Source organism: Halorientalis marina (assembly GCF_023028345.1).
GTDB classification, from domain to species: domain Archaea; phylum Halobacteriota; class Halobacteria; order Halobacteriales; family Haloarculaceae; genus Halorientalis; species Halorientalis marina.
The window spans coordinates 3306735-3525471 of the sequence record NZ_CP095487.1 but is presented as its reverse complement, the minus strand read 5'-3'; the positions used below and the strand labels follow the sequence as shown (position 1 = coordinate 3525471).

The 218737-nt window shown below is 68.4% G+C and carries 231 protein-coding genes, 1 tRNA gene and 5 pseudogenes (2 of these 237 only partly in view); 110 read left to right on the top strand and 127 right to left on the bottom strand.

Going from position 1 to position 218737, the window contains the following annotated elements; translation table 11 throughout:
• Nucleotides 1–598 carry the 5' portion of a class I SAM-dependent methyltransferase gene (locus MUG96_RS18235; protein WP_246985103.1) on the bottom strand. Its footprint begins 8 nt before the window's first position, so the window shows 598 of its 606 coding nt (coding positions 1–598); its start codon is at nucleotides 596–598; its stop codon lies beyond the left edge, outside the window.
• 196 nt (nucleotides 599–794) lie between these two features.
• Here MUG96_RS18235 and MUG96_RS18230 point away from each other — a divergent pair, with 196 nt between their 5' ends.
• The 3 genes from MUG96_RS18230 to MUG96_RS18220 all read left to right on the top strand — a co-directional run bounded on the left by MUG96_RS18230 (nucleotide 795) and on the right by MUG96_RS18220 (nucleotide 3377).
• On the top strand, nucleotides 795–2012 hold the full coding sequence (locus MUG96_RS18230) for an acyl-CoA dehydrogenase family protein (protein WP_246985101.1): 1218 nt from the start codon (nucleotides 795–797) through the stop codon (nucleotides 2010–2012).
• Nucleotides 2012–2617, top strand: a complete 606-nt coding sequence (locus MUG96_RS18225; protein WP_246985099.1) for a sugar phosphate nucleotidyltransferase — start codon at nucleotides 2012–2014, stop codon at nucleotides 2615–2617. Before MUG96_RS18230 ends, MUG96_RS18225 begins: the two co-directional genes overlap by 1 nt.
• Nucleotides 2618–2693: 76 nt before the next feature.
• Nucleotides 2694–3377: a histidine kinase N-terminal 7TM domain-containing protein gene (locus MUG96_RS18220; protein ID WP_246985097.1), complete on the top strand. Its 684-nt coding sequence runs from the start codon at nucleotides 2694–2696 to the stop codon at nucleotides 3375–3377.
• A 220-nt stretch (nucleotides 3378–3597) separates the two neighbouring features.
• On the opposite strand, the gene MUG96_RS18215 is transcribed toward MUG96_RS18220, so the two are convergent.
• Nucleotides 3598–4356 (bottom strand): hypothetical protein, encoded by a 759-nt coding sequence (locus tag MUG96_RS18215; protein ID WP_246985095.1) that lies wholly within the window; start codon nucleotides 4354–4356, stop codon nucleotides 3598–3600.
• Nucleotides 4357–4489: 133 nt separating this feature from the next.
• Here MUG96_RS18215 and MUG96_RS18210 point away from each other — a divergent pair, with 133 nt between their 5' ends.
• Complete coding sequence (locus MUG96_RS18210; protein WP_246985093.1) at nucleotides 4490–5608, top strand: site-2 protease family protein; 1119 nt, start codon at nucleotides 4490–4492, stop codon at nucleotides 5606–5608.
• Nucleotides 5609–5612: 4 nt separating this feature from the next.
• Here the strand turns inward: MUG96_RS18210 and MUG96_RS18205 are convergent, their stop codons facing one another.
• Entirely contained in the window at nucleotides 5613–7412 is a 1800-nt protein-coding gene (locus MUG96_RS18205) for a PAS domain S-box protein (RefSeq protein WP_246985091.1), read from the bottom strand.
• A 67-nt stretch (nucleotides 7413–7479) separates the two neighbouring features.
• Nucleotides 7480–7791 (bottom strand): ASCH domain-containing protein, encoded by a 312-nt coding sequence (locus MUG96_RS18200; RefSeq protein ID WP_246985090.1) that lies wholly within the window; start codon nucleotides 7789–7791, stop codon nucleotides 7480–7482.
• A gap of 52 nt (nucleotides 7792–7843) precedes the next feature.
• Between MUG96_RS18200 and MUG96_RS18195 the strand changes: the two genes are divergently transcribed.
• On the top strand, nucleotides 7844–8149 hold the full coding sequence (locus MUG96_RS18195) for a hypothetical protein (protein WP_246985088.1): 306 nt from the start codon (nucleotides 7844–7846) through the stop codon (nucleotides 8147–8149).
• 38 nt (nucleotides 8150–8187) lie between these two features.
• Here MUG96_RS18195 and MUG96_RS18190 read toward each other — a convergent pair whose 3' ends face one another.
• Complete coding sequence (locus tag MUG96_RS18190; RefSeq protein ID WP_246985086.1) at nucleotides 8188–8340, bottom strand: DUF7837 family putative zinc-binding protein; 153 nt, start codon at nucleotides 8338–8340, stop codon at nucleotides 8188–8190.
• A gap of 206 nt (nucleotides 8341–8546) precedes the next feature.
• On the opposite strand from MUG96_RS18190, the gene MUG96_RS18185 reads away from it, so the two are divergent.
• Complete coding sequence (locus tag MUG96_RS18185; protein ID WP_246985084.1) at nucleotides 8547–9296, top strand: SDR family NAD(P)-dependent oxidoreductase; 750 nt, start codon at nucleotides 8547–8549, stop codon at nucleotides 9294–9296.
• Nucleotides 9297–9353: 57 nt separating this feature from the next.
• Nucleotides 9354–12020 (top strand): leucine--tRNA ligase, encoded by a 2667-nt coding sequence (gene leuS, locus MUG96_RS18180; RefSeq protein ID WP_246985082.1) that lies wholly within the window; start codon nucleotides 9354–9356, stop codon nucleotides 12018–12020.
• 2 nt (nucleotides 12021–12022) lie between these two features.
• On the opposite strand, the gene MUG96_RS18175 is transcribed toward leuS, so the two are convergent.
• The 3 genes from MUG96_RS18175 to MUG96_RS18165 all read right to left on the bottom strand — a co-directional run bounded on the left by MUG96_RS18175 (nucleotide 12023) and on the right by MUG96_RS18165 (nucleotide 13896).
• Entirely contained in the window at nucleotides 12023–12307 is a 285-nt protein-coding gene (locus MUG96_RS18175) for a DUF7521 family protein (protein WP_246985081.1), read from the bottom strand.
• Entirely contained in the window at nucleotides 12307–12687 is a 381-nt protein-coding gene (locus MUG96_RS18170) for an ArsR/SmtB family transcription factor (RefSeq protein ID WP_246985079.1), read from the bottom strand. The genes MUG96_RS18175 and MUG96_RS18170 overlap by 1 nt, the downstream gene beginning before the upstream one ends.
• 189 nt (nucleotides 12688–12876) lie before the next feature.
• On the bottom strand, nucleotides 12877–13896 hold the full coding sequence (locus MUG96_RS18165) for a halocyanin domain-containing protein (RefSeq protein ID WP_246985077.1): 1020 nt from the start codon (nucleotides 13894–13896) through the stop codon (nucleotides 12877–12879).
• A gap of 203 nt (nucleotides 13897–14099) precedes the next feature.
• Here MUG96_RS18165 and MUG96_RS18160 point away from each other — a divergent pair, with 203 nt between their 5' ends.
• From MUG96_RS18160 to MUG96_RS18135, 6 genes are all read left to right on the top strand, one after another.
• Entirely contained in the window at nucleotides 14100–14816 is a 717-nt protein-coding gene (locus tag MUG96_RS18160; RefSeq protein WP_373222122.1) for a hypothetical protein, read from the top strand.
• A 35-nt stretch (nucleotides 14817–14851) separates the two neighbouring features.
• A complete protein-coding gene (locus MUG96_RS18155; RefSeq protein WP_246985073.1) occupies nucleotides 14852–17335 on the top strand; it encodes a penicillin acylase family protein in 2484 nt (827 codons plus the stop codon).
• Nucleotides 17332–17679, top strand: coding sequence for a hypothetical protein (locus MUG96_RS18150; protein WP_246985072.1), 348 nt, complete (start codon nucleotides 17332–17334; stop codon nucleotides 17677–17679). Before MUG96_RS18155 ends, MUG96_RS18150 begins: the two co-directional genes overlap by 4 nt.
• A gap of 111 nt (nucleotides 17680–17790) precedes the next feature.
• Nucleotides 17791–18117, top strand: coding sequence for a hypothetical protein (locus tag MUG96_RS18145; protein WP_246985070.1), 327 nt, complete (start codon nucleotides 17791–17793; stop codon nucleotides 18115–18117).
• Between the two features lie 145 nt (nucleotides 18118–18262).
• On the top strand, nucleotides 18263–18874 hold the full coding sequence (locus MUG96_RS18140; protein WP_246985068.1) for a GNAT family N-acetyltransferase: 612 nt from the start codon (nucleotides 18263–18265) through the stop codon (nucleotides 18872–18874).
• Between the two features lie 93 nt (nucleotides 18875–18967).
• Nucleotides 18968–20404 (top strand): carotenoid oxygenase family protein, encoded by a 1437-nt coding sequence (locus MUG96_RS18135; protein ID WP_246985066.1) that lies wholly within the window; start codon nucleotides 18968–18970, stop codon nucleotides 20402–20404.
• A gap of 51 nt (nucleotides 20405–20455) precedes the next feature.
• Here MUG96_RS18135 and MUG96_RS18130 read toward each other — a convergent pair whose 3' ends face one another.
• Nucleotides 20456–21211, bottom strand: coding sequence for a ribonuclease H-like domain-containing protein (locus tag MUG96_RS18130; protein ID WP_246985064.1), 756 nt, complete (start codon nucleotides 21209–21211; stop codon nucleotides 20456–20458).
• Between the two features lie 131 nt (nucleotides 21212–21342).
• Between MUG96_RS18130 and MUG96_RS18125 the strand changes: the two genes are divergently transcribed.
• From MUG96_RS18125 to MUG96_RS18115, 3 genes are all read left to right on the top strand, one after another.
• Nucleotides 21343–21714, top strand: coding sequence for a universal stress protein (locus MUG96_RS18125; protein ID WP_246985062.1), 372 nt, complete (start codon nucleotides 21343–21345; stop codon nucleotides 21712–21714).
• An 80-nt stretch (nucleotides 21715–21794) separates the two neighbouring features.
• Nucleotides 21795–23312 carry a glutamate-cysteine ligase family protein gene (locus tag MUG96_RS18120; protein WP_246985060.1) on the top strand — a complete coding sequence of 506 codons (1518 nt, stop codon included), beginning with the start codon at nucleotides 21795–21797 and terminating at the stop codon, nucleotides 23310–23312.
• A gap of 96 nt (nucleotides 23313–23408) precedes the next feature.
• The gene (locus tag MUG96_RS18115; RefSeq protein WP_246985058.1) at nucleotides 23409–23648 is read left to right on the top strand and encodes a hypothetical protein; all 240 of its coding nucleotides are present in this window, start codon (nucleotides 23409–23411) and stop codon (nucleotides 23646–23648) included.
• Between the two features lie 23 nt (nucleotides 23649–23671).
• On the opposite strand, the gene MUG96_RS18110 is transcribed toward MUG96_RS18115, so the two are convergent.
• Nucleotides 23672–24112, bottom strand: a complete 441-nt coding sequence (locus MUG96_RS18110; RefSeq protein ID WP_246985056.1) for a TIGR00725 family protein — start codon at nucleotides 24110–24112, stop codon at nucleotides 23672–23674.
• 70 nt (nucleotides 24113–24182) lie between these two features.
• Here MUG96_RS18110 and MUG96_RS18105 point away from each other — a divergent pair, with 70 nt between their 5' ends.
• A complete protein-coding gene (locus MUG96_RS18105) occupies nucleotides 24183–24464 on the top strand; it encodes a hypothetical protein (protein ID WP_246985054.1) in 282 nt (93 codons plus the stop codon).
• Nucleotides 24465–24494: 30 nt separating this feature from the next.
• Here MUG96_RS18105 and MUG96_RS18100 read toward each other — a convergent pair whose 3' ends face one another.
• The 5 genes from MUG96_RS18100 to MUG96_RS18080 form a co-directional block, all read right to left on the bottom strand.
• Nucleotides 24495–25235 (bottom strand): beta-ketoacyl-ACP reductase, encoded by a 741-nt coding sequence (locus tag MUG96_RS18100; protein WP_246985052.1) that lies wholly within the window; start codon nucleotides 25233–25235, stop codon nucleotides 24495–24497.
• A 208-nt stretch (nucleotides 25236–25443) separates the two neighbouring features.
• Nucleotides 25444–26853 (bottom strand): class III poly(R)-hydroxyalkanoic acid synthase subunit PhaC, encoded by a 1410-nt coding sequence (gene phaC / locus MUG96_RS18095; protein WP_246985050.1) that lies wholly within the window; start codon nucleotides 26851–26853, stop codon nucleotides 25444–25446.
• Nucleotides 26850–27389 carry a poly(R)-hydroxyalkanoic acid synthase subunit PhaE gene (locus tag MUG96_RS18090; protein WP_246985049.1) on the bottom strand — a complete coding sequence of 180 codons (540 nt, stop codon included), beginning with the start codon at nucleotides 27387–27389 and terminating at the stop codon, nucleotides 26850–26852. The genes phaC and MUG96_RS18090 overlap by 4 nt, the downstream gene beginning before the upstream one ends.
• Before the next feature lie 50 nt (nucleotides 27390–27439).
• A complete protein-coding gene (locus MUG96_RS18085) occupies nucleotides 27440–27991 on the bottom strand; it encodes a hypothetical protein (RefSeq protein ID WP_246985047.1) in 552 nt (183 codons plus the stop codon).
• A 2-nt stretch (nucleotides 27992–27993) separates the two neighbouring features.
• Complete coding sequence (locus tag MUG96_RS18080) at nucleotides 27994–28302, bottom strand: AbrB/MazE/SpoVT family DNA-binding domain-containing protein (RefSeq protein ID WP_246985045.1); 309 nt, start codon at nucleotides 28300–28302, stop codon at nucleotides 27994–27996.
• A gap of 238 nt (nucleotides 28303–28540) precedes the next feature.
• Here MUG96_RS18080 and MUG96_RS18075 point away from each other — a divergent pair, with 238 nt between their 5' ends.
• On the top strand, nucleotides 28541–29161 hold the full coding sequence (locus tag MUG96_RS18075; protein ID WP_246985044.1) for a MaoC family dehydratase: 621 nt from the start codon (nucleotides 28541–28543) through the stop codon (nucleotides 29159–29161).
• A gap of 53 nt (nucleotides 29162–29214) precedes the next feature.
• Here MUG96_RS18075 and MUG96_RS18070 read toward each other — a convergent pair whose 3' ends face one another.
• The 7 genes and pseudogenes from MUG96_RS18070 to MUG96_RS18040 form a co-directional block, all read right to left on the bottom strand.
• Nucleotides 29215–30066 carry an alpha/beta fold hydrolase gene (locus tag MUG96_RS18070; protein WP_246985042.1) on the bottom strand — a complete coding sequence of 284 codons (852 nt, stop codon included), beginning with the start codon at nucleotides 30064–30066 and terminating at the stop codon, nucleotides 29215–29217.
• An 85-nt stretch (nucleotides 30067–30151) separates the two neighbouring features.
• Nucleotides 30152–30441: pseudogene (locus tag MUG96_RS18065) on the bottom strand (oxidoreductase); the annotation flags it as partial.
• Between the two features lie 136 nt (nucleotides 30442–30577).
• Nucleotides 30578–30895 (bottom strand): 2Fe-2S iron-sulfur cluster-binding protein, encoded by a 318-nt coding sequence (locus tag MUG96_RS18060; protein ID WP_373221953.1) that lies wholly within the window; start codon nucleotides 30893–30895, stop codon nucleotides 30578–30580.
• On the bottom strand, nucleotides 30886–32328 hold the full coding sequence (locus MUG96_RS18055) for a selenium-binding protein SBP56-related protein (RefSeq protein ID WP_246985040.1): 1443 nt from the start codon (nucleotides 32326–32328) through the stop codon (nucleotides 30886–30888). Before MUG96_RS18055 ends, MUG96_RS18060 begins: the two co-directional genes overlap by 10 nt.
• 236 nt (nucleotides 32329–32564) lie before the next feature.
• Nucleotides 32565–33305, bottom strand: coding sequence for a hypothetical protein (locus tag MUG96_RS18050; protein WP_246985039.1), 741 nt, complete (start codon nucleotides 33303–33305; stop codon nucleotides 32565–32567).
• Between the two features lie 137 nt (nucleotides 33306–33442).
• A complete protein-coding gene (gene cgi121, locus MUG96_RS18045) occupies nucleotides 33443–33943 on the bottom strand; it encodes a KEOPS complex subunit Cgi121 (RefSeq protein WP_246985038.1) in 501 nt (166 codons plus the stop codon).
• The gene (locus tag MUG96_RS18040; protein ID WP_246985037.1) at nucleotides 33943–36387 is read right to left on the bottom strand and encodes an ATP-dependent DNA helicase; all 2445 of its coding nucleotides are present in this window, start codon (nucleotides 36385–36387) and stop codon (nucleotides 33943–33945) included. Before MUG96_RS18040 ends, cgi121 begins: the two co-directional genes overlap by 1 nt.
• 134 nt (nucleotides 36388–36521) lie before the next feature.
• Between MUG96_RS18040 and MUG96_RS18035 the strand changes: the two genes are divergently transcribed.
• The 3 genes and pseudogenes from MUG96_RS18035 to MUG96_RS18025 all read left to right on the top strand — a co-directional run.
• On the top strand, nucleotides 36522–37187 hold the full coding sequence (locus tag MUG96_RS18035; protein ID WP_246985036.1) for a chemotaxis protein CheC: 666 nt from the start codon (nucleotides 36522–36524) through the stop codon (nucleotides 37185–37187).
• Nucleotides 37188–37246: 59 nt separating this feature from the next.
• Nucleotides 37247–37492, top strand: a complete 246-nt coding sequence (locus MUG96_RS18030) for a ferredoxin (protein ID WP_246985035.1) — start codon at nucleotides 37247–37249, stop codon at nucleotides 37490–37492.
• 155 nt (nucleotides 37493–37647) lie between these two features.
• Nucleotides 37648–38157: pseudogene (locus MUG96_RS18025) on the top strand (MATE family efflux transporter); the annotation flags it as partial.
• On the opposite strand, the gene MUG96_RS18020 reads toward MUG96_RS18025, so the two are convergent.
• Genes MUG96_RS18020 through MUG96_RS18010 form a run of 3 tightly spaced genes read right to left on the bottom strand, consistent with a single transcriptional unit; the run spans nucleotide 38154 to nucleotide 41098 of the window.
• The gene (locus tag MUG96_RS18020; RefSeq protein WP_246985034.1) at nucleotides 38154–38930 is read right to left on the bottom strand and encodes a class I SAM-dependent methyltransferase; all 777 of its coding nucleotides are present in this window, start codon (nucleotides 38928–38930) and stop codon (nucleotides 38154–38156) included. The pseudogene MUG96_RS18025 and the gene MUG96_RS18020 overlap by 4 nt on opposite strands.
• Entirely contained in the window at nucleotides 38927–40225 is a 1299-nt protein-coding gene (locus MUG96_RS18015; protein ID WP_246985033.1) for an amidase, read from the bottom strand. Before MUG96_RS18015 ends, MUG96_RS18020 begins: the two co-directional genes overlap by 4 nt.
• Nucleotides 40226–41098: a polysaccharide deacetylase family protein gene (locus MUG96_RS18010; protein WP_246985031.1), complete on the bottom strand. Its 873-nt coding sequence runs from the start codon at nucleotides 41096–41098 to the stop codon at nucleotides 40226–40228.
• Between the two features lie 231 nt (nucleotides 41099–41329).
• Between MUG96_RS18010 and MUG96_RS18005 the strand changes: the two genes are divergently transcribed.
• Entirely contained in the window at nucleotides 41330–42112 is a 783-nt protein-coding gene (locus MUG96_RS18005) for a DUF7089 family protein (protein WP_246985029.1), read from the top strand.
• Here MUG96_RS18005 and MUG96_RS18000 read toward each other — a convergent pair.
• Together MUG96_RS18000 and MUG96_RS17995 are read right to left on the bottom strand one after the other, a co-directional pair.
• A complete protein-coding gene (locus tag MUG96_RS18000; RefSeq protein ID WP_246985027.1) occupies nucleotides 42109–42687 on the bottom strand; it encodes a DUF7090 family protein in 579 nt (192 codons plus the stop codon). The two genes, MUG96_RS18005 and MUG96_RS18000, sit on opposite strands and share 4 nt — an antisense overlap.
• 554 nt (nucleotides 42688–43241) lie before the next feature.
• Complete coding sequence (locus tag MUG96_RS17995; protein WP_246985026.1) at nucleotides 43242–43685, bottom strand: DUF2391 family protein; 444 nt, start codon at nucleotides 43683–43685, stop codon at nucleotides 43242–43244.
• Between the two features lie 117 nt (nucleotides 43686–43802).
• Here MUG96_RS17995 and MUG96_RS17990 point away from each other — a divergent pair.
• Nucleotides 43803–44138: pseudogene (locus tag MUG96_RS17990) on the top strand (class I SAM-dependent methyltransferase); the annotation flags it as partial.
• 160 nt (nucleotides 44139–44298) lie between these two features.
• Here the strand turns inward: MUG96_RS17990 and MUG96_RS17985 are convergent.
• The 3 genes from MUG96_RS17985 to MUG96_RS17975 form a co-directional block, all read right to left on the bottom strand.
• Nucleotides 44299–44535: a helix-turn-helix domain-containing protein gene (locus MUG96_RS17985; protein WP_246985024.1), complete on the bottom strand. Its 237-nt coding sequence runs from the start codon at nucleotides 44533–44535 to the stop codon at nucleotides 44299–44301.
• Nucleotides 44536–45178: 643 nt separating this feature from the next.
• Entirely contained in the window at nucleotides 45179–47551 is a 2373-nt protein-coding gene (locus tag MUG96_RS17980; RefSeq protein WP_246985023.1) for a phage/plasmid primase, P4 family, read from the bottom strand.
• A complete protein-coding gene (locus MUG96_RS17975; protein WP_246985021.1) occupies nucleotides 47548–48348 on the bottom strand; it encodes a hypothetical protein in 801 nt (266 codons plus the stop codon). Before MUG96_RS17975 ends, MUG96_RS17980 begins: the two co-directional genes overlap by 4 nt.
• Before the next feature lie 27 nt (nucleotides 48349–48375).
• On the opposite strand from MUG96_RS17975, the gene MUG96_RS24185 reads away from it, so the two are divergent.
• Entirely contained in the window at nucleotides 48376–48507 is a 132-nt protein-coding gene (locus tag MUG96_RS24185; protein ID WP_256465400.1) for a hypothetical protein, read from the top strand.
• A 75-nt stretch (nucleotides 48508–48582) separates the two neighbouring features.
• Here the strand turns inward: MUG96_RS24185 and MUG96_RS24180 are convergent, their stop codons facing one another.
• Nucleotides 48583–48705 (bottom strand): hypothetical protein, encoded by a 123-nt coding sequence (locus tag MUG96_RS24180; RefSeq protein WP_256465399.1) that lies wholly within the window; start codon nucleotides 48703–48705, stop codon nucleotides 48583–48585.
• A gap of 504 nt (nucleotides 48706–49209) precedes the next feature.
• Between MUG96_RS24180 and MUG96_RS17970 the strand changes: the two genes are divergently transcribed.
• From MUG96_RS17970 to MUG96_RS17955, 5 genes are all read left to right on the top strand, one after another.
• Nucleotides 49210–49941 (top strand): PRA1 family protein, encoded by a 732-nt coding sequence (locus MUG96_RS17970; protein WP_246985020.1) that lies wholly within the window; start codon nucleotides 49210–49212, stop codon nucleotides 49939–49941.
• Nucleotides 49938–50273, top strand: a complete 336-nt coding sequence (locus MUG96_RS17965) for a hypothetical protein (RefSeq protein WP_246985019.1) — start codon at nucleotides 49938–49940, stop codon at nucleotides 50271–50273. The genes MUG96_RS17970 and MUG96_RS17965 overlap by 4 nt, the downstream gene beginning before the upstream one ends.
• Nucleotides 50270–50533, top strand: a complete 264-nt coding sequence (locus tag MUG96_RS17960) for a hypothetical protein (protein ID WP_246985018.1) — start codon at nucleotides 50270–50272, stop codon at nucleotides 50531–50533. The genes MUG96_RS17965 and MUG96_RS17960 overlap by 4 nt, the downstream gene beginning before the upstream one ends.
• Nucleotides 50526–50675 (top strand): DUF7563 family protein, encoded by a 150-nt coding sequence (locus tag MUG96_RS24410; protein WP_443984560.1) that lies wholly within the window; start codon nucleotides 50526–50528, stop codon nucleotides 50673–50675. The genes MUG96_RS17960 and MUG96_RS24410 overlap by 8 nt, the downstream gene beginning before the upstream one ends.
• Before the next feature lie 286 nt (nucleotides 50676–50961).
• Nucleotides 50962–51375 carry a hypothetical protein gene (locus tag MUG96_RS17955; RefSeq protein WP_246985017.1) on the top strand — a complete coding sequence of 138 codons (414 nt, stop codon included), beginning with the start codon at nucleotides 50962–50964 and terminating at the stop codon, nucleotides 51373–51375.
• A gap of 1299 nt (nucleotides 51376–52674) precedes the next feature.
• Here the strand turns inward: MUG96_RS17955 and MUG96_RS17950 are convergent.
• From MUG96_RS17950 to MUG96_RS17940, 3 genes are all read right to left on the bottom strand, one after another.
• Nucleotides 52675–53040: a hypothetical protein gene (locus MUG96_RS17950; protein WP_246985016.1), complete on the bottom strand. Its 366-nt coding sequence runs from the start codon at nucleotides 53038–53040 to the stop codon at nucleotides 52675–52677.
• Between the two features lie 667 nt (nucleotides 53041–53707).
• Entirely contained in the window at nucleotides 53708–56860 is a 3153-nt protein-coding gene (locus MUG96_RS17945) for a hypothetical protein (RefSeq protein ID WP_246985015.1), read from the bottom strand.
• Between the two features lie 73 nt (nucleotides 56861–56933).
• The gene (locus tag MUG96_RS17940; RefSeq protein WP_246985014.1) at nucleotides 56934–58253 is read right to left on the bottom strand and encodes a tyrosine-type recombinase/integrase; all 1320 of its coding nucleotides are present in this window, start codon (nucleotides 58251–58253) and stop codon (nucleotides 56934–56936) included.
• 45 nt (nucleotides 58254–58298) lie between these two features.
• On the opposite strand from MUG96_RS17940, the pseudogene MUG96_RS17935 reads away from it, so the two are divergent.
• Both MUG96_RS17935 and MUG96_RS17930 read left to right on the top strand, forming a co-directional pair.
• Nucleotides 58299–58658 (top strand): annotated as a pseudogene (locus MUG96_RS17935) (methyltransferase domain-containing protein); the annotation flags it as partial.
• Between the two features lie 119 nt (nucleotides 58659–58777).
• Nucleotides 58778–59785: an AI-2E family transporter gene (locus tag MUG96_RS17930; RefSeq protein WP_246985013.1), complete on the top strand. Its 1008-nt coding sequence runs from the start codon at nucleotides 58778–58780 to the stop codon at nucleotides 59783–59785.
• Nucleotides 59786–59798: 13 nt separating this feature from the next.
• Here the strand turns inward: MUG96_RS17930 and MUG96_RS17925 are convergent, their stop codons facing one another.
• Nucleotides 59799–60650: a sulfurtransferase gene (locus tag MUG96_RS17925; protein ID WP_246985011.1), complete on the bottom strand. Its 852-nt coding sequence runs from the start codon at nucleotides 60648–60650 to the stop codon at nucleotides 59799–59801.
• A gap of 273 nt (nucleotides 60651–60923) precedes the next feature.
• Between MUG96_RS17925 and MUG96_RS17920 the strand changes: the two genes are divergently transcribed.
• Nucleotides 60924–61787: a sulfurtransferase gene (locus MUG96_RS17920; protein ID WP_246985009.1), complete on the top strand. Its 864-nt coding sequence runs from the start codon at nucleotides 60924–60926 to the stop codon at nucleotides 61785–61787.
• A 173-nt stretch (nucleotides 61788–61960) separates the two neighbouring features.
• Here MUG96_RS17920 and MUG96_RS17915 read toward each other — a convergent pair whose 3' ends face one another.
• Nucleotides 61961–63214, bottom strand: a complete 1254-nt coding sequence (locus tag MUG96_RS17915) for an MgtC/SapB family protein (RefSeq protein ID WP_246985007.1) — start codon at nucleotides 63212–63214, stop codon at nucleotides 61961–61963.
• Nucleotides 63215–63329: 115 nt separating this feature from the next.
• On the opposite strand from MUG96_RS17915, the gene MUG96_RS17910 reads away from it, so the two are divergent.
• Both MUG96_RS17910 and MUG96_RS17905 read left to right on the top strand, forming a co-directional pair.
• Nucleotides 63330–63950: a rubrerythrin family protein gene (locus MUG96_RS17910; RefSeq protein ID WP_246985005.1), complete on the top strand. Its 621-nt coding sequence runs from the start codon at nucleotides 63330–63332 to the stop codon at nucleotides 63948–63950.
• A gap of 91 nt (nucleotides 63951–64041) precedes the next feature.
• On the top strand, nucleotides 64042–65316 hold the full coding sequence (locus MUG96_RS17905; protein WP_246985003.1) for an MFS transporter: 1275 nt from the start codon (nucleotides 64042–64044) through the stop codon (nucleotides 65314–65316).
• A gap of 6 nt (nucleotides 65317–65322) precedes the next feature.
• On the opposite strand, the gene MUG96_RS17900 is transcribed toward MUG96_RS17905, so the two are convergent.
• The gene (locus MUG96_RS17900) at nucleotides 65323–66072 is read right to left on the bottom strand and encodes a HEAT repeat domain-containing protein (RefSeq protein WP_246985001.1); all 750 of its coding nucleotides are present in this window, start codon (nucleotides 66070–66072) and stop codon (nucleotides 65323–65325) included.
• A 127-nt stretch (nucleotides 66073–66199) separates the two neighbouring features.
• Between MUG96_RS17900 and MUG96_RS17895 the strand changes: the two genes are divergently transcribed.
• Together MUG96_RS17895 and uvrB are read left to right on the top strand one after the other, a co-directional pair.
• Nucleotides 66200–67474 carry an outer membrane protein assembly factor BamB family protein gene (locus tag MUG96_RS17895; protein WP_246984998.1) on the top strand — a complete coding sequence of 425 codons (1275 nt, stop codon included), beginning with the start codon at nucleotides 66200–66202 and terminating at the stop codon, nucleotides 67472–67474.
• Nucleotides 67475–67513: 39 nt separating this feature from the next.
• Nucleotides 67514–69574, top strand: coding sequence for an excinuclease ABC subunit UvrB (uvrB, locus tag MUG96_RS17890; RefSeq protein ID WP_246984997.1), 2061 nt, complete (start codon nucleotides 67514–67516; stop codon nucleotides 69572–69574).
• A gap of 312 nt (nucleotides 69575–69886) precedes the next feature.
• Here uvrB and MUG96_RS17885 read toward each other — a convergent pair whose 3' ends face one another.
• The 5 genes from MUG96_RS17885 to MUG96_RS17865 all read right to left on the bottom strand — a co-directional run bounded on the left by MUG96_RS17885 (nucleotide 69887) and on the right by MUG96_RS17865 (nucleotide 76469).
• Nucleotides 69887–70702, bottom strand: a complete 816-nt coding sequence (locus MUG96_RS17885; protein ID WP_246984995.1) for an MOSC domain-containing protein — start codon at nucleotides 70700–70702, stop codon at nucleotides 69887–69889.
• Nucleotides 70703–70741: 39 nt separating this feature from the next.
• Nucleotides 70742–71821, bottom strand: coding sequence for an SPFH domain-containing protein (locus MUG96_RS17880; protein WP_373222121.1), 1080 nt, complete (start codon nucleotides 71819–71821; stop codon nucleotides 70742–70744).
• Nucleotides 71822–72005: 184 nt separating this feature from the next.
• On the bottom strand, nucleotides 72006–73775 hold the full coding sequence (locus MUG96_RS17875) for a carbohydrate-binding domain-containing protein (RefSeq protein ID WP_246984991.1): 1770 nt from the start codon (nucleotides 73773–73775) through the stop codon (nucleotides 72006–72008).
• A 207-nt stretch (nucleotides 73776–73982) separates the two neighbouring features.
• The gene (locus tag MUG96_RS17870; protein ID WP_246984990.1) at nucleotides 73983–75800 is read right to left on the bottom strand and encodes an excinuclease ABC subunit C; all 1818 of its coding nucleotides are present in this window, start codon (nucleotides 75798–75800) and stop codon (nucleotides 73983–73985) included.
• A gap of 48 nt (nucleotides 75801–75848) precedes the next feature.
• Complete coding sequence (locus MUG96_RS17865; protein WP_246984989.1) at nucleotides 75849–76469, bottom strand: hypothetical protein; 621 nt, start codon at nucleotides 76467–76469, stop codon at nucleotides 75849–75851.
• A gap of 145 nt (nucleotides 76470–76614) precedes the next feature.
• Between MUG96_RS17865 and MUG96_RS17860 the strand changes: the two genes are divergently transcribed.
• The 5 genes from MUG96_RS17860 to MUG96_RS17840 all read left to right on the top strand — a co-directional run bounded on the left by MUG96_RS17860 (nucleotide 76615) and on the right by MUG96_RS17840 (nucleotide 80179).
• Complete coding sequence (locus MUG96_RS17860; RefSeq protein WP_246984988.1) at nucleotides 76615–76881, top strand: DUF7967 family protein; 267 nt, start codon at nucleotides 76615–76617, stop codon at nucleotides 76879–76881.
• Nucleotides 76882–76932: 51 nt separating this feature from the next.
• Nucleotides 76933–78000, top strand: coding sequence for an ABC transporter ATP-binding protein (locus MUG96_RS17855; protein ID WP_246984974.1), 1068 nt, complete (start codon nucleotides 76933–76935; stop codon nucleotides 77998–78000).
• On the top strand, nucleotides 77997–78809 hold the full coding sequence (locus tag MUG96_RS17850; RefSeq protein ID WP_246984971.1) for an ABC transporter permease subunit: 813 nt from the start codon (nucleotides 77997–77999) through the stop codon (nucleotides 78807–78809). The genes MUG96_RS17855 and MUG96_RS17850 overlap by 4 nt, the downstream gene beginning before the upstream one ends.
• Nucleotides 78810–78942: 133 nt before the next feature.
• Nucleotides 78943–79305 (top strand): hypothetical protein, encoded by a 363-nt coding sequence (locus MUG96_RS17845; protein WP_246984968.1) that lies wholly within the window; start codon nucleotides 78943–78945, stop codon nucleotides 79303–79305.
• 109 nt (nucleotides 79306–79414) lie between these two features.
• A complete protein-coding gene (locus MUG96_RS17840) occupies nucleotides 79415–80179 on the top strand; it encodes an alpha/beta fold hydrolase (RefSeq protein WP_246984966.1) in 765 nt (254 codons plus the stop codon).
• Nucleotides 80180–80241: 62 nt separating this feature from the next.
• On the opposite strand, the gene ligA is transcribed toward MUG96_RS17840, so the two are convergent.
• Entirely contained in the window at nucleotides 80242–82326 is a 2085-nt protein-coding gene (gene ligA, locus MUG96_RS17835; protein ID WP_246984963.1) for an NAD-dependent DNA ligase LigA, read from the bottom strand.
• 147 nt (nucleotides 82327–82473) lie between these two features.
• Here ligA and MUG96_RS17830 point away from each other — a divergent pair, with 147 nt between their 5' ends.
• Nucleotides 82474–82761 carry a DUF8028 family protein gene (locus MUG96_RS17830; RefSeq protein WP_246984959.1) on the top strand — a complete coding sequence of 96 codons (288 nt, stop codon included), beginning with the start codon at nucleotides 82474–82476 and terminating at the stop codon, nucleotides 82759–82761.
• Nucleotides 82762–82786: 25 nt separating this feature from the next.
• Here MUG96_RS17830 and MUG96_RS17825 read toward each other — a convergent pair whose 3' ends face one another.
• On the bottom strand, nucleotides 82787–83896 hold the full coding sequence (locus MUG96_RS17825; protein ID WP_246984956.1) for a pyridoxal-phosphate-dependent aminotransferase family protein: 1110 nt from the start codon (nucleotides 83894–83896) through the stop codon (nucleotides 82787–82789).
• 173 nt (nucleotides 83897–84069) lie between these two features.
• Here MUG96_RS17825 and MUG96_RS17820 point away from each other — a divergent pair, with 173 nt between their 5' ends.
• Entirely contained in the window at nucleotides 84070–85413 is a 1344-nt protein-coding gene (locus tag MUG96_RS17820; protein WP_246984953.1) for an O-acetylhomoserine aminocarboxypropyltransferase/cysteine synthase family protein, read from the top strand.
• A complete protein-coding gene (metX, locus tag MUG96_RS17815; RefSeq protein ID WP_246984950.1) occupies nucleotides 85413–86621 on the top strand; it encodes a homoserine O-acetyltransferase MetX in 1209 nt (402 codons plus the stop codon). The genes MUG96_RS17820 and metX overlap by 1 nt, the downstream gene beginning before the upstream one ends.
• Before the next feature lie 20 nt (nucleotides 86622–86641).
• On the opposite strand, the gene MUG96_RS17810 is transcribed toward metX, so the two are convergent.
• Nucleotides 86642–86902, bottom strand: coding sequence for a hypothetical protein (locus tag MUG96_RS17810; protein WP_246984947.1), 261 nt, complete (start codon nucleotides 86900–86902; stop codon nucleotides 86642–86644).
• Between the two features lie 166 nt (nucleotides 86903–87068).
• Between MUG96_RS17810 and MUG96_RS17805 the strand changes: the two genes are divergently transcribed.
• A complete protein-coding gene (locus tag MUG96_RS17805; RefSeq protein ID WP_246984946.1) occupies nucleotides 87069–88364 on the top strand; it encodes an O-acetylhomoserine aminocarboxypropyltransferase/cysteine synthase family protein in 1296 nt (431 codons plus the stop codon).
• 212 nt (nucleotides 88365–88576) lie between these two features.
• On the opposite strand, the gene MUG96_RS17800 is transcribed toward MUG96_RS17805, so the two are convergent.
• The 3 genes from MUG96_RS17800 to tes form a co-directional block, all read right to left on the bottom strand.
• Nucleotides 88577–88795 carry a hypothetical protein gene (locus tag MUG96_RS17800; RefSeq protein WP_246984944.1) on the bottom strand — a complete coding sequence of 73 codons (219 nt, stop codon included), beginning with the start codon at nucleotides 88793–88795 and terminating at the stop codon, nucleotides 88577–88579.
• Between the two features lie 103 nt (nucleotides 88796–88898).
• Nucleotides 88899–89384 carry a peroxiredoxin family protein gene (locus MUG96_RS17795; protein WP_246984942.1) on the bottom strand — a complete coding sequence of 162 codons (486 nt, stop codon included), beginning with the start codon at nucleotides 89382–89384 and terminating at the stop codon, nucleotides 88899–88901.
• Between the two features lie 70 nt (nucleotides 89385–89454).
• Entirely contained in the window at nucleotides 89455–91323 is a 1869-nt protein-coding gene (gene tes, locus MUG96_RS17790; protein WP_246984939.1) for a tetraether lipid synthase Tes, read from the bottom strand.
• Nucleotides 91324–91453: 130 nt separating this feature from the next.
• Here tes and MUG96_RS17785 point away from each other — a divergent pair, with 130 nt between their 5' ends.
• The gene (locus MUG96_RS17785) at nucleotides 91454–92125 is read left to right on the top strand and encodes a class I SAM-dependent methyltransferase (RefSeq protein WP_246984938.1); all 672 of its coding nucleotides are present in this window, start codon (nucleotides 91454–91456) and stop codon (nucleotides 92123–92125) included.
• Between the two features lie 184 nt (nucleotides 92126–92309).
• Here MUG96_RS17785 and MUG96_RS17780 read toward each other — a convergent pair whose 3' ends face one another.
• A complete protein-coding gene (locus MUG96_RS17780; protein ID WP_246984936.1) occupies nucleotides 92310–93923 on the bottom strand; it encodes a long-chain-fatty-acid--CoA ligase in 1614 nt (537 codons plus the stop codon).
• 87 nt (nucleotides 93924–94010) lie between these two features.
• Here MUG96_RS17780 and MUG96_RS17775 point away from each other — a divergent pair, with 87 nt between their 5' ends.
• Both MUG96_RS17775 and MUG96_RS17770 read left to right on the top strand, forming a co-directional pair.
• The gene (locus tag MUG96_RS17775) at nucleotides 94011–94505 is read left to right on the top strand and encodes a MaoC/PaaZ C-terminal domain-containing protein (RefSeq protein WP_246984935.1); all 495 of its coding nucleotides are present in this window, start codon (nucleotides 94011–94013) and stop codon (nucleotides 94503–94505) included.
• A 40-nt stretch (nucleotides 94506–94545) separates the two neighbouring features.
• Nucleotides 94546–95262, top strand: a complete 717-nt coding sequence (locus MUG96_RS17770; protein ID WP_246984934.1) for a helix-turn-helix domain-containing protein — start codon at nucleotides 94546–94548, stop codon at nucleotides 95260–95262.
• A gap of 15 nt (nucleotides 95263–95277) precedes the next feature.
• Here MUG96_RS17770 and serB read toward each other — a convergent pair whose 3' ends face one another.
• A complete protein-coding gene (gene serB, locus MUG96_RS17765; protein ID WP_246984933.1) occupies nucleotides 95278–95919 on the bottom strand; it encodes a phosphoserine phosphatase SerB in 642 nt (213 codons plus the stop codon).
• An 81-nt stretch (nucleotides 95920–96000) separates the two neighbouring features.
• Between serB and MUG96_RS17760 the strand changes: the two genes are divergently transcribed.
• A complete protein-coding gene (locus tag MUG96_RS17760; RefSeq protein ID WP_246984932.1) occupies nucleotides 96001–96438 on the top strand; it encodes a DUF7522 family protein in 438 nt (145 codons plus the stop codon).
• On the opposite strand, the gene MUG96_RS17755 is transcribed toward MUG96_RS17760, so the two are convergent.
• Nucleotides 96435–97091 carry a DUF7504 family protein gene (locus MUG96_RS17755; protein WP_246984931.1) on the bottom strand — a complete coding sequence of 219 codons (657 nt, stop codon included), beginning with the start codon at nucleotides 97089–97091 and terminating at the stop codon, nucleotides 96435–96437. The genes MUG96_RS17760 and MUG96_RS17755 overlap by 4 nt on opposite strands.
• A 177-nt stretch (nucleotides 97092–97268) precedes the next feature.
• Between MUG96_RS17755 and serA the strand changes: the two genes are divergently transcribed.
• On the top strand, nucleotides 97269–98900 hold the full coding sequence (gene serA, locus MUG96_RS17750) for a phosphoglycerate dehydrogenase (protein WP_246984930.1): 1632 nt from the start codon (nucleotides 97269–97271) through the stop codon (nucleotides 98898–98900).
• On the opposite strand, the gene MUG96_RS17745 is transcribed toward serA, so the two are convergent.
• The 5 genes from MUG96_RS17745 to MUG96_RS17725 form a co-directional block, all read right to left on the bottom strand.
• Nucleotides 98901–99272: a hypothetical protein gene (locus MUG96_RS17745; protein WP_246984928.1), complete on the bottom strand. Its 372-nt coding sequence runs from the start codon at nucleotides 99270–99272 to the stop codon at nucleotides 98901–98903.
• A gap of 95 nt (nucleotides 99273–99367) precedes the next feature.
• Complete coding sequence (gene thrC / locus MUG96_RS17740) at nucleotides 99368–100681, bottom strand: threonine synthase (protein ID WP_246984925.1); 1314 nt, start codon at nucleotides 100679–100681, stop codon at nucleotides 99368–99370.
• 55 nt (nucleotides 100682–100736) lie between these two features.
• A complete protein-coding gene (locus MUG96_RS17735) occupies nucleotides 100737–101189 on the bottom strand; it encodes a high-potential iron-sulfur protein (protein ID WP_246984923.1) in 453 nt (150 codons plus the stop codon).
• Between the two features lie 225 nt (nucleotides 101190–101414).
• Nucleotides 101415–101987, bottom strand: coding sequence for a halocyanin domain-containing protein (locus MUG96_RS17730; protein ID WP_246984921.1), 573 nt, complete (start codon nucleotides 101985–101987; stop codon nucleotides 101415–101417).
• Nucleotides 101988–102060: 73 nt separating this feature from the next.
• The gene (locus MUG96_RS17725) at nucleotides 102061–102456 is read right to left on the bottom strand and encodes a helix-turn-helix domain-containing protein (protein ID WP_246984919.1); all 396 of its coding nucleotides are present in this window, start codon (nucleotides 102454–102456) and stop codon (nucleotides 102061–102063) included.
• A 315-nt stretch (nucleotides 102457–102771) separates the two neighbouring features.
• Here MUG96_RS17725 and MUG96_RS17720 point away from each other — a divergent pair, with 315 nt between their 5' ends.
• On the top strand, nucleotides 102772–104955 hold the full coding sequence (locus MUG96_RS17720; protein ID WP_246984917.1) for a plastocyanin/azurin family copper-binding protein: 2184 nt from the start codon (nucleotides 102772–102774) through the stop codon (nucleotides 104953–104955).
• On the opposite strand, the gene rtcA is transcribed toward MUG96_RS17720, so the two are convergent.
• Nucleotides 104956–105963 carry an RNA 3'-terminal phosphate cyclase gene (gene rtcA / locus MUG96_RS17715; RefSeq protein ID WP_246984915.1) on the bottom strand — a complete coding sequence of 336 codons (1008 nt, stop codon included), beginning with the start codon at nucleotides 105961–105963 and terminating at the stop codon, nucleotides 104956–104958.
• Here rtcA and MUG96_RS17710 point away from each other — a divergent pair.
• Entirely contained in the window at nucleotides 105927–106466 is a 540-nt protein-coding gene (locus tag MUG96_RS17710; RefSeq protein WP_246988707.1) for an ATP-binding protein, read from the top strand. The two genes, rtcA and MUG96_RS17710, sit on opposite strands and share 37 nt — an antisense overlap.
• Nucleotides 106467–106506: 40 nt before the next feature.
• Here the strand turns inward: MUG96_RS17710 and MUG96_RS17705 are convergent, their stop codons facing one another.
• From MUG96_RS17705 to MUG96_RS17645, 13 genes are all read right to left on the bottom strand, one after another.
• The gene (locus tag MUG96_RS17705) at nucleotides 106507–106662 is read right to left on the bottom strand and encodes a rubrerythrin-like domain-containing protein (RefSeq protein WP_246984912.1); all 156 of its coding nucleotides are present in this window, start codon (nucleotides 106660–106662) and stop codon (nucleotides 106507–106509) included.
• 261 nt (nucleotides 106663–106923) lie between these two features.
• A complete protein-coding gene (gene argF / locus MUG96_RS17700) occupies nucleotides 106924–107826 on the bottom strand; it encodes an ornithine carbamoyltransferase (RefSeq protein ID WP_246984909.1) in 903 nt (300 codons plus the stop codon).
• Between the two features lies 1 nt (nucleotide 107827).
• Nucleotides 107828–108913, bottom strand: a complete 1086-nt coding sequence (locus MUG96_RS17695) for a [LysW]-lysine hydrolase (RefSeq protein ID WP_246984907.1) — start codon at nucleotides 108911–108913, stop codon at nucleotides 107828–107830.
• Nucleotides 108910–110037 (bottom strand): aspartate aminotransferase family protein, encoded by a 1128-nt coding sequence (locus MUG96_RS17690; protein ID WP_246984903.1) that lies wholly within the window; start codon nucleotides 110035–110037, stop codon nucleotides 108910–108912. The genes MUG96_RS17695 and MUG96_RS17690 overlap by 4 nt, the downstream gene beginning before the upstream one ends.
• The gene (locus MUG96_RS17685) at nucleotides 110034–110867 is read right to left on the bottom strand and encodes an acetylglutamate/acetylaminoadipate kinase (RefSeq protein ID WP_246984901.1); all 834 of its coding nucleotides are present in this window, start codon (nucleotides 110865–110867) and stop codon (nucleotides 110034–110036) included. Before MUG96_RS17685 ends, MUG96_RS17690 begins: the two co-directional genes overlap by 4 nt.
• 14 nt (nucleotides 110868–110881) lie before the next feature.
• Nucleotides 110882–111988, bottom strand: coding sequence for an N-acetyl-gamma-glutamyl-phosphate reductase (argC, locus tag MUG96_RS17680; RefSeq protein ID WP_246984898.1), 1107 nt, complete (start codon nucleotides 111986–111988; stop codon nucleotides 110882–110884).
• Nucleotides 111988–112848: a lysine biosynthesis protein LysX gene (gene lysX / locus MUG96_RS17675; protein ID WP_246984895.1), complete on the bottom strand. Its 861-nt coding sequence runs from the start codon at nucleotides 112846–112848 to the stop codon at nucleotides 111988–111990. The genes argC and lysX overlap by 1 nt, the downstream gene beginning before the upstream one ends.
• Before the next feature lie 142 nt (nucleotides 112849–112990).
• Nucleotides 112991–113155, bottom strand: a complete 165-nt coding sequence (gene lysW, locus MUG96_RS17670; protein ID WP_246984893.1) for a lysine biosynthesis protein LysW — start codon at nucleotides 113153–113155, stop codon at nucleotides 112991–112993.
• A 186-nt stretch (nucleotides 113156–113341) separates the two neighbouring features.
• Nucleotides 113342–114967 carry an argininosuccinate lyase gene (gene argH / locus MUG96_RS17665; protein ID WP_246984891.1) on the bottom strand — a complete coding sequence of 542 codons (1626 nt, stop codon included), beginning with the start codon at nucleotides 114965–114967 and terminating at the stop codon, nucleotides 113342–113344.
• Nucleotides 114968–114971: 4 nt separating this feature from the next.
• Nucleotides 114972–116216 carry an argininosuccinate synthase gene (locus tag MUG96_RS17660; protein ID WP_246984888.1) on the bottom strand — a complete coding sequence of 415 codons (1245 nt, stop codon included), beginning with the start codon at nucleotides 116214–116216 and terminating at the stop codon, nucleotides 114972–114974.
• A 264-nt stretch (nucleotides 116217–116480) separates the two neighbouring features.
• Nucleotides 116481–117224 (bottom strand): DUF7345 domain-containing protein, encoded by a 744-nt coding sequence (locus tag MUG96_RS17655; RefSeq protein ID WP_246984885.1) that lies wholly within the window; start codon nucleotides 117222–117224, stop codon nucleotides 116481–116483.
• 51 nt (nucleotides 117225–117275) lie between these two features.
• The gene (locus MUG96_RS17650) at nucleotides 117276–118136 is read right to left on the bottom strand and encodes a hypothetical protein (RefSeq protein WP_246984883.1); all 861 of its coding nucleotides are present in this window, start codon (nucleotides 118134–118136) and stop codon (nucleotides 117276–117278) included.
• A 155-nt stretch (nucleotides 118137–118291) separates the two neighbouring features.
• The gene (locus tag MUG96_RS17645) at nucleotides 118292–119458 is read right to left on the bottom strand and encodes a DUF7345 domain-containing protein (protein WP_246984880.1); all 1167 of its coding nucleotides are present in this window, start codon (nucleotides 119456–119458) and stop codon (nucleotides 118292–118294) included.
• Between the two features lie 88 nt (nucleotides 119459–119546).
• Between MUG96_RS17645 and MUG96_RS17640 the strand changes: the two genes are divergently transcribed.
• From MUG96_RS17640 to MUG96_RS17630, 3 genes are all read left to right on the top strand, one after another.
• Nucleotides 119547–119738 carry a DUF7554 family protein gene (locus MUG96_RS17640; RefSeq protein WP_246984878.1) on the top strand — a complete coding sequence of 64 codons (192 nt, stop codon included), beginning with the start codon at nucleotides 119547–119549 and terminating at the stop codon, nucleotides 119736–119738.
• 109 nt (nucleotides 119739–119847) lie between these two features.
• Entirely contained in the window at nucleotides 119848–120033 is a 186-nt protein-coding gene (locus MUG96_RS17635) for a hypothetical protein (RefSeq protein ID WP_246984876.1), read from the top strand.
• A gap of 41 nt (nucleotides 120034–120074) precedes the next feature.
• Complete coding sequence (locus tag MUG96_RS17630) at nucleotides 120075–120578, top strand: 2'-5' RNA ligase family protein (RefSeq protein WP_246984874.1); 504 nt, start codon at nucleotides 120075–120077, stop codon at nucleotides 120576–120578.
• Between the two features lie 4 nt (nucleotides 120579–120582).
• Here the strand turns inward: MUG96_RS17630 and MUG96_RS17625 are convergent, their stop codons facing one another.
• The gene (locus tag MUG96_RS17625; protein ID WP_246984871.1) at nucleotides 120583–122811 is read right to left on the bottom strand and encodes an ATP-dependent DNA helicase; all 2229 of its coding nucleotides are present in this window, start codon (nucleotides 122809–122811) and stop codon (nucleotides 120583–120585) included.
• A 95-nt stretch (nucleotides 122812–122906) separates the two neighbouring features.
• Here MUG96_RS17625 and MUG96_RS17620 point away from each other — a divergent pair, with 95 nt between their 5' ends.
• Nucleotides 122907–124154, top strand: coding sequence for a hypothetical protein (locus tag MUG96_RS17620; protein WP_246984868.1), 1248 nt, complete (start codon nucleotides 122907–122909; stop codon nucleotides 124152–124154).
• On the opposite strand, the gene MUG96_RS17615 is transcribed toward MUG96_RS17620, so the two are convergent.
• Nucleotides 124151–125128: a cation diffusion facilitator family transporter gene (locus MUG96_RS17615; RefSeq protein ID WP_246984866.1), complete on the bottom strand. Its 978-nt coding sequence runs from the start codon at nucleotides 125126–125128 to the stop codon at nucleotides 124151–124153. The genes MUG96_RS17620 and MUG96_RS17615 overlap by 4 nt on opposite strands.
• A 125-nt stretch (nucleotides 125129–125253) precedes the next feature.
• On the opposite strand from MUG96_RS17615, the gene MUG96_RS17610 reads away from it, so the two are divergent.
• Nucleotides 125254–125763, top strand: coding sequence for a metallophosphoesterase (locus MUG96_RS17610; protein ID WP_246984864.1), 510 nt, complete (start codon nucleotides 125254–125256; stop codon nucleotides 125761–125763).
• Between the two features lie 292 nt (nucleotides 125764–126055).
• On the opposite strand, the gene MUG96_RS17605 is transcribed toward MUG96_RS17610, so the two are convergent.
• Nucleotides 126056–127063: a winged helix-turn-helix domain-containing protein gene (locus MUG96_RS17605; protein WP_246984862.1), complete on the bottom strand. Its 1008-nt coding sequence runs from the start codon at nucleotides 127061–127063 to the stop codon at nucleotides 126056–126058.
• 144 nt (nucleotides 127064–127207) lie between these two features.
• Here MUG96_RS17605 and MUG96_RS17600 point away from each other — a divergent pair, with 144 nt between their 5' ends.
• Nucleotides 127208–127345 (top strand): DUF7859 family protein, encoded by a 138-nt coding sequence (locus tag MUG96_RS17600; RefSeq protein ID WP_246984860.1) that lies wholly within the window; start codon nucleotides 127208–127210, stop codon nucleotides 127343–127345.
• Between the two features lie 26 nt (nucleotides 127346–127371).
• On the opposite strand, the gene MUG96_RS17595 is transcribed toward MUG96_RS17600, so the two are convergent.
• Nucleotides 127372–128376 carry a threonine aldolase family protein gene (locus MUG96_RS17595; protein ID WP_246984858.1) on the bottom strand — a complete coding sequence of 335 codons (1005 nt, stop codon included), beginning with the start codon at nucleotides 128374–128376 and terminating at the stop codon, nucleotides 127372–127374.
• Nucleotides 128377–128469: 93 nt separating this feature from the next.
• Here MUG96_RS17595 and MUG96_RS17590 point away from each other — a divergent pair, with 93 nt between their 5' ends.
• Nucleotides 128470–129570: an aminopeptidase gene (locus tag MUG96_RS17590; protein ID WP_246984856.1), complete on the top strand. Its 1101-nt coding sequence runs from the start codon at nucleotides 128470–128472 to the stop codon at nucleotides 129568–129570.
• 243 nt (nucleotides 129571–129813) lie between these two features.
• On the opposite strand, the gene MUG96_RS17585 is transcribed toward MUG96_RS17590, so the two are convergent.
• Complete coding sequence (locus MUG96_RS17585; RefSeq protein WP_246984855.1) at nucleotides 129814–130155, bottom strand: hypothetical protein; 342 nt, start codon at nucleotides 130153–130155, stop codon at nucleotides 129814–129816.
• Between the two features lie 281 nt (nucleotides 130156–130436).
• Between MUG96_RS17585 and rpl18a the strand changes: the two genes are divergently transcribed.
• From rpl18a to MUG96_RS17565, 4 genes are all read left to right on the top strand, one after another.
• Entirely contained in the window at nucleotides 130437–130610 is a 174-nt protein-coding gene (gene rpl18a, locus MUG96_RS17580; protein ID WP_246984854.1) for a 50S ribosomal protein L18Ae, read from the top strand.
• Nucleotides 130607–131071: a prefoldin subunit alpha gene (gene pfdA / locus MUG96_RS17575; protein ID WP_246984853.1), complete on the top strand. Its 465-nt coding sequence runs from the start codon at nucleotides 130607–130609 to the stop codon at nucleotides 131069–131071. Before rpl18a ends, pfdA begins: the two co-directional genes overlap by 4 nt.
• A 6-nt stretch (nucleotides 131072–131077) precedes the next feature.
• Nucleotides 131078–132193, top strand: a complete 1116-nt coding sequence (gene ftsY / locus MUG96_RS17570; protein WP_246984852.1) for a signal recognition particle-docking protein FtsY — start codon at nucleotides 131078–131080, stop codon at nucleotides 132191–132193.
• Nucleotides 132194–132277: 84 nt separating this feature from the next.
• Nucleotides 132278–133693, top strand: a complete 1416-nt coding sequence (locus MUG96_RS17565; RefSeq protein WP_246984850.1) for a signal recognition particle protein Srp54 — start codon at nucleotides 132278–132280, stop codon at nucleotides 133691–133693.
• Nucleotides 133694–133874: 181 nt separating this feature from the next.
• On the opposite strand, the gene MUG96_RS17560 is transcribed toward MUG96_RS17565, so the two are convergent.
• Nucleotides 133875–134087, bottom strand: a complete 213-nt coding sequence (locus MUG96_RS17560) for a YgaP-like transmembrane domain (RefSeq protein ID WP_246984848.1) — start codon at nucleotides 134085–134087, stop codon at nucleotides 133875–133877.
• A gap of 48 nt (nucleotides 134088–134135) precedes the next feature.
• Nucleotides 134136–135146, bottom strand: coding sequence for an NAD(P)-dependent alcohol dehydrogenase (locus MUG96_RS17555; RefSeq protein ID WP_246984846.1), 1011 nt, complete (start codon nucleotides 135144–135146; stop codon nucleotides 134136–134138).
• A gap of 125 nt (nucleotides 135147–135271) precedes the next feature.
• Here MUG96_RS17555 and MUG96_RS17550 point away from each other — a divergent pair, with 125 nt between their 5' ends.
• From MUG96_RS17550 to MUG96_RS17540, 3 genes are read left to right on the top strand one after another with little or no spacing between them, the layout of a single operon-like run.
• A complete protein-coding gene (locus tag MUG96_RS17550) occupies nucleotides 135272–135850 on the top strand; it encodes a magnesium transporter (RefSeq protein WP_246984844.1) in 579 nt (192 codons plus the stop codon).
• Nucleotides 135851–136408 (top strand): magnesium transporter, encoded by a 558-nt coding sequence (locus MUG96_RS17545; protein WP_246984843.1) that lies wholly within the window; start codon nucleotides 135851–135853, stop codon nucleotides 136406–136408.
• Nucleotides 136409–136467: 59 nt separating this feature from the next.
• On the top strand, nucleotides 136468–137517 hold the full coding sequence (locus MUG96_RS17540; protein ID WP_246984840.1) for a nucleoside recognition protein: 1050 nt from the start codon (nucleotides 136468–136470) through the stop codon (nucleotides 137515–137517).
• A 271-nt stretch (nucleotides 137518–137788) separates the two neighbouring features.
• On the opposite strand, the gene MUG96_RS17535 is transcribed toward MUG96_RS17540, so the two are convergent.
• Nucleotides 137789–138685 (bottom strand): CBS domain-containing protein, encoded by an 897-nt coding sequence (locus tag MUG96_RS17535; protein ID WP_246984837.1) that lies wholly within the window; start codon nucleotides 138683–138685, stop codon nucleotides 137789–137791.
• A gap of 143 nt (nucleotides 138686–138828) precedes the next feature.
• Between MUG96_RS17535 and MUG96_RS17530 the strand changes: the two genes are divergently transcribed.
• The 3 genes from MUG96_RS17530 to MUG96_RS17520 all read left to right on the top strand — a co-directional run bounded on the left by MUG96_RS17530 (nucleotide 138829) and on the right by MUG96_RS17520 (nucleotide 141679).
• Complete coding sequence (locus tag MUG96_RS17530) at nucleotides 138829–139791, top strand: lamin tail domain-containing protein (RefSeq protein ID WP_246984835.1); 963 nt, start codon at nucleotides 138829–138831, stop codon at nucleotides 139789–139791.
• Nucleotides 139792–139855: 64 nt separating this feature from the next.
• Complete coding sequence (locus MUG96_RS17525; RefSeq protein WP_246984833.1) at nucleotides 139856–140953, top strand: molybdopterin-dependent oxidoreductase; 1098 nt, start codon at nucleotides 139856–139858, stop codon at nucleotides 140951–140953.
• A gap of 75 nt (nucleotides 140954–141028) precedes the next feature.
• Nucleotides 141029–141679, top strand: coding sequence for an HVO_2922 family protein (locus tag MUG96_RS17520; protein ID WP_246984831.1), 651 nt, complete (start codon nucleotides 141029–141031; stop codon nucleotides 141677–141679).
• Nucleotides 141680–141715: 36 nt separating this feature from the next.
• On the opposite strand, the gene MUG96_RS17515 is transcribed toward MUG96_RS17520, so the two are convergent.
• Genes MUG96_RS17515 through MUG96_RS17505 form a run of 3 tightly spaced genes read right to left on the bottom strand, consistent with a single transcriptional unit; the run spans nucleotide 141716 to nucleotide 143300 of the window.
• Entirely contained in the window at nucleotides 141716–142330 is a 615-nt protein-coding gene (locus MUG96_RS17515; protein WP_246984829.1) for an HAD family hydrolase, read from the bottom strand.
• A gap of 5 nt (nucleotides 142331–142335) precedes the next feature.
• The gene (locus MUG96_RS17510; protein ID WP_246984827.1) at nucleotides 142336–142749 is read right to left on the bottom strand and encodes an RNA-binding domain-containing protein; all 414 of its coding nucleotides are present in this window, start codon (nucleotides 142747–142749) and stop codon (nucleotides 142336–142338) included.
• The gene (locus MUG96_RS17505; RefSeq protein ID WP_246984825.1) at nucleotides 142746–143300 is read right to left on the bottom strand and encodes an AAA family ATPase; all 555 of its coding nucleotides are present in this window, start codon (nucleotides 143298–143300) and stop codon (nucleotides 142746–142748) included. The genes MUG96_RS17510 and MUG96_RS17505 overlap by 4 nt, the downstream gene beginning before the upstream one ends.
• Nucleotides 143301–143386: 86 nt before the next feature.
• On the opposite strand from MUG96_RS17505, the gene MUG96_RS17500 reads away from it, so the two are divergent.
• A tRNA-Arg gene (locus tag MUG96_RS17500) sits at nucleotides 143387–143490 on the top strand.
• 304 nt (nucleotides 143491–143794) lie between these two features.
• Complete coding sequence (locus MUG96_RS17495; protein WP_246984823.1) at nucleotides 143795–145531, top strand: methyl-accepting chemotaxis protein; 1737 nt, start codon at nucleotides 143795–143797, stop codon at nucleotides 145529–145531.
• A 40-nt stretch (nucleotides 145532–145571) separates the two neighbouring features.
• Here MUG96_RS17495 and MUG96_RS17490 read toward each other — a convergent pair whose 3' ends face one another.
• From MUG96_RS17490 to MUG96_RS17475, 4 genes are all read right to left on the bottom strand, one after another.
• Nucleotides 145572–146237 carry a translation initiation factor IF-6 gene (locus MUG96_RS17490; protein ID WP_246984821.1) on the bottom strand — a complete coding sequence of 222 codons (666 nt, stop codon included), beginning with the start codon at nucleotides 146235–146237 and terminating at the stop codon, nucleotides 145572–145574.
• Between the two features lie 2 nt (nucleotides 146238–146239).
• Complete coding sequence (locus MUG96_RS17485) at nucleotides 146240–146515, bottom strand: 50S ribosomal protein L31e (RefSeq protein WP_246984819.1); 276 nt, start codon at nucleotides 146513–146515, stop codon at nucleotides 146240–146242.
• The gene (locus tag MUG96_RS17480; RefSeq protein ID WP_246984817.1) at nucleotides 146515–146667 is read right to left on the bottom strand and encodes a 50S ribosomal protein L39e; all 153 of its coding nucleotides are present in this window, start codon (nucleotides 146665–146667) and stop codon (nucleotides 146515–146517) included. The genes MUG96_RS17485 and MUG96_RS17480 overlap by 1 nt, the downstream gene beginning before the upstream one ends.
• A 146-nt stretch (nucleotides 146668–146813) precedes the next feature.
• Nucleotides 146814–147629: a ZIP family metal transporter gene (locus tag MUG96_RS17475; RefSeq protein ID WP_246984816.1), complete on the bottom strand. Its 816-nt coding sequence runs from the start codon at nucleotides 147627–147629 to the stop codon at nucleotides 146814–146816.
• 255 nt (nucleotides 147630–147884) lie between these two features.
• On the opposite strand from MUG96_RS17475, the gene MUG96_RS17470 reads away from it, so the two are divergent.
• Nucleotides 147885–148151: a DUF7999 family protein gene (locus MUG96_RS17470; RefSeq protein ID WP_246984815.1), complete on the top strand. Its 267-nt coding sequence runs from the start codon at nucleotides 147885–147887 to the stop codon at nucleotides 148149–148151.
• A 1-nt stretch (nucleotide 148152) separates the two neighbouring features.
• On the opposite strand, the gene thpR is transcribed toward MUG96_RS17470, so the two are convergent.
• Nucleotides 148153–148710 (bottom strand): RNA 2',3'-cyclic phosphodiesterase, encoded by a 558-nt coding sequence (gene thpR, locus MUG96_RS17465; RefSeq protein ID WP_246984814.1) that lies wholly within the window; start codon nucleotides 148708–148710, stop codon nucleotides 148153–148155.
• A 111-nt stretch (nucleotides 148711–148821) separates the two neighbouring features.
• On the opposite strand from thpR, the gene MUG96_RS17460 reads away from it, so the two are divergent.
• The 3 genes from MUG96_RS17460 (at nucleotide 148822) to MUG96_RS17450 (ending at nucleotide 151036) form a co-directional block, all read left to right on the top strand.
• On the top strand, nucleotides 148822–149565 hold the full coding sequence (locus MUG96_RS17460) for a tetratricopeptide repeat protein (protein ID WP_246984813.1): 744 nt from the start codon (nucleotides 148822–148824) through the stop codon (nucleotides 149563–149565).
• On the top strand, nucleotides 149565–149855 hold the full coding sequence (locus MUG96_RS17455; RefSeq protein WP_246984812.1) for a DUF424 domain-containing protein: 291 nt from the start codon (nucleotides 149565–149567) through the stop codon (nucleotides 149853–149855). Before MUG96_RS17460 ends, MUG96_RS17455 begins: the two co-directional genes overlap by 1 nt.
• Before the next feature lie 83 nt (nucleotides 149856–149938).
• Nucleotides 149939–151036 carry a mandelate racemase/muconate lactonizing enzyme family protein gene (locus tag MUG96_RS17450; protein WP_246984811.1) on the top strand — a complete coding sequence of 366 codons (1098 nt, stop codon included), beginning with the start codon at nucleotides 149939–149941 and terminating at the stop codon, nucleotides 151034–151036.
• Between the two features lie 6 nt (nucleotides 151037–151042).
• Here the strand turns inward: MUG96_RS17450 and MUG96_RS17445 are convergent, their stop codons facing one another.
• Nucleotides 151043–151237, bottom strand: coding sequence for a hypothetical protein (locus MUG96_RS17445; RefSeq protein WP_246984809.1), 195 nt, complete (start codon nucleotides 151235–151237; stop codon nucleotides 151043–151045).
• A 138-nt stretch (nucleotides 151238–151375) separates the two neighbouring features.
• On the opposite strand from MUG96_RS17445, the gene MUG96_RS17440 reads away from it, so the two are divergent.
• Nucleotides 151376–151780, top strand: coding sequence for an acyl-CoA thioesterase (locus tag MUG96_RS17440; RefSeq protein WP_246984807.1), 405 nt, complete (start codon nucleotides 151376–151378; stop codon nucleotides 151778–151780).
• A 116-nt stretch (nucleotides 151781–151896) separates the two neighbouring features.
• Nucleotides 151897–153141 carry an aminotransferase class V-fold PLP-dependent enzyme gene (locus MUG96_RS17435; RefSeq protein ID WP_246984804.1) on the top strand — a complete coding sequence of 415 codons (1245 nt, stop codon included), beginning with the start codon at nucleotides 151897–151899 and terminating at the stop codon, nucleotides 153139–153141.
• A gap of 81 nt (nucleotides 153142–153222) precedes the next feature.
• Here MUG96_RS17435 and MUG96_RS17430 read toward each other — a convergent pair whose 3' ends face one another.
• Together MUG96_RS17430 and MUG96_RS17425 are read right to left on the bottom strand one after the other, a co-directional pair.
• Complete coding sequence (locus tag MUG96_RS17430; RefSeq protein ID WP_246984802.1) at nucleotides 153223–153576, bottom strand: AzlD domain-containing protein; 354 nt, start codon at nucleotides 153574–153576, stop codon at nucleotides 153223–153225.
• The gene (locus MUG96_RS17425) at nucleotides 153566–154264 is read right to left on the bottom strand and encodes an AzlC family ABC transporter permease (RefSeq protein ID WP_246984800.1); all 699 of its coding nucleotides are present in this window, start codon (nucleotides 154262–154264) and stop codon (nucleotides 153566–153568) included. The genes MUG96_RS17430 and MUG96_RS17425 overlap by 11 nt, the downstream gene beginning before the upstream one ends.
• 125 nt (nucleotides 154265–154389) lie before the next feature.
• Here MUG96_RS17425 and sufU point away from each other — a divergent pair, with 125 nt between their 5' ends.
• Nucleotides 154390–154815, top strand: coding sequence for a Fe-S cluster assembly sulfur transfer protein SufU (gene sufU, locus MUG96_RS17420; protein ID WP_246984797.1), 426 nt, complete (start codon nucleotides 154390–154392; stop codon nucleotides 154813–154815).
• Between the two features lie 2 nt (nucleotides 154816–154817).
• Here sufU and MUG96_RS17415 read toward each other — a convergent pair whose 3' ends face one another.
• From MUG96_RS17415 to htpX, 4 genes are all read right to left on the bottom strand, one after another.
• Nucleotides 154818–155459, bottom strand: coding sequence for a rhomboid family intramembrane serine protease (locus tag MUG96_RS17415; protein ID WP_246984795.1), 642 nt, complete (start codon nucleotides 155457–155459; stop codon nucleotides 154818–154820).
• Between the two features lie 212 nt (nucleotides 155460–155671).
• Nucleotides 155672–156721 (bottom strand): DNA repair and recombination protein RadA, encoded by a 1050-nt coding sequence (gene radA, locus MUG96_RS17410; RefSeq protein ID WP_246984793.1) that lies wholly within the window; start codon nucleotides 156719–156721, stop codon nucleotides 155672–155674.
• A 128-nt stretch (nucleotides 156722–156849) separates the two neighbouring features.
• Nucleotides 156850–157476, bottom strand: a complete 627-nt coding sequence (gene pspAB / locus MUG96_RS17405; RefSeq protein WP_246984792.1) for a PspA-associated protein PspAB — start codon at nucleotides 157474–157476, stop codon at nucleotides 156850–156852.
• Nucleotides 157476–158351: a zinc metalloprotease HtpX gene (gene htpX / locus MUG96_RS17400; protein ID WP_246984790.1), complete on the bottom strand. Its 876-nt coding sequence runs from the start codon at nucleotides 158349–158351 to the stop codon at nucleotides 157476–157478. Before htpX ends, pspAB begins: the two co-directional genes overlap by 1 nt.
• Before the next feature lie 158 nt (nucleotides 158352–158509).
• Here htpX and MUG96_RS17395 point away from each other — a divergent pair, with 158 nt between their 5' ends.
• Genes MUG96_RS17395 through MUG96_RS17385 form a run of 3 tightly spaced genes read left to right on the top strand, consistent with a single transcriptional unit; the run spans nucleotide 158510 to nucleotide 161536 of the window.
• Complete coding sequence (locus tag MUG96_RS17395) at nucleotides 158510–159649, top strand: 60S ribosomal export protein NMD3 (RefSeq protein WP_246984788.1); 1140 nt, start codon at nucleotides 158510–158512, stop codon at nucleotides 159647–159649.
• Nucleotides 159646–160776, top strand: a complete 1131-nt coding sequence (locus tag MUG96_RS17390; RefSeq protein WP_246984787.1) for a class I SAM-dependent methyltransferase — start codon at nucleotides 159646–159648, stop codon at nucleotides 160774–160776. Before MUG96_RS17395 ends, MUG96_RS17390 begins: the two co-directional genes overlap by 4 nt.
• A 40-nt stretch (nucleotides 160777–160816) precedes the next feature.
• Nucleotides 160817–161536 (top strand): hypothetical protein, encoded by a 720-nt coding sequence (locus tag MUG96_RS17385; protein ID WP_246984786.1) that lies wholly within the window; start codon nucleotides 160817–160819, stop codon nucleotides 161534–161536.
• Nucleotides 161537–161681: 145 nt separating this feature from the next.
• On the opposite strand, the gene MUG96_RS17380 is transcribed toward MUG96_RS17385, so the two are convergent.
• Both MUG96_RS17380 and MUG96_RS17375 read right to left on the bottom strand, forming a co-directional pair.
• Complete coding sequence (locus MUG96_RS17380; protein ID WP_246984785.1) at nucleotides 161682–163415, bottom strand: ATP-dependent DNA helicase; 1734 nt, start codon at nucleotides 163413–163415, stop codon at nucleotides 161682–161684.
• 85 nt (nucleotides 163416–163500) lie between these two features.
• Entirely contained in the window at nucleotides 163501–163719 is a 219-nt protein-coding gene (locus MUG96_RS17375; RefSeq protein ID WP_246984784.1) for a DUF7561 family protein, read from the bottom strand.
• Nucleotides 163720–163843: 124 nt separating this feature from the next.
• Here MUG96_RS17375 and MUG96_RS17370 point away from each other — a divergent pair, with 124 nt between their 5' ends.
• Both MUG96_RS17370 and MUG96_RS17365 read left to right on the top strand, forming a co-directional pair.
• Nucleotides 163844–164791: an NAD(P)H-binding protein gene (locus MUG96_RS17370; protein ID WP_246984783.1), complete on the top strand. Its 948-nt coding sequence runs from the start codon at nucleotides 163844–163846 to the stop codon at nucleotides 164789–164791.
• On the top strand, nucleotides 164791–165510 hold the full coding sequence (locus MUG96_RS17365; RefSeq protein ID WP_246984782.1) for a DUF7530 family protein: 720 nt from the start codon (nucleotides 164791–164793) through the stop codon (nucleotides 165508–165510). The genes MUG96_RS17370 and MUG96_RS17365 overlap by 1 nt, the downstream gene beginning before the upstream one ends.
• On the opposite strand, the gene MUG96_RS17360 is transcribed toward MUG96_RS17365, so the two are convergent.
• The 3 genes from MUG96_RS17360 to MUG96_RS17350 all read right to left on the bottom strand — a co-directional run bounded on the left by MUG96_RS17360 (nucleotide 165497) and on the right by MUG96_RS17350 (nucleotide 168283).
• Nucleotides 165497–165670 carry a DUF5786 family protein gene (locus MUG96_RS17360; RefSeq protein WP_246984781.1) on the bottom strand — a complete coding sequence of 58 codons (174 nt, stop codon included), beginning with the start codon at nucleotides 165668–165670 and terminating at the stop codon, nucleotides 165497–165499. The genes MUG96_RS17365 and MUG96_RS17360 overlap by 14 nt on opposite strands.
• Nucleotides 165671–165840: 170 nt before the next feature.
• Nucleotides 165841–167865 carry a beta-propeller domain-containing protein gene (locus tag MUG96_RS17355; RefSeq protein WP_246984780.1) on the bottom strand — a complete coding sequence of 675 codons (2025 nt, stop codon included), beginning with the start codon at nucleotides 167863–167865 and terminating at the stop codon, nucleotides 165841–165843.
• A 130-nt stretch (nucleotides 167866–167995) separates the two neighbouring features.
• Nucleotides 167996–168283 (bottom strand): DUF5789 family protein, encoded by a 288-nt coding sequence (locus MUG96_RS17350; protein ID WP_246984779.1) that lies wholly within the window; start codon nucleotides 168281–168283, stop codon nucleotides 167996–167998.
• 127 nt (nucleotides 168284–168410) lie between these two features.
• On the opposite strand from MUG96_RS17350, the gene MUG96_RS17345 reads away from it, so the two are divergent.
• From MUG96_RS17345 to MUG96_RS17330, 4 genes and pseudogenes are all read left to right on the top strand, one after another.
• Nucleotides 168411–169196: a PHP domain-containing protein gene (locus tag MUG96_RS17345; RefSeq protein WP_246984778.1), complete on the top strand. Its 786-nt coding sequence runs from the start codon at nucleotides 168411–168413 to the stop codon at nucleotides 169194–169196.
• Nucleotides 169197–169309: 113 nt separating this feature from the next.
• Nucleotides 169310–169474 (top strand): DUF6757 family protein, encoded by a 165-nt coding sequence (locus MUG96_RS17340; RefSeq protein WP_246984776.1) that lies wholly within the window; start codon nucleotides 169310–169312, stop codon nucleotides 169472–169474.
• A 132-nt stretch (nucleotides 169475–169606) separates the two neighbouring features.
• Nucleotides 169607–169858 (top strand): annotated as a pseudogene (locus tag MUG96_RS17335) (cupin domain-containing protein); the annotation flags it as partial.
• Between the two features lie 55 nt (nucleotides 169859–169913).
• Entirely contained in the window at nucleotides 169914–170381 is a 468-nt protein-coding gene (locus tag MUG96_RS17330; RefSeq protein ID WP_246984774.1) for a cupin domain-containing protein, read from the top strand.
• A 12-nt stretch (nucleotides 170382–170393) separates the two neighbouring features.
• Here MUG96_RS17330 and MUG96_RS17325 read toward each other — a convergent pair whose 3' ends face one another.
• Nucleotides 170394–171557, bottom strand: coding sequence for an acyl-CoA dehydrogenase family protein (locus MUG96_RS17325; protein ID WP_246984772.1), 1164 nt, complete (start codon nucleotides 171555–171557; stop codon nucleotides 170394–170396).
• Nucleotides 171558–171687: 130 nt separating this feature from the next.
• On the opposite strand from MUG96_RS17325, the gene MUG96_RS17320 reads away from it, so the two are divergent.
• Nucleotides 171688–172188, top strand: a complete 501-nt coding sequence (locus MUG96_RS17320) for an HPP family protein (protein WP_246984770.1) — start codon at nucleotides 171688–171690, stop codon at nucleotides 172186–172188.
• On the opposite strand, the gene MUG96_RS17315 is transcribed toward MUG96_RS17320, so the two are convergent.
• Nucleotides 172161–172886 carry a type 1 glutamine amidotransferase gene (locus MUG96_RS17315; protein WP_246984768.1) on the bottom strand — a complete coding sequence of 242 codons (726 nt, stop codon included), beginning with the start codon at nucleotides 172884–172886 and terminating at the stop codon, nucleotides 172161–172163. The two genes, MUG96_RS17320 and MUG96_RS17315, sit on opposite strands and share 28 nt — an antisense overlap.
• A 60-nt stretch (nucleotides 172887–172946) precedes the next feature.
• A complete protein-coding gene (locus MUG96_RS17310) occupies nucleotides 172947–173165 on the bottom strand; it encodes a hypothetical protein (RefSeq protein ID WP_246984766.1) in 219 nt (72 codons plus the stop codon).
• A 541-nt stretch (nucleotides 173166–173706) separates the two neighbouring features.
• On the opposite strand from MUG96_RS17310, the gene MUG96_RS17305 reads away from it, so the two are divergent.
• Nucleotides 173707–174936, top strand: coding sequence for a BGTF surface domain-containing protein (locus tag MUG96_RS17305; RefSeq protein ID WP_246984763.1), 1230 nt, complete (start codon nucleotides 173707–173709; stop codon nucleotides 174934–174936).
• Between the two features lie 45 nt (nucleotides 174937–174981).
• Here the strand turns inward: MUG96_RS17305 and MUG96_RS17300 are convergent, their stop codons facing one another.
• The gene (locus MUG96_RS17300; RefSeq protein WP_246984761.1) at nucleotides 174982–175767 is read right to left on the bottom strand and encodes an alpha/beta fold hydrolase; all 786 of its coding nucleotides are present in this window, start codon (nucleotides 175765–175767) and stop codon (nucleotides 174982–174984) included.
• Nucleotides 175768–175912: 145 nt separating this feature from the next.
• Here MUG96_RS17300 and MUG96_RS17295 point away from each other — a divergent pair, with 145 nt between their 5' ends.
• Entirely contained in the window at nucleotides 175913–176833 is a 921-nt protein-coding gene (locus tag MUG96_RS17295; protein WP_246984758.1) for a DMT family transporter, read from the top strand.
• A gap of 30 nt (nucleotides 176834–176863) precedes the next feature.
• Here MUG96_RS17295 and alaS read toward each other — a convergent pair whose 3' ends face one another.
• Nucleotides 176864–179701: an alanine--tRNA ligase gene (gene alaS, locus MUG96_RS17290; RefSeq protein ID WP_246984756.1), complete on the bottom strand. Its 2838-nt coding sequence runs from the start codon at nucleotides 179699–179701 to the stop codon at nucleotides 176864–176866.
• A gap of 169 nt (nucleotides 179702–179870) precedes the next feature.
• On the opposite strand from alaS, the gene MUG96_RS17285 reads away from it, so the two are divergent.
• Entirely contained in the window at nucleotides 179871–180383 is a 513-nt protein-coding gene (locus MUG96_RS17285; protein ID WP_246984755.1) for a TspO/MBR family protein, read from the top strand.
• Nucleotides 180380–181063, top strand: a complete 684-nt coding sequence (locus tag MUG96_RS17280) for a bacteriorhodopsin (RefSeq protein ID WP_246984752.1) — start codon at nucleotides 180380–180382, stop codon at nucleotides 181061–181063. Before MUG96_RS17285 ends, MUG96_RS17280 begins: the two co-directional genes overlap by 4 nt.
• Here MUG96_RS17280 and MUG96_RS17275 read toward each other — a convergent pair.
• A complete protein-coding gene (locus tag MUG96_RS17275; protein ID WP_246984750.1) occupies nucleotides 181021–181998 on the bottom strand; it encodes a replication factor C small subunit in 978 nt (325 codons plus the stop codon). The two genes, MUG96_RS17280 and MUG96_RS17275, sit on opposite strands and share 43 nt — an antisense overlap.
• A 168-nt stretch (nucleotides 181999–182166) precedes the next feature.
• Between MUG96_RS17275 and samp2 the strand changes: the two genes are divergently transcribed.
• Nucleotides 182167–182376 (top strand): ubiquitin-like small modifier protein SAMP2, encoded by a 210-nt coding sequence (gene samp2, locus MUG96_RS17270; RefSeq protein WP_246984747.1) that lies wholly within the window; start codon nucleotides 182167–182169, stop codon nucleotides 182374–182376.
• Nucleotides 182377–182443: 67 nt separating this feature from the next.
• Nucleotides 182444–182866 carry a GNAT family N-acetyltransferase gene (locus tag MUG96_RS17265; protein ID WP_308220110.1) on the top strand — a complete coding sequence of 141 codons (423 nt, stop codon included), beginning with the start codon at nucleotides 182444–182446 and terminating at the stop codon, nucleotides 182864–182866.
• A gap of 36 nt (nucleotides 182867–182902) precedes the next feature.
• On the opposite strand, the gene MUG96_RS17260 is transcribed toward MUG96_RS17265, so the two are convergent.
• Nucleotides 182903–184276: a phosphoglucomutase/phosphomannomutase family protein gene (locus tag MUG96_RS17260; RefSeq protein WP_246984745.1), complete on the bottom strand. Its 1374-nt coding sequence runs from the start codon at nucleotides 184274–184276 to the stop codon at nucleotides 182903–182905.
• 83 nt (nucleotides 184277–184359) lie between these two features.
• On the opposite strand from MUG96_RS17260, the gene MUG96_RS17255 reads away from it, so the two are divergent.
• Entirely contained in the window at nucleotides 184360–184536 is a 177-nt protein-coding gene (locus MUG96_RS17255; protein WP_246984744.1) for a hypothetical protein, read from the top strand.
• Here the strand turns inward: MUG96_RS17255 and MUG96_RS17250 are convergent.
• The 3 genes from MUG96_RS17250 to larB all read right to left on the bottom strand — a co-directional run bounded on the left by MUG96_RS17250 (nucleotide 184533) and on the right by larB (nucleotide 186022).
• Entirely contained in the window at nucleotides 184533–184775 is a 243-nt protein-coding gene (locus tag MUG96_RS17250; protein WP_246984743.1) for a GIY-YIG nuclease family protein, read from the bottom strand. The two genes, MUG96_RS17255 and MUG96_RS17250, sit on opposite strands and share 4 nt — an antisense overlap.
• A gap of 175 nt (nucleotides 184776–184950) precedes the next feature.
• Complete coding sequence (locus tag MUG96_RS24405; protein ID WP_443984559.1) at nucleotides 184951–185100, bottom strand: DUF7563 family protein; 150 nt, start codon at nucleotides 185098–185100, stop codon at nucleotides 184951–184953.
• A 154-nt stretch (nucleotides 185101–185254) separates the two neighbouring features.
• A complete protein-coding gene (gene larB, locus MUG96_RS17245; RefSeq protein ID WP_246984742.1) occupies nucleotides 185255–186022 on the bottom strand; it encodes a nickel pincer cofactor biosynthesis protein LarB in 768 nt (255 codons plus the stop codon).
• 254 nt (nucleotides 186023–186276) lie between these two features.
• Between larB and MUG96_RS17240 the strand changes: the two genes are divergently transcribed.
• The gene (locus MUG96_RS17240; protein WP_246984741.1) at nucleotides 186277–186444 is read left to right on the top strand and encodes a DUF1931 domain-containing protein; all 168 of its coding nucleotides are present in this window, start codon (nucleotides 186277–186279) and stop codon (nucleotides 186442–186444) included.
• A 121-nt stretch (nucleotides 186445–186565) separates the two neighbouring features.
• On the top strand, nucleotides 186566–188194 hold the full coding sequence (locus tag MUG96_RS17235; protein WP_246984740.1) for a GMC family oxidoreductase: 1629 nt from the start codon (nucleotides 186566–186568) through the stop codon (nucleotides 188192–188194).
• An 8-nt stretch (nucleotides 188195–188202) separates the two neighbouring features.
• Here MUG96_RS17235 and rpiA read toward each other — a convergent pair whose 3' ends face one another.
• The gene (rpiA, locus tag MUG96_RS17230) at nucleotides 188203–188889 is read right to left on the bottom strand and encodes a ribose-5-phosphate isomerase RpiA (protein WP_246984739.1); all 687 of its coding nucleotides are present in this window, start codon (nucleotides 188887–188889) and stop codon (nucleotides 188203–188205) included.
• Between the two features lie 83 nt (nucleotides 188890–188972).
• Here rpiA and glmM point away from each other — a divergent pair, with 83 nt between their 5' ends.
• Nucleotides 188973–190277 carry a phosphoglucosamine mutase gene (gene glmM / locus MUG96_RS17225; RefSeq protein WP_246984737.1) on the top strand — a complete coding sequence of 435 codons (1305 nt, stop codon included), beginning with the start codon at nucleotides 188973–188975 and terminating at the stop codon, nucleotides 190275–190277.
• A gap of 62 nt (nucleotides 190278–190339) precedes the next feature.
• Here the strand turns inward: glmM and MUG96_RS24400 are convergent, their stop codons facing one another.
• Complete coding sequence (locus tag MUG96_RS24400; protein ID WP_428222015.1) at nucleotides 190340–190498, bottom strand: DUF7563 family protein; 159 nt, start codon at nucleotides 190496–190498, stop codon at nucleotides 190340–190342.
• Nucleotides 190499–190824: 326 nt separating this feature from the next.
• Here MUG96_RS24400 and MUG96_RS17220 point away from each other — a divergent pair, with 326 nt between their 5' ends.
• Together MUG96_RS17220 and MUG96_RS17215 are read left to right on the top strand one after the other, a co-directional pair.
• Complete coding sequence (locus tag MUG96_RS17220; RefSeq protein ID WP_246984735.1) at nucleotides 190825–191529, top strand: SDR family NAD(P)-dependent oxidoreductase; 705 nt, start codon at nucleotides 190825–190827, stop codon at nucleotides 191527–191529.
• Between the two features lie 63 nt (nucleotides 191530–191592).
• Nucleotides 191593–192819 (top strand): DUF2238 domain-containing protein, encoded by a 1227-nt coding sequence (locus MUG96_RS17215; RefSeq protein ID WP_246984733.1) that lies wholly within the window; start codon nucleotides 191593–191595, stop codon nucleotides 192817–192819.
• 27 nt (nucleotides 192820–192846) lie between these two features.
• Here MUG96_RS17215 and MUG96_RS17210 read toward each other — a convergent pair whose 3' ends face one another.
• The 7 genes from MUG96_RS17210 to MUG96_RS17180 form a co-directional block, all read right to left on the bottom strand.
• On the bottom strand, nucleotides 192847–193581 hold the full coding sequence (locus MUG96_RS17210) for a GNAT family N-acetyltransferase (RefSeq protein ID WP_246984731.1): 735 nt from the start codon (nucleotides 193579–193581) through the stop codon (nucleotides 192847–192849).
• An 80-nt stretch (nucleotides 193582–193661) separates the two neighbouring features.
• Nucleotides 193662–194345 carry a hypothetical protein gene (locus tag MUG96_RS17205; RefSeq protein WP_246984729.1) on the bottom strand — a complete coding sequence of 228 codons (684 nt, stop codon included), beginning with the start codon at nucleotides 194343–194345 and terminating at the stop codon, nucleotides 193662–193664.
• A 48-nt stretch (nucleotides 194346–194393) separates the two neighbouring features.
• A complete protein-coding gene (locus MUG96_RS17200; RefSeq protein ID WP_246984727.1) occupies nucleotides 194394–195524 on the bottom strand; it encodes an ORC1-type DNA replication protein in 1131 nt (376 codons plus the stop codon).
• A gap of 50 nt (nucleotides 195525–195574) precedes the next feature.
• On the bottom strand, nucleotides 195575–196990 hold the full coding sequence (locus MUG96_RS17195) for a PAS domain S-box protein (protein WP_246984725.1): 1416 nt from the start codon (nucleotides 196988–196990) through the stop codon (nucleotides 195575–195577).
• 87 nt (nucleotides 196991–197077) lie between these two features.
• Complete coding sequence (locus tag MUG96_RS17190; protein WP_246984722.1) at nucleotides 197078–197971, bottom strand: cupredoxin domain-containing protein; 894 nt, start codon at nucleotides 197969–197971, stop codon at nucleotides 197078–197080.
• 70 nt (nucleotides 197972–198041) lie between these two features.
• Nucleotides 198042–200090, bottom strand: a complete 2049-nt coding sequence (locus tag MUG96_RS17185; protein WP_246984720.1) for a helix-hairpin-helix domain-containing protein — start codon at nucleotides 200088–200090, stop codon at nucleotides 198042–198044.
• A gap of 47 nt (nucleotides 200091–200137) precedes the next feature.
• Nucleotides 200138–200881, bottom strand: a complete 744-nt coding sequence (locus MUG96_RS17180; protein ID WP_246984718.1) for a MinD/ParA family ATP-binding protein — start codon at nucleotides 200879–200881, stop codon at nucleotides 200138–200140.
• Nucleotides 200882–201047: 166 nt separating this feature from the next.
• Between MUG96_RS17180 and larE the strand changes: the two genes are divergently transcribed.
• A complete protein-coding gene (larE, locus tag MUG96_RS17175) occupies nucleotides 201048–201983 on the top strand; it encodes an ATP-dependent sacrificial sulfur transferase LarE (protein WP_246984716.1) in 936 nt (311 codons plus the stop codon).
• 9 nt (nucleotides 201984–201992) lie between these two features.
• On the opposite strand, the gene MUG96_RS17170 is transcribed toward larE, so the two are convergent.
• From MUG96_RS17170 to tatC, 4 genes are all read right to left on the bottom strand, one after another.
• The gene (locus MUG96_RS17170; RefSeq protein WP_246984714.1) at nucleotides 201993–202697 is read right to left on the bottom strand and encodes a type 1 glutamine amidotransferase; all 705 of its coding nucleotides are present in this window, start codon (nucleotides 202695–202697) and stop codon (nucleotides 201993–201995) included.
• Between the two features lie 115 nt (nucleotides 202698–202812).
• Entirely contained in the window at nucleotides 202813–203925 is a 1113-nt protein-coding gene (locus tag MUG96_RS17165) for a glutamate-cysteine ligase family protein (RefSeq protein ID WP_373222120.1), read from the bottom strand.
• Between the two features lie 450 nt (nucleotides 203926–204375).
• Nucleotides 204376–205056, bottom strand: coding sequence for a histidine phosphatase family protein (locus MUG96_RS17160; protein ID WP_246984710.1), 681 nt, complete (start codon nucleotides 205054–205056; stop codon nucleotides 204376–204378).
• 68 nt (nucleotides 205057–205124) lie between these two features.
• A complete protein-coding gene (tatC, locus tag MUG96_RS17155; protein WP_246984708.1) occupies nucleotides 205125–206429 on the bottom strand; it encodes a twin-arginine translocase subunit TatC in 1305 nt (434 codons plus the stop codon).
• A gap of 135 nt (nucleotides 206430–206564) precedes the next feature.
• Between tatC and MUG96_RS17150 the strand changes: the two genes are divergently transcribed.
• Genes MUG96_RS17150 through MUG96_RS17140 form a run of 3 tightly spaced genes read left to right on the top strand, consistent with a single transcriptional unit; the run spans nucleotide 206565 to nucleotide 209943 of the window.
• Nucleotides 206565–208823 (top strand): twin-arginine translocase subunit TatC, encoded by a 2259-nt coding sequence (locus MUG96_RS17150; protein ID WP_246984706.1) that lies wholly within the window; start codon nucleotides 206565–206567, stop codon nucleotides 208821–208823.
• Nucleotides 208824–208881: 58 nt separating this feature from the next.
• On the top strand, nucleotides 208882–209055 hold the full coding sequence (locus MUG96_RS17145; protein ID WP_246984705.1) for a ribbon-helix-helix domain-containing protein: 174 nt from the start codon (nucleotides 208882–208884) through the stop codon (nucleotides 209053–209055).
• A gap of 45 nt (nucleotides 209056–209100) precedes the next feature.
• Nucleotides 209101–209943 (top strand): DUF7537 family lipoprotein, encoded by an 843-nt coding sequence (locus tag MUG96_RS17140; RefSeq protein ID WP_246984704.1) that lies wholly within the window; start codon nucleotides 209101–209103, stop codon nucleotides 209941–209943.
• 19 nt (nucleotides 209944–209962) lie between these two features.
• On the opposite strand, the gene MUG96_RS17135 is transcribed toward MUG96_RS17140, so the two are convergent.
• Complete coding sequence (locus MUG96_RS17135; protein WP_246984702.1) at nucleotides 209963–210736, bottom strand: 23S rRNA (uridine(2552)-2'-O)-methyltransferase; 774 nt, start codon at nucleotides 210734–210736, stop codon at nucleotides 209963–209965.
• 109 nt (nucleotides 210737–210845) lie between these two features.
• On the bottom strand, nucleotides 210846–211382 hold the full coding sequence (locus MUG96_RS17130) for a hypothetical protein (protein WP_373222119.1): 537 nt from the start codon (nucleotides 211380–211382) through the stop codon (nucleotides 210846–210848).
• A gap of 209 nt (nucleotides 211383–211591) precedes the next feature.
• Between MUG96_RS17130 and MUG96_RS17125 the strand changes: the two genes are divergently transcribed.
• The 3 genes from MUG96_RS17125 (at nucleotide 211592) to priL (ending at nucleotide 214317) form a co-directional block, all read left to right on the top strand.
• The gene (locus MUG96_RS17125) at nucleotides 211592–212335 is read left to right on the top strand and encodes a DNA polymerase sliding clamp (RefSeq protein WP_246984700.1); all 744 of its coding nucleotides are present in this window, start codon (nucleotides 211592–211594) and stop codon (nucleotides 212333–212335) included.
• Nucleotides 212336–212450: 115 nt separating this feature from the next.
• Nucleotides 212451–213065, top strand: coding sequence for a cell division protein CdpA domain-containing protein (locus MUG96_RS17120; protein ID WP_246984698.1), 615 nt, complete (start codon nucleotides 212451–212453; stop codon nucleotides 213063–213065).
• Nucleotides 213066–213198: 133 nt separating this feature from the next.
• Nucleotides 213199–214317 (top strand): DNA primase regulatory subunit PriL, encoded by a 1119-nt coding sequence (gene priL / locus MUG96_RS17115; protein WP_246984697.1) that lies wholly within the window; start codon nucleotides 213199–213201, stop codon nucleotides 214315–214317.
• 6 nt (nucleotides 214318–214323) lie between these two features.
• On the opposite strand, the gene MUG96_RS17110 is transcribed toward priL, so the two are convergent.
• Nucleotides 214324–214527: a DUF7472 family protein gene (locus MUG96_RS17110; protein WP_246984695.1), complete on the bottom strand. Its 204-nt coding sequence runs from the start codon at nucleotides 214525–214527 to the stop codon at nucleotides 214324–214326.
• Nucleotides 214528–214683: 156 nt separating this feature from the next.
• Between MUG96_RS17110 and MUG96_RS17105 the strand changes: the two genes are divergently transcribed.
• Nucleotides 214684–215292 (top strand): SWIM zinc finger family protein, encoded by a 609-nt coding sequence (locus MUG96_RS17105; protein ID WP_246984693.1) that lies wholly within the window; start codon nucleotides 214684–214686, stop codon nucleotides 215290–215292.
• A gap of 243 nt (nucleotides 215293–215535) precedes the next feature.
• On the opposite strand, the gene MUG96_RS17100 is transcribed toward MUG96_RS17105, so the two are convergent.
• The 3 genes from MUG96_RS17100 to MUG96_RS17090 form a co-directional block, all read right to left on the bottom strand.
• Nucleotides 215536–216093 (bottom strand): zinc ribbon domain-containing protein, encoded by a 558-nt coding sequence (locus MUG96_RS17100; protein ID WP_246984690.1) that lies wholly within the window; start codon nucleotides 216091–216093, stop codon nucleotides 215536–215538.
• A gap of 273 nt (nucleotides 216094–216366) precedes the next feature.
• Nucleotides 216367–216888 (bottom strand): Holliday junction resolvase Hjc, encoded by a 522-nt coding sequence (hjc, locus tag MUG96_RS17095; protein ID WP_373221912.1) that lies wholly within the window; start codon nucleotides 216886–216888, stop codon nucleotides 216367–216369.
• Entirely contained in the window at nucleotides 216888–217070 is a 183-nt protein-coding gene (locus MUG96_RS17090) for a hypothetical protein (RefSeq protein WP_246984688.1), read from the bottom strand. Before MUG96_RS17090 ends, hjc begins: the two co-directional genes overlap by 1 nt.
• 119 nt (nucleotides 217071–217189) lie before the next feature.
• Between MUG96_RS17090 and MUG96_RS17085 the strand changes: the two genes are divergently transcribed.
• The gene (locus MUG96_RS17085) at nucleotides 217190–218086 is read left to right on the top strand and encodes an EamA family transporter (RefSeq protein ID WP_246984687.1); all 897 of its coding nucleotides are present in this window, start codon (nucleotides 217190–217192) and stop codon (nucleotides 218084–218086) included.
• Nucleotides 218087–218166: 80 nt separating this feature from the next.
• On the top strand, nucleotides 218167–218737 hold the 5' portion of the coding sequence (locus tag MUG96_RS17080) for an NADPH-dependent FMN reductase (protein ID WP_246984685.1). 8 nt of this gene lie beyond the right edge of the window; the window shows 571 of its 579 coding nt (coding positions 1–571); its start codon is at nucleotides 218167–218169; its stop codon lies off the right edge, out of view.

Below are 218737 nucleotides of genomic sequence, written 5' to 3'. Positions count from 1 at the left end.
GCGGCACCGGGGGGTACGATTGCCGGAGGCCAGAGGACTTCCGGGCGACGACCTGCGTGATGGCCGAGGTGCGGCCGTCCGGTCGCTCCTCTCGGGCGGCGTCGTAGTAGAGGACGGTCATGTCGAGACAGGCGTTCACGAGTTCGTTCGCCGCGAACCGGTAGCGGTCGGTGCTCGGTCCGGACACGTCGTCGTCGTCGGTCCGGAGGTGGTGCTGGACGAAGAGCACGCCCCCGTCGACGAGGGCCGCCTTGATGTCGGGCAGGCGGTCGACACAGCGGTAGAAACTGATCGTGACCAGTTCGTACGCGTCCTCGGGGTAGGCGTACTCGCCGAGGTCGGCCTGCAGGAGCTGGAGGCGGTCGGCGACGCCGCGCTCGCGGGCGGTCTCGCGGGTGATCTCCAGGCCGGCCCGCGACTGGTCGACGGCGTCGACACGGTAGCCCTGCTCGGCGAGGAAGACGGCGTTGCGGCCGGTCCCGGTCGCGAGGTCCAGCGCGCGGCCGTCGGGTGCGGCCTCGACGTGACGCTCCAGCACGGGTGAGGGGTCGGGGTCGGTCGGGTACTCGCCGCTGCGGAACCGCTCGTCCCAGTCCATGCCCGTGGCACGGCGCCACCCACCGTGAAACCCCGTGTTGTCGCCCGCCAACCGCGCGCGGTTCAAATACCGCCCCGGTCGCTCGGGGCAAACTATAGGGCCGGCGAGGGTATCGGTACTCGGCACCATCTACCCGGCCGGGACGTGTACGCCGACCGCCGCCGGGTTCACCATCGTGGAACTCTCAGGAACGAGTATGAACTTCGAAACCACACAGGAACGGTCAATGATCCGCTCGACGGCCGCGGACGTGGCGGCCGAGTACGGACCGGCGTACTGGCGCGAGAAAGAGGAAGCCGGGGAGTTCGCCCAGGGCTTCTGGGACGAACTCGCCGACGCGGGCTTTCACGGCCTACTCGTTCCCGAGGAGTACGAGGGCGCCGGGATGGGCATGGCCGAGATGGGCCTGGCGATGGAGACGCTGTGTGCCGAGGGCTGTGGCATGGCCGGCACCTGGTATCTCGTCCTCACCGGCGGGATGGCCGCAATCGGCATCCGCGAGAACGGTACCGACGAGCAGAAAGAGCGGTACCTGCCCGACATCGCGACCGGCCAGCGGAACTTCTCCATCGGCATCACCGAACCCGAAGCGGGGACGAACACGCTGAACGTAACGACACGCGCGGAGAAAGACTCCGCCGAGGAAACCTCGGCTGACCCCACAGAAGCCACGGCTTCTGAGGAGGGCGACGAGTACGTCATCAACGGGCAGAAGGCGTGGATCACTTTCTCGGACCGCGCGGACAACATGGTCCTCGTCACCCGAACCACGCCCCGCGACGAGGTGGAGAAGGGGACCGACGGGATTAGCCTCTTCATCGTCGACATGGACAGTCCGGGCATCTCGGTGTCGCCCATCGAGAAACACGCCATCAACTACTCGAAGTCCTGTGAGGTCTTCTTCGAGGACGTGCGCGTCCACGAGGACGACCTGCTCGGGCAGGAGGACGACGGCTGGTGGGCGCTCGTGGACATGCTCAACCCCGAACGCATCGGCTTCGCGGCCGCGGGGACGGGCATCGGCAGACTCGCCGCCGAGAAGGCCATCGAGTACGCGAACGACCGCGAGGTGTTCGGGCGCCCCGTCGGCGAGCACCAGGCCGTTTCCTTCCCCATCACGAAGGCGTACACGCGGATGGAGACGGCGGCACTGATGCGACAGAAGGCCGAGTGGCTGTTCGACCAGGGCGAGCCCTGTGGCTACGAGTCCAACGTCGCGAAGGCGACGGCCGTCGAGGCGGGCATCGAGGCCGTCAAGCAGTCGATGCAGGCCTTCGGCGGCTGGGGCTACGCGAAGGAGTACGACGTCGAGCGGTGGTGGCGCGAGATCAACCTCACCCGCCTGGCACCGGTCACCCAGCAGATGGCCTACAACCACATCAGCCAGGAACTCGGCTTCCCCAAATCCTACTAATGCGGATACGCGTCGACCCCGACACGACGGAAGGTGAGGCCCAGGCCATCGCGGAGGCGCTCGCCGAACACTTCGCCGACGACGTCGAACTGTACGCGACGACCGGCGACGAACCGCTCGCGAGCGCGGCCGCCCCGGCGGGAGCGAACGGCGGACCCGCGGCCGCCGACGGCCCCGCCGGCGACGGCGACTTCCTCGCGATGAACGGCGACAACGTGTTCGACGCCGACCTCGCGGCGGTTCCGGAGCGTCACCACGCCACCGGCGCCGACGTGACACTGCTCGCGGAGGACGTCCCGCGCGAGGAAGCCGTCCGGGCGGGCGTCATCGAGCTCGACGACGCGGGCCGCGTGACCGGTCTCGTGGAGAAACCCGACGACCCGCCGTCGGCGACCGTCCCGCGTGGCTTCTACGCCTTCTCCCCGGCGGTCTTCGAGGCCTGCCGGCCGGTCGACTCGGCCTCGACCGGCGAGTACGAACTCACCCCTGCCATCGATGACCTCCTCGCGGCCGGCGGCACCGTCGAGACCGTCCCCCTCGACGGGTGGGCGACGAACGTCGACACGCCCGCTGACCGTGACGCCGTCGCGGCCCGTCTCGAATGAACTAATTGCCTGTTCTCTATCGTTCACTGATACGTCTCGAACCGTTACCAGCGCCTCTCGTCGAGGATGCAGTACTATGAGTTGGCAATCGACGCCGTACACCATTCCGCTGGGAATCACGGCGCTCATCGTCGCGGGACTGTTCGCAGTAACCCTGACACAGCGCTCCCAGAAGGGAGCGTACACGATGCTCGGGTTGTTCGGTGCGATCGTCGTCTGGGCCGGGAGTTACGCGCTCCAGCTCGCGAGTACCGTCCTCGGGCAGGCGCTGTTCTGGAACACGCTCCGCTTCGCCGGGCCGAGCCTCGTCACGCTCGCGTTCATCGTCTTCGCACTCCAGTACACCGGACGCGCGGACCTGGTGACTCGCCGGAACGTCGCCGTGCTAGCGGTGGTCCCCGTCCTCACGAACGTCCTGGTGTGGACGAATTACCTCGGGGTACACGGACTGGTCCGCGCGAGCGCCGAGATGACGACCACCGGCGACCTCGCGCGCCTGACGATGACCTACGGCCCGTGGTACTACATCCACGCGCTGTACTCGCTGGCGCTGTCGTTCGCCGCCATCGCGCTGTTCGTCGGCCACTGGCGCCGCACTTCCGGACAGGCACTCCGACGGACGCAACTGTTCACCGTCGGTGGCGTCCTCCCGACTGTCGGGACCCTGTTCTACGCCGCGGAACTCACCGCCATCGACTGGGGGCCAGTCACCTACGTCGTCACCGCCTGCTGTCTCGTCGTCGCGCTGTTCTACTACTGAGCGGCCTCACGCGACGACCGACGGGGCGTGCTCGCGGCGGACGCGCGTGCTCGCACCGCTCCCCGCGCCGGCGTCGAGGACCCGCCCGGGAGCGGCGTCGGCGACGCGGGTCATCTCTGTCCAGAGGAGACGCGCGAGGGTCCGAAAGCGGCCCGTTCGGGCCTCGTCGGCGTCGACGCGCAGGTCGAAGTTCCGCGATAGCGTCTTTCAGCGCCACGGGTCAGGCGGTGTGGTAGGTGGCCGCCTGGCCGTCCGTGGTCGCGACGAGCCAGCGGTGGGCGAGGTCCGGATTCTCTCGGACGTGGTGTTCGGGCACGAGCGGGAGCGGCACCGGTCGGTAGGCGTTGTCTTTCATCGCGGCGACGCCGTCGTAGCGCCCGACCTCGCCGTCGCGGTCGAAGACGTGAATCCGCTTGTCCGCACCCCACTCGTACCGGTGGGGGAACGCGTCGGGCACGGGGCCGGGACAGGTGAGGCCGTCGACGCCGTCGAAGGCGGCCACCGTCTCCCCCGCAGTTTCGAGCACGAGGTCGGGCGTCGAGTCGGCGGCCGCCAGTCCGCCGGCCGCGACCTCCCGCCAGGTGAAGTCGCCGTCGGTGCGAACGCAGGCCACGCTGCCGTCGGTCAATCGGATGCGGTCCGGGATCGTGTAGAACGTCCGCCGCCCGTCGGTGTCGTCGGCGACGAGGAGCGGCGGGCGGAGCACGTCGAGCGCGGCGTCGACATCGCCCTCGTCGACGACGAGCAGGGGGACGCGCCCGTTCCGGGCGGCGTCGGCGAGGCGGGCGACGAGATACAGCGGCGCCGGATCGCCGAGCGGTTCGACGGCCAGCGGCGCGTCGGTGCGTGCGCCGGGTGCCTCGCCGCCGGTCGCGACCGCGGCCGGCGTCGCCCGTCCCTCGGGTCGGTCGATTTCGTAGCCGCGCTCACGGAGGTCGGCGAGGACGCCGTCGACGGTCGGTGGGGTCGTCCGTGCCATCGACACTGCTAGGGCTGCGGCCGTCTTGAAACTGACCACGGGCGGTGCCGGCGCGGCAGTCGTGTCGCGCCGCCGGTCGTCCGCACTCGGGCCGGCGAACAGGTATTTACGGGGCAAACCCCTAGCGCGTGTGATGTCGACACCGCCCAGGTCGGTGCCTTCAGACCTGCCCGAACCGGATCGGCTGACGGAGACGTTCCACGTGTACGACGTGGAGGTCGAGGGCGAGAACGTCCGCTACTACGGGGAGCCACTGGCCGAGAAGGAGTCGGTGATCGAGAGCCTGGCGCCCCTGTTCCGCAAGCGGGGGTACCGCGTCCGGCTGAACTACGAGACGGGCGAGCACGTGCTGGTCGCGACCGAACGATCCACGTCCGTCGACGGGATCCCGTGGCTCAACGTCGTGCTCTTTCTCGCGACGGTCGGGACGACGCTGTTCGTCGGCGCACAGTGGTACGGCCTGCCGGTCGCGGCGGACCCCGCGACCGTCCTCCAGGCCTGGCCGTTTACCGCGGCCGTGCTGGCCGTCCTCGGCGTCCACGAACTCGGTCACTACGCGCTCAGCCGGTACCACGACGTGGAGGCGACGCTCCCCTACTTCATCCCGCTTCCCAACGTCATCGGGACGATGGGCGCGCTCATCCGGATGCGTGACAACATTCCGAGCCGGAAAGCACTGTTCGATATCGGCGTCGCCGGTCCGCTGGCCGGCCTCGTCGCGGCCGTCGCCGTGACCGCCGTCGGCGTCTCGCTCCCGCCCATCGAGACCGGTACGGCGGCCGGCACGTCGCTGTTCGCCCGGTACGAACTCGGGTACCCGCTCCTGATACAGGGGGTCGCGGTCGCGCTGGGCGAGCCGCTCCGGTACGCCGACCCGTCGCTCGCGGTCCACCCCGTCGTCGTCGGCGGCTGGGTCGGCGCCTTCGTCACCTTCCTGAACCTCCTGCCGGTCGGCCAGCTCGACGGTGCCCACGTCGTCCGGGCGCTCGTGGGTGACCACATCGACCGCATCCAGACGGCCGTTCCGCTCGCGCTGTTCGCGCTCGCCGGCTACCTCTTCGTCTTCGAGGACGGCCGCGCGGCGCCGCTCTGGATACTCTGGGGCGTGCTCGTGCTCGTGATCGGACGCATCCAGGGGGCCAAACCGATCGACGATTCGCCGCTCGGCCCCCGCCGGAAGGCGGTCGCTGCCGTGACGCTCGTGCTGGGCCTGCTCTGTTTCAGCCCCATCCCCATCGTGCTCGCGGCGTGACGGCTCACTCCGGGCCACCGGTGCGGTTCAGTTCCATCGTCACCACGTTCCCACGCGGCTCGTTCTCGCTGAACCGGAGCACTCCGTCGGACCGTTTGACGATCCAGTTGACCAGCCAGAGCCCGAGGCCGCTGCCGTGGTACAGCGGGCCGAGCGACTCGCCGTTGGTGAGTACCTCGGACTCCTCCTCGGCAATCCGCGGGCCGTCGTCGATGACCTGCACCGTGACCGTCTCGTCGCCCACCTCGACCCGCACCTCGACCGTCGGCGTCGAGCGGTCGCTGTGGATGATCGCGTTCTCGACGAGTTCCGAGAGGCCGACCTCGATCTCCGTGATAGCGGTGACGCGCACCGGCTCGGGAACCGTGGTGTCGATGGTCGCGTGCGGGTAGGTCTCGGCGAGGGAGTCGACCGTCCGCTGGACGCGCTCGCACAGGTCGATCGTCTCGATCGGGCGCGATTCCGAGAGCAACTCCACGATATCACGCTCCTTGTCGACCGTCTCGAGGAGGCGACCGCCGGTCTCTCGGATCTGTCGGGCCGCGGCCGCGATTTCGCCGTCGGCTTCGATCTCGATTCGCTCTGCCTGACCGAGGACGACCGACATGTCGTTGTGGACGTTGTGCCGGAGGATACGCTCGAGGACGTGTAACTGCTGTTCGCGTTCCTTCCGGTCGGTCACGTCCGTCTGGATGGCGACGAACTCGACCAGATCGCCGTCCTCGTCGCTGACCGGGGCGACGGTCTGATGGGCGTTGTATCGCTCGCCGGATTTCGCCTCGTTGACGACCTCCGCCTCCCAGATCTCGCCGTCCAGAATCGTCTCCCAGAGGTCCTGGTAGAACGCCGCGCCGTGGTATCCCGATTTCAGCAGACGTGGCGTCTCGTCGATCGCCTCCGCGGCGGTGTAGCCGGTGATCTGCTCGAACGCCGGGTTGACGTACGTGATCGTCCCGTCGACATCAGTGATGAAGACGGCGTGACCGGCGGCGTGGACTGCCCGATGGAAGCGCCGCAACAGGCGATCCGACCCCTCGGACTCGGCGATGCGCCGGACGACGAGGATCGTGGCGGGCGCGCCCTCCCACTCGATCCGGGTGGCGTAGAGTTCGACCGGAACGGTTCTGCCGTCCGTGCCGACGACGGTGCTGTTGAGGCGGTCGATGCTCGATTCGCCGGCCTGAATCCGCCGGAGTCGCTCCTCCGTGAGCGACTGTCCGCTCGCGTGGAGAAACTGGTGGAGCGGCTCGCCCGTCAGCGCCGCCGCGTCGTCGACGCCGAAGATGTCGACGGCGCTCGCGTTGGCGTAGACGAACCGCCTGTCGCGGATGATACCCACCGCGTCCGGCGACGCCTCGAGGATCGTCCGTGCCCGCGCTTCCGTCTCCACGAGGTCCGTCTGCGTTCGGTAATACTCGACCGCCGTCTCGACGAGTTCGACCAGCGCCGCCCACTGGTTCTCGTGTTCGTCCCTGATGAGGTAGTCGGTCACGCCGGCCGAGATCGCCCGACTGGCGACCGACTCGTCCCCCTCGCTCGTGAAGAGGACGAACGGGAGGTCCGGGTACTGTGACCGGACCATCTGCAGGAACGCGACCGCGTCGATGTCCGGCAGATCGTGATCGCTGACGAGACACTCCGGGCGGTCACTGGTTCCGAGAGTCGCCATCGCTGCCTCGACGGTCTCGCACGTCTCGACCGTCACCCGCTCCGTCGCCGCTAGCTCGCTCGCCGCCTCGCGCGCGCGCTCGGCGCTGGGTGTCACGTACAGGAGTCGGACACCCGCGGCACTCTCGCCGTCCATGTCCCGTGCCTCCGTTGGCGACGAATATAGCCCTCACGACTCGTCCTCGCCGCGGGCCACTCGTCGGTCACTCCTTCTCGAATCTGTGGAGCACGATCTCGGAGTCGTCGTCCCACTCGAAGTTATCGTGGGCTCGGTCGAGGATCTGCTTGTAGTGGTCGAGGTCACGCGCCCCCTCGGCGCGGGCGTCCTCGTCGGTCAGGTCTCCGAGGGTCGTGTCCGCGACGGTCACGACCTCGAAGGTCGTGCCGTCGACCTCGAAGGTGTCACCCTCGTCGGCGTACTGCTGGCCGCGGTGAATCTGTGTCACCTCGCCGTCGAGGGCCTGCTGGCGCATCCGATCGCTGGGCAGGAGCGTGTCGGGGTCGAGTTCTGCCATGTGCGAGGGGTAGGCCCGCGAACCCAAGTATCCGGCGTCCGTACGTCGGGTGATGCCGACGACGTGTGCGCTCTGTCGCCGCGTGGTTCCGGGCGAGCGCATCGACGACCCGCAGGCGATCCAGGACCACCACCTGCGGCCCGAGCGCCGCGCCGAGAGCCCCACGGTCACGCTGTGTCGCCCCTGCCACGACCAGATCCACGCCGTGTTCTCGAACGCGGAGCTACGCGAGGAGTACGACACCATCGACGCCCTGCAGGAGGCCGACCGACTGGCCGACTACCTCGACTGGATACGCGGAACGGACAAACTCGATATTCAGGTCGAGACGAGCGGTCGCCTGCGCGACGGCCGCTGACGAGGGGTGCTGTCGGCGCGTCCCGACGTGGCGCCCCCTCAGGCCGGGTGGACCGGCTCGCCACAGTCCGGGCACTCGGCGTAGACCGCGTGACCGTCGGTCCGCTCGTAGCGGATGAGCAGGTTCCCCGCGGGAATCGGCGCACGACACCGCGGACAGTCGCCGAGCAAGTCGCTGGTTGGTGATTGCATGGAAAGTGAAAGGGGAGCGTGTGACACTGGAGGGCGTCTCGCCCTCTACCTGCTGTTTGTGCGTCGAGGGGCATATACGCCAGCCATGCGGAGTGAAAGTGAAACTGCCGGACTGCGGCCGCACGCGCCGCGCTTGTTGGCGGATTGGAACGAGTGGTTTGCCGCAGGGTGGCCCCTTACGAGTGGGCCGTCCCTATCGGTGAGTCATGAGTCAGACACTCGACGGCGACGTGGCACTGGTGACGGGCGCGTCCTCCGGAATCGGTCGAGCGACGGCGAAAGCCCTCGCCGACGAGGGCGCGGCGGTCGCGATCAGCGCCCGGCGGACCGACCGACTCGACGAACTGGCCGACGACATCGAGAGCGAGGGCGGCACGGCCCTGCCGGTCACGGCCGACGTGACCGAGATCGAGGAGGTCCGGGCGATGATCGAGACCACGCGCGAGGAACTGGGGAGTCCGGACGTCCTCGTCAACAACGCGGGCGTGATGCTGCTCGCGCCGGTGATTCGGGCGGACGTCGAGGACCTCCAGCAGATGCTCGACGTGAACCTGATGGGGCTGATGGCCGCGACCAGAGAGGTCCTGCCGGGGATGCTCGAACGGGACGACGGCCACATCGTCAACATCTCCTCGGTCGCGGGCCGGCGGGCGAACGAGGCCTCGGGGGGCTACTCGGCGACGAAGTTCGGCGTCAACGCCTTCTCGGAGTCGCTCCGGAAGGAGACGAGCGAGAGCGGCGTCCGCGTGACGGTGATCGAACCCGGCGCGGTGGACACGGAACTCGGGATGCACATCCCCGACGAGCAGGTCCGCGAACGCATGGCCGAGATGGCCGAGGACCTGACTTTCCTCCAGCCCGGGGACATTGCCGACGCCATCCGCTACGCCGTCACCCGGCCCGACCGAGTGGCGATCAACGAGATGCTGGTGCGCCCCACCGATCAGGAGTCCTGAGGCGTCGGATCGGCAGAAACGTCATAGTGCTGGCCGTTCCAGAGCCACCAACGGCCGATGTCGCACTACAATCCCGCCGAGGTCCAGGAGTACTGGCAACAGGTGTGGGCGGCGGAGGGGGTCTACGAGTGCCCGGACGACGCCGACGACCCGACGTACGTCCTCGGGATGTTCCCCTATACCTCCGGCTCGCTCCACATGGGACACGTCCGCAACTACGCCATCACGGACGCCTACGCCCGCTACCGCCGGATGTCCGGCGACGACGTGCTCCACCCGATGGGGTGGGACGCCTTCGGACTCCCCGCGGAGAACGCCGCTTACGACCGCGACACCGACCCCGAGTCCTGGACCCGGACCTGCATCGACCGGATGAAAGACGAACTCCGGACGATGGGCTTTGGCTACGACTGGTCCCGGGAGATCACCACCTGCGACCCCGACTACTACCGCTGGAACCAGTGGCTGTTCGCCCGCCTCTACGAGGAAGGCCTCGTCGAGAAGGCCGGCGCGACCGTCAACTGGTGTCCCGACTGCGAGACGGTGCTCGCGGACGCGCAGGTCAGCGAGGTCGAGGCGGACCAGGCGGACGACCACGACCACGGCACCACGGAGGTCTGCTGGCGCTGTGAGACGCCGGTCGAGCGGCGCGAACTCGACCAGTGGTTCTTCACCATCACCGATTACGCCGAGGAACTGTACCAGGGCCTGGACGACCTGGGGGGGTGGCCCGACAGCGTCCGCGACATCCAGCGCAACTGGATCGGCCGGCGGGAGGGCGCCGAGATCACCTTCGCGGTCGACGGCGGCGGCGTCGCGGACCGCGCCGTCGAGACCTTTACGACGCGACTGGACACCGTCTACGGCGCGACCTTCCTCGCGGTCTCGCCGGGCCACGACCTCGCGGCGGAACTGGCCGACGGGGACGAGGCGGTCGCCGCGTACGTCGACGAGATGCGCGGGACCGACCCCGAAGACGCGGACGCCTCCGGCGTCGAGACGGCGGCGACGGCGACCCATCCCCTGACCGGCGAGGAACTGCCGGTGTACGTCGCGGCCTACGTCCTCGACGACGTGGGGACGGGCGCCGTGATGGGTGTCCCGGCCCACAACGAACGCGACCACGCCTTCGCGGTCGAGCACGACCTGCCGGTCGAGGCGGTCGTCGAACCGCTGGGCGACGACGAATCACCCCTGCCGGACGCACCGTTCACCGGCGACGGCATGCTGACGAACAGCGGGGAGTACGACGGCCTCGCCAGCGAGGCGGCCCGCGAACGCCTCCGCGACCACGACGCGGTCACCGAATCCGTGACCTACCGCCTCCGGGACTGGCTCATCTCCCGCCAGCGCTACTGGGGGACGCCCATCCCCGTCGTCGACTGCCCGGACTGCGGCCACGTGCTCGTCCCCGACGAGGACCTGCCCGTGGAACTCCCGGAGTACGTCCAGACGACGGGGAACCCCCTCGCCGCGAACGAGGACTTCGTCGAGACCACGTGCCCCGACTGTGGCGGTCCCGCCGAGCGCGAGACGGACACGATGGACACCTTCGTCGACTCCTCGTGGTACTTCCTGCGCTATCTCTCGCCGGACCTCGATTCGGCGCCGTTCGACTCCGAGACGGCCGACGAGTGGCTCCCCGTGGACGTGTACGTCGGCGGCGAGGAACACGCCGTCCTCCACCTGCTGTACATCCGCTTTTTCACCCGCGCGCTGGCCGACATCGGCCTGCTCGACCGCCGGGAGCCCGTCGAGCGACTCATCAATCAGGGGACGGTCCTGCACAGCGGCCAGAAGATGTCCAAATCGAAGGGCAACGCCATCGCGCCCCACGAGTACGGCGCGGAGACGACCCGGCTGTTCGTCCTCGCGGCCGCCCACCCCCGCCAGGACTTCGAGTGGACCGTCAAGGACGTGAGCAACGTCTACGACTTCCAGCAGACCTGTTACGGGATGGTCCAGGACTTCCGCTCCCGGGAGTCGGTCCGCACCGAGAGCACCGACCACGACGCCTACCTCGAACGCGAGATCGACCGGACCATCGCCGCCGTCACCGACGAGTACGAGCGGTTCCGGTTCCATCGTGTCATCACCGAACTCCAGACGTTCGCCCGCCTCCTCCGGCGGTACCGCGGCTACGAGGCGCCGTACAAGTACGCCTACGCCCGCGGGTTGCGGACGTTGGCGACACTGCTCGCACCCATCGCCCCCTACCTCGCCGAGGAGATGTGGCACGGCCTCGAAGAGGAGGCGCCCGTCGCGGGTGCCGACTGGCCGACGCCGCTCCAGGACGTGCCCGACTACCGGATCGAACGGGAACTCATCCGCACGACGCTGGCGGACGTGCGCGACATCACCGACGTGGTGGACATCGACGACCCCGACGCCATCGAGATCGTCGTCGCTCAGGACTGGAAACACCGCGCCTACGGGATCGCCCGCGACGCCAACCCGGACGATGCCGTCGTGGGACAGATACTGGACGACGACCGCGTGGGCGACCGCCGCGACGCCGCCGGCGAGTACGCCGCCGACCTCGCCGAGCGGGTGGCGGAACTGGAGCCCATCGTCGCCGCCGACCGGGAACTGGAGACGCTCGAACAGGCGGCGTGGCTCTTCGAGGACGAGTTCGGGGCCGACGTGACCGTCAGGCAGGCGGGCGACGGCGACGACCTCGCGGCCAAGGCCCGGCCGAACAAGCCGGCGATCCACATCGAGTAAGTTCAGGCACTCGCTCGCCGAGTCGCGTACAGCGAGTAGGTGATGACGAGGAAGCCGAGGGTCGTGAGGCCGCTCTCGACGACGATGGCGTCGTGGGCGGACACGTCGAGCAACTGGTCGGCGACGCCGGCCAGCAGGGAGCCGAGCGTGACGACCCCGAACCCGACCGCGAGCCACTGGAGGCCGTCGGTCCCGAGCCGGCGGTACGCCCGGAACGCCAGGAGGGCGACGACGACGCCGAGCACGAGCGTCACGGTCTTGAACGCGACGGCGACGGGCGGGACCATCACAGCTGCTCACCCACCTGTGACCAGAGCCGCGCGAGGGTCTCGTCGGGCGATTCCTCGTCCTCCACGAGCGTGATGTCGTCGGCTTCGTCCGGCGCGGTGCCGGCGAGGTCGACGAACACGCCTTCGACGGCGCGCTCGTAGCGGGTCGTGTGGTGGCCGTCCTCGCGGAGTTCGGTGTCGGCGGCGACGAGGGCGGTCTCGCTCAGGCGGTCGAGTTTCCGGTACGTCGTGGTCTGGGAGAGGTCGCAGGCGTCCATGAGTTCCTTGGCGGTCATCGGGTCGTCGAGTTCCCGGACGATCCGCCGGCAGTCCGGGTCCCCGAGCGCGTCGAGCAGTCGCTGGAGGTCGTCCTCGTCACGCTCGGCTGGCGGTCCCATGTGTCCTCCTGGGGGGCGAGTGGGGGGCCGTCATCGTCCTGGGCGGTCGGGGCGACACCGCTCGCGGACAGGGCCGTCCGCGTGTCGTTCCCACACGGCGTTGTCACCCCTGGCACAAATACCGGGCGGATCGTTTCCGGGGTCCGAAAACCGACGGCGGGACCCCGCTCGGAGCCACGGACCGGTCGTTCAGTCCTCGACGACGTCCACGACGCCTTTCATTCCCAGCGCCTTGTGTGGCGCACAGTAGTACCGGTGGACGCCGGTCTCCTCGACGGTGTACTCGAAGTGGTCGCCGGGTTCGGCCACGACGTCGCCGGAGTCGAAGGCGCCGTCCTCGGCGACGATGTTGTGGGCGCCGCCGTTCCCGGTCCAGCGCCAGCGGACGGTCGTCCCCGGCGTCACCTCGACCGCGGCCGGCGTGAAGCCGAACCCGCCGCCGTTTGCCTGCGACCCCACCGTCACGACGACCTCGTCGGCGTCGGTCCGGTCGGCGGTCGTCCCGTCGAAGTTCGAGGTGCCGGCGAGGTAGCCGCCGTACGGCCCGTCGGTCGGGGTCGGCGTCTCGTCGTCGTGGTCGTGCCCCACGTGGGCCGGCGTCCCCTCGTCCGGTTCGGTTCGGTCGACCTCGCTCGCGGGCCTGGTCGGGTAGTCGTCGCCGACGACGACGACGCCTTTCATGCCGAGGCCGCGGTGTGGCGCGCAGTGATACCGGTAGACGCCGGTCTCCTCGACGGTGTGTTCGAACTGTTGGCTGGATTCGACCACTGGGTCACCGGAGTCGAAGCTGTCGTCCTCGGCGACGACGTTGTGGGCGCCGCCCTCGCCGGTCCACTCCCAGCGGACGGTCGTGCCGGGGTCGACCTGGACGACCGGCGGGGCGAACGCGAAGTGCCCGTCGTCGTGGGGGGCGCCGACGGCGACCGTCACCTCGCTCTCGCCGCGGTAGTCGGCGACCGCGTAGTCGTAGCCGCGGGCGTCCGCCATCCAGCCGTCGAAGTACGGGACCGTCTCCGCCGCGGTGGTGGTGGTCGCGGGTTTCCCCGACTCCGGCGATTCCGTCGGCGATTCCGTCGGCGGTTCGGTCGTCGAATCCGCCGGCGCGCCCTCGTCCGCGCTCGACTGTGCCTCTGTACAGCCGGCGACCGTGCCGGCAATCGTCAGCGCCGCCGTCGCCAGCAGGCGCCGTCTGTTCGGTTGGGGGACCATTCCGTTCGAAGAAATCAGACGGACGGGCAAAAACGCCCGGCTCGATTTTCGGACTCCGGAAACCGCCGTCCGTGCCGCTCCGTGGCCCTGTGGTGCCACGCCATCACCGCAGTCCTCGGCACCGCGAAGTCGCCGCTGCCTATTTTACTCGCCCGGTCGCGCCGGGAGGTATGACGGCGACGATACGGGGCACGATCAGGGGCATGGCTCGACGGGCGAACCCGGCCTTCGCGACGGGTGCGGTCGCGATTCCGCTGGCGGCGCTTCTCTACGCCGTGACGGTCGCGTCGGTGGGCCGGCACATCTACGTCCACGTCATGGCGGGCGTCCTCTGGACCGGCATCGACCTGTTCATGGCGCTGGTCCTGGGGCCGGTCATCGGCGGGTTGGCGGTGGAGACGCGCGCGTCCGTCTTCCAGCGGTTCACGCCGAAGATGACCTTCCTGATGCCGTCGCTGGCGACGGTCACCATCGCCGGCGGCATCACGCTCGCGCTCCGCCTCGGGGTCTTTCCGAACGCCGACCCGTGGCTGGCGCTTTTGACGGCCGCGACGCTGGTGCCGGTCGTCCTGCTCATCGGCTGGCAGTTCGACGCCTTCCGCGACCCGCGCTGGCTCGCCGCTTTCGGGATCGTCGCGGTCGGCAGCGGGGCCGGCCTCGCGCTGACGCTCCCGTCGTTCGCCATGACCAGCACGCCCATCCTCGCGACGCTCGCGATCATCACCGTCCTGAGCGTCCTCGGGTTCGGCGTGTTGCTGCCCGGCGAGGTCAGGATGTACCGCGAGATGACTTCCGAGAATCCGGATTCGGACGTGATCAGCCGGATCGGGATGCGCAACGCGAAGCTCTCGGGCGTGCAGGGGGTCTTCCAGCTCGCCATCATCGCCGTGATGGTCTATCTGCGGTGGGGCTCGCTGTAGGGAAGCTTTTTGACCGCGGCGCCCGCCCCCCGGACATGGACCGCGAGCGGACGCGTCGGGGGGTGCTGGGGGCGCTGCTGGCCGGCGGCGTCGCGGGCGGGTTCGCCCCGCCCGTGCGGACGTACCTCGAACGGTTCGCGCCGTTCAGCGGCGCGGTCTGGGACACCGTCCGTGATAGCCTGCCGGAAACCGTCGAATCACCGTACGGCCCGGCACGGCTCCGGTACGACGACGCGGGCGTCCCCCACGTCTCGGCCGACGACGAGCGCGCCCTCTACTTCGCCGCCGGGTTCGCACAGGGCGCTGACCGCCTGTTCCAGATGGACCTCCAGCGCCGGCAGATGCGCGGCCAGCTCTCGGCGGTCGTCGGCGAAATCGCGCTCCCCTCCGACCGGTTCCGGGTCGCGATGGACTTCGCGGGGGCCGCCGAGGCGACCTGGAACCGCCTGGAGGGGTCGACGGTCGGCGACTACGTCGAAGCGTTCACCGAGGGCGTGAACCGCCACCTCCCGGAGACGCCGGGGCCCGCCCGACTCCCCATGGAGTTCGACCTGCTGGACTTCGAGCCGGCGCCGTGGACCCCCGCCGACGCCATGCTCGCGGAGAAACAGATCGGCTGGCAGCTGAACGGCAGTTTCCGGACCCTCCGCGAGGAGACGGTCGCGGCCGAACTCGGCCCCGCGGTCGCCGCGGAGCTGTACCCGAACACCCTCGACGGGGACTCGCGAATCCTCGGCCACGACTACCCGCCGGGCGTCCGCGGCCCCGAGAGCGGGACGACCGTCACGTACGGGAGCGAGGGCGGCGACGGGACCGGTGGTCCCCGCGCCGCGACCGACCGGCGACCGACTCACCCCGACCTCGACGCCTGGCTGTCGGCCAACGAGCCGCCGGGATGGGTCGGCTCGAACTCCTGGGTCGTCTCCGGCGACTACACGGCCTCGGGTGCGCCCATCGTCGCCAACGACCCGCATCTCTCCCTGATGGCGCCCCCGGTGTGGTACGAGATGCACCTCGACGGCCCCGCGACCCACGCCCGCGGCGTGACGTTCCCGGGCGTCCCCTTCGTCGTCATCGGCGAGAACGAGGCCGGCGCGTGGGGCTTCACCAACACCGGCGCGGACGTCATCGACTTCTACGAGTACGAGACGCGGGCCGAGGGAGCCGAGTACCGCTACGGCGACGAGTGGCGCTCCTTCGACCGCGAGGAGCGGACCATCGCGGTCTCGGACGGTCCGGACCGCACGGTCGAGGTCCGAAAGACCGTCCACGGCCCAGTACTGGGCGCCGAGGGCGACGGCGACGCGTTCCGCACCGCGGTCGGCGTCGCCTGGACCGGGCTGGCGGCCACGCGGACGACGGAGGCGGTGTACGGGCTCAACACGAGCGCGGGACTCGGGGACGTACAGGACGCCCTGGAGACCTTCGACCTCCCCGCACAGAACTGTGTCTACGCCTCCCGCGACGGGGATACCCTCTACCGGGTCACGGGAAAGATCCCGCTTCGCCGGACTGACGGCGAACCGGTCCGGGGCGACCGGGTGTTCGACGGCTCCGCCCGCGAGGGCGAGTGGGCCGGCTACACCCCCTACGGCGAGACCGACTGGGAGGGGCGCGGGTTCGTCGCCTTCGAGGATATGCCACACGCCGTGAACCCGCCGTACATCGGGACGGCGAACCAGCGCGTGGTCGACGCCGCGGCCATCCCCTACTACTTCGGGAAACCCTACTCCTCGCCGTTCCGGGGCCAGCGACTCTGGGAGCGACTCGATGACCGCGTCGCCGGTGACCGGTCGGTCGACCCCGCGTTCATGCAGTCCGTCCAGCTGGACGCCTACGACAAGCGGGCTGAACTGTTCGTCCCGGCGATGCTCGACGCCCGCGAGGCGACGAGCGAGGCGGCCGCCGCCCTCCTCGACGACCTGGAGGGCTGGGACTACCGGATGACCCGCGACTCGCGGGCGGCGCTGGTCTTCGCCCGCTTTCTCGACCACTACGCGGAATCGATCTTCCGCCCGCGGCTGGAATCGGCACTCGGCGGCCGCCGCGACCCCGAGGAGTACTACGGCATCGACTGGGTGTTGCTGACGCTCCCGCCGGAGTCCGACTGGTTCCCCGACGGGCGGGACGCGGCCATCGCCGAGGCCCTGGACCGGACGGCCGCCGAACTCGACGACGAGGACTGGGCGGTCTTCGGCGACTACAACCGAACGGCCATCGATCACCCCTTCGACCGCTCGTGGCTCAACTACCCACGGTACCCGACCGACGGCGCCGAGGGGACGCTGAACAACTTCCGGAAGGAAGACCAGGCGGGCAGTAGCTGGCGGATGGTCTGTCCGATGGCCGGGGACACCTCGACGGCCGCCTTCCCGGGCGGCAACGACGGCTCGCCGTTCTCCGACCACTACAGCGACCAGCTCCGGGCCTGGGCCGACGGGGAGTACAAGGAGATGCCCCTCGACGCGCCCGACGGCGGCCCCGCGGTTCGCTTCGAGGACGGGGAGGGGGACGGATGAGCGCCGCCGACCTCGGGGCGCGTCTCGACGCGCTCAGGGCGGCGCCGCGGCGCAGGCGCCTGGCGACGCTCGCGGCCGGCGTCCTCTCACTCGCCGTCGTCTGGCTCCACTGGCTCGGGTTCGTCCTCGGCGGGGCGCTGGTCGCGCTCGTCCAGCCCTCGCTCCGGCGCGGCCTGCTCGCCGGCCTCGGATTCGGCGTCCTCGCGTGGCTCGCGTTCGCCGGCTGGCTGGCTGTCACCGGCGACCTCTCGCGGTATCTCGGGATGGGGCAGGTGCTGGCCGTCAGCACTGCTCTCCCGCTGGTCGGTGCCCTGCTCGGCTCGCTCGCCCGCGGCGTGCGCTGATCGGGTCCGCCGGCCGCTCTCGCAGTTCCCCGCTGACCGCCGACCCGCGGGGCTGCCGTCTGCCACCTCGTATCACTACGTCTATAAGTACACGACCGGCGTACGATGTGTATGGCATTCGATACCGTCACACTGTTCGAAGTACACCTCGACGACGCCACGTTCGCCCCGTCGCCCCGGACGGGCGACGACGCGGACCACGAAGCGGTGACCGAGGGACCGGCCGACGCGTCGGGCGGGGCACCCGACGAGGGTTCGCGTGAGGCAGGCGGTCGCGTCGGTGCGGTCGTCGGACTGGTCGTTCTGGCGGGCGTCGCGGCAGCCGTGGTCCGGCGCCGTCGAGCCCCGTCGGACGACGTGGGCGCGGACGGGGATGCGGACATCGCGGTCGAGGACGTTTCGGCCGCGGAAGCCGCGGCGGACCCGGCCGCACAGTAGTCACCAGCAGGGGTGGCCGGGCCAGTACTCCCCCTTTCTTTTCGACGCGCTGACTGGTGGTTTCGAGGGCGGTTACCGGGGGACGATTTTTATCAGTGAGTGCCGTACGTGGGGTGGGCCCAGCGGGCTCGGGACACGCCAAGAGATGTCGGACGTGAGCTTTCGTCGGGCGTCGCCCGCCGACGCGGAGGAGATCCTCGACATCAAGCGGGAGGCCATCGAGGACCTCGAACACTGGCAGTACTCTCCCGAACAGGTCGAGGTGTGGAAGCCGAAAGACGACTACGTGGGCACCTTCGAGCAGGCCATCGACGACGACCAGTTCGTCGTCCACGTGGCCGAGGTCGCCGGCGAGATCGTCGGCTACGGCGCCCTGAACGTCCCCGACGAGCGTATCGACGCCGTCTACGTCCGCCCGAACTACCACGGCGAGGGGATCGCGACCGCGCTGGTCAAACACCTCGAACTCAGCGCGGAGTTCCAGGGCATCGTCGAACTGGACATCATCGCCGCGCAGAACGCCGTCACCTTCTACCAGTCGGTCGGCTACTGGCAACTCGAAGACGAGGTCGCGACCATCGAGGACGTCGACCTCGATTTCGTCCGGATGCGTCGCCGGCTGGAGCCGTCCGACCCCGACGAGTGGTTCGAGACCGAGGACGTCGACGACGAGTACGACGAGGGGGCGTGGGCCGACCACCCCACCAGCCCCGGCGAGTGGTTCGACACCGGGGAAGTCGACGTGGAACACGACTGACGGCTCCATCGCCCTCGTCGCGTCCGTCCCGAGTCCCGTCGCGAACCGCCTGCCGTCGGCACCTTCTTTTCCCGTCCACCCCTGTCGGCTCGCATGGGTGACCACCGGGTGGGACTGGCCCCCTTCGAGGGCCGCGTCGACGACCGCGAACTGCCGGTCGAGGGGACGGTGCCGCCGTGGCTCGACGGGCGACTCCTCCGGAACGGCCCCGGGCGCTTCCACGCCGGCGACCGCGAGGTGAACCACTGGTTCGACGGGTTCGCGCTCCTGCGGGCCTTCGACATCGACGACGGCGCGGTCCGCTACAGCGCCCGCTTTCTGGGGAGCGAAGCCTTCGAGCACGCCAGCCGCGAGGGCGACCTCGCGTTCATGGAGTTCGGGACCAACCCGGACCACGGCCTGCTCCGGCGGCTCTACCAGGTCGCTCGCGGCCGCTTCACCGACAACGCCTCGGTGACGATCACCCGGATCGGCGGCGAGTTCGCGGCCGTCACCGAGACGCCGCGCTCGGTCGTCTTCGACCCGGAGACGCTCGCGGCCCGGCGGACGCACACCTTCGCCGACGACCTCGCCGTGACGTGGTCGCTCGCCCACACCCACTACGATTTCGACCACGAGCAGGCGGTCGGCCTCGGCGTCGACCTCGGCCGCGAGAGCCGGTACCGCGTCTATTGCCGCCCGAAGGGGGCGACCCGGCGCGCGGAGATCGGCTCGGTCGCCGTCGACCGCCCGAGCTACATGCACAGTTTCGCGCTGACGACCGACCACGTCGTCCTGACCGAGCACCCGTTCGACACCACGCCGCTCCAAATGGCCCGCGGGAAGCCGTTCGTCGAGAACTTCAGCTGGCGTCCCGCGGCCGGCACCCGCTTTCTCGTCCTCGACCGCGAGACGGGGGCGCTCGTCGCCGAGCGCCGCGTCGACCCCTTCTTCACGTTCCACCACGCCAACGCCTTCACCGACGACGGCGCGGTCGTGATCGACCTCGTGGCCTTCGACGATGCCTCCGTGGTCACGGACCTGTATCTCGACGAACTGCGCCGGCCCGATGCGCGGCCGCACGGCGGGGAACTCCGGCGATACTGTGTGCCCCTCGACGGCGGCCCCATCGAGCGCGAGCGCCTGCACGCCGGCCCCTTCGAGTTCCCGATGGTCGACTACCGGCGGCGGGCGGGTCGAAAACACCGCTACGTCTGGGGAGCCGGCAGCGAGGCCGACCGGCCGCGGGGCTTTCTCGACTGTCTCCGGAAGGTCGACACCGAACGCGGCGAGACGGCCGCGACGTGGACGGACCCGGACACCTTCCCGGGCGAACCGGTGTTCGTCGGGCGCCCGGGTCGGAACGCCGAGGACGACGGCGTCCTGTTGTCGGTGGCGCTGGACGCCGCCGCCGAGCGGTCGGTCCTGCTGGTCCTCGACGCTTCGGACCTGACCGAACGGGCGCGCGCACCGCTGCCCGAGGTGCTCCCGATGGGGTTTCACGGGCAGTTTTTCACCGGCGACGGCGTGCCGACGCCGTCGATGGCCTGAGGAGGGCGCCGAGGACGTGGACGCGACGCCGGGCGGCCGGGACGCCGCCCCTCACTCCGCTCCGTCGACGGCCGGCTCGAACACGTCGGCGTGGAGGCGGTCGGCGACGGTATCGGAGAGCGCCCGGAGGTTCACGGCGTCCTCGCGGTTGTAGGAGACGAGCGTCTCGAGGGCGTCGTCGTCGCCGCGCTCGTACTCGCGCCAGAGGCGAACGGCGTCCTCCCCGGAGATGTCCGGGCGGTCGCGGTCGACGCCGATCTCCCCCTCGATGACCTTCAGTCCGCCCGTGAGCCCCAGCTGCCGGCAGGGGTACATCAGGTCGAGGTGAGGGTAGTCGAGCGAGAGGTCGAAGGAGGTCTCGAGGAAGGGCACGTCGAAGCGTTTCCCGTTGAACGTGACGAGCAGGGAGGCGTCGCGGAAGGCGTCGCGGAGGCGGTCGGCGGAGAGGTCGCGGCCGCGGACGAAGGTCTCGGTCTCGCCGCCGCGGTGGACGGAGACGGTCGTCACGCGGTCGCGCTGCTGGTCGAGGCCGGTGGTCTCGATGTCGAAGAAACAGGCATCGTCCCGGAAGTTCTCGTAGAGCCGCCAGCGCTCGCCGGAGGGGAACTGCCGGTCGAAGTAGGTCGCGTCCCCGGCGGCCAGGCGGTCGCGGGCGGTGTCGATGAACGACTCGATGCGGTCGGCGGTGGTCGACCCGACGACGTCCCCTTCGAACTCGTCCCAGTGGGTCACGCCGGCCCGCCAGAGCTTCCGCTCCGTCCGCTCGCCGACGCCCCGGACCGGGATGAAACTGTTCTCGATGCGCACAGCGACACCTGGAGTGGCCCGTACCTAAACGTTCCGTGCCTGGCGCCGCACACGCAGTCGGGCGGACGCACTGACCAGTTCCCGACGCGTCCGGGGAAAGGGGGATGTGGCTCGCGCTCGCACGCTCACGTATGACGACGTTCCTCGTCGCGACCGCCTCGGTTCACACGACCGCCGCCGCCTGTGACTACCTCGGTGACCGCGTCACCGACGACGACACGGTGATCGTGGTGAGCGTCGCCGACGACGACACCGACGAGCGTGACGCCGGCGACGCGACGAACGTCGCCCGGACGCGCCTGGTGGAGCCGGCAGTCGAGACGCTTGTCCGCGAGGGGCGCCCGAGCGAGACCGTCCAGGCCCTCGTCGCCGAGCGAGGGATCGACGAGGTCGTGATCGGTGCCCGTCGCGGCGACCCCGAGGCGGCGCCGGGACTGGGCGGGACCGCCGCCGACCTGCTCGTGAGCCTCGACGTACCGGTCGTGGTCGTGCCGCAGTCCTGACGGCGACCGCGGCGCCCCGCCGGCCCGCCGGACGGGTCGAGAGCCCTACGCTTATCCCGTTGGGAGATTCAGGGGTGGATATGTCCGGCTCCGAACTCGCGGCACGGGTCGACGAAACCCTGCGGGTCGACCCCGACGAGTTCCAGTCGCGTGCCGACGCGGAGGCCGAAGAACTCAAAGCCGAGGTCCACGATGGCACCTTCGACAACTCACAGGCCATCGTCGGGCTGGAACAGGAACTGTACGCCGTCGATACCCGCACGGACGCGCTGGTGCGGGTCCCTCGCCACCTCCTGCGCCGGGTGGGATTCGAGAAGGAACTGGGCCTGCACAACGCCGAGATCGGGACGACGCCGGCCCCGCTGTCACTGTACGGGCTCGAAGAACAGGCCGCGGAGCTTCGGGCACACGTCGCCGCGGCACAGACCGCGCTGGAAGCCGAGGACATCCGCCTCGTCAGCGACGGTATGTGGACGGTCCCACCCAACGGCGAGACGGCCTCGGAGTACCTCTGTGACAGCGTCGAGGAGAACGGCGTTCGCATCGCGACGAACATGAGCGACGCCGTCCGCTACCACGCGATGGCGAACACCGACTACCCCTCGGGACTCACCATCGACGCGCCACACGTCCACCTCGAAGCCGACACGGTGATGCCCGAGAGCCTCATCACCTCGATTCAGCCCCACTACCAGGTCGCCCACGCGCCGGACCTGCCCGAACACTTCACCTACGCACTCCGGGTCGCCGGCCCGCTGGCTGCCCTCGGCGCGAACTCCCCGTTTTTCCCGCCGGATCTCTACGACGACGCGCCGGACGGGCAGATCGTCGCCGACGCCTGGATGGAGAACCGCATCGCCGTCTTCGAGGACGTGCTCAACCCCGTGACCGGCGACGGCGAGCCCAAGGTGTGTTTCCCGCCCGACTTCGACACCGTCGGCGAGGCCATCGACGACATCGCTGCCGACGAGACGATCATCCCCCGCGAGATCGAATCGGGTCGGCGGTTCGACGACCGCTTTCGGCACTTCCGGCACAAACACGGCAGCTACTGGCGGTGGGTGCGTCCCGTCTTCGACGGCCCGAGCCGCCAGGACGCCAACGCCCGCATCGAGTTTCGCCCCCTCTCGGCACAGCCGACGCTGTCCGATGCCGTTGCCTTCCAGGCCGTCTTCGCCGGCCTCATGGAGAGCCTCCCGCGACGGGAACATCCCGTCAAGGAACTGGACTGGCAGACCGCCAAGGCCAACTTCTACGCCGCGGTCTGTGACGGCCTCGACGCGGAGTTCACCTGGCTCACCGCCGACCATCAGGAGACCGGCGACAACGACCGTATCTACAACGAACTGTTCGAGTACGCCCGTGACGGCCTGGAACTGCGGGGGCTGACCGCAGAGGAGGCCCACCGCTACATCCGGCCGCTCCGTGAACGCGCCGACCGCGAGACCACGCCGGCCTGCTGGAAGTGGCGTCGTGTGCGCGACGCCGTCGACGCCGGCGTCCCCCTCACCGAGGCCATCTGGGAGATGCAGGCCGCCTACATCGACAGACAGGCCGACACGCTGATCGAGGGGTCGTTCGTCGACTGGCTCCAGTGACCGGTCACGCGACGGCGACCCGTCCGGCCCCGGTTCCGGGTCCGTTCCCGGCCCGGAAACCAACCGTTAAGACGCTCCTGCCGAACCGTCGTACGGATGACCCGCCTCGCGACACTCCTCAGACTGTCAGCGGTCAGTAACGTCCTCTCCGGCGTGGCACACCTCCTCGCTCCGGGTCTGATAGTCCGTGCCGCCCAGACCGGCTACGACCGTGTGCTCGCCGTCGACTTCGAACCCCGCGAGAACACCACCCGGCGGGTCCGGTTGCTCGGCGTGCTCTCCCTGCTGGCCGGGTGGCTCCTGTGGCGGGCCGCAGACGCTATCGCCGAGGACTGAGCGACGCCGATCCCTGCCGCTCGTCACACCGCCTGCTCCACGTACTCGATGGCCGCCGTCGGCGTCTCGACCGCCTCGACGCCCGCGATATCGTAGGTGTCGAGCCCCGCGACCGGGCGGCCGAAATCGAGCGCGTGCCCGATCTCCGAGAGCGTCCCCGTCCCGCCGTTGACGGCGATGGTCGCGTCGCCGTTCATGACGACGAGGGCGTTCCGGGCGTTGCCCAGCCCCGTGGCGACGGCGGTGTCGACGAACTCGTTCGCCGCCGTCCGGTCCTCGCCGGGCAGGACCCCGATGGTGTGGCCGCCGGCTTCGGTCGCCCCCTCGCAGACGGCCGCCATTACGCCGCCGAGCCCGCCACAGACGACGGCGTGGCCCCGATGGGCGAGTTCTTGGCCGACGGCGACCGCGGTGTCGTGCGTTGCCTCGTCGACCTGGCTCCCGCCGATGACGCTGACGCGCATGGAGGGTCGTGTGCGGGCGACCGGCTAAACGGCCGCGGTTATCAACAGATATTTGATAGTTCCGCTGCCAGTGCTGCGCATAGTCCCTTCCATCGGTACCGCTCTGAACGCAGCGATCTACGGCGACGCGGCGCCGACGTTCGTCGAGCCGCGCGGCCGCCGAGCCGTGACCGTCCTGGCCGCCGCCCTCGTCGGCGCGATCGTGACCCTCGTTCTCGTGACGCGACTGGGCATCGGCGAGGGCGGGACGATATTCGTGTCCTACGTCGTCATCTTCGCGCTCATGCACGCCTTCGGCTTTCTCGCCCACCCGCTGGGACTGGCGGGCGAGACGACCGACGGCGGGGGCTGACCGGCCCCACCGACGGCCCGGACGCTTTCCCTACCACTCCATGCCGCCGTTGACCCCGAGTATCTGTCCGGTCATGTAACTGGACTCCTCGCTGGCGACGAAGCGGACGATGCCGGCGATGTCGTCGACGGTGGCGAACCGGTTGAGGGGGATGCGGTCGATGATCTTCTCCTGGACGCGCTCGGGGACATCTTCCAGCATATCGGTCTCGACGAAGCCGGGGGCGACGCAGTTGGCCGTCGACCCCGTGGAGGCCAGCTCCAGCGCGAGCGTCCGGGTGAAACCGAACAGCCCCGACTTGGTAGCGGCGTAGTTGGCCTGGCCGTAGTTGCCCTGCTGGCCCACGACCGAGGAGATGTTGACCAGGCGGCCGTGGTCGGCGGCCTTCACGTCCTCGAAGAAGATCTTCGTGCAGTTGAACACGCCCCCGAGGTTCACCCGCATCACCGTCTCCCAGTCCTCCTTGGTCATGTTCTCGAACTTCTTGTCGATGGTGATGCCGGCGTTGTTCACGAGCACGTCCACGGAGCCGAAGGCGTCGTGGACTTCCTCGCGCATGGCCTGGACGGCCTCGAAATCGGACACGTCGGCCTGGGCAGCGATGGCGTCCCCGCCCGCGTCCTCGATTGCCTCGACGGCCTCTCTTGCACCCGCCTCCGAGGAACGGTAGTTGACGACGACGTTGGCCCCGTGACGGCCGAGCTCCTCGGCGATCCCGCGGCCGATACCGCGGGAGCTTCCAGTCACCACACAGGTCTGATTTTCCAGCATATACACTGATTACACCCGCCGGGGCAAAAAGGGTAGGCGGCACGCAAAAACCGTCGCGAGGTGCTTCCGTCGTGGGAAAGATCACTCCATGTGTCGTTGCTTCCCGCTCGCCCGTCAGATGGCGCTCACTCCGTTCGCGCCATCCGGCTCACGGGCCGGGGGCCCGTTCGCCAGTTCGGCGGCACTCCCTGCGGTCGTGCCGCCCGGCTCACACCTGGTCGAGCCAGTCCCCGGCGCGGGACTCGGAGACTCCTGCGGCCTCGGCGACCGTCGAGACGTCGGCGGCAGCGAGGTCGCCGGTCGTCTCGATGCCGATGTCGCGCAGGCGCTCGGCGTAAGTCGGGCCGATGCCGCTGACCGACTCGATGCCGGCCTCGACCTCGACGTCCGGTTCGGGGTCGCTCGGCGGTTCCTCGGCCTCGGGTTCCTCCGCGGCCTCGACGGCGGCGTCGGCGCTCTCGTCTTCCACGTCGTCGATCTCGATCTGGGTGGCGTCGCCCTCGTCGATGTCGGCGTAGCCGTACTCGTGGAACCAGTCACAGACCTGCGGCCAGACGTTCTCGTGGGACGACCCCGAGACCGACAGGCCGATGTGGCCGGTCGGGTACTCGATGGTCGTGACGTCCTCGGAGCCGACCACGTCGTTGAACGGCTTCTGGGCGGCAGCGGGGATGAGGTGGTCGTACTCGCCCATGAGCTGGAGCAGCGGCACGTCGATCTCGGTGATGTCGACGTGTTTGCCGTCGAGTTCCAGTTCGTTCTCGTAGAGCTTGTTGCCCTGGTAGATGTCCTCGAGGAACTGGACGTAGGCCTCGCCGGCCACGTCGATGCCCTCGTCGAGCCACCGCTCCATCCGGGCGAAGTTCTCGACGAAGTCCTCGTCCTCGATGTTGTCGTAGAGGCGGACGTACTTCGAGACGAAGTTGTCGACGGGGTCCATCAGCGCGAACCCGACGTCGAGCATCTCCGCGGGCATATTGCCCATCGTCGCACGCACGTCCTCTGGGTCGTAGTACTGGTCGTCGCCCCAGTCTTCGAGGACGCCGCCCGTGTCGTCGAAGTACAGGCCGGACGCCATCAGCGCCAGCGCGTTGACCTTCTCCTGGTGGAGCGCGGTGTACATGACGCTCATGGTCCCGCCCATACAGTATCCGAGGATGTTGATCTTCTCCAGCTCGGACCGCTCGCGGACGGCGTCGACGCAGTTGTCCATGTAGCGGTTGACGTAGTCGTCGAGCGTGAGGTGCTGGTCCATCCGCGAGGGCTCGTTCCAGTCGATCATGTACACGTCGTGGCCCGCTTCGAGCAGGCGACGCACGACCGACCGCTCCTCCTGCAGGTCGAGGATGTACGGCCGATTGATCAGCGCGTACACGATGATGATCGGAATCTCGCTGCGCTCCTCCTCGGGCACGTCGATACCGGCCTCCTCGGGCTTGTAGTGGAGGAGCTCGAGCTTGTTCTCGGTGTGGACGACCTCGCTGGGCGTCTCCCCGACCCCGATCTGGGCGAGCGGACCGGCTCGCTCCGGTGCGACCTCGGCTTTCTCGACGAGGTCGGTCATCGCTTCGTAACCCTGGCGCTGGACGTCCAACGCGGCTTGCAGTGGGTTCATCATAGCTGTTCCAGGATCTCGTCGAGTTTCTCCTCGACGCGGTGCTGGCGGCGTTCGAGTTCGACGAGCCGCTCGCCGACCTCCATCACGTCGTCACGGGTCGGCAGGCCCATCTGACTGATGGTGTCCTGCGTGACCTCGTCGGCCTCCTCCTGCATATCCATCATCGCCTCGACGAGCTGGCCGTTCGCCGACGCGAACGCCGACGTGCTCATGACCTCCTTGAACGCCTCGTTGGCGCTCTGGAGCCAGATATCGCGCATCTCCGAGGGCTCGACGTCCTCCCCCTGAGCGGCGTCGGTCGAGCGCTCGAACATCTTGCCGGCCGCGTCCATCCACACCTCGTAGGCGCGGTTGTAGCCCTCGATGCCCTCCGTCAGCTCCTCTTCCTCGGGCATCGACCCTTCGACGGCCTCGGCCCAGGACTCCATGAAGGCCGCCTGGGCCTCCATGTTCTGCTCGACCGATTCGGCGACCGCGTTGTTCATCTGCTCTACCATCTCGTTCCAGTTCTCTTGTGTCTCGTTTGCGTCACTCATGGTTGGATTCTATCGTGTACCGAAATAAAAAACGGGCTGTTCGTTCGGGCTTACGCCTCGAGCTGTTCCTGGGCCTGCTCCTGGACTTCCTGGACCTGGTCCTGAACCTGCTCGACCTGGTCCTGGAGCTGCGCCATCTGCTCTTCGACCTGCTCGACGGCCTCGACGGACTGGCCTTCCAGGTCCTCGTGGGCGTCGAGCACCATCTCGATCTGCTCGTCCATGGCGGCGACGTAGTCGCCGGTCAGGTCGTCGTAGGCGTCGATGCCCTCGTCGAACTCGGAGCCGAGGTTCTCGAAGAGTTCGGCGTGGTTCTCGAGCAGGAACTCGAACTGCTCGTCGACGGCGGTGCGGACTTCCTCGACGGTGCCGCCCATACCGGGCACCGTGTTCTCGACGGCGTCGAGGTAGCTGTGGATAGCCTGCTGGCTCAGCTCCACACCGCGGCGCTGGGCCGACTCCTGGGTGTCGAGGCTGTCGAGGACCGCCTGGCCGACGTTCTGCTGGAACTCGACGGACTGCTCGAAGGCCTGCTGGCTCTGCTTGATTGCCGCGCGCTGCATCTCGAAGGTCGTGCTGACGGGAGTAGTGTAGTCTGTCATGGTTAGTCTTCTCTGTTACGTTTGACCGGAATCACGACGGTCTGGACGATGTCGCCTTCCTCGATGTCGAGCGCTTCGCGCTCGGCATCGGGAATGCTGACCCGACCACCGGACTGAACGCGCGTCTTGAACGTCGCCATCTGGCTCATCGCACCCAACTGGGGTACACCCACACCTGAGGTACCGCCGCCGAGCAATCCCTGCAGGAACTCCTGCTGTTGCTCGACCGCTTGCTCGCTGGCCTGCTGAAAGTTCTTCATCATCGTCGGGGGCCACATCGTGGCATCCCGACCGTCGTTCTCCTCGGTCATCGGTTCACTACTCTCTACACCACTAGACACCATAAAGGTTTTCTTTCTCACCACTCATTACCATTAGGTGGTAACAGATGTCGACAACCCAAACGCCCCCCGAACGGTCCGACGCGTCGTGGCAGCGCACGTCCGAACGGACGTCCGTGCGCCCGTACTGCCCGAAATCGTGCGATACGACTCCCGAAACCGCCGAACCACCACGTTTTAATACAGCCGTACCCAACAAGTGGTGTCAATGAGCTCCAATCCGAGCCGGAGCGCGCTGTTGGACACGTGGACGGAGACGTCCTCGCACGTCTTCAACAGCGTCCTCGCCGCGAACCGTGCGGCATTCGCGGCCTTCGGCGTCAATCCCTCCGAGAACGGCCCCGATCCCCAGACCCGTGACCGCATTGAGGCCGACGAGGACCTCCCGGAGTGGACCGTCGAACTGAGCGAGGCCGACCGGACGGAGCTGGGCGTCGGCGACCGCGTCATCTTCACCAAGACGATCACCGAGGAGGACGTCGAGTCCTTCGCGGCCGCGAGCGGCGACACGAACCCCCTGCACCTTGACGACGAGTACGCCAGTCAGACCCGATTTCGTGGCCGTATCGCCCACGGAACGCTCGTCGGCGGCCTCATCTCCGCCGCGCTCGCGCGTCTGCCCGGACTGGTCGTCTATCTCTCTCAGGACCTGGAGTTCCACAACCCCGTCCGGGTCGACGACCGCTGTACAGCCGAATGCGAGATCGTCGAGGACCTGGGCAACGACCAGTACCGCCTGACGACGACGGTGTCGGCCGACGGCGAGACCGTCATCGACGGCGAGGCCGTCGTCCTCATCGACGAGCTTCCCGACGACCTCCCGGACTGAGTCGCCGTTTCCGGCTCCGCTCGGACGCCCGCCCGTTCCCCCGCAGTTCTCCCTCAGCTCGCGAAAAAGGTAGTCAGTCTGTCGTTGAACGTCGCCGGCCGCTCCCGTGGCGGCCAGTGACCACAGTCCTCGAAGACGTGGAGTTCGCTCTCCGGGAGTCGGTCGTCGGCCCGCCGCGACCACGACGCCGGGAGGAGGGTGTCGTCGGCGCCGTGAATCAACAGCGTCGGCGTCGACAGCTCCGCGAGCTCCTCCAGATAGCAGGTCCTGAACCCGAAGGCCTGGAACTCGCTGCGTTGCCAGCTCCGGAGCGTCCGACCGCAGTCGTCGTTCTGGAGTATCTCGTGGATCTCGGCCACGAACTCCTCCGAGGCCTGTGTCATGTACCCCCGGAGCGTGTCCCGGACGGTGCCCTCGTTGACGCCCATGCTCTCCCAGACCATCCGGTCGACGACGGGAATCCGCAGGGCCATCGCCGCCGCCGGGCGCCACGGGGCGTCGCTCCCGAGCCCGTAGCTGTCGACCAGCGCCAGCCGCTCGACCTCGTTTTCCAGCGCGTACCCGAGCGCGATGCCGCCGCCCATCGAAATACCGGCGAGCTGTGGCGTGTCGAGGGCAAGCTCCGCGACCAGCTCGTCCAGCACGTCGATGTAGTAGTCGGTCGTGTAGCGGCGCTGGGGCTTGTCGCTCTCGCCGTGGCCGGGCAGGTCCGGCGCGATCACGCGGTGGTTCTCGGCCAGTTCGGGGATGGCGTGTTTCCAGGAGATCGCCGCAGCGTCGAGGCCGACGCCGTGCAACAGGACGACCGGCGGTCCCTCGCCGGCTTCGAGATACCGAACGTTCGTCTCGTCCTCCCCGGTCTCGGGGCTGACCGACACGGACTTCGATTCGGGCGCGGGTGTCATTCGCACATCCGTATGCGGTCGACCCGTATGTCTTTTCGGAAAGTATCGCGGCGCGTCCCGACCGGGGCGGTCGCCGAAAGCGCCCTCACTGCTGGCGCTCGTAGACGCCTTCGTCGGTGACCCGGGCACGCTCGCGGACGGTCTCTGGCGTTCGACACCGCCCCTCCGCGCCGGTCACCTGGGGGGCGGTACAGTTGTTGCAGCTCCGACAGAGGGCGTCCTCGCCCGCGAGCAAGCGCGCGCCCAGCCGCGGTTCGGCGTAGAACGGCCGGGCCATCCCCACGAGATCGGCTGCCGGTTCGCGGGCGCCGGCCCCAGCAGCCTGTCACACTGCTCCCGGGTCCGGACGCCACCCTCGCAGAACACGGCCACGTCGCCGTGGCCGGTCGCGTGGAGCCGGTTCCGGAACCGGACGCCGCCGACGGTCACGGGATCGTCGAGCGTCGTCATGTGACACGGTATCGTGACTCTTCCCAAACGGTTATCGACCCGACAGACGCCCGGCAACGACTCACTTCCAGGGGTTCTCGACCAGTTCGGCCTGGAGGTGGGCACCGACTTCGAGCCGGCAGTCGGTCCGGGGACGGGCGATACAGGCCAGCACGTAGCCGGCCTCGCGGTGGCGTTCCTTGAGGGCGCGAGGCGGGCGTTCGTAGTGGATGTCACCGTCACACAGACGGGCCGTACAGGTGCCACACGCGCCGGTGAGACAGCCATAGGGGAGTCCGATCCCCGCACCCTCGGCGGCGTCGACGATGGACTCCCCGGCCCCGCACTCGACGGTTTCGGTGCGGCCGTCGGGCCACGCCAGCGTGACCGTCACTGCCACACGTCGCTCGTGCAGTCGCCGTCGGGCCACCTGATCTCGTGGGCCCGGGCCGGCCCCTCGGGGAGGTCCCCGAAGTCCACGAGGAAGTCCTCGTCCAGCGAGAGGGTGCCCTTGCGGGGGTTCACGTCGGCTTTCAGCATCACGGACCCCTTCTCGGCCATCTCGGGGAAGAACTGGTTGTCCCAGGAGGAGAACAGCGAGGTGGTCCAGTAGAGCCGTTCGCCGTCGAGGCTCAACTGGAGCATCTGCGGGCCGGCGACGAGTTCGCGGTCGTTCAGTTCCTGGCGGTCCCCGAAGTAGCCGCCGATGGAGATGGAGTCGGCCTTCCGGGGGTTGGCGGGGTCGGAGATGTCGTACATCCAGACCTCGCCGTGGAGCCAGTTCGACCCGAAGAGGTAGCGGTCGTCCATCGAGACGAGGATGTCCGTCACCAGCGCCGGGACGGGCATGTCCCAGTCCTCGTGTTCGCGGTCGTCGAACTCGATTGCGGGCTCCGCCCGGTACTCCCCGACTCGCGGCTCGTCACCGCTCGCGTCCGGGTCGCTCCGTGACCCACTCTCCTCCCAGAAGTGGATGATGTTCGAGGAGAGGGCGGCCCCGACGTAGCCGTGGGTGCTCTCGGGCGTGTGGAGGAACCGCGCCTCCAGGGGAATCAGCCCGTCCTCGCCGAGGTCGATGGTCTGCTCGACGGTGCCCTCCGACCAGCTCCAGAAGTGGAGGCGCTGGCCGTACTTCCCGTCCTCGACGTCCTCGAGGTCGAAGCCGGGGTAGTAGGTCTTCGGGGCGGCCCACTCAGTCGACAGCATCACGTCGTGGCGCGGCTGGTACCAGAAGTCGTAGTTCATCTCGATCTCGCCCGGTGGGTCCCACCGGCCCTGCACCTCGAAGTCGTCGTTCAGTTCGAGGAAGCCGCCGGGGAGGTCGCCGTCCGCGTCCCCGAGCATCGAGACGAGGATTTCGCCGTCCGGGATGCAGTGGACGGTGTGTGGTGCCGAGAGGTCGTGGTCGTACACCTCCTCGGGTTCGATGACGTTCGTGATCTCGGGGTCGCGGCGCTCTTTCGTGTCCACGATGTGGATGCGCGAGGAGCGCTGGCCCGGGATGACGAGGTGCCGGCGCTCCAACCCGCCGACGTGACACGACGAGGAACAGGCGTTCCACCCGAAGTGGTGGAGTTCGTCGCCCTTGTTCGGCATCCGGACGCGCTCGACGATCTCCGCGTACGTCTCGGAGTCGGGGTCGACGTCGACGACGGCCAGGAAATCCGGCGCGTCCACGTCCTGCCCGACGTGCAGCCCCATCACGTACGCAGTCTCCTCCGGTTCGGCCTCCTCGATGGCGGCCTGTGGCGTCGCGTATCCCGGCCCCTCGACGCCGTGGTCGTGTTCGTGGTGCTCGTGACTGCCCGTCTCCGGCTGTTCGGCGTCGCTCATACCCCTTCAACGACGGTCCCGAGCGGCCTTACCGATTGGATTCCGGCCGACGCCGCCGGCACGTGTGACAGTCTCTGTCGCGACACTAGTTGCCACACGGCGGCGTCGGCCGGTCCGTCCCTGCGAACTGCCCGTGAGGCGGAACGGCCACGACGACCGGCCGGTCGTTCAGTCGGTCGCCGGCGGCCCCGACCCCGCTCTCCACCGGATGTGTCATAGCTACCGGCAATAAAATCCTACAATCGCGCCTCGGTCGCCTCGTAACGAGGCGTCGGGAGGTGCGTGGTCGTTTCGAGGCCGCCGATGGCGACGAGGACGCCACCCGCGAGTGCGAGGGCGACGACGCTGCCCACCGGCGGGATGTCGCCGACGAGGGCGAGCCCGCCGACGGCGCCCGCGAGGGCCCCACACTGGACGAGGACCGCTCTCCCGGTGCATCGGAGCCGGTTCGTCCCGTAGAAGCCGCCGACGGCCGCGGTGTCGGCAGTGACGTGACCCGCGAGGACGACGGCCCCGAGGAGCCCGACCCCGGAGCCGGCGACGTACGCGCCGGCCAGCGCCGTCCCCTCGACCGCGCGGTGGCGGGCGAGCGTGGCGAGCGAGGTCGGTTCCGACCGACGCCCGCCGTCACCCCGTGTCGAGACGGCCCACGCGCCGACGGTTCCGACGCCGCCCGCGACGCCGGCGACTGCGGGGCCGCCGCTCGCCGCCGTTCCCATCGCGGTCAGGCCGAGCGCGACCAGCAGCGGACCGACGGCGAGCCCGAGCCAGTCACGGACGCCCCGCGCCCGCTCGCGCCGCTCCGCCACCGTGACGTACCCGGCGAGCAGGCCGGCGCTCACCGCCATCCCCGTGATGATCGCCCAGCCGAGCGGTCGGCCGCCGCTACCCGACGCTGCCGCCGCCGGCCCCGCGATCCACTGCAGCGCCGCCAGCGTTACCAACACCCCCGTTCCCGCCCGTCGTCCACTGCTCATACGCGACCGTCCTCCGGTGTCGGCACGATTTCCCCCCGATACCACCGACTCGTCTCGTGCTAGCGAGTGTCACGAAACCACGTCGTCGTTCGTTTCCCGGACTATGCTGCCGGATACTGGCCGACGTCGTCGGGATTTCACTTCTCGACGGGGAGGAGGGCCACGCGCTCGCGGACGAGTGCGGGGAGGCCGGCGTCGGTCGCCGCCAGTTCCGCGTCCTCGACCCCGAAGAACGCGCGGACGCGCTCCTCGTCGTACTCGCCGAGGGTGTCGGCCGGGTCCAGTTGGTCCCGGACCGCTGCTGTGGCCGCCCGCTCGTCGCCCGTCCCCTCGCGGTCGTGGACGACGACGACGACGGGGCATCCGCCCGCGGCGACACCCATCTCCAGCGCACGCCGAATCTGCCGGCGGCCCGCGGCGTACAGCAGTATCTCGATGCCGTGGTCGTCGGCGATGGCCTCGCCGCGCTCGCGGGCCCGGTCCGCCAGGTCCACCGCCCGGTCGAGGTGCGCGCGGTCGACGACGTAGCGGGCGTCGAACGCCGTCACCGCACAGCCGTACTCCGCGCCGATCTCGCCGAGTCGAGCCACGAACGCGTCCACGTCCTCGACCTCGGCTCGTCCCTCGACGACCGCCATCAGAAATCACCCAGGCTGGACTGGTCCTCCTCGTCTTCGTCCGCGCCGTCGCCGCCGTTCGCGACCGGCTCCTCGACGCCGTCGACCTCGGCCGGTTCGATGTCCTCCATCGACGGGTCCTGCCGGCCGGCGTTCTCGAGGACGTTTTCGGCCGTCTTCTCCCGGCCGCGGAGCGCCCCCAGCACCACGGACTTGTCGGCCTCCCGGAGGTCCGCGCGGGTCCTGATACCGGCGTCGTAGAGCCGCCGGGCACGTTTGCGCCCGACCCCGCGGACGCCCGCGAGGTCGACGAGTTCCGCCCTCACGCCGTGTTCGACTCGCGTGCGCGCCTCCCGGATGGCTGGCGTGCAGTCGAGGCCGAGTTCGCCGGCCAGCGACTCGGCGGCACCGAGCAACCACTGGGCGGTCTCGACCTTCCCGCGGATGTCCCCCGGGCCGACGCCGTAGCGTTCGGTGATCTCGTCCTCTTCGACCTCGCTCGCCCAGTCCTCCAGCAGACGTGCGGTCTTCAGCGCCGAGAGCCAGTCGTCGAACCGTTCCTCGCGCTCGTGGGGTGTCCGCCCCAGCAGTTCGTCCTCGCGCTCGTAGGCCATCGCCGTGTACTCCTCTTCGTCGCCACTCCGGAGGTACAGCTCGTACATGTCGGGCGTCCGTGCGACGAGGTGGTACAGTCCGAGCGCCGTCGGCGGCCCCCCGTCGGCCCCGTCCTCGTCCTCGACGAGGTCACTGGCCCGGGTGAACCCCGGCTCGCTCGCTTCGTCTGCCGCCTCCGTCGTCTCCGCCGTTCCCCCGCCCCCGTGTTCGAGGCCGTCGACGATCTCGGCGGCGCTCATCGGATCGAGGTAGAGCCGGGAGACGGTGTGACCGAGGTTCGTCGCCTGCAACTGGTCGCCGCCTCGCGGGTCGGAGTCCTCCCCGCTCGACCCGTCCGGGGCGCTCTGTGCCCCCCGCTGGAGAAACCCGTTCCGTTCGAGGTAGTCGAGCATCCGGTCGGTGACACCTTCCAGCTGACTCCGGTCGGCGTTCTGCGTGGCGTGGAGCGTCCGTTCGAGGAACTCCAGCAGCCCCGTCCGCGAGGCGGCAAAGCCCGACGCGACGGTCGCGAGCAGGTGCGTCCGGAGCGCGGGCTCGGCGGCCAGTTTCGACTCCACCGGCTCGGGTTCGGCCCAGACGTACCGCTCGAACAGTTCGTCGAGTTCGTCGTGGCTGCTGGCGATCAGCACCGCCTCGCCGTAGGGGTCCAGCCCGGGGCGGCCGGCCCGCCCCATCATCTGGTGGACTTCGAGCACGGAGAGGGGTTTCATCCCGCCGGCCGCGCCGTCGTAGCGTCGCCAGTCGCGGACGACCACGCGCCGCGATGGGGTGTTGACCCCCGCCGCGAGCGTCGGCGTCGCCGAGACCACCTTCAGGAGGCGGTCCCGGAACGCTTCCTCGACGAGCGAGCGGTGCTCGCTTGCACAGCCCGCGTGGTGGAAGGCCGCTCCCTTCGCCACAGCGTCGGCGAGGTCGTCGCTCGTCTCCGTGTCGCTCACGTCGCGTATCTCCGCCGCGATTTCCGCCAGGCGCTCGCGCTCCGCGTCGGTCAGGAAGTCGTCGGTGGTCGACGCCAGCCGCCGGGCCGCGGCCTCCGCGTTCCGCCGGGAGTTGACGAACACGAGCGTCGAGCCGTCGTCTGCGAGCGTGTCCCGGACGATGGCGGCGGTCTCGTTCTCGCCGCTTTGCACTTCCAGGCGCTGCTGACTCCCGTCCTCCAGGTGGAGGGCCTGCCCGTAGTGGACCCCCTTCTGGAGTTCGATGGGCCGCCAGTCCGAATCGACGAGTTCGGCGCCCAGCCAGTCGGCGAGTTCGTCGGCGTTGCCGATTGTCGCCGACAGCGCCACCGTCTGTAAGTCCGGATTCAACTGCCGGAGTTTCGCCAGCGTCACCTCCAGTGTGGGGCCGCGCTCGCCGTCGTCGACGAGGTGGACCTCGTCGGCCACGACGCAGGCGAGGTCGTCGATCCAGGGCGCGTCGTTGCGCACCAGCGAGTCCACCTTCTCGCTCGTGGCGACGATGATATCCTGGTCGGCCAGCCACTCCCCGTCGGACTCGTAGTTGCCCGTCGCGACGCCCACCGACACGCCGTCCTGTTCGAACTGCTCGAACTCCTCGGCCTTCTCGCTCGCCAGCGCCCGGAGGGGCACGATGTAGAGGGCCTTGCCGTCGGTAGCGCCCTCGGTCGCCCCGCTCGCGTCCGTCCCGTCGCCGGCCACCGCCGAGAGCATCGCGAGTTCGGCGACGAGCGTCTTCCCGCTCGCGGTCGGCACGCTCGCGACGAGGTTCCGGCCCTCCGTGACGCCGGCCTCGACCGCCTCGGCCTGTGGCGGGTACAGCTCCTCGATGCCCTCGCCCTGCAGGTGCTCGGGCAACCAGTCCGGGACCCCCGGAATCGCCGCGACATCCATTGGCGACCCTTAGCGCGGCCCCGGATTTAAACTGTCGTGTCCGCCGGTGGCGGCGTCGTCCGGTCCGGGCGCCGCGTCTTTCGACGGACTGACGCCCCCCGTAGTTTGATACCGCTCGGGTCCGTGATTCGGCTATGGACGAGTTGAAGGTCGACGTGCGGAAACTCCATCTCTTCAACGGGCTGGCAAAGGAGGGGGCCGATACGGTCGCGAGCAACCTCCAGCAGATGAGCGGTATCGAGACCGACGCGGCCGTCTCGAAGTTGAACTTCCTCGATTTCGACGACGTACAGACCCACCTCCGGCAGGCCTCGACCACGGACGCCAACGTCGGTATCTACGTCGAACTGGAGGACGAGCCGTACGGCTATCTCCTCTTTCTGGTCTCGGTCGTCGAGGCCAAACGGGTGGCAAACGCCATGCTCGGGCAGGACATGGGCGTCGACGAGGACGGCGGCTTCACCGACATGCAGAAGTCCGCCGTCCAGGAGATCGGCAACATCCTCACCTCCGCGTTCATCGACGGCTGGGCGAACGTGCTCGGGACGACCATCCAGCACTCACCGCCACGGTTCGCCTACGGCGACAGTTCGGCCATCCTCGCGGAAATCACGGAGTGGCCCGACAGCGAAATCGTCTTCGTCATCGATTCCCAGATCACCGCCGAGAACGTCGGCCTCAACCTCACCTGCTACACGTTCCCGGAACTCGAACCGCTCGTCGATCTCATCAACGAGATCGACATCGACTCCATCGACGACGCCGTGCAGTCGCCCGCCGACTTCTCCGAACTGACCTGAGGTCGCCACCCCCACGGTTCGCCGCCATCCCTTTGTCGCCGCCGGCCAAACCCGGTCGTATGCGCATCGAGTACGACCGCGACACCTGTATCGGGATGTTCCAGTGCGTGGCCGAGTGGGAGGCTTTCGAGCGCGACGAGGACGCCGGCAAGGCCGTCCTCGTCGACGGCGAGGAGAGCGAGGAGGACCTGTTCGTCCGCGAGGTCCCCGACGACGCGGAGATGGACGCGAAATTCGCCGCACGGGCCTGCCCCGTCGACGCCATCGCCGTCTACGACGACGACGGCGAGCAGCTCATTCCCTGAGCGCTGTCACGGTACGTCCTGTCGGTTCCGGCTCCGAAAGTCACACGACACTCTCGGCCTAGGCGCCCGTAGATGGGGATTCGTGCCGCGGTCCGTGACGCCCTCATGTCTTTCCCGGTCGCACTGGCCCGGCTGGGGGTCGCCGACCGCGAGAAGGCCAGTCGCTGGGGGCCGGCGACGCCGAGACGGCCAGCGAGTACGGCTGGCAGACGCTCCGTATCGCACTCGCCACGCAGGCGCTGGTCGGTGCCGTGCTGGTCGTCGCCGCCCGCCCCATCGTCCTCGCGTTCGGCACCGCATTCCCGGCCCTGGCGGTGTCTTTCGTCCGGGTGTTCGGCGTCGTCGTCCTCGCGTTCTCGGCCTCGCGGACGATGCGTGGCTGCCTCCGGGGCGCCGGCGACACCCGGTACCCGCTGTACGCCACCGTCGCCGGGATGTACCTGTTCCGGATTCCTGTCGCCCTGCTCGCGCTCCCGGTCGGCTACACGCTCTCGCTCGGGAGCGTGTCCGTCGCGCCCGGCCTCGGCTGGGGTCTCCCCGCCGTGTTCGTCGCGCTCGTCGGCCACTTCTACCTCCAGGCCACGGTCAACGTCGGCCGGTACTGGTCCGGCCGGTGGCGCCGTGTCGCCAGCGCGGCGGACCTCGGCACGGGCGCGGACGACTAGCGCCGCCTGCCGGCAATCACGAACGCTCGCCCGTCCTCGCCGTCGCCGTCCACGTACGTTCGCGGCCGCGTCTCGATCACGTCGAGTCCCGCGTCCGCGAACCACCGCTCTAGTTCGGACGGCTCGAAGGCCCGGAGTGTCGTCGTCGTCGTCACCTGGCGCCGCTCGCCCGACGGGGCGGTCACGGTGAACGTGACTCGCCACTCGAACTCGCCGTCGGCCGTCGGACGCTGTTCGTCCGTCTGTGTGACCTCGTATCCCTCGACCGTCCGCGTCAGCGACCGCTCGCGCGGGCCGTCGAGTCCGCGCCGGTCGTGGACGGAACAGACGACGCGCCCGCCGGGTCGGAGCGTCTCCCGGACGTGTTCGAGGGCCGCGCGTGCTTCGTCGTCCGGACGCACGTGTCCGAGCACGGCCCCGACGAGGACGACGAGGTCGGCGCTCCGGGGTGTGAACCCGCGGGCGTCGGCCCGACAGACGGGGCCGTGGCGAGCGGCGAACCGACACATCGCCGGGCTGGGGTCGACACCGACCGCCCGGTCGTACCGCGCCCCGAGTGCGCCGAGCAGGTCCCCGGTCCCACAGCCGAGTTCGAGGACCGTCCGCGTCGCCGCCGGCGCGAACTCGCGAACCGTCGCGAGTTGCCCCTCGACCCGGCCACGTGCGGCGTACATCGCGCGGTACAGCGGTGCGAGCGTCGTGTAGATGCCAGCCGCGTCGCCGTCGCGGTCGGCGAGCCGTGCGAACACCTGGTCGAGCGATGGGTCGGTCACGCGTCAGCCACTACCCCTTCGATCCCCGCACACCAGGCAAGCAACCGCTCGTCGGCGCCGAACGGACCGACGACCTGTACCCCGAGCGGGAGGCCGTCCGTCGCCCCCGCGGGCAGCGAGGCGACCGGCAGGCCCGCGTGGGTCCAGGGCAGGTTCATCACGACGTCGCCGGTGCTGTCGATGCCCTCGGGCGCCGGACCGGGTGCCGCCGGCGCCAGCCAGCAGTCCGCGCCCGCCTCGGCCAGTAGTTCGGTCAAGCGCTCGCGCAACGCGGTCCGCGACGCCCGGGCGCTCGCGAGCGCTCCGACGGACACCTCACGGCCGCGCTCGATCAGATTCGCCGTGGTCTCGTGGTAGGCGTCGCCGTGGGACTCGTACCAGTCGTGATGGGCGACCGCGGCCTCCCCCTCCAGCAGTGCCGTGTGGCGGCCGTTGACCGTCTCGACGTCTCCGAGCGCGTCGATCCGTCGCACGGTGTAGCCGGCGCCGTCGAGCGCGTCGACGGCCCGCTCGAACCCTGCCAGTCCCGCCGAATCGGCCTGTTCGAGGTAGGGACCGTCCGGCACGGCCAGGACGGGCGCTCTCGGATCGGTGACGGCGTGCCACTCGTCACAGCAGACCGACGCTGCGAGCCGCATACTGTCGACGTCCGCCGTGAACAGCCCGACGTGGTCGAGCGAGGGGGCGAGCGGCAGAAGCCCGTCGGTCGGGATGCGGCCGTAGGTCGGTTTCAGCCCGACGATGCCACAGAACGCGGCGGGCCGGATCGTCGACCCGGCGGTCTGTGTGCCGAGCGCGAGCGGGACCTCGCCGGCGGCGACGGCCGCGGCGCTCCCGCTCGAGGAACCCCCCGGCGTGTGCGCCGTGTCGTGTGGGTTCCGCGTCGGTCCCGGGTGGAAGTACGCGAACTCGGTCGTGACGGTCTTCCCGAGGACGACCGCGCCGGCCGCCCGCAGGCGTTCGACGACGGCGGCCTCGGGACCGGTCAGTGCCGCCGGTGGCACGTCCGACCCGGCACGCGTTGGGAGCCCGTCGACGTGGAACACGTCCTTGATACCGACCGGGACGCCGTACAGCGGCGGCCGCTCGGGCGGCGGACCGTCCGGGAGCCGTTCCGCCGCCGCTGTCACGCGTTCGCGACGGGCGTCCTCGGTGACGAACGCCTCGATCTCGGGTTCGACGGCGGCCAGTCGGTCGAGGCGTGCGTCGAGTTCGGCCGCGACGGAGCGGTCGCCGTCTCGGAGCCGTCTCGCGGTTTCGACGAGCGACGACGCCTGGAGCAGTTCGGTTGGCATCTACCGGTAGTGTTCGATGTAATGATCGGCGATCTCCCCGCCGGTGGTCAGCCACACGTCGTCGTGTCCGGTGATGTATTCGAGGACGTCGTCGAGGTACTTCCGGCGGAAGGGTTGGCCGCTGATGAACGGGTGGAGGGCGAGACAGAGCACCTTCCCGTTGCCCGGTTCCTGCCCCTCCTCGTAGAGCACGTCGAACTCGTCTTTGATCATCTGCCCGAACTGTGCAGGGGTGTAGCCGAACTCGAGGAACGCCTCGAAGTCGTTGAGCTCCAGCGAGTACGGCACCGAGAGCAGGTCCCCATCCGCGACGTCGAACTCGTAGGGCTGGTCGTCGTTACACCAGTCACAGATGTACTCGAAGCCGAGTTCGGCGAGGATGTCCGGGGTGTTGTAGCTCTCGGCGAGGGCGGGCGCGAGCCAGCCGCGCGGCTCCGTCCCTGTCGCCTCGGCGATCCGGTCGCGGGCGGCCTCGATGAGCGCCCGTTCCTCCTCGTACTCCATCCCGACGTGCAACTGTGAGTTGGACTGGCCGTGACACATGAACTCGGCGCCGGCCTCGACGAGTCCCTCGACGACCGCGGGCTGGTGGTCACAGACCTCGGCGTTCAGCGAGACGGTCGGGGTGACGTCGTGGGCGTCGAGCACGTCGAGCAGCCGCCAGATCCCCACCCGCGCACCGTAGTCCCGCCAGCCGTGGTTGAGCACGTCCGGCTGGAACTCGGCGGCGTCGGGGTAGATCGCCGTCGACGGCACGTCGATCTTGAAGTACTCCACGTTCGGCGCTATCCACACGGCGACGTTGGCGTCGTTCGGCAGGTCGTACTCCCGTTCGGTCACCGGCGTGTAGTCGTACCGAGCCTGATCGCGCATCGCACCTCTATAGGGAGTACTGCACATTAACCGTTGACCCGCGGCGGTTCGCGACCGCCGGAACCCGGGTGCCACGCCGGCCAGCCGGTGTGCTCGCCGGGGACGAAATCGAAGGTTTAAATCGTTACTCCGGGAACGAGCACACATGAGCCAAGCCACCAAGATCGTACTCGCCACTATCGCCGTCTTCGGGCTGATCGCCGTCGGACTGATGGTCAGCGCGGCGGTCTGATGTTCGACGAGCGCCCCCTCTCGGGCGCGCTCGCGGCCGTCCGAGAGACACACGCGCCCGACGCCCTCGTTTTCGACTGCCAGCGGGACTTCGAGACGCTCGACCCGGCCGTCGCGGAGGACCTCGCGCTGGTCGTCGACGGGCTCGACCCCCATAGCTACCCCGACGAGTGGGTGCCGGCCGACGCACCCGACGAACTTCGCCGCTACGCCGGCGGCGAGTTCACGGTCGGGATGCCCGGTGACGGCGGCGTCGCCTGGACCCGTCAGACCGACCCGCCGGCCGTGTTCGTCAAGCCGCGGCTCCAGGGGTCACCCGAGGACTTCGTTTCCTTCCTGCTCGCCGAGGCGCTCGTCGAGGTGGGCCTCGACGCGCCCGAGCACTTCCTTGGCTTTTTCGAGGAGCGGTACCCCGACCTCGTGGCCGCGACGCCGCTCTCGCCGGCCGGCGACTACCAGCTCGCGGCCGCGCTGTACACCGCCCACCTGGGACTGCGGACCCGCGAGGTCTTCGCGGACTGGGACGAGGCGCATCCGGCCCTCTTCGAGGCGTGGCTCGACGCCGGCGAGCGGCTGACGCCCCGCCTCGACGGACTCGCCGGCGAGATGGCACGCGGCGAGACGGAGTTCCCGGCGGCGGCGGAGTTGGCCTGTAGCGCTATCAAACACGGGATCGAGGTGCCCGCGCCCTTCGCGGCGCTGGATACCGGCGCCTACAGCCGGAACGGACCGGCCTACGCCGTCGAGTGGGCGCGCAAGACGTTCGCGGCCCTCGAGGACTAGAACGTCGAGGTGACGGTGCCGTCGGTGTCGAGTTCGATGACGCCGTCGAACAGGTCGCGGTAGGCCTCGACGGTCGAGCCGTCGTGGACCTCGCGGTCGAGATGGAAGAGGCCGACGGCATCGTGGTCGTCGAGGAGGCCGAGGATGGCTTCGGCGGCGTCGCGGGTGCGGTCCGCGTCGGCGTAGTAGGCCATCTCGTTGAGCGAGTCGACGGTGACGCGGAGCTTCCCGTCGTGGCCGTCGAGGAACTCGCCGACGTGGTCGACGATGCTCGTCAGGTCGTCCGGCGAGGAGACGTAGCGGACGTTCTTGCTCTGTCGGCGGGTGTAGCCCCGCTCGATGGAGAGGGTGTCGAGGATGACGGCCTTGGTCTCGTCGACCTCGTAGTACTCCAGTTTCTGCTCGACCTCGCGGGCGGTGGTGCGGGTCGAGACGATGAGCATGTGGTCGGTGTCGGTCGAGAGGAAGTCGGTGTCGATGCGGTCGGTCTCGCCCGTGCTCGGATGGAGAAGCAGAATCCCGGTTCCCCCCGGGATGGTGTCCGGCGTGTTCTCGATAGCGAGCTGGTAATCCATATCGCCACAGAACACCGGCGACGGCGTTAAGGTTGCGGGTCTCGGTCGGGGGGTTCGAGCCCTGGTATCCGCGCGGACACGGCTACGACGCGGCCTCGCTGCCGTTCAACCGTCTCCAATCACTGCAGTCACCGGTGGTGCGGTCGGCCGGGAGTGCGTGCCCGCGGCCTCGCGGGCCGCACGACCCGGGGAAGGGCAGGGCGGCCGTCTTCGTTGGGCGGTCAGCGTGAGCGAATCAAGCATCCGCGCGAACGAAGTGAGCGCGGTCACCGTCAGAGCAAGCTCTGCCGAGCTGCTCAAAAATCGGAGATTTTTGGCATCACGGAAATCGAAGATTTCCGTACGATCCCGTTCGCTCCCTGTGGTCACTCACGGGAATCACGGAACTCGCGCCGTGGCGCGAGTTCCGTCGTTTTTCCCCAAGTTTTTGCAATAGTGCGGGACCGAAGGTCCCGCATACCATGCGAACGGGCGCAAAGCGCCCGTGAGCAGACGGGGGGCTCCCACAGGGCGCTCTGCGCCCGAGGAAGCCCCCCGCAGTAAAAAGTGGGGGCCTAGAAGACGGAGTCCGCCGTCGCGGCGCCGACGACGCTGAAGATGGCGCCGACGGCGACGGCCTTGACCGTAGTGAGCGCGACGAGGGTCGGTGTCGGAGCCGCGAGGATTTCGCCCTCGACGAGGAAGGTCCGGGGCGCGGTGAAGGCGAGCGCGAGGACGGTGACGGAGCCGAAGGCGACGCACATCAGCGAGAGAAAGCGGAGGGGGATACCGGCGACCTCCTGCTCGCTGTCGGGGTCGCGGTCGTCGTCGGCCTTGTAGAGGGCGCCGTAGCCGATGGCGAAGACGATGGTGACGACGGCGGCGAGGTGGCCGACGGTCATCCGTGCGGCCAGCACCCAGACCTCCTCGGTGACGACGAACGGCCCGGCCAGCAGGAACCCGCCGACGATCTGCTGGGCCGTGTCGGCGACCGCGAACCGACGGCTTTTCCCGACCATGCCGACGGTCTCGCCCCCGAGGGCTAAAACGGTCCCGGAGCGGCCTCGGTGCCGCTGGCGCGGTCACGGAGCGGCCGCGACCGAACCCGTTTTGTCGGGCCGGGGACTGGCACATCCATGAGCGTTCGCGAGGAGTTCGACCGGTGGGCCAGCGAGGGGCGCGACAGGGGGATGGAGGAGCGCCACTGGCACACCGCGAAACACGTCCTCGAACGGATGCCGGTCGAGGCCGGCGACACGGTGCTCGATCTGGGCTGTGGGAGCGGGTACGCCGCCCGCGCCCTCCGCGAGATCAAGGGAGCGGGACGCGCCTACGGCGTCGACGCCTCGCCGGAGATGGTCCGGAACGCCCGCTCGTACACCGACGACCGCGCCGTTGGCTTCCTCCAGGGCGACTTCGAGCGACTCCCGTTCGAGACCGACAGCGTGGATCACGCCTTCTCGATGAAAGCCGCATAATGCACCATTCATTCTTACAACCAACCCTATGCCGTGGGTATGCGAATCGCCACACGGCGTAAGGACGGTGCAACCACTACCAGATACCTGATAGATTTTCAGACACCCCTTTCTATACGCAAACTGGTAGGTATCGACGAAAATCAGTCGCGCGTCACTCGGCACCAAACCCGATTTCTTCTAACCTCTCGACTGTCGCACTGGCCTGTTCATACTTCTCCTTGGCGCGGTCGTGGTAGTTCCGTGCCGTGTCCCGGCCTATGTCCATTTCTTCGCTTATCTCGGTCCATGAGTAGCCCTGATACCGATACAGAGCTACACGGGCCTGTTGGTCGCTCAAGGCCGTCTCTTCAACCAGTGTCGTCACGCGGTCACTGAATGATTCGCTCATTCACTGTGTCGTACTCCTGCGTCACGCCAGTCGGCCACTCAATACACTCGGTGTCGCCATGCACAAATGCACGTCCAAGCATCGGCCAGTCGCTATCTGTGTCGGTACTCTTGACTGGCTCAATGTGATCGTAGTCGCCGCCACAGATAACGCACTTCCCGTTTTTTGCCCGTCGCTGGCGGGTTTCTCTGTCCAAACCGTCTGAGTGAGTCCATTCACTCATATGGGCCACATTGTGACCCATGTAGTTAATACCACGGTTGGCTATAACCGCTATAGCGAACGTGGGCGGCAGTTCACAACCTCAGTGAAAGTGTTATGTCCTTTTTTCACCGCCCTTAGCAACGGACGGTTGTATATCAGTTTGCTTACTACACAATGGGTGCCGAATCTTTGGGCGAGCGCACACGCGCACACGCACTCCCGCAAAGATTTCGGGGGGGTCGTGTAGTCAGTTTAGTGATATGGTCGTTTATTGTATTGTTAGCGGCTGAAGGCAGAGATTACACTTTCACCACGGTAAAGAGCAGTAATCGGGTTGTAGTATGATACCTACCGCTGTCGGTGGGTATGCTACGATGTGGAAAAATTTCGCGCTCAAAAATTTTCCAAAGCAGAGCGTAAAGAACAGGTACGGCGTTAGTTAGGAGTAGTCGCCAAGGCCCGACCCATTCACATCATCGTCGTCGGACTCCTGGTACTGTTCGGCACGGGACGTATATTCGACATTGAGGAAGCACCGCTGTTGTCGACCGTCAACCGTCGCGTGCCCGTCTTGTATCCCATGCTCCGTTTTCAGCCGGCGCGTCATCTTGCGTTGTGTGTCCGCCGGGAAGTTCTCGTCATCGCAGAACCGTTGGTACATAGCGTACACCTCTTTCTTCGGCTTCGGTGTTCCACTACCCGACGTTTCCAGGCATACTTTGGCGAATCTATCAACGGTGTTGCCCCACTTATCCCACGTCTCTGCCGTCTCATGCACGGAGAGATCGCCCGTGAAACCGTCCTGCTGTAGAAGCCGGGACAGTCCATCAAGCGCCCAATTCAGGATACCGGGCAACTCGTCGCGGAGCTTGTCGTCTAGCGACTTATTCCGTTGCTCGCGGGGAATGGTCGTTGGGAATGGCACGAGCAACACACGGCGGTAGAACGCCCCATCATCGTCCTCGGCGTCGGGCAGCTGGTTAGCACTGAATATGTGCTTTGCCGTGGGTCGGAAGTGGAACAGTGGCTTACCCTTTCGTTCGGCTTTGATGGGATCGCCCGCTGTAATCTCCTTGAACGTGCCAGTTTCTTCAATCGTTTTTGGCGGAATGTCGTTGCGAATGTTGGCCCATGCACTGAACAGTTCGGCAGTCCCGAAACGGCTGGTCATCTGTTGCGGGGCCATGCTCGCCACGTTGTCCGCTCCACCCAACAGGGCGCGGATTGTATCTGCGAACGTCGACTTACCGGACGCCTGCGGGCCAACCAGGAACAACGCCTTGTGTTCGGGCATCCCCCAGTGCATGAGGCAGTAGCCGGCGTATTCCTGTAGTTTCATCCGGTGCGTGTCGGATTTGACTGTCTCTTTCAGGTATCGCTTCCAGCGGGGACAGTCGGCGTCGGGGTCGTACCGTGTCCCGGCCTGATTGATGAACAGGTATTCGGGGTCATGGTTGAGTAGATCGGCGTTCCCGCCCCGGTCAATCCGTAGCACCCCATTGTCAAGAGCGATATGCCACTCAGGGCCACCAAACTCTTCGATAGCATACGTCCGTGCCGCGCGGATGTGTTCGGCCAGTTCCCCAACCTCTTGACGGGCAAAGGCACCCTGTAGCCCTTTCCGCGCCCGTTGGCGAATGACGCTTTCACCATTCTCCTCGTAGATACCACTACTTTCGTCGTACACGAACAGCACATCATCGTCCTCCCGGTTGGCGAAACGGAACTCGTCTAACAACTGTTCGGCGGCTTCAAACCGGGCGTCGTTCTTCTCGACGGGACTCTCTTTTGTTGACGCGGCCTGGTACTGACCCCGGACATAATCCCATCCGTCCCCATCATCGGATTCGTCCGAATCGGTGTTGCCTGCTGGCCTGTCCGAACTCTGCTGTTGTGTGGTAGTACCGCCGTCCGTTGTTGGGTACGACCAGCCATTTTGCTTAGCTTCGTAGATCAACGATCCAAGGGACGTATTGTTGTTTGAGTCCCCATCATCGGCGTTTGACCAGACCCATTCAATCGTGCTCTCGGCGGCAGAGTCGAACTTACTACCTTGTCGTGACCAACTCTCAAAGACACTCCTCCCGGTGTTTCCATCATCCCAGTCGTACACGGCAAATGCCATTCGGACCCATTCAGAGTGTCCCATATCGGGATTGAGACTGTCCAATGCGTTTTCAATATCTGCCTTGGACAGCTCATGTGAACCGTCGTAATCGTCACTATCAGCATCGGGCGTTCCAAGCGTCGGGAGACGGCCACGAACCCCTTTGTAGGCTTTCATGAGCCACGGTCGCGGATCAACCTCCTCGGGCGTATCTGCCGAGATAGGGAGCCTGTCGCCAGTAAAAATGAAGAACTTGTTATCATAGGCTTCAACGCCTTCGTGTTCATCGTTGCTAAAGTGGCTGTTAGTCCACCACTCCGGCACGTTGCCTTTCGCAAAGATATGTAGGCCAGTACCGGACTTAGAATACTCAATATAGGCGTCGTCAACAAACAGATCGAGCTTCGGCACCCAGTCTTTCGGTTTTGGTGCGTTCGGCTCTCGAAGGCACCCATCAAGGTCTATCCCGTATATTACGGCGTCGTCGGGGACTACCAACCCAATGCCATCAAAGTAGTCGTCAGACTGGGCGGCTTCATAGGCGTCCTCAAATGAGTACCCACAGTCCGGGTCAGACCAACTGGCACCGTATTGATTCTTCTTAAGTGGCTTCCCGGCGTTTTCGGATTCGCGGGACCACAACGCCCAATTATCGTATGCTTTCGCCCACTCTGGATAGGCGTCTTTTGGGGGCAACTGGTTCATCGCGGCGTAGCACCTCCGTTAAGATACTCTGATATTAACGCACCAGCGCGTAGCCCATCCATCCGTAGCCGGACCTTCTCGATAGTCGGGTTATCGTTCTGGTTGCCGTCAAATGGACTGTCGCCCTGGTCGCCCGACCAAGGTTGATCCTCGTGGGCGTTCATCGGTGGACTGTCGCCATGATAGGTGTGCCACGCCCGATAAGCGCCTGTCAGCAGCCCACGGTCAATCAGAGAGTGAACCGCGCGGGACACACTGGCATACAACGAATTGGTCGACGTTGCTGAATGGTAGTCCGCACTAGCGATTTGTCGGGTTACATCAACTCGTTTCACCCATCCTTCAAATTCGCTAGGGTGCGACCCGTCCCAATGATCCAGCATTGCCAGCAACACCGCCCGTTGCATCTTCCCTAGCTCAAGGACTGTTTCGGACGGATTCTTACCGTACTTGCTAACCACCGTTTCGTGGTCCGCTTCGTGAGTTTCCCATCCGCCCCAACTGCTGGTGGTCCGCTCGACACAATCACGGCAGATGGGAGTGTCGGCGTGTTCGTAGCGATAAACACCATCGTCTATCTCGCTCTCGACACCACTCACAATGCCACCATCCCAGTCAGAACGTGTGTCAATGACTGAATCAACCCGCGTGCCACAGTCCGAACAGGTAGCTATCCAGTCCTCGTTTGAGTGTGCGTATGGCTGTATCTCACCGTGACCGGCGTTATCGTTGTAGACCCAGGTAACGTAGTTCGATAGTGAACTAGCGTTAATATCCGCTAATGTTAACTGGTTCATCGGTGGCTCACCCCCTGGGTCGCGGCCATGATCCGCGCCACGTCGCGCCAGCCGGTCGACGGCGAACTCTCGGGCCAGCACCAATTCATCCTGACCACCACCTATCACGGGGACGGCCGGGCCGTTCCAACGTCGGTGTTCGGCAGTCCAAACAGATGAACAGCCGCCCCACTTCCCGGAAAATTGACAAACTGCCACAGGAAGGGCACTTGTAGTTCGCTCGTTTCCCGAGCATTACGAACCCTCCACATCGTCAACAATCGCCAGCAGGTGACTCTTGAGCGGATTCGGACAGCCGTGGGCGAACTCTCGGACGGCTTCGGGATCGTCCTGAGCCAGCTTTTCAACCTCAAGCATCGTACTCCCCCCAGTCCTCAATTTCACTGGCGCGTTTGTCGCTATGGTACGCGCCAATGATCGCCGTAGTAGACGTGCCTTCGGGCGCTTTCTCGGCGTAAAACGCCAAGCTATCGCGGTTTGGTTCGGTATCTTTACCTCGCTTCGTGCGCCCCTCTTTTGCAGGGGCGTTGCGGTCGTTCGTCGCCATTTGTGGAAAGGGTGGCTAGTTATCGAACGCGCCGTAACGCCCCGCACACGTCGAAACGTGCGCGGTTTTATACTACTGCCCCGCCAAAACCAGAGTGTACCAACACACTGGTTGGGGCTTTTCTCCCCCGACCGACTCAATCTCGCGTAGCCACGGCAGCGTTCTTACCCCTATATAAGACCAAGTGGGACATAAACATATACCGTCACTTGGGACATTATTCAAGGTTATAATAGATGATATGCACCACGTGGGTAAAGACTAAGTTTGCGGCTATCCAAGTGGGACATATGGCACGTGGGCGTAATGCGGATGTGGATGATGATGATTTCGTTGCCGCGGTGGAGGAGTGGCCGCAGGGGGACGTGTACCCGTCAACATCCACGATTAAAGACGAGATCGAGGAAGCGCACGAAGTCGAGTATGACCGAAAAACTGTCTACCGGCGGTTAGACAGCTTGGAGAGCGAAGGGAAGATCAATAAGTTCGAAGTCGGGCGTGGCCGTGGGAAAAGTGTCGGGTGGTACGTTGGTCCTGCGGAGCCTGCCGACACGGGAGCACCCGCTTCAGGCGGTATGCAAACACAACCACGTGACGCGCCAGCGGACTATGATGGACCCGAAGAGCCTGAACCCACGAACAACACTGCCGGGCTACTATCTCGACTGTCCGGGGATCGTGGCAATATGAGCATACCCGCTGCTATGCTGGTTATTCTACTGGCTTTCATCGGCTGGAAAACGTACAAAAGTGCCCGTAATCGGGTCACTGGCGGGCGGCCGGTTATTGACACCTCCGAAATGACCGTCAGTATTCCAGGTGCTATCTACATGGGCGTTCTTGGTAGTGGAATTGTCGTCATAGTCACGTTCGGAACGTGGCTAGCACTCAGCCTCTACACGTCCGCTACTGCTGGTAACGCTCTGCTAGCATTGTCCTACGCGACTGGGATTGCTGGACTCGTCGCAACACTGGCCCACGCGGGCGGTGCCATCGGTGCCCCGGCACGGCTTCTGTCGTGGTTCTTCGGAGGTGAAACCGCATGAGCGAAACAGAAGGTGTGTATCTTACCCTCAAACGCGAAGAGCACATTGAACAATTCGAGCAGGCGCGGGAGAAAGTCGCACAGGACCGTGACGTTGCACCGGATGAACTCTCTCGGCCGGATGTTGTCGGTGCAGCCCTCGAAGCCTTCAACAACGGGCTACTGTCGTTTGACGAAGATAAGAGAATCCGACAGACACGGGAAGCTATCGCACGAGATCATGACGTTTCGCCAAAGGACGTAACTCTTGAATGTGTCCTGAAAACGGCCTGCGGCGCGTACAACGGGTTTCAGATGACCGATGACTGGGATTTGAACGGTGAGAAACAATGAGCCACCAACAGCACAATACCGTTCCTGCCGAGAAGGTCGAAAACAGCGAGAAGACAGTGCTGTTTGCCACTGCCGGCAACAACATCTGGCATATCCCAAAAGAAACCGAAAACGGTGATTTCACCACTCTCTGCGCAATCAACGCCCGGATTCTGCGGGCCACGTCGCTAGAGAAATTCAACAGGCGGAGAAACACAAGTTTCTGTGGGAGTTGTGCAAAGATGAACGGCGGGAACCCATACGGTGATAGGGATGCCTGAGTGTGATAACTGTGGGTCGCACGTCACTGAGAACTACGTGCGGGTGTTCGTGCCGTCCGGTGTCGACCGTCCCAAAGCGTGTCCGTCATGCCCTGATATGAAGCGTGACGGAAGCGGCAGAGCGAGAGAGAAGAAAACATGAGCGGACGTGGGGACTCACTCGGGGCAAGAATCCTGTTCGGTGGTGGTGTGACTGTTGTAGCCGGCGCTATCGGATACGTGCTCGTTGACCCACCTATCGAATCGGCACCCTCGATAACCAACAGTACCGCCAGTAACGGGTTGTCGTCGTCTTTCAGTGGTGGATTCGTCGCCGCTGCTGTCGCCGGAGTGATCGTACTGCTGGCAATCGCCGCAATTCTTCTAAGCCAATGACCCGAAACCGTAACTTCAGGGCGCGAACCACCTACGAAAACAAGAATCGTTTGATGGACATAGCAACTGAATTGAATGGCAAAGAGCCACGGGGCTTTCATCGGGCAGTCGAGGTTGTCGCCGCCTACCTGGATGTGCTACAACAGAACGTCACCGACTGCCCGGACTGTGGGGGAGAACTACACGACGAAGCCGAAGATAGCAAAGGTCACTGGTTTGAACTACCCGAAGGCAAATGGTACTGCCCGGACTGTGATACTGTGCTTGACGTGTGGGACTATCTCGACGTGGATAACAGGGACAGTGCCTCAATCCCATCACTCCCGAGCGGTGTGCAACTTCGTTTTGAGTGTGACCATGAGCATGACGATTCGGGTATGATTTCAGGGGAGAGTAGCCAAGACACACACTCACGGCAGTCACACACCACAGATACCGACGACTATTGGCAGGATGGCACCTTTTGACCACCGAAAGCGGGTATGAATTGACAAGATAGACGCTTAGGCGACTGTTCTACACCCGATACAACGCACGAACGACGGGCCAGAGGCATAACAGCCACTGAATCACCACGACAGACACCCTACTAAAGGATAGCACAGGCAACTATGCTAAAGGACACAGAGAACGCCTAAGACACTACATCATAACATAATCAAGAAAAAAGACAGAGAGAACCATGTACGGTACTGTACCCAACGCGCATGGGGAAAATCGAAAATAACCACAAACAACTACCGGCAGGGGCGTACATACGCCCGTTATCGCGCGAAGAGCCAAATCCGATTCTAATTGTGGTAGAGGGGGTGCAACGGCGAATGGTTCCTGTTTCTCTTCGCTGTAGATCGTCAGCTGTCCCTCGTTGCTATGGCTTTGGACTAATCGCATGACTGCATAGGGACGAAAGCCAACAACAACCAGCGATATACGTTCGTACTAACGCGCGTACTGTCGTCGAGGATCGTTGTTGAGTGGCTTTCATCGTTGTGGCTACAATCGCATGACGGCACCAAGGATGGACGGTGAAAGAAGCAACCTACACATTCGTACTAACGCGCGGTAGGAACTGAGGGTTCATTCATTCAGGGCAACAGTGTACCTACGTACTAACGCGCAACGGCCTTAGTAAGTAGTAGCGTCCCTATCCATATCTCAATACGCCCATAGACTCACGGCGTCTGTGGTTACTGCTGTCGCTGTAAACGGCTACGGCATATAATATATACACGCGAGGTTTACAGCGGTCCTCTCTTTCCAGCAGGAGAGTCGTGGCTAACGTGCTGTCTGTGTGAACCGCACGACGTGACAGGTTCGCACCGACGTTAGTTAGCAAAGGCAGAGAGGTAAACAAGATAGTCACGCAGGAGAGTCTGACTGAATAGAGACTAACAGTATCGACTCACTGCCCTCGGACTCACCAAAGACTCTAGGATTGCCAGACAGTATAGATAGATGGGCACCGCCCCACAACCTTCGTCAGCCATACGGTGTCCTCTTCGCCGTCACACGCTTTCTGTCGACAGGCAACATAGCTGTAGAGTGTCGCTGTTCACACACACAACACACACGCCCCTACTGGTCTATCGTACAATGCGTGATAGGGGGGAGGGGACACACGGGTATGGTGTGCTATCGTACCATGCACGTACCTATATCCAGCAGACCGTTTCTGCCGAATATCGCACAGACACAATGCCGTTCGTGCCGAATTGTCTACGTCAGGGGTAGGGGTTTTGTCGATACAATCCGCCGTAGAATAGGATTCAGAAGCGTGGCCCGTCGCCAAGGCCCGGCAGTTGCATATTGCCAAAGCTCACGTCGTCAAACGCGAATGGGTCCGGGTCTGCTGTTGGGTCCTCGATGGGGACTTTCACGAGATCGTTGCCGCTGTTCTCTGCGAACGGTGTGCTGATTACGTCGTCTCGTTGCGGGCCACGCTTCTCTTGACGGTCGCGCTTGGCTTTCACCCGTTCAACCTCTTCGCGTTCATCAACCGAACGGTATGGGTTCACTCGGTCGTCACCGGGCGAAAACTCACCTTCGGTGCCGATTGGATCGCGCGTAAACCGTTTCGCCGTGATTCCAGGCGTACAAACCATCAACGTCGGGATTTTGTTTTCGTTGCTCATTATTACTCACTCGCTTTCGTTGCGGTCGTGTCGTCTGCGGTCTGTTCATCGCCACTGTTCGGTCGGACTTTCACCCACAGTCCGGTAACTGCAATCACAACGGCCAGAGAACCGACAAAGGCACGACCATTCCTGCTGCGGTCGTAATATCAGGGTTACTCCCGACCGTAGCAAACCATAGAACGACTACGGCACCCCACTGTTTACCAGAGAGTCCTAGAATCGCCGTCCGGCCGTCTGCCTCAGTCGTTGTTTCTGGCGGCTCGCAGGTGTGTTCATCGGGCAGGCGACAGTCAACACAATGATCGACACCACACTCACCACACTCGTAGAGGCTTGTGTCGTCGCCACATTCGGGGCACTGTGTCATGATTGTGGTTTGAGATTATTGTCGGATGTATGTTCTGACTGTTTGATGAATGTGAGCCATGGGTTTAGCCTACCAACCTCTGCCGGGTTCTACAATCCGCACAGGCGACGTAGCCACCGTTCCAGAAGGCCGCTTCACCACACGAAGGGCACGGGATTACAGCACACTCGATAAGCAGCGTCACCCCATCTACGTCGTCAATCGCCCAAGCGGTTTTGTCGTACTGTGACGGTGGCTCTCGCTGTAGTCGCCGTATCTCGTCAACCGTCCCGTCAATCTGTAGTGCCTGCTTGTCGGTCATAGCTCCTCGAACCTCGGGCTTTCGTCAAACACAGACTGCGGAACGCCAGGCGTCGTTTCCAGGCGTTCGCCAGTGAGCGGGTTGCCGAAGTCGAAGAGCGTCGGACTCTTCGCTCCCAACAGGCCGAACTCTTCGTTTTTCTCGTCCTGGTCAATCTCAAAGTCAAGGTCTTGCCGGTTGGGAGTCTGTGTCGGCGTGTCGGGCGGCGTGTCGGCAGGCGGACTCGACGTACCCGGCGGACTGTCACCAGGCGGACTGTCACCAGGCGGACTGCCGAAGCCCGGCGGACTGCCAAGACCGGGCGGACTGCCAAGACCGGGCGGACTGAGGCCGGGGATCGTTGGCGACGGCAGGCCGGGCGGGCTACTCGTTGGCGGGCTACCACCAGGCGGAGAGCCACCAGTCGGGCTATCGCCGGTTGGCGACTGTGCGGGGCTATCATCACCCGGCGAGCCACCGAACGGACTGCCACCAGCTCCGAATCCGGTCGTGGGTGAATCCGTGGTTGGCGACACAAGCGGTGAATCTGCGTCTGCCCGGCGTGCCGATGGGCTATCTACGTCACCCACTCTGGTATTGGTGTCACTGTCAGTCCGGCGTGTCGTGGGGCTGTCAACGTCGGTTCGGGTGTCTGTATCCCCGTCACGGACTCTGGTATCTGCGTCCGTCCGGCGAACAGTGCCAAACTCAAGCGCGTTCCGCTGCACGTTCGTATCAGTCGGGTCGAGAAGCCGGCGGTTCTGGATACTCACTGGCCCGAGGTCGAGACTCCGGGTGTCCGTCGTCTCTTCAAGATCAAACGCTCGTTCAAACCGGCGGCGGGCCTGTCCGGTTAGTTCAAGCTCCTGCGCCAACTGCTGCGTGTCGAGCACGTCCTTTTCACGGACGCCACTGTCGGGTTCAGCACTCCGTGGTTCCGGGCCAACATCAACACGATTCGGTGTATTCGTGGCTTCCGTAGAGCGGAGGAACGCAGACGCACCGGCCTTTCGCACTAACTCTTCATTGACAGGGTTGAACGGCACACCATCTAGTTCACGCGGCGCTTGACTTGTGCGGCCGAATTTGATGGGTTCACCACCTGCGGCACGGCCCGGAACCTCGCTTTCCTCCTTAATGTCGAACACGTCGCCCACATCGGCGTTCTCGCCTTCAAGCGCCTCTGCGAACCGTGATTGTGCCTGTTGCTCATCCGGCACCACAACGTCAACGTCACGCGGCTGGCGGAAGTTCTCGGTTTGAGCACGGGCGGCGGCACTTCCGAATACCGTTGCGTCCGTGTCACGGAGGGCTTGGGTCACGTCGTCAACCGCACCTTCTGGAACCGCTCGCGCCTGTCCGATAGCCTCCTCTGCGGACTCGACTGCAAAGCCTGGCCGTTCCGTCACCTGTGCTTGGCGCTGGATGGACTCAGACGCCCGCACACGCTCGCCGGCCGCAGGATCAAGGTCCGTGGCCGTTTCTCGGAACACATCCGCTTCAAACGCACTACGTGGCTCTGCGGTTGCCGTGGCGGTCGCACCCATCCGGGCGAGGTCGAGATTTCCAGCCTCGGACGCAACTGATGGGGCACCGATTGTTGGCCGTCCGTCGCGGGTGCCGAATAGCGTTCGCCCACGCGACCGGATACCGAAGGCTTCCGCAACAGGCGGTGTCTCCACCCGCGCCCCTCGGACTGTGGTTTCACCGGCACTCTCGGTGATTTCAACGTTCACGTTCGGCGTATCGTCGGCAACACCCTCGGCCGCTCGTTGCGTGCTCACATCAAGATCAACCTGCCGTGTCTGACTGAGTGGTATGTCCGTCCGGGTAAATCGAACTGGCGAGACACCACCGGCCACGGCACTTTCAGCAGTGAGCGAAGAGACACCGAACACGGCCGTTTCAACGGGAGCTTCCTGAAATCGTTGCACACCACGGCCGGCGGCTTTGCTGGCAAACAGTAACCCAAGGCCGCCTGCCGTGCCTGCTGTCTGAAGTGGTTGATCCGGTGCGTTGGCGACAACGCCTTGTCCAGCTTCAGCAGCCGTTTCCCCACTAAGCACAAGCGCCGGGGCATTTGCGACCCCTCCAACACCACGGAACCCGCCTTCAATCGCGGCACCGGCCGTCGTGTCCTCACTGGCGCGGCCAGTCGTCGCTACGTCGGTAATGCGACCGGCCTGTTCTGCGGCAGTGTCGACAAAGAAATCAACACCCTCTGCGGCGGCGCTAACTTCCTGCTGGTTGGGGACGAACTCACCCTTCAGGGGTGCGAACCCTCGGCCCTGGTCGGCCAGAACACCGCCGGTCGTAATATCTCGGGTAATGGACTCGTCAGTTTGGAGTCTATCTCTAGTGGTGGCCGGTGCTTGTGTTGTCTGAATCGCCTGCTGGCTAATACGGCGTTGTCGGTCTTGGTCGGCCTGTTCAAGCGTCGGGACGTTTTCACCTGGGAGAGTGGCCTGTGTCCGTCGCGTCGGGTCCTGTGGCGAGAGTCCGGCCGCTGCCCGCGCTTCGGCCCGGCTCACGGTATCGGTCCCACTCGTCTCACGCCTCGCCAGTGGCGCACCAGTCGTTGCACCAACCACGGCCGCCGTCGCCCGTGGGTTCCGCGCGGCTCGTTTCGCGGTTCGGGTGATTCGGTTGGCGGCCTGTTCGGGTGGACTCAGGTTCTCACCCTGGAATGGCCCCGCCAGTTGCGACGTATCCTGTGTGGGTTCGGACTGGTCCTGTTGGGCCTGGTTGCTACTGTCCCCACTCGGCACGTCGAGCGGGCCACTGGTTGCGAGATCGGCGGCGTCTCCCGCCACGTCGCCCGCCTGCCCGATGGTTCGTCCGACGTTCTCAGCAACTTCGCCAACAGACGGCCCATCGGGCGACTGCTGGTTTTCTATCTCTTGTGCTATCTGTCGTTGTCGGGCCTGTTCCTGGTCCTGTTCGTCAATTTCGGAGAGGTCCGTATCGGCCCCACCTTGGCCGGCGCGTTCTTTCGCCAACTCGTCTAGCTGTCCCGTCGCGGCCGCGTAGTTCTCTCTCCGGCGTTCAACACTCACATCATCATCGTCGTCGCTCCCGCCACCGCCACCACCGCCACCTGAATCGTCCGGTTCGGGGATGTATGGGTCCGAAAGCGTTGCGTCCGGGTCGCCGTAGGTGTCGTCAGCCATGCGAATCACCTGCGAATCTAGTCATATCTACAGATACGGCAAAAGCGCACTAAAAACGGGACACGTTTTGCGGTTACTTATCCAGAAACTCGCCCGGATTTTCGCGTATGTCCTTCAAGACAGCCTTCACAATTTCCGCTTCTTGTTCGTTGTCCACTTCAATCGCTTTGTCCTCGGCTTGATCCTGCATTTTGTCTTTCGCCTGTTGCGCGTCCGGTGTGAAGGCAACACCACAGGCGGGGCAGGCTTTCGCGTTGTCGTGCTCAACCACTTCCCCGCACACGTCGCACACGTCGGGCGTCAATGGTGACTCTGGTTCATCGTCACGTTTGCCTGTGGCGCGTTCTGCGGCCGCTATCACGTCGTCATCGGTTAGATGGGCATACGTAGACTCCATGATGTTAGAATCCGGTCTGTGGCCGATGAGCCGCTTTATCGTGTCGTTGTCCATTCCGTAGTTTCGCTTACAGACAGTCACGAACGTATGCCGGAAGTTGTGAGCGTTCATCGGCTTCTCGACTCCCGCACGTTCGCCAATGCGTCGTAGCTGGCGGTAGATAGTGCTGTTGTCAAGCCGCTGGCCCGGTTCGTATGACTTGTTCTCCCAGTCGTACTTGTGGGTGATAAAGAACGCTTCTGAGTCGTCACACGGATGTTCGTTGTACCACGTTCGGACGGCCTTCTCTGCATATAGGAGTGGCCGCTTTCCTGTGGCACCCTTCAAATCGCCGCGTTCTTCATTCAGATAGAACGTGCCGTTGTCAATGTCTATATCCTTCAACCGCAGGTTCAACACCGCACTAAGCCGCTGGCCGGTGTATAGGAGTAGATCAACTAGCGCCTTGTCCCGTGGGTGGTTGGCCGCGTTGCGAATGGCCTGTATCTCGTCTTTCTCGAAAATGTCGCGTTCATCGACGGTGTTGTTGTCGGGGTTGGCGAGCGCGATTTCACCTTTCTCAATCCCGAACTCGTCGTGATACTCGTAGAATTTCCGTAACGTCGACTGAAAATTCTTCACTGAGCCTGCCGACAAGCCTTCGTCCTTCACATCGGCCACGTTGCCATTCCGTAGCGTGTCCATGAAGCGGTTTATCTCGTCGGCAGAGGTGTCCGTGAGGTCAAAGTCGGTCATTTCACCAAGCCGCCCCAACAGATTCGCATAGCGGGCAAGCGTGCTGTCTGATTTGGTACTGCCGTTCGGGTCGGTCACGCGGGAAGTCTGTGGGTCTTTCGCGTTCACAAACTCAAGTATCGCGTCCCGTTCGGCGTCTGTAAGCTCCCGCAGGTTCACTTCGTAATCATCGTTCTCATGTTGTTGTTCAAACTGCGTTGCCAGTTGTGGATCAATCCGCGCCTTTTCGCTCCTGAATCGTTCGCGTTTACTATCGGCCATATACCCACATCTATGCTATAAGAATAAATGCTCTTTCCCACCGCTTTCTCGATGGAGGCGTTCTACTACGCCGAGGACCCACACCGCGTCCTGTCGGACCTCAACCGCGTGCTCCGGCCCGGCGGGACGTTCTCCTGTGCGGTGAACTTCTACGAGGAGAACGTGCACTCCCACCACTGGCCGGAGAAGGTGGGCGTCGAGATGACTCGCTGGGACCGCGAGCAGTACCGGACGGCGTTCCGGGAGGCGGGCTTTCACGTCGCAGTCCAGGACAACGTCCCGGACCGGGAAACGGCGATCCCGCCGGCGGAGGAATTTCCAACCGAAGACTGGGAGACACGCGATGCCATGGTGGAGCGATACCGTGTGTACGGGACGCTGGTGACCGTCGGGGTCGTCCCCTGAGGCCTCACCGACCCCACCGTTTCGTCTGCAAGTCCCGACCTGTCGACTCGCGTTCCTGACGGCGGGGCCGACGCCGGCGTCGCATCAACAGTTTTGCCGTTCGACGAACAAAGAGGAGCGTGCCATCCGCTCGTCGTCGCCGTCGCGTGTTGCTGGGCCTGTTCGCGGTGACGGCAGTCGCCACGACGGTGGTGCTGGCCGAGGTGATTGGGACGGTCTTTTTCGCGATTACGGTCGCGTATGTGATCTATCCGGTCAGGCAGTGGCTCGTCGACCACGGGCGGGGCCGACGGGTCGCGGCGGCGGTGGCGACGCTGGCCGCGTTTCTCGCGGGGTTGGCGGCGGTGGTCCCTATCGGCGCTGCGCTGTACGTCAGGCGGCGGGAGTTTCTCTCGTTCGTCCGGGACCTGCCCCCGGAACTCACGGTGTCGGTGTTCGGGTTCGAGTACGTCGTCTCCGTCACCGAGAACGTCGCACAGGTCCAGTCCGTGATGACGTCGCTGGCGGTCGACACTGCGGCGGCGGCCCCGGTCCTCGCGCTGAAGGCGACGCTGTTCGTCTTCCTGGTCTACGGACTGCTCCTGCGGCCACACGACATCCGGGTGGCGGTGCTGGAGTTGGTGCCCGTGACGTATCGCGACGTGACTCTCGACTTCCACGAGCGGGTGCGGTCGACGCTAAACGCGATCTACGTCCTGCAGGCGGCGACGGCGTTCGCGACCTTCCTCATCGCGTACGTCGTCTTCGCCGCCCTCGGATACGATTCGGCGCTGGTGCTCGCGGTGCTGGCCGGCGTCCTGCAGTTCGTTCCGGTCATCGGGCCGAGTGTCGTCGTCCTCGGACTCGCCGCCTACCACCTCGTGCTCGGGGACACGGGCGCCGCGATCATCGTGACTGCGCTCGGACTGGTGCTGATCGGGTTCCTGCCGGACGCTATCGTCCGGCCGCGACTGGCCTCGATGACCGCGGACATGCCCGTCAGCCTCTACTTTATCGGGTTCATCGGCGGCGTCCTCACCGTGGGCGTCGTCGGGTTCATCGCGGGCCCGCTGGTCGTCGCCCTCTTCGTCGAGGCTGCACAGCAACTGACCGAGGAAGTCGACACCAAGCCAGTGACCGACGACTGACCGCCGCTCCCGTTCAAGACCCGGTTTCCAGCGGCCGACCGTCCGCCTCCCACTCGGTGAGGCTCCCCTCGTAGAAGGCCACGTCCGCGAAACCGAGGTGGCGGAGGACGGTGTAGGTGTGGCTGATCCGGCGGGCGGTGTTGCAGTAGAGGACGATCCGGCGGTCGCGGGTGATCCCCCGGTCGTCGAGGATGGCCTCGACGTCCTCGCGGGGCTTCAGCCCGCGGGTCTCCTCGTCGACGAGTTCCTGCCAGTCGAGGCGGACGGCGCCGGGGATGTGGCCCTCCTCGAACTCCCAGTCCTCGCGGGTGTCGACGAGTACTGCGTCGCCGTCGACGGCGGCCGCGACGGCTTCCTGGTCGACGAGCGGCCCGCCGACGGTCGCCGGGTCGTCGACCTCGTAGGTGGTGGGTTCGACCTCGGTCGCGTCGCTCGTGGTCTCGCGTTCGAGCTGCCAGGCGGAGAAGTCGCCGTCGAGCAGGTGGAGTTTGGCGGGGTCGTGGCCGTAGAGTTCGGCGGTGACGAGCAGTCGCGCGGCGAAGACGCCGTGGGTGTCGTCGTAAGCGACGATGTGGTCGTCGCGCCCGATGCCGGCCTCGCTCATGATGCGGGCGAACCGCTCGCGGCCGGGGAGCATCCCCGTCTCGCCGCGGTCGCCGTCGGCCGATGCGTCCCCGGCCGTCTCGGTCCCGTCACCGGCGTCTTCGGCCGCGTGCTCGCCGGCCCGGAACGAGTCGAAGGGGATGTTCACGGCGCCGGGGACGTGCCCGATGCCGTCGAACTCCCAGGCGTCCCGCACGTCCACGAGCGCGATGTCGTCACGCCGTTCCGCCACCCACGCCGCCGACACGAGTACCTCGCTCATACCCATACTACCCGGAGCCGCCGTTTCAAGCTTTCAGAACGCGCCGGTCGGAGGTACCGGACAGGATTGCCGCTTTTCTCGCCGGCGCTCGCCACCCGCTCTCGACGGCCGACCCGACAGCGGTCGGCCGGCGGTGTGTCGCTGCTCGCGCCCCGCGCCAGCGGACGACCGCGGACACGAGTCGGCAATTGATGCCGGTAGAGGGGAGGAGGGGCCGAACGTGCCGGGAGGTATAGGGCTATATGGCTGGTGTGATTACGGTTCGGACGCATTATGACTGATTACGCCAAAGACGTGCTCGTCTCCGCCGACTGGGTGGAAGAGCACCTCGACGAGTTCCAGAGCGACGACTCCGGCCACCGACTGGTCGAGGTCGACGTCGACACCGAACTGTACGACGACGAGGGCCACGCGCCGGGTGCCATCGGCTTCAACTGGGAGACCCAGCTGCAGGACCAGACCCAGCGTGACATCCTCCAGAAGGAGGACTTCGAGGATCTCCTCGGTTCCCACGGCATCAGCGAGGACTCGACGGTCGTCCTGTACGGCGACAACTCCAACTGGTTCGCGGCCTACACCTACTGGCAGTTCAAGTATTACGGGCACGACGACGTGCGCCTGATGGACGGCGGCCGCGACTACTGGGTCGAGAACGACTATCCGCTCACCGACGAGGTGCCGGAGTTCTCCGCCGTCGACTACGAGGCGTCCGGCCCGCGCGAGAGCATCCGGGCCTACCGCGAGGACGTCGAGAACGCCATCGAGCGCGGCCTCCCGCTCGTGGACGTGCGCTCGCCCGAGGAGTTCTCGGGTGAGATCCTCGCGCCCCCGGGTCTGCAGGAGACCGCCCAGCGCGGCGGCCACATCCCCGGCGCGCAGAACATCTCGTGGGCGGCCGTCACCGACGACGACGGCACGTTCAAAGAGCCCGAGGAGATCGAGGAACTCTACGCCGAGGAGGGCATCGACGGCGAGGGGACCACGGTCGCCTACTGCCGCATCGGCGAGCGCTCCTCGGTCGCCTGGTTCGCGCTCCACGAACTGCTGGGCTACGAGGACACCATCAACTACGACGGGTCCTGGACCGAGTGGGGCAATCTGGTCGGCGCGCCGATCGAGAAAGGCGCGGGCGACTGAACGGAGTGAAGGAGACCGCGAATCGGAGCGGGGTAACTGACCGGCGAGACGCGCGGAGCGTCTTCGAGCCGTAGTTCCCTTCTCGCAGAGAAGGGCGACTGACCGCTAGCGAGAAAGGGCGTCTCGACGCGAAGTGCCGGACACGAGCGGGTGAGGCGGACAGCCGTCCCGCTCTAGAGAACGACGGCGATACCGAGGCCGACGGCGGCGACGACGCCGAGGACGGCGGTGACGAGTTTCCCGAGTTCACGCGTGCCGATCAGCCACGCCAGGCCGGCCTTGACGAGCGTGTTCGCCGACGCCGCGATGACGATCCCGGTCGTGGCGACGGTCGGGGAGACCTGTCCTTCCGCGGCGAGTTTGCTCAGCGAGAGCGTCATCGCGTCCACGTCGGCGAGCCCGGAGACGAACGCCGTCGCGTAGATGCCGGACGCCCCGAGCCAGGCGTTCGCGTAGTCCGAGACCAGCAACACGGCCGCGAACAGGACGCCGAAAAACAGCGCCGTCCGGAGCTGAAACGGGTTCTCGATGTCGGCCTCGACCGACGTCTGGACGGCGGACCGCCAGTAGACCACGACGGCGACGACGGTGCCGACGACGGTCATCGCACCCAGCGGGACGGCGACGTGTGGCAGGAGCGCCGGGTTGACGACCGCGACTTCGACGAGCGCGCGCGGGAACATCACGACGGCGGCGACGACGACGGAGAACGCACACAGCTGGTAGAGGGATGGCGACTCGGCCGTCTGCTCTGCCATCGAGACCGTCGTCGCGGTCGAGGAGACGAAGCCGCCGAGGATGCCCGTGAGTGCGATGCCCCGCTCGGTCCCGAGGACCCGGCTCAGGACGTACGCGACGAAACTGAGGCCGGTGACGAACACGACCATCAGCCAGACGAAGCGAGGGTTGATGCCGTACAGTGCGTCTAGCTCCCGGTCCGGGAGGACCGGCAGGACGACGAACACGACGAGGACGAACTTCACGGTGGCACGCCGTTCGGTGTCGTCGATCCGGTCAGCGAACCGGTGGAGGTCCCCCTTCACCGAGAGCAAGGCGGTGACCGCGCCCCCGACGACGATGGCGACGATGGCTCCCCGGCGGGAGTGGGTGACCAGCGCCCCGAGCAGGACCGTCAGCAACGCGGCCGTCAGCGTGGTGAGGCCGATGTCACGCTCGATCCACACCTTGGCCCCGTAGGCGACGGTCAGCGGGACCGCGATGGCGGCGATGGCGACGGGCAGCGCCGCGGGGTAGAACGCGCCGACGAGCGCGCCGTAGAGCGCGAACAGGGGGAAGGTCCGACTACCGGCGAAGGTCCCCCCCGATTCGCTCTGCTCGCGCTCCAGGCCGATCAGAGCGCCGACACCGACGGCGATTCCCAGACGGAGCACGAGCGTCGACAGCGTCTCGGCAGGTGGCACGCTCATCTATCCGACGAGTACTCCCGAGGCCTTCCTGAACCTTCTGGACGACGTGGGCGACTCCGATACACCGACTGTCGGTGTCGATGCTTACAAGCGGTGCCCGGCCGAATGTCGGCGCATGAACGCGGACGCGTTCCTCGACGCCGTGAAAGACGAACAGAAGACGGAACTCTCCCGCCTCGGGTCCTCGAAGTCGCTGTACGCCGACACCGAAGGCGAGATGGAGACCGACGTGGTCCTGGGGGCAGTCGCGGACCTGCTCGGCCACGCCGAGGAAACGGTCGCGGAGTGGGCCGGGGAAACCGAGGGCGCGGCCGGGGACTGTTTCGAGTCCGTGGCGGCGACCCTCGGGGAGACTTACGGCACCGTCGCGGGCGAACTCGGCGAGCACGAGCGCGGCGACGTGCCCGCGGCCGTCGCGGCGCTCGACGACGAGGACACGCCGGCCCGCGCCGGGGGGCTCGTGGGCTACCTGCTCGTCGCGGAGAAGAAGGTCGGGCAGGCCGTCGGCTTCTTCGTCGGGCAGGCCGCGCCCGGCGCGGCGGACACCTTCCGGGGCGTCCGCGACGACCTGAACGACGCCATCGACGAGGCCGTCGCCGCGCTCGGGGACGTGTGTGCCGACGAGGACGACTGGACTCTCGCGGAGACGGCGGCCGTCGAGACCGTCGCCGCCGCCTACGACGACTACTTCGAGACGCTCGAATCCCTCGGCGTCAACCCCAAGCCGGTCTGTTGACGGATTCGAACAGTGTAAGCCGGAGATCGAATTTCGCTGAACGATACGGTTGTCGAAAGCCTGAATACTTACTGTCGTCAAGCGCCGTCACGTGCGACTCTGGTCGGACCCGACGAAGCGACGCTGGATCGCGTGGGCGGCGCTGGCGGTCGCGTACGCGCTGGTGAGTGTCCACCGGCTCTCGACGGCGGTACTCGCCGAGCAGTTGACTGCCGCCTTCGACACCTCGGGTGCGGCCCTGGGGACTCTCCACGCCTCCTTCTTCTACGTCTACGCCGCGATGCAGTTGCCTGCGGGCGTCATCGCCGACCGAACGGGGAGCCGGCTCGCGGTGACCGCGGGGACCGTGGTGATGAGCGTCGGCGCGCTCCTCTTCTCGGTGGCGCCGTCGTACCCCGTTGCCTTCCTCGCCCGGACGCTGATCGGCCTCGGCGGGAGCGTCCTGTTCATCGCCGTCCTGCGGTTCTGTGCGAACTGGTTCCGGCCGGGGGAGTTCGCCCGGATGAGCGGCGCGACAATCGCCGTCGCGGGCTTCGGCGGCGTGCTGGCGACGCGGCCGCTGGCGGAGGTCGTCGCGGCCGCGGGCTGGCGGCCGACCCTGCTCGGCCTCGGCGTCCTGGGGTTCCTGCTGGCCGCGGTCGCCGTCGTCCTCGCCCGGGACTCGCCGGCCGACGCCGGCCTCCGGGAGATCGAGGGGGTGCCGCTGGCGCGGACCCCCTCCCTGCGGGCGGTGGCGGCGAACACGATGGTCGTCCTCCGCGAGCGGGCGACGTGGCTGGTCGGCATCGTCCTCTTCGCCGGGACGGGGGTCAACATCACCGTCTTCGGCCTGTGGGGGGTGCCCTACGTCGTCCAGACCTACGGCGTGTCGGTGCCGACGGCCTCGAATTTCACCCTGCTCGGGAGTCTGGGGCTGGTCGTCGGCCCGCCGGTGATGGGCTGGCTCTCCGACCGCATCGATAGTCGGACCGGACTGATCGCCGTCGGGATGGCGCTGTACGCCGGCGTCTTCGCCGTCCTCGCGGCGACCGGGCGCCCGCCGCTTCCCGTCGTCGGTGTCGCCTTCTTTCTCTCGGGTTTTCTCGCCGGCGCGTACGCCCTGGGCTACACCGTCGTCAAGGAGCGCCACGACAGCGGTGCCAGCGGCGTCTCGACCGGCACTGTGAACACCATCGGGTTCGCGGGGGCGGCGCTGTTGCCGACGCTGATGGGGGTCGTCCTCGACGCCTACCGGACGGGGCGGACGCTCAACGGTGCGCAGGTTTACTCCGTGGTCGGCTACCGGCTGGCGTTCGCGCTGGCGGCACTCACCGGCGGCGTGGCGGTGCTGGCCGCGCTGTGGCTCCACCTCGACGCCCGACCGTAACCGCGGTCAGGCCCACCAGCGGGATTCCAGCCGGTCCAGCCACTCGTCGGCGGCGTCCCGGACCGGTTTCGCCGCGTCGCCGGTCGCGGCTTCGAGCGTCGAGCGGATGCGGGGATCCGGCCCCTCGTCGGGTCGGTGGGCGGTGATGGCGATGCGGCCGAGCGCGGCCACGACCGCCCGCCGCACGGACGGGGACGACTCCGCGCGGAACCGCTCGACGAGCGGTTCGACGGCCCGGTCGGACCCACAGTGGCCGAGGTGGGCAGCGGCTTCGCGCCGGGCGGGCGGGTCGGCAGCGTCCAGTTGCCCGAGGAAGGCCTCGTAGTCCTTGCCGTCGGGGTCCATCCCGTCGACGTGGACCGTCGGCCCGCTCAGGCGGACGAAGTCGCCGACGTGGATTCGGTCCTCGACCGTCGTCGTATCGAACCGGACGGTGCCGGCGCCCACGTCGAGCAGCGCCTCGTCGCTCTCGGCGTCGAAGGTCACGACGACGCCGCTGAACGCCGGCACCTGCCCCGAACGGGCCTCGACGCCGGTCGACTCGCCGGCACGGGCCTCGACCGTCGTCGCGACGGCGACCAGTTCCACCGTCCGCTCGGTTCCCACCGCGTCGGGCGTCACCACCGTCCGGGGGTCGTAGACCCGGACGACCGGACCGTCGGCGACCCGCAGCCGGACGTGCCGGGTGCGGGGCGGGTCGCTGTGGGCGGCACCCGGATCGATCCCACGAACCTCCACCGGGAGGGCAGCCTGCATGGTCGCTGACAGGAACTCCCGGATAAAAGCCCCTCGCCCAGTTTTCGCGTTCGATTCGCCGCCGCCCCGTTCGACCGCTCCGCTCGTTGCCAGAATGTTCAAGCGACCGGCCCCGATAGCACTGTCCATGCCCGGTCCCGGCTCCGACAGGGGGGCGGGGGAGGACCCGAAACGCGAGTCCACGACGCCATACCAGGGGATTCCCCGCCCGACCCGCCGCACCCTCCTCGACGGCATCGCCGGCGTTGGCGCGCTCGCCGTCATCGCGCCGCTCGTCGACCGCATCGGGCTCGGCCCGATATCGACGGCGGCGCCACCGCCCGACGCCTGGCCCCTCCGGCGGTACGACCCCGCCGGCACGGCCGGCAACCCCGACGCGACGCCGCCGTCCGACCCCGCCGTCGACTGGGTCGACCACTCCCTCTCGGCGGCCAGGACCACCTCCGTTCGGCTCGTCGCGGGCCCGGACGCCGTGTACGCGAGCGCGACCGAAACCGTCGCGCTTGACCGCGCCGACGGGAGCGAGCGGTGGCGGGTCGCAGAACCCGGCGGCCGGCTGGCGCTCCACGGGGACACGCTGTACGTCGCGTCGGGGTCCCTCGGGACGCTCCGCGCGCTCGGGACCGACGGGTCGAAGCGGTGGACGAGCGACATCCGGTCCGGTGCGGGGTCGCTGGTCGTCGCCGACGGGACCGTCTTCGTCGGCGGCGGGTCGGGTGTCTACGCCTACACCGCCGACTCCGGGTCGCGCAAGTGGACCGACGGCGACGACTGGGCCGACCAGGTCCGCGTCGGCGACGGCCGTCTCCTGACGTCACACGGCGACCTGACGAAATACCGCCAGCGGAGCGTGCTCGACGTTCCGCTCGGCTCGCCACCGGCCGTCGACTGGACGGTCACGCCGGACCCGAACGCGATGGCCGCCACCGATGCCGGCCCGGTCGTGGGCCGGAACCGCGTGGACGACCGGGCGGCACTGCTGGCCCTCGACGGCGCGGGCCAGGTGCGCTGGCGCGCGGTGACCAGCCCCGACGGCCAGTTCGTGGCTGCGGCGCCCCTCGCGGTGGCCGGCGACCGCTGTTTCGTCGCCCTCGTGAACGGCGACGAGTCCTCGGCGAACGCCGTCGCGAGCCACGCACTCGCGGACGGCGCCCGTCACTGGCGTCGCCCGGTCGAGGGGGTCGTCACCGACATCGCCGTCGTCGGTGATTCGGTCCTGATCGGGACCAGGCCTCTCGACGACGCCCCGATTGAGGCGGCCGGGACCGTCCGCGCGTTCGCTCGCGCCGACGGGAGCGAGCGGTGGCGGGTCGCCCTCGACGCCGGCTGTCGCCAGTTCGCACCCGTCGACGGGGCGGTCTTCGTCGTCACTGACGACCAGCGCGTCGTCGCGATCCGGTAGACGAGGCCCTGAAGTCGCTCCGGCCCCACCACTCGAGTAATGAGCGACACCTCAGGCAGCCCCCTCACTCCGGACCGGCCCGGCGCGGAGCGGGACTTCCGCGTGGACGCGCCGTTCGACCCCGCGGGCGACCAGCCCGCGGCCATCGAACAGCTGGTCGACGGCTATCGGCAGGGGATGGACGAACAGACCCTGCTCGGCGTCACGGGGTCGGGGAAGACCAACACCGTCTCGTGGGTCGTCGAGGAACTCCAGCAGCCCACGCTGGTCGTCGCCCACAACAAGACGCTCGCGGCCCAGCTGTACGAGGAGTTCCGCGAACTGTTCCCGGACAACGCCGTCGAGTACTTCGTCTCCTACTACGACTACTACCAGCCCGAGGCCTACGTCGAACAGACGGACACCTTCATCGACAAGGACGCCTCCATCAACGACGAGATCGACCGCCTGCGCCACTCCGCGACCCGCTCGCTGTTGACCCGGGACGACGTCATCGTCGTCGCCTCCGTCTCCGCCATCTACGGGCTGGGTGACCCGCGCAACTACGTCGACATGAGCCTCCGGCTCGAAGTCGGCCAGGAGATCGACCGCGACGACCTGCTCGCACGGCTCGTCGACCTCAACTACGAGCGCAACGACGTGGACTTCACGCAGGGCACCTTCCGCGTGCGGGGCGATACCCTCGAAATATACCCGATGTACGGCCGCTACGCCGTCCGCGTGGAGTTCTGGGGCGACGAGATCGACCGGCTGGCGAAGATGGACCCCCTGGAGGGCGAGGTCGTGAGCCAGGAGCCCGCAGTCTTGCTCCACCCCGCCGAACACTACTCCATCCCGGAGGAGCGCCTGGAACGGGCCATCAGGGAGATCGAGGACCTGCTCGAAGAGCGGGTCCGCTACTTCGAGCGCCAGGGCGACATGGTCGCCGCCCAGCGCATCGAGGAACGCACCACCTTCGACCTCGAAATGCTGAAAGAGACCGGCTACTGCTCGGGCATCGAGAACTACTCCGTCCATCTCTCTGACCGGGAGTCGGGGGAAGCCCCCTACACCCTGCTCGACTACTTCCCGGACGACTTCCTGACGGTGATCGACGAGTCCCACCAGACGCTCCCGCAGATTCGCGGGCAGTTCGAGGGCGACAAGAGCCGGAAGGAGTCGCTCGTGGAAAACGGCTTCCGACTCCCGACGGCGTTCGACAACCGCCCGCTGACCTTCGACGAGTTCGAGGAGAAAACCGACCGGCGGCTGTACGTGAGCGCGACGCCGGGCGATTACGAGCGCGAGCACAGCGCCCAGGTGGTCGAGCAGATCGTCCGCCCGACCCACCTCGTCGACCCGGCGGTCGAGGTCGCGGACGCGACCGGCCAGGTCGACGACCTCATGGACCGCATCGACGAGCGCACCGACGCCGACGAGCGCGTGCTGGTGACGACGCTCACCAAGCGCATGGCCGAGGACCTCACCGAGTACCTCGAAGAGGCGGGCGTCGACGTGGCCTACATGCACGACGAGACGGACACGCTCGAACGGCACGAACTCATCCGCTCGCTGCGCCTCGGCGAGATCGACGTGCTCGTCGGCATCAACCTCCTCCGGGAGGGGCTGGACATCCCCGAGGTGAGCCTCGTTGCCATCCTCGACGCCGACCAGGAGGGGTTCCTGCGGTCGGAGACGACGCTCGTCCAGACGATGGGCCGTGCCGCCCGCAACGTCAACGGCGAGGTGGTGCTGTACGCCGACGAGGTGAGTTCGGCCATGCAGTCGGCCATCGACGAGACCCGCCGCCGCCGGGAGATCCAGCGGGAGTACAACGAGGAACACGGGCTGGAGCCGACGACCATCGACAAGCCCGTCGGCGAGACGAACCTCCCGGGTGCCGAGACCGACACCAGCGGCGTCGCCGGCGTCGACCCCGACGACGAACAGGCGGCCGAGCAGTTGCTCGCCGACCTCGAAGAACGGATGCAGGAGGCCGCCGACAACCTGGAGTTCGAACTGGCCGCCGACATCCGGGACCGCATCCGCGAACTCCGCCAGGAGTTCGACATGGGGGCGGATGAGGAAGGCGTCGTCCCCGAACCCGCCGAGGAGTTCTGACTCTGAAACTGGTATATAAAATTTGGGGCCGCCTTTCCGGGTCGGAAACACCGAGGGGGTTTTTACGAACCTGGGGGGCCTCGTATCGGGTGCGGGGGTCGCACCGGGACGAACCGCCCGGTCCCGTGGCGTCCCGATGCCGCCCATCGCGGTGCGCGGTCCCCGCACGCTGGCCGGGGTTGCCCCAACTGCCTCACTGCCCCACTCTCCCGGCCGGTCCACGACGCGCTGCCCGCGCGTCTCGACAGTCCACGTCACTCGGCGCGCCGGTTCGCTGCCCGCCCGGCGGGCCGCTATCTCGCCCCCCAATTTTTAGGCAATCTCGCGACGCTCACCGACAGTCACGGCGTCGCCGACCCCGACCTCACTCCCCCACGCCGACTTCGGGACCGTCGTGTTCAGCATGAGCCGGAAGTAGTGGTCGAACCGGTCGCTGTCGGTCCAGGGCGGCTCCGTCTCCCGCCGTTTCTCGACGAACCGCTCGCGGAACCCCTCGTCCTCGGCGCCGGTGTCGGGGTCCCGCGACGGGACGACACACCGCTGGCAGGGGTTGACGCCCTCGACGGGAACGTCGCCGACCTCGAAGTCGACGACTTCGCCGTGGTCGCCGAACAGTCGGTCCTCCCAGAACGGCTCCGCGGCGTCTATCTCGACGTTCGCCCGGAAGCGGCGGCGGACGTTCTCGGCGGGGAGGTCGAACCAGTCGGCCACCTCGCGGACCGTGCCCGTGCTGATGACCGTCGGTCCGTGCAACTCGGTGTCGTCGGGGTAGCCGCCGCGGTCGTCGCGTTCGACCGTGACCGGGTAGCCGAAGAAGTCGGTGAGCCACTTCGAGAGCGCCGCCCGCTCGTCGTCGTCGCGGAGCCGGAAGGTCGGTTCGTCGGCCGGCTCGTCCGGTCCGGGGTCCGTGACGGACAGCGTCAGGTCGTGGGTGTCGGGGTCGAACGTCGAATCGAGGCGGTGGACCGCGGCGGTCGCCTTGCCGTTGACGTAGTCCCCGTCCGCGTCGAACATGGCGTACTCGCGGTCGAGGGCGAGCGCGCCGCCCTCGCCGAGCGTGGTACTCGACACGTCGATGCCGTCGAGTGACTTCACCGGAAAGACCCTGAGGCGAGTGACGTGGGGCATATCGCCATCGAGGCGGGCCCGGCGCTCAAGGATTGCGGTTCAGAAGCCACGCTGTTCGTCCATCTCCTCGATGACGGCGTCGGCGTCCTGCACTCCCTCGCCGCCGGCGGCAGAACTCGCAGCCTCGATCTCGGCGTCGATCTCGCCGAGGATCTCCTTGATGTCGTCGAGGCCGAGCATCGCCCGCGTCTCGTCGTCGAACTCGAGGCTGTCGAGCGGTTCGCCGTCCGTCCGCGCGTCGCTCCCGGTGAGGTGTTTACCGTAGCGGCCGACCAGCGAGGTGAGTTCCTGCGGGAGGACGAACGTCGTCGACGGGCTCTCGCCCATGTCGGCGAGCGTCTCCATCCCCTTGTCGATGACGGCGCGTTCGCCCATCGATTCGGCGGATTTCGCCCGCAGAACGGTGGAGATCGCGTCACCCTGGGCTTCGAGAATCTGTGACTGCTTTTCGCCCTGCGCGCGGATGATGTTCGACTGCTTGTCACCCTGGGCGCGTTCGATGTCGCTGCGCCGTTCCCCCTGGGCTTCGAGGATCATGGCGCGGCGGCGGCGCTCGGCGGCGGTCTGTTGCTCCATCGCGTCCTGTACGTCGGGCGAGGGCATGACCTCGCGCACCTCGACGGACTCGACGCGGATGCCCCACTGGTCGGTGGGTTCGTCCAGTTCCTTGCGGATGCGGGCGTTGATTTCCGTCCGCTTCGAGAGGGTCTCGTCGAGTTCCATGTCGCCAATGACGGCCCGGAGGGTGGTCTGGGCGAGGTTCGAGACGGCGCGGCGGTAGTCCTCGACCTCGAGGAAGGCCCGTTTCGCGTCCATTACGCGGATGTAGACGACGGCGTCGGCGGTGACCGGGGAGTTGTCCCGGGTGATCGCTTCCTGGCTCGGCACGTCCATCGTCTCCGTCCGCATATCGTACTGGTAGGTCTTCGAGACGAACGGCGGGACGAAGTTGATACCCGGTTGGAGCAGGCGACGGAACGAACCGAGCACCACGAGCGCCCGCTTCTCGTAGGCCTGGACGATGACCACCGAACTGCTGACAGCGACGATGGCGATCGCCAGGAAGAGCAGGCCGACGAACCCGACCGTATCGACGACGTCGAACAGGAGGAGGACGATGGCGAGGCCGACGAGCAGGGCGGCCAGCGAGCGCGGCGACGGCCTCCCGCCGCCGGCGCTCATTCGCCCCATCCGGTAGGCGAGGCTCTCCCCGTTACGGGACATGGCTTCGGGTTCGACGGGACCGTGCATAATAGTGTCGTCCCGGTAACCGGTCGCGGTTCGGACCGGCGGGGTCCCCGACTCAACCGAACCGGCGGTACGCCAGCGGCGCGACGGCGGCGGTGGCGAGCACGAACAGTTTCGACCCGGTGCCGATACCGTCGTCCCCGGTCACGTCGCTCCGATCCTGCACGTCCGGGTCCCGGGGAGCATAGTCCTCGCTGTCGGGGACCCCGTCGCCGTCCGTGTCCTGGACTTCCGCCCCGGTGTCACGACTCGCGCTCGCGCTCGTTTGCGACACCGGACCGGCACGCGACCCGTCCGCTGCGGTCCGCGACGGCGTGCTTTCGTCTGCTGGTGTGTCGGGCCCGGCAACGCGACGCCGTTCGCCGTCGCCGCCGGTGGGGTCTCCACCGTCCACGTCACCGATGTCCCGTGGCAGTCCCTCGCCACCGTCGCCGCCCGGCGGTCGGGAGCGCTCCGTCGGCGTCGACGCGTCCGCCGCGTCCGCGCCACCGTCAGTCGCCGTCGCTTCGTCGTCGGCAGTGGTTCCGTCGTCCGTGGCGGTTCCGTCGTCATCGGTGTCCTCCGCGGCGTTGTCGGTGACCTCCTCGTTGCTACCTGTCCTCGCCCCGTCGCCGTCGATGGTCGATGTCAGACCGAGTTCCTGCTGCAGGTCCGCCGGGATGCAGTCGATCATATCCTCGGAGAGTTCCGCCCGGACCGACGCCGCCGACTCCCGGTCCAGTTGCGACTGGATGTCCTCGCGAACGTCCTCCGTCGGCGGGCACATCCCCTTCTCGTCGGGTCCGTCGGGCGGTCCGCCGGACGGCCCCTCGGACGGCCCGTCGGGCAGCAGTTCCTCCTCCGACTGTCGCGTGTCGCGCTCGGTCTCAGTTTCTGTCTCAATCTCAGTTTCTGTCTCGATCTCAGTTTCTGTCTCGGTCTCAGTTTCTGTCTCGGTCTCAGTCTCAGTTTCCGTTTCAGTCTCGGTCTCGGTTTCCGTTTCCGTTTCCGTTTCCGTTTCCGTTTCCGTTTCCGTTTCAGTCTCAGTTTCCGTTTTAGTCTCGGTTTCCGTTTCCGTTTTCGTTTCCGTTTCCGTTTCCGTTTCCGTTTCCGTTTCCGTTTCCGTTTCAGTCTCAGTCTCGGTCGGTGTTGGTGCCGGCGTCGCGGTTGGCGTTGGAGTCGGTGACGGGGTTGCGGTCGGTGTCGGGGTCGCGGTAGCGGATGGCGTCGGCGTCGGTGTCGAACTCGGGGAATCGCCGCCATCGCTCGATTCGGACTCGGTCAGTTCCAACTGGTCGAATTTCCAGTCGCTGTCGGTCGCGGTGACCCGGACGACGTGCGTACCCGGGTCGAGCGAGAGGGTGCCGGCGGAGACGGTGGTGAAGGAGCCGTCGGAGTCCGGCACCGTCACGTCCGTCAGCCGCGTCTCGCCGTCGACGGCGAGGTCGAACGAGGCGTTCGCCTCGGCAGCGGTCCGGACCCGGAGTTCGTAGGTACCCGCCTGCTCGGCCTCGACGGTGTATTCGAGCCACTCGCCGGTCTCGATGCGCTCGACCCAGTGGGCGTTCAACGAGTAGTCGATGTCGACGCTCGTCCGCCGGTAGGTGTCCCACACGGTGTCCGAGGTGTCGTGGAAGGCGACGCCCTCGCCGCCGGTGTCGAAGTCCTCGGCCTCGACCGTCCCTGGCACGGCGTGTGGACCGTCGTACGGCGACTGCTCCGCCGTCGGTTCGTTCGCTGCCGTCGCGACGCCCGCCAGCGCGCCCGGGACCGCGCCCACCGCGGCGACGCTCGCGAGCACGACGACGCCCACGACCCCGACCGCCCCGAGTTTTCGGTCGCTCATTCGTTCGCCCCCGGCCGGAGCGACGCCGCGCCCCCGCCAGCGCGTCCGCTACACCGTTCCGTCGCCGATACACCGCCCTGTTGCCCCGGCATGCGTACTACTCCCACGAGATAGTTCCCCAAACGAGTCCGTGAAATAAAAGCGCACTACCTCCCAACGATGGGCATTTAAACGGCCGGACTCGTCCGGCCGGCCGAGCGGTCCCGCTCAGAGCCGCGAGACGATGGCGTCCGCGGTGGCCTCGCCGACGCCGTCGACGCGGGTGAGTTCCTCGGTCGAGGCGTCCCGAACGTTCTCGACGCTCCCGAACCGCCGGAGGAGGCGTCGCCGGGTCTCGGGGCCGACGCCGGGCACTTCGTCGAGTGCCGTCGAGACCTCGTCCCGGAGCGACTGGTGGTACTGGACGGCGAAGCGGTGGGCCTCGTCGCGGACCCGCTGACAGAGGTGGAGATGCGGCGCGTCGTCGGCCCAGTCGTGCGTTCTGTAGCTTCGCTCCGCTCGCGACAGCGTCCCGTTCGCCTCGCTCACGGGACTCCTCGTGGGCGTCACGACCAGTTCTTCCTCCTTGGCGAGGGCGACGACTGGAACGTCCCAGCCGGTCTCGGCGAGCGCGTCACGGGCCGCGCCGAGTTGCCCCTCGCCGCCGTCGACGAGGAGCAGGTCCGGGTCGGGGCGGTCGTCGCGGCCCTCGACGGCCCGCTCGGCCCGCCACCGCACGAGGGATCGCATATTCGCGTAGTCGTCGTTGGTCTCGTCCAGTTTCTTCCGGCGGTAATCGGACTTCTCGGGACTCCCGTCGACGAAGGTCACGTCGCTCCCGACGACGGCTCTCCCCTGGGCGTGGCTCACGTCGAACCCCTCGACGCGCTCGATTCGCCCCTCCAGGCCGAGCGCCTCGGCCAGCGCCCGCCCTTCGTCGTCGCGGGCACTGACGCCGCGCCGGGCGTTCTTCAGCGCGAGGTCGACGAGTTTCGCCTCACGGCCCGCGCCGGGGACGCGGACGTCGACACCCTCGGCTTCGAGCCAGGCGGCGAGTTCGGCGTCGCCGGGCCGCTCCGAGAGCAGGAGCGCGTCCGGCAGGTCCCGCTCGGCGTAGTACTGGGGGACGAACGCGGCGAAGACCGCGCCGATCCGGTCCTCGCCCTCGGGGGCGGCCAGCGTGTGACGCTCCCGGTCGACCAGCTGGCCGTCGGCGGCGTGCAGGCGCGCGACCGTCGCCTCGTCGCCCTCCACTGTCGCGCCGAGCACGTCCACCGCACGCTCGCCGCCGCCCTCGGGGGCGGTGACGGCTTCGCCCCCGCCGCCGTGGAACGCCTCGACCGCTTCGAGGCGGTCCCGGTGGTTCGCCGCCCGCTCGAACTCCTCGTCCTGTGCGGCCCGCTCCATCTCCCGGCGAAGCGGGTCGGCCAGGACGCCCGTCTCCCCCTCGAAGAAGCGCCGGACGCTGGACACGTCGCCCGCGTAGCTCGGCTCGTCGATCTCGCCGGTGCAGGGCGCGGTACAGATGCCGACCTCGTAGTCGAGACAGGGGCGGTCGCGACCCCGGAACTTGTGGTCCGAACAGCCCCGGAGACCGTACGTCTCCCGGAGGGCCTTGACGACGGTCTCGACCCTGCCTTTGTCCGTATAGGGGCCGTAGACGGTCGCGTCGTCGTCGGGGTCGCGGGTGATCTCGATGCGGGGGAACTCGTGGGCGGTGAGTTGCACGAGTGGGTAGGACTTGTCGTCCTTCAGCCGGACGTTGTACCGCGGCTGGTGGCGCTTGATGAGGTTGGCTTCGAGCAGGAGCGCCTGGGTCTCGGTGTCGGTGACGGCCACGTCGAGGTCGTCGGCGCGGGCGACCATCCGCCGGATGCGCTCGCTTCTGGGGTCCGCGTACGACCGCACCCGGTCGCGGAGGTCGACCGCTTTCCCGACGTAGAGGACGCGGTCCTCGCCGCCGGCGTCGTCGCGCGCGAGGAACTGGTAGACGCCGGGCTCGGTCGGCAGGTCGGCGGCGCGCTCTCTGACCTCGCCTGCGTCCATCGCGACCGGAGTAGGAGCGAGACGAGTATGTGGGTTACGGACCCGGTCTCACACGCCCGACTCCTCGGCCGGGACCGGCTCCTCGGGGCCCGGCCCGAAGGCGTCGTCGCCCAGCGCGCGTTCGAGCCGGCGGTCCTGGTCGTCGGCCGACGACGGCGCCCGGACGTGGAGGTCCTCGTCGCCGGCGACCCCGATCACGAGGTTGTAGCTCCGGCTCTCGACGTACATCCCGAACGCGCCCAGCGCGAACACCAGCGCGAGGAGGCCGCCGACCAGCAGCGCCTCGTCGGCCGCATCGAGCGCGGCGTTGAGCGTCCCGAGCAGCCGCGTGAGGCCGCCGGCGCCGACGGCGCTCGCCCCCTCGCCGCTGACGCCCCCGAGCGCGAACATCCCGCCGAGGTCCAGCGTGAGCCCGAGCGCGACGCCGACGACGCCGGCGAGTGCGCCCTTGCCGACGTATTCGAGCCAGCCCGTCGCTCCGACGTGGTCGAGGCGCACCCCCTCGACGTTCGGGCGCTCGATGGCGCGGAAGTTCGGCCCCTCCCCATCGGGCGTGAACGCGAGCACGCGCTGGTCGGTGACGACGATCCCGTTGCTCCCGACCGGAATCGTCTCCGCGACGGTCTCGCCGGGCCGGAGTCGCTCGCGGGCCCGCTCGCTCCACCGCATCGGTTCGGGCTACTGGACCGATGTACATGAATCCATCTGCCGGCTCGGGCGCCGAGGGCGCGTGCTCTCTCGGCGCCGGCGGCCGACTCGTCGACGACACGCGGGAATGGCGGGACTTAACCCGCCCCTCGTCGAACCACGGTGTATGACCGAGGAGACGGTGCAGGTCTGGCTCGTGGAGCGTGACTACAACGACAAGGGGCTGGTCACGCTCGTCTACGCGACGCCGGACGGCGAGCGCGCGGTCCAGCAACACAAGTCCTCGAAGATGCTCTCGAAGCAGGGGGTCACCGCCGCGACGGAGATCGACCCCGAGCGGCTCCGGCCGGTCGAGGACGCCGACCGCCGGGAGCGGTACGCGACCGAGGCGGCCCGCGTCGCCGACCGCAACGACCCCGACGACGAGATCTGAGCCGTCAGTCAGAGAGTCACGTTTTTACCGGGACCGTCGAAACCGGCTGGCATGGTCGCCATCGAGTGTGACGGTCTCGAGAAGGAGTTCGGGAGCGTCACCGCGCTCAGGGGGGTCGACCTGACGGTCGAAGAGGGAGAGATATTCGGGTTTCTGGGGCCGAACGGGGCGGGGAAGTCGACGACCATCGACGTCCTGCTCGATTTCGTCCGCCCGACGGCGGGGACCGCGACGGTCCTCGGGCACGACGCCCAGGCCGAGTCCGCCGCCGTCCGCCAGCGGACGGGCGTGCTCCCGGAGGGGTTCTCGGCCTACGACCGGCTGACGGCCCGCCAGCACGTCCGCTTCGCCGCCGAGTCCAAGGGGGTCGAAGAGGCGGTCGAGCCGGTCGCACTGCTCGAACGGGTCGGGCTCGCGGAAGCCGCCGACCGCCAGGCCGGCGGCTTCTCGAAGGGGATGAGCCAGCGGCTCGCACTCGCCATGGCGCTCGTCGGCGAGCCGGACCTGCTACTCCTCGACGAGCCCACCGCCGGCCTCGACCCACACGGGGCCCGCCAGCTCCGGGAGCTGATCCGCCGGGAACGCGACCGCGGCGCGACGGTGTTTTTCTCCTCGCACGTCCTCGGCCAGGTCGAGGCGGTCTGTGACCGGATCGCGATCCTGGAGAACGGCCGGATCGAGACGGTCGAGCGCGTCGACGACCTCCGGGCCGCGACCGGCACCGAGGCGCGGCTGGAGGTCACCGTCGAGCGGGCGCGCGAGGACGCCCTCGCCGCGGCCCGCGGGACGGAGGGCGTCTCGTCGGTGACGGTCGACGGCACGACGGACGGGGCAGGGGCCACCGGCGACGCGGTCGACACGACGCCCGATGCCGACGGGGTGGTCGGCGAGGTCGTGACGGTCGCGTGCACGCCAGGGGCGAAACTGCCCGCGCTGAACGCGCTCGCGGACAACGGCGCGCCGGTCGTGGACTTCGTCACCACGGACACCTCGCTGGAGGACGTGTTCGTCGCACACACCGGCGACGGATCGGAGATGGACGCCGGCGAAACGGGCGAGGAAACGACGACGGACCGCGGAACGGCGACCGCGGACGGGGAAGCGGGGGGTCGCGCGTGACCTGGCGGGCGGTCGCTCGCAAGGACTTCGCCGACGCCGTCCGGTCGCGGTCGCTGTGGACGGTCGCGGGCATCTTCGTCGTCGCGTCGGTCGCGGCCGCGCTCGTCTACGCCCTGGTGACGCTCCGGACCAGGGCGTCGCCGGACTCCATCGTCCGACTCGCGGGGCTTCTCCACCTGATCGCGGGCGTGCTCGTCCCCGTGACGGCCCTGCTGACCGGCTACCGGGCCATCGTCGGCGAGCGCGAGAGCGGGAGCATCAAGCTCCTCCTCTCGCTGCCACACGAGCGCCGGAACGTCGTGATCGGCAAACTCGTCGGCCGGTCGCTCGTGGTCGCGGTCGCCATCGCGGCCGGGTTCGGCATCGCGACGCTGGTCGCGGCCGTGTTCTCGCCCGCCTCCCTGCCGATATTCCTCGGCTTCACCGCCGTCACGGTCCTCTTCGCCGTTGCCTTCGTCGCCATCGCGGTCGGCCTCTCGGCCGCGTCGGGATCGGCACGTCGTGCCGCGACCGGTGCCTTCGGTGCGTTCGTCCTGTTCGACCTCGTCTGGCAGCGGATTCCCGGGCTGTACACGGCCGCGGCCGGCGCGCGTCCGCCGGCGTGGGTCTACTTCCTCCAGCGGCTCAGTCCGAACGGGGCCTACAGCGGCGTCTTCACCCTCTTCGAGGGCACCGAGTCGCTCCGCGCGACCCTCGGCGGCTCCGTCCCGGTCTACCTCTCGTGGTGGGTCGCCGCGCTGATCCTCGTCGCGTGGATCGTCCTCCCGACGTGGGTCGGCTACCGCCGGTTCGCCGCCGCCGATCTCTGAGCGTCGTCGTCGCGGCCTGCTGTCCGTCGCCGCCGCGGAATCGCCGCCGTCCCGGACCACGGCCCGCCTGTGCGCCCGTCCTGTCCGTGAATCCGACTATTGATTTAATAGCTGAGGCGGCGAAACCAATCGCATGCCCCTTCAGTCCGAGTTCCTCGACGGACTCGTCCCGCTGGCGTTCGTCCTGGTCGTCCTGCTCGTCACGTTCGGGTTCATCGTCGTCGTCGTCTACCTCGAACACCGCAAGGAGATGGCCCTCATCGAGGCCGGCGAGTACGGCAAGGTCGAGGACTCCCGCGCCTGGATCCTCGCCGTCGGTCTCCTGCTCGTCGCCATCGGCGTCGGCTCGGTCGTCGAGTCGGTCCTCGCCGGCGGCGTCGTCGGCGACGGCGTCTCGGCCGCGCTCGCCGGCGTCGCCGCGCTCGTCTACTACTGGGTCAAGCGCCGCCAGACCGGCACGACGGCCGAGGACGGCGACGCCAATCGGTCGACCTGAGCGCGTGTCGCCGCGCCGACCGCCGTCTCGGTTTCCCGAGGGGATATGAACGGCTGTACGATTGAGAGAACCATCTATCCCCGCCGCCCGCCAACTGGGGACGCCCTCCATGCACTCGGTAACTGCACCCGACGGCACCAGTATCGCCTACGAACGACACGGTGACGGCCACCCGGTCGTCCTCGTCCACGGCACGTCCGGCTCACGGCGGAGTTGGCGCGACGTCGTCCCGCAGTTCGACGGGGCGCTGGCACCGGTGACGATCGACCGACGCGGGCGCGGCGACAGCGGCGACGCCGACGAGTACGCTCTCGAACGCGAGAGAGCGGACGTGCTGGCCGTCGTCGACGCCGTCGACGGGACGCCGACGCTGTTCGGCCACTCCTTCGGCGGGCTCTGCGCACTGGAAGCCGCCCGCGGGGCCGACATCGAACGGCTCGTCCTCTACGAACCGGCGATCCTGACCGGCCAGCACCGCGAGATGGACCTCGCCGACGATCTGGCCGCGCGGCTGGCCGACGGCGACCGGCGCGGTGTCCTGCGACAGTTCTTCGAGGTCGCGGGTGGCGTTCCCGACGCCGAGGCGCTCCCGTTCTGGCCCGACGAGGTGAACTTCGAGGCCGCCGAGACGGTCGTCCGGGAGAACCACGCGGTCGAGGACTACCGGCTCCCCGCGGCCCCCGACCCCGGCGTCCCGGTCCTGCTCGTCCGCGGCGAACACAGCCCACAGCACCTCCGTGACGGCGTCGCGGCGCTAGACGACCGGATCGACGACGCGCGGCTGGTCGACCTCGACGGCGTCGGCCACAGCGCTATCGCGTCGGCGCCCGGGCGACTGGTCGCGGACGTCGAGTCGTTCGTCGCCGAGACGTAGGGGGTCGAAGCCGAGATGGGCCGGCCGCCGCCGACGTCGGGGCGGTCGTCGCCGGGACGCGGCTACAGCACGCCCCGGTCTTCGAGCAGGCCCTCGAACTCGTCCTCGTCGATCTCGGGCACGTCGTTCTCGTCGGCGTCCTCGCGTTTCGTCGTCCCCGGGTTCGCGCCGACGACGAGGTAGTCGGTGTTGCCCGAGACGCTGCTCGTCGCCGACCCGCCGTGGGCCTCGACGAGGTCCTGGGCCTCGCCCCGCGTGTAGCCGTCGAGCGACCCGGTGAAGACGAACGTGAGGCCGTCGAGTTCGTCGTCGCCCCCGGTCTCGACGGGCTGTGGCTCCACGCCGGCCTCGCGCAGGCGTTCGATGACCGACCGGTTCCCCTCGGCGTCGAAGAAGCCCCGAATCTCGGCGGCGACGGTCTCGCCCACGTCGTCGACTTCTCGGAGTTCGTCCTCATCGGCGTCCATCACGGCGTCGAGCGTGCCGAAGTGGCGGGCGAGCGCGCTGGCGGTCGTCTCGCCCACTTCGGGGACGCCGATGGCCGCGAGGAAGTCGTCGAGCGGCGGCTCCGTGGCGGCGTCGAGTTCCGCGAGCAGGCTCTCGGCGCTTCGCTCCCCCCACCCCTCCAGGTCGGCGAGGTCGTCCGCGTCGAGGCCGTAGAGGTCCGGCAGGCGCTCGACGAGGCCGGCCGTCATGAGCCGGTCGAGGCGTTCGGGGCCGAGGCCCTCGATGTCCAGGCCCGTCCGGCTGGCGTAGTGTTCGATGGCTCGCTCCAGCTGGGCGTCACAGGCCAGGCCGCCGGTACAGAACGCCATCGGGCCGTCCCGCTCGACGGGGCTGTCACAGACGGGGCAGGTCTCGGGGAACTCGAAGTGGCCCTCCGAACGCTTCTCGACGACCTCGGTGACCTCGGGGATCACGTCGCCGGCCCGCTCGACCGCCACCACGTCGCCGACGTTCACGTTCAGGGCGGCGACTTCACTGGGGTTGTGGAGGCTCGCCCGGGAGACGGTGACGCCGCCGACCGCGACGGGGTCGAGCAGGGCGACGGGCGTGAGCCGGCCGGTGCGGCCGACCTGGACGGCGATGTCGGTGACGGTCGTGCGCTCGCGGCGCGGCGGGAACTTGTAGGCGAAGGCCCACCGCGGGGCGCGGGCGGTCGCGCCGAGCAGGTCGCAGGCCTCGCGGTCGTCGACCTTGACGACCACGCCGTCGATCTCGTAGTTCAGGTCGTCGCGGGCGTCGAGCAGCCGGTCGCGGTAGTCGATGGCGGCCTCGATGTCGGCGACGCGCTCGCCGTGGCCGGAGACGGGCAGGCCCCACTCGGGGAACGCCCGGAGCTGTTCCCAGTTGCTGCCGGGGCGCTCGCTGGCGTCGAGGATCCCGAAAAAGAAGGTCGCGAGCGGGCGCTCGGCGGTGACCGAGGGGTCCAGTTGGCGGAGGGTGCCGGCGGCGGCGTTGCGGGGGTTGGCGAAGGCGTCCTCGCCGCGCTCGACCCGCTCGTGGTTGAGGTCGCGGAAGGCGTCTTTCGGCATGTACACCTCGCCGCGGACGGCCAGCCAGTCGGGGTGGTCCCCACGCAGTCGCTGGGGGACGGCGCCGATGGTGCGGACGTTCGCGGTCACGTCCTCGCCGGTTTCGCCGTCGCCGCGGGTCGCCGCCCGCTGGTACCGGCCGTCCTCGTAGACGACCTCCACGGAGAGGCCGTCGAACTTCGGCTCGCAGACGTAGGCGAGGTCGCCGTCGTAGCCGGCCTCGGCGAGGCGGTCCCGGACCCGCTCGTCGAAGGCGCGCACGTCGTCGGCCTCGCCGCTGGCGTCGATAGACCTCATCGGTGCGACGTGGTCGACCGATTCGAGTTCGTCGAGCGGTTCCCCACCGACCCGCCGGGTCGGTGAACCGGTGGTATCGAGGTCGAAGGCCCGTTCGAGGGCCTGCAACCGGGAAAACAGCGCGTCGTAGACCCGGTCGTCGATCACGGGGTCGTTCTCGACGTAGTAGCGGTGATCGTGGTAGCGGATCGCTTCCCGGAGGTCTGCGGCCTGCTCGCGAGCCGCGTCCGGATCGAGGTCCTCGACGGGGACGAAGTCGGTCGGCGGGTCCTCGACGTACGGGTTGTCCGCGGGTGGGCCGTCCCTCGCTGTCATCGCCGGACGGTGTGGCCCGCCGGCCCTAACTGTACCGCTCTCGCCCGACCGGCCGGGACCGTGCCGGCGACTGGCGGGGTGTATGCACCGGTTACGACATGTTAATATGCTAATACTGAAGGGACTGGAACGCGTCGGTCGAATCGAATGCCGAGGGGGTTGCGTCGGTGGGGGCAGGGACTCCTGTCCACCGCCCGTGACGGTTTGCTGGCGGTCGGCGACGCCGAGCGGTGGCTCTCCGAGCGGGTGGCCGCGCTCGTGACGGCGGCGGCGTTCTGGGTCGCCATCCCCCTCCCGTTCCTCTACATTCCGGTGCTCGCCGCCGGCGTCGACAGCCGCGCCGAGGGACTGGCCCTGCTGGTGCTCGTCGGGCTACACGTCGTGACGCTCGGACTCGGACACCCATACGCGACCCGGCAAGTCGGCGAGGAGTGAGTTCGTCAGCGAGAGCGACGCCCGTTCAGAGGCCGGCGACGTCCTCGATGGCGTCGGTGAGTTCCCGGACGCTCTCGACGGTGTGTTCGCCCATGTGGCCGATGCGGAAGCTCTCCTCTCCGATGTCGCCGTAGCCACTGGAGAAGACGAAGTCGTACTCCTCGGAGACGGTTTCCACGGTCTCGGCCACGTCGATACCGCGCGTGTTCTCGACGCAGGTGACGGTCTGGGACTCGTAGCCGCCCTCCGGGTAGAGGTCGAAGTGCTCGCGCGCCCAGTCGCGGGTGTACTCGGCCATCTCGCGGTGGCGCTCGTCGCGGGCGTCGTGGCCCTCTTCGAGCATGTGTTTCATCTGCTTGCGGTAGGCGAGCATGATCGGGATGGCCGGCGTCGAGTGGGTCTGGCCCTTCCGGTCGTAGTAATCGAGCGTGCGCCGGAACCCGCCGTACCACGAGGAATCGCCCTTCTCGACCTCGCGCTCGTAGGCGTCGTCGCTGACGGTACAGACGGCGAGTCCGGGCGGCATGGCGAAGGCCTTCTGCGTGGAGGTGAAGATGCAGTCGATGTTGTGGTCCTCGATGTCGACGTAGTCGCCGCCGAGACAGGAAATGGCGTCGACGACGAAGTAGGTGTCCGGGTAGTCACCGAGCAGGTCGCCGATCTCCTCGACCGGATTCCGGACGCCCGTCGAGGTCTCGTTCATGACCATGCCGACGGCGTCGTAGCCCTCGTCACTCGCTTCGAGGGCGTCGCGGATGTCGTCGGGCTTGACGGCCTGGCCCCAGTCGTACTCGATACGATCGACGGTCTTGCCCAGTCGCTCGGCGACGTTGGCCTGGCGCTCGCTGAACGCGCCGGAGGTGGGGACGAGCATCCGGTCCTCGACGAGATTGAGCGTGGTGGCCTCCCAGAACTCCGTGCCGGAGGCGGTGAGGACGATGACCTCCTGGTCGGTGTCGAGAAAGTCCTTGGTGTCCTCGACGATGGTCGTGTAGAGGTCGGTCATGCGGTCCATGCGGTGGCCGAACATCGGCTCGGCCATCGCCTCGATCACGTCCTCGCGCACCTCCGTCGGCCCCGGGAGATAGAGCGTCTTCTCCGGGTAATCGCCTGTGTACTCCTGTTTTTTCGTCACCGGAATCACCTGAGTACGTATTCCCTCTCGGCCGGGTGGCATGGTAGTTTTGATACCGTCCGCGGCGGCCGCCGGAGGCGCCGACCGCACGAGCCTTGCGTGGTATTTTCTGACACTGTGAATATTGCCGTAACTCGTGGTTATAGAAGCTTTGAGATATATGAGTGTCATACATGACCGACGCGAACTTCGGGTTCGGGACGCGCTGTGTCCACGCCGGGCAGGAGGAGCCGGACCCGGCGACGGGGGCCCGCGCCCCGCCGATCTACCAGACGACCTCGTACGTCTTCGAGGACGCCGAGCACGCCGCGGACCTGTTCGCGCTGGAGGGCGAGGGCAACATCTACTCGCGCTTTCACAACCCCACCGTGCGGACCCTCGAGAAGCGACTCGCCGCCCTGGAGAACGGCGTCGGCGCCGTGGCGACCGGGAGTGGGATGGCCGCGCTCGACGCCGCCACCAGCGTCCTCGCCGAGGCCGGCGACAACGTCGTCTCCGCGTCCTCCATCTACGGCGGGACCCACACCTATCTCTCGCACAACGCCCGCCGGCGCGGAATCGAGACCCGCTTTGTCGACACCCTCGACTACGCCGCCTACGACGACGCCATCGACGACGACACCGCCTACGTCCACTGCGAGACCATCGGGAATCCCTCGCTGATCACGCCGGACTTCGACGAACTGGCCGCCGTCTGCGAGGCGAACGACGTGCCGCTGTTCGTCGACAACACCTTCGGGACGCCCGCGCTCTGCACCCCGCTGGACCACGGCGCGGACATCGTCTGGGAGTCGACGACGAAGTGGATTCACGGCTCGGGCACGACCGTCGGCGGCGTCCTCGTCGACGGCGGCTCATTTCCCTGGGGCGACCACCCCGAGAAGTTCCCCGAGATCGGTGCCGACAATCCCGCCTTCGACGGCACGAACTTCAGCGACCACTTCGGCGACCGCGCGTTCGCCGCCGCCGCCCGCTACCGCGCCCTCCGCGCGCTCGGCGACGGGCAGAAGCCCTTCGACGCCTGGCAGACCCTCCAGGGTACCGAGACGCTCTCGCTCCGGATGGAACGCCACTGCGAGAACGCGATGGCCGTCGCGGAGTTCCTGCGTGACCACCCCGAGGTGGCCTGGGTCACCTATCCCGGACTGGAGGGGCACGAGACCCACGACAACGCCAGCGAGTACCTCGACGGCGGTGGGCGATCCAGCGGATCGCGAGCCTCGACGGACGGTTCGTCCGTCGGTGGCTACGGCGGGATGATCGCCTTCGGGCTCGACGGCGGCTTCGCGGCCGGCCGGGACTTCTGTGAGTCCGTCGAACTCGGCCAGTTCCTCGCCAACGTCGGCGACGCGAAGACGCTGGTCGTCCACCCCGCCAGCACGACCCACGCACAGCTCTCGGAGGCCGAACAGCGCGCCAGCGGCGTCACGCCCGACCTCGTGCGGCTCTCGGTGGGTATCGAGGACGAGGCCGACATCGTGGCCGACCTGGAGCGCGCTATCACGGAGGCCACATGATGGAGGTCGAACGCGACACGGTCTCGGTGGGCGAGTTCGAGTTCGAGTGCGGGGAGTCCATCCCGGACCTCGAACTGGCCTACGAGGCCTACGGCGAGTTCACGGGCGACAACGCCGTCCTCGTCTGTCACGCACTGACCGGCAGCGCCCACGTCGCGGGCCACCGCGGCACCGACGGCACCGCCGGACAGGCCCGCGCCTGGTGGGACGACATCGTCGGCCCGGGGAAAGCCATCGACACGACGGAGTACTACGTCGTCTGTGCGAACGTTCCCGGGTCCTGTTACGGTTCGTCGGGACCGGCCTCGGAACACCCCGAGACCGGCGAGCCCTACGGCACGGACTTCCCGGCGGTCACGGTCGGCGACTGGACCGAGGCCCAGCGGCTCCTGCTGGACGAACTCGGGATTCCCGCCCTCCACGCCGTCGTCGGCGGGAGCGTCGGCGGTATGAACGCCGTCGACTGGGCGAAACGCCACCCCGACCACGTCGAGAAGGTCGTCCCCATCGCGGCCGCCGCGCGCCTCGATCCGCAGTGTCTCGCGCTCGACGCCATCGCCCGCCGCGCCATCACCACCGACGCCGACTGGCAGGGCGGGGAGTACTACAGCACGGACAGCGCCCCGAAAGACGGGCTGGCGCTGGCCCGCCAGATCGGCCACGTCATGTACCTCTCGAAGGCGTCCATGGAGAAGAAGTTCGGCCGCCGCGCGGCCGGGCGGGACGCCATGCGCTCGTTCCCGACCGACGCCGCCGGGACGTTCTTCCCCTACCGCGACGTGGAGTCGTATCTCGACTACCAGGCCGAGAAGTTCGTCGACCGCTTCGACGCGAACTCCTACCTCTACCTGACGCGGGCGATGGACAACTACGACCTCGCCGCCGGGTTCGAGAGCGACGCCGACGCCATCGCCGCCTTCGAGGGCGAGGCGCTCTGTATGTCCTTCACCGGCGACTGGCACTTCACGACCGAGCAGGCCGAGGAACTGGCCGAAGCCGTTCGGGAGACGGAAGCCCGCGTCGCCCACCACGTCGTCGAGTCCGACCACGGCCACGACGCCTTCCTCGTCGAACCCGAGAAAGTCGGGCCGCCGCTCTCGGATTTCCTCGAGGACGGCGTCGCCGGCAAGGCCGTCACCGACACCGCCGAGACCGAGGACGAGGGCAGCGACTTCGCGCCCGTCCACACGAGCCTCTTCTCGGACTGACGCGACCGGAGCGGTCGCGGTCAGTCGGCGAAAAAGAGGACGGCCAGGCCGACGAGAACCGCGGCGGGGTAGGCGGGGTGGGCGGCCGCGTACTCGGCGACGGCCGCGAGCGTCACGTCCCCGCCCGCCGCGCCGGCGGACTGGCCCGTGGCGCCGGCGGTCACGCCGACCCAGACGACGGCGGCGGCGACGACGGCACAGACCCCGCCCGCCGCCCGGAGGGGGTGGTCGCTGATCGGTTCCAGTACCGTCCCGGCGAGTCGTCGACGGAGGCCCGACATACCCGGCAATTCGTGGGACGGCGACAAATACGTGTCTCCGCGTCAGACGCACGGCTGACGGCGGCCCCGCCGAGACCGCCCCCGGACGCGGCGTCGCGTCAGAGATACCCGCGGTTCTCGCGGGTTGGCACAACTATAACGGCCTACCCCGTGTATCGCCGCCGATATGGCAGACGAGGATGACTCCATCGAGACGAAATCCCTGCACGTGGGACAGGAAGAACCGGACCCGGCCACGGGTGCCCGGGCGCCGCCGATCTACCAGACCAGTTCGTACGTCTTCGAGGACGCCGACGACGCCGCGAGCCAGTTCGCCCTGGAGGAACCGGGGTACATCTACTCCCGGCTGATGAACCCCACCGTCGAGATGCTCCAGGAGCGACTGGCCGCGCTCGAAGGCGGGTCCGGCGCCGTCGCCACCGCCTCGGGGATGGCGGCACTGAACGTCACCGACTTCGTCCTCGCGGACGCCGGCGACAACGTCGTCACCGCCTCGTCGCTGTACGGCGGGACCTACACCTACTACACGCACACCGCGCCCCGGCAGGGCGTCGAGGTGCGGTTCGTCGACACGCTCGATTACGAGGCCTACGAGGAAGCCATCGACGAGAACACGAAGTACATCCACTGCGAGACTATCGGCAACCCCGCGCTGGTGACGCCGGACATCGAACGGCTCGCCGACATCGCGGACGAGCACGGCGTGCCGCTGTTCATGGACAACACCTTCGCGACGCCGGCGCTCTGTCGCCCCATCGAACACGGCGCGAACCTCGTCTGGAACTCGACGACGAAGTGGATTCACGGCCACGGGACGACCATCGGCGGCGTCGTCGTGGACGGCGGGAACTTCGACTGGCTCGCTCACGCCGACAAGTACCCCGAGATCGCGAAGGACAACCCCGCGTACCACGGCGTGAACTTCGCCGAGGCGATGGGCGACCAGGCCTTCACCTACACCGCCATCGCCCGCGGCCTGCGCGACATGGGGAACCAGCAATCACCGTTCGACGCCTGGCAGACCCTCCAGGGTGTCGAGACCCTCCCGACCAGAATGCGCCGGCACAGCGAGAACGCGATGGCGGTCGCGGAGTTCCTCCAGGACCTCCCGCAGGTCTCCTGGGTCACCTACCCCGGCCTCGAAGACCACGAGACCCACGACAACGCCAGCGAGTACCTCGACGGCGGCTACGGCGGGATGTTGGCCTTCGGGCTGAAGGAGGGCTACGAGGCCGCGAAAGCGACCGTCGAGAGCACGGAGATCGCCAGCCTGCTCGCCAACGTCGGCGACGCGAAGACGCTCATCATCCACCCGGCCTCGACGACGCACCAGCAGCTCACCGACGAGGAACAGGAAGCCGCCGGCGTCACCGACGACATGGTCCGTCTCTCGGTGGGCCTCGAAGGCGTCGAGGACATCAAGGATGACCTCCAGCAGGCGATCGCCTGGGCGACGAAGTGAGCGGCCACCGCCGTCCGCCGACCGGACGAGAGTGAGGCATCCCAAACCACGGGCACGGCAGGAACACGAGCTACGACGGGTGTTCGTGGGCTGTACGACGGTCGATGTCGGTTACGGTCGGTCGATAGACTGTGCCATCACCTCGCTCACCCTATGGTATGGTATGCCATACCATGAAGCTTGCGGTTCCGGCACTCTCACGGCCGCCGATCTCACTCCGCGTGGGTTTCGCCGTGTGCCTCCGCTTCGCCCTCGCCGCCCATCTCCCAGGCGGTCAGCACGCCGACGGCGAGGAGGACGATGCCCCCGCCGATTATCGTGAAGACGGTCAGCGACTCCCCGGCGGTCAGCGAGACGCCGTACAGCATCACCACGAGGCCGAGGACGACGCCACCGGTCGTCAGCAGGAGGTTGCGCGTGTCTCCGTCCATACCCGCCCCGTTCGCCGTCATCGGGTAAATCCTTTTCCACGGTACCACGTCACACGGTGTCGCCTATCGAGGCAGGTAACGGCGCGGGACGCCGGCCGGGTGTTCACCCTGTCCGCGCCTCGTCGAGTGCCGCCAGCAGGTCCTCGATGTCGGGCCTGTCGAAAGTCGAACTGCCGCGCTGTTCGTAGACGACGTCGGGTTCTTCCCCACGCAGGTCGAGGACGACGACCGCGGGCATCCGCCCCAGGAAGTCGCTCAATCCGCCGAGGAAGCCGAACCGCACGGGCTGGTCGTAGGCGTCCCCGACGGTCGCCTCCGGGTCCGCGAGCAGGGGGTACGGGAGGTCGTACTGCTCTTGCCACTCCCGGAGGCGCTCGGGCGGTTCCGGGACGATGGAGAGCACCTCGGCGCCGCGTTCGCGGAACGCGTCGTACTGGTCGGCCAACGCCTGCACCTGCTTCCGGCAGTTCGTGCAGTGGTAGTCCCGCTGGAAACAGACGACGGCGAAGTCGGCGTCGACGTCCACGAGCGAGAACGGGTCCGGACCGGCCCCGACGTTCCGGAGCGAGAAGGCCGTCGCTTCGGTCATACAGGGACGTGGTACGCCGGCGTCTTGAGTGTCCGGGCGTTCGGTCGGCGACCCCGGCGGAATCGGGTTCTCACACGACCGACCAGACGGGATCCAGGTCCTCGACCGAGGCCGTGTAGGCCCGTTCGACCGTCTCGCGCGTCTCGGCGTCGAACTCCCGGTCGTAGGTGAGGTCGGCGCCGAAGACGCCTTCGCCCGCGCCGTCGGCGTCGATCACGTCCTCGCCGCGGCGGATCCGGCGGTCGTCGCCGGCCGATTCGAGGCTCGTGTAGTCGCGGTCGAGCCACTCCTCGACGGTGATGGAGTGCGCTGCCTTCGCCCGGTCCCGGTAGCGCTCCGGGACGACGTTGTAGAGGCTGAAGGGGACGACCTCGCCGTCGGGCATCGCGTAGTGCACGTCGCAGTCGCTGACGCGGTCGAGATCGTAGTTGTAGGGGTCCTGGAAGTGCCGGACGCCGAGCGGGAGCACGTCGTCGTAGAGGTCGCCGACGCTCGCGGCGAAGTCCCCGTCGATGGCCTCCCGGACCAGCGTCGAGACGTCGAGGTCGTCGGCCTGCGGGCCGAGCAGGTCCCCGAGTTCGCCGAGCAGTCGCTTGCCGGCCCGGGCCTTGTCGAGGCCAGCCGGCGTCCAGCCGTAGTCGTCGATCACGTCCCGGATAGCGGCGAGCAGGCCCGCCACGTCAACTACGTCGGTGATCGGGACCAGTTCGTCCCCGTCGCGGAACACCATCGTCATCATCCAGCTCGTGTAACTGCTGGTGACGCCGTAGAGCCCCTCGTCGGTCCACTGGCGCAGGAACTCCGAGACGGTGTAGTACACCGGAAGCGGGAGCCACGCCTGCCGTGGCACGGCACCGCCGGTCTGGTCCTCGATCCGGTCGATCACGTCCGAGATAGTCACGCGTTGGTCGGCCCGCAGCTCCTCGGAGAGTCTGCCCACGAAGGAAACTGGTTGGAAATTGACGCCACAGACGGTGTCGGCGTTGGCCGCGCCGAAGCGGACGACGTCGCCCAGTTGGTCGTCGTTCCAACCGCCGACGACGGTCGGGACGAGCATCGCGCACATCCCCGCGTCCCGGCAGGCCGACAGGGCGTGGGGGAACTCCCAGTAGCTCTTGTAGTTGGTCTCCGGGTCGACGCCGTCGAAACTGGTGTAGAGGCCGCGCGCGCCGGCGTCGCTGATGCGGTGTGCGAGGTCCGGGTCGTGCATGAACCGTGCGCCGTGGCTGTTGAGGAGGACCTGGTCGGCGTACTCGCTCGCGATGGCAACGAGGTCGACGATGTCCTCGCGGACGGTCGGCTCGCCGCCGGTCAGTTGGATCGCGCCGATGCCGCCGTCCGCGGCCAGTGTTGCTGCCATCTCCCGGACTTCCCCCGTGGTCGGCTCGTGAAGTGGCTCGCCCGACTCGGCGTAGAAAAAACAGTAGTGACAGGAGCGGTCACAGCGGTTCGTGACGGTGATGTTGCCGATGCCGGTGGCGACGCTGGAGCCACAGCAGCCGCCGGTGTCACAGCCCGTCTCGCCGGCCTCCGGGCCGCCCGTCGCCCGGTCCGGGACGGCGGGGTGGCGCGCCCGCTCGTCCCATCGCCGGGCGCGGTGGTAGCTCTCGGCGTCGCGCCAGACCACGTCGGACTGGGTGCCGTGGTCCGGACACCGCTTCCGGAGGCGGATCTCCCCGTCGTGCTCGTAGACGGCCATCGGGACCACCATCCCTGCGCGGTCGCCGGCGGCGAGACAGTCCGGACAGAGGCTCCCGGTCAGTTTCTCCACGGTCGCGGCCGCCGGCGCGAGGTCGTCGGCCAGCGCCCGCGCGTCGGCCGCGTCCGCCACGAACCGCGCGCCGTGGTCGGTCACCGTGAACGCCACGTCGTCGCTCGCCAGTCCTGCCGGGGACGCGCCCGCGTCCAGCCACGCGGGCGGGCCGGCTTCGAGAGACATGCACGGGGGCAAGGACCGAACTATGATAATGGTTACCGCGCGTGTGTGGTCGCCACGCCGAACCGCCGGCGGGGAAAGGCCCAATCCCCTGGCGGCCGAGGTCCGCGTCGTGACCCGGAGGGCTCTCCGAGTGCCGGTCGACAACGAGCGGATCCAGTCCGTCTACGACCGCATCGCGGGCGCGTACGCCCGGACCGTCGCCCGGGTCGAGGCACCCTCGAAGCGGCGTGCGCTCTCGGTACTGGACCTGCAGGCCGGCGAGCGGGTGCTATCGGCCGGCTGTGGCCCCGGACTGACCCTCCCACACCTCGCCGCCCGCGTCGGCGCGGCCGGGTCGGTCGTCGCCCTCGATGCCGCGCCGGGGATGCTCGCCGAGGCACGGGCCCACTGCCGGCGACACGGCGTCGCGCCGCGCGTCTCGTTCGTCCGCGGGGATATGCGTCGACTGCCCCTTCCGGCGGCGTCCCTCGACGCCGTCTTCGCGGCCGACGTGCTGGAACTGTTCGGCCGAGCCGACCTCGAGACGGTCCGTGCGGAACTGTTCCGAGTGCTCGCCCCCGGTGGCCGCCTCTGTGTCGTCACGATGGACATGCACGACGTCCCGGAATCGCCGTTCCTGCAGGCCTACGAATGGGCCTACCAGCGGATTCCGGGTTTCGCGCTCGTCGGCTGCCGACCCATCGACGCCCGCGGCCACCTCGAAGCCGCGGGGTTCGAGATCGAGACCGTCGAGCGGGACAGCCGGCCCGGCGGCTGGCCGGTGGTGACGATCCTCGCACGGAAGCCGGCAAGCGGAGACTGAGCGTCGGCGGGAAGCAGGGGGAGGCGAGTCGCGGGAGGGCCGAAGCAGACAGATGGTGGACGGTATCGCGCGGGGGTGAATCGCGGGCGGGCCGAAGCAGGTGGGCGGCGGACCGTAGCGGACGGGGGGCGAGTCGATGACGGGGCGAAGCAGGTGGGCGACTCGGATTCGGGAGGCGGCGCGCTCACCCCTGTCCGACCATCGACTCCTCGTCCTCCCACTCCTGCTCCCGGAGTTCGTACTTCTGGACTTTGCCGGTCGCGGTGGTGGGGAGTTCCGCGACGAACTCGACGCGGGTGACGGCCTTGTAGTTCGCGAGGTTCTCGCGGGTGAACGCGGTGAGTTCGTCGGCGTCCACGCCGGGGTCGTCGGGGTCGCCACCGTCGGGGACGACGAACGCCTTGGGCGTCTCGCCCCACTCGTCGCTCGGGGCCGGAATCACCGCGACGGCGCTGACCGCGGAGTGGTCGTAGAGGGCGTCCTCCAGTTCGACGCTGGAGATGTTCTCGCCGCCGGAGACGATGATGTCCTTCTTGCGGTCCTTGATGCTCACGAAGCCGTCCTCGTCGACGGTCGCGAGGTCGCCGGAGTGGTACCACCCCTCGCGGCGGTCGGTGAACGCCTCCTCGGTCGCCTCGGGCTTGTTCCGGTACCCCTCCATCACCTGGTTGCCGTGGATGACGATCTCGCCGATGGTCTCGTCGTCCCGTGGCACGGAGTCGCCGTCCTCGTCGACCACGTCGATCTCGGTCCCGAGGAAGCCGATGCCCTGGCGTTTCTTGACGCCGAAGCGGTCCGCGCTCTTCTCGTCGTAGAACCGGCCGAAGTCGGAGGTGAGCGTCAGCGGCCCGGTCTCCGTCGCGCCGTAGATGTGCTGGAGGTGCCAGCCGATGTCGTCCTCGATGGTCCGGATGGTCGCCTCCGGCGGGGCCGAGCCGCCCGTGGCGATGCGCACGTCGCGGTCGCCGGTCGTCTCGGGGGCGTGGGCTTCGTAGTGGTCGATGAGCATGTCGAGGACGGTCGGCGCGGCGCACATGTAGGAGACGTCCTCGGCGACGACGGTCTCGAACACCTCGGCCACGTCGACCCCGCGGGTGCAGATCTGCCGGGCGCCCAGGCCCGTCAGGGCGAAGATGTGCCCCCAGCCGTTGGCGTGGAACATCGGCAGGGTCCAGAGGTACACGTCGTCGTCGGAGATGTGGTGGTGGATCGAGATGAGGTAGGCGTGGATGGTCTCGGTCCGGTGGGTCCGCATCACGCCCTTCGGGTCGCCCGTCGTCCCGGAGGTGTAGTTGATGGTGATAATCTCGTCCTCGGTCATCTCGGGGCGGTGGTAGTCGGTGCCGGCCTCCAGCAGCATCTCCTCGAAGGACTCCCAGTTTCCTTCGACGGCATCAGTGTCGTTCGTGACGAACGTCTCGGTCGGGACCGAATCGCGGACGGCCTCGATCCGGTCGGCGTACTCGTGGTCGGCGTAGATGGCGGCCACGTCGGCGTCGTTCAGGATGTACTCGAAGTCCGCCGGCGTGAGCCGGTAGTTCAGCGGCGTGTGGACGGCCCCGGCCTGCATGATGCCGTGGGCGGCTTCCATGTGGTAGTGGGTGTTCGGGTCGAGGACGGCCACGCGGTCGCCCTTCTCGATGCCGCGGTCCTGGAGGGCGGCCGAGACGCGGTCGGCGCGGTCGCCGAGTTCGCCGTAGGTGAATCGCTCGCCGGTGGTGGCGAGCAGCGCCTCCTTGTCGCCGTAGTACGTCCTGGCGCGGTCGAGGAAGTCCGTGACGAGCAGTTCCCTGCGCATACAGGATAGATGACCAGGAGGGGCAAATTCCCCGACGTTGGATACCCAACCCCGAACCTCACTGGCCGGCTGGCCGTACCACTCGGTGTGAGCTACAGCTACGAACCCCGGACGTTCGACGACCTGACGCCGGGGGATACCTTCGAGACGCCGGGCCGGACCATCACCGAGGCCGACGTGGTGATGCACGCCGGCCTCACCGCCGACTGGACCGAACTCCACACCAACGCCGACTACGCCCAGCGGGGGCAGTTCGGCGAGCGCATCGTCCACGGCCCGTTCACTTACGCCGTCGCCGTTGGCCTCTTCCTCCGGACGGGCGTCTTCGAGCGCACGCTTCAGGCCTTTCTCGGCATGACCCACATGGACCTCCCGCGACCGACGTTCGTGGGCGACACCGTCTCCGTCACGGCCGAGGTCGCCGAGTGCCGCCCCCTCGACAGCCGCGACGACGCCGGCGTCGTCCGCCTCGACTGCACGGTGACCAACGGCGACGGCGAGACGGTCCTGACCTTCGACCTGCAGTTCCTCGTGGACCGGGAGGCGACGGCGAGCGCCCACGAGTCCGGGACCAACCACTAAGTGTTCGCACGACGATTGGTATGCAATCACCACCCAAGCCATGATCTCGCTGACCCTCGACATCCAGCAGGCGGACTGTCCGTACATCCGCGCCTCGGACGACTGTGACGTGACCATGACCGGGCTGTACTCCGATTTCGTCGAGTCGAAGGGGAAGCTGAAGACCCGGATGTTCGTCGACGGGACCGACGGCGCACGCGTCGAGCGGGCCCTCGACGCCTTCGAGAGCTACGACTCGGTCAACCTCTGTCACCTCATCTCGAAGTGGGACGACACGGCGGTGGTCAAGAACTGTACCGACCCGACGCGAGGGATGGAGGCCGTCCGGCGTCACGAGGGGTACCTGACCGCGCCGTTCGAGGTCGACGACGGCCACAAGAAGTGGTACCTCGGGTTCGACACGTCCGACCAGGCCGACGCCGCCCTCACGGAACTGGACGACGCCTACGACTTCGATATCGATTCCCACGAGGTCGTCACCCGCGAGGAGTACATCGACGTGATCCAGAACGTCTCGGCGGCCAACGCGCTGTTCGACAGCATCCGGAACATGACCGAGACGGAGTACCGCGCGTTCCGGCGCGCGTTCGAGGCGGGCTACTTCGAGACCCCCCGCAGGGCCGACCTGCAGGAACTCGGCGCCGAGGCGGGCATCTCCGGGACCGGCTTCTCCAAGAACCTCCGCCGGGCCAGCGACAAACTCGCGGCGGGCGTCGTCGAGGCCGCCGAATCGCTGGACGAGGACGGGGGCGGGTGACGCCGAGGGGCAGGGTCAGGGCGTCAGCACGCCCTCGCCTTCGAGGACGCCCTGGAGTTCGGACATCGAGAGGACGACGATGTCACAGGCCGGTTCGACGGCCGGTTTCGGGTCGAACCCGACCGAGAGGCCGGCGACTTCGAGCATCGGGAGGTCGTTCGCGCCGTCGCCCACGGCCACGGTGTCGGCCACGTCGATACCGACGGTCCCCGCGAGGTCTTCGAGCGCGTCGTCTTTCGTGCCCTCGATGAGCGGCCCCTCGACCTCGCCGGTGAGTTCGCCGTCTTCGATGGGCAGGCGGTTGGCGACGATGGAGTCGACGGTCACGCCCGCTTTCTCCAGTGCGCGCTCGACGCCGCGCTCGAAGCCCCCGGTGAGGACGGCGGTGTGGTGGCCCGCCTCGTTTAGGTTCTCGATGACGCGGTCGGCGTCCCGCCGTAAAACGACCTCGTCGAAGGCGGCCTCGGCGTCCGACTGTGGGAGCCCCTCCAGCAGGGCACACCGCTCCCGGAGGCTCTCCGCGTACTCGATCTCGTCGTTCATGGCCCGTTCCGTGATCTCCTCCATGTCCGCTGCCACGCCACAGCGCTCGCCGAGCAGGACGGTCATTTCGGAGTCCGAGAGCGTGCCGTCGAAGTCGAAGGCGACGAGGGTCATGGGACCGGGTTCGCGGTCCGGGGTTTCAAAGCTCCCGGTTTCGCCGGGGCGTTTATGCCCGCTCGCGTGCACCATCCACCGATGGCCGACACGCCACCCGAGGACGTCGCGGACCCGCCGGCGGACCTCGACGAGATCGACGAGACGGAACTGGACGACGTCGACGAGGACGTCCAGCCGCTCATCGAGGAACTGCGCGAGGAGACCGACGCCTCGCTGCGGCTGGCGATCCGGTACACGGCCGACGACTACGAGGTCCTGTTCGCCCGCGAGGACGTCGCCGAGTCGTTCTCGCCGGGGGAACTCGAAGCTCGCGTCGAGACGCTCGTGATGAAGGGGCTGGGCGACCCCGCGACGGAGAGCGCGCTCTTCGATTTCGGGACGCTCGACTCGACGGTGCGGTTCTACGGGAACGCGCTGGTCGCGCACTTCCCCTACCGCGAGTGGTCCGGGTTCGTGTTCGTCCTCGACCGCTCGGAGGCGCCCCTGGTCGACCTCGTCGCGGACCACCTGGACTAGAAGGGCGTCCACTGCCGGGGGCCGAACTCGCCGCCGCGGACGCGGCACTCCGGCCCCTCCTCGGCGTCCCGGACCTCGACCATCGCGTCGAACAGGCCCTTGAGCACGTCCAGTGACTCGGCCCCGCGAGCGGTCGTATCGAGCGAGAACACGCCGGAGATGCCCGCGGTCTCCATCCGCCCGGTCATGACGTGACAGAACTGGAAGACCCGCTTGAGGTCGGCGTACATCAAAAGCGTCGACAGCGAGTGGAGGCCGAAGCGGGCCTCCCTGCTCTCGTGGTGAAACTCCCGCATGAACCCGGAGGTGGCGATGCCGATGCCGGTCAGGTCCCCTGCGCTGGAGACGTACTTGGTCGTCGCCGAGTCCCGGGTTCCCCTGACCGACCGGCTCTTCGAGACGCAGTCGACGACCCGGGTCTCCCAGCCCTCCGGGTCGGCCCGGGTTTCGAGGAACTCCCGGCGGAACCGGTCGGCGTCGCGCTTGGTGGAGACGAGGATCGCCCCTTCGTCGGGGCTTCCACCGACGAGATCGAACAGGAGCCGCCGCTTCCCGGTCATCGCCGGCCCGGCCAGCAGGACACTGGTCCCTGGGTCCAGTGCCGCCGGGTCCAGCGGCGTCGACGCCTCGTTCTCGGCCCCCTGTCCTGACACGCTTTCCCGTAGCGCGTCCCCCTACATCAAACGCTCGTTCCGGCGGCTTTCGCCGGGCGAGCGACTGCCGATCCGGCCGGTCGTGTGTGAAAACCACTCCCACAACTCCGCTCGCGGGTGATTCGACGACGAGTCGATGAGGAAAGGGTTATGGCCGCCGACTGGAATGGTTCGCGCATGAAGGTACTCGTTACGGACCCCATCGCCGACGCGGGCCTCCAGCGCCTGCGAGCGGCGGGCCACGACGTGGAAACGGAGTACGAGGCGGAGGGTGAGGCACTGCTCGATGCGGTGGCAGACGCGAACGCGCTCATCGTGCGCTCGGGCACCGAGGTCGACGAGGCGCTTTTCGAGGCGGCGACCGACCTCGTCATCGTCGGCCGTGCCGGCATCGGCGTCGACAACATCGACATCGACGCCGCGACCGAACACGGTGTCATCGTCGCCAACGCACCGGAGGGCAACGTCCGGGCCGCCGCCGAACACACCGTCGCGATGGCCTTCGCCACCGCGCGCTCCATCCCGCAGGCCCACGAGCGCCTCCGGGACGGCGAGTGGGCAAAAGGCGAGTTCCTCGGGACGGAACTCAACGGCAAGACCCTCGGCATCGTCGGCCTCGGCCGCGTCGGCCAGGAGGTCGCAAAGCGTCTCGGAAACCTCGGCATGAACCTCGTCGCGTTCGACCCCTACATCTCCGAGGAGCGCGCCGACCAGCTCGGCGCCGACCTCGCCGACGACCTCACCGACTGTCTGGAGCGGGCCGACGTCATCACCGTCCACACGCCCCTGACCCCCGAGACCGAGAACATGATCGGCGAGGACGAGCTCGCCCAGCTCGCCGGGGGCTACGTCGTCAACTGTGCCCGCGGTGGCATCATCGACGAGCCGGCGCTCGCCGAGGCCGTCGAGGACGGCACCCTCAAAGGGGCCGCCGTCGACGTGTTCGGCCAGGAGCCGGTCGAGCCCGACAACCCACTGCTCGACGTTGAGGACGTTATCGTCACGCCCCACCTCGGCGCGAGCACCGAGGCGGCACAGGAGAACGTCGCGACGGCCACCGCCGACCAGGTCATCGCCGCCTTCCGCGGCGAGCCGGTCATGAACGCACTGAACGCGCCGTCGATGGACGAGTCCGCCTTCCCGCGGGTCCGGCCGTACATCGATCTCGCGGACACGGCGGGCAAGATCGCCGTCCAGCTGTTCGACGAGCGCGTCGAGGAAGTGGAGGTCTCCTACGCCGGCGACATCGCCGAGGAGGACCTCGACCTCGTGACGGCGAGCGCGCTCAAGGGCGTCTTCGAGCCCCTGGAGTGGCAGGTCAACGCCGTCAACGCCCCGCGGATCGCCGAGGAGCGCGGCATCGACGTGGTGGAGTCAAAGAGCCGAACGTCCGAGGACTTCCAGAGCCTCGTGACCGTAACGGTCAAGAACGGCGACGAGGAGGTCGGCGTCTGCGGCACGCAGTTCGCCGGCGAGGACCCACGGATCGTCCGCATCGACGGCTACCGCGTCGACGCCATCCCGCACGGCCACATGCTCGTCGCGCGCAACGACGACGTGCCCGGCGTCATCGGCTTCATCGGCTCCACGCTCGGCGACCACGACGTCAACATCGCGTCGATGTTCAACGGTCGCGAGACCATCGGCGGCGAGGCGCTGTCCGTCTACAACCTCGACGACCCGCCGAGCCAGGACGTGCTCGACGCCATCCTCGACGACGAACGCGTCATCGACGTGAGCTACATCTCGCTCAACGGTGCCGCCGAGGACGAGGAACGGGACGCGAAAACCGCAGAAGCCGCGGAATGACTACCAGCGGTCGGACAGCCACCGCTTGAGACGCGCGAACCGGCTCGCCTTCGTCTCCGATTCGAACTCGATTTCGACGCCGCCGACCGGCCGGTCGGTCGCCGCCTGCCGCCGCCGCTCCCGCTCGTCGAGCACCTGCTCGTAGCGGTCGACGACCTCCTGTAACCGTCTGTCCTTGTGTTCGACCGTTCGTTCGAGGGCGTCGATCCGTGCCTGGAGGAGGGCCCGCTCGGTGCGGACGGCCTGTGACCAGTCGCGTGCGCCGAACGTCGCCGCGACCGGCGGGTGGCGGTCGCTCACGACGACCGTCGCCTCCCCCCGCTCGCGAGCCGTCGTCCCCTGGAGCTCCGCCTGGGTGGGTTCGGGTGCCATCTCGGGAGGAAAACGTGTGTGTGCCAGTGACAAAAAGCCCAGTCAGACGCCAGTCGCACGGGCGGACGACACCGTCGGTGTCCGGCGGTTTTTGGTCAGCGGAGCAGGCCGACGAGCTTCCCGAGGAGGCCGCTGCCCACGTCCCGACCCTGGAGGTGTGCGAGGACCTTGTCCGTGTCGTTGGGGACCGGCTCCGGGTCGCTCCCGGCTTCGGCCGCGGCGTCGGGGTCCTTGAGCAGGTGGCCGGTGGTGAGACAGACCACGTCCTCGCCGGCGCCGATCTCGCCCCGCTCGCGGAGCTTTCGGAGACCGGCGACGGAGGCCGCCGAAGCGGGTTCGACGCCGATGCCCTCGCCGGCGATGGCCCGCTGTGCCTCGGTGATCTCCTCGTCGGAGACGGCGACGGCGGTGCCGCCCGTGTTGCGGATGCCCGGCAGTGCCTTGGGCGCGTTGACGGGGTTGCCGATGCGGATGGCGGTCGCGATGGTCTCGACGTCCTCCCAGCGGCGGGTGTCCTCGCGGCCCTCCTCGATGGCCTCGACCATCGGGGCGGCTCCCTCAGCCTGGACGCCGGTGAGCTTGGGCACGTCGCCGGGCGCGAGCGCGCCCGACTGGACGAGTTCGCGGAAGGCCTTGTACAGCGCCGCGGTGTTGCCGGCGTTCCCGACGGGCAGGACGATACGGTCGGGGTAGCGGCCCTCGTCCTCGTAGAAGCGTTCGAGTATCTCGAAGCCGATGGTCTTCTGGCCCTCCAGGCGGAACGGGTTGAGCGAGTTCAGCAGGTACGCCTCGTCCCGGTCGGCGAGGTCCTGGACGATGTCGAGACAGGAATCGAAGTTGCCGTCGACCTCGAGGATGCGCGCGCCGTGGAGCGCGGCCTGGGCGATCTTGCCGGCGGCGACTTTCCCCTCGGGGAGGAGCACGAGCGTCTCCAGCCCGGCCCGGGAGCCGTACGCGGAGAGCGCGGCGCTGGTGTTGCCCGTCGAGGCACAGGCGAGGCGGTCCACGTCGACCTCCTGGGCGACGCGGACGCCGACGGTCATGCCGCGGTCCTTGAACGAACCGGTGGGGTTCATCCCCTCGTGTTTGATGCGGAGGTTGCGGACGCCGACTTCCTCCTCCAGCCGCGGTACCTCGTGCAGTGGCGTGTCGCCCTCGGGGAGGGTGACACCCTCCTCGAAGGGGAGGGCGGCGCTGTATCGCCAGACGCCGCGTCCCTCGAAGTCCTCGAAGGTGGGGCGGTCGGCGTAGCGGGCTTCGAGCAGGCCGTCACACTCGGCGCAGGTGTAGATCACGTCGTCGAACGGCGCGAACTGCTCCCCGCACTCGATACAGGTCAGCCAGGTGCCGTCGTCGGCGACGTCGGGGACCGTCTCGGGGCCCGCGAGTTCCAGGTCGAGGTCTGCCATTGACCGACGGGACGGCGCCCGTCCGCAAAAGTGGGCTGGTTTCCGCTCGGTCCCGCTAGCTCCCTTCGTAGGCCGCGTAGCTGTTACACCAGCCCTGCGGGTCGACCATTCCGGTGATCAGCGTACAGGCACCCATCCCGTCGCCGTTCTGGTCGGGGATGTAGAACTGACAGCCCGAACACTGGTTGCCGTTGTTCGGCTCTTCCTGATAGTTGAGCGCCGACGGCGCGACGAGATTGTCCGGGTCCCGTTGCTGGCCGTTCTGGGCCGTTGCCGTCCGGTAGGCCTCGGGCACCTCGGCGTCGCTACTCCCACCACTCGTCGTCGTCTCGCCACCGCCACTGGTGGGCGTATCACCACCACCTGCGGTCGTCTCCCCGCCGCCATCGGCGGTCGTCTCCCCGTCTCCGCCGCCACCACCACCACAGCCGGCGAGCCCGGCCGTCAGCGCCGTCACGCCAGCGAGGTGTAAGAACCGTCGCCGCGAGTTCGTACTATCGTCGGACATGACGTACGCGAATATGTGTGGGGGGCACAATATAATGGCGTCGTCTTTTCACTTTCTGGGAACAGTGTGCCAGCACCGGAGCGCCCTCGCTCGCTTTTTGGCGGACCTAAACCGAAATCGGACGCCCGTTCGCCGATCGGGTGGCTCCGCGCTCACCGAAGAGTATTGTGTTGGTAAAACACTGATAGCTGCCGTCGCGGCCGAAACAGTGGTGTCGCGAGTACTCTAGGCGACGATGACGGCGCCCTTCATGCCGAGCGCCTTGTGGGGGGTACAGTAGTAGCGGTAGACGCCCGCCTCCTCGAAGGTGTGCTGAAATTCGGTCCCTTCCTCGGCGACGGGGTCGCCGGAGTCGAAGTCGCCGCCCTCGGCGACGACGTTGTGTGTCTGTCCCTGGCCGGTCCAGCTCCAGGTGACGGTCGTCCCCGAGTCGACGGCGATGGCCGGCGCCGAGTACGCGTAGTTGCCGTTGTTGCCCTCGGCGCCGACGTCGACGGTGACGCTCCCGCTCCCGGTCATATCCTCGATGGAGCCGTCGAAGTTGCTCGTGTCGGAGAGGTAGTCGCTGACCTCCTGGGGAACCTCCATGCTCCCGCTCTCGGTGGTCATCGACCCGCCTTCGGTGGTCATCGACCCGCCCTCGGTCGTTTCTCCCCCACCGCTCTCGGTGGTCTCGCCGCCGCCGCTCTCGGTCGTCGTATCCCCGCCGCCACCGCCACTACACCCGGCGATGGCCAGAGTCGCTGCCGCACCAGTCGCCTGCAGGAACCGTCGCCGTGTGTTCGAGTCGTCTGACATCACCTACAGGAGGGGAGCAGTACTTTAGGGCCTTCCGAAACCCGCCGCCCGAGGTTTCGAGTGGTTCGGCGGCTCAGAGCGACAGTGATTCGACCCCGAACTCGTCGATCCGGTCGTGGACGTAGACCGTCCACTCGTCGAGGGTCTCGTGCATCAGGTCGCGAGCCTCGTCGAGGGGGATCGGCGAGTACTGGTAGACGTGGCCGCCGCCGTCCAGCAGGCGCCGCTCGCGGGTCGCGAGCCCCTTCTCCCGGAGCGTCGACAGCGAGCGGTTCACGTTGCTCCGGTCGCGGTCCAGCGACTCCGCGAGTTCGGCCACCGTACTCCCCGGCCTGTCGAGCAGTTCGAGGTACGTCCGCACTTCGTGGTCCTTGATCCCGAAGACACACGACATGACGTCCTCGAAGCCGGGTTCGTTGTCGAGCATCAGGTCGCGGAACCGGTCGGGTCTGGGGTCGGCCTCTACCATTGCTCCCACGTACGTCCGCGAGGCGGTTAAAACGAGGCGTTACCCCGAATTAACCCACTCACGGCGACCACACCCCGGCTCGCGTCCGTGCTGCGGTCACCGAAGAGCGCCCGTGTCTGCGTCGGGCCGCGTCGGGAGCGTTGGCGTCCCTGTCCGCCGGCCACCCGCGCTCGTGTGCTCGTGCCGTCCGACCGCCGGAGCGAGGTAGGGTTATGTAGGCCATCCCGACCGCTACTTAACAGTTGCCGGCCCGTGTACCCGTGTCACACCCACGAGGTACCGCTATTTAATCCACTGGTGAAGCCCCGAGTGTCTATGGACTACGACCGACGGACGATTCTTCGACTGAGCGGTATTGCGGCCATCGGGAGCCTCGCTGGCTGTTCCAGCGGGGGTGGTGGAAACGGGACCGCGACGGACGCGGCGACGACGGCGGCCGCGACCGACACCGCCACGGCGACACCCGGTAACGGCGGGACCGCCGGCGGATCGCCGGGCGCGGACCAGCTCGGCGGCCCGGACGATCTCCAGTCGTCGGCGACGGTCACGGCGACGACGCTCGACTCGGACCAGGGCGCCGGGCGAAACGTGTTCACACCCGCCGTCGTGTGGCTCGAACCCGGTGGGACCGTCACCTGGGAGATCGAGACGGGGAGCCACTCGGCGACGGCGTACCACCCCGACAACGGCGGCAAGCCGGCCCGCGTTCCGGGCGGGACCGACGCGTTCGATTCCGGCGTCCAGAGCGGCGGCGCGACCTTCGAACACACCTTCGAGACCGAGGGCGTCTACAACTACTACTGTACACCACACGAGTCCCTGGGGATGGTTGGACTGGCCGTCGTCGGGAGCCCGCAGGGCGGTCCCGGCACGGCGACGCCCGACGACGTGGGCAGTAGCACGGCGGCGACCAACCTCTCGAACCTCCTCTCGCTGGCCGGCGTCGGCGGCGGTGGCGGGGAGGGGGCCGCCGAGTACGGCTGGCAGGCGGCCACCTGGGACTCGTACTGGTACTCGCTTTTCAACATGAGTACCAACATCGCGATGAGCGGCAACGGCGTCCGGTTCCCGCACAACGAGCAACAGCAGGGGGCCTTCGAGCAACGCCTCCCGGCCATGCTGGCGAACGCCGAGGCCGAGGCGCCGCCGATCCGGAACCCCTGGCTCAACATGGCGCCGTTCACCGAGGGCGACCCGCAGTTCACCCAGCAGCCGGACTTCGGCGGGGAGGGCGGCCGCCCCGATGCGTCGACCCTGCGCTGGGACCCCGAGGCCTCCTCGCAGGTGGTCAGTCCCTCCTCGCTGGCCTGGACGCACCTCAAGGGCGTCACGTGGGCGAAGAACTTCCAGAGCCACGCGGAAATCCTGCCGGCGGCGATCCGGCCACAGTTCCGCGCACAGTTGCTCTCGACGCTGGCCCAGATCGGCGTTAACGCCGCGCTCCTCCAGGGCGGTCCCGAGGAAAACGGCGCGCTCACGAACGGCGAGAGCCTGGAACTGGTCTCTGCGTTCCGTCCCGGACCCTCGGCCTACACCGACGACTCGCCGTACACGCCGCCGGAGGGCGGGTACCCGGACCGGACGACCCGCCCGCACCACCACGCGGCGATGCTGTGGTTCCTCTCGGACCTGAACAGCCTCGCTCAGAACGGCTGGTTCGGCTACGTCAACCCCGAGCCGCTGATCCCGGCCGGGCGCATCCAGCAGTTGACCGACGGGCTGGCCGCAGCGACGATGGACGCTTTCCCGCCCGCGGAACTGGAGTCGACCCGGACGGCCGGCCTCCTGCTGGCTGCCGTCGGGTACTACGGCCCGCAGGCCGGCGACTCGGAGATGGCCTCGCGCGCGACCGAGTACGCCAACGCCCTCGCGGACAGCATCGAAGCGAACACCGAGGACAGCGGTCGCGTCACTGGCGGCGCCGCGAACCAGGCCGCGACGCAGGGCATCGCCGGCCAGGGACTGCTCTGGGTCACGGAGGGGCTGGACGGCGTCGACCGCACCGACACGGCCGAGTCGGTCCTGGGCTACCTCGTTGAGGACCTCTGGAACGACGAGGCGGGCGTCTTCGCGGCCGGGACGGAGACGAGCACGCACACCTACACCGCCCGCGACGCCGGTGACATCACCGGCGGCACCAACGCCGCCGACGCGGTGCTCGGGATGGACGGCGTGAAGGACAAGTACGCGCAGTGGTTCGACGCGACGTTCAACGACGCGCCGCTCCAGCGCGCCCAGCGGCCGAGTTCCGTCGACGACGGCGACGACCCCCAGCCCCCGCTCCCGCCGATGGCCGGCGGCGAGTTCGGGCAGGCGGCCGTCTACAACGCCGAGGTCGAGTACGACGCCGACGCCGACGAGTGGTCGGTCACTGACGACCGCTTCGACACCGAGTGGGCGCTCTACCTGGCCAATCAGGACATCTGGATCAGCCAGTGGGGCGGCGACTTCTACCAGGGCCGGGGCCGACCCGGGGCCAGCGACGAGCCGCCGGCCTGATCAGGCCGTCAGGCGGATCCGCCCGCGCTCCTCGGCCACGTCGACCGCGTAGCCGAAGGCGTCGAGCAGGTCCAGGCCCGCCCGGACGTGGTCGGTGACCGCCGGGACGGTCAGTTCCCCGCCCGCGACCGCGAGGACGACGAGCAGTTGGTCGGCCAGGTGTTCGTCGACCGCGGCCTCGTGTTTCCCGACGGCGAGGGCGTCGCTCGCGGCCTCCCGACCCACGTCTTCGGCCGGTTTCCCCTGCTCGCCGAGGGCGTCGAAACCCGCGACGGACTCCTCGTAGTCGGCCCGGACGGTACAGACCGACCCCGGTGACGCCGTCTCGACGTAGCCGACGGTCCGCTCGGCCACGGTCGCGCCGTCGGCTTCGAGGGCGGCGACGCAGGCCTCGGCCTGCCGTTCGGCCACGTCGGCCTCCGAGAGCGACTCGCTGGCGAGCGATCGGACGCGGACGCCGGTTCGGTCGCCCCGCTCGGTCAGGGCGAGCGGGGGCGGATCGGCCGGGGCGAGCGAGAGCGTCGCCGCGCCCCCGCCGGCCGGATAGAAGCCGCGCCGGTCCACGTCGACCGCGGCCGGGAGTCCGAGCGACCGGAGCAAAGGGAGTTTCACGGCCCGGTAGGTCGAAAGCGGCGGCGCCCACAGCACGTCGGTCCCGCCGGTCGCCGACACCCGCAGGTGGTCGTCGAGCCGAGTGGCGAGGGGGAGCAGGGCGTCGAAGACGAGCCCGATGCTCCCGGCGGTGTCGACGGTCACGTCGACGGTCCCGCCAGCGACCGGCTCCGGCTCGAAGACGACGGTCTCGCTCCCCAGCTCGGCCCCCTCGACGGTCGCGTCGCAGGCCGCTGCGACCGCCTGCACGGCCGCGAGGTGCTGTGGTTTCAGCCCGGGCTCCGGGCGCGACCCGCGGACCCCCTCGACGGTCACGGCCCGCCCCGACAGCGCCGCGAGCGACAGCGCCGACCGGAGGTATCCCCCGCCTGCGTCGCTCCCGTCCAGTTCGAGCACGGCCGTCCTACGCCGGCGGTCGACAAAAGTCTCCGTGTCCGCTCGCTCTTGAGCGGCGGCTCCCTCGCTCTCGGTGCGGCGACCTCGCGGGCGTCCTCGATGGACTCGAGCGGCGGCTCGCGGAGACCTACCCCGACGCGACGATCACCGTCTTCCGCCCGGAAACCGGCGAGGCGACCATCCGGCCCGAGATCGAACTCGTCCTCTCGGAACTCTGTGAGAACGCCTTCGACCACGCGACCCACGAGACGCCGGGCGTGGCCGTCGCCGTCTCCACGGCGTCGGGCCCCTGGGTCGAACTCACCGTCGCCGACGACGGCCCCCCGATTCCCGACACCGAACTCGTCCCGATAGGACGCGGCGAATCGCCGCCGCTCCTTCACGCCACCGGCCTCGGGCTCTGGACCGTCCGCATGGCCCTCGACCGCGTCGGCGGTGACGTGGACCTGGTCGTCAACGACGACCGCGGGACCGCCATCACCATCCGTTACCCCGCCGACTGAGCGCCCGCTCACCGGACTGCGACCCGTCGATGACCTGTCGTCACTCCGGCCGCGGTCGACTCAGATTCTGCATCATCGCCCCACATCCCGGACAGGTAGTGATCTTCTCGGCACTACAGAGCCGCTTTCCGCACTCGACACACTCGAACAGTCGCTCGGCGTCGTTACGGGGCGCTGGGTCTGATGGCGTCGGCATTGTGAAGAGGTAACATCCGACGTGCAATAACCCTTTTGTTCCGGCAGTAGACGAACGTACAACTATCTTGCGTCCATGTAGATAAATCCGGAAAGAAGCGCGCTCGCTACTGTCCGTCCAGCCACGCCAACAGTCCTTTCCGAGCCACCTTTTTCGCCTCAGGTGGCCTGGGGCCACCACTCGGCCAAAAACGTGGGCGAAAAAACCGAGCGCTCACTGCGTTCGCGCTCGGCGAACCGCGCCGCGAGACGGCGCGGTTACTCACTCCCGCTCGGCCAGCCACGCCAACAGCCCCTTCTGGGCGTGCAGGCGATTCTCCGCCTGGTCCCAGACGATGGCGTTGTCGCTTTCGAGGGCGTCGTCGGTCACTTCCTCGCCGCGGTGAGCGGGGAGACAGTGCATGAGCGGGCGGTCGCCGAGCAGGTCGGGCGTGACCTGGAACCCGTCGAAGTCGGCGAGTTTCTGCTCGCGCCGGTCTTCCTGCCCCATGCTGACCCAGACGTCGGTGTAGACGAGGTCGGCGTCCGCGACGGCCGCTTCGGGATCGGTCGCCAGATTGGGTTCGGTGCCGAGGCCAGCGGCGCGTTTCAACACGTCGTCGTCGATGCCGTAGCCCTCCGGCGTGGCGACCGTGCAGTCCAGGTCGACCATCGCCGCGCCCAGCACGAACGACTGGGCGACGTTGTTACCGTCGCCGACCCAGGCGACCGACACGTCCTCGAAGCCGCCGAACCGCTCGCGGATCGTCAGCAGGTCCGCGAGGGTCTGACAGGGGTGGGCGTCGTCGGTCAGCCCGTTGACGACGGGGACACTCGCGTACTCCGCGAGTTCGACCGCGTCGGCGTGGTCGAACACCCGCGCCATGATGAAATCGACGTACCGCGACACCGCGCGCGCGGTGTCCTTGATGGGCTCACCGTGGCCGAGGTGGATGTCCTCGGGGCCGAGGAAGATGGCGTGGCCGCCCAGCTGTGTCATTCCGGTCTCGAAGGAGATGCGGGTCCGCGTCGAGGGTTTCTCGAAGAGCATCCCGAGCGTCTGCTTGTCGAGGATGTCGTCGTTCCCGCCGTTCTCGTGGGCGGCCTTCAGGGCGGCCGCGCGGTCGAGGACGGTACCGAGTTCGTCGCGAGTCAGGTCGTCGATGTCGAGAAGCGAGCGTACCATGTCAGTCCTCCTGCAGGCGGTCGGCGACGGTTTCGAGGATATCGACCGAGCGGTCGTACTCAGCCAGAACGAGGTGTTCGTTGGGCGCGTGGTCGAGGTCGGAGTCGCCGGGGCCGTAGGTGACCATCGGACAGTCCCATACCTGTGCGTACACGTTCATATCGCTTGTGCCGGTCTTCCGGAGGAGGCGGGGGTCGCCGCCGGCCCCGCGGATGGCCGCGCGGAAGGCCCGCGCTACCGGCGTCCGGGGGCTCTCCATGACCGGTTCCACGCGGTCGTTCCAGTGGACGCGGTCGGCCACGTCGAGGTGCCCCTCCGTGATCTCGATGACCTCTTCGGTGTTCATCGACGGCGGGACGCGCAACTGCACCTCCATCGTCGCCTCGACCGAGAGGCCGTCCTCGGTGAGGCCGCCCTGAATCTTCGTCGGCTTGGGCGTCACGCGGTCGAAGACCGCGTCCCACTCGTCGCCGCCGAACTCCTCCTCGATGGCCGACCACCAGGCGATGGCGTCCTGGATGGCGTTGTTGTCCGGCCGCGAGGAGTGGCCCGACTCGCTCGTGGCGACGTAGGTACCGCCGACGAGGCCGCGATAGCCGAGCGTGATCCCCTCCCAGCCGGAGGGTTCGCCGTTGACCACCGCGTCGGGTTCGGTCTCGCGGTCATCGACGAGGTAGCGGCCGCCCTTCGAGTCGACCTCCTCGCCGACGACGCCGGCGAAGGAGACGCCGGTGCGGACCGCGGCGACGGCCATCGCCGCCAGCGGCCCCTTCGCGTCGACGCTTCCACGACCCCACAGCGCCGGCTCGTCGCCGTCCTGGGCGGCGCGGATCTCCACGGGCACGTCGCCGGGCACCGTGTCGATGTGGGAGGTCAGGAGGGCGCTGTCGTCTGCCGGCGCGCGGACGTTGCCGACCTCGTCGATCCACACCTCGCGGTCGTGTTCCTCGAAAAAGCCCTTCAGTACCGCAGCGGCCTCGCCCTCCTCGCGGGTGACCGACGGCGTCGAGACGAGGTCGACGAGCAGCTGGCGGGCCTCGCCCTGCACGTCGATGTCGCTCGAACTCGTGAACTGCGCGTCGCTCACAGCACCACCTCCGCCATCGCGTCGACGACCGCGTCGGCTTCGTCCTCGCCCACGGTCAGCGGCGGGAGCAGGCGTACGACCGTCCGACCCGCCGGGAGCGCGAGGATGCCGTGGTTCAGGGCCAGTTCCTTGAGGACTTTGTTGGCGCCGCGGCCGACCTCGACGCCGATCATCAGGCCCTCACCGCGGATCTCGCGGACCTCGTCGCCGAGCGCGTCCTCCAGGGACTCCTGCAGGTACGCCCCCACGTCGGCGGCGTGGCCCGCGATGTCCTCCCCGACGATGGTCTCGACGGTCGCTTTCGAGGCCGCGGAGACGACCGGGCCGCCGGAGAACGTCGAGGCGTGGGAGCCGTAGTTCTCGGCGATCCACTCGCGACACAGCGTCGCGCCGACGGGCAGGCCGTTGCCGAGCCCCTTGGCACTCGTTATCATGTCCGGAACCACGTCGGCCCATTCGGAGGCCCACAGCGTCCCGGTCCGGCCCATGCCGGTCTGGACCTCGTCGAAGATCAGCGCGGCGCCGTTGGTCGCCGTCTCGACGCGGGCGGTCTGGAGGAACTCCTCGCTCGCGGGGTTGATGCCACCCTCGCCCTGGATGGGCTCGACGATGACCGCCGCGGTGTCGTCGTCGACCGCCTCGGTCATGGCCTCGGGGTCGTCGTACGGGACGAACTCCACGTCGCCGATGAGCGGCTCGTAGGGTTTCTTGTACTTGTCCTTCCAGGTGGTGGCGAGCGAGCCCATCGTCCGGCCGTGGAAGCCACGCATCGTCGCGATGATCTTCGAGTTCCCCGTCGCCGAACGGGCGAATTTCAGCGCCGCTTCGTTGGCTTCGGTGCCGGAGTTACAGAGCCAGGTGTAGTCGATGTCGCCCGGCGCCGTCTCGGCCAGTAGCTCGTACAGCTCGGTCCGGACGTCGACGGGGTAGGACGCCTGCACGTAGGTCAGGTCGTCGAACTGCTCGTGGACGGCCTCGTTCACCGCCGGGTGGTTGTGACCCAGCGGGACACAGGCGTAGCTCGCGCCCATGTCGAGGTACTCGGTGCCGTCCGTGCCGTAGACGTACGCGCCGTCGCCCGATTCGATCTCGATGGGTTTCTCGTTGAAGACGAATCCCGTCATTGTTCCTCCAGTGCGCTGTCGTACAGATGCGTCCCGTCGCCGTCGAGCGCCGCCAGTACCGGCTCGTCCGCGTTCGCGTCCGCGACGACCACTTCGGGTGCGCCGCCGTCGAGCGCCTCCTCGGCGGCCATGACCTTCCGGCTCATGAAGCCCTCGGCGGCCGCTTCGAGGGTCTCCCACTCGTCGGCCGTCTCGACGGTCTCGATGAGCGTCGCCTCGTCGTCGGGGTCCGCGAGGATGCCCGGCACGTCCGTCAGGAGGACGAGCCGCGCGTCCAAGGCGGCCGCGATGGCCGCCGCCGAGCGGTCGGCGTCGGTGTTGACCGGCACGACCTCGTCGTCGTCGGCACCGGCCATCGGCGGACTCGCGACCGGGACGTAGTTGCCGTCCAGCAGCGAGTCCAGCAGGTCCGTGTTGACCTCCCTGATGCTCCCGGAGTGGTCGCCGCGCTTGATCTTCTTCTTGCCGTCCTCGACGACCCGGACCGCGGATTTGCGGGGACCGTGGAGGAGCTTCCCGTCGACGCCGTTGAGACCGACGGCGTCCACGCCGAGGCTCTGCAGGCCGGCGACCAGCTGGGTGTTGAGGTGGCCGAAGACCATCTCGAACACCTCCATCGTGTCGGCGTCGGTGAAGCGGCCGACGACGCCGTCCGGCGTCTCGACGTACTCGGCGGGCATGCCGAGGCGTTCGAGGGTGTCGTCGACGGCCGTCGAGCCGCCGTGGACGACCACCACGTCCTCGCCGTCGTCGTACAGCGATGCGACGTCCGCCAGTGCGCCCGCCGGGTCGACCGCGCGAGCGCCGCCGACTTTGATGACTACAGTCATGTGAGTACCTCCAGCTAGGGCGCACCCACCGGGTGCAGGCCGGCGAACTCCAGGCCGGCGGTCTCCTCCAGGCCGAGCGCGACGTTGGCCGCGTGGACGGCCTGGCCCGCCGAGCCCTTCATCATGTTGTCGATGGCCGAGAAGACCACCAGCCGCTTGTTGCCGGGGTCGAGCTCGAACCCGACCTCCGCCTTGTTCGTCCCCGCGACGGCCTTCGGCTCGGGGTAGCGGTAGACGCCACCGCCGCCGGCCACGAGGTCGACGAACGGCTCGTCCTCGTACTGTCCGCGGTACGCTCCCCAGAGGTCCCCCTTCGAGACCGGCCCGTCCGGGAAGACGTGACACGTCGCGCTCGCGCCGCGGATCATGTCCACCGCGTGGACGGTAAACGATACGTCGATACCGAGGAACTGCTCGATTTCGGCCTCGTGGCGGTGGCCCGTCGGCGCGTACGGGCGGACGACGCCCGAACGCTCGGGGTGGGAGGACGCTTCGCCGCCGCCGGCACCGCCCTCGGAGGACCCCACTTTCACGTCGACGACGACCTGCTCGTCGTTACCAGAACTCGAAGAGTTCTGGTCGCCTGCTGAGCTTTGCTCAGCATCGCCGCCGAGAATATCCGCCTCGAACAGCGGGAGCAGGCCCAGGATGGTCGCCGTGGCGTTACAGCCGCCGGAGGCGACGATCTCCGCACCCTCGAGGTTGTCGCGGTTGAGTTCCGGCAGGGCGTACTCGGCCTTGTCGAGCAGTTCGGGGCGGTCGTGGCCGTCGTACCACTCGTCGTACTGCCCCTCGGTGTCGAGGCGGAAGTCCGCCGAGAGGTCGACGACGGTCCCGGCGGCCTCGCGGAAGCGGTCGATGCGCTCCATCGAGACGCCGTGGGGCGTCGCCGCGAACAGCACGTCCACCGACTCGAGGTCCTCGGGGTCGGAAAAGCGGAGGTCCATCCCCCGGAGGTTCGGGTGCTGGTGGCCGACGGTCTTGTTCGTGTAGCTGCGACTCGTCGCCTGGACCACCTCGAACTCGGGGTGGCCCGAGAGCAGGCGCAGGAGTTCGCCGCCGGTGAACCCGGAGCCGCCGACCACGGAGGCCGTCAGCGAGGGTTCGCCGTCCGCGGACATCAGGCACGCACCTCCTGCTCGACCTTGCCTTCGAGCCAGTCGACGACCGCCGCGGGCACGTCGACGTCGGTCACCTCGTTCAGCGCCTTGAACTCGACGGTGTGATTGACCTCGTGGACGGTGTAGCCGTCGGGCGTTTCCATGAGATCGACGCCGAGCAGACCGCCGCCGACCGCCTCGGAGGCCCGCTTCACGAGGTCGCGGGCTTCGTCGTCCAGTTCGAACTCGGCGGTGTCGGCGCCTTTCGCGGCGTTGGTCAGCCAGTGATCCGAGGAGCGGACCATCGCGGCGACGGGCTCGCCGTCGGTCGCCAGCACGCGGATATCGCGCCCGCCCTTCTCGACGAACTCCTGGACGTAGAACACCTTGTGCTCGTAGTGGCCGAGCGTCTCCTTGTGTTCGAGGATGGCTTCGGCGGCGTTGCGGCTGTCGATTTTCGCCATCAGGCGTCCCCAGCTACCCACGACCGGCTTGAGCACGCAGGGGTAGCCGAAGTCCTCGATGGCGTCCAGGGCGCTGTCGACGGTGAACGCGACCGTCGTGTCCGGCGTCGGGACGTCGCTTTCCAGCAGCGCGAGGGTGTTTTTGGCCTTGTCCGCGCACACGTCGGCGGTCGCCGGACCGTTGACGACCGGCACGTCGTAGGAATCGACGAAGTGACTCGCGTAGATGGAGCGACTGGTCGCCAGGCAGCGGTCGACCACGATATCGACGCCGTCGAAGACCTCGGGGGTGTCCCCGAGGGTGAACTGCTCCCTGCGGACGTCGATTTTCGTCACGTCGTGGTCACGGTCGCGAAGCTCCGAGAGCAGGAGTTTCTCGTCTTTGCGGATGCGGGAGTAGAGTATGCCAACGTTCACGCGAATTCCTCCGAGATGAGCGTGTGCTCGTCGGCGTTCGCTCCGACGATGTTCACGCGAGCCACCGGGGGTGGCGAGTGTGTGTTCCAGTTCATGATGTCACCAGCCGCCGGGGGCCGGAAACCCGTCGCCGGCCCTCACGTCACTCGCCCCAGTCCTCTTCGAGTTCTGGGGCCGTCTCGAGGGCCGCGGGGTCTGTGTCGACGACTTCCAGCTCCGCACCGCAGGTGGCACAGTCGACGATCTCTCCCACTTCGAGGTCGTCGTGCAGGGTCACGTCGGCCCCACACTCGGGACATTCGGTCATCGTACCTCTCACTCGCCACTATATCTACTTAAACCCTTCGGACTTGTCGGCGAGGAGTAACGACGCAAACTACCGTCTAACCGTGGATATTCCGACACTCGGACGATCTCGCTATCTCTGTATCATAATTCTGGTATATGTGCCCCTCGCGGGGGTCGGGGTCGGGCCCGTGGGTGAGTCGACGCCTCAGACATACGACGCCACCTCCGTCCGGAGCCGTTCGTCGGCCGCCGAAAGCGCCTCGTGGGTCGTCGCCAGCGTCTCCCGGTCGGCGTCGAGGTCCGCGGCCGCGGTCGCCACCTGCGCCGCCACGGCCTCGGGCGCAGGGCCGCCCGCCGAGTCGCGGCTCGCGACGCTCGCGGTCGGGTCCAGCGCGTCCTCGACTTCCGCGCGGCCGACGTAGGCCGAAAGCGACTCGTCGAGGACGTCCTCGGCGGCCGCCGCGAACGCGTCGTAGTCCGGGTCCGGTGTCGACTCCGCTACGTGGGCCACCAGTTCGTGGGCCGTCCGGAAGGGGACGCCGGACATCGCGAGCAGGTCCGCGACGCCGGTCGCCGTCGAGAACCCCGCGCCGGCCTCCCGCGCGAGCAGGTCCGCGTTCCACTCTGCGGTCGCGACCGCGCCCGCTGCCACTTCCGTCGCCTCGATCACGGCGTCGACGGCGTCCCAGCCGTACTGGCCGGCGCGCTGGAGGTCGCGGTTGTACGCCCGCGGGAGCCCCTTCAGCGTCGTCAGCAGGCCCGAAACCGCGCTGTGGGCGTCGCCCGCCCGCGCCCGGACCAACTCCAGCGTGTCCGGGTTCTTCTTCTGGGGCATGATCGAGGAGGTCGACGAGTAGTCGTCAGCGAGGTCGACGTAGCCGTCGTTGGCGAAGACGACGACGTCCTCGGCGAGTCCGGACAGCGTCGTCGCGAGGTTCGACAGCGCCGTCGTCGCCTCCAGCAGGAAGTCGCGCGCGGACGCGGCGTCCATCGAGTTGTCCAGCACGGTGTCGAACCCCAGCAACGAGGCCGTGCGCTCGCGGTCGATGTCGAACGGCGTGCCGGCGAACGCGGCCGCGCCCAGCGGCGACCGGTTGGTGCGGTCGTAGGCCGCCAGCAACCGCTCGGTGTCGCGGGCCAGCGCCCGCTCGTAGGAGAGGAGGTAGTGGCCCACCGTCGTCGGCTGCGCGTACTGGAGGTGGGTGAAGCCCGGCATTAGCGTCTCCGCGTGGTCCTCGGCGCACTCCAGCAACTGCTCGCGAGCGCCCACGACCGTCTCCACGGCGTCGAGCAGGTCCCCGCGTAAGCGGTAGCGGATACAGGCCGCCACCTCGTCGTTGCGCGAGCGTGCGGTGTGCATCCGCCCGCCCGACGGCCCGACGCGCTCGATGACCGCCGTCTCGATGGCGGCGTGGACGTCCTCGCCCTCGGGCAGCGCGCCGTGGCCTGCTTCCTCGACGTCGTCGAGCGCCGCGAGGATGTCGCCCGCGTCGGACTCGTCGACGATGCCCTGCTCGGCCAGCATCACGACGTGGGCGCGGTCCACCGCGAGGTCGGCGGCGAAGATGCGCTCGTCCGCGACCAGCGACGAGAGGAATCCACGGGCGGGGCCGCCGCTGAAGCGGTCGCGGCGGACCACGTCCCCGGGAGCGTCAGCGACCGGGGGCTCGTCGGAGCTTGCTCCGACGGTGTCCCCGCGAGCCTGCGAGCGGGGAGTCGAGGAGCGTTGCTCCTCGCTCCCACGGTCGCCGCCGGCGTCGTGGCTCCCGCTGTCGCCGTCCGCGTCGCCGCCGGCGTCACCGGTCGCCTCGTCCGTGGGGTCCTCGCTCATCGTGTTACTCGTAGTCGGTGATCGTCTTCTCCGCGGCCGCGTCCTCGGCCGCCTCGCTCACCTTGTTCGCCAGGCGCTCCTGGAAGCCGTGGTACTTCGCGACGCCGGTCGCGTCGGCCTGCTCGATGTCGTCGGTGACCGCCTCGGTGTTGAACGAGGCCTGGCCCTCCGCGTAGCAGGCGTACTCGCTTTCACGCCCCACGGGACGGGCCTGCCCGCCCTGGAGCTTGACCGTGACCGTGCCCGTCACGCGCGTCTGGGTCTCGTCGATGAACCCTTCCAGCGCGCGGAACAGCGGCGCCTTCACGAGGCCCTGATACCCCTTCTCGGCCCACTCCTGGTCGATGCTCGTCTTGAAACTGCGCTCCTCTTTGGTCAGGACGAGCCCTTCCAGCGCCTCGTGAGCGTTCAGCAGCACCGACGCGGCCGGGTGCTCGTAGTTCTCCCGCACCTTGAGGCCGAGCATCCGGTCTTCCATCGTATCGGTGCGGCCGACGCCGTGGGCACCGGCGACGTCGTTGAGGTGGTCGATGATCTCGACGGGAGTCATCTCCTCGCCGTCGATAGCGACCGGAACGCCCTCCTCGAAGGTCAGTTCGAGGAGTTCCGGCTCCGCACTGCCCGGTTCCTGGGTCCAGTCGTAGATCTCCTCGCCGGGGACGTACGCGGGGTCTTCGAGTTCCGAGCCCTCGACCGAGCGGCTCCAGAGGTTCGTGTCGATGCTGAAGCGGCCGCCGTCGCCGCCCTCGACGGGCAGGCCCTTCTCGTCGGCGTACTCCTGTTCCCACTCGCGGGTCAGGCCGAGTTCGCGGACGGGCGCGTGAACGTTCAGGTCGGAGTCGCGCCAGACCGTCTCGAAGCGGAGCTGGTCGTTGCCCTTCCCCGTACAGCCGTGGGCGAGGGCGCTACAGCCCTGCTCCTCCGCGACTTCGAGGATGGCGCTGGCGATGACGGGCCGGGCGAGCGCGGTCCCCAGGGGGTAGCCCTGGTAGGTGGCGTTGGCCTTGACCGCGTCCATACAGAGGTCGGCGAACTCGGCTTTCGCGTCGACGACGTAGTGGTCGAGGCCGAGCGCCTCGGCGGTTTCCTCGGCTTCGTCGAACTCCTCGGCCGGCTGGCCGACGTCGACGGTGACGCCGATGACGTCGTCGTAACCGTACTCTTCCTGGAGGAGCGGGACACAGACTGTGGTGTCGAGCCCGCCGGAGAAGGCGAGCGCGACGGTTCCGGAGTGATCGTTCGCTGGCATGGGTGTGTGGTTGATGTCGAGTGTGATGTCGGGTTCGGTTGCGATGCGACGGTGTCCAATCGGTGGACAGCGTGAAACGGAACGTCCGTCGTGGAAATGAAGTGGAGGCGGGCCTAACGGCCCGGTCGTCGCGGTCGGCGTCGGAAAAGCGGGACGGGCCCGGCGCTGACGGCCGCTCGCTCGTCGGCGCGGCGGGTCCGGGTCATGTACCCGTTCCTACTGGCAGAGTCGTATTAAAAAGTTCCGAGACGGGCGAGTCCGTGGTTACTGGTCCCGTGCCACGAGGGCCGCCACCGAGAGCAGCGCGAGGACAGCGAGTGCCGCGCCGAACCCGGGGCCGCTCCCCGCGGTCGTGCCGCCGTCGGTCTCCGTGCCACCGTCGGTCGCAGTGCCGCCGCCGGGCGGCGTGGCCGTCGCCATCGGCGTCTCCGGCGACGAGGCCGTCACCTCGAACCCGTCGAGGGACGTGCCCGCGTCCCAGGTCGCCGAGCCGTCGCCCGTGCCGTCCGGCGCGGGCGTCGCGTCGAGGTCGTAGCCGTCCGGCGCCGCGACGCGGAACTGCCGGTCCGGCTCGAAGCCGCTGGCGAACGGCTCGGTCACGACCAGCCGGTCGCCCTCGGCGGCCGCCAGTCCCGTCCAGGTGACCGACTGCTCGACGACGCCGGTGTCGCCCTCGGTTCGGAACGCGATGCTGGCGTCAGTGACCGCCATCTCGCGCCCGGTCGCGTTCTCGGCGTCGGCCGCGACGCCCGCCATCCGGTCGCGGAACCGCGTCCGGAACCGCTCGCTGGCCGCGTCGTCGTCACGGAGTTCGGCGAAGGCGTCGCTCTCGTTGTCGTTCGTCAGATCGAACGTCGTCGTCACCGTCACGGTCGCCGACCCGTCCGCCGCCAGGTCGACCGCGAACGATTCCTCGTTCGCGCCCTGTGTCGCGCCCGCGACGGGCGTCACCGTTCCGACGACGACGAGCCCGATCAGTACCAGACCCGCTGCTGTCTTCTCGTACACGATACCGTTCGGTCGATAGGGGAGATGAAAAGTCCGGTGGCCGTCGTGCCGTTATCGGCCGCCGCGGTCGCTGCCGCCGCCACGGTTCCCGCCCGCGTCCGTGTCGGTGTCGCCGTCGGTCGTCTGCTCGTCGCTCATGTCGTCGTCGGTCGTCCGTTCGTCGTCAGGCGTCCGCTCGCCGTCCATGCCGCCGTCGGTCGTCCGGTCATCGTCCGGCGTCCGCTCGCCGTCCATGCCGCCGTCGGTCGGCGTCGCGTCGTCACCGTCACTGGCACCACCGCGGTCTGCGTCGGTCCCGCGGTCCGCGCCGCGGTCCGCCTGCTCGGGCCGCTCGCCGGCGATGCTCCGGGCGATCTCGGCGACTTCCTGGCCGGTCAGGTTCCGTGCACTGTCCCGGAGCTGCTGGATCGCGCTCGCGTTGACGCCCTTGGATTCGAGAAGCTCAGCGGGCAGTCCCTCGGAGGCGTTGGCCGTGTCGTTCGCGGTTCGCTGGACGTTGTCGCTCCGGGCCGCGAGTTCGGCGATCCGGGCCGCGTACTGCCCCTGGCTGATCGACCCGTTCTCGCGAGCCTCACGCAGTTGCTCGCGCCGTTCGCTCAGATTCTCCACGCGCTCGCGGCTCTCGTTTACCTTCTGCGCGATGAGTTCGGCGCGTGCCTCGTCGCTGCCGGCCCGGTCCACGGCCAGCCCGAACGCTCGCGACTCGACTTCGCCTTCGAGTTCGGCTTCACCGACGCCGACGACGCCCGACAGTCGCTCGCCGGGCGCGACGCTCGCGTTCGATTCGTTCGCTGCCGTCTGGGCGCTCGCCGCGCCGTCGTCCGAACTCTGTACGAGGCCCGCCGCCGGAACCGCCGCCACGGTCCCGACGAGGACCAGGACCGCCACGGTCGCCATACTGATTCGTCGCATCGTACTTCCGGATAGGGACCACTACTGCATATAAACACCAGACGCTAACCCCGAATCAAGCCGGATTAAGCAGATTCGATACGGATTCGAAACCTTTCACGTCTGTCGATTTCCCCGGAACAATCAAAAAACGAACATATGAACCACCGACCGATTTATATGTCATCTTCGTCCGGGAGCGAGACGACGTTCTCGCGGCCGAGTCGGAACACCTCGACTGCGTCGTCCTCGCGGAGGCCCGTGACGACCTGGCTGGTCTTGGCGTCGGTCCAGTCGAGTTCGCCGGCGATCTCCTGCTGTTTGATGCGGCCGCCCCGTTCCTCCAGGAGTTCGAGGACGCGTTCCTCGTTGCTCAGCAGTTCCTCGGGCGGGCTGTCCCCGGCCGCGTCGCCGTCGCCGCTCCCGTCCTCCCCGTCACTGCCGGCCCCGGCCGCCGGCATCGACTCGTCCTCATCGCGGCGGCGGGCGAGGACGACCGCGCCGCCGAGGACGGCGACGACGACGACGGCGAGTCCCACGAGTAGGAACGACGAGCTATCTTCGGCCGTGCCGTCGTCAGGACCTCCGGGGCCGTCGGTGGTCGCCGTCGCAGGCGCGGTCGTCGAGACGGCGACACGGGGACCGGCCGCCGAGAAGGACCGGCGCCCCTGCCAGACGACTTCGGTCGCCGCCTGCTCGTCCGCCGGCGGGTCCACGGTGACGGTGTTGTACCCCTCGGGCCAGGCGACGGTCAGTTGGGTCTCGCCGTCGAGGAAGAAGCCGCCGAGCGCGTCGCCGATGCGCAGCGTGGTCTCGTTGGCCGCCGCGAAGTTCGTCCACGTGAACTCGTAGCGGACGACGCCGTACTCGGCACCGAGGTCCTGGCGCTCGGTCTCGACGGTGACGGCTTCGACGGCCATCTCGCGCCCGGTCGCGTTCTCGGCGGCCCGGACCGTCCGACGCATCCGGTCGGTGAACCGGTCGGTGAACGGCGTCGGGTCCTCGCGGATGTCGGCGGCCACGGACTCGAAGGCGTCGGTCGTGTTCCGGTCGTCCAGCCGGACGAGGTACTCGATCCGCCAGTGGGCGGTCCCGTTCGCGGCGACGTCGGCTCGCAGGAGGACCGTGTCTGGGTCGACCGTCTGCGTCGACGCGAGCCGGTCGGGCTGGACCGATACCGGTTCGACTGACGCCTGCGCGACCGGCACCGACTCGACGGCGCGGTCGTCCTCGCCCGTGGACGCGCGGCCCGACTCGGCCCCGCCGACGACCGTGCCGACTGCCGGCGAGGCGACGAGAACGAGGGCAACGACGACGGGGACGACGGTCCGGCGGAGTTCCATCGACTCGCGGTATCGGCTCCGCGTTCAAAGGCGTTGTTGCCGTCGGCGGGCCACAAGACGTATCTCCCCGCCGGCGGTCTCCCCGGGCATGGACATCCGTGGTGCCCTCGATGCCGAGGACCTGTTGAAGATAGTTCTCCTGCTCGTTATCGTCTGGATCGCCGTCGAGATCGTCGGCGAGATCGTCGGCAGTCTCGCCGGCCTGCTCGGTCCCTTCCAGCCGATTCTCGGGCTGATAATCGTCGTTCTGATCGTGCTCTGGTTGCTCGACCGCATCTGAATCGCGGAGCCCCGTCACGGGCGGACGCCCCCGTTACCGACCGAGACCCCCGAATACGAGGCAGTGGCTTTTTGGTACTGCCAGTCGTGCTGTGTGGCAAGGGGTACACATGGGGGAAGTCACAGCCAAGAAAGTGCGTAACCTCGGGATTTTCCTGGGGCTGGGCCTGCTACAGCTGATCGTCGTGTTCGAGGGACTGGCCGAGTACTTCGGTATCACAGCGGGGTTGCTGGAGATCCAGTTCATCCTGCTGGGGTTCGTCGCGGCCGGCCTGTTTTTCATTTCGACGTTCTGACCGGCAAGCTTTAACCGCTAACCTCGCCCAGCCACGGGTACGTGTACAGCGTCAACGTTCCGGTGCCGTCGACCGTCGCCGCGCTCGCCGGCGACCTCGCCAGTGACCTCACCAGGGCCCGGACGCGCCGCCGCGGGACGCACACCCTCGTCGCCAAGCGACTGCCCGGCGACCAGCCGTACGCACAGGTCGAGGCCCGCGCCCGCGAGGTCCTGCGCGGCACGCCCGCCTTCGAGGCCCGGATCGACGGGCTCGGCGTCTTCGAGACGGCCGTCATCGGCCCCTCTCCGGTCGTCTACCTCCACGTCGAGAGCCCCGGCCTCCGGGACCTCCACGCCCGCCTCGTCGAGGCGTTCGAGCCCGTCCCCGACTTCGAGGGCGACGACTACACCCCCCACGTCACGGTCGCGCGCGGCGGCGACCCGGAGGCGGCCTACGCCCTCGCCGAGCGGTCGGTCGAGTCCTACGAGTGGGTCGTCGACGAACTCGCCTTCTGGGACGCCGAGCGCGACCGGACCATCAGCCGCGTCTCCCTGCCGGCCTGAGCCGTCAGGGGTTCGGCGGGTCGCCGTCGTAGGCGTCCATGTCGCCGTAGAAGTTGAGGAGTGCGAACTGCAGTTTCTCGGGGTCGATGTCGATCATCTCTCCCCGCTCCTCGGGCGGGAACGTCTCGCGAACGGTGTACTGCCCCATCTCGGTCTCGCCGGCGCGCGTGTACCGCTTGTCGACGAGGACACGGGTCCCGAAGTCCGCTGGAGAGCGCACCACCCGCCCGAGCGCCTGCCTGGTCTTCCGGACCGTGGGAATCTCGACGGCGTACTCCCAGCCCGCGTCCGCCCCGCCGTTGGACGTGGTCCCACGACCCTCCGAGCCGTGCTCGGAGACGCCAAACGCGCCGTCGTAGGCGTCCTGGACGGCTTCCATCCGGTCGTCGAGGTGCGGGTACGGGACGCCGACGACGATCACCGACCGGGCGTCGTCGTCGTCGAAACTCACCCCCTCCGTGAGCGTGCCCCACAGCGAAGTAAAGAGCGCGCCGTCCGTCCCGGCGGTGAACTCCTCGCGGAGGTCCTTCGCGCGGGTCGCCGGCTCGTCGAGGTACAGGTCCGCGTCCACGTTCGGGCCGTCGCGGAGCCGGTCGTAGTACCGTTCCGCCTCGCCGTAGGAGGGGAAGAAGGCGAGCGTGTTCCCCGGCGTCATCCGGATGGCGTCCTCCAGCACGCCCGTTATTTCCTCCTGGACGGCTGGGTCGTCGCGTTTGTTCGAGAAGAGGGCGGGCGCCTCGACGGCGTAAGTGCGGCGCCGCTCCTCCGGGAACTGCGCGCCGTAGGCCATCGTCGCGGGGTCGTCAAGGCCGAGCACGTCCTCGGTCACGTCGAAGGGCCGCAGGGTCGCGCTCATCAGGACGCTCGCGTGGAGTTCGTCGAACAGCGTCCGCGTCACGCGCTGTGGGATGCAGGTGTACAGCTCCGCGCGACCGTACACGTCGCCGCCGTCACCGCGGCGGAGGGAGACGACCGGGTACTGGCCGTGGTCGGCGCTCTCGTCCATCCACGAGGCGACGAAGTTCGCGACCTGGAGGGTCTGACACTCCCGTCGGGTGTCGATCTCGCCCTGTTTGTAGGCCTCCGCGTAGCCCTCGTCCAGGTCCTGGCCCAGCGAGAGGGCCTGCTCGACGTCGTGTTCGATGCCGGGGCCGGTGTAGGACCGCAGGAAGGCGAGCGTCAGGTCGTCGCGGCCCTCGTCGTTGGTGATGGTGAGGTCGTGCCAGTTGTCGCCGACCTGCTCGCGCTCGCCGAAGGCCAGGGTCTCCTCGTAGGTCTCGACGAGCGCGGTCCGGAACGCCCGGACGACGTTTCCGGCGTACTCGGCGCGGGCGTCGTCGCTCTCGGCCAGTTCGTCCAGCGCCGAGTCGAGCGTCGTCTCCGTGAGGGTGCGGGTCGCGTGGTCGCGGGCGGCGCCTTCGACGTTGTGGGCCTCGTCGAAGACGGCGATGACGTCCTCGGGGTCCCGTCCCAGCCACCGGAAGAAGTGCTCGCGGATCGTCGGGTCGAGCAGGTGGTGGTAGTTACAGACCACGAGGTCGACGCCCTCCATCCCCTCCTTGAGGAGTTCGTACCCACAGAGCCCCTGGGCGTGTGCGTACTCGTAGATCTCGTCGGGGTCGCGCACGTCCGAAAACAGCCACTCGTAGAAGGCGTCCGTGTCCGCAGTCAGGTTGTTGTAGTAGTACTCACAGACGTTCTCGTCGTCGATATCGTCGATCTCCTCGGCGAGGCCTTCGAGTTCGTCCACGACCGCCCCGCGGGCTTCGGCGGCCTCGCTCTCGCCCTCCTGGCTCGCCTCTAGCAGTTCCTGCTCGCGTGCTTCGAGGTCGGCGCGGTCCTCCTCCTTGTCGACGAGGTCCCGCGTCGTATCCCTGAGGGCCTGACACTCCTCGTAGCCCACGTCGATGTGACACATCGACCCTTTCCCGCGGAAGACGACGGCACGAATCGGCTCCTGGTCGGTGATGGCGCCGGCCTCCTCGATGAACTGGCGGGTCTGCTGGTGGACGTTGGTGGTGATGACGACCGTCTTGTTCGTCTCGCGGGCGTACTCCAGCGCGGGCACGAGCGCGGCCAGGGTCTTCCCCGTCCCCGTGGCTCCCTCGAAGAGCACGTCCCGTGACTCCCCGAGCGCGTCGTAGATGCCCGCCATCGCGTCGCGCTGGTGGTCGTACGGCTCCGCGTACGGGAAAAAGCGGAGGTAGCCCGGAGCAGCGTCGTCGGTCGCCACGGGGCACTCTTGGCCCCTCCCGGACAAAAACTCTCGCCACCCCCATCCGGCCCCGATTCGCCACCATTATGTCGACTCCGAGACATTACCGGGCGATGCGACGAGCTATCGCGACGCTGGCACTGGCCGCCTGTCTCGTCCTCGCAGGCTGTTCCGGCGGCGGGTCGGGCACGGCTACGTCGCCGGCGACCGCCGACACGCCGGCCGTGACGGAGGCCGAGACGACCGAGGCCAGGGGAGAACCGACGACGCCGACCGCGACACCGACCGCGGGGGCCGACCTGACGCTCGAACCGGGCGCCCGCGTAGCGCCGTCGGCGCTCGCCGCGGCCCACGCCGCGGTGCTCGACGGGCGCAGTTTCTCGTACGTCGAGCGCGGCCCCGCGGGGGAGTTCACCACGACGGTCGGCGAGCGCGGGCTGGTCGCCGAAACGCGCCCGCGGCTCGACACACAGTACGGCACCGCGGACACCGTCTACCGGCGTGACCGGGACGACGGCGGGAGCATCCGCCACGTCGCCAGACCGCGGACCCGCTCGGCAAAGAACGGGACGGCGGTCCTCGCCCGCCTCGGGACCGACCTGGTGGTCGCCGAGACGGTCGACCGCGACGGCGAGCGGCGGTACGTGCTGGAGACCGGCGTCGACCCCGCCGAGGTGCCGGACCGGACCGAGTACGCCCGACTCGTCGTCGACGAGCGTGGCCTCGTCCGGAACTTCTCTGCCGGCGTCGTCCGTGATGGAACGGTCGCGTTCGAGGAGTCCTTCGAAGTCACCGACCTCGGCAGTGCCTCGGTCGACGCGCCCGACTGGGTCGGACTGGTCGCGGACGGGTCGGTCGACGCGGCCACCGGCGTCGGGACGGCGGTCGTCGTCCACGAGGAGACGGGCGCGCGGCTGACGGTGACGGCCCCCGTCGACACCCTCGACAGCGTCTCCCTCCAGCGGTCGCAGGAACCAGTGTTCACCGACCCCGAGACGCCGCTCGGGCGGGCGGCGGTCACGCCATACCTCACCACTGACGTCAGTGGCCCCTACCGGAACGCGACGGTCCGGCTCCCCTACGACGAGTCAGCTATCCCGGACGGTGCCGCGGAGGGGAACCTCTCGCTGTACGTCTACAACGAGACCGTCGGGACGTACCTTCCGCTGAACACCTCGGTCGATACCGACGCCGACGTCCTCGTCGCCACCGAAGCGCCCGAGGTCCGGTACTCGACCGGCGGCGGCCCGGAGCGGACGGTCACGCCGCGGGTCGTGGCACGCGACTCGCTGTCCATCGTCGTCGGTGCCCACGTCCCCACCTACATCGAGGCGCTCCGCGAGCGGGCGCCCCAGGGTTAGGCGGCCGACGACCCCGGATTCTCCTCGGTCTCGGGTTCGACGTAGACCTTCCTGATGTTGGGGTCGATCTCCTTGAGTGCCCGTTCGATGGCCGTGATGTAGTCGTCGAGGTTCTCGGTGTCGAGCCCCTCGTCGAAGCCAACGTCGGCGGTGACGAGGACGTTCGCCGGGCCGAAGTAGACCGTCCGGAAGTCCGCCACCTTCGCGACGCCCTCCTGGCCTTTCAGCGCCGTCAGCAGTTCCTCCTCGTCCTCGGTGGGGAGGCTCTCGCCGAGCAGGAGCCGTTTGTTCTCCCAGGCGAGCGCGATGGCAAAGCCCATCAGCAGGAGACCGATGAGGAGCGCGGAGGCGGCGTCGAACAGCGGGTTCCCGGTCGTCCGCGTCAGGAAGATGCCGAACAGGGCGATGCCGGCCCCGGCCATCGCGATGAAGTCCTCCGTGAGGGCCGTCAGCGTCGTCACGTCCGAGGTCTTCCGGAAGGCCTCGCGGTAGCCGCTCCAGTCGTGGAGTTCGATCTGGCGTTTCATCTCCGCGTTGGCCTTCTTCAGTGCGTACGCCTCGAAGACGATGGCACCGATCAGGACCGTGTAGTTGACGAAGACGGCGTCGAAGGTGATGTCCAGCACGGGGAGCGTGGCCGAACTCGCCCGGTGGACGCCGCCCTGGGTGAGCGCGCTGTACCCGTGTTTGGCCGACTCCCAGCCGGCGATGCCGAAGAGGAGCACGGAGACGAGGAAGGCGTAGAAGAACTGCGCCTTGCCGTAGCCGAAGGGGTGGCGTTCGTCGGCGGACCGCCCGCCGTACCGGATGCCGATGAGCAGAAACACCTGGTTGCCGGTGTCGGAGATGGAGTGGTAGGTCTCCGAGAGCATCGCCGGGCTCCCGGTGAGCAGAAACCCGACGAACTTCAGGATCGCGATGGCTCCGTTCGCGATCAGCGCCGCGATAACGACCCCTTTGCTGTTGCCTGCCATTGTCGGCCTCACACCCGGGGGGCGGAAATGCGTTCTGGACCGAACCTGACAGCGCGGTTTCACACGGTCAGACGAACTGGATCCGGTCCCCGCCGTCTTTTGTTCGCCGGCCCGTAGCCGGCGGTATGCTCACCGTGGTCTCCGATACGCACGCGACCGACGACCACTGCCTGACCGGCCGCACGCTCGAGGCGGTCCGGGACGCCGAGTTCGTCGTCCACGCCGGCGATTTCAATACCGAGACCGTGCTCGACGCCTTTCTGGAAGCGAACGGCTCGCTCGCGGGCGTTGTCGGGAACAACGACGGCCCGCGAGTCCGGGACCGCCTGCCGAAAAAGCGAATCGTCGCGGCCGAGGGAATCCGCCTCGTCGTCGTTCACGGTCACGAACACACCGACACGGCACTGGACTTGCTCGGGCGTCAGGAGGGTGCCGACCTGCTCGTCGTCGGCCACTCCCATCGGCCTGGGTTCCGCGAGGCCGGCGACGTGCCCGTTCTCAACCCCGGGAGCCACGCCCAGCCGCGCCAGTACCGGCCGGCACACGCGGAACTGGAGCGGGAGGGCGACGCCGTCGCGGGACGGCTGCTGGACCCGGACGGGACCGTCTTCGAGGAGTTCCGGGTCGGCGACTGACTGCGAGACGGAGAACGAGCGTGCGCCCGTGGCGGCAACCTGCGGGGACGAGCGGAGGGCCGAAGCGCGGACAGCGGGGCCGGGCGACGCGTGGTCGCCAGCGGGGCCGAAGCGTGGCGGGGCCGAAACGCGGTGGGACCGAACCGCGATGTGGGTCGACAGGCGAGCGGTCGGGCCGAAGCCTGCGGGGGTGGTCGCGGGCGCACTTCCGAGTACGCGGGATACCTAAAAGTAGCCGGCGTAGAGTCAAAGAGCCATTTGACGCATCCGGAATCCGGCCGCTGTCGGCCGATCAGTTGGTGGCGTACCAGAGCGCGGCGCCGATACAGAGCGCGGTCGCGCCGCCGAGGAAAAAGAGGAGGCCGGGCTCGCCGAAGGCGGCCAGCACGTCGATACCCTGCTGGGCCGCGTCGGTCGCGTTCGCGGCGGTCGTGTTGACGGCCTCCGTGGCCGTCCGCTCCGCGCCATCGACCGGCGCGTCGGTGGGAGTCGCCCCGTCCGGAGCGGTCTGGGGCGGGGCTTCGGTCGGGGCTTCGGTCGGGGCCTCGGTCGCGGCGGGTTCGGTCGTGTACGCGCCCTCGATGGGTTCGGTCTCGGTGGCCGACGGCATGGCCGTCTCGCCCCCGCCGGATTCGGGTGCGGCGGTCGGCGTGACGGTTTCGGGCTCGGCTTCGGTCACCTCGGCGACGTTGAACGCGTCGCCGTCTTCGGTTCCGTTCGCGCGGGCGGAGACGTCCGGTTCGGCCGCCGTCGTCGCGGTGGAGTCGTTCGCGCCGGCACCGCCGCCCGCGGCGGGGGCGCCGCCGGTGCCGCCGCCGTCCTCGCCCCCGGTCGGGGCCGGCGCCGTCCCGCTGTCCAGGACGCCCTGTCCGAACAGCGCCTGGACGGCGAGGGAGGCGACGGCGAGGATTCCGAGGCTGCCCAGCAGCCGGGAGAGCGCGGCCCTGATCCCGGTGGTCTGGTCCTCGTCGCCGGCGAAGATGACCAGCGGGCGGTCGGCGGGCGCGTAGACGTTCATCTCCCGGCCCTTCTCGGAGTAGACCGTGTCGATGACCTCGATGGCGCCGGCCGCTTCGAGTTTCTCGATGTGGTACTGTGCGTTCTGGAGGGAGGTCCCGACCCTGTCGGCGACTTCGGCGGGGGGTGCGGGGTCGCGGTGGAGTTCCGACAGCAACTCCCTGGCGGTGTCGGAGGACAGCGCGGAGAGGACGTCGTCGGCGTCGTCACTGTCGACGCCGATGACGCGAGGGTCCGCCTCCTCCGCCGCGGAGGTGTCGGGTTCGGAGGGCAACAGCGACATCGTCCGCCCGTATGAGAGCCCACGGCATGAATTTTGTCACTCGACGGACGACCCTGTTCGTGGCTGCTAACCCCCTCTCACCGTCGGTCTCGCCGCCGGTGTCGCGTCGAAACGACTTTCAGCGGCGGCGGCGAACCACGCGATATGGTTCAGGTCGATCCGGTACTGGTGGGCATCGTCGTCGTGATGCTCGTCGTCGTCTTCGCCGTCTATCTGTTCCTCCGCCGCATCGCGACGGGGTTCAAAGAGGGTGTCCAGCAGGGCCGGGGCGGGAACCAGTAGCCGCTCGTCCGCGGCCGGGACGATTCTCACGTGCCCGCGGCCCGTTCGACGGCCGCGTCCACGTCATCGTCGGTCACGTCCCAGTGCGTACAGCACCGCAGGACGTGGTCGTCGAACGGGACCGCCAGCACGCCCGCCTCCGCCCACTCGTCCAGCACCGTCTCGGCCGGGCGTTCGGTCTCGACGAGGACGATGTTCGTCTCCGGTTCCCGTGCGGTGAGGCCGTCGAGGTCGTCCAGTCCCGCCGCGAGCCGGCGGGCGCGCTCGTGGTCGATGGCGAGTGCGTCCCGGCGGTCCAGCGCCCGGAGCGCCGGCGCGGCGATCATGCCGGCCTGTCGCATCCCGCCGCCCATGAGTTTCCGGACGCGGTGCGCGCGCTCGACGAACCCGTCGCTGCCCGCGAGGACGGACCCGACCGGTGCGCCCAGCCCCTTCGAGAGACAGCACAGTACCGAATCCACCTCGCGTGTGAACCGCGACGGGGGCACGTCGTGGGCGACGGCGGCGTTCCAGAGCCGTGCACCGTCGAGGTGGACCGGCACGCCGTGGTCGTGGGCGGCGTCCGCGGCGGCGTCGATCTTCTCGGGCGCGATAGCGATACCGCCCTTACTGTTGTGCGTGTTCTCCAGCGCCAGCAGGCCGGTTCCGGGCCGGTGGTCGTCTTCCTCGACGTAGCCCGCCCGCACGTCCGCGGGATCGATGACGCCGCGGTCGCCGCCGTCGACGGTCCGGGGCTGACACTCGGCGTGCTGGGCGACGCCCGCGAGTTCCCACTTGTAGACGTGGCTCTCGCGTTCGAGCAGGACCTCCTGGCCGCGGTCGGTGTGGACGCGGGCGGCGATCTGGTTGCCCATCGTCCCCGAGGGAACGAACAGCGCATCGTCCGTGCCCAGCACCGCGGCGGCGCGGGCTTCCAGTTCGTTGACCGTCGGGTCCTCGCCGTACACGTCGTCGCCGACCGCGGCGTCGCGGGCGGCCTCCCGCATCGCGTCGCTGGGCTTCGTGACGGTGTCGCTCCGCAGGTCGATCATGGGTCGCCTTCCGCCGCGCGAGCTAAAAATCCGCTGCCGGCCCGGACTCCTGCATCCGAAAACGGTTTTCGCGGCCCACCCTTCCCCACTGGCATGGACCCACGTGTTCGCGAACACGCGCAGATCCTCGCCGACGCGGTCGACCTGGGTGAGGGCGACGACCTGATCATCAAGACCGAACCGGTCGCCGACGACCTGCTCGTCGCTGTCTACGAGATCGCGGGCGACCGCGGCGCCAACCCCGTCGCCGTCCGGACGAATCGGAGCGGGCGGGCGATTCGGGGCTACCTCCGGGCCGCAGACGAGGCCGACGTCGAGTTCGAGACGCCCGGTCACGAGCAGGCCCTCGTCGAGGAAGCGGACTGTCACATCATCATCCGGGCAAACGAGAACGTCACGGAACTCTCGGACGTGGACGGTGACGTGAACACCGAGTACGACAAGGCCCACAGCCCGATCCTCGACGAGCGGCTGTCGGACCCGTGGACGCTCACCCAGCATCCGACGCCCGCCAACGCCCAGCTCGCTGAGATGAGCACGGCGGCCTACGAGAACTTCGTCTACGACGCGATGCTCAAAGACTGGGACGAACAGCGGGAGTTCCAGTCGAACATGGTCGACATCCTCAACGACGGCGAGGAGGTCCGCATCGTCTCCGGGGACACCACGGACGTGACGATGTCCATCGCGGGCAACATCGCCATCAACGACACGAACAAGCACAACATTCCCGGCGGCGAGGTGTTCACCGCGCCCGTCCCCGAGTCCGTCGAGGGCGAAGTCCTGTTCGACAAGCCGGTCTACCAGCGCGGGCAGGAGGTGCTGGACGCCCGCCTCGCCTTCGAGGACGGCGAGGTGGTCGACCACGGCGCCTCGAAGAACGAGGACGTGCTGACCTCCATCCTCGAAACCGACCCCGGCGCGCGCCGGCTTGGCGAACTCGGTATCGGGATGAACCGCGACATCGACCGCTTCACGTACAACATGCTGTTCGACGAGAAGATGGGCGACACCGTCCACATGGCGGTGGGGCGGGCCTACGAGGCTAACGTCGGCGAGGACAACGAGCAAAACGAGAGCGCCCAGCACGTGGACATGATCGTCGACATGAGCGAGGACTCGCGCATCGAGGTCGACGGTGAGGTCGTTCAGCGGAACGGGACGTTCCGGTTCGAAGACGGTTTCGAGGAGTAGCGACCGAACGCGAGCGGAGTGAGCGTTCGGCCTTTTTCATCGACGTTTTTGCCGCGAGCGGTGCGCCGGAGGCGCACCCGAGCGGGAAAAAGGTCGGAGGTGGACGGCGAGGTCGTCCAGCGGAACGGGACGTTCCGGTTCGAAGAGGGGTTCGAGGAATAGGACCGACTGCGAGCGAAGCGAGCCGTGAGTACGGCTTCGAGGAGTAGGGACCGGCCGCGAACGAAACGGGGCAGGGAACCGCTAGTCGGTTTTGGATCTCTCCCTCGCGGCGGCAACGGACTGCTGTGTTGCGTAGAAGCCTATCGCGTACACCCCGAATGCGAACGGCCCGACGGCGAAGATGCCGATCGAGAACAGCCCGACGGAGAACACTCCGACGGAGAATACCCCGACCGAGAACATCCCCGCGGAGAGAACACCGACACTGAAGTTCCCTGCAGCGAGGAATCCGACCGCCCACTGTCCGGCAGCGAGCACTTCGTATCCTGCAATCGTTTCGATACCCGCCAGCGTCAACGCTAACGCGAGCGCTAACAGGCCGAGCGCTACGAGACCGCCGATGTCCTGCCACTCTATTCCCATATCGGAAAATTCGACGGACATCGTATTACTGTTCGTTACATTCCAACTCACGGAGAATATCCGCCCAACTTTTAACGCGTGTGGTGCCTGCTTGCGCGGCCGACGATGTCGCCGCCGGGTGGCTACTACTGGACACCGTTTTCAGGACTCGTGGCCGCCATCTGGCCCGCTTCTCCGACACGCGCTGCCGTTTTTCCGGGGATCGGTTCGCCGAGGGCGAACCGGACGGAGTGAAAACGGAGGTCGGTACATTCTTCCCCGTCGCTCTCGCACTCATGTGTATGACTGAATTTACCATCAGTGGCCGCTGGCAGTCACGCGACGGCTGGGAGACGTTCGAAAAGACGCTGGAGGCACCGAACGAGGATGTCGCCCGTGAGCACACCTACTCCGAGTTCGGCTCGAAACACGGGCTGAAGCGCACGCAGGTCGAGATCAGCGAGGTGGGCGCATGAGCCTCGGTGGTGGCGGTGGCGGTCAGCTTCAGCAGCTCGCCGAGGAGATTCAGGCCATCGAAGAGCAGGTCGAAGGCCTGGAGGGCGAGATCGACGAGCTCCAGAACGAGAAGATGGAGATCGACGAGGCCGTCGAGGCCCTCGAAACGCTCGACTCCGGCGACACCGTGCAGGTGCCGCTGGGTGGTGACGCGTACGTCCGCGCGGAAGTCCAGGACATCGACGAGATCATCGTGAGCCTCGGCGGCGGCTACGCGGCCGAACGCGAGCAGGACGGCGCCATCGACACGCTGGAGAACAAGAAAGAGACCATCGACGACCGGATCGACGACATCCGATCCGACATCGCCGAGCTCGAGTCCGAGAGCGAGGAACTCGAACAGCAGGCCCAGCAGATGCAACAGCAGCAGATGCAACAGCAGATGTCCCAGATGCAGGGGCAGGAAGGCGACGACGAATAAGGGGCCATGTTCGACGGACTGAAAGACAAGCTGAACAGCTTCAAGGAGGACGTCGAGGAGGAAGCCGAGGTCGAGGAGGTCGACCCCGAGGACCGCGACGACCCGGACGCGGCACCGCCGGAGAGCGACGCGGCCGACGCCGCGCCCGCGGACACGGAGGACGGGACGAGCGACGGCGAACCGGCCGAGGCGGCGCCCGCGGGTGAGGGCGGCGAGAGCGACACCGACCGTGGCCTGCTCGGGCGGGCGAAACTCGCCGCGACGGGGAAGACCGTCATCGAGGAGGAAGACCTCGAAACGCCGCTTGACGAACTCGAACTCGCGCTCCTCTCGTCGGACGTGGAGATGAACGTCGCCCAGGAGATCCTGCGCGGCATCCGCGAGAACCTGATCGGGGAGACTCGCGCGCAGGTGAAACAGACGGGCCACGTCGTCGAGGACGCGCTCCACGACGCGCTGGTGGACGTCATCAGCGTCGGCCAGTTCGACTTCGACGAACGCATCGCCGAGGCCGACAAACCCGTGACGATGGTGTTCACGGGCGTCAACGGCGTCGGCAAGACGACGACCATCGCCAAGCTCTCCCGGTATCTGGAGGAGCGGGGCTATTCGACGGTGCTGGCGAACGGCGACACCTACCGCGCCGGCGCCAACGAACAGCTCCAGAAACACGCCGACAACCTGGACCGGAAGCTCATCTCCCACGAGCAGGGGTCGGACCCGGCGGCGGTCATCTACGACGCCGTCGAGTACGCCGAGGCCAACGACGTGGACGTGGTGCTCGGCGACACGGCCGGGCGCCTGCACACGAGCAACGACCTGATGGACCAGCTCGAGAAGATCGACCGCGTCATCGAGCCGGACATGACGATCTTCGTCGACGAGGCGGTCGCGGGCCAGGACGCGGTCAACCGGGCACGCGAGTTCGACGACGCCGCGGCCATCGACGGCGCGGTGCTGACGAAAGCCGACGCGGACCCGCAGGGCGGCGCGGCGATCTCCATCGCCCACGTCACCGGGAAGCCGATCCTCTTTCTTGGGACCGGCCAGGACTACGACGACCTCGTGCGGTTCGACCCCGAGGTCATCGTCGACCGCCTGCTCGGCCACGACGCGGACTGAGCGGCCGGTTCCCGGCCGGCTTTTTCAGGCTCCGCGACGGAAAAAGGCTTTACCGCCTGCACGGACTATTCACGGTAACTGACTATGGTACTCGACAATCTGGGGAGTTCGCTCCGTGGGACACTCGACGACCTCCGGGGGAAGTCCCGGCTGAGCGAGGACGACATCGACGACGTCGTCAAGGAGATCCAGCGGTCGCTGCTCCAGGCCGACGTGGACACGAGCCTGGTGATGGACCTCTCGGACTCGATCGAGAGCCGGGCGCTGGACGAAGAACCGCCGAAGGGCACCTCCGCGCGGGACCACGTCCTCCGCATCGTCTACGAGGAGATGGTCGATCTGGTCGGCGACTCCACGGAGCTACCCCTGGAGCCCCAGACCATCATGCTCGCCGGCCTCTACGGGTCGGGGAAGACCACCACCGCCGCCAAGATGGCGTGGTGGTTCTCGAAGAAGGGACTCCGTCCGGCCGTGATCCAGACCGACACCGACCGCCCCGGCGCCTACGACCAGGCCAAGCAGATGGCCGAAAACGCCGAGGTGGACTTCTACGGCGACCCCGACGCCGACGACCCCGTCGAAATCGCCGAGGCCGGCCTCGAAGCCACGGCCGAGGCCGACGTGCGCATCGTCGACACCGCCGGTCGTGACGGCCTCAACGAGGAACTCATCGAGCAGATCGAGCGCATCGACGCGGCCGTCAGGCCCGACCGCAATCTGCTCGTCATCGACGCCGCGATGGGCCAGTCCGCCAAGGACCAGGCCCAGGAGTTCGAGGAGTCCATCGGCATCGACGGCGTCGCCATCACCAAACTCGACGGGACGGCGAAAGGTGGCGGCGCACTCGCGGCCGTCAACGAGACCGGTTCCTCCATCGCCTTCCTCGGGACCGGCGAGACCGTCAAGGACATCGAGCGGTTCGAGCCCTCCGGGTTCATCTCCCGCCTGCTCGGGATGGGCGACCTCAAACAGCTCACCGAGCGCGTCGAGCGCGCGATGGAGGAGACCCAGGAGGAAGAAGAGGACTGGGACCCCGAGAACATGCTGGAGGGCGAGTTCACCCTCAAGGACATGCGCCACCAGATGAACGCGATGAACAAGATGGGGCCGCTCGACCAGGTGATGGACATGATCCCCGGGATGGGCGGCGGGATGATGGACCAGCTCCCCGACGACGCCATGGACGTGACCAAAGACCGGATGCGCCGGTTCGAGGTCGTCATGGACTCGATGACCGAGGACGAACTCGAGAACCCCCGCTCCATCGGCGCCGACCAGGTCCGCCGCGTCGCCCGCGGCTCGGGCACCGACGAGGACACCGTCCGCGAACTGCTCGAACAGCACAAGATGATGGCCCGCACCCTCGACCAGTTCGGCAACATGGGCGACGGCGACATGGAGCGCATGATGAAGAAGATGCAACAGGGCGAGGGCGGCATGGGCGGCATGGGCGGTATGGGCGGCGGTCCGGGCGGCCCGGGTGGTCCGTTCGGCGACTAAATTTTTACTTCGGGGGGTGTCCTCGCTCCCTGCGGTCGCTGCGGGCACCTCCCTCGCAAAAATTTAGTATAAAAACGGCTGCTGGCTCACGGCGTCGCCGTTCGCCAGCAGTGAACCGCGCTCGCTTCGCTCGCGCGGACGCTTCCGTTCCCACCGCGGCCGCACTGCACCGCCCACTCCGTCACTCCTCGCCGGTCGTGTCGATGCCGAGCGTCTTGTTCAGGCCACAGAAACACGTCGTGGCGTTGAATCCGGCGCCGAGCGCGGCCAGGCCTACGAGCAGCCCCTTCGAGCGGTTCCCCTGTTTGAGCGCGCTGACCGCGACGACCGTCAGGACGACGGCCAGCGCGGCGCGACCGATGCGGTCGAGTCCGCCGACGTTCTTTTCCGGCATACCCGACCCTTCGCTAGAGAGACACTTAGAACCGGAGGCCGCGGCAAGTCAGGGGGTGAACACGGCTCGGCCCGCCACGCCGCCGGCTTCCAGGCGGTCGTAGGTGGCCGCGAGGTCGTCGAACCCGACGGTTTCGGTCGTCACCTCCAGGCGGCCGGCGTCGGCCAGCGCCAGCACGTCCCGGAGCTGGTTGATCGACCCCCAGAAGACGTTGGTGACGGCGATCTCGGCGCCGACGAGGGGGTTGAACGCCACCTCGTAGCTCCCGTCGCCGATGCCGACGACGTAGAGGCGTCCGCCCGTGTCGAGGACGTTCCCACACCACTGGAGGGTGTCGTCGTCGCCGACGAAGTCGATGGCGACGGCCGCCTCGCCGCCGGCCGCGTCGCGAATCGCGCTGGGGACGGTCCCTGTGCTCGCGTCGACGGTGGCGTCCGCACCGAGGTCGTCGGCGAGGGCGAGTTTGTCGGGATCGACGTCGACGGCGACGACCCTGGCGCCGGTCATCGCGGCGAACTGGACGCCGAACTGGCCGAGGCCGCCGACGCCGACACAGACGACGGTATCGGCCGGGCCGAGGTGGTCGCGTGCGCGGTCGACGGCGCGGTAGGGCGTGAGCGCGGCGTCGGTCAGCGGCGCGGCGGCGACGGGGTCGAGGCCGGGTGCGGGCAGGACGTAGCGGGGGTCGGGGACGCGGAGGTACTCCGCGAGGCCGCCGTCGGCGCCGATGCCACACCACTCCAGGACGTTGCAGAGCTGGTCCTCGCCGCGGGTACAGGCCCGACAGTCGCCACAGCCCCAGCCGCCGTAGACGACGACCGGGGTGCCCGGCGCGGGGTCGTCGACGCCGGCGCCGGTCTCGACGACGGTGCCGGCGACCTCGTGGCCGAGCGTGACCGGCGTCGGGACGGGCAACTCCCCGGACAGGAGGTGGAGATCGGAGTGACAGAGCCCGCAGGCACCGACCTCGACGAGCAGTTCGCCGGGGCCGGGGTCGGGACGCGGGACTGACTCGACGACGAGCCCTTCCTCTGGACCGTGGAAGCGTGCCGCTTGCATGGTCACCGTGAGGGGCGGCTGTGGCTTGGGTGCTGTCCCGAAAGGGTCAGGCTCTTTTCAGGTGCTGTCGGTCGGACGGCCGTCACGCGTCCCTTTTTTGATGCGGCCGGTCGTGGGTTCTCTCGATGACGATCCGGGAGGTCGCCGTCGACGCCTATCGCGAGGGACTGCCCGCGCTGGGTGCGAGCGTCGTCGGCGGCCTGCTGGCGGGCGTCGTCCTCGGCGGAATGCGGTCGGAGTTCGCGGCGGTGCCCGGCCTGCTCGTGCTCGTGCCCGCGCTGCTGGCGACGCGGGGGAACGTCTACGGCTCGCTGGGCGCGCGGCTCGCGACCGCGCTCCACCAGGGGCTGATCGCGCCGCGGGTCCGGACCGACGACGACCGCCTCCAGCGTGCCGTGGCGGCGGCGGTCGCGAGCGGCCTGCTCGCCAGCGCGTTCGCCGCGGTCGCGGCCGTCCTCGTCCTGACAGCGCTCGGCCAGCAGGTCGCGCCGGTCACGACGCTCGTGGCAATCGCGTTGCTCGCGGGACTCATGTCCGGCGTCGCGCTGTCGGCGACGGTCGTGCTGGTCGTGTTCGCGGGGTATCGCCGCGGGTACAATCCCGACACGCTCGTCGGCCCCATCGTCACGACGGCGGGGGACGTCTTCGGCGTGACCTTTCTGCTCTTTGCGGTGCGGGCGGTCCTGTGGGTGGGAGGGGCGTAGATGACGACGGACTGGACCGTTCGGGCGATCATGCGCGCGGCGCTGCCGGTCCTGCTCGTGTTGACGCTGGTCGAGATCGGGAGCGGCCTCGTCCTCGGGAGCTTCGAGTCGGACCTGCTGCGGTATCCGACGCTGCTCGTGCTGGTCCCGGTCACCATCGGGACGGCGGGGAACCTCGGGAGCGTGCTGGCCGCGCGGCTCTCGACTGCCTTCCACCTCGGGACGCTCTCCTTTGCCCCGGACGACGACCTGCTGGCGGGGAACGCGGTCGCGACGGTGGTTCTGGCGCTGACGGTGTTTCCGGTCATCGGCGTCGGCGCGTGGGTGCTGACGAGCCTGACCGTCGGCGCGGTGCTCGCGCCCGGGACGGTGTTGCTCGTTGCTGTCGTCAGCGGGGCCGCGCTGGCGGTCGTCGCCGTCGTCGTGACGGCCGTGGCGACCTACTGGGCGTACCGCTTCGAGCTGGACCCCGACGACGTGGTGATTCCGGTCGTGACGAACGTCTGTGACGTGCTGGGCGTCGTCGTCCTCTTCGTGGTCGCCCAGCTGGTCCTCTGAGGAGACGGACTCGCCGGGATAGTCAGGGCTTTGACCGGCAGGCCCGTAGCGGCGACCGAATGGCCGCGACGCTGGGGTCCGTCCTGAGCGAGGTCCTGGTCCGGGTCGGGAAGATCACGGTCTTTCTCGCGCTCGGGGTGGGGCTGGCGAACGTCGCCATCGCGTTCGGCGCCGTCGACCGCATCGCCGCCCTCGCGAAGCCGCTGACCGGCCCCGCGAACCTCCCCACCGAGGTCGGGACCGCCATCCTGACGACGACGGCCTCGCCGACCGCGGGCTACGGGATGCTCGCGGAGTTCCGCGAGGCGGGGATGCTCGACGACCGCGCGACGCTCGTGGCCGTCACGATGAACACCTTCTTCGGCTTCGCCCAGCACATCTTCACCTTCTATGCCCCCGTACTGATCCCCATCCTCGGGCTGGAGGTCGGCCTCCTGTACGTCGGCGCGCGGGCGCTGATCGCGCTCGCGATCACGCTGGTCGGTATCCTCGCCGGCGCGCTCCTGCTCTCGGAGGCGAACGTCGACTACGACGCCGACATCCAGCCACACGCCGAGGTGGCCGATGAGGGTGAACCGGGCGGTGCGTCGACCGACGGCGGTTCCGCGAGCGAAGCGAGCGGGGTTTCGTCCGACGGCGGCGACCTGACCACGCGCGAGAAGTTCCGCGAGGCCGGGCGGAACACGGTCGAGAAGATACGTGACATCCTCCCGCGGCTGGTGGTCATCTACATCGTCGTCGCGGTGCTCGTGGCCCGCTACGACCTGACGGAGCTGACGGCGGCGGCGGACCCGCTGGCGGCGGTGCTCGGCCTGCCGGGGGCGGCGGTGCCGACCATCGCGGTGTTCGCCATCGACACGACCAACGGCGCGGTGTTCATCGCGCCGTTCGTCGAGAACGGGACGTTCACGCCCCGGCAGGCGGTGGCGACGATGCTCGTCGGGGGGATCGTCTCCTTCGCCGTCACGACGTTCAAACGCTCCATTCCCTTCCAGTACGGCATCTGGGGAGCGGAGTTCGGGAGCAAGGTCATCGTGGTGAACACGGCGCTGAAGGTCGTGTTCATCGGCATCGCGGTGGCGCTGTTGCTCGTGCCCTTGCCGCTGTGAGGGGCCGAAGAAACGAGTGCCGTCCTACAGGGCGTGGCCGGCGACGGGTGACTCTTTGGTGACGATCTCGGTCCGGTGGCACGCGTCACAGGAGTACTCGCTCAGTTTCGTCGTCTGGTCGTTCAGGGCCATCCGTTCGCCGCATCGGGGGCAGCGCATTATAATTGTATAAGGTAGGGGGGTGACCTTAGTTCTTTGTATCTGATAGGTGTGTGAGTGTCTAGCACGTTAAATCGTGATGAAAAATCGGGAACGGGTGGGGAGTTGCGACTCAGGCGCTGTCGGGGATGGCGTCGGCGAGGACGACGGCTTCGCCGTCGATGACCTGGTCGCCCGACTCGGTGACGACGGAGGTGGTGAGGCGGTAGCGTTCGTTGCCGAGGTCCTCGACGACCTCGCAGACGGCGGTGGCACGACTCCCGATGGGGCTGGGGCCGAGGTAGCTGGTGTCCTGTGAGAGGTAGACGATGAGGCCGGGCAGGCGGGCGATGGCGGCGGAGATGAGGCCGCCGACGAGCGTTCCGTGGACTATGGGCTCGCCGAAACGCGTCCCGGCGGCGTACTCGGCGTCGAGATGGAGGCGGTTGGTGTCGCCGCTGGCCTCGGCGAAGGCCTCGACGTCGTCCTGGGTCAACTCCTTGCTGAACCGCACCACGTCACCGATGTCGATGTGATCGGAGCGGGCGCCGACGCTCTCGAACTCCCAGCCGTCGCGCTCGTAGGCCGTGTCGACCCGTTCGCGCGTGCGGCGGTCCCCCGCCGCCGGCTGCTCGGACTCCCGGCGGGACAGGTGCGGGAGGTAGTACGAGAGGTCGGTCGTAGTGACGATGCCGACCAGATCGTCACCGTCGAGCACGGGGAGTTTCTTGATCCGGTGGGTCCGAAGCAGTTCCACGGCGAGTTCGAGGGAGTCCGCCACGTCGACGGTGATGACGGGCGCGCTCATGCAGTCGGTAGCGGTCACCTCGCCGACGTCGCGTTCCTGTGCGACCAGTCGCGCCATGTCCGACTCCGTGACCATCCCGACCGGTTCGCCGTCGCGGACGACGACGAGCGAGCCGATCCCCTCCTCGTGGAGCCGTTTCGCGACCGTGACGGCGGCCACGTCGGGACCGATGGTCTCTACCGTGTCGTTCATGACCTCCCTGATCGTGACGGGGGCGAGCATCGGTTACCGAACCCACGACGGGCCCCCGCGTAGGTCTTTGGGTAGCTACATCGCGTGGCATCGTCCGGGCCGTGCTGTCGGCGGGACCCACCCTCCGACCCGCCGGCCACGGACGCTAAGTGGCCGCCGCCCCTGGCCGGGGTATGGACCGCCCGCTCGCCGCGCTCGCACTCACGTTGCTGGCTCTCACCGCGCTCGCGGGCTGTGCGGACCTCGCGGACCCCGGCGGCGACCTCGACGGGACCGACGGCGCCCGCAACGGCACCACGCTCGCGGCCGACTACCGCGTGACCGTCACGGGCGTCATCGACGGCGACACCGTCCGGATTCGCTTCCAGAACGGGTCGACCGACACCGTCCGCCTGCTCGGCGTCGACACGCCCGAGACCAACGCCGAGAACAGCCCCGACGAGTTCGAGGGCGTCCCCGACACCGCCGCTGGCCGGGAGTGTCTCGGTGCTGCCGGTCGCGAGGCCACCCGCTTCGCCACCGACCAACTGCTCGGCGAGACCGTCTCCCTCCGGCTCGACGCGGAGTCCGACACGCGGGGCTACTACGACCGCCTACTCGCCTACGTCGTCGTCGACGGGGCGAACTTCAACCACCGGCTCGTCGCCCGCGGCTACGCCCGCGTCTACGACAGCACCTTCACCGAGTCCGACCGCTTCTACGACGCCGAGTCGGCGGCCCAGGAAAACGGCACGCGGGTCTGGGCCTGCCGGACGCCCGGCGCGGTCACCGCGACCGCCACGGTGACCGCCAGCGAGAGCGGCCTCACTGTCGCGACCGTCAACGCCGACGCCGCCGGCCGGGACGGTGAGAACCTGAACGACGAGTACGTCGTCTTCGAGAACCGCGGCGACGACCGGCTCGACCTCTCGGGGTGGACGGTGACCGACGAGGCCGACCACCGCTACACGGTCCCGACCGGCGTCGCGCTCGCACCCGGCGACCGCCTGACCCTCCACACCGGCAGCGGCACCGACACCGCGGCCGACCTGTACTGGGGACGTGGCTCGCCGGTCTGGAACAACGACGGCGACACGGTGACCGTCCGGGACGCCAGCGGGGCTGTCGTCGTCCAGCGGTCGTACGCGGGGTCCTGATCCGTCGGAGCCGGCCCCACGTCTCGGCGTCGGAATCAAGCCCGTCGAGTCCCAAAGACGGACGATGGCCGACCGCCGCCGGCGGCTGGAACCGCCGCCACGTCTCGTCGACTGGTCCATCCTCGCCCTCGTCGCGTTCGAGGTCGGGTCGGGACTGGTGAGTCTCACGGTCGGCACGCCCGACGGCGCGTGGCTCTTCACTCTCCACGCGCTCGCGGGCCTGACGCTCGTGGGTCTGCTCGGCTGGAAGTTCCGCCGGGTCCGCCGCCGCGTGACCGACCGCTCGCTGTGGGACGGCGCCACGCCCGTCTCCATCCTGCTGGGGACGCTGGCCGTCGCCGCGCTCGCCACCGGCGTCTACTGGACGCTCTCGGGCCCGGTCTGGGTGCTCGCGTGGCCGCTTTTGACCGTCCACATGGCGCTCGGCCTGCTCGTCGTTCCCGTCCTCGCGTGGCACCTCCGGCACCGCTTTCGCCTCCCGACCCGCCGGGACGTCGAGGGCCGCCGGACCGCGCTCCAGTACACCGCACTGCTCGGCGGCGGCGCGCTGGCCTGGCGGGCACAGGAGGCCGTCGGCGACGCCCTCGGCCGCGAGCGGCGGTTCACCGGCTCCAAGGAGGAGGGCAGCGGCGACGGCAACGACTTCCCGGTCACCTCGTGGGTCGCCGACGACCCCGACCCGGTCGACACCGGCGACTGGGCGCTGACCGTCGACGGCGAGGTCGAGCGCGCCCTCGAACTCGACTACGCGGCCGTGACGCCCGGCCCGGCCGACGCCGATGGGGCGGACGCGCCCATCGACGCCACCGACGAGCGAGCCCTGCTGGACTGCACGAGCGGCTGGTACTCCGAACACGACTGGCGGGGCGTCCGCGTCGGCGACCTGCTCGACGAGGCGGGGGCCACCGACCGCGCCCGCTGGGTCCGATTCGAGTCCGTCACCGGCTACCGCTGGAGCCTGCCCGTCGCGGAGGCCCGGGACGCGCTGCTGGCGACCCACGTCGACGGCGACCGCCTCTCGCACGGCCACGGGGCACCGCTCCGCCTCGTTGCACCCGGGCGCCGCGGCTTCCAGTGGGTCAAGTGGGTGACTCGCATCGAGGTGCGCCGCCGGCAGGACCTCGGCCAGTGGCTCGCCGTGTTCGTCAGCGGCCTGGACTGACACCCGCGATGATTGCCGCCGGGTGACACGTCCCGGGGACTACAGTTATGGGCTGGCGGCCCCACTATCGGGTGCATGTCCGACGACCCTATCCACCGGTCGAGACGGTCGCGCAGCAGGCGCGCAATCGCGTCGTACTTCAGTCGCGTCGCTCGCGCGCTCCGCCGCGGCGAACCGGTGCCGGCCGACGAGGACCAGACGGTGACGGTCGACCCCGCCGCCGAATCGGAGTTCGAAATCGAGATCGACCGCGACGGTGACACCGTCAGCCTCGAACTCGAGATGGAGTGGGAGGCCGACGAGGACGACGTCGTCACCGAGACGAACGCGAGCAAGGCCACCTTCGAGCTCTACGAGGACAGCGCCGAGGAGTGGCGCTGGCGGCTCCGCCACCGCAACGGCAACATCATCGCCGACGGCGGCGAGGGGTACACGGAGAAGGGCAACGCCACGGGCGGCATCGAGAGCGTCAAGACGAACGCTCCGGGCGCGCCGGTCGTCGACGAGTCCAGAGACGAGGCAGTCGCCGACGACGACGGCAGCAAGGCTACCTTCGAACTGTTCGCGGACACGGCCGAGGAGTGGCGCTGGCGGCTCCGCCACGACAACGGCAACATCATCGCCGACAGCGGGCAGGGGTACTCCTCGAAACAGAAGGCCAAACAGGGGCTCCGGAGCGTCAAGCGCAACGTCCCCGGCGCCGCCGTCGAGGAAGTCGAGGGCTGAGCGCGGCCCCGGCGCCGGAGCGGCCCGACACGCCGCTCACAGCATCGCCAGCAGCGTCGACCAGAAGTCCGGCCCCTCCCGCTCGAAGTGGATCGGGACGAAACCGGCCGCCCGTGCCCCTTCCACGTCCGCTTCGTAGTCGTCGCCGACCATGACGTACTCGTCGGCGTCGACCGCCTCGCGGGCCGCCTCGTAGATCGCCGCGTCCGGCTTCCGCGCGTCGGCGTCGTCGGCTGCTACGACCGCCGAGAAGTATCCCTGCAGGTCGTGGTGGGCGAGTTTCCCGAGTTGCCACGCCCGCGGCCCGTTCGTCAGCACGCCGAGTTCGTCGTCGACGCCGAGTTTGCGGAGTGCCTCGACGGCGTCGTCGCTGACCCGCGTCGCCTCGCGGTCGGTTTCGGCGAGCGCCTCCGCCAGCGCTCCCGGGTCGGCGTCCAGGTCGAACGCCTCGCGGACGTCCGCCAGCGCCCGCTCGTGCGGGTCCGGAACGAACGCGGCGGCATGGGCCTCGAACCGCCGTTCGTAGCGGGCGAGCCAGTCGGCCTCGACGTGGCCCAGTTCCGCCTCGAACGTCGCCGCGAGGACGGCGTCGAACGGCTCCGCACGGGTCAACAGCGTCCCGTCGAGCGCGAAGAAAATCGCGGTCGTCACCGTCGTCACCCCTCGGAGTCGACGGGCCGCCCCTCCTCGGTCCGGGGTGCGATCCGGTCGATGACGTCCTCGACCGACGGCTCCTCGACGCGGACCCGGACGTGGATGTCGCCGAGTTCGCTCGGGTTCCCGACGGCGAAGGTCACCACGCCCTCGAAGGCCGCCTGCTTCTTCAGGTCGAACGTGAACGTGTCGCCCTGCCGATTGTCGAAGAAGACGCTCCGGGCGGCGTCGAGGATCTCCTCGCGGTGGAGGTGCTCCGAGAGGGTCTCCAGTTCGTGGGTCTCGGCGACGAGTTCGCCCGGCCGCTCCTCGACCGTCGCGTTCGGGAATAGGTTGTGGATCGCGTCGACGACGCGGTCGGTGACTTCCGTGTCGTTGACCGGCGCCGTGATCTGGACGTCGACGCTGTAGATCATCGCTCGACCGCCGCCGGCCCCTCGTTCAGCAGGGCCGTGATCCGCTCGCGGAAGCGGGCGAGCGAGTCCGTGTTCTCGATGGTCACGTCCGCCCGGTCCATCGCCTCGCCCATCCCGAAGCCCAGTTCCCGCTCGTCGCGCTCTTCGAGACTCTCGCTGTCGGTGTCGTCCCGGCCGCGCTCGTCCAGTCGCTCCCGACGCACCTCGAACGGCGCCTCGATGCTCACGAGGACGAACTCCTCGCCGAAGCGGTCCCGGAAGGCGTCGAGCTCCACGCCCGAGCGGAGGCCGTCCACGAGGACCGTCTCCGCGTCGTCGAGTTCGGCCTCGATCAGTGGCAGCGACCGCTCGGCGATGGCTGCGGGCCCGTTCTCCTCGCGGAGCTTCTGAGCGATCTCGCCGTGGTGCTGTGCCGGGTCGAGCCCGCGGTCGCGACACTCCCTGCGGATCACGTCACCCATCGTTACGACCGGAATCCCGCGCTCGCGTGCCACCTCGGCGGCCTCGCCCTTGCCGCTGCCCGGGAGGCCGACGGTTCCGATGACGGTCATTGTCCTTCCCTACTGCCGAGGTCCCATTAAGACCTGCCATCCGAAACCCCACCGCTTTAGACGCACGCGTCGCTACCACCGGGCGAGGGCACGTAGCTCAGTCCGGATAGAGCGTCGGACTTCTATCATCGGAGCCGCCCTGCCGGTGGAAGCGATCCGACGGCCGTGGGTTCGAATCCCACCGTGCCCGTAGCGAGCGCAGCGAGCGGAGGGCACGCAGGGGATTCGAATCACGGCAGACCGAGCGCAGCGAGTCCCGCAATCGAGTTCGAATCCCACTGTGACCGTCGCGACCGGCCGTATCGGACGGCACCGATGTGCGGTCCGATTCTCACTTCTGATGCGGGCGGGGAAAAATATAAAAATAGGTTGTCGAAACCGACCGGAGAGAAACTATGTCCGGGCACATTTTGGATTCGCTCTTCGGCCTTGTGGGGACTTCCGGCCGCTCGAGCGCGGGTAATTCGGCCGACGGGACGGATACGCGGAACGACGTGGGCGACGAGACGATCGCCGAACGGTACGACGAGCGCCTCGAGCACGCGAGCGACGACGGAGGATCGGTCGTCGAGGCGGCCGTTGGCGCCGCGTTCGACGAGCTCAGGGGCGAACTGGGTGCCGAACCGGCGCTGGACGAGGTTGAGACGGCACTGACGACTCTCCTGACGGACGAACTCGACGCGGAGGACCGGGACACGGCCGCGACGGCGGGCACGCGGGCGGTAGCCGACGGGGGACGGGACGCGGCGGCTGCAACGGTCCAGGGGACGCTCGACCCCGAGACGCCGCCGGGAGCGCTCGGCCCCGCGGCCGAGTCCTTCCCGCTTGGCTACGAGGCGATCCTCGACCACGTCGGGACCTGCCTGTTCGTGATGAACGACGAGGGCGATATCGTGTTCTGGAACCGCGGGTCGGAGACGCTGACCGGCGAGGACCGCGAGGACGCCTACGACTACGACCTGGCGAGCCAGGCGTTCTACCACGACGGCCGCCGGGGGAAGACACTGGCCGACAAGGTACTCGACGCGCCGGAGTCGGCCGACGAGGAGTACGGCGTCCCACGCGTCGCGGAGTACGACTACACCCTCTATCGCGACCGGAGCACGATGACCGCCGCCGCCGGCGACGAGCGCCATATCTCCTTCAGCGCGGCGCCGCTGTACGACGACGGCGAACTCGTCGGCGTCGTCGAGATGGTCCAGGACCGCACCGAGGACGTCGAGATGCGCGAGGAGACGACGGCCCTGGTGACGGAACTGCAAGAGACCATCGAGGCGTTACAGGCCGGCGACTACTCGGCCCGCGCGACCTTCGAGAGCGACGAACTCGACGACGAGATGGTCTCGGTCGTGGGCACCCTCAACGAACTGGCCGCGCAGTTCGAATCGCTGTCACAGCAGGTCACCGACGAGATGGACGTGCTGTACAGTACCTCCGAGACGGTCACCGGCGCCGTCAAGGACATCACCGACACCGCCGAGGGCCAGGACCAGACCATGCAACGAGTCGCCGAGGAGGTCTCGAACCTCTCGGCGACCGTCGAGGAGGTCGCCTCCAGCGCCCAGCAGGTCGACACCAAGAGTTCCGAAGCCGAGGACCTCGCCAGGGGCGGCCAGGAGTCCGCGGAGGCCGCAATCGAGACGATGAACGAGGTCGCCGACTCGGCGACCGACGTGGCCGACGACGTCGACCGCCTCCAGTCGAGTATCGACGAGATCGACGACATCGCCACGGTCATCGACGACATCGCGGACCAGACGAACATCCTCGCGCTGAACGCCTCCATCGAGGCCGCCCGTGCGGGCGAGGCCGGCGAGGGCTTCGCCGTCGTCGCCGACGAAGTGAAACAGCTCGCCGAGGAGAGCCAGCAACACGCCAGCGACATCGAGGACCTTATCGACGGCATTCAGCAGGATACGGACGAGACGGTGTCGAACCTGACCGAGACGACCGAGCGCATCGACGACGTCATCGACCAGGTCGAGGACGCGATGGAACGGCTGGGCGAGATCGTCGCGGCCACCAGCGAGGTCTCCGACGGCATCCAGGAAGTGGCCGATGCCACCGACGAACAGGCCGCCTCCACCGAGGAGGTCGCGAGCATGGTCGACGAGGCGGCGGACCGGGCCGACGAGATCGCCGCGGACATCCAGCAGATCGCGGCGGCCAACGAGGAACAGATGCAGCGCGCGGACGACCTGCGCGAGACCGTCCGGGACTACATGGCCTGACGGTTAGTCGATGTAGCCGGGACTACCCATGGCCTGACGGTTAGTCGATGTAGCCCAGCGCGTCCTCGATGCGGCCCAGTTCCGGGCCGGTGGTGTCCTGGCCGACGATGTAGCCGTGCTCGTTGGCTAGCAGGCCGGAGCCGACGAGCGGTCCGCCGTAGTTGATGGTGCCGATGTCGGCGGGGACGTCGAGCAACTCCTCCAGTGCGTCGAGTTCCTCGTCGGTCGATTTGGGGTGACAGAGAACGCCGCGGTTGGTGGCGACGGCGGCGGTCCCGACGGTGTTGACGTTCCCCAGCCGGCCCCGTTCGACGGGGACGCCCAGTCCGTCCTCGACGGCCTGGACGGCCTCCCGCGGGAGGTCGGGGTGGACGTACGCGCCGTGGTCGTTGGCGAGGACGACGTTCCCGGCGGCGTTGATGCGGCCCGGCAGTTCCGTCACCGGCAGGTCGACGACCTCGGCGATGCGGTCGCGCTCGCGGTCACGGATGCGGCTGCTGACGAGCAGGCCGTTCTCGTTGCCGGTCGCGAGGGCGCCGACGGTCCCGGAGCCGCCGATCCTCGTCTCGACCGCGGGGACGCCGAGCTCCTCGGCACACGCCTCGCGGAGGTCGTCGTCGACGTCCGGTCGGACGAGGAGACAGTCGTCGGTCGCCCGTGCGAAGACGCCGACGTACGCCGAACCAGCGAAGGCCGCGCGAAGCAACGTTACGCGGTCTCGGCTTCGACGATGTTCTCGCCCTCTTCCTCGAAGCGGGCCGCGCGCACCCGGAGCTTGCTCGGGGGCTTCTTGCGACCCTGCGACCAGACGGCTTCGTTGATCGACGGGTCGAGGCGCACGGCCTCGCCGTCGACGCTGAAGTGCTGGGCGAGGTGGTCGCGGATCAGCGACATCGCCTTGTCGGCGCGCTCGTGTTTCGCTTCCGCCTTCGCGTCGCGGAGCGGGACGGTGACGACCCGCTCCTCGAAGTCACCTGCGCTCATTATTCGTCGATGTTACTGCGCCGCCAGTTGCGTCGCTTCGGGTTCCGGCCGGCGTCGCGGTCGGTCTTCATGATGACCCACGCCGGGACGCGGGAGTTCTGTCGCTCGTGTTTCGCCAGTCGCTTCTTCTTGGCCTTCGAGTTCTTACCCATAGTGCCCGCACGTACCGCGCCGTGGCTTATATTTGTGTTCTTTTCGCCCCACTCGCCCGCCGACGGTTCGTCACCGTCGGAAGTCGCCGACGAGGGCACGCTCACCGCGTCCGCGTGCCCGCCCCTCGCCCCGCGGCGCGCCCGCCTCAAATCAGCGCCAGCGGCACCATCACGGCGACTCCGACCGCGAGTCCGGTCCCGAGTTCCCGGTAGCCCTTCCCGGGCAGGCCGGCGCCGCGGTCCAGGGCCTCCGGGATGAACTCCGAGACGACGAGAAACACCATCGCCCCGGCGGCGAACCCGAACCCGGCGGGCAGGAACTCCCGGGCGATCCGGACGAAGTAGAAGGCGATCACCGCTCCGACGGGCTGTGGGAGGCTGGAGAAGACCGCCCACCAGACCATCCGCCAGTTCGGCACGTCCATCGCGCGCAGGGGGATGGAGATAGCCAGCCCCTCCGGGATGTTGTGGATCGAGATGGCGACGGTCATGAACACGGCCAGCACGGGCACGAGGAAGGGGCCGACGGTGACGGCCGTCCCCGTCTCGAAGCCCAGTTCCGCGAAGGAGACGCCAACCGCCACGCCCTCCGGGAAGCTGTGCACCGTCAGGATCCCGAGAATCAACATCAGTTTGCTGAAGTCCGCCTCCTCGTACTCTTTCGGGTCGAAGTGGTGGTCGGAGATGATGCGGTTGGCGACCACCACGAGCACCACGCCCGCGAGCAGGCCGACGCCCATCAACAGCAGGTCGCCGCGCCCGTCGGCCTCCGCCGCCCCCTCCAGGACGAGGCCGAAGAGCGACGCCGAGACCATGATTCCCGACGCCAACCCCCACAACCCGACCTGTAACCGGTCGCTCACGTCGTCGATGAAGAAAAACGGGAGCGCGCCCAGTCCGGTCGCGAGTGCCGTGATGAACCCCGCGACGAACACCAGTGTCAAGTTCGCAAGCACCGACATGGCCTTAGTCGGACCTTGGCCGCTCCCGCCCTTAACACTTATCACTAATCTGATTATTTTGGCGGACCTAAAGTCCGCCGGCGGGCGACCGCCGCGTGTTCCCGACCGGCAACCGGGGTCGAAAGTGACCGGTCGTCCACCGTCGTCGGCGGACCTTATACACTCGAAGGCCCATTCCAGTCGGTGGTAGTGTGATATGGCTTAATTTCCTCTAGTACCCAACGTTTATGGGTTAGTTTGTGCGAACAGTAGGTAATGTCGAAAGCAAAGTCGACTACGAGTGGAAGCACGTACACTATCGTCACGCCGATGCGGACGAACGGGGCGATGCGGGTTCGGGAGTCGGCGACCGGGGAGACCTACGAGGTCGTCGACTACGTCGACGAACTGCTCCGGGAACGCATCGCCGCCCTCGCCGAGGGGAGTACCGTCCGGCTGGAGCTGACGCCCATCGCGGACTGTACGAACGTCTGTCGCGCCACGCAGCTCCGGCCCGGCGGCCTGCCCGAACCGGGTCTCTGAGCTACAGCTCGAACCGCTCGACGGTCGTGTACTCGGGCCCGTCGGCGGTCAGTTCGCTCTCGGTCAGCCGCACCTCCGACACCTCCATGGTCCCCGCCTCGGGGTGGCACTCGCGAACGAGTTTCTGGACGCGTTCTTTCCCGCCGGCGTGTTCCATCCGCGCGAGCGTGACGTGGGGGGTGAACTCGTGACTCTCCTCCTCGAAGCCCAACTCGACCAGCCGTGGTTCGACGGCCTCGTGCAGGCGGGTCAGCTCGTCGCTGCCGTCCTCGACGCCGAGCCAGACGACGCTGATGTAGTCGAGCGTCGGGAAGACGCCGAGGCCGGCGAACTCGGCGGTGAAGGGGTCGACGCCGGCGGCCGCGACCGCGTCGTCCAGCGCGTCGGTCACCTCGTCGAGCCGGTGGTCCGACACGTCCCCGAGGAACTTCAGCGTGACGTGGGCCTGCTCGGGCTCGGTGAGGTTCAGCCCCGGCGTTCCGTCGAAGCGGTCCTGTACGTCGGCGACGCCCTCGTCGAGCCCCTCCAGGTCGACGCTGACGAAGAGACGCTTTCCCATACGTAGCGTTGTCACGGTGCTCGCTTGAATCCACCGGGCACGCTCCGTCGACGACGCCCGCCACGAACCGCTGACGTAGCCCTTAACCGCCTGCCCGGCCAACGCGGTAGTATGACCGACCGAGAGCCGGACGACCCACGCGACCACGAGTTCTCCGAGGGCCAGGGATTCGACGAGCCCTACGAGGAGTTCGACCTCGACCCGCCGGAACTGGACGTCGACCCGGACAAGGTCGACCCCGTCGACTCCCGGGCCATCACGGACATGCTCGACGAGCGGAACCTCCCCACGGACGCCGTCGACGCCGAGGAACTGCTCGACGTGGCGCTCAGCTACGTCGAGATCAACCGCTACGAGCAGGCCATCGACGCCCTCGAGCGCGTCGCCCGCTTCGCCGAGGACGACGGCATCGAACAGGAGGCCTGGATCAACAAGGGCGCCGCCCACGCCGAACTCGAGGAGTACGACATGGCAATCGGCGCCTACAAGGAGGCGCTGAACATCGACGACAGCTCCGAACACGCCGCCACCGCCGAGACGAACCTCGCCTACGCGCTCTGGGAGTCCGGCCGCTCCGAGCAGGCCCTCGAACACGCCGAGCGAGCCGTCCAGCGCGACGAGCGCTTCGCCGAAGGCTGGTACAACCGCGGCTTCTTCCTCCTCGAACGCGGCCTCGCCGAGGAGGCCCGCAACGCCTTCGACAACGCCATCCGGCTCGGCCACCGCACCCCGGCCATCCTGGAGGAGAAGGCCCGCGCGCTGGAGGAACTCGGCGAGTTCGAACGCGCCGAGGAGGTCGCCGACGAGGCCGAAGAGATGCGCAAAGAGGCAGAGGCCGAACTCGTCCAGGAGTAATGCTGCTCAACGAACGCGAGACCGACGAAGGACTTCTCGTCTCGGTCTGTGACCCGGACCTGCTCGGACAAACCTTCGAGGACGGCCCCGTCTCCCTGACCGTCGACGAAGAGTTCTACGACGGCGAACGCGCCGACGAGGCGGCCGTCGTCGACAGCCTCGCGCGCTGTGCCGTCGCCAACATCGTCGGCCACGAGGCCGTCGCCCTCGCCGTCGAACACGGCTTCGTCGACGAGGAGACCGTCCTCGACATCGAGGACACGCGCCACGCTCAGCTGTTGCGGATGTGAGCGTCGGCGGGTCTGCCCCGCCCTTTTTGAAAGCCTCGGACGCGCGGCCGAACGCTTATCGAGAACCCCGACAACCTCCGCGTATGCAGATCACGGGTGTGAACCAGTACAACCTGGAGCACGGGGTCGAGGGGAGTTTCCAGCCGACGTGGATTCCCGGCTATCCGCAGGGGACCCACGAGGTCGCGCTCTTCGAGATCGAGACCGACGCGGGCATCAGTGGCTACGGCGCGATGCCGAGTTTCGCCGGCGGGCTCGACTTCGAGGACCCGCTCTCGATCTTCCTGCTCGGCGAGGACCCCCACGACGTGGAGGGGATTCTCGGGAAACTCGACAGCATCAACCTCGTCGGGCCACGGCCCTGGGGGGTCGAGATCGCGCTGTGGGACATCATCGGCAAGGACGCCGGCAAGCCGATCTACGAACTGCTCGGCGGCTCGAAAGCCGAGATTCCGGTCTACGCCTCCACCGGCGAAGTCCAGCCCGCCGACGAGCGCATCGAGTACGTCGAACAGCGCGTCGACGAGGGGTACGACGCCGTCAAACTCCGCGTGACCGACCCGGAACACATCGAGATCGTCCGCGCGGTCCGGGAGGCCTTCCCCGACCTGACGCTCATGGTCGACGCGAACAAGGGGTGGGCCGTCCGGGTGATGGAGGACGAACAGGAGTGGTCCTTCGGCGAGGCCCTGACGTTCGCCCGCGGGCTGGAGGAGGTGGGCGGCGTCGAGTGGCTCGAAGAGCCGCTGCCCCGCCACGACTACGAGGGCTACGCCCGCCTCCGCGAGGCCGTCGACGTACCCATCGCCGGCGGGGAGTTCAACGACGGGGTTCACCACTTCCGGGAGTTCGTGAAGCAAGGCTCGCTGGACGTGCTCCAGCCCGACGCCGCGCTGGCGACGGGCATCAAGCGGGCCAACGAGGTGGCGGCGATGGCCCGTCAGCACGGCCTCCGGTACATCCCCCACACCTGGACCAACGGCGTGGGCTTCCTCGCGAATCTGCACGTGATGGCCGCCAACGACTCGCCGTGGTGTGAGTTTCCGATGGAGCCGCCGTGGACCCCCGACGTGCGCGATTTCCTCCTCGCGGAGACCGTCGACCACGAGGACGGCGTCGTGACCCCGCCGGACGACCCCGGTCTCGGCGTCGACATCGACCCGCAGTACCTCGACGAGTGAGCGCGCTCAGCGCGGTCGCTGCGTCGACCGCCCGTGCCGCAGGAGCGCCGCCACGAGGAACCACCCGAGGCCGGTGCCGAACCACAGCGCCGCCCGCGGGGCGGTCGATTCCCCGGCGAGTCCCACCGCGTGGAGCACGAACACCGCTCCCACGAGCGCGTAGAACCGCGCGTCGAAGAGGTCGGCCGGGAGCGAGCGCATGGCACGCGATACGCTCGACCCGAATAAACGTCTGCGGCCGCCGTGTCCGTCGTGTGCAACGCCGCCCGGCGTGAGACTCCATCCCACTCAGACCCCGAACCGAAAGCCCGAGGATGTCCCACCGCGCCCGACCCGGTAATGAGCGACGAGTTCGCGTTCGTCACCGACATCGACGTTCGCTACCGCGACCTGGACGCCTGGAATCACGTCAACAACGCCGTCTACGCCACCTACCTCGAAAGCGCCCGAATCGGCTACCTCGAATCCGTCCTCCCGGACCGGGTCGGCGGGAGCGACTTCGTGCTCGCCCACCTCGACGTCGATTTCGTCGACGCCGTCGAGTACGGCGACGCCGTCACGGTCGCCGTCCGTGCGACCGACCTGGGCGCGTCGAGCCTCTCCTTCGCCTACGAGGTCCGCGCGGACGGCGAGCCCGCCGCCACCGCGAACACCACGCAGGTATTCATGGGCACCGACGGCACCCCGACGCCGCTGCCCGACGACTGGCGCGAGGCCGTTACTGGCTTCGAGCCGGACCTCTGACGACGCCGCCCGCCGCTCACGCGCGGGCTTCCCGGACAGGTGGAGTAAGCGATATCGGCTAGTTCCGGGGTGCGAGACCGAAGGACAGTTGAGGGCGAAAGCCCTTCATCGTAGTAATGGGAACCCCTGAGTCAGCATCGTTCGACGTCGAGTCGATCCGGGCGGATTTCCCGATCCTCGACCGCGAGATCGGCGATTCACAACTGGTCTATCTCGACAACGCGGCGACGAGTCAGACGCCCGAGCAGGTCGTCGACTCCATCTCGGACTACTACCGCCGGTACAACGCGAACGTCCACCGCGGGCTCCACCAGCTCTCCCAGGAGGCCTCCATCGCGTACGAGGAGGCCCACGACCGGGTCGCGGAGTTCATCGGCGCTTCCGGGGGACGCGAGGAGATCGTCTTCACGAAAAACACCACGGAGTCGATGAACACCGTCGCCTACGCCTGGGGACTGGCCGAACTCGGCCCCGGCGACGAGATCGTCATGACCGAGATGGAACACCACGCCGCCCTCGTGACGTGGCAACAGATCGCGAAGAAGACCGGCGCGACGGTGAAGTTCATCGAGGTCGACGACGAGGGCTACCTCGACATGGACCACGCCCGCGAGCTGATCACCGACGACACCGAGATGGTCAGCGTCGTCCACGTCTCGAACACCTTGGGTACTCAGAACCCCGTCTCGGACCTGGCCGACGTCGCCCACGACCACGACTCGCTGATCTTCGTCGACGGCGCCCAGTCGGTCCCCCACCAGCCGGTCGACGTCGAGGCCATCGACGCCGACTTCTTCGCCTTCTCGGGGCACAAGATGTGCGGGCCGACCGGCGTGGGCGTCCTCTACGGGAAGCGCCACCTCCTCGATTCGATGCAGCCGTACCTCTACGGCGGCATGATGATCGAGAAGGTCACCTTCGACGACTCCACGTGGCACGAACTCCCCTGGAAGTTCGAGGCCGGCACGCCGGTCATCAGCGAGGGCATCGCGCTCGCGGAGGCCTGTGATTATCTGGACGACATCGGCATGGAGCGGGTCCAGCGCCACGGCGAGCGCCTCGCCGCGTACGCTCACGACCGGCTCTCGGAGTTCGAGGACATCCGTATCCTCGGCCCGGCCGGCGACGACCGCGCCGCCCTCGTCTCGTTCACCCTCGACTCGGTCCACGCCCACGACGTGTCCGAGATTCTCAACGCCAACGGCGTCGCCGTTCGGGCCGGCGACCACTGCACCCAGCCGCTCCACGACAAACTCGGCGTCTCCGCCTCCGCTCGTGCCTCCTTCTACATCTACAACACCGAAGCGGAGGTCGACGCGCTCGTCGACGCGCTGGACGAGGCCCGCGAGCTGTTCGCCTGAGTCGGAGTCGCGCGAGCGAACTGAGTGAGCGAGCGCCTTTTTCGCCCACGTTTTTGCGCGAGTGGTGACGAGCACAGCGAGTCACCCGAGCGGAAAAAGGTGGGGGAGGACGAGAAATCGCAGCACCCACAGCGCCCCCATCCCGGCGGCCATCGTGGCGAAGACGTTCTCCGTCCGCCAGGCGACGGCGCTGGCGACGGCGCCGGCGACGAGCTTGTCGGCCGCGAGGCCGCTGGCGTCGAGGGCCACGAACGAGGGGAGCACGAGTGCGGCGAGGACGGCTGCGGGGACGTACCGGAGGGGCCGCTCCACCCGGGAGGGGATCTCGTCGAGGTAGCCAAAGAGGGCGATGAAGGAGAGCCGGATGGCGTAGGTGAGGACGCCGATGACGGCGATGACGCCCCAGACGAGGGGGGCGGCGTAGCTAGTGGCCATCGGACGGGTCCACCTCCATGACGCGCTCGGACGCCAGCCCGGCGGCGATACCGACCGTCGCGCCGACGAGCAGGCCGAGGTTCAGCGGGAGGCCAGCGCCGACGACGGCGACGGCGCCGCCGACGAGGCCGGCGGCGGTCGTCGGGCCGTCCTCCATCGCGGGGACGAGCAGGGCGAGAAAGACCAGGGGGACGGCGAACTCCAGCCCCCATGCGTCGGGGACGCCGGTGCCGAGCATGACGCCGGCGACGGTCGTGATCTGCCAGACGACCCACAGCGTGAGGGCGGTCCCGAGGTAGTAGGCCACGCGGTCGGTGCCGTCCGTCGACCGGAAGCGGGCGATGGAGAGCGCGTAGGCCTGGTCGGTCAGCAGGTACGACAGCCCGGCTTTGACCCGGCCGGCGAACGCCCGGAAGTGCGGGGCGATGGACGCCGAGTACATCAACATCCGGAGGTTGATGACGACGGCGGTGACGACGACGACCGAAAGGGGGGCGTCCCGGCCGATGAGGTCGAGCGCGGCCAGCTGTGAGGCGCCGGCGAAGACGATCACGCTCATTCCGACTGCCTGGGGGAGGTCGAGGCCGGCGTTCACGGCGGCGATGCCGGCGACGAGGCCGAACGGCGCGACGCCGAGCAACAGGGGGGTGACGTCGCGGACGCCGCGACGGAACTCTGCGAGGTCCATGTCCACCCGTCTACGGCCCTCGGGCTTACGCGTAACCCTTCGTGACCCATCGGTCCGCTGTCACGCGCCGACCTGGCGGCCTCTCGGAACTCTTTTGCGTGTGACTCGTCTATCTACTGGTACCAATGGTCGGCGGCTCCGATATGTACCGACAGCAGATCCTCGACCACTACAAGAGCCCCCGTAACTACGGGGAACTCGAGGACCCCACCTACACACACGTCGGCGAGAACCCGATGTGCGGTGACACCATCGAGATGCAGGTCAAACTCGACGACGACGAGGAGACCATCGAACACGTCGCCTTCCAGGGCGACGGCTGTGCCATCTCCCAGGCCTCCGCGTCGATGCTCTCGGAGAAACTCGCCGGGATGTCCGTCGACGACCTCCGGGAGATGGACCGCGACGACATCACCGACATGCTCGGCGTCGACATCTCCCCGATGCGGGTGAAGTGTGCCGTCCTCGCCGAGAAGGTCGCCCAGGACGGCGCGGACATCTACTTCGGGGAGTTGGACGTGGACAAGACGACGACGGAAGACGACGACTGATTCTACCGGCCGATCCGTTCCGGAACGCTCCGCTCGGTCTGCATCCCCTCGTGACTGCTGAAGACGTAGACCATCTCGATAGCGCCGCCGAACAGGAAGCCGAGGAAGTGGTCGAAGTGACCGATTCGACCGCCACCGGCGACGAGGACGACGACGAACAGCACGCCGAGGAGGGGTGCCAGGACACCGGCGAGGGCTGCCTGTAAGGAATCGAGCGAGGCGTTCTGGAACGCGTACCCCGTCGCGCGGACGAGCGCCGCCGCGATGACCGCGAACACGACGATACTCATCCCGATGCCGAACCGGAACATGAAGACGCCGACGACGTGGGTGAGCAGGTGTGACGCGACGGCGACCAGCAGCACGTGGCGGTTGCTCGTGAACACTGTCAGGATCGTCCCGAACACCAGCCACATCCGGATGTTCCCGGCGAAGTGCGACCAGTCCGCGTGCAGGAACATACTGAGGAAGTAGTTCAGCGGGTTGAGAAGCACCGTCGCGTCGAACCGCGCCGGATCGAAGTAGATGCCGCTGTCCGCCAGCCACCAGGCGATCCCCGTGAAGACGAGCACCGTCACCGGGAAATTCGAGAGTACTACTTTCGCTACCCGGCGCGGCGTCACGTCTCCGACCTCGACGTTCACGGTACGTGACACGTCGAAAGTGTGGCACCTGAACGTTACGGTGCGGTCAGGACACGAGCGTTTGCGGTGCTGTGGACGACAAGCATCCGCCGAGGGCCGTAGGCCCGAGGCGGTTCCCCGGACGCGAGCAACGCGAGCGTCCGGCTTTTTTAGCGTAGATTTTTTAGCCGAGTGGTGCGCTCCGCGCACCCGAGGCTAAAAAAGGTACTACTTCATTCGTCCATCAGGCCGCCTTCCTCGACGCGCATGACGCCTTCACCGTCGGGGAGGTTCGGGGCGTCGACGAGCTTGACGATGCGTTTGTTGCCCTTGGATTTGCGGAGGTAGATGCGGAACGTGGAGGTGTGACCGAGGATGTTGCCGCCGATGGGCTGGGTAGGGTCACCGAAGAAGGAGTCGGGATTGGAGGCGACCTGGTTGGTGACGACGACGGCGGTGTTGTTGAGGTCGCCGACGCGCATCAGGTCGTGGAGGTGCTTGTTGAGCTTCTGCTGGCGCTCGGCGAGTTCGCCGCGGCCGACGTACTCCGCGCGGAAGTGTGCGGTCAGGGAGTCGACACAGAGCAGGCGGACGGGGAACTCGTCGTCCTGGCTCTCGGAGGCGAGTTCTTTGGCCTTCTCGGCGAGGAGAATCTGGTGGTTGGAGTTGAACGCCTTCGCGACGTGGATGTTGTCGAGCATGGCTTCCACGAGGTCGTCGAGGAGAGCCTCGTCGGTAGGGTCGGCGTCCTCCTCGTCCTCGACGACGCCGTGGAGGACGAGCGCGTCGCGGAGCACCTCGTCGTCGTGGCCCTTGACCATCTGGTCGATGCGCTCGGGGCGGAACGTGTCCTCGGAGTCGACGAAGATGGCGCTGCCCTCCAGCCCGCCGTGCTCGCTGGGCAACTGGACGTTGACGGCCAGTTGGTGAGTGACCTGTGACTTCCCGGCACCGAACTCGCCGTAGACCTCGGTGATGGACTGTGTCTCGACGCCGCCGCCCAGGAGGTCGTCGACCTCGTCGACACCCCACGTGAGCTTGCCGATCTGCTCGCGGCGTTCGAGAACGGCCGCGCCGGACTCGAACCCGCCGATGTCGGCGGCCTCGCGGGCGGCCTGGATGATGTCGGCCGCCGAGGACTCGCCGACGTCGGCCGTGTTCGAGAGTTCACCGGGACTCGCCACCGCGATCCCCTGGTAGGAGTCGAATCCGTTCTCTTCGAGCTTCTCCGCCGTCGCCGGACCCACGCCCGGCAGGTCTTCGAGGTTTTCCGTTGCTGCCATGGACGGGGGTTGTGCCCCACCCTACAAAAAGGTACGTTTACAGCGTAGTGAAAGTGAAAATGCGGGACGGGGGATCCCCGTTCGCGACACGGTCACGAAGGTCTATCCCGGAGGCCGCTGGCTAGTGGTCACTCCCAGGGGTGGCGGCCCGGTTCGTCCGGCCAGAGCGGGTACCAGTACTCCCGGTCGGGCTCGACGTCGAGTTCGCCATCGAGGACGCTCTCCAGTTTGAACAGCGCCTTCGAGTCCTGTTCGTGGCCCGACCGCGGCGCGAAGGGGTAGTAGGTCCCCCGCCGGAAGGAGTAGACCCAGTAGACGCGGCCGTCGGCGTCGCCGGGTGCGTCCGCGGTCGGCTCGAAGGCGAACAGTGCGGCCAGCAGGCGCGAGCCGTACCCCGCTTCGACGAGCGTGTCGGCGGCGAAGTGGACGCTCGTCACCAGGTCCTCCACGTCGTCGTCCGCGAGGACGACCCAGTCGTAGCCGTGGTCGTCCCGGACGAGGCGTGCGTCCGTGCCGGTCTCGGCCTCGCCTGCTGCGAGGATGGCCTCGACCTCGTCGACGGCGTCGGCGAAGTCGGTGCTGTCCACCGACGAGAAACAGAGCGCGGCCGCGCCCGCCGGTTCGTAGCCGAGGTCCGCCTCCATCGTCACGTAGGCGGTGCTCATCCCGAACAGGTCCTCGGGGTCGGCTCCGCGGGCCGCGTCGGCTTCCGCCGCGATACCGAGGACGCTCTTCAGCGAGTCCAGCAGGCCCATCACACAACCTCCATCTCCCGCTCCAGTGCGCGCAGGCGCTCGATGCGCGTCTCCGTCGCCGGGTGGGTCCGGGCGAGTTTCCCGACGAAGCCGCTCTTGATCGGGACGACGAAGAAGGCGTTCATCTCGGCCTGCTCGCGGAGGTCCTCCTCGGGGACGCGGTCCATCCGGCCGTCGATCTTCGCCAGCGCCCCGGCCAGCGCCGACGGCTGACCGGTGATGACGGCCCCGCCGCGGTCGGCCGCGAACTCGCGGTACCGCGAGAGCGCCCGGATGAGCAGGAAGGAGAGTATCCACACCACGAGCGAGACGACGATGGCGACGACGATACCCCCGCCGCCGCGGCGGTTGCGCCCCCCGCCGAACAGCCACCCCCAGCGGACAACGAGGAAGGCGATCGTCGGGAGGAAGGAAGCGATCGTCATCACCGCCACGTCGCGGTTCTTGATGTGAGCGAGTTCGTGGGCGACGACGCCGTCGAGTTCGTCCCGGTCGAGCGTCTCCATGAGCCCCGTCGTCACGCAGACGGTGGCGCTGTTCGGCGACCGCCCCGTCGCGAAGGCGTTGGGCACGCTCGTCTCCGCGACGGCGACCGTCGGCTTCGGCAGGTCGGCCTGCTGTGCGAGGCGGCCGACCGACCGGTGCAGGTCCGGGAACTCGCTCTCCTCGACCTCGCGGGCGCCCATGCTCCGCAGGGCGAGCCTGTCGCTGAAGAAAAACTGTGCGCCCGCGAGCAGGCCCATGATGAGGACGATCGGCAGGAGGCCCGTGAAGTACAGCGAGAGGGCCGCCGCGAACAGGACGTAGAGGACCCCGAGCAGGAGCATGGTCACGACCATGCGCCCCCGCAGTCCCCAGTCCGTGCGCCACTCCATGCTCGGTACTACGGGTCCCGGCCGAATAAAGTCGCCGTGGGACGGCGTGACGGTCCCGTCGGCGGGGGTGGAACCGGACACGTCGACGGGGGCGAGTCGAGGGGGGAGCCAGCCCGGGAACGCGGGGTTTATTCGGGCCAGCGGCGTACCGGCCGGCAATGAGCGAGTCACGCGAGTTCTGTCCGCGCTGTGGGGGTGACGTGCCGGCCCGGCCCGAGCCGCGGCCGGGCGAGCCCCGCGACCCGGACCGCGTGCTCTGTGACGACTGCTACTTCGAGGAGTTCGACCTCGTCGACGCCCCGGACCGTATCGAGGTGCAGGTCTGCGGGCGGTGTGGCGCCATCCGCCGCGAGAACAGCTGGGACGACGTGGGCGCCCGCGACTACACCGACATCGCCATCGAGCGGGTCAGCGAGGCGCTGGGCGTCCACCTCGACGCGACCGACGTGAACTGGGGGGTCACGCCCGAGCAGGTCGACGAGACCACCATCCGGATGCACTGCGAGTTCTCCGGCGTCGTCCGCGGCACGCCGGTCGTCGAGGAGGTCGTCGTCCCCGTCAAGATCGGGACGGGGACCTGCAAACGCTGTGGCCGCATCGCCGGCGGCTCCTACGCCGCAATCGTCCAGGTCCGGGCCGACGAGCGCGAACCCGCCCCGGAGGAACTCGAAGACGCCGAGGCCATCGCCCGCGAGTACATCGCCGACCGCGAAGCGAAGGGCGACCGCAACGCCTTCCTGACCGAGGTGAACGAAGTCGAGGGCGGCCTGGACATGAAGATCTCGACCACGCAGATGGGTGAGGGGATCGCCGAGCGCATCGTCCGCCAGCTCGGCGGCGCCTACACCGCAAACGAGACCCTCGTCACCGAGGACTCGGACGGGAACGAGGTCTACCGGGTCACATACGCCATCAGGCTCCCGCGGTACCGCCCCGGCGAGGTGATCGAGCCCGACGACGACGGCCCGGTCCTGGTCCGGAGCGTCCGCGGCAACCTCAAGGGCCGGCGGCTGACGACCGGCGACCGGTACGAGGCGGCCTTCGAGGACGGCGACGCCCCCGAGGCCCGGCGGCTCGGCACCCGGGCGGACGGCGAGGAGACCACGCTCGTCGCCGTCGAGGACGAACACGCCGTGCAGGTGCTCGACCCCGAGACCTACGAGGCGAAGACCATCGCCCGCCCGGAGTACGTCGACCCCGACGCCGACACCCTCACCGTCCTCAAGAGCCGGGCCGGCCTGCACGTTCTGCCGCCGGCGGAGTACGACCCGGACGCCGGGGACGGGGACGACGAATGAGCGAGGACGACGAGAAGGCGGACGAGTCCGGGACGGCCGACGACCTCGCTGCCCTCGACGCCGGCGACGGCCCGCTGGCGGCCGTCGTCGCCAAGCCCCGCGCGGAGCGGGCCATCGCCGCGCTCCGCGAGGAGGGGGTCTACGACGACGACCGGAGCGTGCGCTCGTTCGGCACCGACGCGGTGGCACTGCCCGTGACCGCGCCGCCGCAGACGACGGCGGTTCGAGAGGTCGTCCGGCAGGAACCCACCCGACGGCTCCGCGACCTCGGCGACCACCTCCGGGAGCGGGGCTGGACGGACGAGGAACTGGCGCGAGCGCCCGGCTCGTGGGCCGTCATCGGCTCCGTGGTCCTCGTCGAAATCGGCGACGCCCCGCGTCCGGCGGCGGTCGGCGATGCGCTGCTCGACCTCCACGCAAACGCCGACACCGTCCTCGCCCGCGGCGGGATCGAGGGCGTCGAGCGCGAACCGGACGTGACGGTGCTGGCGGGCGAGGGCGACACCGAGACGGTCCACACGGAACACGGGACGAAGTACGCGCTCGACCTCGCCGAGGTGATGTTCTCCCCGGGGAACAAGGCCGAGCGTGTGCGGATGGGCGAAGTCGTTCGCGGCGACGAGCGGGCCGCGTCGCCGGACCTGGCGAACGGCGGCACCGCGAGTCCCACGGGTGAGCGCGTCTTCGACATGTTCGCCGGGGTCGGCTACTTCACGCTCCCGATGGCCCGGGCGGGGGCGCGGGTCACGGCGACCGAGATCAACCCCGACTCGTTCCGGTACCTGCTCGAGAACGCCCGGCTGAACGGCGTCGACGACCGCGTCGACCTCTACCGGGCGGACTGCCGGGACGTGGCCGACACCGTCTCCGCCGACCGCGTCGTAATGGGCTACTACGAGGCCCACGAGTACCTCGACGCCGCGTTCGCCGCGCTGGAGCCGGGCGGGGTCGTCCACATGCACGAGGCGACGCCGGAGACGCTGGTCTACGACCGTCCCGTGGAGCGCCTGGAAGCCGCGGCCGCCGAGGCGGGCCGGACCGTCGAGATACTGGACCGCCGACGGGTGAAGGGCTACAGCGAGGGCGTGGCGCACGTCGTCGTCGACGCGCGGGTCGACGGCGAGTGATCGACGGCACGTTTTAGTGCCGGCGGGCGAACGGGCGGGTATGGCGTCGCTCGTCACGCTGGCTGCCGGCTGGCTGTTCGTGGGGCTCGGACTCCTCGCGCTCGCGAAGGGCGTCGGCCCGCTCCGGACCGGCCTCCGACTGCGCTCGGGCGCGACCACCGTCGCCGAGGCGGCGGGGCGGGCCACCGTCGAGGGGGTCGCTCGCGTCCGCGACGAGCCCCTGACCTCGCCGCTGTCCGGCGACGACGTGCTCGCCTACGAGTACGGCGTCTCGCTCGGCCGTGACGGTGACTGGGAGTGGGTCATGGGCGAGCGCGACGCGGTCCCGTTCGTCGTCGAGGACGAGAGCGGGCGCGCGCTCGTCTCGGTCGCCGACGCGACCATCGACCTCACTCCCGAAAGCGAGTTCTTCGAGGGGAGCGACGAACTCCCCGCGAGCTACCGCGAGCGGTTCGACGCGAACGCGGCGGCCGACGACTCGGCGGCTGCGGTCGACCCGAGCGTCGCGGGCGAGCACTTCGCGACCGCCGCCTGGATTCGGGTGAACCGCCAGGATCTGCGCCCGGGCGACGACGTGGTCGTCACCGGCGAGGTCGAACGGACCGGCGAGGGACCGGGCTGTCGGCTCACCGATACCAGGCTGGCCCACCGCGCGCCCCCGTCAGCGGTCAGGCGACTCCTCCGGACCGGCGTCGTCAGGAGCGTTGCCGGCCTCGCGCTCGTGGCCGTTGCGGTCACCGCCTTCGGCGTCCTGCCCTGACTGCCGGCACGGAACGCCGAGTGTCGGCGCGAAAGGCATAATTGGGCGCGCGAGTGAGTGCCGGTATGGACCGACAGCAAATCATCGCCCTGGTACTCGTCATCCTGATGCTGGGGTCGTCCGTCGCCTACGCCGCGACGCTCATCTAACTGTCCCAGACGTCCGAGAGGGGGTGGGACTCGTCGGTGTCACGGCGTGTCGAGCGACGGCGTTTCGACCGCGCGCCGTCCCCCCCGTCCGCCCCGACCGCCGCGCCGGGGTCGTAGGCCGGCAGGTCCGGCGTCGTCATGCGGTCGACCTGCGCCGCGAACCAGTCCGGCATGTCCGTTCGCGCGCGCTCGAAGAGGTCGAGCAGCGACGAGTCCGCCAGATAGGTCGCGCCGCGGTCGTCGGGCGCGCGAATGATGCGCCCGCAGGCCTGGATGACCGTCCGCAGCGCCGCGCGGTAGTACCAGCCCCACTGGCCGTCCTCAAGCCGGCGCGCGACGCGGGAGTCACGCGTGTTCGGGTAGGGGGCCTTACAGAGGACCTGCCAGCGGGCGAGGTCGCCCTCCAGGTCCAGGGCCTCCTCCATCTTGACCGAGAGGAAGACCTCGTTGCCGTCGCTTCGCTTCCACGTCGAGAGGACGGCGTCGCGGTTCTCGCGGTCGTGGGCGCGGACGCGGGCGCCGACGTCCATCTCCGACAGGTGCTCCTGTAAGCGCTCCTGGATGCCGTAGGAGTGGCAGTGGACCAGCCCCTTCTCGTCGGGGTGGGCCTGCATGATGCGAACGAGGGTGTGGGCCACGTCCGGGAGCGTGCTGTCGCGGCGCTCGTAGGTCATCTTCCCCTGTGTCACGTCGTACAGTGGGCGGTTCTCGACGGGGAAGGTGTGAGGCACCTCGACCAGCGCGACCCGGTCGGGCGCCAGCCCCGCGCCGGCACAGAACGCCTCCTTGTTGAGGATGGTCGCGGACAGCAGGGCGAACCTGTTGCCGCGGTCCCAGACGGTGTGTTTGAGGTACCGCTCGGGGTTCAGCGGCTTGATGGTCACGGCCGTCCCTTCGCCGTCGGGCTGGTCGACGACCCACGTCGTCGCGCTCTCGGGGTCCCGGTAGTCCTCGAGGAACCACTGGAGGTCCGAGACGAGTTCGGTCAGGCGGTCGCGCTCGGCCACCTCGTCGGGGTCGAGTTCGGCGTTGCCCCGGAGTTCCTCGACGCGGCGCGACGAGACTCGCATGACGCGCTCGGCGTACCCCTCGGCGCCGTCGGGGCCGTCGATGGCCGGGGGGCGCACGTCCGACCAGACGGGGAGCCGGCGGGGCGACAGCTCGATGGTCGCGTACATCTCGGCCCACTCCGCGAGCCCGTGGGCCTCGTCGACGACGACCACGTCGCGTTTGCCGAACACGTCCGAGCCGGCCGTCTGCATGAAGTAGGCAAGCGTCATCGCGGCGATGTCACGGTTGGAGGCGATGGCCCTGTCGGAGAAGTACGGACAGCGGTGTTTGACCTGGCAGTCGAACTTCCGCTCGCGGACGCAGGGGGCCTGGTCCACGGGGGTGTCGGTCTCCCCGGGGAGGATACAGGAGTAGTTGTTCTTCCCGCGGATGACGTTGAGGTCCTCCAGTAGCGGATCGGCGGCCACGTCGTCGAGCTGGGAGACCTGCGGGGTGGTGTAGTAGGCGCCGATGGGTTCGTGGGCCTCGGCCTCCCCCGCGCGGCGAGCACAGCCGGCGATGCCGCGGGCCAGCAGGGACTTGCCGCTCCCGGTCGGGGCACGCACCAGCACCACGTCGTTGCCCGCCTCGAAGGCCGCCCGGATGTCGGCGAGGGCCTGCTCCTGGGCACCACGGTAGGAGGGCGCCGGGAACTCGTCGGCGATGCGGGCGGGATTCACGTGACGGGAGATTCCTCCCGCTGGCCTAAAACCCCTCGGTGGCGGCAGGGGGGGCGACGCCGATGGCGGGGTTGTCCCACCCCGCTCACTCCTCGTTGTCGGGGAGCGCCTCGACGTCCGCGGCGGTCACGTCGCGGTCGTCGGGCAGGCGCTCGATGCAGTCGTAACAGAGGAACCAGTCGGTGCCGTCGGCGAGTTCGAGCGCCAGCCCCTCCGTCTTGTCCCCCGAGAACGACCAGAAGTTGGCGATGCCGCCGGCGATCTGGACGCTCCGGCCGCAGGCGTCACACGGCTCGTATGCCATACCCGTGGTACTCGTCGTGGGCGCATAAGCGCCGTGCTGTGGGCGTTCCGCGCGCCCTGACGGTCACGCCCCCGCGACGCGGCGGCGCCCGGAGGATTAAGGGACGGCGTCCCCTCCTAGGGGTATGCGAGTACTCGTTACCGGGGCGACGGGGTTCGTCGGGAGCCGGCTGGTACCGGCCCTGCTGGAAGCGGGCCACGACGTGCGGGCCCTCGTCCGGGACGCCACGCGGTACGACGCCCCCGACGGCGTCGAGGTGGCGACCGGGGACCTGCTCGAACGGGGGAGTTTCGAGGACGCCCTCGACGGCATCGACGCCGCGTACTACCTCGTTCACTCGATGCAGGCGGGCGACGACTACGCCGAGCGGGACCGCCGGGCGGCCCGGAACTTCGTCCGGGCGGCTGACGAAGCGGGCATCGACCGGGCCTTCTACCTCGGCGGCCTCGGCGAGGAACGCGACCGGCTCTCGAAACACCTGCGCTCGCGCCGGGAGGTCGAGTACATCCTCACCTCGGGCGAGTTCGAGCTGACGACGCTGCGGGCGGCCATCATCATCGGCGCCGGGAGCGCGAGCTTCGACATGGTGCGCCAGCTGGCGGTCCGGCTGCCGGCGATGGTGACGCCCCAGTGGGTCGACACCGCGTGTCAGCCCATCGCCATCGACGACGTGGTCGCCTATCTGGTGGGCATCCTCGACGAGCCCGAGACCGCGGGCCAGACCTTCGAGATCGGCGGCCCCGAGGTGCTGACCTACCGCGAGGTGATGGCCCGGACCGCCGAGATAGCGACCGGGCGGCGGCCACTGATCATCCCCCTGCCCGTGCTCACGCCGGGACTGTCGGCGCGCTGGGTGACGCTCGTGACGGACGTGCCCCGCTCGGTCGCCCGCCCGCTCATCCTGGGCCTGAAGAACCCGGTCGTCGTCAAGGACGACAGCATCCGAGAGTACCTGCCCATCGACCTGACGCCGTTCGACGCGGCCGTCGCGCGGGCCATCGAGGACCCGGCCGTCGAGCCCGTGTCGGACGCGGCGGCGTCCGAACCCGTCGTGACGGCGGGGGACCGCTGATGGGTGATCCGGAGTTCGGCGAGGCCTGGGCCTACGAGAGCATCATCGGCGCGCTCCCCGGCATCGACGTCTCCGAACGGGGGGCCATCGCCATCCAGTTTCTCGTCTTCGAGGTCGCCGCCATCGCGCTGGCGGCCATCTACGACCTCTGGATCGCGCTCCCGGCCGCGACGGGGGCCGTCCTCGTCGCCACCGCGGGCAGCGTGGAGATGCTCCGGATCACCGGCTACGCCCGCCGGGAGAGCGTCCCGGAGACCTACCGCCGGCTGCTTTTCGGGTCGAGCATCGAGGTCGTCCTCTCGGTGCTGGCGTACGTCGCCCTCGTGACCCACCTGTTCGTGTTCGCCCCACAGCAGGGGACGCCGCTTCTGGAGAACCTGCTCGGCCAGGAGCCGCCGATCCTCGTCGTCTACTTCGCCTTGCTGGTGCTGTGGGACGTGTGCTACCGCATCGGGACGGGCTGGTGGGCGAGCGTGGCGGCGCTGTGGCGGTCGGCCCGCTATCGGTTCGACCCCGAAACCGCGCGGGCACTCCAGCGGGCCGATCTGGAGACCATGGGCTTTGGCGTCCTCCAGCTGGTGCTCGTGCCCTTCCTCGTGGACTTCCCCGTCCTGCTGGTGGCCGTCGTCGGGCACGTCTGTGCGGTGACGGCGGTCACGGGGCTGTCGGTGCTGTTACTCAGACGCCGGACAGAACACGACCGCGCTACTCCGACTTGATCTCCTCGAACTGGTCCAGCAGTTCCTCCGTGGACTCACCGCTGTCGTACTCGATCTCTCCGTGGTAGGTCGTCCGATCGTCGTCGAACGCCGCGTCTACTTCGCTGTTTTTCCGCTCACGGCGCTCGTGTTCTTCGTCGTCGTAGGCACCCATCGACATTGCTACTCACACTCATGGTTATCGGTTGGCCCGTATGAATCTAACGGTGGTTTTGGGTCCCCTCGTTTAAATTCAGGATGTATTTCCCGTCGAATCGTCGGATTTTGGTCGGGCGTGTGGGACGGTCACGTGGGTCGAAGCGGCCCCGTAGATCGAAGCGGCCCCGACGATCAATCCAGCGGGACGGTGCGTTCGCGGTCCCAGGTGGTCTCGTTCACGACGACGAGCTCCGAGCCGCCGAAGACGTACATGAAGTCGTTGATGTACATGGCGCGGTGGGCCTGGCCGTCGGTGTCGACGTTCCGTTCGAGCGAGAGTTCACCGTCGGTGTAGTCGAAGATTTCCCCGCCCTCGCCGGTCGGGAGGAAGAACACGCCGTGTCTGCGGTCCATGAGGAAGGCGTGGTGTGATTCGGAGACTCCCGACCAGCGGGCGTCGAGGATGTAGTCGTCGTCGATGGTCGGGTCCGAGGGGTCGGACACGTCGAAGAGGACGGCCTTGACCTGGCCCTCCTCCTCGCCGATACCCAGCACGTGGTCGTCGTCGACGGGGTGGAGGTACGAGGAGAAGCCGGGCAGTTCGAGTTCACCGACCTCCTCGGGGTCGTCGGGGTTCGAGAGGTCGACGACGTGGAAGGGATCGATCCGGCGGAAGGTCACGACGTAGGCGGTGTCGCCGACGTACCGCACGGAGTAGACCTCCTCGTTCAGCCCCATGTCCTTCACAGAGCCCCGCCGCTGGAGGCTCTCGTTGTCCAGCACGTAGAGGTCGTTGGCGCTCTGTGCGCCGCCCGCGGCCGGGACCGTCGTCGTGATGCGGAGGGTGCCCTCGTGTTCGTCCATCGAGAACTGGTTCAGCGGCCGGCCGGGGACGGTTTCGGTGGTGTCGACCGACAGGTCGTCACCCACCTCGATGCGGACGACGCCCGTTCGGAGGAGGTCTCGCTGGTGGTCCGTCAGGTAGTCCCGGTACTCGTTGCGCAGTTCGTCCCGGACCTCGTGGCGCCGGTCGTCGTCGAGCGTGCGATACCAGCTCTCGAGGGCGCGCTCGGCCTCCGTCCGCTTCGACTGCCCGGAGATGTTGTACTCCTGGATCTCCTCCAGGCGGTCGGTCACGCGGGCCGGGAAGCGGTCGTCCTGGTCGAGCAGGAACTGCAGGCGGAGTTCGCCGCGGTTGGCCTGCTCGGTGTAGGTGACGTAGAGGGCGTTCTCGGACATGTAGACCGCGGTGTTGTCGGTCGTGCCGACGAAACTCGTCGTGTCCGCGACGCTCCCGTCGTCCATGTCCAGTCGCATGGCGGCGTAGGTCGCGTCGACCGGCACCTGTCGATCCGGCCGGTGGATATCGGTACACGACACGCTCGCGCCGTCGAGCGGCCTGATGGGACACGGTTCGTCGAGGTCGACGCCCGTGCGCGTCACGAGGTAGGCCTGTCCGTCGAGGAGCCGCGCGGTGACGACCGCCGAGTTCAGGTCCTCCTCCCAGACCTGCACCGGGTTCTCCGGGTCGCTCACGTCGTAGCCGTGCAGTTCGTCGTCCTCGATGACCATCACGCGGTCGCCGTCGAGCAACATCCGCCCGGAGGCGTCGATCTCCTCGACCTTCTCGGGCCGGGCCGGGTCGTCCGCGGAGATGACGTGCGTGCCGTCGGTCTCGCCCTTGTCGCGGCGGTACTCCCAGCGGTCCAGCTCCGGCGGGGAGTAGAAGACGGTGCTCCCGGCGGTCTTTAAGATGTCGGGCTCTCCGAGGCCGGCTTCCTGGACGTTCGTGCCGGAGACGCGCTCGGGCTGGCTCCCGGCGTCACCGCCGGTCCCGCCCGCGGCCGCGCCGCTCTCGAACTCGACAGCATCGCCCGCCGTTGCCGTCATCGCCGGCACCTCGGTCGCCCGCGGTTCCCTGACCACGTCGGGCCGTGCGACGGGCCGGGACTGGAACCCGGTGCCGCCCGCGGCCATCGACTGCCCGCGCTGGACGTACGCGGCGAACGCGTCCGCGCTCTCGAAGGTCCCGAGAGAGGCGTTGTCCGCACTGCCGAGCAGTGCCGGTGCGGCCTCGATTCCGGCCGTCGGGACGGCCGTCGTGTCGTTCGTGGTCGGCGTCGGTGCGTTCGTCCCGAGTGCCGTCACCCCCGCGCCGATGGCCGCGCCCATCAGCACGAGGATCACTGCCCCGAGTGCGATTTCGGTTCGCTGCATACCCGGCTTTCTTTCACCCGACTAAAAGGTCCTACTGGAGAGTCAAACGGCCGTTTGACTCTCTAGATGGGCGCTATCGGTAGCTGATGGCGTCATCAGAAACCGCGGCGGTCGGCGTCCGCCCGGCCGCTCAGAAGGAGACCTGCTCGTGGCCGTCCTCGCCGATGGCGATGGGGTCGCGGTCGCTGTAGTTCTCCCGACCGACGGCGTTCGAGGAGACGGCGCTGATCGCTGCGACCCGCACGTCTTCGGCGCTCTCGAACGTCTCCGAACCGAGCCGACCCAGCACGTCCCCGAGCTGTTCGTCCCCGTTCGGTAGCTCCAGTTCGAGTTCCCCGTACTCCTCGATGACTTCCTCCGTCGTCGCCGGGTAGCTGTGCGCGCCGACCTGGTCGGTCAGGCCACTCAGTAATCGCATACATTCCGGTCTGTCAGGAACGTTCATAAACGTTCGCAATCTGCTCTCCGAGGGGAACTTAGGGAATCTAGTGGCATTAAGGCACACGACCGGAACGGGCTTCGGGGTGGCGGCCGGAGGTGGGGGCATGGTCGTCGCGGACTGCCACGTCCACACGACGAACTCGGACGGGGAACTGACGCTCGACCGACTGCCGGCGGCCGCCCGCGAGACCGGGGTCGACATCGTTGCCGTCACCGACCACGACCGGCTCCACCCCGACATCGACGGCCCCGTCGTTTCCCTCGACGGCATCACCGTCGTCCACGGGATCGAACTCCGGGTCGACGCCGGCGACCAGCGGGTGGACCTGCTTGGCTACGGGGTCGAGCGGACGCAGGCGCTGACGGGGCTCGTCGAGGAGATTCAACAGGACCGGATCGACCGCGGCAGGGCCATTATCGACTGTGTCGAGGACCGCCTCGGTGTCGACCTGCCCGTCGAACCGCGGCGGGGGCTCGGCCGCCCGCACATCGCCCGCGCCATCGCCGAGAGCGACGCCGACTACGACTACCAGGGCGCGTTCGACCACCTCATCGGCGGCGACTGCCCCTGTTACGTGGCCCGCGACATCCCCGGCTTCGACCGCGGGGTCGACGCCCTCGCGGACGCCTGTGCGGTCGTCGGCCTCGCCCACCCGTTCCGGTACCGGGACGTGGCGGGCGCGCTCGATCTGACCGCCGACCTCGACGCAGTCGAGCGATACTACCCCTACGGCCGCACGGTCGACCCCGCACCCGTCGACCGTGCCATCGCGGACCACGACCTGCTCGCCACCGGCGGGAGCGACGCCCACGACGACCGACTCGGGCTGGCCGGGCTCGACGGCGACGATGCCGCCCGGTTCCGGCGTGCGGTCGGCGCCCCGTCGTGAGCGGCCCTCGGCGCCGGCAAACGCACCGAATCGGTGGCGTGTGCGGTCGGGCCGAACCGGCAGGGCCGCCGCGGTTCGCAGGGTTCATAGCCACGGCCGTTCTATTCCCGTGTATGCGCTGCCACCACTGCGACCGCGAAGCGGACGTCGCGGTCGAGAAGGACGGCATCAAGGTCGGTGTCTGCGAGGAGCACTTCCGCGAACAGATGGAGGCACTCGCGGACAGCGACGCCCTCACCGACCTCGAAGAGGAACTCGACATCGACGGTCCCGAGTGAGCCGTCCCGCTCCCACGTCCCGCCCGCCACTGGCCGCCCGCCACGCACCGCACTCCAGCCTCACCCGTCAGTCTCGCCCGCGGTTCCGCCGATCCACGCCGGATTTTTTCCGTCGCCCGTCGACGCTCCCCTATGCCCACGGTCAACGAATCCGACCTGGAGTGGACCGAGGAGGACCACGGCGAGACCGCCTTCCGCCGGAAACAGCTCTCTGCTGCCGCCGACGGCGAGGGGATCGGCTGTTCGCTCTACGAACTCCCGCCGGGCAAGCGGTCCTGGCCGTATCACTACCACACCGGCAACGAGGAGGCCATCTACGTCCTCGACGGCGAGGGCACGCTCCGCCTCGACGGCGAGCGCCACTCCCTGACGGCCGGCGACTACTGGGAGGACGAGGAGTAGGACTGGATTTTTGTCCCCTGCGCGGGAACGCTGACGTATGGAACGCGTGGATGTCGACGACGTGGACGACCGCATGGGACCGGCCGACGTGAAGCGGGACCTCGCCGGCGCGCTGGACGCGACTGACGTGGCGCTGAACTACTACGAACTCGCGCCGGGCGAGAGCTTCGGCTTCGGCTACCACCGTCACGACGGCCAGGAGGAGATGTTCTACGTCGAGCGGGGCACCGTGACCTTCGAGACGGAGGACGGCGACGTGACGGTCGCGGCGGGTGAGACCGTCCGCTTCGCGCCGGGCGAGTGGCAACTCGGCACCAACGAGGGCGACGACCGCGTCGTCGCGCTCGCCGTGGGTGCACCGCAGGACATGGGGCGGACGACCATGCTCCGGGAGTGTCCCGACTGCGAGGGCCGCACCGAAAACGAGATCGAGATGGCCGACGACCGCTCGGCGCTGGTGACGATCTGCGGGGACTGTGGCGCCGAGACTGGACGATTCGACTGACCCGTTCCGGGCCTACTGATACGCCTGCAACCCGGTCAGGTCCTCGCCGAGGATGAGGGTGTGGATGTCGTGAGTGCCCTCGTAGGTGTAGACGGTTTCGATGTTCGCCATGTGGCGCATCGGCGAGTAGTCGGCGGTGATGCCGTTGCCGCCCAGGATCTCGCGGGCGATCCGGGACTGGTTGCGGGCCATGCGGACGTTGTTGCGTTTCGCCATCGAGACGTGCTGGGGCCGCATGTCGCCCCGCTCTTTGAGGTCGGTCAGGCGATAGACGAGCAGTTGCGCGAGCGTGATCTGCGTCGCCATCTCCGCGAGCTTGTCCTGCTGGAGCTGGAACCGGCCGATGGGGCCGCCGAACTGGTCGCGGTCCTTGGCGTACTGGCGAGCGGTCTCGAAACAGTCACGGGCCGCGCCGACCGCACCCCAGGCGATGCCGAAGCGGGCCTGCGTGAGACAGCTGAGCGGTCCCTTCATGCCCTGCACGTCGGGCAGGACGTTCTCCTCGGGGACGTACACGTCGTTGAGGCCGATCTCGCCGGTGACCGAAGCCCGCAGCGAGAGCTTCTCGTCGATCTTGTTCGTCGAGACGCCGTCGCGGTCGGTCTCGACGAGGAAGCCCCGCACCGGCTCGTCGGGGTCGGTCCTGTCCCGCGCCCAGACGACCGCCACGTCGGCGAGTGGGGAGTTCGTGATCCACGTCTTGGCACCGTTGAGGATGTAGCCCTCGTCGCCCTCCTCGGCGTGCGTCTCCATGGCGGAGGGGTTCGAGCCGTGTTCCGGCTCCGTGAGGCCGAAACAGCCGACGGCCTCGCCGTTGCCGAGTTTCGGGAGCCAGTGGTCCTTCTGTGCCTCGCTGCCGTAGGCGTGGATCGGGTACATCACGAGCGCGCCCTGGACGGAGGCCATCGAGCGTAGGCCGGAGTCACAGGCCTCCAGTTCCTGCATCAGGATCCCGTACGCCCGCTCGCTGACGTTCGGGGAGCCATACCCCTCCAGATTGGGAGCGTAAAAGCCCATCTCACCCATCTCCGGGATGAGGTCCTTCGGGAAGGTCCCCTCGATCCAGTGCTCGCCGATGTCGGGTCGCACCTTCTCCTCGACGAACTCCCGTGCCGTGTCGCGGATCATCCGCTCTTCCTCGCCCAGGTCCGCCTCCAGATCGAAGTAATCGAGCATACCGATACCTGGGCTTCCACTGGTAAAAACACTCCCCAACTGGTCGGACGTTGTTAACCCCTCTTTCACAGCCTGCCCCCTCGTTTCGAGTCCGTCACCGTTTTTGCGGGCCTTCGGATACGGGCACGTCATGTCGTGGCGACGTGATGCGGCCGTCGCGGGGAGCCACCTGTTCGTGATCGGCGTCCTCGCGTGGCTGTCGGGCTACCCAGTCGTCTTCCCGAGCCTCGGACCGACGGCGTACGTGCTGGCGGTCGCGCCGGGCCGCGAGACGGCTCGCCCACGGCGCGTCGTCGGCGGGCACGCGCTCGGCGTGGTCGCGGGACTGCTCGCCTACCACACGCTCGCCGCCGGACTGGGCGTGCCGACGTCGCTCGAACCGGCGTCCGTGGCGGGCGCGCGGCTCGCGGCCAGCGCGGTCGTCTCGGTGGTGCTGACCGCCGGCGCGATGCTCGTGACCGACCTGCGCCACGCGCCGGCCTGTGCGACGACGCTCATCGTCTCGCTGGGGCTGCTCCCGACGCTCCGACAGGGCGCACTCATCGTGCTCGCGGTCGCGGTGCTGGTCGGCGTCGACGCCGGCGTCAGGAAGGCCGCGCCCGTTCAGTCGTCGGCCGCGCTCGCGGACTGACTGCTCCCGCAGTCCTCCCGAACGTCCAGGACGAAGGCAGTGAAGTTGTCGAACAGTCGCTTGGCCTCGCAGGCGGCGTCGTAGTTCTCGGCGGTGATGCCGTCGAGCACCTCCTGGATGCGCTCCGCGGAGAGCTGGTCGTCCTTCCCTTTGGTTACCGACTCGGCGGTCGCCACGTCGTACTCGGGGTGGAACTGGACGGCGAAGACGCGCCCTTTGCGGAAGCCGTGGATGCCGTAGTCGTTTCTCGCGAAGACGGTGGCGCCCGGCGGCGCCTCGACGACGCGGTCGGAGTGGGTCGTGAAGACCGTGAAATCCTCGTCGACGCCGTCGAGGAGGCGGTTGTCGCCGTCCTGCTCGACGGTGCGGTAGCCGATCTCGTAGTCGTCCATGGCCTCGACGCGGCCGCCCATGACGTCGGCGAGCAACTGGTGGCCGTAACAGACGCCCAGTCCGGGAAGGCCGGCCTCGATGGCCTCGCCGACCCAGGTCTTGAGCCGGCCGATCCACTCCCGCTCCCAGTAGACGGAGGCCCGCGAGCCGGTGACGACGAACCCGTCGTACCGGAAGCTCTCGGGCACCTCGCCCTCGGGACAGTGGAACTCGACGAGGTCGCCATCGAGTTCGCGCCGGAAGTTCCGGCGGGTGTCTCCGGGGTCGTGAGCCGCGTTCAGCAGGGCGATCCGTGGCCGTTCCATCGATACGAAACAGGGGTCCGGCCCTCAAACGCCCTTCGATTCGGCAGGGCTTGCCGCGAATCAGCCGTTACGGACGGCGACGGCGGCGGCGATGACGGCCCCGAGCGCGAGGAAGACGACGCCGAGGCCGGCGATGCCGACGGCGAGGCCGACCACTGGCCCACCTTCGCCGAGGCCACCGGGCACGACGACGTAGGTCAGCCCGGCGACGAACAGACAGATCGCGGCGAGCATTCCGCCCACGAACAGCGGCAGACCGGGATCGCCGTCGGTAGCCATGCCGGGACGAACGGCCCCGCGGTCAAAAAACGTGCCCGGACGGGCCCGGACCCGTGCCGCGGCGGCACGGGTCGCGACGACGGGAACTCCGGGGTGAGGTGGGGGTTCGGCCGCAGTGGCGGATGCGGTGACTGCTCGAACGGCATCCAGGCTCTCTCGGTTGGCGCACGATACGACGGAACGCGGTGGTCCACGACGCTTCGTCACCGCGGACGCGCCTGTGACCACCGCGCCAGCCCGGTCGCCGCCCGGACGCCCTCGCTCACACGGACCGCCCGGGCCCGGGCGTGTCGTCACGTCGAGGACGCGACCCGAATAAATTTAATGATTTATAATGATTATAACGGATACTGGTGTTTAGGGGCCCCTTCGAGACGGCCGGGGCGACTACACTCCGATTTTAACCATTCGCTGGGCATTCTTTGTGTGGACTCCTCCGTTCGAGTGCGATGTTCCGACCGACCCCGCTCCGCGACCCGTTCGCGGGCGATACGACCCGCATCGACCCTCCACACCACCTCGACCGTCCGGGGGTGATCGGATGAACCGCCGGCTCGTGGCCGCGCTCGCCGTTGGCGTGGCCGTCGGTCTCGTGGCGGTCTCCGGCGTGACGGCCGCGGGACCGGCCGCGTCCGGCCCCGCCGCGACCGCCCCGGCGACGACGGACGCGCCGGCCGACGGGACGGCCACCGACGACGGCACGACCATCGACACCGGGAACGGCACGCTGACGTTGGAGGCCGCGCCGAATCAGACGATAACCGGCGAGAGCGACCTCGCGGCCGGCACGACGCTGACCGTCCGCCTCCGGTCGAGTAACTCGGCCACGCCGTTCCTGCGGACGGCCGACGCGACCGTCGCCGACGACGGCACCTGGACGGCGACGGTGGACCTCGCCTCGGTCGCCGACCAGCCGACCTTCGCCGCGACCGTCCGCCACGACGGCGAGCGGCTGGCGAACGCCTCCGGGCGGGTCGTCGGGGAGCCGACCGACCCGCTCACGGTCGACACCGAGGACCTCGAGAACGCCACCGTCGTCGAAATCGGTGACGGCCAGCCGCCGGCCGCGAACGCCTCCTTCGACCCCGAGAACGGAACGCTCCGCCCGGTCAACGCGACCGGCCAGCGCCTCACCGGCGAGACCGACCTCGAACCCGGGAGCGTACTGGTGGTGCGGCTCGTCAGCACCGGGTCCAATCCTTTCCTCCGGACGACCGAGGCGGTCGTGACCGAGAACGGCACCTTCGCGGCCACGGTCGACCTGTCGACCATCGAACCCGACTCCTCGTTCGAGGTAATCGCGCAGTACGACGGCCACCGCATCGGTAACCGGAGCGGCGTCGTCGCGGCGTGTTCGGACGACTGCGCCAAGCCCACCGAGGCGGGACTCGCCGACGCAATCGCCCACGCGCCACAGGGCGAGCGGACGAACCTCACCGTCACCCTCCCCGAGGACGCCGAGGCGGCCACGCTGACCGTCGGCGAGGAGTCCGTCAACTACCGGCTGGAAGCCCTCCTCCGCGACGGTGACGACGACGGCCGCGTCACGGTCACCCTCGATACGGCCGCCGCGGGCGACGACGACCGGCGGACCGTCAGCGCCGTCGGCGAGGACGAGGCCCTGATTCGCGTGGAGGCGGCGCTCGCCCCGCCGCTCGACCCCGCGAACTACGACCTCGCGCTCTACCGCGGTGACGACGCCGACGGCGAACCGGTCGACATCGGCACGATGTTCGTCACCGACGCGCCCGAGGACGCGGGCGGCGACTGACTCGCCGACCCCTGCGACCGTCCCCGTCCAGCCGTTTCACACCCATCACAGCGCCGCGTGGTCCTCGAGGAACGCGAACAGCTCGGCCTCGACGACCGCCGGCTCCTCGACGGCGACGAGGTGGCCCGCCTCGACCGGGCGAAACTCCCCACGGGGGAGTCCCTCGGCCAACCGCTCGCCCGCCGCGACCGGCACCACCGCGTCGGCCCGGCCGTGACAGACCAGCGCCGGCGTCGTGATCTCGTACAGCGAATCGGTGACATCGAAGCCGGTCATCGCCGCCGCCTGCGCCGCACGAGCGGCCGCGCTCGCGTCGTCCTCGCGGCGCCACTCGACGATGCGGTCGACAATGTCCGGGTGATCGTCGACGACGCCCGCAGAGAATGCGCCCCGGAGCGACTCGCGGAGCGCGTCGGGGTCGTCCCGCGGCGCGCCGAGCGCGTCCAGCGCGTCCGCGTCCACGCGCGACCCATCGGCGGTCGTTCCCAGAAGCGTCAGCGTCGACGCTCGGGTGCCGCCCAGCGCGTACTGCAGGGCGACCATCCCGCCCAGCCCCGCGCCGACGAGGTGGACGTCGCCGGCGCCGTGGTCGTGCAGGACGGCTTCGAGGTCGCTCGCGAGCGTCGCCACGTCGTACGGTCCCTCGGGGGTGTCCGAGCGGCCCGTGCCCCGGAGGTCCCAGACGAGTCGCTCGAAGCGCTCGCCGAGCGCGTCGACCAGCCACGACCAGCACCACGCGCCGTAGCCGACCGGCTCGACGAACGCCACCGTCGGGCCGTCGCCGGTCGTCTCGTAGCACAGCTCCACCCCGTCGTTGGTCGTGGTCGGCATGTCTCGACACGTTTCGGGTGGAGGGGCTTCAGTCCTCCTGGATCGCGCCAGCGGTGACCGGACGGCCACCGCCCCCGGGAACCGCCGGCGTCGGGCGGCCGAAACACCCGTACGTATTACGTGCTCGGCGGCCATTTGCCCGGCAGTGTCACGATACCGCTCCGTCGCGCTGTTTCTCGGCCTCGCCGCACTCTGGGGCGGCTCGTTCCCCGCCATCGAGGTGGGTCTGGAGACGTTCCCGCCGGTCTTCTTCGCCGCCGCCCGGTACGATATCGCCGGCCTCCTCCTGCTGGCGTACGCGGCCGTCACCGCCTCGCACTGGCGGCCACGGACCCGGGCGGACCTGTGGGTGGTCCTGGCTAGCGGCACGTTCATGATCGCGGGCAACAGCCTGCTGTTCGTCGGCCAGCAGTCGACGACCGCCGGCGTCGCGTCGATCATCTACAGCCTCATCCCGATCCTGACGACCGTCGCCGCCTGGGGGCTGCTCCCCGAGGAACGCTTCACGTCCGTCGGCCTCGTCGGCCTCGCGGTCGGCTTCGCCGGCGTGGCGGCCATCGCCCGCCCGGACCCCGACAACCTCCTCGCCGCGGGCGTCGTCGGCAAGGGCCTCGTCGCGCTGGCCGCCCTCAGCGTCGCGGTCGGGAGCGTTCTCGTCCGCCGCTCCGAGTCGACGCTGCCGCGGGCGCCGTTCACCGCGTGGTCGATGCTCGTCGGCGCAGTGCTCCTCCACGCGGGGAGTCTCCTGACCGGCGAGTCGCCGCTCGCGGGCCCGACGCCGCCGCTCGCGCTCGGCGTTCTCGCGTACCTGGCGGTCCTCGCGACCGCCGTTGCCTTCCTGATCTACTTCTGGCTGCTGGCGAACTTCGGCCCGCTGGAGACGAACCTCGTCTCCTACGTGGTCCCGGTCGTCGCCACGGCCACCGGCTGGCTGTTGCTCGACGAACCGGTGTCGGCGTGGACGGTGGGCGGCTTCTGCCTGATCCTCGCCGGTTTCCTGCTGCTCAAGCGGTCGGCGCTCCGCGCGGAAATCAGGCGATTCCGCTCCGAGCGCCCCGCCGATTAGCGACCGCTCGGATGCCCCTTCCGACGGTCCTCAGGCGTTCAGAACCTGCTTGAGGATCGACGGTGCGTCGTCGAGCGCGTCGTCGAGCGCGTCGGCGTCGGGACCGCCGCCCTGTGCGAAGTCCGGCGGGCCGCCACCGCCGCCGCCGACCCGCGAGGCGAGTTCGCCGACGACCTCGCCGGCGTCGACCTCCGACCCGTCGGGGACGGCGACGACGAACTGTGCGCCGCCGGACTCGCTTCCCTCGTCCGCCGAGCCCCCACTCGCGTCGCTCGCGGGGACGCCGTCCGGCGCGCTGCCCACGACTGCGATCTTCCCGTCCTCGACGAGGGCGTTGGCCGTCGCGCGCATCTCGTCCATGTCCGCGTCGAGCCGCTGGATCACGGCCGTCGCGTCGCCGACCTCGACCTCTTCGCCGTCGGCCCCGCCCGCGGCCCGGACCTCCGCCAGCTCCGACTTGAGGTCCTCGATGGTCTTGCCCCGTTCCTTCCACTCGTCGAAGAAGCGGGCGGCGGTCTCGGGCACGTCCCGGGGGTTCACGTCCAGCGTCTCGGCGGCCTCGTAGAGTGCGTCCTCGGTCGCCTGTGTGGCCTCGATGGCCGCCTCGCCGGCGGCGAAGGTGATGCGCTCGACGCCGTCCTGAATGCGCTCGGTCCCCCGAATCTTGATCGTCCCGATGTCGCCGGTCCGGGAGACGTGCGTGCCGCCACAGGCCTGTACGTCGTCGTCGACGTGGATCAGGCGGATCTGCTCGCCGGCCGGGATGCCGCCCTGGTAGAGGTCGAAGCCGTGTTCCTCCTCGGCCTCGTGGCGGTCGGGCCACTCCTGGGTGACCGACGCGTTTTCGGTGACGATACCGTTCGCCAGCCGCTCGATCTCCTTGACCTCCTCGCGGCTGATGGGCTCGTAGTGGCGCACGTCGATGCGCGCGCTGTCGGTGTGTTTCTGCGCGCCGGCCTGCCGGATGTGGTCGCCCAGGACCTCCCGGGCGGCGTGGCCGACGATGTGGGTGGCAGTGTGGTGGCGCATCAGCCGCCGGCGCCGCGTCGCGTCGACCTGCCCGCGGACGAACTCGCCTTTGCCCGGGTCGGCGTCGGTCCGGTGGACGACGGCGCCGTTTCTGGTCTGAACGTCCGTGACCTCGGCGGTCACGTCGTCCGTCGACAGCGTCCCGTGATCCGGCGGCTGCCCACCGCCCTCCGGGTAGAACATCGTCTGGTCGAGCACCACGTCGTATTCACCGTCCTCCCGTTCGAGGACGTCCAGCACGACCGCCTCGAAGTCCGTGCGCTCCTGGTCCTCGTAGTAGAGCCGGTCGGTATCGGGCAGTTCGGCGAGCCGGTCGTCGCCGGCCTCCGCGGCCGCTTCCTCGGCGTCGCCGCCGCCGTGCCGGTCGGCGACCAGCGCGTAGAAATCGTCGGGAATCGCCACGTCGACGTCCTTTTCGGCGGCGATCTCCTCGACCATGTCCGGCTGGATGCCGTGGGAGTCGTAGAGCTCGATGAGTTCGTCGGTGGGGATCGGCTCGCCCCGCTCGGCGTACTCGTCGGCGAGCTGGCGGACCTTCCGTCCACCGCGGTCCAGCGTCTCCCGGTACTTCTCGACCTCCGTGCGGACGATGTCCCGGATCGTGTCGCGGTTCTCGTAGTCCAGCCGCTCGGCCTGCATATCGACGAGTTCGTCCAGCGGCGCGTCGACGCCGACGTTGTCACAGAGCCGCTTCGTCCGCCGGAGGACCATCCGCGCGAGATAGCCCGTGCCGACGTTCGAGGGGACGATACCGTCCCCGAGCATGTACGCGAGCGTCCGGCAGTGATCGGAGATGGCGTAGATGTCCTCCAGCGGTTCGACGAGGTCCCGGAGGCGGTCGACGTCGACGCCCAGTTCCGCGGCGATATCGGCGCGGGCGGCCTCCACGTCGTCCACGTCGTCGATATCGAGACTCCCGGAGAGCCGCGCGGCGTCGTGGATGATCGCCGCCTCCTCGTCGCTGTGGTCGATCCCGGCGTTGTCCGTGAGGAAGTCGATCATGTCCGGGTAGATGGCCTCGTACACCGTGGCCGTGCCCTGGCTCATCCAGGTCCACCGCTCCAGCCCGTAGCCCGTGTCGACGATGTAGGTGTCCATCGGGCTGTAGCGGTTGCCGTCTTTCATCTCGTACTCGCCGTCCGGGTCCTGCTCCATGGACATGAAGACGAGCGTGGCGAGTTCGGCACCGCGGTAGATGACCTCGATGGCCGGGCCGGCGTTGCCGCCGCCCACCCACGGGTCCTCGATGTAGGTGATCTCGTCGAGATTGGCGCCCATCTCCTCGAACAGTTCGTCACAGAGCCGGACCGTCTCGTCCTTCCAGTAGACCTCGCCCTCGTAGGCGTACTGCTCGGGGTCGTCGAGGTCCTCGCGGGCGTTGAACGCGTGGTGGGCCATCATCTCGAAGGCCATGGTGTGGCGCCCGGTCTTGCCGACGTTGTCGATGTCCTGCATCCGGATGCAGGGCTGGCTGATGGTGAGGGGGTTCGCGGGCGGCGGCGTCTCCCCGGAGGTGACGAGCGGCTGGAAGTCGTAGATCGACGCCTGCGTCAGGAGCACGTCGTCGCGCCAGCGGTTGGCGGCGACCGGGTACGGGTCGATGCGCTCGTGGTCGTGGTCCTCGAAGAAAGACAGGAATGCCTCGCGCATCTCCTCCAGCGTGTAGGACTCGGCAAAGCCGGGGTCGTCGATGAAACTGTACTCCGCACAGGGGGGTTCGCCACAGGTCTCGCGGTCCCCGTCCCGCGTCCAGAAGTGGGCCCCACACTCCGGACACTCCTTCCGGACGAAGCCCTCCTCCTCGAAGTAGTCGAGTTGGTACTCCTCCTCGAGACTCATTCGTTGCCACTAGGTGGCCAACCTGAGCCTAAAACAGTTCCGAAGCCCCAGAACGGCCGATCCGAACCCGCTCGAGTCCGGCGGTTTTTGTCACGCCCGCGTGCTGTGGTGCGCCGGCGACTCCCGACCGGGCCGAGGTTTGATATCAGTTCGCGTGGACGGGTTCACCATGTCGTCTTCGATGGCCCGCGTCGCGTCCCTCCCCGACCGCCACCCCGTCGGTTCGCTCGTCGCCACCGTCCTCGCCTGCGAACTCGTCGGCGCCTCCGGCGTCCTCCTGTCGGGGGACGGCGTCACCGCGTGGTACCCGACGCTCGCGAAACCGGCCTTCACACCGCCGAGCTGGGTGTTCGGCCCCGTCTGGACGATCCTCTTTGCCCTGCTCGGGGTCGCGGCGTGGCTCGTCTGGCGGGCTGACCTGGAGCGGAGAGCGGTCCGCGTCGCGCTCGCGATCTTCGCCCTCCAGTACGTCGTTCAGGTCGCGTGGTCGGGGGTGTTCTTCGGCCTGCGCTGGCCGGCCGGCGGTCTCACAGTCATCGCCGTCCTCTGGGTCGGGGTCGTCGCCACCATCGCCGCGTTCGCCCGCGTCGACCGCCGGGCCGCACTCCTGCTCGTTCCCTACCTCGCCTGGGTTTCCTTCGCCGCCGCCCTGAACTACCGGATCTGGCAACTGAACCCATGACGTCGCTGCTCTGGGCCGGTGCCGCCGCCTTCGGCGTCGGGGCGGTGCTCGTCGCCGCCCTCGCCCGCGGCCTCGACGACCACGCCCGCGCAATCGGCGTTATCTGCACGTTCGTCCCGCTCTCTATCGGCACCTGGTACCTTCTGATGGCGACCGGGTTCGCCCTCCGCGTCGGCGACCGCCTCGTCTACTGGGGGCGGTTCGCCGACGGACTGACGGCGATTCCGCTGTTCGTCCTCCTGTTGGCCCTGCTCGCGGACGCCGACCGAACGACGACCGCCACCGGGATGGCAGTCGGCGGTTACACCATGCTCGCGACGCTGCTCGCGACGGTCACGACCGGCACCGCGAAACTCGCGTGGCTCGCGGTCGCCGTCGGCGCCTTCTGCGCGCTCCTGTGGGTCCTCTTTGGCCCGCTCGGCCGGGCGGCCACGTCGTCCGGGCCCACTGTCGCTGCCCTCTTTGCCCGGACGCGGCTGCTCGTCGTCGCCCTCTTTTCGCTGTACCCCGTACTGTGGCTCCTCGGCGAGCCTGGCTTCGCCCTCGCCGCGGGCGAGTGGCTCGTCCCCGCACGGCTGGTCGTCGATGCGGCGCTGAAAATCGGGGTCCCGCTCTCGGTCGTCGGCAGCGACGCGCTTCAGTCGTCCAGCGCGAGCGACGCGAGCAGGGCTTCCAGCTGAATCCGCTCGTTGGCCCCCTCCGTGATGCGGTAGTCGGCCTCGCCGATCCGGTCCAGGAGGACGACGGCGGCCTCGTCGTCGAGGTCGAACTCCCAGACCGAGCGGTGGAGCTGGTCGATGACGTCGCCACCGGCGATCCCCTCCTCGGTGAGGAGCGTGTCGAGCGTCGACCGCGCGGCGACGAAATCGCCGTCCAGCGCCTCCGTGACCATCTCCTCGATCTCCTCGGGCCTGGCCGTCGACGTGATGGCGTAGACCGCCTCGGCGTCGACAGTGTCGCCGGTGACGGAGGCCGCCTGGAGGCCGTTGATGGCCTTCCGCATGTCGCCGTCGGCGGCGTAGACCAGCGCCTCGATTCCGTCGTCGGTCAGCTCGATGCCCTCCTCCTCGGCGATGATGCGGACCTGCTCCTCGACGGCCTCGTCGCCCAGCGGCGCGAAGCGGAAGACCGCACACCGCGACTGGATGGGGTCGATGATCTGACTGGAGTAGTTACACGAGAGGATGAACCGGACGTTGTTGGAGAACTGCTCCATCGTCCGGCGGAGTGCTGACTGAGCATCTGAGGTAAGACTGTCCGCTTCATCAAGGAATATAATGCGGTATTCGGCGCCGCCGAACGACGAGCGGGCGAAGCTCTTGATGCGCTCGCGGACCACGTCGATGCCGCGCTGGTCGGAGGCGTTGAGTTCGAGGAAGTGCTCCTGCCAGTCCTCGCCGTAGAGTTCGCGGGCGACGGCCAGCGCCGCCGTGGACTTGCCGATGCCGGCCTGCCCGGAGAACATGAGGTGGGGGAGGTCGTTGCGCTCGACGTAGCTCTGCAGGCGCTCGGTGATGGTCTCCTGCCCGACGATGTCGTCCAGGTTCTGGGGGCGGTACTTCTCGATCCAGATCTCGTCCCGCCCCGCCCGCGGCTCCGTGTCGGCCTCGCTCATGCTCGAACCCAGGCCCGGGCCGCTCTTAAACTGCGTGGGACCGGGGCGCGGTCGCCGCGCTCGGCCGGCACCTCGTCACGCCGCCGGGCCCTGGTCCGCCTCCAGCACCTGTGCGCTCCGCTTTCGGCGTCCCGATACGCTGAAGCCGCCACGCGCGAACCCTCGCACATGGTCACGGTCGAAGTCGTCGGCGAGGAAACGCGGGAAATCGACCTCGCGGCCCTCGACGCCGCCGAGCCGACCTACGCCGACCTCCTCGACGTCGTCGACTACAGCCCCCACGAGGTGTCGGTGATGGTCGACGGCACCCCCGTCCCGGAGGACCGACCGGTCGACGCCGACCACGTGCGCGTCCTCCGGCTGGTCCGGGGCGGCTAGTGGCGGCCGACGAGGTTACCACGTAGTTACGGCGGATTTTTTGCCGTCGAGGGAGAACCTCGAAGTGATGGACGGCTCCGGTACGGAGGGCGCGGCGGGCGCGGACGGGACCGTCCGGGTCCGACTTGCCACGGTCGACGACCTCCCGGCGGTGATGACGGTCTTCGACGCCGCCGTGCTGGAGACGGACGTGGAGACGGTCCGGCGGGCCATCGACGCCGAGGACGTGTTCGTGGCCGTCGCCGGCGAGCGGGTCCTCGGCGCGCTCCTGCTCGTCGGCGACGAAATCGAGGCCGTCGCCGTCCGGCGGAACCGTCGCGATCAGGGTATCGGGACGGCGCTGGTCGCGGCCGCCACGGAGCGCCGCGAGCGACTCGTCGCCGAGTTCGACGCCCGCGTGCGGCCCTTCTACGAGTCGCTCGGCTTCGCGGTCGAACCGGCCGACGAAACGGGGCGCTATCGCGGCGTGTGGACGGCCGACGACGGGTGAGGCTGACGCCTCGTTGTGCAGCGGTTCCGCGCCCCCCTACACCAGCGGTTCGACGATCTCCCGGCCCGCTGTGAGGAGTTCGGCGACGCGTGCGTCGCTGGTGGCCTCGGCGTAGACCCGGAGTTTCGGCTCGGTCCCGCTCGGCCGGACGAGCAGCCACGAGCCGTCGGCGAGGAAGATCTTGAACCCGTCCACGTCGTTGACGCGCTCGACGGCGCTGCCGGCGATCTCGTCGGGCAGGGCGCCGTCGAGGTCGGCGACGACGCCGGCCTTGCGCTCGTCGGGGCAGTCGACGCTGACCCGGTCCTGGTGGATTTCGCCGTGGTCGGCCTCCAGCCGGTCGACGCGGTCGTCCAGCGACTCGGCGGCGGTGGCGGCGGCCGACAGCAGGGCGAGACAGACGCCGTCCTTGTTGCGGAGGTGGCCGGCGACGCCGAAGCCGCCGGACTCCTCGCCGCCCATCAGCGCCCCCGTCTCGCCCATGGCTTCGGCGACCCACTTGAAGCCGACCGGCGTCTCGGCGACGGACTCACCGTGGGCCTCGGCCACGCGGTCGACGATAGAACTGGTCGAGACGGTCCGGACGGCGCTGCCCTCGTTCGTCTCAAGGAGGTAGTCGTAGACGGCGGCGAAGAAGAGAGAGGGGTCGAGGACGCCACGCTGGGGCGTGACGACGCCGATGCGGTCGGCGTCGCCGTCGTTGGCGATGCCGAGTGCGGCCTCGCTCTCCCGGACGCGCTCGACCAGTTCGTCGAGGCGTTCGGCGCTCGGCTCCGGCGGGGACCCGCCGAACTCGGGGTCCTGCTCGCAGCGGAGCCGTTCGACCTCGGCGCCGGCGGCATCGAGGAGGCGGTCGGTGACGCCCCGGCCGCTCCCGTGCATGGCGTCGTAGACCACCGGCAGGCCGTCGAGGTCGACGCCGACGAACGACTGGAGGTGCTCGACGTACGGGCCGATGAGGTCGGACTCGGTGACGCTCCCGTGTTCGTCTTCGGGGCGATTCTCCGGCTCGGCCAGCCGCGTTTCGATAGCGTCGGTCACGTCGGGGAGGGCCGGCGTCCCGTCCGCGGGGACGAACTTGATACCGTTGTACTCGGGGGGATTGTGCGAAGCGGTGAGGACGAGCCCGCCGACGAGGTCACGGTCCCGGACCGTCCAGGCCAGCGCCGGCGTCGGGCAGTCCCGGTCCGAGAGCAACACGTCGAAGCCGTTCGCACACAGCACGCGGGCCAGTTCCTCGGCGAAGCCCCGGGAGTGCTCCCGCGCGTCGTAGCCGATGCCGACGGTCCCGACTGTACCCTCGTCACGGAGGTACGTGGCGACGGCCTGCCCGACGATCCGCACGCGTCGGTCGGTGAACGTCTCCAGGGTCGCCCGCCAGCCGTCGGTCCCGAACGTGACCTCTTCCATACACGTCAGTCCAGTAGCATCCCGCAAAAAGCTCCCGCAACGGGGCCGAAACCGATTCCTCTCCCCGCCCCGTCCTCCCGGCGATGACCGACGGCAGCGACGTTCGCCGGACCCTCGCCAGCGCGCTCGCGGCCGGCCTCGTCGCGACCGGCCTCGCGGCGCTCGCGTTCGCGCTCGGCGTCCCCCAGTGGCTCGCCATCGGCGGGGGCATCGCCGCCGGGCTCGTGGTCGGCTCGGCCGTCGAGCGCCGGCTCGACTAGTCGATTAGCGACTCCTTCTCGGCCCGCGAGAGCGCCTTGATCTCGTGTTCGCGGGACATCGCGGCCGACCGCGACGCGAACGACTCGACGTGGACGAGGTCGACGGGCGTCCGACCGCGGGTGTACTTGGCGCCCTCGCCGGCGTCGTGTTCCGCGACCCGGCGCTCGACGTCGGTCGTATAGCCCGTGTAGAGCGTGTCGTCGGCACAGCGCAGGACGTAGACGTGGTGGTCGGCCACGGTCCGGAGTGGCCGCCGAGTGGGCAAAAACCCGGCGACGGCTGCGGCTCCGGGTGTCGTCGTGAAGCGGAAAGCGGACCGTCCCGCCGTCGCCGTGACGGTCCGGGCACCGCGGCGCATACGAAGTGGGCTTCGCGTGGTACTCAAACCACGGTTCGGGTGGCCACAGCGGCCGTCATGCTTCGGGGGCGCGCTCGCGAGCAACCTCGGCGATGCCAGCGTTCGCCGAGCAACTCGGGCAGGCGTGGATACGCCCGGTCTCGTCCGCGAAGACCCGAGCGAACTGCTCGGACACGTGCGCGCTACAGTGGTCACACTCTGGCATTTGTGGAGTGCCGACAGCCGTCCGCTGTCGGTACTATACCTTGGGACTGGATACCGTTATACTCGACACCAAACCAGTAAGGCACGCCGCGGAGCGCCGTCAGATCCGGATAATTTGGCCGATTCGCGCGCCGGCCGGGCCGGCGGATCGGCGGTCAGGCGTCGCGGGCGGCGTCGATGGCTCGGGCGACCAGGCCGGCCTGCGCGCCGGCGGTGAAACCGGCGTCGACGTTGACGACTGTGAGGGCGGTACAGGACTGGAGCAGGCCCGAGAGGGCGGCCTCGCCGGCGCCGCCGTGACCGTAGCCGGTAGAGACGGGGAGGCCGATGACCGGGGTGTCCACGAGACCGGCGACGACCGTCGGGAGCGCGCCTTCGCGGCCGGCAGCGACGATCAGCACGTCCAGGTCCCGGAGATCGTCGAGGCGGTCGAACAGGCGGGCGATGCCGGCGACGCCCACGTCGTCGACGCGCTCGACGGCCGCCCCCATCTCGCGGATCACCGCGGCGGCCTCGCCCGCGGGCACCGCGTCGGCCGTGCCGGCGGTGACGATCCCGACGGTGGCGTCGAGGGCTGGCCGCTCGAACTCGGCGCTCGTCGCGACGAGGACGCCGGCCCGGTCGTCGTAGTCGACCGTCGCGTCCGCGTCGTACTCGTGGACGACGCCGGTGACGGTCGCCGCCGCCTCCTCGTCGAGTCGCGTCACGATGGCCCGGCCGGTCGTCTCGACGGCGGTCGTGGCGAGGTCGGCGACCTCCGCCGTCGTCTTCCCGTCGGCTAGCACGGCCTCGGGTACGCCCGCGCGCTTCTCCCGTGCGGCGTCGAACCGTCCCGCGTCGCCGGTCGCGTAGCCAGCCAGCTCCGCCTCCGCCTCTGCGGGGCTGACCTCGCCGGCCGCGACCGCTTCCAGTAACTCGCGCATACTCTCCCTCGCCCCTCGACCCACTCCTACCCATCGACTCCACGCGTGCCCACGGAGCGCGCGCGAGAACGCCGCTCCGGGCCGCGAACGTGAATTCCACCCCGTTTTACCCACAACTCCGTTCGATTACTTATAAATACACTCCGGGTTTAAAAGGTCCACTACCCACAGAACCGCTCAAACCCCCGTGAGCACCGGCGAGAATGGGTTCCTTCAGGAAAGTATTTAAACCACCCATCGGAAAGACGGCCTGTATGGCAGACCTGATCGTCAAAGCCGCCGTGAAGGAAGCGCTCGATGATATGAACGTGGCCTCCGACTTCTACACCGCACTCGACGACGAAGTCGAGGAACTGCTCGAGGACGCCGCGCGACGCGCGGAGTCCAACGACCGAAAGACCGTCCAGCCTCGCGACCTGTAAGGCGTCCACTCGATTCTTTTTTCGCCAGACCCCTGAGCCGCAGCACTGGCCGCTGAAACGCCCGATTCGGCCCCGGTTTTTTAGTGTGCTGGGTGCTTCCACTCGCGGACGGTGTGACCATATGACACGGAACGCTGGCACGTACGACTACGTCGTGGTCGGTGCGGGATCGGCCGGGTGTGTGATGGCGAACAGGCTGTCGGCCGACGGGGACTCGGTGCTCCTGCTGGAGGCCGGCGAACCCGACGACGAGAGCGAAATCACCATTCCGGCGGCGTTCTCGGAGCTGTTCAAAACCGACAGCGACTGGGAGTACTACACCGAGCCACAGTCGGAGATGCACGACCGGGAGCTGTACTGGCCCCGCGGGAAGACCCTCGGTGGGTCCAGTTCGATCAACGCCATGATCTACATCCGTGGCGTGCCCCACGACTACGACACCTGGGCCGAGCGGGGCAACGAGGGCTGGAGCTACGACGACGTGCTCCCCTACTTCAAACGCGGCGAACACTTCGAGTCGGCCGCGGGCGGCGACGCCGGCGAGTACCACGGCACGGGCGGCCCGCTGAACGTCACCGACCCCGAGGACCCCCGGGGGCTCGCCCAGCGGTTCGTCGACGGCGCGACCGAGGTCGGCATCCCCCGCAACGACGACTTCAACGGCGCCACCCAGGAGGGCGTCGGCTACTACCACCTCACCCAGAAAGACGGGAAACGCTGGAGCGCCGCCGACGCCTACCTCAAGCCGGTGCTCGACCGGCCGAACCTGACCGCAGAGACCGGCGCGCAGGTCACCCGGGTCACGTTCGACGGTGACCGCGCCAGCGGCGTCGAGTTCGAGCAGAACGGGACCCGCTACGAGGCGGCCGCCGACGGCGAGGTCGTCCTCACGGCCGGCGCCGTCAACTCCCCGCAACTGCTCATGCTCTCGGGCATCGGTCCCGCCGACCACCTCGAAGACCACGGCATCGAGGTCCAGCAGGACCTGCCCGGCGTCGGCAAGAACCTCCAGGACCACCTCTTCGCTTTCACCGTCTACGAGACCACCGAGACGGACACCCTGGACGAGGCCGAGGGCCTGCTCAACCTCGCGAAGTGGTTCCTGTTCAAGTCCGGGCCGCTCACCTCGAACGTCGCCGAGACCGGCGGGTTCACCTACGTCGACGAGGACGAACCCGCGCCGGACCTGCAGTTCCACTTCGGCCCCGGCTTCTTCATGAACCACGGCTTCGACAACCCCGCGGACGGCCACGGCTTCTCCATCGGTGCGACCCAGCTGCGGCCGGAGAGCCGCGGGGAGATCACTCTCGCTTCCGACGACCCCTTCGACCACCCCGCCATCGACCCCAACTACCTCACCGAGGAGGGGGACATGCACGTCCTCGTCGAGGGCGTCAAGAAGGCACGCGAGATCGCCCAGTCCAGCGCTTTCGACGACATCCGCGGCGAGGAGGTCTGGCCCGGTGCGGACGTGACTACCGACGAGGGAATCCGCGAGCACATCCGCGAGACCGCCCACACCGTCTACCACCCGGTCGGGACCTGCAAGATGGGCGACGACGACATGGCCGTCGTCGACGACCGTCTGCGCGTCCACGGTATCGAGGGCCTCCGCGTCGCCGACGCCTCCGTCATGCCGACCATCTCCAGCGGCAACACCAACGCTCCCGTCATCATGGTCGCGGAGAAGGCCGCCGATCTCCTCTTCGAGGACGTCGGCCGGGAAGCCGAGGCCGTCGCCGCGGAGTAGCCGGCCGGTCAGTCGCCGACGGTTTCGACGCGCACGCCCTCCTCGGTTCCGACGTGTACTGCGTCCGCGAGCCCGACGAACAGGCCGTGCTCGACGACACCGGGGCGTGCCGAGAGGTCCGCTGCCAGCGCGCCCGGCGCGTCGACGGCCCCGAAGTCACAGTCGAGCACGAGGTTCCCGTTGTCGGTGACGACGGGGCCGTCCTTCCGCTCGGCGGCCCGGAGCTCCGGGTCGCCGCCGAGTTCCCGCACGGCGTCGGCGACGGTGCGCCGGGCGTCGGGGAGGACCTCGACTGGAACCGGCACTGCTAGCTGGGCGGCGAGTTTCGAGTCGTCGACGACGAGGACGAGGCGATCGGCGGCGGCGTCGACGATCTTCTCGCGGGCGTGGGCCGCGCCGCCGCCCTTGATGCAGTCGCCGGCGGCGACCTGGTCGGCGCCGTCGATGGCGACGTCGGGCGTGGCGTCGTCGAGCGTCGTCAGCGGCACCCCGACCTCGCGGGCGAGTTCGCGGGCCTGGAAGGAGGTGGGGATGCCGCGGACGTCGAGGCCGGCGTCGACCTGCCGGCCGAGTTCACGGATGGCGAACGCGGTCGTGCTCCCGGTCCCGAGACCGACGACCCGCCCGTCGTCGACGGCTTCGACGGCGGACTCCGCCGCGCGCCGCTTTTTCGCCTCGCTCCCGCCGCGTTTCATACCCGATTCACGCCCGGCCGTGACCAAAAGTCCCCCGACCCAGGAGCCGGATACTTTTGGGGGCGACGGTCGAGGGGTCGGGTATGTTCGGAACGAGCGGCATCCGCGGCCCGGTGGGGGAGACGGTGACGGCCGAACTGGCGCTGTCGGTCGGGCGCGCGCTCGGCGTCGAGGCCGAGCGGGTCGTCGTCGGCCGGGACGCCCGCGAGAGCGGCCGGCTGCTGACCGACGCGCTCACTGCCGGCCTCCGGGAGTCCGGCACCGACGCCGTCGATCTCGGGCTGGCGGCGACCCCGACGGTCGCCCGCGCCGTCGGCTGGGAGGACGCCGACGCCGGCGTCGCCATCACGGCCTCGCACAACCCGCCCGCGGACAATGGGCTCAAACTCTGGCAACCGAGCGGGCAGGCCTTCGACGAACCCCGCCGGGAGCGCATCAGCGAGCGGGTCCGCGAGGACGCCGCCGACCTCCGGGCGTGGGACGACCTGGGCGGGCGCGAGTCGGCCGACGCCCGCGAGCGCCACGTCGAGGCCCTCGCCGACGCCGTGGCCGTCGACGACCCGCCGACGGTGGTCGTCGACGTGGGCAACGGCGCCGGTGGCGTCACCGTCGACGCCCTCCAGCGGCTCGGCTGCCACGTGGAGACGCTGAACGCCCAGCCGGACGGCGCGTTCCCGGGTCGACCGAGCGAGCCGACCGCCGAGCACTGCACGTCGCTCGCGTCGCTCGTCGCCGAGAGCGACGCCGACCTCGGCATCGCCCACGACGGGGACGCCGACCGCACCCGCGCCGTCGCCGGCGACGGCACCTACCTCTCCGGGGACGTGACGCTCGCGCTGTTCGCCCGGGCGGCCGCGAGCGAGGGCGACCGCGTCGCCGCGCCGGTCGACACCAGCCTCGCCGTCGACGACCACCTCGCCGAGGCTGGCGTGTCGGTCACCAGAACGAAGGTCGGGGACGTGTACGTGGCCGAGCGTGTGACCGACGAGGGCGTCGTCTTCGGCGGCGAGCCCAGCGGCGCGTGGATCTGGCCCGACGCGACGCTGTGCCCGGACGGGCCGCTGGCGGCCTGCAAACTCGCCGCGCTCGCGAGCGACCGACCACTGGCGGAACGGGCCGCCGAGGTGGAGACCTATCCGATTCGCCGGGACAGCGTCGGGACCGACGAGAAGCGGGCGGTGATGGAGCGGGTCGCCGAGCGCGTCACCGCGGCGTACGAGGACGTGTCGACGCTCGATGGCGTCCGCGTCGACCTGGGCGACGGCTGGTTCCTCCTGCGAGCCAGCGGGACACAGCCGCTCGTCCGCATCACGGCCGAAGCCCGCGACGAAACGCGGGCGGACGCGGTCTTCGCCGAGGCCCGGGACGTGCTCGACGCTGCGGTGTGACGAACCGGGCGAGCGACCGCTCCGAGGTATCGAGGGTGGGTCGAGAAGAGGGGGGTGGTTCCTTACCCGCGTCGCGTCGAGCGCGCCTGTCGAACGTCCGCACCGTCGCGAATCTTGTCCTCACACTGCGGGCAGACCCGTGGTTTCTGGATGCCGTTCGGTGTAAACACCCGTGCATAGGCGGCCGTTACAAAAGCGCCGCAGTTCTGACATTCCGGCATACACCACCCCCAAAGGAAGGGCTCCTCTTAACTTTGGGTGGTGTGGGATAACCCGTGACATACACCCGGGGCCGAGGGCGATAAAAACCGGACGTGACGGCCGCAACTGCCGGCAACCTTTTCCGGGTTTTTTCCTACGTGCGTGATTTTTCGGTGTCGCTGCTATCGCGCGCCGACATCTAGCTATTGTGGTAATTCTGCGTGTCGGGCGGCCGACAGGGGGTGGCGGGCACCGGGCGGTGGGGTCGCTGGCGGGGCGACCGCGGCGGGCCCGCCAGTCGGGACGGCGGGGGACGACTTTTGCCGATGGCCGCCACAGGACGGGTATGGCACGCACTGTCGTCGTCGCTGGCGTCGGTCCCGGCCTCGGTGAATCGCTCGCCCGCAAGTTCGCCGCCGAGGGCTGTTCGGTCGGCCTGCTCGCCCGGAGCGGGGACTACCTCGCCGACCTCGCCGCCGACCTCGGGGACAGCGCCGGCGACGCCGTCGCCGTGGAGTGTGATCTCGCCGACCCCAACGACATCGCGGCCGCCTTCGACGACGTTCGGGAGGCCTTCGGTCCGGTCGACGTGCTGGTCAACCACGCCAGCGCCGCCCCGTGGAAGGGGCTGGAGGCCGTCTCGGACGCGGAGTTCCAGCGGGCCCTCGACGTGGGTCCCCGCGCCGCCCTGCACTGCTCGCAGGAGGCCGTCGCCGATATGCGCGAGAGCGAGGGCGACGGGACGATCATCTTCACCGGCGCGACCACGTCGGTCCGGGGCCGCGAGAACGCCATCGGCTTCTCGGCCGCCAAGTTCGCCTGCCGCGGCATGGCCGAGTCGATGGCCCGCGAACTCGGCCCGGAGGGGATTCACGTCGCCCACGTCGTCATCGACGGGCAGATTCTCCCGTCGGACGGACCCGGCGACCGTGACACCGCGGAGTTCCTCGACCCCGACGCCATCGCGGAGAGCTACTGGCACCTCGTCGAGCAGGACCGCTCGGCGTGGACGCTCGAACTCGACCTCCGGCCCCACGTCGAGGAGTTCTGAGCGGGCCGGGCGGGAGTCGGCTCCCCTCCAAAACATAAGGCCGTCGAGCGACTGCCCCCGACCGTGCCCTCGCTCGACCGACTCCTGGGGAACGAACGGCTCAACGCCGCGCTGGCGTGGGCCGCGGTGGTGGGACTGGTCGTCGGAGCCGTCGTGAGCGTCGTCGGTGGCGATCCGCTCTGGGCTGGGTTCGCCCTCGTCGCCGCCGCAGTCGCGGTCGGGCCGGCGGTCACCCGCCGGTCGCGGACGACGATGCTCCGGTGGGAGATGCTCGCGGTCGTGCTGGTCGCCGTGCTCGTTCGCGCGTTCGGGTTCTACGTCTCGCCGGCGGGCTACGTCGCGACCGCGGGCCTCGCGCTGGTGGTCGCGGTCCAGCTCGACGCGTTCACGGCCGTCGAGATGACGCCGCGGTTCGGCGTCCTCTTCGTCACGGTCGCGACCGCCGCGTTCGCCGGCGTCTGGGGGGTCGTCGAGTTCACCGCCGACGCTCTCCTCGGGACCGCCTTCCTCGCGGACGTGAACGAACTGATGTGGGACCTGGTGCTGGCGACGGCCGTCGGCCTCGTCGCCGGCCTCTGTTTCGACCTCTACCTCCGGGCGAGCGACCACGAGCGGACGGGACCGACGGTGGCCCCCGACCGGGGCGACCCTGGGAGCCGGGGGCGCCGGACCGCACTCGGCGGCTCGACGCTCCGGTACGTCGTCCGCGGAATGCAGGCGTTCCTCGTGCTGGCGACCGTCTACGCCGTTGCGACCGTCCAGTACACGCTGATCGTCAACACCGGCGTCCCGCTCGCGCTGGCCGCGTTCCCGACGCTGGTCCGCTGGCGGTACGACCGCGACCTCAGCGCCGGCCTCGCGCTGTGGATCGCGACCGCCGCGGTGCTGCACGCCCTCGGCGCGCTCGGTCTCTACGCGTGGTTCGGCTGGTACGACCAGGTGACACACACGGTGTCGGCCTCGCTGGTGGCCGGCGTCGGCTACGCCATCGTCGGCGCGCTCGAGCGCTACTCCACGGCGGTCGAGTTCCCGCCCCGCTTCCGTGTCCTGCTCGTGCTCCTCTTCGTCCTCGGTATCGGGGTGGCCTGGGAGATCCTGGAGTTCGCCACCGGCGGCATCGCAGCCCTCGTCGGCGGCGAACCCGTCCTGGCGCAGTACGGCCTCCGCGATATCGCGCTCGACCTCGTCTTCGACGTCGTCGGCGGCCTGCTCGTCGCCCTCTGGGGGACGCGGTACTTCGACGACGTCGCGAACGGGCTCGCCCGAAGGCTTCACCTCCACGGGGAGTAGCGGGCGTGACCGCGGCCGCTCGTGCGTTCACGTCGTCTCGTGGGCCATCATGATCTCGTCGACGTACTCGCCGTCGATGGTGTAGTGGTCCCGGCGGATGGCCTCGGTGTGCCAGCCGTGGTCGTCGAGGAACTCGATGGCGGGCTCGTTCGTCACCGGAACGCTGTTGTACAGTTTCCGGTAGCCGTTGGCTTCCGCCCACTCCATGCCGCGCCGGAGGAGCAGGCTCCCGATCCCGTGGCCGCGACACTCCTCGTGGACGCCGACGGTCAACTGGGCCGTCTCCTGGAGCGAGGAGAGCTGTGGCAGGTCGAGATGCGTCCAGCCGATCACCGTGTCGTCGCGGACCGCGACGAAGAACACCCGCGATTTCACCCGGTTGTGCCGCGTGACGGCGTCCTCGTGGAGCAGTTGCTCCGCGACGCTCTCGGCGACGACGTACGTGTCCCGCGCCGTCACGTCGCGGATGGTCTCGAGGACGCCCTCGAAGTCGGCCTGTCGGCCCGGGCGGATCACGACCTGGCCCACCGGCGTCTCGTGTTCCTCCACCGCACCCACGTCCAGCGCGACCCGGAGCGTTCCGCCGTCGTCCTCGATGTAGCCGCGCGACTGGAGCTGCTCGAGGTGCTCCCGAAACTCCTCGGCTGAGGCCGACACCACGTCCAGGACGACGTTTCGCTTCGCCGTCCCGTGTCGCTCGACGTACTCGTAGATTTCCGCGCTCGTCTCGGAGTCGAACGTCGGCCGATTCGTCGCCTCCATACCCCGCGTTGGGCCACCAGCCGCTTAGCTCTTGTTGTGAGTTACCAAATAACACGAAAAGGCGGCCACGATCCGCCGTCTCACTCCGAGACGGGGTCGACGCCGATGGCGAGCGAGCGGTCGCAGGTCGCGGTGAACGTCTCCTCGACCCGTTCGTCGCGGTCGGCGTATCGGATCAGCGTCACCGCGTCGAGGCCGCGTGGCACCTCGAAGGGCAGGACGGCGCTCCGTGACTCGTCGGGCGGCAGATCGAATCCGGGCTCGAACACGGCATCGAGCCCGAACAGCGTGACTTCCTCGAACCACGTGAGATCGCCAGCGGTCAGCCGGACGCCGAAGAGGTCGTAGGGCGCGACCCGAATCTCGCGGTCGGTCGCGTTCGAGAGTTCGAGCCGGAAGACGACGTAGGCCTGCCCCCGCGTGGCGGTGTACTGGACGTACTCGGAGTCGGCGGCCGCCATCGACGGCTGGGCGCGGGCGTTCCAGCGGACCGCGACCGTTCGTTCCGCGTCGTCGTCGACGCTCCCGTCGACCGACACCGGGATCGGGTCGACGTCGCCGGTCGCGTTCGTGATCCGACACCCGGCCTGCTCCGGCGTCGCCGTGTCGGTGGCCGTGCCGGTGGTCGCGGCAGTCTCGGTGGCCGCGTCCGTCGCGGACTCGGGGCTGCCTGCACCGCCGGTACCGTTGCACCCGGCGAGACCGCCGACGAGCGCGAGCGCGCCGCTCGCGAGTAGCCGGCGACGGCTAACGCGTCGTGACATGGGGTGTGGTCGTGGTCGCTCGGGATAACGGTGCGGGCCGTTTCGCTCTCAGAGCCGGTCCAGCACGGCCTCGGGGTCGTATTCCAGCGTGAGTTCCCGCGAGCGGCCGCGGCCGTCGACGTCGGTGTAGGTGGCGTCGACGATGCCCAGTCGGTCGAGTTTGTTGATGATCTCGGAGTAGCGGGTGTAGCCGAGGTCGGTCCGCTCGTGGAAGGCCTCGTACACGTCGCCGGCCTGTTCGCCGGAGTGGTCGGCGATGACCTCCACGAGCGCGCTCTCGGAGTCCGAGAGGCCGCGCAACGCCCGCGAGAGGTGGACGTACTTCGATTTGTCGTACGCCGTCTCGACGTCCTCGGTGTCCACCTCGGTCGCGCCGCGCATCTCGGCGTTGAGGCCGGCCCGCCGCAGGAGGTCGATGCCGACCCGGAGGTCGCCGTTGGACTCGGCAGTGAGCGCCGCCACCCTGTCCATCACGGTCGGCCCGACCGCCCCCTCCCGGAAGCCGCGCTCGACTCGCTCGTTCAGGATGTCGACGATCTCGCCCTCGTCGTAGGTCGGGAAGTACACCTCCTCCGGGCGGAAGACGGACTGCACGCGGCCGTCGAGTTCCTCGATCACGTCCAGATCGAGGTCCGAGGAGATGCAGATGACGCCGATCTTCGCGCCGGCGTGTTCCTCGTGGGCGCGCAACAGTGAGTACAGCGTGTCCGACGCCTCGTTCTCGTAGAAGAGGTAGTTCACGTCGTCGAGCGCCACGACCAGGACCTCCTCGTCGTCGACGAGGCGGTCGGTGATCTGCCCGAACAGCTTCTTGAAGGAGATACCCGAGGAGGGCGGTTCGTAGTCGAAGATCCCCTCGAACAACCTGGAGAAGACGGAGTAGCGGGTGGCGTTGACCTGGCAGTTCACCTGGACGGCCCGCACGTCGGTCGTCTCGGCCCGGAGTTCGGTGAACAGCTTCTTGACGGCCGTCGTCTTCCCGGTCCCGGGCGGCCCGCGGGCGATGACGTTCAGCGGCCGCGACCCGCGGACGGCCGGCCGGAGCGCGTACTTCAGGCTCTCCATCTGACTGTCCCGGTGGAGAAAGGTCTCGGGGAGGTAGTCGATCTCGAAGACGTGTTCGTCGCGGAAGACGGACTCGTCCCACCCGAGCATCCCCTCCTCGGGATCGTCGTCCATTTCACTTTCACCGAGCCGCCCGGCCCACTTAATCCTTCGGCAGCGGCCGCTCAGGCCGCGGGGAGTTCGACGACGAACACCGCGCCGTCGGGCTCGTTGTCGGCGACGTGGACCGCCCCGCCGTACCCCTCGACCAGGGTGTGGACGAGGTAGAGCCCGATTCCCGACCCGGGACTGTCGAGCCCGCGGTCGCCCTTCCCGAAGATCTGTTCTTTCTGGTCGTCTGGGACCCCCGGCCCGTTGTCGGCGACCCGAACGGTCACTGTGTCCCCCGTCTCGGTCGCGGTGACGGTCACGACGGGGGTGTCCTTGTCGTTGTGCTGGACGGCGTTGTTGATCAGGTTCCGGAACACCGAGGAGAGCATATCGTCGGCCAGTACCGTCGCCGCGGGCAGCGGCGTCTCCAGGTCGATTCTCGCCCCGGGGTAGGACTCCCGGCGTCGTTCGACCTCCTCGCGCAGGGTCTCGGCGACCCGGATGGGGCGTCGGTCCACGTCACGCTCGCCGACGACGACCTCGACGTGTTCGCGTGCGATGTCGGTGAGTTCGACGACGTGTTCGCTCGCGCGAAGGACCCGCTGCAGCGAGTCCCGGCCGGCGTCGTCGACGTGGGTCTCGAGTTCCTCCAGCCAGGCGAGGACGACCGTCATGTCGTTGCGGATGTCGTGGCGGACGACGCGGTTGAGCACTTCCATCTGTTCGGTCCGGCGCTCCAGTTCGTCCTCGTATCGCCGCCGCTCCGAGACGTCCCGGACCGTCGCGACGACGCTCTCCAGTTCCCCGTCCTCGCGGACCGCGGACAGCCGGATCTCGGTGGCTTCGAAGACGCCGTTCGGGGACTCGACCTCGATCCGTCGGTGCTCGGCGTCGTCCGCGACGAACGACGCGAGCGCCTCGCGGAACGCGTCGACCGGCGGGTCATTCGTCAGTCCACGGTCGGTGAAGACGTCGACCGTGTCGCCGACCCACGCCTCGCGTGGAACGCCCGTCGTCTCGACGACGCGCCGGTTGACGTACTCGATCGTCCCGTCCGTGTCGAACACGTACATCCCGTCGCCGGCGTTCTCGACGAACGTCTCGTACCGGTTCACCCGCTCTTCGACCGCTTTCCGGTCCGAGATGTCCCGAACGCTCGCGAGGACGTACGACGCTCCGCCCGTCTCGACCCTGGAGAGCGTGACTTCGACCCAGAACGGTTCGCCGTCCGCACGCTGGTTTTGCCACTCGAAGGTCCGTTGCCCGCGCGTGTCGGCGTCGGTGACGAGCGTCTCGGGCGACGCCGGCGGGTCCCAGTCGTCGGCCGTCAGATCCGTCACGTCCAGTTCGAGCAACTCCTCCCGACTGTACCCGTGTAACTCACAGTACGCGTCGTTGGCGTCGACGATTTCCCCCGTCTCCGGGTCGTGGACGACGAGGCCGTCCGCGACCCCGTCGAACAGCGCCCGGTAATCCAGTTCGGCGGCCACGACTCCAGAATCGAGTCGGCGCGCACCTATCCCTGTCGGCCGTTTCAGTGGTCGATATCCACCGAGGTCGCCGGGGCCCCCTCGCCGTCAGTTCCCGTCGGGCGTCGGCGTTGGCGTCTCGCTCCCGCTCTCGCCGCCACCACCCTCCCCGCCGACCTCGGCGGGGACGAGCGTCAGCCGCTTGCTCTCGTCGGCGAGGTCGGCCCACGAGACGCTGCCCTGGGAGGCGATGTTATCGGGCGCCATCGCCGGGTCCTCGTAGACCAGCGCGGCGGTGAACTCGGGCGGGCGCGCTCGCTCGCCGCCCGGCGCCTCGCCGATGGGGCTCGCACCCGGGCCGGTCGCCGACCCGACCACGATGCGGCCGACCATCCCGAAGACCTCGTGGGGTGCACACATGTAGTCGTAGACGCCCTCCTCCTCGAAGGTGTAGAGCCAGTAGTCGCCGCCCGTCAGCACCGGCGAGGAGAACGGCGGCACGCCATCCGGGACGCGCTGGGTGTACCCCAGCCCCGGGTGGTAGGCGTTGACGTTGTGGTGGGGCGTGTTCATCTGGAACTTCACCGTGTCACCGGGCTCGACCGTCAGCCCGACCGGCTCGAAGTAGAACTGCGGGATCGGCCGCCCCTCGACGGGCTGTATCTCGCAGGTCACCGTGTGGTCCGGTTCGACCGGCGGGGTCTCCTCCGGCGAGGTCGCCGTGTAGCCGAACCGCGCGCCGATCTCGCTGCCTGCGTCGCTGTCCGTGTCACCCTCGTCCTGTGTCGTGGTCGTCTCTTGCATCGTCTCGGTTGCCGTGGCTGCGTCGGTTGTCGTGTCCGTACTGCCCGTGGTCGTCGTGTCGTTACTGCCGCCCGAACAGCCGGCGACTGCCATCGCGCCGACCGTTCCGAGTCCCGACAGCAGCTTCCGACGGTCGTAGGCGTACCGACCGTCGTACTCGCTGCCGTCCGTCAGCTCATCGTCTACCTCGTCTGACATCATATTCTCGAACTCGGTAGAAGGTTCTGTGGGTTTCTATTGCGGCAATACTAGTGACTTTCAGCGCCGTTCAGTCGAACTTATCGAGCAATTGATTATAAAACCCCTGCTCTTCGTCGGCGCCGTCGCCGTCGGCGAGCTTCTCGACGATGAGTTCCGGCGTCGACCGGGCCAGTTGGCCCTTCACCGGCGAGCGGTTGACGCGGAGTTCGCCGTCTTCGAGCCCGAGCGCCTGGATGCCGTCGATCTGGACCGTGAAGTCGGCGGTCTCGCGTATCTCCCGGGCCAGGTGGGACACGAAGACCGCCGTTGCCCCCCGCTCGTGGAGGGCTTCGAGGATGCCCGCCACGATCTTCGCGCTCGCGCCCGGTTCCGTGATGGATTCGAGTTCGTCCACGAGGACGAGCGTGCCGGCGCCGCGGTCGTCCTCCGTTCCACCGCCGTCGCCGGTGTCGCCCGCACCCTCGCCGCCTCCGTCGCCGACGCCGGTCACGAGTCCGCCGAACTCCCGGAGCGTGGATTCGAAGGCGCCGGCGTCGAGCGTCCCCTGCGTCTTGGCGTGGTAGTGCAGTGCCGTGACCCGCTCGACGCGGGCGCGGTCGGCCGGCACGGGCAGACCCATGTGTGCGAGCAGAACCACCAGCGCGACGAGGTCCAGCGTCGACGTCTTCCCGCCGGAGTTGACCCCCGAGAGGATCGTCACGCCCGTCACGTCGTAGTCCACCGGCTCCAAGTCCTCGAAGGCCACGTCCAAAAGCGGCGAGCGGCCGCCCTCGATGGCGACGCCCGCCCCGCCCAGTTCGGGCATCGTGCAGTCGAAGTCGCCGGCGAACCGGGCGACGGCGAGTTCCACGTCCAGGTCGAGCGCGGCGTCCACGAGCGCCCGTGCGTCCTCGCGGGCGTCGGCGAGGTCGCCGGCTACCTCGCGTTTCAGCCGTGTCGCGCGACGGTCCCGGGCGGCGGTGAGTTCCTCGCGGAGGCGGCTCACCACGTCCTCGTCGCGGGTCACGGGGAAGGTCGGCTCGTCGGGGAACGCCCGCCGGGCGATGGCCGCCGTGTCGGTCAACTGGAGGGCGTCGACGAGGTGGTCGCGGGCGGCCGCGACGGCGTCTGCGTACTCGTCGGCCAGTTCCCGCTGGAGCAGGGAGTCGACGCCCGCGCCCCGCTCGACGAGCGAGAGCAGGTCCGAGCCCTCGATAGTCACGTCTTTCTCCTCGATGGCCTCGCGCAGGCGGTCGTTGGCGACGCTCTCGGCGGTCGAGACGGCGGCGTCGAGGTCGTCGACCGCCGTTCCCAACCGATCCAGTTCGTCGTCGCCCCGGACCGTTCCGTCCTCGTCGAGGCGGTCGAGGGCGTCCTCCAGGGCGTCGAGGTCGCAGGGCGGGTCGAGGTCGGCGTGGCGGTGGACCCGCGCGGCCGCCCGGAGGCTGTCGCGGTTGCGGGCGAAGAAGGTCAGCACGCGCTCCGGGACGACCGCGGCTGGGTCGTCGAGGGCGTCGGGCTGGACGCGCACGTCGCCGTCGAGGTCGACGCCGGCGAAGGCCTCGTCCAGCGCGATGACGGTCGAATAGCCGCGGGCGAGCTCCGAGAGGTTCCGCGCGTCGTCGACGAGCTCGACGCTGACCTCGGGGATAACCTCCTGGGCACGGGCGTAGGTCTCGGCGTCGCTCGTCGCGAGACAGCGGTCCCGGACGCGCACGTCACCCGGCTCTTCGAGGGGCTCGACGGCGGCGAGTGCGTCCAGCACGGCCGCGTCGGGGTCGCGGGCCATCGCGTCGGCCGCGAACGCGCGGACCTCGTCGATGCGCGACCGGACGGCGCTGGGATAGAGCGTCTCCAGCCGGCGAGCGCCGTAGTCGGTGACGGTACGGTCCTGCAGGAGGGCGAGCGCGTCGCGGTAGAGTTCGCGGGTGCGGTCGGTCCCGAGGAAGCCGCCGGGATCGTCGTGCTCGGCGCGGATGGCCCCGCGGGCGATGCGTGCGGCACGCCCCTCGCTGATGCCGGGGGCGCGGGCGATGGCGGCCACGTCGCCCTCGCGGAGGGCACGCTCGGGGTCGTCGAGGTCGGCCAGCCGCGTCGCGGTCTTCTCGCCGACGCCCGGAATCGCTTCGAAGTCCATCGGACGGACGCCACTACCTCCCGGACGACAAAAGAGTTCTCGGATCCTCAGTTCGCGACCGTGTCCCCGTCGAGGTCGGACACGTCCACAGTGTCGTCGTCCGCGACGGGTTCGCTGACGGGGAGGTCGTGGGCTACTCGCCGGTAGGCGGCGGCCGCGTCGCTGGCCGGCGCCGTCGCGGCCGGCTGGTCGTGACCCTCGGGGTGGTCGGCCACGCCGTACCAGCGGTCCACGCCTATGCGGTCGGCGACGGCCCTGGCTACCTCGCGGTCGCCGGTCCGCTGGACGACGAGGCTGGTGACGGGACAGTCGACGCGCTCGGCGAACCGGGCCGTCCGCTCGGCGTCGGTCACCGCCACCTCGTCGGCCGTGGTCACGACGACGGTGCCGTCGGCCTCCTCGTGTGTCACGTGTGTCTCGCGGCTGACCCCCGGCCCCGTATCGACCAGCACCACGTCGAAGGGAACCCGAACCGTGCTGAGCACCTTCCGGAGCCGGTCCGGTTCGGCGTTCGCGTACGACTCCAGGTCGCGCGCTCCCATCAGCACGGCCATGCCGTTCGGCCCCTCGACGAGTGCCTCCCGTAGCGATGCCTCACCGGCCAGCACCTCGTGGATGCCCGGTTCGTGGTCCAGGTCGACCCGCTGTCCGAGGTTCGTCATCGCGAGGTCGGCGTCGACCAGCCCCACCTGATAGCCCCGCTGTGACAGCGCCACCCCGAGATTGATCGCGGTCGTCGTCTTTCCCACACCGCCCTTGCCCCCGGCGATGCCGTAGACGGTCCCCCCCATCGTTCTCTCCGTACGCCCGCCCCCCGAAAGGAATGATGCCGGCTCATTCCGGCTGTTTAAAACCTTTGGTCGTTTCGAACGGTGAACAGGTGGGGAGTGGTTCCGGCGGGGTCGGTCGCCGTCGGGAGACAACGCGTTTTTGCGCTCGCGTGGCGAAGGCCGGACCATGGCAGCAGACGAGTCCGGCGCGGGCGCCCTGACCGACGACACGGCGGCGAAACTGGCGGCCGCGCGGGCCGACCTCGCCGAGCGGGACGGCGTGCTGGTCGCTTTCTCCGGCGGCGTCGATTCGAGCGTCGTCGCCGCCATCGCTCACGACGCGCTCGGCGCGGACGCCGTCGCCTGCACGGCCAAAAGCGAGACCCTCCCGGCCGAGGAACTGGTCGACGCCAACCGCGTGGCCGAGGAGATCGGCGTCCGCCACGAAGTCGTCGAGTTCTCCGAACTCGACAGCGAGGCCTTCGCCCGCAACGACGGCGACCGCTGTTACCACTGCCGCTCGATGCGCCTCGGCGCGATGTTCGACGAGGCCCGCGAGCAGGGCATCGACGTGGTCTGTGACGGGACGAACGCCTCCGACGCCGGCGAGGGCCACCGCCCCGGCCTCCGGGCCGTCGACGAACTCGACGCCTACTCACCCCTGCTGGAACACGACATCACCAAGCCGGAGGTCCGCGACATCGCCGACCACTACGGCCTCTCGGTCGCGGACAAACCCTCGATGGCCTGTCTCTCCTCGCGCATCCCCACCGGGCTGGAGGTGACGGAGGCGAAACTCTCCCGCATCGAGAAGGCCGAGCGTCTCCTGCGGACCTGGGGCTTCGAGCAGTTCCGGGTGCGGGACCACGACGACCTCGCCCGCATCGAGGTCGACCCCGACGAACTAGAGGACGCGCTGGACCCCGACTTCGTCCGGGCCGCCCGCGACCACATCGCCGATCTCGGATTCGAGCACGTCACGCTCGACCTCCACGGCTACCGGACCGGGAGCGTCAGTCCCGAGAGTGATGCGGCCGACGAGACCGACGGTGCCGAGGGCGACGCCGACGACGAACCCCTCGTCGAGGACGTCTTCGCCACGGAGTACCCGAGCGGCGACTGACCGGCCCGCTCAGTCCGCGGCGACGCGCTCGGGGCCCACCTCGCGGACGTACTCGAGGAAATTGTCGAAGACGAGCGTGGCCTCGCGGGCGGCGTCGTAGTTCTCGGCGGTGATGCCGTCCAGTACCCGCTCGATGCGCTCGGCGGGGAGTTGATCGTCTTTTCCTTCCGCCACGGTGCGGGCCATCTCCATGTCGTACTCGGGGTGGAACTGGACGCCGAAGGCCCGGCCTTTGCGGAAGCCGTGGATGCCGTAGTCGTTTCTCGCGAAGACGGTGGCGCCCGGCGGCGCCTCGACGACGCGGTCGGAGTGGGAGGTGAAGACGGTGAAATCGTCGCTCACGCCTTCGAGGAGGCGGTTCTCGCCGTCCTGTTCGACAGTCCGGTAGCCGAGCTCGTACTCGTCCATGGCCTCGACGCGGCCGCCGAGGACGTCCGCGAGCAACTGGTGGCCGTAACAGACGCCCAGCCCGGGGAGGCCGGCCTCGACCGCGCCGCCGACCCACTCCTGGAGGCGACCGATCCACTCCCGCTCCCAGTAGACCGAGACGCGGGAGCCGGTGACGACGAATCCGTCGAACGCGAACCCGGCCGGCAGTTCGTCCTCGGGACAGTCGAACTCGACGAGGTCCGCGTCGAGTTCCCGCCGGAAGTTCCGCCGGGTGTCGGCCGCCGCGTGGGCCGCGTTCAGCAGCGCGATCCGTGGCTCGCCCATGCGAAACTCTCTCACGCTCTACGTACAAATAGCACCGGTACCGAACAGCACTTGCCGCTTTCGACCGGATATACTTCACCGTTCGTCCAGTTACGAACGAATTATCTACCGATGTTCAATCGGCCCCGATTGCCGGCGACTGGTGGAGGTCTCGCTGCAGGCGCTCGGCGTGGTCGAGCCGGAGGCGGCGCGTGTCGTCCGCCGAAACCGGCCCGTCTACGTCGATGGCGTGTGTCGTCGGCTCGTAGGCCGCGGGATCGAACCCCATCCGGTCGAGGTACGACCGAACTGCCGTCGCCGATAGTCCCTCCTCGATGGCGGTGTCGACGTACTCGAGGACCGCCTCGAACGGCGGGAGGACGATCTCGTCGTCGCCGACGCGCCCGATATCGCCGCCGACCCGAACGGGTGTGTCACGGAGCCGTTCGATCACGCCCGCGATGTCGTCGGCGAGCCGGATCACCTGGCTCGGGAGGGTGGCATCGGGCGAGCGCCACTCGACGGTCCCGAACGTCTCCCGGAGCTGGACGGGCGTCCAGACCGCGCTCTCGGGGTCGAACGACTCCGCGACCCGCGACCGGTCGACACCCGCGTCGACGGCCGCGGCCACGAACTCCTCGTATCGGCGATCCAGCCGGCGGTCCCACTCGCCGATGTCCTCGACGTAGGGCCACAGCCGGCCCTGGTGGTCGAGCCCGTCGTACGCCAGCCGGCGGTACAGTTTCGAGCGGGCGCCGGCGGCCACGCGCCGGCCCCGGAAGTACGGGCTGGAGTTGACCAGCGCCAGCGCCGGGTCCAGCGCGATGAGCGTATTCAGCTGGTCGATCTCCCGCCCCGGCTCCTGTTCGACGTGGATGTGCGTGCCCGCACAGTGGCGGACGTACTCGAAGTCCGCGCCGACGACCTCGTTTTGAATCCGGGTCCTGTCGCTCGGGAGCTCCGCGATGTCGTCGCCGTCGACCGGTGTCGCGAGCGGGACGAGCCCCAGCCCGAGTTCGTCGGCCCGGTCCAGCACGCGCCGCAGGCGGTCGAACAGCTCGGTCCGCAGCTCCGCTGTCGACTCGCAGGGTGTCGTCTTGACTTCGAGGAGCGGCTCGACGAACTCCCGTTCGGCACCCGCCGTCGCCGCCACCAGGCCGTCGGGTTCGACGAGCCGCCCCGCCTCGTCGACCACCCAGTACTCGACCTCGACGCTCCGCCGAACCGGTCGCGAATCGCCAGCCACCACGGCTAGTTCGGCGACCACCCGGCGCTCGCCGTCCGACGGGTCACGCTCGCCCCGGGACCGCTGGCGCGGCCGGCGTCCGACTCACCCCCCCGGACGCCACGCAACGCCGACCGTCTATCGACCGACCCGCGAGGCGGGGTCGGCCACTCACCGTTCGTCCCGACACCGCTCCGTACCGACGACGTGTGTGGACTGTTACCATCTACACGCAGGAACCAACCACTCGGGTATAAAACTTTCTGACGAACATCTTTCTATCTCCTTAAACACTGTGTACTCTTGTCGAAATATGGTCGATACTAAACCAAACGACCGCGTTACTGGGGCAGATCGAAAAATACGAAATAGTGGATGGCTGTTGTCAGCGATGACTGGCGTCGGCGATGACTCTCGGAGTGTCGGGCAGGCCACTGGCTCGGCGGTTCCGTTCGACTGGGATCTCGCGGCGGGTCAGCGCCCGTCGTCGGTCGCGGTGCCCACGTCGACCCGTTCCTCGATGGCGTCGTCGTCGCGATAGCCGGTGTGGTTCTCGGTCACGACCGCCGTCTCCCCGCTCGGGCGGTCGTGTTCGAGTTCGGTGACGGCGCAGTTGTCCTGCTCGAAGCCGTCGAGCGCGCTCGGGAGGTCCACGCCACGGACGTACGCGAGGAGGACGTAGATGGGGCCGCCGTGGGTGACGACGAGAACGGTGTCGTCCGGGCCGGCGTCGGCGAGCAGGTCGGTCCAGGCGTCGACGACCCGCTCGTAGGTGTCGAGCATGCTCTCGCCGCCGGTCGGCGTCGTCTCCAGGGCCATCGTCCCGCTCTCGGCGCCGTTGAACTCCGGGAACTCCCCGAACACCCGTTCGTAGTGGAGCCCCTGGAGTTCGCCGAACGACCGCTCCCGCCAGCCGCCGGTGAACTCGGGTTCGGGGAACCCACCCTCGTCACGGACCAGCGCGGTCGTCTCGCGGGTCCGCCGGAGGTCGGAGGCGACGATCCGGTCGAGATCGTAGGCGTCCGCGAGGTACCGGCCGGCGACGCGGGCCTGCTCGCGACCGCGGTCGTTCAGCGGCGACGCCGCCCACCCCTGGATGCGTCGGGTCCGGTTCCACTCGGTCTCCCCGTGTCTGAGCAACACGACGGTCGTCATTACCGCAGGATAGCGGCCGGCGGGGAATGAGCGTTCTCACTCGGCCCCGGCGGCGTCACCGACACCGCTCAGCGGACGCGCCCGGACTGGCGCCAGCGCCCGACCGCCATCCCGACCTCGTAGACGCCGACGATGGCGACGGCGACGGCCGCGGAGAGCGCCGGCGACAGCGCGGCCACGTCCAGCCGCGTCACGAGCGTCGGGTTCGGACTACCGAGATAGCCGACGACGACGGCCAGCAGCCACACCGGGAGCCGGGCGCTGGCGACGGCCCGGCGCACCCGGACGGAGGCTTGCATCCGGGCGAGCAGGTAGTTCAGCCCCTCGTAGAGGGCGATGGCCCCGCCGCCGATCACGAGCGGGACCGACAGCAGGCCACTCCCGGCCAGTGCGTCGGTCAGGACCGCCGGGAGCTGATCGTAGTAGCGCGGCATCGGCGCCGCGCTCGCGACGTAGCCGGCGCCAGCCCCGAGCACCCAGACAGCGGGCCGGGCCGCCTCGAAGCTCTCGAGGGTCAGCCCCTGGCCGCGCCCGCCGGCGCCGGTCCACCGCAGGAGCAGGAGGGTCCCCTCGAACAGCGTGATCATGGTCGCGGCGACGATGATCGGCGCCATCCCGGTCGGGTCCGGCGAGAAGAGGAAGGCGAGGGTGAGGAAGCCACCCCAGAAGTAGAGCCGCCGCGTTTCGAGCCACCGGCGGGTGGTGACGCCCATCATGATCGCGAGCATGATGAAGAGCGGAATCTGGAAGATGAAGGCGAACGTCCCCAGCATGAGGACGATGAGGTCGAACGTCTCGGTCAGCCCGAAGGCGATGTTGGCGGCGCCCTGCGAGTAGTAGAGGAAGTAGACGAAGATCGCGGGCAGGACGAGATAGAAGGCGAAGGCGACCCCGACCGCGGCGAGGACGACGCTCGTCGGGACCGCGGCGAGGTAGTACTTCCGCTCGCGGGGGTAGAGGCCGGGGCGCATGAACAGGTACGTCTCGTAGACGAACACGGGGAGGGCAACGATGAAGCCGGCCAGCGTCGAGACCTTCAGCCGGGCCAGCATCAGCGCGAGCGGGTGGTAGACGTGCGGCCGGGCCACGTCGCCGCCGGGGAGGACGTTGTACCAGAGGAAGTTGATGATGCGGTCGCCGAAGGGGAACGCGATACCGGCGATGACGGCCATGACGAGGACGACGACGCCGAGTCGGCGAACCATCTCCTCGATGTGGTCCGCCAGCGGCATCTCCTCGTCGTCGGGGGCACCCTCGTGCCCGGGGGCTGGTGGGGGCTCGTCGACGTCCATCTCGGGGTAGAGGCCGGGTTCGTTGCCGTCGGCGACGCCCGGCTCACCGCCGTCCGCGACCCCCGGTTCGCCGTCGCTCATTCGGTCCCGAGTTACACATCGGGTATTGTAAGCCTTCTTTTCCCGCCGGCCGAGACGGCCCGCCGTGGGGGGTCCGTGGCCGGTCCAGACGAATAGATTGATAACGACCAGTCGGCTACCATCCGTGAGAAACGTATGTCCGGGGCTATCGACGACGACACCCGTCGAGCCGTCGCCAGCGGACGGGAGACGGCCGGCGCGATGCTGCGGTCCGCCCAGCAGGACCTCCAGAAGGTGTTCATCGTCGCCGTCCTCGGCCTCGTCGGGACGATCTGGTTCCTCCGGAAGTTCGGCTGGGACCTCCTCAAAAACGACCTCTTCGCCCGCCTCAGCGCGGACCACCCGGAGGCGTTCGCCGAGACCGAGGTCGTCGCCATCACGCCGTTCGACGTCATCCTCCTGCAGGTGAAAATCGGCATCGCCGTCGCCGTGTTGCTCGCCATCCCGCTTTTCATCTGGTACTCCCGGGACGCGCTCCGGGCGCGGGGCTACTGGCCCGGCGAAGCCGTCGCCCGCTGGAAGGTCGCCACCGTCCTCCTCCTGTCGCTCGTGCTCGGCACCGGCGGCCTCCTCTACGCCTACACCCTCTTTTTCCCCATCATGTTCGACTTCCTGGCGACCAACGCCTGGCAGGTGGGGTTCAAGCCGACCTACTCCATCGTCAAGTGGGCCGAGTTCATCTTCCTGCTGACGCTTTCCTTTACCCTCGCGGCCCAGCTCCCGCTCGTGATGAGCGCCCTCTCCTACGCCGGCATCGTCCCCTACGAGACCTTCCGCGACAAGTGGCGCTACGCCGTCCTCGGCATCTTCCTGTTCGGCGCGCTGTTCTCGCCGCCCGACCCGTTCACCCAGATCATGTGGGCCGTGCCCCTGATCGCGCTCTACGGGTTCAGTCTCCAGATGGCGAAACTGGTCACCATCGCCAAACGCAGTAGCGAGCAGGTGTCGGTCCCCGCGGTCGCCCGCGACCGCTGGAACCTGCTGGCCGGCGTCGCCTTCCTCTCCGGCGTCGGCGTCTACGCCTTCTACACCCGCGGCGGCCTCGCGGCGCTCAACGGCGCGGTCGCTTCCCTCCCCGGCTGGGCCAGAATCGGCCCGTTCCGCCACGTCGGGACGATACTCGGACTGCCCGACCAGACGGCTGCGGCCCTCGTGGCCGTCCTCGTCGCCGCCCTCGCGGTCGGCGTCGCGCTGTTCGCGCTCGTCGCGCGGGCGCTCGGCGAGGCCGACCGCGAGACCCACGGCCCGGCGCCGGCCAGCGCCGGCGACCCGGCGGACATCGACCTCTCGACGCTGGACGCGGCCGGCGTGCGCGCGGCCCCGCCCCAGGTCTTCGCCGAGATGTCCGAGGACGAGGCCGTCGCGAAGGCCGGCGCGGCGATGGAGGCCGACCAGCCCGGGAAGGCGGAGGCCATCCTCGATCGCTTCGACGAGGTCGACACACAGCAGGACGCGGCCGACGGCGAGGGCGGAGACGGCGCGGACGCTGACGCGGCCGACGACGAGGGCGGTACCGCACAGCAGACGGCGGCGGGGATGGTGAACGCCTTCACCGAGGAGGAGACGACGGAGGACGACATCGGCGGCTACTACTACGACATCGCCTTCATCCTGGAGTCGCTGACCTCGAAGGCGTTCCGGCTGGTCGCGGTGTTCATGGCCGTCCTCGCCGTCTCCTTCGGCTGGCTCTACCGGGGCGGCATCCGCCGGGTCAAAGACACCTTCTTCGCCCGGATGCCCGGGCAGCTCCAGCAGGACGTCGAGATCGTCACGCTCCATCCCGTCGAGGCGCTGATCTTCATGATCAAGTTCTCGACGCTGCTGGGAATCGTGGTGACGCTCCCCCTGCTCCTGTACTACGCCTGGCCCGCCCTCAAGGAGCGTGGACTGGTCCGTGGCGACCCCCGCGTCATGCTCGTCTGGGGCGTGACCCTCCTTGTAGGGATCGTCGGCGGGAGCCTGCTGGGCTTTTTCTACGTCGCACCGGGGATCATCTCCTGGCTGGCGACCGACGCCCTCGGCGCGGACATGGTCATCGCCTACCGGATCAACAACTTCGGCTGGCTCGTCATCTACACGACCGTCGGCATCGGCCTGCTCGCCGAGATTCCGGTCTCCATGCTGCTCTTTCACTTCGGCGGCATCGTCTCCGTCCAGCGGATGCGCGCCTACTGGCGCCACGTCGTCGTCGGCATCTTTGCCCTCTCCGGGCTGTTCTCGCCCCGCGGCGTCTTCACGATGCTGCTGATCGCGCTCCCGGCCGCGTTCGCCTACGCCGTCGGCCTCGCGTTGCTGTGGCTCATCACCCTCGGCGGTCGCGGCGGCGGCCCCGGCCCGGAGACGGACGTGGAGTCCGAACCCGAGCAGGACGTGCCCGACGCGACCGCGAACTGATACGGGGCGAGTCGGCCACCGTCGCATCGCTTATCCGTCCGTCCGCTAATATCCGGATATGCCCAAGATAAGCGTCGAGGTGCCACAGGAACTGCTCGACGACCTGGACGCCCACGTCGGGGAGGAGGGGAAGTTCGTCAACCGGAGCGAGGCGATCCGGGCGTCGATCCGGAAGACGCTGGACACGCTCGACGAGATCGACGCGCGCCACGGGCGGATCGACGACGAGTGACCGCCGACCGTAGCCCTCATTAGTCCGACCGTCGGGAGTGGGGATATGAAACGCGCCGCGATCCTGCTCGTCGCCCTCTCTGCCCTCCTCGCGGGCTGTGGTGGGACCGGTGGACAGAACACGATCCTCGGTGACACGCCCGGACAGGCCGACCCGGTCGAGACGGCCACCGACGCCCCACAGACGCCGGTGGAGACGGCAACGCCGCCGGACGGTCCCCAGGGGATCGAGGGTGACTCGGTCGACACGCAACTGCTCGCCGCTGGGCACGCCGCTGCCCTCCAGCAGTACGACTACCGGCTGAGCATCAATCGGAGCGGCCGGATCAACGACTCGTTCGTCCAGCGGACCTCCGCGGGCAAGCTCCCGCTCTACACGTACATCGAGAAGCCCTCGGCGACGGCCCGGCAGTACTACACGCGGACGAGCGAGGTCGGGATGGACCGCCGCGGCGTGATGAACTACGCCAACACGACCGCCAGCGGCGGCGGCTACGTCGTCCAGTTGATTCCGGGGGCGCTCGGGCCGACGCCCGCGGACCGCCGGGTGAACAGGTACGTCCGTCCGCTGGACCTCCAGCCGGCGGGCGAGCGGACCGTCGATGGCCGCACGTATCGCGTCCTCACCGCCGATATGTCGCGCGAAGACATCGCCGCGACCAACACCACGAGCGTCCGACCGAGCGACTTCTCGGAGGCGACCGGCCTCGAAGCGACGCTTCTCGTCGACCAACGCGGCTTCGTCCAGTCGATGAACGTGACCTACGAGTACGAGAACGAGACGACGGCCCTCTCGATGCGCGTCGCCCGGATCGGCTCGACGACCGTCGAGGAACCGGGCTGGCTCTGTGAGGCCCGGGCACAGACGCGGTTCGACGACGACTGCTGACGCGCTTTCCGGTCGCTCGCTACGTCTCGACCGGCTGTGCGAACCCGTAGTTCGGTTTCACGTCGTCGACGCGGACCGTCACCGTCTCGCCTTCCTCGACGCCGGAGACGAACAGCGTGTAGCCCTCGACCTTCGCGATGCCGTCGCCCTCGCTCCCGATGTCCTCGATGGTGACCTCGACCTGGTCGCCCTCGCGGACCGGCGCGGTCAGCCGCCCCTTCGCGACGAGGTACAGCTCCGAGGAGGAGTCACGCGAGGCGTCCGGGCGAACCTCGCGGACGTACTCGAACTCCGCGTCGAGGTCGCCTTTCAGCGGGTCGACGTCCTGGCCGTCGAACACCTTCGCCGCGAAGTCGCCGCCGGTGTCGAGCACGTCGAGCGCGACCTCGAAGGCCTGCCGGGCGAGGTGGACCGAACGGGCGTGGTCGACGTTGTACTCGCCGGTCATGTTCGGCGCCATGTCCGAGATGACGGCGTCGGCGCTCCCCACGCGGTCGCGGATTTCAGCTTTCGTCTCGTCGTCGGTCATGTCGCCGCGGACGTACTCGACGGTGGCAGCGGGGTCGTCGAGCGGGTCGATGCGCTGGCGGTCGACGCCGACGACGGTGCCCCGCTCGCCGACTTCCTCGGCGGCGACCTGGAGCCAGCCGCCGGGCGCGGCCCCGAGGTCGACGACGGTGCGGCCCTCTCCGAGCAGGCCCGTGGTCCGGTCGAGCTGTTTCAGTTTGTAGGCCGACCGGGCGCGGTACCCCTCCTGTTTGGCCCGGTTGTAGTACTCGTCTTTGCCGGACATGGTTACGGTCGCCTCCGCCGTCCGACGCCGGGGTCGGGCGAAATATCGATCATACGAGTACCGAGACGGTCGACGCGGAAAGGGACATCGGATACTTACTGGCGCCGGCTCACCGCTTCGAGAAGTTCGAGTCCGGGTAGACCCGGCCGTCGTCGATGTCGACCATGTCGAGGCGTTCGAGGCGGGCGAGACCCGTCTCGGCGGCGTCCTCGGGGACGCCCAGTTCGATGGCCCGGGCGAGGACGGCCGCCCGGGTGGGGACGCCCGCGATGAGTCCGTCCTCGTCGAACTCGGTCTCCTCGGCGACGATGGCCTTGAGCAGGGCCGCGTGGTGGCGGCTGTCCGGGACCGACGCTCGCTCGTCCCACTGGACCGTGAGCGTGCCGTCGTCGTTGACGTGCTGGACCACGAACCCGTCGGGGAGGCGCTCGGCGGCGGCGGCGACCAGTGCCGCCCGGTCGAGTCGCGCCCGGAGGGTCTGTTGTGTCCCGTCGCGGGACGTTCCGGTCACTTCGACGGTAACGCCGGCGTCCTCGGCTGCCGCCGCGACGGCCGCCGCCAGGTCGTCGCCGACGGCGTCCAGCACCGCGTCCTTCCGCCGGCGGGACGCCCGTTCCTCCGCGGCGAGTTCGACGTAGGCTTCCATCCTGTCGTGTGGGCTCTCGTCGGCCACTGCGTCGGCCTCCCCGGAGCCATCCTCCGGGCCCTCGTCATCGGCCGCACTCTCGTCGCTCATACGGGCCGTTGGGCCGCCCGGATCGAAACGTTGGGGGCCGAACGGCGACCGCGGTGTCGGCGCCGCCCGCGCGCGAAAGACGGGACTTTTTAAGAGATGGGGGCGTAGCCGATAGCAAGATGTTCGACGCTATCGTGAGTGCGGATACGCTCCGGGCGACACTCGACTCCGTGAGCGTGCTGGTGGACGAATGTAAGATCCACCTCACGGAGGACGGCATCGAGATCCGCGCTGTCGACCCGGCCAACGTGGGGATGGTCGACCTGCGGCTCGACGTCTCGGCCTTCGAGTCCTACGAAACCGACGGCGGGACCATCGGCGTGAACCTCTCCCGACTGGAGGAGTTCGCGAGCATGGCCGACGCCGGCCAGCTCATCCACCTCGAACTCGACGAGGAGACCCGGAAACTCCACGTCCAGATCGACGGCCTCGAGGGGACCCTCGCGCTCATCGACCCCGACTCCATCCGCCAGGAACCGGACCTCCCCGACCTCGACCTCTCCTCGACCATCGTGCTGGAGGGCAACGACATCGACCGCGCGGTCACGGCCGCGGACATGGTCTCGGACCACATCGCGCTCGGCGTCGACGCCGACCGCGAGGTGTTCTACGTCGACGCCGAGGGCGACACCGACGACGTGCACTTCGAGCTGGGCCGGGAGGACCTCATCGACCTCGTCGCCGGGGAGGCCCACTCGCTGTTCTCGCTCGACTATCTCAAGGACATGAACAAGGCCATCCCGAAAGACGCCGAGGTGGAGATGGAACTCGGCGAGGAGTTCCCCGTCAAGATGCACTTCGACATCGCCGAGGGAGACGGGACGGTAACTTACATGTTAGCGCCCCGCATCCAGAGCGACTGAGCGTCGCCCGTCCGCGGTTTTTTCGGCTTCCGATTCGATTTCTCCTCCTCGCTCGGCCACCCGTCACGCACGCGTCTGACGCATCGTTTTGTAGCTGGAGTGACCACACTGGCGTATGCCGAGCCTCTCGGAGGCCTACACGGACCGGCGGGCCGGACGCGGCGAGCGCGACCCGCGCCGCATCGCGCTCGGCGCGGCGGTGTCGTTGCTCGGTGCGGTCACGCTCCTCGTGAGCCTGCTCGTCGCGACGACGCCGCTTGCCGGCGTGCTCGGGGCCGAGACGCCCTACGAGGTCAAACACCTCGCGGGCGTGCTGGCGGGCGTCGGCGGCCCGGTCGTGCTGCTTGGTGTCGTGGCCGTCCTCCCCTCGAAGCGGCGCCAGCAGGCCGGCGTGGTCGTCGGCACCGCGGTCGCATTCGCCGGCGTGTGGCTCTTCTCCTACGCGTACCCGAGCCGGTGGGTGCTGGCCGCTGACCCGCTGGTCTTCGAGACGGCCGTCGTCTACTTCCTCGGGGGCGCCATCGCGCTGTGGTTCGTCTTCGTCGCCGTCGCCAACTTCAAGCGCCGCAACGACCCCCACGGGACGGTCACGCTGGAGATTCGCCGCGAGGGCGAGACCCGCCGGGTCGAGGTGACGCCGAACGAACTGCGACAGTACCGGCAGGCGGTCGGCGACGGCGGGAACGACGACGGAATCGTCGACGAAATCGAGTCCCGCGCCGACGACTAGTCGGCTCTCCCGTTGCTCGCGCCGCTCTGCTCGCGGGTCACTCCGTTCCCCGCTCGCACGTTCGCCGGTTCTCCCTTCGGTCGAACCGACCGACCGCCGGGTTTATTCGGACCGCCGCGTAACCGTGGTGTCGATGAAGCCGCTCCACGCTCGCTACCCGTTTCTGGGCGCCGCCCGCGAGGCCGTCGAGGAGGCTGGCGTCGACCTCGCCGACCTCGTCGCCACCGAGGAGGCCGTCGTGGAGCGCGGGCTGGAGCGCATCGAGTGGGCGCTCGCGGAGGGGACCGTCGGCGAGCCACACCGACGGACACGCGTCGAATTGCTCTCCTATCCCGTCGCGCGCGTCCTCGTCTCCCTCGTCGACGAACACGTCCTCCTCAGGAAGTACGGCCGTGCGGAGGCGACGACGGCCTACGAGCGGTTCACCGAGGAACTGGGTGCGACCGCCGAGTTCCAGAGCACCCGCACCGAACGCCTCTCGCTCGACGCCCTGCTCCGGGAGTTCGACCTCGCGGCGCCCGTCCACGAGACGGGGCCGGACGCCGGTGCGGACTATCGCGTGGACGTGGGTGCGTACCTCGAATACGCGGCCGACGAGCGGGGCGACGAGTGGCGCCTGGTCAACCGCCCGCTGGCCGACGGCCAGGTCCCCATCGACGAGGACGAACTGCTGGTCCTCTGTCGGTCCGCCGTTCGCCGGCGCGTCCAGGACGGCCTCCCCTTCCCCGTTCCGGACCCCATCGCCGAGGAACTGACCGACGAGGCCGAGCACGTCCGGGAACTGCTCGCCGACCTCGATTTGACCCGGGAGATCGACACGGTCGTTCCCGACCTGTTCCCGCCGTGTATGCGGCACCTGCTCGACCAGGTCCAGAAGGGCGAACACCTCGAACATCACTCCCGGTTCGCCATCGCCGCGTTCCTGACGGGGATCGGGATGTCGACCGACGAGATCGTCGAACTGTTCCAGGTGAACCCCGGGTTCGGCGAGGAACAGACCCGCTACCAGGTCGACCACATCCGCGGGGCGACCAGTCCCACGGAGTACTCGACGCCGGCCTGTGCGACGATGCAGTCCTACGGCGACTGCGTGGGGAAAGACGACATCTGCGAGGACGTCATCAACGAGTCACACCCCCTCAACTACTACGAACACCGGCTGGACGAGGCCGACGAGGAGGAACTGGTCGACTGGCGTGAGGGAGAGGGCGAGGGCGAGGAGGGCGGCGACGCCGGCGAGACGGCCGACTGAGCGCCCCTATCTGTACGCGAAGTAGACGCCCACGCCTGCCATCAGGAAGACGAAGAAACCGATGGTGCCGACGACGGCGAGGCCGCCGGTCCCGGTGATGTCGCCGTTGGTTCTGAACTGCGAGCCGACGAGGAGGACGGCGATAATGAAGACGATAGCGGCCCCGATGGACACGCCCGCTTCGACGACCGTCTCCCGCTCGATATCCATATCGCCGGATTTCCCCGGCCCGTGCAAAAGGGCTTCGATGCCCGCGTCCGCCCGTGATACGTTCGGTTCCCCCCGCCCGGCCGCGCCCCTCAAGTAGCTCCAGCACCTACGTTTCGGGTGGACGCACCCGAAACACGAGCCGCGTCCGGATAGCCCATGTCCCAACGGAGAGCACCGCTCGCGCCCGATCCGCGCGAGCTCGACCCCCGCGCCGCCCGCGCCTGGACCGAACCGATGGCAGTCACGCCGCTGAGCGGCGGCTGTTACGCCGTCGAGACCGACCACGGCTCCTACACCGTCGACGTACCCGGCCGGCGCTGTACCTGTCCCGACCACCGCTACCGCCACGAGCGGTGCAAACACCTCCGCCGCGTCGCTATCGAGATCAACCTCGAACGCGCCCCGCCGCCCGGGAAGCGCCGCGCCGACTGTGCCGCCTGCGGGGACGAGGCGTTCGTCCCCGAGACCGCCGAGCCGCCACTCTGTACCGACTGCCGGCTCGACCCCGGCGACGTGGTCACCGACCGCGAGACCGGCGACACCCTCGTCGTCCGACGGGTCCGCTCCGACCGCGCCGACGAGTACGTCATCGAAGCCACGGGGAAGACGGTGGCCGCTCACGAGACGAACGAGCGGTACCCGGCCAACGACCTCGTCGTTGACGTGGTGTACCTCGGTGACGAACTCCGCAACCGCGAGCCGCGCGTCTACGCCTTCCCGTACTCGCGGCTTCGCCGCGTGGAGGACGCCGCGATCGTGGACTAAAGCCTGGAACGCGGACGGTGAACCCGCTCAGTAGACATGCGAATTGACTGGCGAGAATCCTACCAGTTCGAGATGATGTTCTGAGCGCGGTGTAATATGCAGGGCGCGAGTCCCGCATGCGCTCACAATCAGCCGGTAACTCTGCCCACTCTTGATTTGAATTGAGTGGCTCACATATTGAGCAGTAGCAACCCGTTGAGCTTCCAAGCAAGCGGGGCTGGCTATTCGTATTTTCGTTAGAGATTACTTTTCGATAGTCGCGTTTTCTTCGATACTATACCGATTTGAAAGCAGATAGAATCCGATCCCGACTGGAATTCCAATAACGAACGCCCCGACGACAAGGATTGTTCCGCCGATGGCTGCCCCTGCAGCCTCTGCAGCACCTTCCGTTCCGCCCGCGAATATGAGGGTATGGATAATCAGCAGGATCGGGGACAGGAAGAAAACGATCGCGGTCCAGAATGAGAGTTTCCCGAACGCAGTTTTGATTGTGGGCATCTGGTAGCCGAGATAGGTGAATAGTGGGAGTCCGATCAGCAACCCGGCCCCACCGACCGCGCCTGGCATGGCGATTTCAAGAATGATGCTAGGGAGGAGGGCAATGGCTGCAACTTTGGCGAGGTGACCGAATGCTATTCCGTCCTTTCCAGGATGCTGATATACGCGCTCAGAACTAGACGTTGATTCAACAGTACTGGATGCGGATTCGTTGGATTCGCCGTCAATTTCGTGCCCGCATTCCCCACAAAAGGGTTTGTTCGCGGCTACCTCTACACCACAGTTTGAGCAATAAACCATATATCAAAAATCATACTGGATCGACTTATGCACCAGTTCTATTACAACATTGGATATGTGAAGCAGGTATATACATGGGGTTGCAAATTATGGACAGGCAGTCGATAGTTCTGCTCTGTGCTGAATGAATCCTCTGTCCTGAGAAAGAGCATCCGCCGTGCGCCGGCGGCGCGAGGCGGTTCACCGGACGCGAGCGGAGCGAGCGTCCGGATTTTTTAGCGTAGATTTTTTAGCCGAGAGGTGCGCGGAGCGCACCCGAGGCTAAAAAAGGTACTATAGCAGTGCCAGGGCGTCCTCGACGGAGATGTCGCCGCGTTCGAGCGCCGCCAGGACCTCGCGGCGGTCCTCGTCGTCGTCCGTGGCGGCCTGCGCCGCCGCTTCTTCGAGCGTGACTTTCTCGGAGTCGCCGACGAGTTCGGCGAAGTCGGTCCCATCCGAGAGCGCGGTCTCTTTCTTGACGCGGTAGTTGCCGCCGTCGGTGGTGTAGAGGTCGCCGGGGTGGAAGAAGTACCAGTCCTCGCGGTCGAAGCGGACGCCGACGCGGGGTTTCGCGCCGAAGTTCTGCGAGAAGTACAGCAAGGCTTCGATCTCCTCCCCGTCGAGGTAGATGGGGTCGCCCGCCGACGATTTCGCCTCGACGGCGAAGAACTCCTCGCCGTTGCCCGCGAGCACGTCGGGCAGTTCCCGCTCGGTGGCGCTCCCCGAGGCCGGCGCGCGCATCACCGCGAAGCCCGCGGCGTCGAGTTCGTTGACGAGTTCGCGTTCCCGTCTGTCGCCTTTCCGATTGCTCGACATCAGTGATCCACCTCGACTGCGTCGAGTTCGTTGACGAGTTCGCGTTCCCGTCGTCCCCGCGAGCGAAGCGAGCGGGGGCTCGGAAGACGAGCGGTGCGCGGCGCGAAGCGCCGCGACTGGCGAACGGTGACGCCGTGAGCCGAGCGAGTGTTCCGGTGGTCGCCGTTCCGGTTCGAGGACACACCCGCTACTCGCTCGTCGGCGGTCTTAAGCCCACCGCGACGCCCGTTCGCGATGGAAACCCACTTCACCGCGCCGGCCTCCCTTCCGCTATCCCGATGGTCCCACACGTGGTGGTGCGATGACCCAGACGCCGCTGGTCGTCTACGCGCTGGCGCTCGTCCCGGCCGTCCTCTGGGGATTCGGCCCCATCCTCGACAAACGCGGGATGGACGCCGGTGGGAACTCGTTGCAGGCCGCGCTGGTCGTCGTCGTCGTGGACTCGCTGCTGTACTGGGTGGCGCTGGCGATCCAGTCCTGGCCGGACCCGTTCGCGGGGCTGACGCCGCGGCTCGTCGCCCTGTTCGCCGTCGCGGGCCTGTTCGGGACGGCACTGGGGCGCATCTTCGTGTTCGCGGGCGTCGACCGCGTCGGCGCGAGCATCAACAGCGCCGGCATCAGCACCCGCCCGCTGTTCGCGACGCTGCTCGCGCTGGGCTTTCTCGGCGAACCGCTCGGGCCGCTGACCGGCGTCGGGGTCGCCGTCCTCGTCGGCGGGCTGGTCGTCCTCACCTACTCGAAGGGCGGGGACGTGTCCGGCTGGCAGCCACGGGACCTGCTCTTTCCCGTCGGTGCGGCCGCCGTCTTCGCCGCTGGGAACGTCCTCCGGCGGTTCGGCTTCACCGACACGGCCGCGACGCCGCTGCAGGCCGTCGCCGTCAACGAGACGGCCGCGCTCGTCGTGCTCGCCGCGTACGCCCTCGCACGGAACCGGCAGGACGTGCTCTCCGCGCCGCGGGCCTCGTACCGCTACTTCGCCGGGAGCGGCCTGCTGACGGCCGTCGCGCTCCTCGCCTTCTTCACTGCGTTCTCGCTCGAAGCCGGTCGGGTCGCCATCGTCGACTCGCTGGCCGCGACCGCGCCCCTGTTCACGACCCTCTTTTCGGCCGTCCTCCTGCGCGACGTGGAACGCGTCACCCGCGGCGTCGTCGCCGGCGCCGGCTTCGTCGTCGTCGGCGCCGTCCTGATCACGGTGTGAATACATACGATTAGTTACTGAAACCGAGTTCAGCGAGCGCTTATCACACAGCATGCCGTGTATTCGAGTACGGATCGAACATGACCGAGAACGCTCACGTGGTCGGACTCGTCGGGAGTCTGGCCGACGACAGCACGACACGTATCGCCGTCGACCGAGCGCTCGATGCCGCGACCGCGGCGGGCGCGACGACCGAACTGCTGGACCTCCGGGAGTGGGACCTGCCGGTCTTCGACGCGGACGCCCCGGATGCGGGTGACGCGCCGGAACTCCGGCGGCGCCTGCGAGCGGCCGACGCCGTCCTGCTCGGGACGCCGATGTATCACGGCTCGTACGCGTCGCCGCTGAAGACGGCCCTCGATTACAGCGGGTTCGACGAGTTCGCGGACACGACAGTCGGCCTCCTCGCCGTCGCCGGTGGCGGGTTCCCGCTTCCGGCGCTCGAACACCTCCGGGAGACGATGCGGGCGCTGGACGCCTGGACGCTCCCGGACCAGGTCGCGGTCCCGAACTCCCACGCCGCGACGGCTGACGGCCGGCTCGCCGACGAGGACATCGAGGAGCGGGTCGCCGAACTCGGGCACGCACTCGTCACGTACGCGAACGTCGCGGCGTATCCCGACTGCCCGACGACACCGGCCCCGACGGCCG

Bases quoted from the DNA above. Each gene is read 5' to 3' on its own strand.
- MUG96_RS17320 (WP_246984770.1), top strand. From the start codon at position 171,688: ATGTCGTGGCGACGTGATGCGGCCGTCGCGGGGAGCCACCTGTTCGTG.
- MUG96_RS18185 (WP_246985084.1), top strand. From the start codon at position 8,547: ATGAGTCAGACACTCGACGGCGACGTGGCACTGGTGACGGGCGCGTCC.
- MUG96_RS17980 (WP_246985023.1), bottom strand. From the start codon at position 47,551: ATGAACCAGTTGCCCCCAAAAGACGCCTATCCAGAGTGGGCGAAAGCA.
- MUG96_RS18050 (WP_246985039.1), bottom strand. From the start codon at position 33,305: ATGAGCAGTGGACGACGGGCGGGAACGGGGGTGTTGGTAACGCTGGCG.
- MUG96_RS17275 (WP_246984750.1), bottom strand. From the start codon at position 181,998: ATGAGCGAGGCCGACACGGAGCCGCGGGCGGGGCGGGACGAGATCTGG.
- MUG96_RS18200 (WP_246985090.1), bottom strand. From the start codon at position 7,791: ATGGCAGAACTCGACCCCGACACGCTCCTGCCCAGCGATCGGATGCGC.
- MUG96_RS17365 (WP_246984782.1), top strand. From the start codon at position 164,791: ATGGGTGATCCGGAGTTCGGCGAGGCCTGGGCCTACGAGAGCATCATC.
- hjc (WP_373221912.1), bottom strand. From the start codon at position 216,888: ATGTCGAGCAATCGGAAAGGCGACAGACGGGAACGCGAACTCGTCAAC.
- MUG96_RS18005 (WP_246985029.1), top strand. From the start codon at position 41,330: ATGTTCGACGAGCGCCCCCTCTCGGGCGCGCTCGCGGCCGTCCGAGAG.
- MUG96_RS17860 (WP_246984988.1), top strand. From the start codon at position 76,615: ATGACCGAGGAGACGGTGCAGGTCTGGCTCGTGGAGCGTGACTACAAC.
- MUG96_RS17640 (WP_246984878.1), top strand. From the start codon at position 119,547: ATGGACATCCGTGGTGCCCTCGATGCCGAGGACCTGTTGAAGATAGTT.
- MUG96_RS18165 (WP_246985077.1), bottom strand. From the start codon at position 13,896: ATGGTCCCCCAACCGAACAGACGGCGCCTGCTGGCGACGGCGGCGCTG.
- MUG96_RS18145 (WP_246985070.1), top strand. From the start codon at position 17,791: ATGGCATTCGATACCGTCACACTGTTCGAAGTACACCTCGACGACGCC.
- MUG96_RS17550 (WP_246984844.1), top strand. From the start codon at position 135,272: ATGACGATCCGGGAGGTCGCCGTCGACGCCTATCGCGAGGGACTGCCC.
- MUG96_RS17385 (WP_246984786.1), top strand. From the start codon at position 160,817: ATGGCGTCGCTCGTCACGCTGGCTGCCGGCTGGCTGTTCGTGGGGCTC.
- MUG96_RS17585 (WP_246984855.1), bottom strand. From the start codon at position 130,155: ATGGGAATAGAGTGGCAGGACATCGGCGGTCTCGTAGCGCTCGGCCTG.
- MUG96_RS17855 (WP_246984974.1), top strand. From the start codon at position 76,933: ATGGTCGCCATCGAGTGTGACGGTCTCGAGAAGGAGTTCGGGAGCGTC.
- rpiA (WP_246984739.1), bottom strand. From the start codon at position 188,889: ATGAAACGCGGCGGGAGCGAGGCGAAAAAGCGGCGCGCGGCGGAGTCC.
- sufU (WP_246984797.1), top strand. From the start codon at position 154,390: ATGGTCGGCGGCTCCGATATGTACCGACAGCAGATCCTCGACCACTAC.
- MUG96_RS17130 (WP_373222119.1), bottom strand. From the start codon at position 211,382: ATGGAAGCCTACGTCGAACTCGCCGCGGAGGAACGGGCGTCCCGCCGG.
- MUG96_RS18090 (WP_246985049.1), bottom strand. From the start codon at position 27,389: ATGAGTGACGCAAACGAGACACAAGAGAACTGGAACGAGATGGTAGAG.
- MUG96_RS18150 (WP_246985072.1), top strand. From the start codon at position 17,332: ATGAGCGCCGCCGACCTCGGGGCGCGTCTCGACGCGCTCAGGGCGGCG.
- MUG96_RS17110 (WP_246984695.1), bottom strand. From the start codon at position 214,527: ATGGATATCGAGCGGGAGACGGTCGTCGAAGCGGGCGTGTCCATCGGG.
- MUG96_RS18100 (WP_246985052.1), bottom strand. From the start codon at position 25,235: ATGCTGGAAAATCAGACCTGTGTGGTGACTGGAAGCTCCCGCGGTATC.
- tes (WP_246984939.1), bottom strand. From the start codon at position 91,323: ATGTCTCTCGAAGCCGGCCCGCCCGCGTGGCTGGACGCGGGCGCGTCC.
- MUG96_RS17135 (WP_246984702.1), bottom strand. From the start codon at position 210,736: ATGTCCGGCAAAGACGAGTACTACAACCGGGCCAAACAGGAGGGGTAC.
- MUG96_RS18000 (WP_246985027.1), bottom strand. From the start codon at position 42,687: ATGGATTACCAGCTCGCTATCGAGAACACGCCGGACACCATCCCGGGG.
- MUG96_RS18120 (WP_246985060.1), top strand. From the start codon at position 21,795: ATGTCCGGCTCCGAACTCGCGGCACGGGTCGACGAAACCCTGCGGGTC.
- MUG96_RS17360 (WP_246984781.1), bottom strand. From the start codon at position 165,670: ATGTCGATGGGTGCCTACGACGACGAAGAACACGAGCGCCGTGAGCGG.
- argC (WP_246984898.1), bottom strand. From the start codon at position 111,988: ATGTCCGCGGACGGCGAACCCTCGCTGACGGCCTCCGTGGTCGGCGGC.
- MUG96_RS17595 (WP_246984858.1), bottom strand. From the start codon at position 128,376: ATGATCGACCTGCGGAGCGACACCGTCACGAAGCCCAGCGACGCGATG.
- MUG96_RS18125 (WP_246985062.1), top strand. From the start codon at position 21,343: ATGACGACGTTCCTCGTCGCGACCGCCTCGGTTCACACGACCGCCGCC.
- MUG96_RS17510 (WP_246984827.1), bottom strand. From the start codon at position 142,749: ATGATCTACAGCGTCGACGTCCAGATCACGGCGCCGGTCAACGACACG.
- MUG96_RS17190 (WP_246984722.1), bottom strand. From the start codon at position 197,971: ATGTCAGACGAGGTAGACGATGAGCTGACGGACGGCAGCGAGTACGAC.
- MUG96_RS17810 (WP_246984947.1), bottom strand. From the start codon at position 86,902: ATGTCGGGCCTCCGTCGACGACTCGCCGGGACGGTACTGGAACCGATC.
- MUG96_RS17730 (WP_246984921.1), bottom strand. From the start codon at position 101,987: ATGTCAGACGACTCGAACACACGGCGACGGTTCCTGCAGGCGACTGGT.
- MUG96_RS17780 (WP_246984936.1), bottom strand. From the start codon at position 93,923: ATGCGCAGGGAACTGCTCGTCACGGACTTCCTCGACCGCGCCAGGACG.
- MUG96_RS17330 (WP_246984774.1), top strand. From the start codon at position 169,914: ATGGAACGCGTGGATGTCGACGACGTGGACGACCGCATGGGACCGGCC.
- MUG96_RS18220 (WP_246985097.1), top strand. From the start codon at position 2,694: ATGAGTTGGCAATCGACGCCGTACACCATTCCGCTGGGAATCACGGCG.
- MUG96_RS18230 (WP_246985101.1), top strand. From the start codon at position 795: ATGAACTTCGAAACCACACAGGAACGGTCAATGATCCGCTCGACGGCC.
- MUG96_RS17430 (WP_246984802.1), bottom strand. From the start codon at position 153,576: ATGGCCACTAGCTACGCCGCCCCCCTCGTCTGGGGCGTCATCGCCGTC.
- MUG96_RS17895 (WP_246984998.1), top strand. From the start codon at position 66,200: ATGCCCGGTCCCGGCTCCGACAGGGGGGCGGGGGAGGACCCGAAACGC.
- MUG96_RS17795 (WP_246984942.1), bottom strand. From the start codon at position 89,384: ATGACCGAAGCGACGGCCTTCTCGCTCCGGAACGTCGGGGCCGGTCCG.
- MUG96_RS24180 (WP_256465399.1), bottom strand. From the start codon at position 48,705: ATGCTTGAGGTTGAAAAGCTGGCTCAGGACGATCCCGAAGCCGTCCGA.
- argF (WP_246984909.1), bottom strand. From the start codon at position 107,826: ATGGTACGCTCGCTTCTCGACATCGACGACCTGACTCGCGACGAACTC.
- MUG96_RS17885 (WP_246984995.1), bottom strand. From the start codon at position 70,702: ATGCCCCACGTCACTCGCCTCAGGGTCTTTCCGGTGAAGTCACTCGAC.
- metX (WP_246984950.1), top strand. From the start codon at position 85,413: ATGGAGGTCGAACGCGACACGGTCTCGGTGGGCGAGTTCGAGTTCGAG.
- MUG96_RS17770 (WP_246984934.1), top strand. From the start codon at position 94,546: ATGATCTCGCTGACCCTCGACATCCAGCAGGCGGACTGTCCGTACATC.
- MUG96_RS17845 (WP_246984968.1), top strand. From the start codon at position 78,943: ATGCCCCTTCAGTCCGAGTTCCTCGACGGACTCGTCCCGCTGGCGTTC.
- serB (WP_246984933.1), bottom strand. From the start codon at position 95,919: ATGACCCTCGTCGCCTTCGACTTCGACGGCACGCTCTCGGACTCCGAA.
- MUG96_RS17745 (WP_246984928.1), bottom strand. From the start codon at position 99,272: ATGGCACCCGAACCCACCCAGGCGGAGCTCCAGGGGACGACGGCTCGC.
- MUG96_RS17260 (WP_246984745.1), bottom strand. From the start codon at position 184,276: ATGGAAGAGGTCACGTTCGGGACCGACGGCTGGCGGGCGACCCTGGAG.
- thpR (WP_246984814.1), bottom strand. From the start codon at position 148,710: ATGGGAAAGCGTCTCTTCGTCAGCGTCGACCTGGAGGGGCTCGACGAG.
- MUG96_RS17760 (WP_246984932.1), top strand. From the start codon at position 96,001: ATGGCCGACACGCCACCCGAGGACGTCGCGGACCCGCCGGCGGACCTC.
- MUG96_RS17100 (WP_246984690.1), bottom strand. From the start codon at position 216,093: ATGGTTTATTGCTCAAACTGTGGTGTAGAGGTAGCCGCGAACAAACCC.
- MUG96_RS17185 (WP_246984720.1), bottom strand. From the start codon at position 200,090: ATGGACTTCGAAGCGATTCCGGGCGTCGGCGAGAAGACCGCGACGCGG.
- MUG96_RS17505 (WP_246984825.1), bottom strand. From the start codon at position 143,300: ATGACCGTCATCGGAACCGTCGGCCTCCCGGGCAGCGGCAAGGGCGAG.
- MUG96_RS18210 (WP_246985093.1), top strand. From the start codon at position 4,490: ATGTCGACACCGCCCAGGTCGGTGCCTTCAGACCTGCCCGAACCGGAT.
- MUG96_RS17280 (WP_246984752.1), top strand. From the start codon at position 180,380: ATGACGTCGCTGCTCTGGGCCGGTGCCGCCGCCTTCGGCGTCGGGGCG.
- MUG96_RS17445 (WP_246984809.1), bottom strand. From the start codon at position 151,237: ATGCGCTCGCTCCCGGCCGACCTCTTCGACGCGCGGTTCTACGCGCTC.
- MUG96_RS17145 (WP_246984705.1), top strand. From the start codon at position 208,882: ATGCCCAAGATAAGCGTCGAGGTGCCACAGGAACTGCTCGACGACCTG.
- MUG96_RS17645 (WP_246984880.1), bottom strand. From the start codon at position 119,458: ATGGAACTCCGCCGGACCGTCGTCCCCGTCGTCGTTGCCCTCGTTCTC.
- tatC (WP_246984708.1), bottom strand. From the start codon at position 206,429: ATGAGCGACGGCGAACCGGGGGTCGCGGACGGCGGTGAGCCGGGCGTC.
- MUG96_RS18215 (WP_246985095.1), bottom strand. From the start codon at position 4,356: ATGGCACGGACGACCCCACCGACCGTCGACGGCGTCCTCGCCGACCTC.
- MUG96_RS17720 (WP_246984917.1), top strand. From the start codon at position 102,772: ATGGACTACGACCGACGGACGATTCTTCGACTGAGCGGTATTGCGGCC.
- MUG96_RS17470 (WP_246984815.1), top strand. From the start codon at position 147,885: ATGTCGAAAGCAAAGTCGACTACGAGTGGAAGCACGTACACTATCGTC.
- MUG96_RS17350 (WP_246984779.1), bottom strand. From the start codon at position 168,283: ATGCGATTACTGAGTGGCCTGACCGACCAGGTCGGCGCGCACAGCTAC.
- MUG96_RS17955 (WP_246985017.1), top strand. From the start codon at position 50,962: ATGGACATAGCAACTGAATTGAATGGCAAAGAGCCACGGGGCTTTCAT.
- cgi121 (WP_246985038.1), bottom strand. From the start codon at position 33,943: ATGGCGGTCGTCGAGGGACGAGCCGAGGTCGAGGACGTGGACGCGTTC.
- MUG96_RS18155 (WP_246985073.1), top strand. From the start codon at position 14,852: ATGGACCGCGAGCGGACGCGTCGGGGGGTGCTGGGGGCGCTGCTGGCC.
- MUG96_RS17105 (WP_246984693.1), top strand. From the start codon at position 214,684: ATGTCCCAACGGAGAGCACCGCTCGCGCCCGATCCGCGCGAGCTCGAC.
- MUG96_RS17140 (WP_246984704.1), top strand. From the start codon at position 209,101: ATGAAACGCGCCGCGATCCTGCTCGTCGCCCTCTCTGCCCTCCTCGCG.
- MUG96_RS17160 (WP_246984710.1), bottom strand. From the start codon at position 205,056: ATGACGACCGTCGTGTTGCTCAGACACGGGGAGACCGAGTGGAACCGG.
- MUG96_RS17565 (WP_246984850.1), top strand. From the start codon at position 132,278: ATGGTACTCGACAATCTGGGGAGTTCGCTCCGTGGGACACTCGACGAC.
- ftsY (WP_246984852.1), top strand. From the start codon at position 131,078: ATGTTCGACGGACTGAAAGACAAGCTGAACAGCTTCAAGGAGGACGTC.
- MUG96_RS18015 (WP_246985033.1), bottom strand. From the start codon at position 40,225: ATGCCAACCGAACTGCTCCAGGCGTCGTCGCTCGTCGAAACCGCGAGA.
- MUG96_RS17870 (WP_246984990.1), bottom strand. From the start codon at position 75,800: ATGGACGCAGGCGAGGTCAGAGAGCGCGCCGCCGACCTGCCGACCGAG.
- MUG96_RS18140 (WP_246985068.1), top strand. From the start codon at position 18,263: ATGTCGGACGTGAGCTTTCGTCGGGCGTCGCCCGCCGACGCGGAGGAG.
- MUG96_RS18190 (WP_246985086.1), bottom strand. From the start codon at position 8,340: ATGCAATCACCAACCAGCGACTTGCTCGGCGACTGTCCGCGGTGTCGT.
- MUG96_RS17440 (WP_246984807.1), top strand. From the start codon at position 151,376: ATGAGCGACGAGTTCGCGTTCGTCACCGACATCGACGTTCGCTACCGC.
- MUG96_RS17455 (WP_246984812.1), top strand. From the start codon at position 149,565: ATGCTGCTCAACGAACGCGAGACCGACGAAGGACTTCTCGTCTCGGTC.
- MUG96_RS18035 (WP_246985036.1), top strand. From the start codon at position 36,522: ATGGACGAGTTGAAGGTCGACGTGCGGAAACTCCATCTCTTCAACGGG.
- MUG96_RS17205 (WP_246984729.1), bottom strand. From the start codon at position 194,345: ATGTCACGACGCGTTAGCCGTCGCCGGCTACTCGCGAGCGGCGCGCTC.
- MUG96_RS17865 (WP_246984989.1), bottom strand. From the start codon at position 76,469: ATGCGGTGGAGCGAGCGGGCCCGCGAGCGACTCCGGCCCGGCGAGACC.
- MUG96_RS17560 (WP_246984848.1), bottom strand. From the start codon at position 134,087: ATGCCGGAAAAGAACGTCGGCGGACTCGACCGCATCGGTCGCGCCGCG.
- MUG96_RS17265 (WP_308220110.1), top strand. From the start codon at position 182,444: ATGGACGGCTCCGGTACGGAGGGCGCGGCGGGCGCGGACGGGACCGTC.
- MUG96_RS17370 (WP_246984783.1), top strand. From the start codon at position 163,844: ATGCGAGTACTCGTTACCGGGGCGACGGGGTTCGTCGGGAGCCGGCTG.
- thrC (WP_246984925.1), bottom strand. From the start codon at position 100,681: ATGGCAGACCTCGACCTGGAACTCGCGGGCCCCGAGACGGTCCCCGAC.
- MUG96_RS18010 (WP_246985031.1), bottom strand. From the start codon at position 41,098: ATGCGCGATCAGGCTCGGTACGACTACACGCCGGTGACCGAACGGGAG.
- MUG96_RS17540 (WP_246984840.1), top strand. From the start codon at position 136,468: ATGGCCGCGACGCTGGGGTCCGTCCTGAGCGAGGTCCTGGTCCGGGTC.
- larE (WP_246984716.1), top strand. From the start codon at position 201,048: ATGGCAGCAGACGAGTCCGGCGCGGGCGCCCTGACCGACGACACGGCG.
- ligA (WP_246984963.1), bottom strand. From the start codon at position 82,326: ATGACAGCGAGGGACGGCCCACCCGCGGACAACCCGTACGTCGAGGAC.
- MUG96_RS18110 (WP_246985056.1), bottom strand. From the start codon at position 24,112: ATGCGCGTCAGCGTCATCGGCGGGAGCCAGGTCGACGAGGCAACGCAC.
- MUG96_RS17985 (WP_246985024.1), bottom strand. From the start codon at position 44,535: ATGAGCGAATCATTCAGTGACCGCGTGACGACACTGGTTGAAGAGACG.
- MUG96_RS17485 (WP_246984819.1), bottom strand. From the start codon at position 146,515: ATGAGCGCAGGTGACTTCGAGGAGCGGGTCGTCACCGTCCCGCTCCGC.
- MUG96_RS17200 (WP_246984727.1), bottom strand. From the start codon at position 195,524: ATGGACGACGATCCCGAGGAGGGGATGCTCGGGTGGGACGAGTCCGTC.
- MUG96_RS17525 (WP_246984833.1), top strand. From the start codon at position 139,856: ATGGCCGACCGCCGCCGGCGGCTGGAACCGCCGCCACGTCTCGTCGAC.
- MUG96_RS17285 (WP_246984755.1), top strand. From the start codon at position 179,871: ATGTCGTCTTCGATGGCCCGCGTCGCGTCCCTCCCCGACCGCCACCCC.
- MUG96_RS17220 (WP_246984735.1), top strand. From the start codon at position 190,825: ATGGCACGCACTGTCGTCGTCGCTGGCGTCGGTCCCGGCCTCGGTGAA.
- MUG96_RS17840 (WP_246984966.1), top strand. From the start codon at position 79,415: ATGCACTCGGTAACTGCACCCGACGGCACCAGTATCGCCTACGAACGA.
- MUG96_RS17605 (WP_246984862.1), bottom strand. From the start codon at position 127,063: ATGTCGCTGTTGCCCTCCGAACCCGACACCTCCGCGGCGGAGGAGGCG.
- MUG96_RS17705 (WP_246984912.1), bottom strand. From the start codon at position 106,662: ATGCCGACGCCATCAGACCCAGCGCCCCGTAACGACGCCGAGCGACTG.
- MUG96_RS18040 (WP_246985037.1), bottom strand. From the start codon at position 36,387: ATGGATGTCGCGGCGATTCCGGGGGTCCCGGACTGGTTGCCCGAGCAC.
- MUG96_RS18195 (WP_246985088.1), top strand. From the start codon at position 7,844: ATGCCGACGACGTGTGCGCTCTGTCGCCGCGTGGTTCCGGGCGAGCGC.
- MUG96_RS17685 (WP_246984901.1), bottom strand. From the start codon at position 110,867: ATGACTGTAGTCATCAAAGTCGGCGGCGCTCGCGCGGTCGACCCGGCG.
- MUG96_RS17355 (WP_246984780.1), bottom strand. From the start codon at position 167,865: ATGCAGCGAACCGAAATCGCACTCGGGGCAGTGATCCTCGTGCTGATG.
- leuS (WP_246985082.1), top strand. From the start codon at position 9,354: ATGTCGCACTACAATCCCGCCGAGGTCCAGGAGTACTGGCAACAGGTG.
- MUG96_RS17535 (WP_246984837.1), bottom strand. From the start codon at position 138,685: ATGCTCGCCCCCGTCACGATCAGGGAGGTCATGAACGACACGGTAGAG.
- MUG96_RS17480 (WP_246984817.1), bottom strand. From the start codon at position 146,667: ATGGGTAAGAACTCGAAGGCCAAGAAGAAGCGACTGGCGAAACACGAG.
- MUG96_RS17650 (WP_246984883.1), bottom strand. From the start codon at position 118,136: ATGCGACGAATCAGTATGGCGACCGTGGCGGTCCTGGTCCTCGTCGGG.
- MUG96_RS17615 (WP_246984866.1), bottom strand. From the start codon at position 125,128: ATGGCAGGCAACAGCAAAGGGGTCGTTATCGCGGCGCTGATCGCGAAC.
- MUG96_RS17965 (WP_246985019.1), top strand. From the start codon at position 49,938: ATGAGCGAAACAGAAGGTGTGTATCTTACCCTCAAACGCGAAGAGCAC.
- alaS (WP_246984756.1), bottom strand. From the start codon at position 179,701: ATGAGTCTCGAGGAGGAGTACCAACTCGACTACTTCGAGGAGGAGGGC.
- MUG96_RS17085 (WP_246984687.1), top strand. From the start codon at position 217,190: ATGACCCAGACGCCGCTGGTCGTCTACGCGCTGGCGCTCGTCCCGGCC.
- MUG96_RS17310 (WP_246984766.1), bottom strand. From the start codon at position 173,165: ATGGCTACCGACGGCGATCCCGGTCTGCCGCTGTTCGTGGGCGGAATG.
- MUG96_RS18080 (WP_246985045.1), bottom strand. From the start codon at position 28,302: ATGACCGAGGAGAACGACGGTCGGGATGCCACGATGTGGCCCCCGACG.
- MUG96_RS18170 (WP_246985079.1), bottom strand. From the start codon at position 12,687: ATGGGACCGCCAGCCGAGCGTGACGAGGACGACCTCCAGCGACTGCTC.
- MUG96_RS18205 (WP_246985091.1), bottom strand. From the start codon at position 7,412: ATGGACGGCGAGAGTGCCGCGGGTGTCCGACTCCTGTACGTGACACCC.
- MUG96_RS17425 (WP_246984800.1), bottom strand. From the start codon at position 154,264: ATGGACCTCGCAGAGTTCCGTCGCGGCGTCCGCGACGTCACCCCCCTG.
- MUG96_RS24410 (WP_443984560.1), top strand. From the start codon at position 50,526: ATGCCTGAGTGTGATAACTGTGGGTCGCACGTCACTGAGAACTACGTG.
- MUG96_RS18085 (WP_246985047.1), bottom strand. From the start codon at position 27,991: ATGACAGACTACACTACTCCCGTCAGCACGACCTTCGAGATGCAGCGC.
- MUG96_RS17690 (WP_246984903.1), bottom strand. From the start codon at position 110,037: ATGACGGGATTCGTCTTCAACGAGAAACCCATCGAGATCGAATCGGGC.
- MUG96_RS17210 (WP_246984731.1), bottom strand. From the start codon at position 193,581: ATGGAGGCGACGAATCGGCCGACGTTCGACTCCGAGACGAGCGCGGAA.
- MUG96_RS17920 (WP_246985009.1), top strand. From the start codon at position 60,924: ATGACTGATTACGCCAAAGACGTGCTCGTCTCCGCCGACTGGGTGGAA.
- MUG96_RS17945 (WP_246985015.1), bottom strand. From the start codon at position 56,860: ATGGCTGACGACACCTACGGCGACCCGGACGCAACGCTTTCGGACCCA.
- MUG96_RS17315 (WP_246984768.1), bottom strand. From the start codon at position 172,886: ATGGAACGGCCACGGATCGCCCTGCTGAACGCGGCTCACGACCCCGGA.
- pspAB (WP_246984792.1), bottom strand. From the start codon at position 157,476: ATGGGCCTGCTGGACTCGCTGAAGAGCGTCCTCGGTATCGCGGCGGAA.
- MUG96_RS17940 (WP_246985014.1), bottom strand. From the start codon at position 58,253: ATGGCCGATAGTAAACGCGAACGATTCAGGAGCGAAAAGGCGCGGATT.
- MUG96_RS17910 (WP_246985005.1), top strand. From the start codon at position 63,330: ATGAACGCGGACGCGTTCCTCGACGCCGTGAAAGACGAACAGAAGACG.
- larB (WP_246984742.1), bottom strand. From the start codon at position 186,022: ATGCGCGAGTTACTGGAAGCGGTCGCGGCCGGCGAGGTCAGCCCCGCA.
- MUG96_RS17915 (WP_246985007.1), bottom strand. From the start codon at position 63,214: ATGAGCGTGCCACCTGCCGAGACGCTGTCGACGCTCGTGCTCCGTCTG.
- MUG96_RS17610 (WP_246984864.1), top strand. From the start codon at position 125,254: ATGCTCACCGTGGTCTCCGATACGCACGCGACCGACGACCACTGCCTG.
- MUG96_RS18030 (WP_246985035.1), top strand. From the start codon at position 37,247: ATGCGCATCGAGTACGACCGCGACACCTGTATCGGGATGTTCCAGTGC.
- MUG96_RS17325 (WP_246984772.1), bottom strand. From the start codon at position 171,557: ATGCTCGATTACTTCGATCTGGAGGCGGACCTGGGCGAGGAAGAGCGG.
- MUG96_RS17395 (WP_246984788.1), top strand. From the start codon at position 158,510: ATGAGCGAGTCACGCGAGTTCTGTCCGCGCTGTGGGGGTGACGTGCCG.
- MUG96_RS17475 (WP_246984816.1), bottom strand. From the start codon at position 147,629: ATGTCGGTGCTTGCGAACTTGACACTGGTGTTCGTCGCGGGGTTCATC.
- argH (WP_246984891.1), bottom strand. From the start codon at position 114,967: ATGAGCGAGGACCCCACGGACGAGGCGACCGGTGACGCCGGCGGCGAC.
- MUG96_RS17450 (WP_246984811.1), top strand. From the start codon at position 149,939: ATGCAGATCACGGGTGTGAACCAGTACAACCTGGAGCACGGGGTCGAG.
- MUG96_RS17390 (WP_246984787.1), top strand. From the start codon at position 159,646: ATGAGCGAGGACGACGAGAAGGCGGACGAGTCCGGGACGGCCGACGAC.
- MUG96_RS18160 (WP_373222122.1), top strand. From the start codon at position 14,100: ATGGCTCGACGGGCGAACCCGGCCTTCGCGACGGGTGCGGTCGCGATT.
- MUG96_RS17125 (WP_246984700.1), top strand. From the start codon at position 211,592: ATGTTCGACGCTATCGTGAGTGCGGATACGCTCCGGGCGACACTCGAC.
- htpX (WP_246984790.1), bottom strand. From the start codon at position 158,351: ATGGAGTGGCGCACGGACTGGGGACTGCGGGGGCGCATGGTCGTGACC.
- uvrB (WP_246984997.1), top strand. From the start codon at position 67,514: ATGAGCGACACCTCAGGCAGCCCCCTCACTCCGGACCGGCCCGGCGCG.
- MUG96_RS24405 (WP_443984559.1), bottom strand. From the start codon at position 185,100: ATGCCAGAGTGTGACCACTGTAGCGCGCACGTGTCCGAGCAGTTCGCT.
- MUG96_RS17660 (WP_246984888.1), bottom strand. From the start codon at position 116,216: ATGCCAGCGAACGATCACTCCGGAACCGTCGCGCTCGCCTTCTCCGGC.
- MUG96_RS17375 (WP_246984784.1), bottom strand. From the start codon at position 163,719: ATGGCATACGAGCCGTGTGACGCCTGCGGCCGGAGCGTCCAGATCGCC.
- MUG96_RS17725 (WP_246984919.1), bottom strand. From the start codon at position 102,456: ATGGTAGAGGCCGACCCCAGACCCGACCGGTTCCGCGACCTGATGCTC.
- MUG96_RS17555 (WP_246984846.1), bottom strand. From the start codon at position 135,146: ATGCAAGCGGCACGCTTCCACGGTCCAGAGGAAGGGCTCGTCGTCGAG.
- MUG96_RS18135 (WP_246985066.1), top strand. From the start codon at position 18,968: ATGGGTGACCACCGGGTGGGACTGGCCCCCTTCGAGGGCCGCGTCGAC.
- MUG96_RS17545 (WP_246984843.1), top strand. From the start codon at position 135,851: ATGACGACGGACTGGACCGTTCGGGCGATCATGCGCGCGGCGCTGCCG.
- MUG96_RS17800 (WP_246984944.1), bottom strand. From the start codon at position 88,795: ATGGACGGAGACACGCGCAACCTCCTGCTGACGACCGGTGGCGTCGTC.
- MUG96_RS17820 (WP_246984953.1), top strand. From the start codon at position 84,070: ATGACCGACGCGAACTTCGGGTTCGGGACGCGCTGTGTCCACGCCGGG.
- lysW (WP_246984893.1), bottom strand. From the start codon at position 113,155: ATGACCGAATGTCCCGAGTGTGGGGCCGACGTGACCCTGCACGACGAC.
- MUG96_RS18225 (WP_246985099.1), top strand. From the start codon at position 2,012: ATGCGGATACGCGTCGACCCCGACACGACGGAAGGTGAGGCCCAGGCC.
- MUG96_RS17950 (WP_246985016.1), bottom strand. From the start codon at position 53,040: ATGAGCAACGAAAACAAAATCCCGACGTTGATGGTTTGTACGCCTGGA.
- MUG96_RS17340 (WP_246984776.1), top strand. From the start codon at position 169,310: ATGCGCTGCCACCACTGCGACCGCGAAGCGGACGTCGCGGTCGAGAAG.
- MUG96_RS17305 (WP_246984763.1), top strand. From the start codon at position 173,707: ATGAACCGCCGGCTCGTGGCCGCGCTCGCCGTTGGCGTGGCCGTCGGT.
- MUG96_RS17590 (WP_246984856.1), top strand. From the start codon at position 128,470: ATGGACCCACGTGTTCGCGAACACGCGCAGATCCTCGCCGACGCGGTC.
- MUG96_RS18115 (WP_246985058.1), top strand. From the start codon at position 23,409: ATGACCCGCCTCGCGACACTCCTCAGACTGTCAGCGGTCAGTAACGTC.
- MUG96_RS24400 (WP_428222015.1), bottom strand. From the start codon at position 190,498: ATGCCGGAATGTCAGAACTGCGGCGCTTTTGTAACGGCCGCCTATGCA.
- phaC (WP_246985050.1), bottom strand. From the start codon at position 26,853: ATGATGAACCCACTGCAAGCCGCGTTGGACGTCCAGCGCCAGGGTTAC.
- serA (WP_246984930.1), top strand. From the start codon at position 97,269: ATGAAGGTACTCGTTACGGACCCCATCGCCGACGCGGGCCTCCAGCGC.
- MUG96_RS18055 (WP_246985040.1), bottom strand. From the start codon at position 32,328: ATGAGCGACGCCGAACAGCCGGAGACGGGCAGTCACGAGCACCACGAA.
- MUG96_RS17435 (WP_246984804.1), top strand. From the start codon at position 151,897: ATGGGAACCCCTGAGTCAGCATCGTTCGACGTCGAGTCGATCCGGGCG.
- MUG96_RS17520 (WP_246984831.1), top strand. From the start codon at position 141,029: ATGTCCGACGACCCTATCCACCGGTCGAGACGGTCGCGCAGCAGGCGC.
- MUG96_RS17635 (WP_246984876.1), top strand. From the start codon at position 119,848: ATGGGGGAAGTCACAGCCAAGAAAGTGCGTAACCTCGGGATTTTCCTG.
- MUG96_RS17600 (WP_246984860.1), top strand. From the start codon at position 127,208: ATGGTTCAGGTCGATCCGGTACTGGTGGGCATCGTCGTCGTGATGCTC.
- MUG96_RS17235 (WP_246984740.1), top strand. From the start codon at position 186,566: ATGACACGGAACGCTGGCACGTACGACTACGTCGTGGTCGGTGCGGGA.
- MUG96_RS17805 (WP_246984946.1), top strand. From the start codon at position 87,069: ATGGCAGACGAGGATGACTCCATCGAGACGAAATCCCTGCACGTGGGA.
- MUG96_RS17460 (WP_246984813.1), top strand. From the start codon at position 148,822: ATGACCGACCGAGAGCCGGACGACCCACGCGACCACGAGTTCTCCGAG.
- MUG96_RS17875 (WP_246984991.1), bottom strand. From the start codon at position 73,775: ATGAGCGACCGAAAACTCGGGGCGGTCGGGGTCGTGGGCGTCGTCGTG.
- radA (WP_246984793.1), bottom strand. From the start codon at position 156,721: ATGGCAGCAACGGAAAACCTCGAAGACCTGCCGGGCGTGGGTCCGGCG.
- samp2 (WP_246984747.1), top strand. From the start codon at position 182,167: ATGGTCACGGTCGAAGTCGTCGGCGAGGAAACGCGGGAAATCGACCTC.
- MUG96_RS17620 (WP_246984868.1), top strand. From the start codon at position 122,907: ATGCGACGAGCTATCGCGACGCTGGCACTGGCCGCCTGTCTCGTCCTC.
- MUG96_RS18175 (WP_246985081.1), bottom strand. From the start codon at position 12,307: ATGGTCCCGCCCGTCGCCGTCGCGTTCAAGACCGTGACGCTCGTGCTC.
- MUG96_RS18075 (WP_246985044.1), top strand. From the start codon at position 28,541: ATGAGCTCCAATCCGAGCCGGAGCGCGCTGTTGGACACGTGGACGGAG.
- MUG96_RS17150 (WP_246984706.1), top strand. From the start codon at position 206,565: ATGTCCGGGGCTATCGACGACGACACCCGTCGAGCCGTCGCCAGCGGA.
- MUG96_RS17255 (WP_246984744.1), top strand. From the start codon at position 184,360: ATGACCGACGGCAGCGACGTTCGCCGGACCCTCGCCAGCGCGCTCGCG.
- MUG96_RS17900 (WP_246985001.1), bottom strand. From the start codon at position 66,072: ATGCAGGCTGCCCTCCCGGTGGAGGTTCGTGGGATCGATCCGGGTGCC.
- MUG96_RS17530 (WP_246984835.1), top strand. From the start codon at position 138,829: ATGGACCGCCCGCTCGCCGCGCTCGCACTCACGTTGCTGGCTCTCACC.
- MUG96_RS17120 (WP_246984698.1), top strand. From the start codon at position 212,451: ATGCCGAGCCTCTCGGAGGCCTACACGGACCGGCGGGCCGGACGCGGC.
- MUG96_RS17170 (WP_246984714.1), bottom strand. From the start codon at position 202,697: ATGGGCGAGCCACGGATCGCGCTGCTGAACGCGGCCCACGCGGCGGCC.
- glmM (WP_246984737.1), top strand. From the start codon at position 188,973: ATGTTCGGAACGAGCGGCATCCGCGGCCCGGTGGGGGAGACGGTGACG.
- MUG96_RS17300 (WP_246984761.1), bottom strand. From the start codon at position 175,767: ATGCCGACCACGACCAACGACGGGGTGGAGCTGTGCTACGAGACGACC.
- MUG96_RS17180 (WP_246984718.1), bottom strand. From the start codon at position 200,881: ATGGGGGGGACCGTCTACGGCATCGCCGGGGGCAAGGGCGGTGTGGGA.
- MUG96_RS18070 (WP_246985042.1), bottom strand. From the start codon at position 30,066: ATGACACCCGCGCCCGAATCGAAGTCCGTGTCGGTCAGCCCCGAGACC.
- MUG96_RS17345 (WP_246984778.1), top strand. From the start codon at position 168,411: ATGGTCGTCGCGGACTGCCACGTCCACACGACGAACTCGGACGGGGAA.
- MUG96_RS17925 (WP_246985011.1), bottom strand. From the start codon at position 60,650: ATGAGCGAGGTACTCGTGTCGGCGGCGTGGGTGGCGGAACGGCGTGAC.
- rpl18a (WP_246984854.1), top strand. From the start codon at position 130,437: ATGACTGAATTTACCATCAGTGGCCGCTGGCAGTCACGCGACGGCTGG.
- MUG96_RS17735 (WP_246984923.1), bottom strand. From the start codon at position 101,189: ATGTCCGACGATAGTACGAACTCGCGGCGACGGTTCTTACACCTCGCT.
- MUG96_RS17960 (WP_246985018.1), top strand. From the start codon at position 50,270: ATGAGCCACCAACAGCACAATACCGTTCCTGCCGAGAAGGTCGAAAAC.
- MUG96_RS24185 (WP_256465400.1), top strand. From the start codon at position 48,376: ATGATCCGCGCCACGTCGCGCCAGCCGGTCGACGGCGAACTCTCGGGC.
- MUG96_RS17240 (WP_246984741.1), top strand. From the start codon at position 186,277: ATGGCAGACCTGATCGTCAAAGCCGCCGTGAAGGAAGCGCTCGATGAT.
- priL (WP_246984697.1), top strand. From the start codon at position 213,199: ATGAAGCCGCTCCACGCTCGCTACCCGTTTCTGGGCGCCGCCCGCGAG.
- MUG96_RS17830 (WP_246984959.1), top strand. From the start codon at position 82,474: ATGCCGAGGGGGTTGCGTCGGTGGGGGCAGGGACTCCTGTCCACCGCC.
- pfdA (WP_246984853.1), top strand. From the start codon at position 130,607: ATGAGCCTCGGTGGTGGCGGTGGCGGTCAGCTTCAGCAGCTCGCCGAG.
- MUG96_RS17975 (WP_246985021.1), bottom strand. From the start codon at position 48,348: ATGAACCAGTTAACATTAGCGGATATTAACGCTAGTTCACTATCGAAC.
- MUG96_RS17995 (WP_246985026.1), bottom strand. From the start codon at position 43,685: ATGGTCGGGAAAAGCCGTCGGTTCGCGGTCGCCGACACGGCCCAGCAG.